Source organism: Cupriavidus respiraculi, assembly GCF_914271545.1.
Taxonomy (GTDB): domain Bacteria; phylum Pseudomonadota; class Gammaproteobacteria; order Burkholderiales; family Burkholderiaceae; genus Cupriavidus; species Cupriavidus respiraculi.
In genome coordinates this window covers 1-230686 of sequence record NZ_CAJZAH010000004.1, presented here as the reverse complement: position 1 = coordinate 230686, position 230686 = coordinate 1, and the positions used below count along the sequence as shown (strand labels likewise).

181 protein-coding genes, 2 tRNA genes and 4 pseudogenes are annotated in these 230686 nt (G+C 68.6%); 96 read left to right on the top strand and 91 right to left on the bottom strand.

Features of this window, described 5'->3' with window-relative positions; all coding sequences use genetic code 11:
• The first annotated feature begins 165 nt into the window (after window positions 1–165).
• The 10 genes from LDO27_RS18965 to LDO27_RS18920 all read left to right on the top strand — a co-directional run bounded on the left by LDO27_RS18965 (window position 166) and on the right by LDO27_RS18920 (window position 11877).
• A complete protein-coding gene (locus LDO27_RS18965) occupies window positions 166–1815 on the top strand; it encodes an arylsulfatase (protein ID WP_224043424.1) in 1650 nt (549 codons plus the stop codon).
• A gap of 56 nt (window positions 1816–1871) precedes the next feature.
• Window positions 1872–2684 (top strand): transporter, encoded by an 813-nt coding sequence (locus LDO27_RS18960; RefSeq protein ID WP_224043423.1) that lies wholly within the window; start codon window positions 1872–1874, stop codon window positions 2682–2684.
• Between the two features lie 82 nt (window positions 2685–2766).
• On the top strand, window positions 2767–4737 hold the full coding sequence (locus LDO27_RS18955; protein WP_224043421.1) for an alkyl/aryl-sulfatase: 1971 nt from the start codon (window positions 2767–2769) through the stop codon (window positions 4735–4737).
• Window positions 4734–5324 (top strand): hypothetical protein, encoded by a 591-nt coding sequence (locus LDO27_RS18950; RefSeq protein ID WP_224043420.1) that lies wholly within the window; start codon window positions 4734–4736, stop codon window positions 5322–5324. The genes LDO27_RS18955 and LDO27_RS18950 overlap by 4 nt, the downstream gene beginning before the upstream one ends.
• A gap of 95 nt (window positions 5325–5419) precedes the next feature.
• Window positions 5420–6250 (top strand): DUF2092 domain-containing protein, encoded by an 831-nt coding sequence (locus tag LDO27_RS18945; protein ID WP_224043418.1) that lies wholly within the window; start codon window positions 5420–5422, stop codon window positions 6248–6250.
• A gap of 12 nt (window positions 6251–6262) precedes the next feature.
• Entirely contained in the window at window positions 6263–6784 is a 522-nt protein-coding gene (locus LDO27_RS18940; RefSeq protein ID WP_224043416.1) for a hypothetical protein, read from the top strand.
• A gap of 114 nt (window positions 6785–6898) precedes the next feature.
• The gene (locus LDO27_RS18935) at window positions 6899–8524 is read left to right on the top strand and encodes a mechanosensitive ion channel family protein (protein WP_224043415.1); all 1626 of its coding nucleotides are present in this window, start codon (window positions 6899–6901) and stop codon (window positions 8522–8524) included.
• 126 nt (window positions 8525–8650) lie between these two features.
• Window positions 8651–9175, top strand: a complete 525-nt coding sequence (locus LDO27_RS18930; RefSeq protein ID WP_224043413.1) for a carboxymuconolactone decarboxylase family protein — start codon at window positions 8651–8653, stop codon at window positions 9173–9175.
• A gap of 264 nt (window positions 9176–9439) precedes the next feature.
• A complete protein-coding gene (locus LDO27_RS18925; RefSeq protein ID WP_224043412.1) occupies window positions 9440–10303 on the top strand; it encodes a class II glutamine amidotransferase in 864 nt (287 codons plus the stop codon).
• A 158-nt stretch (window positions 10304–10461) separates the two neighbouring features.
• Window positions 10462–11877 carry an ankyrin repeat domain-containing protein gene (locus LDO27_RS18920; protein ID WP_224043410.1) on the top strand — a complete coding sequence of 472 codons (1416 nt, stop codon included), beginning with the start codon at window positions 10462–10464 and terminating at the stop codon, window positions 11875–11877.
• A gap of 4 nt (window positions 11878–11881) precedes the next feature.
• Here LDO27_RS18920 and LDO27_RS18915 read toward each other — a convergent pair whose 3' ends face one another.
• Together LDO27_RS18915 and LDO27_RS18910 are read right to left on the bottom strand one after the other, a co-directional pair.
• Window positions 11882–13687, bottom strand: coding sequence for a hypothetical protein (locus LDO27_RS18915; RefSeq protein WP_224043409.1), 1806 nt, complete (start codon window positions 13685–13687; stop codon window positions 11882–11884).
• 492 nt (window positions 13688–14179) lie between these two features.
• A complete protein-coding gene (locus tag LDO27_RS18910) occupies window positions 14180–15373 on the bottom strand; it encodes a hypothetical protein (RefSeq protein ID WP_224043407.1) in 1194 nt (397 codons plus the stop codon).
• Window positions 15374–15650: 277 nt separating this feature from the next.
• Between LDO27_RS18910 and LDO27_RS18905 the strand changes: the two genes are divergently transcribed.
• Together LDO27_RS18905 and xth are read left to right on the top strand one after the other, a co-directional pair.
• Window positions 15651–16916 (top strand): DUF445 domain-containing protein, encoded by a 1266-nt coding sequence (locus tag LDO27_RS18905; protein ID WP_224043406.1) that lies wholly within the window; start codon window positions 15651–15653, stop codon window positions 16914–16916.
• A gap of 84 nt (window positions 16917–17000) precedes the next feature.
• A pseudogene (gene xth, locus LDO27_RS18900) lies at window positions 17001–17804 on the top strand (exodeoxyribonuclease III); the annotation flags it as partial.
• Between the two features lie 417 nt (window positions 17805–18221).
• Here the strand turns inward: xth and LDO27_RS18895 are convergent.
• Both LDO27_RS18895 and LDO27_RS18890 read right to left on the bottom strand, forming a co-directional pair.
• Window positions 18222–19814 (bottom strand): gamma-glutamyltransferase family protein, encoded by a 1593-nt coding sequence (locus LDO27_RS18895; RefSeq protein ID WP_224043404.1) that lies wholly within the window; start codon window positions 19812–19814, stop codon window positions 18222–18224.
• A 60-nt stretch (window positions 19815–19874) separates the two neighbouring features.
• Entirely contained in the window at window positions 19875–20912 is a 1038-nt protein-coding gene (locus LDO27_RS18890) for a Bug family tripartite tricarboxylate transporter substrate binding protein (protein ID WP_222207276.1), read from the bottom strand.
• A 235-nt stretch (window positions 20913–21147) separates the two neighbouring features.
• Here LDO27_RS18890 and LDO27_RS18885 point away from each other — a divergent pair, with 235 nt between their 5' ends.
• The gene (locus LDO27_RS18885) at window positions 21148–22074 is read left to right on the top strand and encodes a LysR substrate-binding domain-containing protein (RefSeq protein ID WP_224043402.1); all 927 of its coding nucleotides are present in this window, start codon (window positions 21148–21150) and stop codon (window positions 22072–22074) included.
• A gap of 4 nt (window positions 22075–22078) precedes the next feature.
• On the opposite strand, the gene LDO27_RS18880 is transcribed toward LDO27_RS18885, so the two are convergent.
• From LDO27_RS18880 to LDO27_RS18870, 3 genes are all read right to left on the bottom strand, one after another.
• Window positions 22079–22936 (bottom strand): D-amino acid aminotransferase, encoded by an 858-nt coding sequence (locus LDO27_RS18880; protein ID WP_222207278.1) that lies wholly within the window; start codon window positions 22934–22936, stop codon window positions 22079–22081.
• 578 nt (window positions 22937–23514) lie between these two features.
• A complete protein-coding gene (locus LDO27_RS18875) occupies window positions 23515–23943 on the bottom strand; it encodes a GNAT family N-acetyltransferase (RefSeq protein ID WP_222207279.1) in 429 nt (142 codons plus the stop codon).
• A 544-nt stretch (window positions 23944–24487) separates the two neighbouring features.
• Window positions 24488–25393, bottom strand: a complete 906-nt coding sequence (locus tag LDO27_RS18870; protein WP_222207280.1) for an alpha/beta hydrolase — start codon at window positions 25391–25393, stop codon at window positions 24488–24490.
• Window positions 25394–25677: 284 nt separating this feature from the next.
• On the opposite strand from LDO27_RS18870, the gene LDO27_RS18865 reads away from it, so the two are divergent.
• A complete protein-coding gene (locus tag LDO27_RS18865; RefSeq protein WP_224043400.1) occupies window positions 25678–26046 on the top strand; it encodes a hypothetical protein in 369 nt (122 codons plus the stop codon).
• Between the two features lie 14 nt (window positions 26047–26060).
• Complete coding sequence (locus LDO27_RS18860) at window positions 26061–28880, top strand: M16 family metallopeptidase (RefSeq protein ID WP_224043398.1); 2820 nt, start codon at window positions 26061–26063, stop codon at window positions 28878–28880.
• Window positions 28881–28895: 15 nt separating this feature from the next.
• Here the strand turns inward: LDO27_RS18860 and LDO27_RS18855 are convergent, their stop codons facing one another.
• Window positions 28896–30233: a hypothetical protein gene (locus tag LDO27_RS18855; protein ID WP_224043397.1), complete on the bottom strand. Its 1338-nt coding sequence runs from the start codon at window positions 30231–30233 to the stop codon at window positions 28896–28898.
• Window positions 30234–30453: 220 nt separating this feature from the next.
• On the opposite strand from LDO27_RS18855, the gene LDO27_RS18850 reads away from it, so the two are divergent.
• From LDO27_RS18850 to LDO27_RS18840, 3 genes are all read left to right on the top strand, one after another.
• The gene (locus LDO27_RS18850; RefSeq protein ID WP_222207283.1) at window positions 30454–31185 is read left to right on the top strand and encodes a glutathione peroxidase; all 732 of its coding nucleotides are present in this window, start codon (window positions 30454–30456) and stop codon (window positions 31183–31185) included.
• Window positions 31186–31344: 159 nt separating this feature from the next.
• Entirely contained in the window at window positions 31345–32736 is a 1392-nt protein-coding gene (locus LDO27_RS18845; RefSeq protein ID WP_224043395.1) for a dihydrolipoyl dehydrogenase, read from the top strand.
• A 158-nt stretch (window positions 32737–32894) separates the two neighbouring features.
• Window positions 32895–33197, top strand: a complete 303-nt coding sequence (locus LDO27_RS18840) for an H-NS histone family protein (RefSeq protein WP_222207286.1) — start codon at window positions 32895–32897, stop codon at window positions 33195–33197.
• Window positions 33198–33331: 134 nt separating this feature from the next.
• Here LDO27_RS18840 and LDO27_RS18835 read toward each other — a convergent pair whose 3' ends face one another.
• Entirely contained in the window at window positions 33332–33535 is a 204-nt protein-coding gene (locus LDO27_RS18835) for a hypothetical protein (protein ID WP_224043393.1), read from the bottom strand.
• Between LDO27_RS18835 and LDO27_RS18830 the strand changes: the two genes are divergently transcribed.
• Window positions 33534–34523 (top strand): TIGR03571 family LLM class oxidoreductase, encoded by a 990-nt coding sequence (locus tag LDO27_RS18830; protein WP_224043392.1) that lies wholly within the window; start codon window positions 33534–33536, stop codon window positions 34521–34523. The two genes, LDO27_RS18835 and LDO27_RS18830, sit on opposite strands and share 2 nt — an antisense overlap.
• Before the next feature lie 193 nt (window positions 34524–34716).
• On the opposite strand, the pseudogene LDO27_RS18825 reads toward LDO27_RS18830, so the two are convergent.
• Together LDO27_RS18825 and LDO27_RS18820 are read right to left on the bottom strand one after the other, a co-directional pair.
• Window positions 34717–35798 (bottom strand): annotated as a pseudogene (locus tag LDO27_RS18825) (porin).
• 240 nt (window positions 35799–36038) lie between these two features.
• A complete protein-coding gene (locus LDO27_RS18820; RefSeq protein WP_224043390.1) occupies window positions 36039–36962 on the bottom strand; it encodes a LysR family transcriptional regulator in 924 nt (307 codons plus the stop codon).
• A 208-nt stretch (window positions 36963–37170) separates the two neighbouring features.
• Between LDO27_RS18820 and LDO27_RS18815 the strand changes: the two genes are divergently transcribed.
• Both LDO27_RS18815 and LDO27_RS18810 read left to right on the top strand, forming a co-directional pair.
• The gene (locus tag LDO27_RS18815; RefSeq protein ID WP_290368837.1) at window positions 37171–37596 is read left to right on the top strand and encodes an OsmC family protein; all 426 of its coding nucleotides are present in this window, start codon (window positions 37171–37173) and stop codon (window positions 37594–37596) included.
• Between the two features lie 51 nt (window positions 37597–37647).
• Complete coding sequence (locus LDO27_RS18810) at window positions 37648–37815, top strand: hypothetical protein (RefSeq protein WP_224043388.1); 168 nt, start codon at window positions 37648–37650, stop codon at window positions 37813–37815.
• A gap of 6 nt (window positions 37816–37821) precedes the next feature.
• Here LDO27_RS18810 and LDO27_RS18805 read toward each other — a convergent pair whose 3' ends face one another.
• On the bottom strand, window positions 37822–38976 hold the full coding sequence (locus LDO27_RS18805; RefSeq protein ID WP_377747716.1) for a GlxA family transcriptional regulator: 1155 nt from the start codon (window positions 38974–38976) through the stop codon (window positions 37822–37824).
• 128 nt (window positions 38977–39104) lie between these two features.
• Between LDO27_RS18805 and LDO27_RS18800 the strand changes: the two genes are divergently transcribed.
• Window positions 39105–40391, top strand: coding sequence for a glutamate carboxypeptidase (locus tag LDO27_RS18800; protein WP_224043386.1), 1287 nt, complete (start codon window positions 39105–39107; stop codon window positions 40389–40391).
• A 13-nt stretch (window positions 40392–40404) separates the two neighbouring features.
• Here the strand turns inward: LDO27_RS18800 and LDO27_RS18795 are convergent, their stop codons facing one another.
• From LDO27_RS18795 to LDO27_RS18775, 5 genes are all read right to left on the bottom strand, one after another.
• Window positions 40405–41391 carry an acyl-CoA dehydrogenase family protein gene (locus LDO27_RS18795; RefSeq protein ID WP_224043384.1) on the bottom strand — a complete coding sequence of 329 codons (987 nt, stop codon included), beginning with the start codon at window positions 41389–41391 and terminating at the stop codon, window positions 40405–40407.
• A gap of 30 nt (window positions 41392–41421) precedes the next feature.
• Window positions 41422–42579 carry an acyl-CoA dehydrogenase family protein gene (locus LDO27_RS18790; protein WP_224043383.1) on the bottom strand — a complete coding sequence of 386 codons (1158 nt, stop codon included), beginning with the start codon at window positions 42577–42579 and terminating at the stop codon, window positions 41422–41424.
• Between the two features lie 39 nt (window positions 42580–42618).
• Window positions 42619–43608, bottom strand: a complete 990-nt coding sequence (locus LDO27_RS18785; protein WP_224043382.1) for a tripartite tricarboxylate transporter substrate binding protein — start codon at window positions 43606–43608, stop codon at window positions 42619–42621.
• Between the two features lie 69 nt (window positions 43609–43677).
• Window positions 43678–44139 carry a MaoC family dehydratase gene (locus LDO27_RS18780; RefSeq protein WP_224043381.1) on the bottom strand — a complete coding sequence of 154 codons (462 nt, stop codon included), beginning with the start codon at window positions 44137–44139 and terminating at the stop codon, window positions 43678–43680.
• Window positions 44136–45374, bottom strand: coding sequence for a CaiB/BaiF CoA transferase family protein (locus LDO27_RS18775; protein WP_224043380.1), 1239 nt, complete (start codon window positions 45372–45374; stop codon window positions 44136–44138). The genes LDO27_RS18780 and LDO27_RS18775 overlap by 4 nt, the downstream gene beginning before the upstream one ends.
• A 101-nt stretch (window positions 45375–45475) precedes the next feature.
• On the opposite strand from LDO27_RS18775, the gene LDO27_RS18770 reads away from it, so the two are divergent.
• Complete coding sequence (locus LDO27_RS18770; protein WP_224043378.1) at window positions 45476–46432, top strand: LysR family transcriptional regulator; 957 nt, start codon at window positions 45476–45478, stop codon at window positions 46430–46432.
• Here the strand turns inward: LDO27_RS18770 and LDO27_RS18765 are convergent.
• The 3 genes from LDO27_RS18765 to LDO27_RS18755 form a co-directional block, all read right to left on the bottom strand.
• Complete coding sequence (locus LDO27_RS18765; protein ID WP_224043376.1) at window positions 46362–48341, bottom strand: alpha/beta hydrolase family protein; 1980 nt, start codon at window positions 48339–48341, stop codon at window positions 46362–46364. The two genes, LDO27_RS18770 and LDO27_RS18765, sit on opposite strands and share 71 nt — an antisense overlap.
• Before the next feature lie 106 nt (window positions 48342–48447).
• Complete coding sequence (locus LDO27_RS18760) at window positions 48448–48660, bottom strand: hypothetical protein (RefSeq protein WP_224043374.1); 213 nt, start codon at window positions 48658–48660, stop codon at window positions 48448–48450.
• Window positions 48661–48764: 104 nt separating this feature from the next.
• Window positions 48765–49244 carry a hypothetical protein gene (locus LDO27_RS18755; RefSeq protein ID WP_224043372.1) on the bottom strand — a complete coding sequence of 160 codons (480 nt, stop codon included), beginning with the start codon at window positions 49242–49244 and terminating at the stop codon, window positions 48765–48767.
• Window positions 49245–49721: 477 nt separating this feature from the next.
• On the opposite strand from LDO27_RS18755, the gene LDO27_RS18750 reads away from it, so the two are divergent.
• From LDO27_RS18750 to LDO27_RS18735, 4 genes are all read left to right on the top strand, one after another.
• Window positions 49722–50915 (top strand): hypothetical protein, encoded by a 1194-nt coding sequence (locus LDO27_RS18750; protein ID WP_224043370.1) that lies wholly within the window; start codon window positions 49722–49724, stop codon window positions 50913–50915.
• A 34-nt stretch (window positions 50916–50949) separates the two neighbouring features.
• Window positions 50950–51990 (top strand): ferritin-like domain-containing protein, encoded by a 1041-nt coding sequence (locus LDO27_RS18745; RefSeq protein ID WP_224043369.1) that lies wholly within the window; start codon window positions 50950–50952, stop codon window positions 51988–51990.
• 134 nt (window positions 51991–52124) lie between these two features.
• Window positions 52125–52394 carry a hypothetical protein gene (locus LDO27_RS18740; protein ID WP_222207313.1) on the top strand — a complete coding sequence of 90 codons (270 nt, stop codon included), beginning with the start codon at window positions 52125–52127 and terminating at the stop codon, window positions 52392–52394.
• Window positions 52395–52460: 66 nt separating this feature from the next.
• The gene (locus LDO27_RS18735; protein ID WP_224043367.1) at window positions 52461–52721 is read left to right on the top strand and encodes a DUF2795 domain-containing protein; all 261 of its coding nucleotides are present in this window, start codon (window positions 52461–52463) and stop codon (window positions 52719–52721) included.
• A gap of 60 nt (window positions 52722–52781) precedes the next feature.
• On the opposite strand, the gene LDO27_RS18730 is transcribed toward LDO27_RS18735, so the two are convergent.
• Window positions 52782–53594, bottom strand: coding sequence for a GntR family transcriptional regulator (locus LDO27_RS18730; RefSeq protein ID WP_222207315.1), 813 nt, complete (start codon window positions 53592–53594; stop codon window positions 52782–52784).
• 184 nt (window positions 53595–53778) lie between these two features.
• Here LDO27_RS18730 and LDO27_RS18725 point away from each other — a divergent pair, with 184 nt between their 5' ends.
• The 3 genes from LDO27_RS18725 to LDO27_RS18715 all read left to right on the top strand — a co-directional run bounded on the left by LDO27_RS18725 (window position 53779) and on the right by LDO27_RS18715 (window position 56917).
• Window positions 53779–54768, top strand: coding sequence for a Bug family tripartite tricarboxylate transporter substrate binding protein (locus LDO27_RS18725; RefSeq protein ID WP_224043365.1), 990 nt, complete (start codon window positions 53779–53781; stop codon window positions 54766–54768).
• A 21-nt stretch (window positions 54769–54789) separates the two neighbouring features.
• Complete coding sequence (locus LDO27_RS18720) at window positions 54790–55596, top strand: enoyl-CoA hydratase/isomerase family protein (protein WP_224043363.1); 807 nt, start codon at window positions 54790–54792, stop codon at window positions 55594–55596.
• A gap of 70 nt (window positions 55597–55666) precedes the next feature.
• Window positions 55667–56917 (top strand): CaiB/BaiF CoA transferase family protein, encoded by a 1251-nt coding sequence (locus LDO27_RS18715; RefSeq protein WP_224043360.1) that lies wholly within the window; start codon window positions 55667–55669, stop codon window positions 56915–56917.
• Between the two features lie 51 nt (window positions 56918–56968).
• Here the strand turns inward: LDO27_RS18715 and LDO27_RS18710 are convergent, their stop codons facing one another.
• Window positions 56969–57895 carry a LysR family transcriptional regulator gene (locus tag LDO27_RS18710; protein WP_222207318.1) on the bottom strand — a complete coding sequence of 309 codons (927 nt, stop codon included), beginning with the start codon at window positions 57893–57895 and terminating at the stop codon, window positions 56969–56971.
• 290 nt (window positions 57896–58185) lie between these two features.
• On the opposite strand from LDO27_RS18710, the gene LDO27_RS18705 reads away from it, so the two are divergent.
• From LDO27_RS18705 to LDO27_RS18690, 4 genes are all read left to right on the top strand, one after another.
• The gene (locus LDO27_RS18705) at window positions 58186–59100 is read left to right on the top strand and encodes an alpha/beta hydrolase (protein WP_222207319.1); all 915 of its coding nucleotides are present in this window, start codon (window positions 58186–58188) and stop codon (window positions 59098–59100) included.
• A gap of 157 nt (window positions 59101–59257) precedes the next feature.
• Entirely contained in the window at window positions 59258–60511 is a 1254-nt protein-coding gene (locus LDO27_RS18700; protein WP_224043358.1) for an efflux RND transporter periplasmic adaptor subunit, read from the top strand.
• A 273-nt stretch (window positions 60512–60784) separates the two neighbouring features.
• The gene (locus LDO27_RS18695) at window positions 60785–63985 is read left to right on the top strand and encodes an efflux RND transporter permease subunit (protein ID WP_224043356.1); all 3201 of its coding nucleotides are present in this window, start codon (window positions 60785–60787) and stop codon (window positions 63983–63985) included.
• Between the two features lie 22 nt (window positions 63986–64007).
• Entirely contained in the window at window positions 64008–65522 is a 1515-nt protein-coding gene (locus LDO27_RS18690; protein WP_377747708.1) for an efflux transporter outer membrane subunit, read from the top strand.
• Window positions 65523–65697: 175 nt separating this feature from the next.
• On the opposite strand, the gene LDO27_RS18685 is transcribed toward LDO27_RS18690, so the two are convergent.
• The gene (locus LDO27_RS18685; protein ID WP_224043354.1) at window positions 65698–66960 is read right to left on the bottom strand and encodes a phospholipase A; all 1263 of its coding nucleotides are present in this window, start codon (window positions 66958–66960) and stop codon (window positions 65698–65700) included.
• Window positions 66961–67069: 109 nt separating this feature from the next.
• Here LDO27_RS18685 and LDO27_RS18680 point away from each other — a divergent pair, with 109 nt between their 5' ends.
• Entirely contained in the window at window positions 67070–67546 is a 477-nt protein-coding gene (locus LDO27_RS18680) for an outer membrane lipoprotein (RefSeq protein ID WP_224043353.1), read from the top strand.
• A 224-nt stretch (window positions 67547–67770) separates the two neighbouring features.
• Here the strand turns inward: LDO27_RS18680 and LDO27_RS18675 are convergent, their stop codons facing one another.
• Window positions 67771–68829, bottom strand: coding sequence for an AI-2E family transporter (locus tag LDO27_RS18675; protein ID WP_224043351.1), 1059 nt, complete (start codon window positions 68827–68829; stop codon window positions 67771–67773).
• A 201-nt stretch (window positions 68830–69030) separates the two neighbouring features.
• Here LDO27_RS18675 and LDO27_RS18670 point away from each other — a divergent pair, with 201 nt between their 5' ends.
• Both LDO27_RS18670 and LDO27_RS18665 read left to right on the top strand, forming a co-directional pair.
• Window positions 69031–69258 carry a LapA family protein gene (locus tag LDO27_RS18670; RefSeq protein ID WP_222207329.1) on the top strand — a complete coding sequence of 76 codons (228 nt, stop codon included), beginning with the start codon at window positions 69031–69033 and terminating at the stop codon, window positions 69256–69258.
• A 164-nt stretch (window positions 69259–69422) separates the two neighbouring features.
• On the top strand, window positions 69423–70007 hold the full coding sequence (locus LDO27_RS18665) for a BPSL1445 family SYLF domain-containing lipoprotein (RefSeq protein WP_222207330.1): 585 nt from the start codon (window positions 69423–69425) through the stop codon (window positions 70005–70007).
• Window positions 70008–70042: 35 nt separating this feature from the next.
• Here LDO27_RS18665 and LDO27_RS18660 read toward each other — a convergent pair whose 3' ends face one another.
• Window positions 70043–70417: a TfoX/Sxy family protein gene (locus LDO27_RS18660; RefSeq protein ID WP_224043349.1), complete on the bottom strand. Its 375-nt coding sequence runs from the start codon at window positions 70415–70417 to the stop codon at window positions 70043–70045.
• A gap of 133 nt (window positions 70418–70550) precedes the next feature.
• Here LDO27_RS18660 and LDO27_RS18655 point away from each other — a divergent pair, with 133 nt between their 5' ends.
• Entirely contained in the window at window positions 70551–71540 is a 990-nt protein-coding gene (locus LDO27_RS18655; protein WP_224043347.1) for a cation diffusion facilitator family transporter, read from the top strand.
• Here the strand turns inward: LDO27_RS18655 and LDO27_RS18650 are convergent.
• The 4 genes from LDO27_RS18650 to LDO27_RS18635 form a co-directional block, all read right to left on the bottom strand.
• Window positions 71450–71707, bottom strand: a complete 258-nt coding sequence (locus tag LDO27_RS18650; protein WP_222207336.1) for a DUF3820 family protein — start codon at window positions 71705–71707, stop codon at window positions 71450–71452. The two genes, LDO27_RS18655 and LDO27_RS18650, sit on opposite strands and share 91 nt — an antisense overlap.
• A gap of 33 nt (window positions 71708–71740) precedes the next feature.
• Window positions 71741–72301: an AAA family ATPase gene (locus tag LDO27_RS18645; RefSeq protein ID WP_224043346.1), complete on the bottom strand. Its 561-nt coding sequence runs from the start codon at window positions 72299–72301 to the stop codon at window positions 71741–71743.
• Window positions 72302–72355: 54 nt separating this feature from the next.
• Complete coding sequence (locus tag LDO27_RS18640; protein ID WP_224043344.1) at window positions 72356–78049, bottom strand: ankyrin repeat domain-containing protein; 5694 nt, start codon at window positions 78047–78049, stop codon at window positions 72356–72358.
• 300 nt (window positions 78050–78349) lie between these two features.
• Window positions 78350–79162 carry an EamA family transporter gene (locus LDO27_RS18635; RefSeq protein WP_222207535.1) on the bottom strand — a complete coding sequence of 271 codons (813 nt, stop codon included), beginning with the start codon at window positions 79160–79162 and terminating at the stop codon, window positions 78350–78352.
• A 356-nt stretch (window positions 79163–79518) separates the two neighbouring features.
• On the opposite strand from LDO27_RS18635, the gene LDO27_RS18630 reads away from it, so the two are divergent.
• Entirely contained in the window at window positions 79519–79923 is a 405-nt protein-coding gene (locus LDO27_RS18630; RefSeq protein ID WP_224043342.1) for a hypothetical protein, read from the top strand.
• A 2-nt stretch (window positions 79924–79925) separates the two neighbouring features.
• Window positions 79926–80345, top strand: a complete 420-nt coding sequence (locus LDO27_RS18625) for an organic hydroperoxide resistance protein (protein ID WP_222207343.1) — start codon at window positions 79926–79928, stop codon at window positions 80343–80345.
• 44 nt (window positions 80346–80389) lie between these two features.
• Here the strand turns inward: LDO27_RS18625 and LDO27_RS18620 are convergent, their stop codons facing one another.
• The 5 genes from LDO27_RS18620 to LDO27_RS18600 form a co-directional block, all read right to left on the bottom strand.
• On the bottom strand, window positions 80390–81811 hold the full coding sequence (locus tag LDO27_RS18620) for an ABC transporter ATP-binding protein (RefSeq protein ID WP_224043340.1): 1422 nt from the start codon (window positions 81809–81811) through the stop codon (window positions 80390–80392).
• Window positions 81808–82617: an ABC transporter permease gene (locus tag LDO27_RS18615; RefSeq protein ID WP_224043339.1), complete on the bottom strand. Its 810-nt coding sequence runs from the start codon at window positions 82615–82617 to the stop codon at window positions 81808–81810. The genes LDO27_RS18620 and LDO27_RS18615 overlap by 4 nt, the downstream gene beginning before the upstream one ends.
• Window positions 82614–83519 (bottom strand): ABC transporter permease, encoded by a 906-nt coding sequence (locus tag LDO27_RS18610; protein WP_224043609.1) that lies wholly within the window; start codon window positions 83517–83519, stop codon window positions 82614–82616. Before LDO27_RS18610 ends, LDO27_RS18615 begins: the two co-directional genes overlap by 4 nt.
• Window positions 83520–83653: 134 nt before the next feature.
• Window positions 83654–85267, bottom strand: a complete 1614-nt coding sequence (locus LDO27_RS18605; RefSeq protein WP_224043337.1) for an ABC transporter substrate-binding protein — start codon at window positions 85265–85267, stop codon at window positions 83654–83656.
• 3 nt (window positions 85268–85270) lie between these two features.
• Window positions 85271–87379, bottom strand: a complete 2109-nt coding sequence (locus LDO27_RS18600) for a TonB-dependent siderophore receptor (protein ID WP_224043335.1) — start codon at window positions 87377–87379, stop codon at window positions 85271–85273.
• 142 nt (window positions 87380–87521) lie between these two features.
• Here LDO27_RS18600 and LDO27_RS18595 point away from each other — a divergent pair, with 142 nt between their 5' ends.
• From LDO27_RS18595 to LDO27_RS18585, 3 genes are all read left to right on the top strand, one after another.
• Complete coding sequence (locus LDO27_RS18595; protein WP_377747702.1) at window positions 87522–87938, top strand: Fur family transcriptional regulator; 417 nt, start codon at window positions 87522–87524, stop codon at window positions 87936–87938.
• A 166-nt stretch (window positions 87939–88104) separates the two neighbouring features.
• Window positions 88105–89448 (top strand): PQQ-dependent sugar dehydrogenase, encoded by a 1344-nt coding sequence (locus tag LDO27_RS18590; RefSeq protein WP_222207352.1) that lies wholly within the window; start codon window positions 88105–88107, stop codon window positions 89446–89448.
• A gap of 29 nt (window positions 89449–89477) precedes the next feature.
• Window positions 89478–91565, top strand: a complete 2088-nt coding sequence (locus LDO27_RS18585) for a TonB-dependent receptor family protein (RefSeq protein WP_377747724.1) — start codon at window positions 89478–89480, stop codon at window positions 91563–91565.
• A gap of 42 nt (window positions 91566–91607) precedes the next feature.
• Here the strand turns inward: LDO27_RS18585 and LDO27_RS18580 are convergent, their stop codons facing one another.
• Together LDO27_RS18580 and LDO27_RS18575 are read right to left on the bottom strand one after the other, a co-directional pair.
• Window positions 91608–92285, bottom strand: a complete 678-nt coding sequence (locus LDO27_RS18580; protein WP_224043332.1) for a GntR family transcriptional regulator — start codon at window positions 92283–92285, stop codon at window positions 91608–91610.
• Window positions 92286–92447: 162 nt separating this feature from the next.
• The gene (locus tag LDO27_RS18575; protein WP_224043330.1) at window positions 92448–93431 is read right to left on the bottom strand and encodes a Bug family tripartite tricarboxylate transporter substrate binding protein; all 984 of its coding nucleotides are present in this window, start codon (window positions 93429–93431) and stop codon (window positions 92448–92450) included.
• 193 nt (window positions 93432–93624) lie between these two features.
• Here LDO27_RS18575 and LDO27_RS18570 point away from each other — a divergent pair, with 193 nt between their 5' ends.
• From LDO27_RS18570 to LDO27_RS18560, 3 genes are all read left to right on the top strand, one after another.
• Window positions 93625–94605: an NAD(P)-dependent oxidoreductase gene (locus LDO27_RS18570; protein ID WP_224043329.1), complete on the top strand. Its 981-nt coding sequence runs from the start codon at window positions 93625–93627 to the stop codon at window positions 94603–94605.
• Window positions 94606–94616: 11 nt separating this feature from the next.
• Complete coding sequence (locus tag LDO27_RS18565; protein ID WP_224043327.1) at window positions 94617–95003, top strand: RidA family protein; 387 nt, start codon at window positions 94617–94619, stop codon at window positions 95001–95003.
• Between the two features lie 79 nt (window positions 95004–95082).
• Window positions 95083–95865 carry a class II aldolase/adducin family protein gene (locus LDO27_RS18560; RefSeq protein ID WP_222207359.1) on the top strand — a complete coding sequence of 261 codons (783 nt, stop codon included), beginning with the start codon at window positions 95083–95085 and terminating at the stop codon, window positions 95863–95865.
• Window positions 95866–95934: 69 nt separating this feature from the next.
• Here the strand turns inward: LDO27_RS18560 and LDO27_RS18555 are convergent, their stop codons facing one another.
• Together LDO27_RS18555 and LDO27_RS18550 are read right to left on the bottom strand one after the other, a co-directional pair.
• Complete coding sequence (locus tag LDO27_RS18555; protein WP_224043326.1) at window positions 95935–98322, bottom strand: DNA polymerase II; 2388 nt, start codon at window positions 98320–98322, stop codon at window positions 95935–95937.
• A gap of 40 nt (window positions 98323–98362) precedes the next feature.
• A complete protein-coding gene (locus LDO27_RS18550) occupies window positions 98363–99025 on the bottom strand; it encodes an alpha/beta hydrolase (RefSeq protein ID WP_224043324.1) in 663 nt (220 codons plus the stop codon).
• A gap of 191 nt (window positions 99026–99216) precedes the next feature.
• Here LDO27_RS18550 and LDO27_RS18545 point away from each other — a divergent pair, with 191 nt between their 5' ends.
• Together LDO27_RS18545 and LDO27_RS18540 are read left to right on the top strand one after the other, a co-directional pair.
• Window positions 99217–99411, top strand: coding sequence for a DUF2934 domain-containing protein (locus tag LDO27_RS18545; protein WP_224043322.1), 195 nt, complete (start codon window positions 99217–99219; stop codon window positions 99409–99411).
• A 110-nt stretch (window positions 99412–99521) separates the two neighbouring features.
• The gene (locus tag LDO27_RS18540) at window positions 99522–99797 is read left to right on the top strand and encodes a hypothetical protein (RefSeq protein WP_222207362.1); all 276 of its coding nucleotides are present in this window, start codon (window positions 99522–99524) and stop codon (window positions 99795–99797) included.
• A gap of 59 nt (window positions 99798–99856) precedes the next feature.
• On the opposite strand, the gene LDO27_RS18535 is transcribed toward LDO27_RS18540, so the two are convergent.
• Window positions 99857–100393: a carboxymuconolactone decarboxylase family protein gene (locus LDO27_RS18535; protein ID WP_222207363.1), complete on the bottom strand. Its 537-nt coding sequence runs from the start codon at window positions 100391–100393 to the stop codon at window positions 99857–99859.
• A 195-nt stretch (window positions 100394–100588) separates the two neighbouring features.
• Between LDO27_RS18535 and LDO27_RS18530 the strand changes: the two genes are divergently transcribed.
• Both LDO27_RS18530 and LDO27_RS18525 read left to right on the top strand, forming a co-directional pair.
• Window positions 100589–101572 carry an AraC family transcriptional regulator gene (locus tag LDO27_RS18530; RefSeq protein ID WP_224043321.1) on the top strand — a complete coding sequence of 328 codons (984 nt, stop codon included), beginning with the start codon at window positions 100589–100591 and terminating at the stop codon, window positions 101570–101572.
• 57 nt (window positions 101573–101629) lie between these two features.
• Window positions 101630–101998, top strand: coding sequence for a hypothetical protein (locus tag LDO27_RS18525; RefSeq protein ID WP_224043319.1), 369 nt, complete (start codon window positions 101630–101632; stop codon window positions 101996–101998).
• 9 nt (window positions 101999–102007) lie between these two features.
• Here LDO27_RS18525 and LDO27_RS18520 read toward each other — a convergent pair whose 3' ends face one another.
• Entirely contained in the window at window positions 102008–102628 is a 621-nt protein-coding gene (locus LDO27_RS18520; protein ID WP_224043317.1) for a ParB-like protein, read from the bottom strand.
• A 32-nt stretch (window positions 102629–102660) separates the two neighbouring features.
• Window positions 102661–104085: a BON domain-containing protein gene (locus LDO27_RS18515; protein ID WP_224043315.1), complete on the bottom strand. Its 1425-nt coding sequence runs from the start codon at window positions 104083–104085 to the stop codon at window positions 102661–102663.
• Between the two features lie 331 nt (window positions 104086–104416).
• Between LDO27_RS18515 and LDO27_RS18510 the strand changes: the two genes are divergently transcribed.
• The 11 genes from LDO27_RS18510 to LDO27_RS18460 all read left to right on the top strand — a co-directional run bounded on the left by LDO27_RS18510 (window position 104417) and on the right by LDO27_RS18460 (window position 117156).
• Complete coding sequence (locus tag LDO27_RS18510; RefSeq protein ID WP_377747696.1) at window positions 104417–104986, top strand: low affinity iron permease family protein; 570 nt, start codon at window positions 104417–104419, stop codon at window positions 104984–104986.
• 207 nt (window positions 104987–105193) lie between these two features.
• On the top strand, window positions 105194–106090 hold the full coding sequence (locus LDO27_RS18505; RefSeq protein WP_224043314.1) for a hypothetical protein: 897 nt from the start codon (window positions 105194–105196) through the stop codon (window positions 106088–106090).
• An 82-nt stretch (window positions 106091–106172) separates the two neighbouring features.
• Window positions 106173–108887: an ABC transporter transmembrane domain-containing protein gene (locus LDO27_RS18500; RefSeq protein WP_224043311.1), complete on the top strand. Its 2715-nt coding sequence runs from the start codon at window positions 106173–106175 to the stop codon at window positions 108885–108887.
• Window positions 108888–108941: 54 nt separating this feature from the next.
• Window positions 108942–109445 carry a hypothetical protein gene (locus LDO27_RS18495; protein WP_224043309.1) on the top strand — a complete coding sequence of 168 codons (504 nt, stop codon included), beginning with the start codon at window positions 108942–108944 and terminating at the stop codon, window positions 109443–109445.
• A gap of 235 nt (window positions 109446–109680) precedes the next feature.
• Complete coding sequence (locus tag LDO27_RS18490; RefSeq protein WP_222207374.1) at window positions 109681–110418, top strand: SDR family oxidoreductase; 738 nt, start codon at window positions 109681–109683, stop codon at window positions 110416–110418.
• A complete protein-coding gene (locus LDO27_RS18485; RefSeq protein ID WP_224043307.1) occupies window positions 110409–111056 on the top strand; it encodes a D-glycero-alpha-D-manno-heptose-1,7-bisphosphate 7-phosphatase in 648 nt (215 codons plus the stop codon). The genes LDO27_RS18490 and LDO27_RS18485 overlap by 10 nt, the downstream gene beginning before the upstream one ends.
• Entirely contained in the window at window positions 111053–112363 is a 1311-nt protein-coding gene (locus tag LDO27_RS18480; protein WP_224043305.1) for a glycosyltransferase family 9 protein, read from the top strand. Before LDO27_RS18485 ends, LDO27_RS18480 begins: the two co-directional genes overlap by 4 nt.
• 22 nt (window positions 112364–112385) lie before the next feature.
• On the top strand, window positions 112386–114146 hold the full coding sequence (locus tag LDO27_RS18475; protein WP_224043303.1) for a carbamoyltransferase family protein: 1761 nt from the start codon (window positions 112386–112388) through the stop codon (window positions 114144–114146).
• Entirely contained in the window at window positions 114133–115119 is a 987-nt protein-coding gene (locus tag LDO27_RS18470; protein ID WP_224043301.1) for a glycosyltransferase family 2 protein, read from the top strand. The genes LDO27_RS18475 and LDO27_RS18470 overlap by 14 nt, the downstream gene beginning before the upstream one ends.
• Window positions 115116–116216 (top strand): glycosyltransferase family 9 protein, encoded by a 1101-nt coding sequence (locus LDO27_RS18465; RefSeq protein ID WP_224043300.1) that lies wholly within the window; start codon window positions 115116–115118, stop codon window positions 116214–116216. The genes LDO27_RS18470 and LDO27_RS18465 overlap by 4 nt, the downstream gene beginning before the upstream one ends.
• Window positions 116209–117156, top strand: coding sequence for a glycosyltransferase (locus tag LDO27_RS18460; protein ID WP_224043298.1), 948 nt, complete (start codon window positions 116209–116211; stop codon window positions 117154–117156). The genes LDO27_RS18465 and LDO27_RS18460 overlap by 8 nt, the downstream gene beginning before the upstream one ends.
• 6 nt (window positions 117157–117162) lie before the next feature.
• Here the strand turns inward: LDO27_RS18460 and LDO27_RS18455 are convergent, their stop codons facing one another.
• The 4 genes from LDO27_RS18455 to LDO27_RS18440 all read right to left on the bottom strand — a co-directional run bounded on the left by LDO27_RS18455 (window position 117163) and on the right by LDO27_RS18440 (window position 121473).
• Entirely contained in the window at window positions 117163–118134 is a 972-nt protein-coding gene (locus tag LDO27_RS18455; RefSeq protein ID WP_377747691.1) for a glycosyltransferase family 2 protein, read from the bottom strand.
• Entirely contained in the window at window positions 118131–118865 is a 735-nt protein-coding gene (locus tag LDO27_RS18450; protein ID WP_222207387.1) for a PIG-L deacetylase family protein, read from the bottom strand. The genes LDO27_RS18455 and LDO27_RS18450 overlap by 4 nt, the downstream gene beginning before the upstream one ends.
• A gap of 213 nt (window positions 118866–119078) precedes the next feature.
• Window positions 119079–120188: a UDP-glucuronic acid decarboxylase family protein gene (locus tag LDO27_RS18445; RefSeq protein ID WP_224043296.1), complete on the bottom strand. Its 1110-nt coding sequence runs from the start codon at window positions 120186–120188 to the stop codon at window positions 119079–119081.
• A gap of 13 nt (window positions 120189–120201) precedes the next feature.
• The gene (locus LDO27_RS18440) at window positions 120202–121473 is read right to left on the bottom strand and encodes a glycosyltransferase family 4 protein (RefSeq protein WP_222207391.1); all 1272 of its coding nucleotides are present in this window, start codon (window positions 121471–121473) and stop codon (window positions 120202–120204) included.
• 381 nt (window positions 121474–121854) lie between these two features.
• On the opposite strand from LDO27_RS18440, the gene LDO27_RS18435 reads away from it, so the two are divergent.
• Together LDO27_RS18435 and LDO27_RS18430 are read left to right on the top strand one after the other, a co-directional pair.
• On the top strand, window positions 121855–122868 hold the full coding sequence (locus tag LDO27_RS18435; protein WP_222207393.1) for an SDR family oxidoreductase: 1014 nt from the start codon (window positions 121855–121857) through the stop codon (window positions 122866–122868).
• An 8-nt stretch (window positions 122869–122876) separates the two neighbouring features.
• Complete coding sequence (locus LDO27_RS18430; protein ID WP_224043294.1) at window positions 122877–123551, top strand: diguanylate cyclase; 675 nt, start codon at window positions 122877–122879, stop codon at window positions 123549–123551.
• Window positions 123552–123592: 41 nt separating this feature from the next.
• Here LDO27_RS18430 and LDO27_RS18425 read toward each other — a convergent pair whose 3' ends face one another.
• The 3 genes from LDO27_RS18425 to LDO27_RS18415 form a co-directional block, all read right to left on the bottom strand.
• Window positions 123593–123853, bottom strand: coding sequence for a hypothetical protein (locus LDO27_RS18425; protein ID WP_224043292.1), 261 nt, complete (start codon window positions 123851–123853; stop codon window positions 123593–123595).
• Between the two features lie 68 nt (window positions 123854–123921).
• Window positions 123922–124416 carry a hypothetical protein gene (locus LDO27_RS18420; protein ID WP_224043290.1) on the bottom strand — a complete coding sequence of 165 codons (495 nt, stop codon included), beginning with the start codon at window positions 124414–124416 and terminating at the stop codon, window positions 123922–123924.
• A 265-nt stretch (window positions 124417–124681) separates the two neighbouring features.
• Complete coding sequence (locus LDO27_RS18415) at window positions 124682–124939, bottom strand: hypothetical protein (RefSeq protein ID WP_222207555.1); 258 nt, start codon at window positions 124937–124939, stop codon at window positions 124682–124684.
• Window positions 124940–125315: 376 nt separating this feature from the next.
• Between LDO27_RS18415 and LDO27_RS18410 the strand changes: the two genes are divergently transcribed.
• Complete coding sequence (locus LDO27_RS18410; RefSeq protein WP_224043288.1) at window positions 125316–127082, top strand: ATP-binding protein; 1767 nt, start codon at window positions 125316–125318, stop codon at window positions 127080–127082.
• A 13-nt stretch (window positions 127083–127095) separates the two neighbouring features.
• Here LDO27_RS18410 and LDO27_RS18405 read toward each other — a convergent pair whose 3' ends face one another.
• Window positions 127096–127608 carry a CinA family protein gene (locus LDO27_RS18405; RefSeq protein WP_222207399.1) on the bottom strand — a complete coding sequence of 171 codons (513 nt, stop codon included), beginning with the start codon at window positions 127606–127608 and terminating at the stop codon, window positions 127096–127098.
• 325 nt (window positions 127609–127933) lie between these two features.
• On the opposite strand from LDO27_RS18405, the gene LDO27_RS18400 reads away from it, so the two are divergent.
• Both LDO27_RS18400 and LDO27_RS18395 read left to right on the top strand, forming a co-directional pair.
• Window positions 127934–128374 (top strand): BON domain-containing protein, encoded by a 441-nt coding sequence (locus LDO27_RS18400; RefSeq protein WP_222207401.1) that lies wholly within the window; start codon window positions 127934–127936, stop codon window positions 128372–128374.
• A gap of 94 nt (window positions 128375–128468) precedes the next feature.
• Window positions 128469–128933, top strand: a complete 465-nt coding sequence (locus tag LDO27_RS18395; RefSeq protein ID WP_222207403.1) for a hemerythrin domain-containing protein — start codon at window positions 128469–128471, stop codon at window positions 128931–128933.
• 172 nt (window positions 128934–129105) lie between these two features.
• On the opposite strand, the gene LDO27_RS18390 is transcribed toward LDO27_RS18395, so the two are convergent.
• The 4 genes from LDO27_RS18390 to LDO27_RS18375 form a co-directional block, all read right to left on the bottom strand.
• Window positions 129106–129450, bottom strand: coding sequence for a BON domain-containing protein (locus LDO27_RS18390; protein ID WP_222207405.1), 345 nt, complete (start codon window positions 129448–129450; stop codon window positions 129106–129108).
• Between the two features lie 65 nt (window positions 129451–129515).
• On the bottom strand, window positions 129516–129695 hold the full coding sequence (locus tag LDO27_RS18385; protein WP_222207407.1) for a DUF3008 family protein: 180 nt from the start codon (window positions 129693–129695) through the stop codon (window positions 129516–129518).
• 187 nt (window positions 129696–129882) lie between these two features.
• Window positions 129883–131586 (bottom strand): SulP family inorganic anion transporter, encoded by a 1704-nt coding sequence (locus LDO27_RS18380; RefSeq protein WP_224043286.1) that lies wholly within the window; start codon window positions 131584–131586, stop codon window positions 129883–129885.
• A gap of 63 nt (window positions 131587–131649) precedes the next feature.
• Complete coding sequence (locus tag LDO27_RS18375) at window positions 131650–132426, bottom strand: 2-keto-4-pentenoate hydratase (protein WP_224043284.1); 777 nt, start codon at window positions 132424–132426, stop codon at window positions 131650–131652.
• A gap of 173 nt (window positions 132427–132599) precedes the next feature.
• Between LDO27_RS18375 and LDO27_RS18370 the strand changes: the two genes are divergently transcribed.
• From LDO27_RS18370 to LDO27_RS18355, 4 genes are all read left to right on the top strand, one after another.
• The gene (locus LDO27_RS18370; protein ID WP_224043278.1) at window positions 132600–133877 is read left to right on the top strand and encodes a flavin-dependent oxidoreductase; all 1278 of its coding nucleotides are present in this window, start codon (window positions 132600–132602) and stop codon (window positions 133875–133877) included.
• Window positions 133878–133969: 92 nt separating this feature from the next.
• Window positions 133970–135112: an ABC transporter substrate-binding protein gene (locus LDO27_RS18365; protein WP_224043276.1), complete on the top strand. Its 1143-nt coding sequence runs from the start codon at window positions 133970–133972 to the stop codon at window positions 135110–135112.
• Window positions 135109–135624, top strand: coding sequence for a DUF3237 domain-containing protein (locus LDO27_RS18360; RefSeq protein WP_222207417.1), 516 nt, complete (start codon window positions 135109–135111; stop codon window positions 135622–135624). Before LDO27_RS18365 ends, LDO27_RS18360 begins: the two co-directional genes overlap by 4 nt.
• 58 nt (window positions 135625–135682) lie before the next feature.
• Complete coding sequence (locus LDO27_RS18355) at window positions 135683–136243, top strand: MarR family winged helix-turn-helix transcriptional regulator (RefSeq protein ID WP_224043274.1); 561 nt, start codon at window positions 135683–135685, stop codon at window positions 136241–136243.
• A 30-nt stretch (window positions 136244–136273) separates the two neighbouring features.
• On the opposite strand, the gene LDO27_RS18350 is transcribed toward LDO27_RS18355, so the two are convergent.
• Entirely contained in the window at window positions 136274–137050 is a 777-nt protein-coding gene (locus LDO27_RS18350; protein ID WP_224043268.1) for an AraC family transcriptional regulator, read from the bottom strand.
• 175 nt (window positions 137051–137225) lie between these two features.
• Here LDO27_RS18350 and LDO27_RS18345 point away from each other — a divergent pair, with 175 nt between their 5' ends.
• From LDO27_RS18345 to LDO27_RS18330, 4 genes are all read left to right on the top strand, one after another.
• On the top strand, window positions 137226–138467 hold the full coding sequence (locus tag LDO27_RS18345) for an MFS transporter (protein ID WP_224043266.1): 1242 nt from the start codon (window positions 137226–137228) through the stop codon (window positions 138465–138467).
• A 243-nt stretch (window positions 138468–138710) separates the two neighbouring features.
• Entirely contained in the window at window positions 138711–139610 is a 900-nt protein-coding gene (gene imuA / locus LDO27_RS18340; protein ID WP_224043264.1) for a translesion DNA synthesis-associated protein ImuA, read from the top strand.
• The gene (locus LDO27_RS18335) at window positions 139543–141120 is read left to right on the top strand and encodes a Y-family DNA polymerase (protein WP_224043262.1); all 1578 of its coding nucleotides are present in this window, start codon (window positions 139543–139545) and stop codon (window positions 141118–141120) included. The genes imuA and LDO27_RS18335 overlap by 68 nt, the downstream gene beginning before the upstream one ends.
• Before the next feature lie 126 nt (window positions 141121–141246).
• Window positions 141247–143037 (top strand): pentapeptide repeat-containing protein, encoded by a 1791-nt coding sequence (locus tag LDO27_RS18330; protein ID WP_224043260.1) that lies wholly within the window; start codon window positions 141247–141249, stop codon window positions 143035–143037.
• 25 nt (window positions 143038–143062) lie between these two features.
• Here the strand turns inward: LDO27_RS18330 and LDO27_RS18325 are convergent, their stop codons facing one another.
• The 6 genes from LDO27_RS18325 to LDO27_RS18300 all read right to left on the bottom strand — a co-directional run bounded on the left by LDO27_RS18325 (window position 143063) and on the right by LDO27_RS18300 (window position 149559).
• Complete coding sequence (locus tag LDO27_RS18325; RefSeq protein WP_224043258.1) at window positions 143063–144469, bottom strand: FAD-binding oxidoreductase; 1407 nt, start codon at window positions 144467–144469, stop codon at window positions 143063–143065.
• Window positions 144470–144866: 397 nt separating this feature from the next.
• On the bottom strand, window positions 144867–146486 hold the full coding sequence (locus LDO27_RS18320) for a hypothetical protein (protein ID WP_224043256.1): 1620 nt from the start codon (window positions 146484–146486) through the stop codon (window positions 144867–144869).
• A 259-nt stretch (window positions 146487–146745) separates the two neighbouring features.
• Window positions 146746–147726: a TauD/TfdA family dioxygenase gene (locus LDO27_RS18315; RefSeq protein WP_224043255.1), complete on the bottom strand. Its 981-nt coding sequence runs from the start codon at window positions 147724–147726 to the stop codon at window positions 146746–146748.
• On the bottom strand, window positions 147723–148538 hold the full coding sequence (locus tag LDO27_RS18310; RefSeq protein ID WP_224043253.1) for a 4'-phosphopantetheinyl transferase family protein: 816 nt from the start codon (window positions 148536–148538) through the stop codon (window positions 147723–147725). Before LDO27_RS18310 ends, LDO27_RS18315 begins: the two co-directional genes overlap by 4 nt.
• A 17-nt stretch (window positions 148539–148555) precedes the next feature.
• The gene (locus LDO27_RS18305) at window positions 148556–149323 is read right to left on the bottom strand and encodes a thioesterase II family protein (RefSeq protein WP_224043248.1); all 768 of its coding nucleotides are present in this window, start codon (window positions 149321–149323) and stop codon (window positions 148556–148558) included.
• Complete coding sequence (locus LDO27_RS18300; RefSeq protein WP_222207441.1) at window positions 149320–149559, bottom strand: MbtH family protein; 240 nt, start codon at window positions 149557–149559, stop codon at window positions 149320–149322. Before LDO27_RS18300 ends, LDO27_RS18305 begins: the two co-directional genes overlap by 4 nt.
• A 212-nt stretch (window positions 149560–149771) precedes the next feature.
• Here LDO27_RS18300 and LDO27_RS18295 point away from each other — a divergent pair, with 212 nt between their 5' ends.
• Entirely contained in the window at window positions 149772–151166 is a 1395-nt protein-coding gene (locus LDO27_RS18295) for a lysine N(6)-hydroxylase/L-ornithine N(5)-oxygenase family protein (RefSeq protein ID WP_224043246.1), read from the top strand.
• Between the two features lie 39 nt (window positions 151167–151205).
• On the opposite strand, the gene LDO27_RS18290 is transcribed toward LDO27_RS18295, so the two are convergent.
• The 3 genes from LDO27_RS18290 to LDO27_RS18280 all read right to left on the bottom strand — a co-directional run bounded on the left by LDO27_RS18290 (window position 151206) and on the right by LDO27_RS18280 (window position 153751).
• Complete coding sequence (locus tag LDO27_RS18290; RefSeq protein WP_224043244.1) at window positions 151206–153185, bottom strand: hybrid sensor histidine kinase/response regulator; 1980 nt, start codon at window positions 153183–153185, stop codon at window positions 151206–151208.
• Window positions 153186–153533: 348 nt separating this feature from the next.
• Window positions 153534–153610: transfer RNA gene (locus LDO27_RS18285), tRNA-Asp, on the bottom strand.
• 65 nt (window positions 153611–153675) lie between these two features.
• Window positions 153676–153751, bottom strand: a tRNA-Glu gene (locus tag LDO27_RS18280).
• 160 nt (window positions 153752–153911) lie between these two features.
• Here LDO27_RS18280 and LDO27_RS18275 point away from each other — a divergent pair.
• Window positions 153912–154316: a TM2 domain-containing protein gene (locus LDO27_RS18275; RefSeq protein WP_222207448.1), complete on the top strand. Its 405-nt coding sequence runs from the start codon at window positions 153912–153914 to the stop codon at window positions 154314–154316.
• A gap of 66 nt (window positions 154317–154382) precedes the next feature.
• Here LDO27_RS18275 and LDO27_RS18270 read toward each other — a convergent pair whose 3' ends face one another.
• Window positions 154383–155360 (bottom strand): tripartite tricarboxylate transporter substrate binding protein, encoded by a 978-nt coding sequence (locus LDO27_RS18270; protein ID WP_222207450.1) that lies wholly within the window; start codon window positions 155358–155360, stop codon window positions 154383–154385.
• Window positions 155361–155658: 298 nt separating this feature from the next.
• Between LDO27_RS18270 and LDO27_RS18265 the strand changes: the two genes are divergently transcribed.
• Complete coding sequence (locus LDO27_RS18265; protein WP_224043243.1) at window positions 155659–156180, top strand: DUF2127 domain-containing protein; 522 nt, start codon at window positions 155659–155661, stop codon at window positions 156178–156180.
• Window positions 156181–156195: 15 nt separating this feature from the next.
• Window positions 156196–156828, top strand: a complete 633-nt coding sequence (locus LDO27_RS18260; RefSeq protein ID WP_222207453.1) for a CDP-alcohol phosphatidyltransferase family protein — start codon at window positions 156196–156198, stop codon at window positions 156826–156828.
• A 25-nt stretch (window positions 156829–156853) separates the two neighbouring features.
• Here the strand turns inward: LDO27_RS18260 and LDO27_RS18255 are convergent, their stop codons facing one another.
• The 12 genes from LDO27_RS18255 to LDO27_RS18200 all read right to left on the bottom strand — a co-directional run bounded on the left by LDO27_RS18255 (window position 156854) and on the right by LDO27_RS18200 (window position 174421).
• Window positions 156854–158650 carry an ATP-binding response regulator gene (locus LDO27_RS18255; protein WP_224043241.1) on the bottom strand — a complete coding sequence of 599 codons (1797 nt, stop codon included), beginning with the start codon at window positions 158648–158650 and terminating at the stop codon, window positions 156854–156856.
• Between the two features lie 55 nt (window positions 158651–158705).
• On the bottom strand, window positions 158706–159335 hold the full coding sequence (locus LDO27_RS18250; protein ID WP_224043240.1) for a response regulator transcription factor: 630 nt from the start codon (window positions 159333–159335) through the stop codon (window positions 158706–158708).
• Window positions 159336–159768: 433 nt separating this feature from the next.
• On the bottom strand, window positions 159769–162018 hold the full coding sequence (locus tag LDO27_RS18245) for a DUF6351 family protein (RefSeq protein ID WP_224043238.1): 2250 nt from the start codon (window positions 162016–162018) through the stop codon (window positions 159769–159771).
• Between the two features lie 193 nt (window positions 162019–162211).
• A complete protein-coding gene (locus LDO27_RS18240; RefSeq protein ID WP_224043235.1) occupies window positions 162212–163858 on the bottom strand; it encodes a methyl-accepting chemotaxis protein in 1647 nt (548 codons plus the stop codon).
• A 192-nt stretch (window positions 163859–164050) separates the two neighbouring features.
• Entirely contained in the window at window positions 164051–164476 is a 426-nt protein-coding gene (locus LDO27_RS18235) for an organic hydroperoxide resistance protein (protein WP_222207463.1), read from the bottom strand.
• A 156-nt stretch (window positions 164477–164632) separates the two neighbouring features.
• Complete coding sequence (locus LDO27_RS18230) at window positions 164633–165097, bottom strand: MarR family winged helix-turn-helix transcriptional regulator (RefSeq protein WP_222207465.1); 465 nt, start codon at window positions 165095–165097, stop codon at window positions 164633–164635.
• Between the two features lie 156 nt (window positions 165098–165253).
• Window positions 165254–167998 (bottom strand): nitrate reductase, encoded by a 2745-nt coding sequence (locus tag LDO27_RS18225; RefSeq protein WP_224043233.1) that lies wholly within the window; start codon window positions 167996–167998, stop codon window positions 165254–165256.
• A 46-nt stretch (window positions 167999–168044) separates the two neighbouring features.
• Window positions 168045–169280 (bottom strand): NAD(P)/FAD-dependent oxidoreductase, encoded by a 1236-nt coding sequence (locus tag LDO27_RS18220; RefSeq protein ID WP_224043232.1) that lies wholly within the window; start codon window positions 169278–169280, stop codon window positions 168045–168047.
• Complete coding sequence (gene nirD, locus LDO27_RS18215; protein ID WP_224043229.1) at window positions 169277–169648, bottom strand: nitrite reductase small subunit NirD; 372 nt, start codon at window positions 169646–169648, stop codon at window positions 169277–169279. Before nirD ends, LDO27_RS18220 begins: the two co-directional genes overlap by 4 nt.
• A gap of 50 nt (window positions 169649–169698) precedes the next feature.
• Window positions 169699–172266, bottom strand: a complete 2568-nt coding sequence (nirB, locus tag LDO27_RS18210; protein WP_224043227.1) for a nitrite reductase large subunit NirB — start codon at window positions 172264–172266, stop codon at window positions 169699–169701.
• A gap of 42 nt (window positions 172267–172308) precedes the next feature.
• Window positions 172309–173619, bottom strand: coding sequence for an MFS transporter (locus tag LDO27_RS18205; RefSeq protein ID WP_222207472.1), 1311 nt, complete (start codon window positions 173617–173619; stop codon window positions 172309–172311).
• A 313-nt stretch (window positions 173620–173932) separates the two neighbouring features.
• Entirely contained in the window at window positions 173933–174421 is a 489-nt protein-coding gene (locus LDO27_RS18200; protein WP_224043226.1) for a winged helix-turn-helix transcriptional regulator, read from the bottom strand.
• 87 nt (window positions 174422–174508) lie between these two features.
• On the opposite strand from LDO27_RS18200, the gene LDO27_RS18195 reads away from it, so the two are divergent.
• From LDO27_RS18195 to LDO27_RS18160, 9 genes and pseudogenes are all read left to right on the top strand, one after another.
• Complete coding sequence (locus LDO27_RS18195) at window positions 174509–175117, top strand: GNAT family N-acetyltransferase (protein WP_224043224.1); 609 nt, start codon at window positions 174509–174511, stop codon at window positions 175115–175117.
• 95 nt (window positions 175118–175212) lie between these two features.
• Window positions 175213–175926, top strand: a complete 714-nt coding sequence (locus tag LDO27_RS18190; RefSeq protein WP_224043222.1) for an SDR family NAD(P)-dependent oxidoreductase — start codon at window positions 175213–175215, stop codon at window positions 175924–175926.
• Between the two features lie 178 nt (window positions 175927–176104).
• Window positions 176105–178063 (top strand): methyl-accepting chemotaxis protein, encoded by a 1959-nt coding sequence (locus LDO27_RS18185; protein WP_224043220.1) that lies wholly within the window; start codon window positions 176105–176107, stop codon window positions 178061–178063.
• Window positions 178064–178160: 97 nt separating this feature from the next.
• On the top strand, window positions 178161–179225 hold the full coding sequence (locus tag LDO27_RS18180; protein ID WP_224043218.1) for a type IV toxin-antitoxin system AbiEi family antitoxin: 1065 nt from the start codon (window positions 178161–178163) through the stop codon (window positions 179223–179225).
• Between the two features lie 207 nt (window positions 179226–179432).
• Window positions 179433–179567, top strand: a complete 135-nt coding sequence (locus LDO27_RS25600) for a hypothetical protein (protein WP_267920424.1) — start codon at window positions 179433–179435, stop codon at window positions 179565–179567.
• Between the two features lie 176 nt (window positions 179568–179743).
• Window positions 179744–180601, top strand: coding sequence for an SDR family oxidoreductase (locus LDO27_RS18175; RefSeq protein WP_222207481.1), 858 nt, complete (start codon window positions 179744–179746; stop codon window positions 180599–180601).
• A 121-nt stretch (window positions 180602–180722) separates the two neighbouring features.
• Window positions 180723–180896 (top strand): annotated as a pseudogene (locus LDO27_RS18170) (acyl-CoA dehydrogenase family protein); the annotation flags it as partial.
• A 65-nt stretch (window positions 180897–180961) separates the two neighbouring features.
• Window positions 180962–181138 (top strand): annotated as a pseudogene (locus LDO27_RS18165) (L-serine ammonia-lyase, iron-sulfur-dependent, subunit alpha); the annotation flags it as partial.
• Between the two features lie 200 nt (window positions 181139–181338).
• Entirely contained in the window at window positions 181339–183510 is a 2172-nt protein-coding gene (locus LDO27_RS18160) for an ATP-binding protein (protein ID WP_222207485.1), read from the top strand.
• A 41-nt stretch (window positions 183511–183551) separates the two neighbouring features.
• Here LDO27_RS18160 and treY read toward each other — a convergent pair whose 3' ends face one another.
• The 4 genes from treY to LDO27_RS18140 all read right to left on the bottom strand — a co-directional run bounded on the left by treY (window position 183552) and on the right by LDO27_RS18140 (window position 192910).
• Window positions 183552–186236 (bottom strand): malto-oligosyltrehalose synthase, encoded by a 2685-nt coding sequence (gene treY / locus LDO27_RS18155; RefSeq protein ID WP_224043216.1) that lies wholly within the window; start codon window positions 186234–186236, stop codon window positions 183552–183554.
• A gap of 14 nt (window positions 186237–186250) precedes the next feature.
• Entirely contained in the window at window positions 186251–188239 is a 1989-nt protein-coding gene (locus tag LDO27_RS18150) for a malto-oligosyltrehalose trehalohydrolase (protein ID WP_224043214.1), read from the bottom strand.
• A gap of 88 nt (window positions 188240–188327) precedes the next feature.
• Window positions 188328–189986 (bottom strand): glycogen synthase GlgA, encoded by a 1659-nt coding sequence (glgA, locus tag LDO27_RS18145; protein WP_224043212.1) that lies wholly within the window; start codon window positions 189984–189986, stop codon window positions 188328–188330.
• Window positions 189987–190330: 344 nt separating this feature from the next.
• Window positions 190331–192910: a glycogen/starch/alpha-glucan phosphorylase gene (locus tag LDO27_RS18140; RefSeq protein ID WP_377747676.1), complete on the bottom strand. Its 2580-nt coding sequence runs from the start codon at window positions 192908–192910 to the stop codon at window positions 190331–190333.
• A gap of 464 nt (window positions 192911–193374) precedes the next feature.
• Between LDO27_RS18140 and LDO27_RS18135 the strand changes: the two genes are divergently transcribed.
• Together LDO27_RS18135 and LDO27_RS18130 are read left to right on the top strand one after the other, a co-directional pair.
• Window positions 193375–193722: a hypothetical protein gene (locus tag LDO27_RS18135; RefSeq protein ID WP_222209648.1), complete on the top strand. Its 348-nt coding sequence runs from the start codon at window positions 193375–193377 to the stop codon at window positions 193720–193722.
• 55 nt (window positions 193723–193777) lie between these two features.
• Window positions 193778–194851 carry a DNA topoisomerase IB gene (locus LDO27_RS18130; protein WP_322790822.1) on the top strand — a complete coding sequence of 358 codons (1074 nt, stop codon included), beginning with the start codon at window positions 193778–193780 and terminating at the stop codon, window positions 194849–194851.
• On the opposite strand, the gene LDO27_RS18125 is transcribed toward LDO27_RS18130, so the two are convergent.
• The 8 genes from LDO27_RS18125 to LDO27_RS18090 form a co-directional block, all read right to left on the bottom strand.
• Window positions 194848–195213 carry a response regulator gene (locus LDO27_RS18125; protein ID WP_222209653.1) on the bottom strand — a complete coding sequence of 122 codons (366 nt, stop codon included), beginning with the start codon at window positions 195211–195213 and terminating at the stop codon, window positions 194848–194850. The two genes, LDO27_RS18130 and LDO27_RS18125, sit on opposite strands and share 4 nt — an antisense overlap.
• A gap of 84 nt (window positions 195214–195297) precedes the next feature.
• The gene (malQ, locus tag LDO27_RS18120; protein WP_224043210.1) at window positions 195298–197802 is read right to left on the bottom strand and encodes a 4-alpha-glucanotransferase; all 2505 of its coding nucleotides are present in this window, start codon (window positions 197800–197802) and stop codon (window positions 195298–195300) included.
• Complete coding sequence (gene glgX / locus LDO27_RS18115) at window positions 197799–199937, bottom strand: glycogen debranching protein GlgX (RefSeq protein ID WP_224043203.1); 2139 nt, start codon at window positions 199935–199937, stop codon at window positions 197799–197801. Before glgX ends, malQ begins: the two co-directional genes overlap by 4 nt.
• A gap of 11 nt (window positions 199938–199948) precedes the next feature.
• Window positions 199949–202219 (bottom strand): 1,4-alpha-glucan branching protein GlgB, encoded by a 2271-nt coding sequence (gene glgB, locus LDO27_RS18110; RefSeq protein ID WP_377747673.1) that lies wholly within the window; start codon window positions 202217–202219, stop codon window positions 199949–199951.
• Window positions 202212–205601: a maltose alpha-D-glucosyltransferase gene (gene treS, locus LDO27_RS18105; protein WP_222209659.1), complete on the bottom strand. Its 3390-nt coding sequence runs from the start codon at window positions 205599–205601 to the stop codon at window positions 202212–202214. The genes glgB and treS overlap by 8 nt, the downstream gene beginning before the upstream one ends.
• Window positions 205598–208918, bottom strand: coding sequence for an alpha-1,4-glucan--maltose-1-phosphate maltosyltransferase (locus tag LDO27_RS18100; protein ID WP_224043202.1), 3321 nt, complete (start codon window positions 208916–208918; stop codon window positions 205598–205600). The genes treS and LDO27_RS18100 overlap by 4 nt, the downstream gene beginning before the upstream one ends.
• Before the next feature lie 259 nt (window positions 208919–209177).
• Window positions 209178–210314, bottom strand: coding sequence for an ATP-binding protein (locus tag LDO27_RS18095; RefSeq protein ID WP_224043200.1), 1137 nt, complete (start codon window positions 210312–210314; stop codon window positions 209178–209180).
• An 88-nt stretch (window positions 210315–210402) separates the two neighbouring features.
• Complete coding sequence (locus tag LDO27_RS18090; protein WP_224043199.1) at window positions 210403–211035, bottom strand: type 1 glutamine amidotransferase domain-containing protein; 633 nt, start codon at window positions 211033–211035, stop codon at window positions 210403–210405.
• 414 nt (window positions 211036–211449) lie between these two features.
• On the opposite strand from LDO27_RS18090, the gene LDO27_RS18085 reads away from it, so the two are divergent.
• From LDO27_RS18085 to pdeM, 5 genes are all read left to right on the top strand, one after another.
• Window positions 211450–212388, top strand: coding sequence for a BON domain-containing protein (locus tag LDO27_RS18085; protein WP_224043197.1), 939 nt, complete (start codon window positions 211450–211452; stop codon window positions 212386–212388).
• 123 nt (window positions 212389–212511) lie between these two features.
• Window positions 212512–213663, top strand: a complete 1152-nt coding sequence (locus LDO27_RS18080; protein WP_224043195.1) for a ligase-associated DNA damage response exonuclease — start codon at window positions 212512–212514, stop codon at window positions 213661–213663.
• On the top strand, window positions 213660–215336 hold the full coding sequence (locus LDO27_RS18075; protein WP_224043193.1) for an ATP-dependent DNA ligase: 1677 nt from the start codon (window positions 213660–213662) through the stop codon (window positions 215334–215336). The genes LDO27_RS18080 and LDO27_RS18075 overlap by 4 nt, the downstream gene beginning before the upstream one ends.
• The gene (locus LDO27_RS18070; protein WP_377747669.1) at window positions 215333–218002 is read left to right on the top strand and encodes a ligase-associated DNA damage response DEXH box helicase; all 2670 of its coding nucleotides are present in this window, start codon (window positions 215333–215335) and stop codon (window positions 218000–218002) included. The genes LDO27_RS18075 and LDO27_RS18070 overlap by 4 nt, the downstream gene beginning before the upstream one ends.
• A gap of 17 nt (window positions 218003–218019) precedes the next feature.
• The gene (gene pdeM, locus LDO27_RS18065) at window positions 218020–218700 is read left to right on the top strand and encodes a ligase-associated DNA damage response endonuclease PdeM (RefSeq protein ID WP_224043191.1); all 681 of its coding nucleotides are present in this window, start codon (window positions 218020–218022) and stop codon (window positions 218698–218700) included.
• A gap of 120 nt (window positions 218701–218820) precedes the next feature.
• Here pdeM and LDO27_RS18060 read toward each other — a convergent pair whose 3' ends face one another.
• Window positions 218821–219891, bottom strand: a complete 1071-nt coding sequence (locus LDO27_RS18060) for a GNAT family N-acetyltransferase (protein WP_224043190.1) — start codon at window positions 219889–219891, stop codon at window positions 218821–218823.
• Window positions 219892–220099: 208 nt separating this feature from the next.
• Between LDO27_RS18060 and LDO27_RS18055 the strand changes: the two genes are divergently transcribed.
• Together LDO27_RS18055 and LDO27_RS18050 are read left to right on the top strand one after the other, a co-directional pair.
• Window positions 220100–221281: a PepSY-associated TM helix domain-containing protein gene (locus tag LDO27_RS18055; protein WP_224043188.1), complete on the top strand. Its 1182-nt coding sequence runs from the start codon at window positions 220100–220102 to the stop codon at window positions 221279–221281.
• Window positions 221278–221538 carry a hypothetical protein gene (locus LDO27_RS18050; protein ID WP_224043186.1) on the top strand — a complete coding sequence of 87 codons (261 nt, stop codon included), beginning with the start codon at window positions 221278–221280 and terminating at the stop codon, window positions 221536–221538. Before LDO27_RS18055 ends, LDO27_RS18050 begins: the two co-directional genes overlap by 4 nt.
• Here LDO27_RS18050 and LDO27_RS18045 read toward each other — a convergent pair.
• Together LDO27_RS18045 and LDO27_RS18040 are read right to left on the bottom strand one after the other, a co-directional pair.
• Window positions 221489–228541: an amino acid adenylation domain-containing protein gene (locus LDO27_RS18045; protein ID WP_224043184.1), complete on the bottom strand. Its 7053-nt coding sequence runs from the start codon at window positions 228539–228541 to the stop codon at window positions 221489–221491. The genes LDO27_RS18050 and LDO27_RS18045 overlap by 50 nt on opposite strands.
• A 21-nt stretch (window positions 228542–228562) precedes the next feature.
• On the bottom strand, window positions 228563–230686 hold a 2124-nt coding region (locus tag LDO27_RS18040), incomplete at its 5' end, for a condensation domain-containing protein (RefSeq protein ID WP_224043182.1).

Below are 230686 nucleotides of genomic sequence, written 5' to 3'. Positions count from 1 at the left end.
GCCGCCCCGCCAGCCGCTACGGCCGGCGAACCCTCCCGCCTTTGCCCTAAACCCCGATTGAAGCCGTGCCGCCGGTGCCCAACACTGGTATGGCGCCAACATGCTCGGACCGCACGACGGAGCGGGGGATGCGCTCGCGCAAGACGACCAAACCGGAGCCCATGAATGAAGCCAACCCTCCTCTGCATGGCGGGCCTGCTGTCATGCCTGACGGCATTGCCAGTCCTGGCGCAAGGCAAGCCAAATATCGTGCTCATCGTGTCCGACGATACGGGCTATGGTGACCTTGGTCCCTACGGTGGCGGAGAGGGCCGTGGCATGCCAACGCCGAACATCGACCGGCTGGCGGCGGAAGGGATGACGTTCTACTCGTTCTACGCGCAGCCCAGCTGCACACCGGGACGCGCCGCGATCCAGACCGGTCGCATTCCCAATCGCAGCGGAATGACCACCGTCGCCTTCCAGGGCCAGGGTGGCGGCCTGCCGGCGGCGGAGTGGACCCTGGCGTCCGTGCTCAAGACCGCGGGCTACGCGACCTTCTTTACCGGCAAGTGGCATCTGGGCGAAGCCGACTACGCGCTGCCCACGGCGCAGGGCTACGACGAAATGCGCTACGTCGGGCTCTATCACCTCAATGCCTACACCTATGCCGACCAGAACTGGTTCCCGGGCATGGATCCCGAACTACGGGCGATGTTCAAGAAGGTGACCGTCGGCTCTCTGTCCGGGAGGGCCGGGCAGAAAGCGACGGAGGATTTCAAGATCAACGGGCAATACGTCGACAAGCCGGGGGAACGGTCGGCCGACTATCCCAACGGTGTGGTCGGCATCCCGTATTTCGACGGCTACGTCGAAAAAGCCGCGCTCGAATTTCTGGACAGGGCCAGCCAGTCCAGTACGCCGTTCTTCCTGAACGTCAACTTCATGAAGGTCCACCAGCCCAACATGCCGCATCCGGACTTTCAGTACAAATCCTTGTCGCGTTCGAAATACGCCGACTCGGTTGTCGAGATGGACGCCCGCATCGGCGCGATCATGAACAAGCTGCGTAGCCTGGGGCTGGACAAGAACACACTGGTCTTCTACACGACCGACAACGGCGCCTGGCAGGATGTCTACCCCGACGCCGGATACACGCCGTTGCGCGGCACCAAGGGGACCGTGCGGGAAGGCGGAAACCGGGTGCCGGCCATTGCATGGATGCCCGGCAGGATCAAGCCGGCCGTGAAGAACCACGACCTCGTGGGCGGCCTGGACCTGATGGCCACCTTCGCATCTGTCGCCGGGATCAAGCTTCCTGCGAATGACCGGGAGGGCAAGCCAACCATCTTCGACAGCTTCGACATGTCACCGGCCCTGTTCGGTACCGGAAAGCCCCAGCGCAAGGCATGGTTCTATTTCACCGAGAACGAGCTCACGCCGGGTGCGGTGCGCGTGGGCAACTACAAGGCGGTGTTCAACCTGCGCGGCGACAACGGCCAAGCCACCGGCGGGCTCGCGGTGGACAGCAATCTCGGCTGGAAAGGGCCCGACAAGTATGTGGCCACCGTGCCGCAGATCTTCGACCTGTGGGCAGACCCGCAGGAACGCTACGACCTGTTCATGAACAACTTCACGGAAAGCACGTGGACGCTGGTGGTGTTCAACCAGGCCGTCAAGGAAACGATGCAGACCTACATCAAATATCCGCCGCGCAGGCTGCAGAGCGAAGGGTATTCCGGCCCCATCACGCTGTCGCAGTACCAACGCTTCAGCTACGTACGCGAGATGCTGGCCAAGGATGGGTTCAGCATTCCGCTGCCGAGCGGCAATTGATCGTGTCTCTTCGGGGGTATCGGCGCTGGCCCGTCCGGCGCCAATGGGAACAGGCCATGCGAACCGCAACCGAAACGATCCACGCTGCCATGGCGCCGGCGATCATGATCGCCGCGGCCGCTGCGAACGCTCAGGAAGATGCGTCCGACCTGGCCAAGAAGCTGAGCAATCCGGTCGCCGCCCTGATCAGCGTGCCGCTCCAACTGAACTATGACCGGGGCATCGGCCCGGCGCGGGACGGCGACCGCTTCACGCTCAATATCCAGCCGGTCGTACCTATCTCGCTGAACCAGGACTGGAACCTGATATCGCGCACGATCCTGCCGCTGACACATCAATCGTCGATCACGCCGGGGTCGGGCACGCAGACGGGGCTTGGCGATACCTTGCAGAGCGTCTTCTTCTCTCCCAAGACCCCGACCGCCGGAGGGCTGATCTGGGGAGTCGGACCAGCGATGCTGCTGCCGACCGGCACCGAGAACGAACTCAGTGGCAGGAAGTGGGGACTGGGCCCGACGGGGGTGGCGCTCGTCCAGCATGGTCCCTTGACCTATGGTGCATTGGCGAACCACATCTGGTCAGTCGCGGGAGACAACGGACGGCCGTCCGTTAGCAGCACGTTCATCCAGCCATTCCTTAGCTACACCACGCCGACCGCATGGTCCTACACCGTCAATACCGAGTCCACCTACGACTGGAAGCGCTCGCAATGGAGCGCACCTGTCCATGCCGGCGTCAGCAAGGTGGTGAAGTTTGGCCAGCAGCCCGTGAGCTTCGGCGTGTTCGCGACGTACTGGGCGGAGAGTCCCGAGTCGGGCCCTCACGGGTGGGGAGCACGGGGGGTGGTGACGTTCCTGTTTCCCAAGTAGATGCGGAACGGCGGCAAGACATGCGGGTGCGGAAATGGATCGTATCTCGATGTGTTGGTTTGCTCTTACAGGAGTCGGTGCGATGAAGATGGCATTCGTGATGACCGCGGCAATGACCGTGGGCTGGATTTCCATGGCGGCGGCCCAGCCGCAACCGGTCGGGGGAAAGCCGGCCACCGCGGCGACCAGGGCGGCCAATGCTGCCGTGTTGAACGAGCTGCCCTTCAACGACAAGGCGGATTTCGAAGACGCGCAGCGGGGGCTCGTGGCAAGGCCGGATACCCTGACGATCCGCAACGCCAAGGGTGACGTGGTGTGGGACCTCGAGGCGTACAAGCGGTATATCTCGCTGGACAAGGCTGCGCCCGACACGGTCAACCCGAGCCTGTGGCGCAACGCCCAGCTCAACATGCAGCATGGGTTGTTCAAGGTGTCCGACCGTATCTATCAGGTCCGTGGATTCGACTTGTCCAACGTGACCTTCGTGCAGGGCGATACCGGATGGATCGTGCTGGACCCGCTGATCTCGGCGGAAACGGCCAAGGCGGCCTACGAGTTCGTGACGAAGACGCTGGGCCAGCGACCGGTGCATGCGGTCATCTACAGCCATTCGCACATCGACCATTACGGCGGCGTGCGCGGCATCGTGGACGAAGCCGATGTACGCGCGGGCAGGATCAAGATATTCGCGCCGGAAGGCTTCACCGAGCATGCCATCAGCGAGAACGTCATTGCGGGCAATGCCATGGGCCGCCGCGCGGTCTACATGTATGGGGCGCTGTTGCCGCGCAACGAGCGGGGCGGGGTCAACGGCGGACTTGGCCAGACGGTGTCGGCCGGTGATGCGGGCCTCATCATTCCGACCGATATCGTCAGCAAGACCGGTACCGAGATCACCGTGGACGGCGTGAAGATGGTGTTCCAGATGACGCCCGGCACCGAGGCGCCGGCGGAAATGAACACCTTCTTTCCGCAGTTCAGGGGCATGTGGATGGCCGAGAACACGACCAACACCATGCACAACATCCTGACGCTGCGCGGCGCGCAGGTTCGCGATGCGCTCAAGTGGTCCAGCTACCTGAACGAGACGATCGATACGTTCGGCAACCAGGTCGATTTCAAATTCCAGGCGCACCACTGGCCGATGTGGGGCAATGCCCGGATCATCGACTACTGGAAGAAGCAGCGTGACCTGTACAAGTACACCCATGACCAGTCGGTCAACCTGATGAACAAGGGATACACCGGACAAGAAATCTCCGAGATGATCAAGCTGCCTCCGGAACTGGACAAGTTCTGGCCCAACCGGGGCTATTACGGCACGCTGCGCCACAATTCCCGCGCGGTCTATCAGCGCTACATGGGCTGGTATGACGGCAATCCGGTCAGCCTGAACAACCTGCCGCCGGAGATGGCGGCCAGGAAGTATGTGGAATACATGGGCGGCGAAGCGGCGGTACTGCGCCGGGCCAAGGCGGACTTCGACAAAGGGGAGTACCGCTGGACGGCCGAAGCGCTCAAGCAGGTCGTGTTCGCCAATCCCGACAGCAAGGCGGGCAAGGAGCTGCTCGCCGATTCGCTGGAGCAGCTTGGCTATCAGGCCGAGAGTGGCCCATGGCGGGCGGTCTACCTGATGGGCGCCTACGAGCTGCGCAATGGCGTGCCTCAGGCCGGTGGCACCACCACCGCCAGTCCGGACACGATTCGCGCAATGCCGCCGGAAATGCTGTTCGACTACCTCGCGGTTCGGCTGAACGGCCCGAAGGCGGCGGGCAAGAAGATCGGCCTTAACTTCACTTTCACCGACCTGAACAAACAGTATGGCCTCGCGGTGGAGAACGCGGTGCTGAACTACGGCAAGCCGCTGGCCCAAGCCGACGCGAACATCGCGATGTCGAAGGCGACCCTCGACGCGATCCAGCTCAAGGAAACCACGGTCGAAAACGCCATCGCCAAGGGAGATATGAAGATCGAGGGCCGGCGCGAAGCGCTCGGCGATTTCCTCGCCTTGCTCGACACCTTCCCGTTCTGGTTCAACATCGTGACCCCATGAAAAAGACCATCACCCTAGCGAGCGCCATCCTCGCGGGATGGCTGGTATCGGTATCGCAGCCCGTCGCCGCGTGCGGCTCGGAGTTCGTCCTCGGCGATGAAGTCTCTGCCGCGCATCCCGCCTCGATTGGCGTTGCCTTCGCGCTGCACGATGCGGTGCAAGCCGGAAGCCTGCCCGCGATGCCGGGCGCCACCGGCGAGGAGGCGCGGCTGCGGGCGGATGACACCGCGCACCGGCTCGAACGGTCGCTCGCCTCGGCGCGGTCCCGGCTGCCGCCCACCGCGTTGCTGCTCGTCGAGTCGCGGCTCTGGACGCGCTATGCCCCCGCCGCCAGCCGGCAGGCCCACGTGCACGCAGGGCATGAGGCGGGCCCCGTGGACGGCGATGTGGTGGTCGTCACGGCAGAGTCGGTCCTGCGCGGCCTGCTGGAGGGGCGCATCGGCTGGGCGCAGGCCGTGGACGCCGGGCTTATCGTTGTCGTTGGCGAGGTCCCGGCGCGCACGCGGGTGGCCGCGGTCCTGGCCGCCCGATTCGCCAGGCCGGGCGGCGCCGCATTGGCGGGCGAGCTGCCGCGCGATCGCTTCTGAACGCGGTTCGGGTCTGTGGCGCGGTCCGACACCGGCGCGGAGGGAGGGGCCGGCGAAGGTGGCGGGCTGCAACGAGTTCGAGTGGGAGTGTTGCCATGCGCAGAATCGTGGGATTGAGCGTGCTCGCTGTTTCGCTTGCCGGTTGTACCCATGCGCCACCGACGTCGACGGCGACGGCGACGGCGACGGGGGCGGCTGCGCCCGCCCAGCCGTCGGCAACGGCGTCTTCAAAGGCGGTGACAACCGCTCCGACTGCCGGCACCGTGAACCCCGAAGCGGTGCAGGCGCTGCGCAGCATGGGCAGCTACCTGCAGACGCTCGGCAAGTTCGAGGTCACGGTAGATCTGACGGGCGAGCGCGTGCTCGAGGACGGGCAGAAGCTGACCCACATGGCTTCGGCGACGGTAGCCGCACAGCGCCCGAACCAGCTGCGCGCGCGGATGCGCAGCGTCCGTTCGGAGCGGGAACTGATCTACGACGGCAAGACCGTGGTGCTTTACATGCCGGCGCAAAGGTACTACTCCAGGGCCGCGTTCAGCGGCAACCTGGCTGACCTCGCCGGGCGGCTGCAGGAGCGGTACGGGATCGAGCTGCCGATGGCGGACCTGTTCCTCTGGGGCACGCCGCAGGCACCGCTGGACGGCATGACTTCCGCGATGAATGCCGGCCAGGACATCGTGGACGACGAGGTCTGCGACCACTACGCCTTCCGCCAGGGCGATATCGACTGGCAGATCTGGATCGCCGCCGGGCCGCGCAAACTACCGCGCAAGCTGGTCATCACCAACCGCGCCGACGAAGCCCGGCCGCAATCGGTCTCGCTGATCCGGTGGAATCTCAATCCGCGCTTCCGGGAGTCGTTCTTCACGTTTGCGCCTCCCAAGGAGGCACGCGTGGCGGAGTTCGTTCCCATGAAGACCCAGTAAAGGAGTCGCATCATGCGCTGCTCTGCCTGGCAGGACCTCGTGATGGCGATGGCCGTGACCCTACTTGCCGCCGCGACGGCGTGGGCCCCCATCGCGCAAGCGCGTCCGCGCGGCGGCGGACACGGCGGGCAGGGTGGCGTCCACAGTGGGGCCGTACCGCACGGCGGGGGAGGAGGCGCGCGGCAGCTGGACAACCGGCAGATCGATGCGCGGGCCAACAATGTGCGCAGCAGCAGTGTCAACAGCGTCAATGCGAACCGCAATGTGAACATCAATACCAACCGCAACGTCAACGTCAATGTGGACCACGGCGGTTGCTGCCACGGCTGGGACGACGACTATCACCCGGTTGCGACCGCGGCGGCTGTGACCGCCACGGTGGCGGTCACTTCGGCGGTGGTGGGCTCGATCGTTCGCTCGGTTCCTCCCAATTGCGTCCCGGTCAACTACGGCGGCATGGTGTACCAACAGTGCGGCGGTACGTGGTATCAGCCGCAAGCCGGGCAGTACGTCGTCGTGAACCCGCCCTACTGAGCGCCGGCCATGTGGCCCCACGGTGATCGCGCCGTTGCGGGATGGTTCCCGATCGGCATCGTACGTCGGCCCCCTCGCCGCAGCCCGGTCGCAGCCCTCGCCGCGCTCAGGTTCATGCTCGTGCTCGTGCTCGCGATTCCTGGCTTGGGCCCGGTCAGGGCCGCGCCCGATGACGCGGGCGCAGGCGGCACGGCTCCGGTCGAAGTCTGGCTGATGAATCGACCCATCGTGGTCCTGCGTGCAACGCTCGCCGGCGTGACGCCGGAAGTCAGGGCCCAGCGGACACGGGATCGCTTCGATGCGTTGACACCCTACGATCTCATGCAGCCGGTCAACGTCACGCCAGGCGAGCTGGGCGGCCAGCACGGCGTGGGGCTTTACGTCGGCGAACGGTTGCTGATGGCGGTCGTCGAGGGGGACGTCGATCCGGAGGAGAAAATCCAGTTTGACGCGCTGGTCAGGCAGGTGACCGACAGCGTCGGCGCCGCCGTGGCGGCGCGCCGCGCGCAGCAGCATTGGCCTACCCTGATTCGCGGGGCCGTCCGCACCCTTGGCGCGCTGGCCGGCCTCGTGCTGCTTGGCTGGGGATTGTCGCGGATGCGCCGTCTGCTCCGGCGCGGCGTCGAAGCGGGATTGCAGCGTCATCTGAACGCGCGCACGGCGGACGGGTTCGACTGGACCGCCGCGGTCTACCAGCTCACCGATCGTCTGGTTCGGGTCGTCACGATGGCGCTGCTCGCGCTGCTCGTCTTTATCTGGGTGGAATTCTCGCTGCTGCAGTTTCCGCTCACGTATCCGCTTGGCGAGCGCATGTCCGCCTATCTGTGGGGCATGCTGGAACGCCTTGGCGTGGCCGTGGTCGATGCCGTCCCCGGATTGCTCGTCGTCGCGATCATCGTGTTCCTGACGCGCGGCGTGCAGATTGTCGTGGCCAGCGTATTCGCCGCCACCGCGCGCGGCAAGCTGAAGGTTCCCGGCCTGCATCCCGAAACCGTGCCGGCGACCCGCCGGCTGGTGTCGGTGCTGGTGTGGGCGCTGGGTTTCACGTTCGCCTATCCCTATATCCCGGGTTCGCAAAGCGACGTGTTCAAGGGCGTTTCCGTGCTGCTCGGGTTCATGCTGACATTGGGCTCTGCCAATGTGGTGAACCAGATCATGAGCGGCATGGTGCTGGTCTACTCTCGCGCGCTGCGGGTCGGCGACATGGTCAGCATCGGCGAGACGGTCGGCTGGGTCGAAGGACTTGGACCGCTCTCGGTGAGGCTCGTGAATCTGCGGCGGGAGCAGGTCACGTTGCCCAATGCCATCGTGGTCGCGAGCGCCGTACACAACTATTCGCGGTCGCAGGACCCGGACGGCGGCCGTGGCGCGCTGCTGTCCACGACAGTCACCATCGGCTATGACACCCCATGGCGCCAGGTGCACGCGATGCTCCTCAACGCGGTGCGGGAGGTACCGAACCTGGTCGAGGACCCGGCACCGTTCGTGCTGCAGCGCGGGCTATCGGACTTCTATGTCGAGTACGAACTGTTCTTCGGCATCGGCGATCCGCGCCAGCGCTTCTTCGCCTTGTCCACGCTGCACGCCGCCGTGCAAGACGAGTTCAACCGCCATCACGTACAGATCATGTCGCCGCATTTCGCACTGCAACCCAAGGACCCCGTAATGGTGCCGCCCGGGCAATGGCATCCGGCGCCGGCCGCCCCAGACCTGGACGAGCCGATGCGCGGTCAGCGCTAGCACGCCATTCCGGAGCGGCCGCGGGCGGTGTGGCTTGCGCCATGCCTTGCGCTACGATGGCGCACGGACGCGACTCCCTTGCCCTGGGGAGACCGCGCGCCGCCCAATCACGACAGGACCGCTATCATGGCCGCCATTCCCTATGCCGATCTCTCGGCGCCCGACATCCAGCCGCTCGCGGCCCGCATTGCCGCCGAGCGCGGCAGCGTATTGCACCTGTACCAGATGCTGCTGCACGCGCCGCCAGTAGCCGAAGGGTGGCTCACGTATCTGACCGCTATCCGGCAGAAGTCCACCTTGCCCGGGTCCCTTCGCGAGATGGTGATCATGCGGGTGGCGTGGCTCAACGGCGCATCCTACGAGGCCCACCAGCATGCGCCGATCGCGCTGAAGGAAGGCATGGCGCAGGCTCAGATCGATGCCTTGCCGGCGTGGCGGGACAGCACGCAGTTTGGCGACGAGGAGCGCGCCGTGCTGGCCTACACCGATGCAATGACGCGGGACATCCAGGTTGACCGCGCAGCCTTCGAGGAGATCTCACGGCGCTTCTCGCACCGTCATATCGTCGAGCTGACGGCCACGATCGCGGCCTACAACATGGTTTCGCGCTTCCTCGAGGCAATGCGGATCCACGCCGACGAGACGAAATGACAGCGCACGGCCGGGGCCGCTGACGTGCCCGAGCCGCGCCGGCACCGCCGCACGGATCGGCAGGCAGGGGGCGGTCCCCCACCCGTCCGCGTCCGTCACTGTCTGACATTTCGGGAAGGTGAGCGCTGGCCGGTGTGCCCGGCCGCGCTTGTGTTCCGGCCGCAATGTTGTGCATAGTAGGGGCAACCGAAGGACGCAATGGCCGCCGCCCCGCGCAGGGCATTGCCGTCCGACAGCCGAACATTCACGTCGAGGAGTCGCCCCATGTGCCGCTGGCTGGCCTATTCCGGCCGTTCCGTCCCGCTGGAGGCGGTGCTGTTCCAGCCGGAACACTCGCTGATCGAACAGAGCCTCAATTCGCGCCTCGGTCACACCACGACGAACGGCGATGGGTTTGGCGTCGGCTGGTACGGGCGCCATTCCGAGCTGCCGTTCCGCTATCGCAGCCTGCACCCCGCCTGGAGCGACACCAATCTTCGGGAGGCCGCCCGCGCGGTCCGGGCACCCCTGTTCGTGGCCCATGTGCGGGCCGCCACCGGCACGCCGACGCAGGAAACCAACTGCCATCCATTTCGCTTCGGGCGCTGGCTGTTCGTCCACAACGGGATGATCCGCCAGTACTCGCACATGCGGCGCGAACTGATGATGGCCGTGGCGCCGCATCTGTTCCGGTGGATCGAGGGCTCCACCGATTCCGAAGTGATGTTCTTCCTGGCGCTCACCTTCGGCCTGGAGCGCGATCCGCGTGGGGCGCTGGAGCAGATGGCCGGCCTCATCGAGGAAGTGGGACGCCGTTACGACGTCGAGGAACCGCTGAACATGACCGTCTGCGTCACCGACGGCGAGCAGGTCGTCGCCGTGCGCTACTCCAGCGAGGGCGCCTCGCGGTCGCTCTTCCACAGCACGTCGTTCCGGCAACTGCGGGCGCTCTATCCGGAGGACCCTCGCATCCTCGCCGCCGGTGACGACGCTTTCCTCGTGCTGTCCGAACCACTCATCGATGTGCAGGGCGTCTGGGAGGAGATTCCCGAGGCCACGATCCTGATGGCAAAGGGCAGCGACATCCAGAGCCATCGATTCGTGCCGCGACCGCCCGCGAGCGGCCTGGCTGTCGTGAGGTCGGCGTAAGCGCGGATCGCATCGACCCACGTTGCGAACCCTGAACTGCAGGAACGCGCGCGCAAGACGCGCCGCCGTTCGCACAGTAGGCTGGCCTTTTCCGAAATGGCCGCCGAATCCTCCGTGCGAGGCTCGTCCAGCGGCCAGCCAGTCCGATGGAGGATGCGATGGACCGCGACGCAATCAACCCCATTCCCGCCGATGCGGCACCGGTACCCCGCCCAGCGCCGGCGCTCCTCATGCCTTCCCCGCCTGTTCACGAGGCCATTCGCAGCGGCAAACTGGTCGCGATTCGCCGCGCACTTGCGTCGGACCCTGACGCGCTGCAGCGGTGCGACGACAAGGGCGATCCGCCGCTGCACTTTGCGATCCGCTCCGGCGCGCCCATTGCCCTGGTGGAGTTTCTGATCCAGCAAGGCGCCAAGCCCGACGCATGCAATATGCACCGCGATACCGCGGTGCATATTGCATGCGGACTTACCAACGTCGACACGCGACTGCTGGCCCTGCTGCTCCACCATGCCGCTCGAAACGGCGATGGAGGCGCACGGATCGCGGCCTTCTTGCCCGATGCCAACGGTCGCCATGCCTATGAGCGGGCTCTCGACGCCCATCGGCAGCCCAGACGGGAGATGGAATCGGCGATCGCCGCGCTGCAACGGCACGATGGGTGGTATCGCGCCTACCTGGCAAACATGGCGAAAGCCGTGAAACGCGCCGATCTCGACGGGCTGGCGGCGTTGCTGGCATTCGAGATGCCGCTGGATCTGGTCATTGATCAAGGCAAGACGGCGCTGATGATGGCCGCCGAAATCGGCCATGCGGATGTCGTCGACATGCTGCTCGTCCACGCGCGGGAGTACGGCCTGCGGCAACTGAACGTGGCGGCGCCCAGCGGTGATACCGCGCTGACGCTGGCCGCCTTCCACGGCCATGTGGCCGTGGTGGAGCGGCTACTCGCCGAATCGGCGGCGACCGAGGTCCCAAGCGAGGGCGGAGACACCGCCCTCATGGCCGCGGCCATTTCCGGTCATGAGGGTATTGCCGAGCGGCTGCTGAAGGCCGGCGCGGCTGTCGACAGTCACAATGCGCTGGAAAGAACTGCGCTGATGTTCGCCGCCGTCGCGGGTCATGCGGCCGTGGTCGGCCTGTTGTTGCGGCATGGCGCGGCAGTCGACGCGCGCGACGCTGAAGGGCGCACTGCGTTGGCTTACGCCGCGTTGCATGCGAGGGCTGTCGAATCGGGGCCGTCGATATCGCAGCGCATCAGAGGACTGCCGGCGGGTGCGCCGGTCGCAAACGCCAAGGCGCAACCCGAGGATGCCAGCCGTGGCAGTGGTCGCTATCGCGAGGCGGTGCGCATGCTGCTCGCGCATGGGGCGACGGTGAATGCCTGCGATGCCTTCGGCGCTACTGCCTTGATGCACGCTGCGCGCAATGGCCATATCGAGATTCTTTCACTGCTTCTGGGGGCAGGCGCCGACGGCCGGCGCCGGGACCGCCTCGGCAGAATGGCGCTGGACTATGCCACCGCAGCTGGACAGAGGCACGCGGCCCGTGTGTTGAGCGCGTGCCCGGCCTGAGGCGCTAGATGGGTGCGGCTGCCCGCGTCTGGGCTTCGGACGGCGGCGCAAACGGCGCCGGGGATTCCACTCTTTGTTGCTCGCTGACGATGCACTTTCCGGGAAGCCATTCACGGAATCTCTGAGCCAGGAAGGCAAGGGCACCTGTGCGGCGTTCGTATTGCTGCCGCATCGCTGTCCTTCCTTCGATAAATTCCTGGAACAGTTGCCGCAGCGACTTGAGCATGGCTTCATCGTTGCGCAATGTCGTTCCACCGATGGCCGCCTTCAGTGCATCGGTTTGTGAATGAGCCACGAAACATCGGAGTTTTTTCAGGATGTCCTCTCTGTCCTGTGCATATGTGCCATCGAGCCGAACGGTGGAGCGCAGCCTTAATGCCTCCACGAGATTCCGGTCCATTCCAAGCGAGATCAGCGCATCGGCAAGAGCGCATCTAGTGATGGGCCGCTCTCCATCTATGAGAGCCATCAGCATTCCGTCGATTGCCACAAATTTGTTGCGTCGCATCTCATGGATAGTCGGTCGGCGGCTTTCCTTGAGAATTCGTTCCGCCTCGATCTTTTGTTGAGTGTCACGTCTTGCAACCAGATTTTCTTCGATGCGATCCATGAGGAAACGGAGAAACGCCGAACCGAGCCAGTAGAAGCCTAGGCCGAAGGCGACCGCCGACAATACCAGCGCGAATATGCCTCCCGACGCTACGGTTGCCGCGACGATTGCACCGGCTCCCATTACGATGGACACAGTCCCGTATGCCACGCGTTGTTTTGCCCTCGAGTTCTTTTTTAGTTCGGTGGATTCGATGCTCTGAAACGCCTTTGCCTGATGATGGGTTAGTACCTCGACCAACTGCTTGGCCGCCGCGACGTCGCCGGCGGCTTCTGCCGACATTGTCGCGGCGGCGTTGGCGGTGTGCACATTCCGAACGTCGGCGCACTGAGTTTGCGCCGCCTCGTCGATCAACCACTGCCGGTGTGTCACGATGGCATGCTGAACATGCGCGTCCCTGCCCTGGGACGTCCGCAAGTCGGAACGCAGATTGCGCACCACCTTCAGGTCTTGCAGCCGCCGCTCCGACTGATACCATCCCACGATTCCCGCACCGACGTGCAGAGCGCCCATCGCGATGCCAAACGCTCCGCTGGCGATACCGTTGGCTACCAGGTCAACCCCGTGTGCGCCGAGTTTGGTTGCCGTATCCGTTGCGTTACACGCGGTGCCGCCCAACTGGACGACACAGTCGCGCGCAACGGCGATGCCTAGCGCCCGAATATTGTCATTGGACTCAGTGAGTTGGTTGGCCGCTTTTTCGTAAAGAACGTAGTGCTCGAAGTTGTCAGCGAGTTCGAGCGCCAGCTTCTCTAGTTTAGAACCGACGTCCTTCAGGTCTGCCTCAACACGCTGAAGGTTGAACATCGGTACGATGGAATCGCGCTGCCATTCAGCGATTCGTCCCCCGCTATCGTCGCGAGGCCACGTCTGAAGCAGGCTTGTTAGTGCATGTCTTTCGCCCAGTAGCGAAGCGATCCCTGGATTGCCGGCGATGAAACGTTCATGTCCATCGGCATGCTCGCGCAGTGCCCGGTCGATCTCGGATTTCTTCTTCTTTTCTTTCCAAACCAGATGAGCGGTTCCGGCGGCTTCTAGCACCGCAAATACGCCGCTGACCATCGCGCCGCCGTTTGAGGCGGGAAGGTGAGAGGCAATCGAAATGCTCGCCGGATCCCCCTTTGCCCAGCCGAGAATGTGGATTACCTCACGACCCGCTGCAGCCATGGCCCATAAGCCGTAGGTGTACTGATTCAGCAAGTGCCAACCCTTGGCATCGGCCAGCTTTGCGTCAGAGAGATAGAAGGGTGGCCACGCGGGGGACGGGGAAGGGACGACGGGGCTGGCCGAGGCAGCCGAGATTCCGCTCGTGAGGCCGGCCTCCGAGGCGACGACTACGCTCTTCTCTCGGTCTACATCGGGATGGCATTCCAATGTGTGCGGTGGGCTCGTCGGAACCCGCCGTTCTGTATCGGGGTCGACGTCCGTGTATGGTCGTGGAACGAAATCCGTGTTGGCCTGCGATGAATCGACGTCAGTGTGACTTTCATCCTTAATATTGAAACCATCGACTACATATTCCGAATCTGGGGTGGGGTATCCCCGTGGGTGGGTTTGTCTGCTGCAGCCTTCTACTGGCATCGTCTCCTCCGCCGCCATTGTTTCTAGACTTGTGAAAGCACTACCCTTTTTCGTTGGTATGGAGCACGTAAGGATTCTTATGAGACCAACGGTTGATACAGCATTGCGCTACTACATGATGTGGGACGGCAAACGATGTACTGTGGGAATGGGTCGAACGGTGAAGCTGCTGAGTGCGCGCATTGGATCTTGGGGCTTTACCGTACCTGGCAATGGTGTAGGTGGCACCCTCGGGTGCAGTTCTTCGGGATTGCACGCCGCCATGAATTTCTTCGTCTGAAGGCTATCGACGGTGCGGTATAGCCGAATGAGTTTGCAAAGCAGCATGCCTTCGGAGTCGACACTGAACTTGCATTGAAAGATGTCGCTGAGGTGGTTGAATCCGGTTCTGAGGCCGGTCACGGTCAAAACATCCTCGTTACGCGGGCGCGCCACCACGGATTGGTAAATGGATTCCCAACGACGCACGGTGCCAGCCAGGTCATTAGGACTGATCCGCTGTGCCAGCTGCGCTAATACTCGCGCCTTGGCAAGGTATTCGTCTTCGCTCTTCGGCTCGAACTGTAGGGCACGTATTGTCAGCAGAGAGAACAGCTCGCTGTCCGTGTCGGGTATCCACCAGGCAAGGTGGCGCATCAACTCGAATTCCCACAAGGAGGAATGATTTCTGGCGCGATCAAGTGCCGTAGTCAGTTGAGATCGCCTCGCTATTTCTGGCATTCCTGCGGTCATGAGGACTACCGTTGCAGCGGCCCATTCGCGAATGCCCGGTGCCGCATTGACAATCGCGTCCAACATTGGCTGGACCTGGGTGCTGCGTCTCATTCCGACTACGCGACGAGCGATGACATCGTCGTCGCGGTAGTCCGGCATCGCCGAAACTGCGCTTACTGCTGCGTAGAACGCTTTGCACGTAGTGCCTAGCGGCGACCCATCGTAGAAGAGATGCCGCTGACCTGGAGGGACACGGGCGATTACCTCGCAGAGCAGTTCGAAGGGTAGGTCGAGGAACGGAAATGGCTGTACGGGTTTGATGTCTGAGGCAGAGGGCGCAATAACAAGAGCCGCTTGGTTTCGTTCCTGCCGCGCCGGTTTGCTCGGCCCCGACTGCAATTCGACGCTCGGCGGCCGCTTCGGCAGCGGTGGGGCCTTTCGTACTCCGAAGAAAGACAGGATCGCGTTCCATGGGCCGCTGCGGTCCTCGCTTGCAGGGCGGCTTGGGGGTCGTTCGGGAAAAGGGAGGTATTCGATGTCGGCGGAACGTCCGCCGGCCTGTACGGCCATTGTTCCGCGATTGGTTTGCACATCGCTGCCCCTGGGGGGCTGTGGACTCGAGACCACCGGGTCACTCGATGCGACAGGATGATTGCCAGACATGCGTTGCTCCTGACGAAGTGAGATGGAATCCGCCAGTCCGCGGCGGGGACGATCCACCGGAGGCGCGCTACCGGTGTTCGGGAGATAGTGCGGTGTGCCGGAGCACCATGACTTTTGGAAACGGCTCCCATGTATGAGCTTTCGACCATGGCTCGTCGGGTATCCTTTCCGATGCGGTTGTTCGATCCCCTTTTCCTGATCGCCTATGACTCAAGACGCCGAACTGCGCGCTGCCAAGCGCAAGGCCATGGCATTCCTGCTCGTTGCCGCGGCGGTGTTTATCGCCACGCTGTTCATGCCGCACGGCTTCGCCACGGAGTGGGTCCGTGCCGCCGCGGAAGCGGCGATGGTCGGCGGCATGGCGGACTGGTTCGCGGTCGCCGCGCTGTTCCATCGAATCCCGGTGCCGGGGCTGGCCCGTCATACCAACATCATCATTCGCAAGCGCGACGACATCGCCGATGGTCTGGCGGTCTTCGTCAAGGAGAAATTTCTCGATCGGGATTCCCTGGTGACGCTGATCGACAAGCACGATCCGGCCGCGGCCCTGACGCACTGGCTCGACTCGGCGGCCAATACGCGGCGCCTGGGCGACGCGGTGGCGCGTTTCGCGCGCGGCACGCTGGAGTTGCTGGACGAGAAGAGCATCCAGGCCTTTGCCAAGCGGGCGATCGACGCCATGATCGACCGGGTCGACCTGAGCCAGTCGGCCGCGGAGATTCTCGACAGCCTGACGCGCGACAACCGGCACCAGGCGCTCCTGAAGGATGCGATCGGGCATCTGGTCGAGTTGCTCAGGAAGCCGGCGACGCGGGAGCTGATCGCGGGGCGGATCGTCGAATGGCTGAAGACGGAGCACCCGCGCAAGGAAAAGGTGCTGCCCACGGAATGGATAGGCAGCAATGGCGCCGAGATGATTTCCGACGCGCTGGGCCGGATACTGGAACACGTGGAGCAGGACGATAGCCACGAGTTGCGCGGGAAGTTCGACGAGGTAGTGCGGGGCCTCATCGGGCGACTGAAGAACGATGCGTCGTTCCACGCGAAGGCCGAAGACATCAAGCGCTACCTGAAGCAGCATCCGGCCTTCAATGCCTATATCGGCGAGCTGTGGGCGGAATGGCGCGAACGGCTGAAGGCGGATCTGGCGCGCGAGGACTCGGCGATCTATCAGCGGGTGGTGGCGGCCGGCCAGTGGATCGGCGCCGAACTGGCGCGCAACGAAGCGCTGCGCCAGTCGTTGAACCAGCATCTTCGCGATGCGGCGCGCAGCATGGCGCCGGACTTCGCGGACTTCATCACGCGCCATATCAGCAGCACCGTGCGCAGCTGGGATGCGAGGGAGATGTCGCGGCAGATCGAACTCAACGTGGGCAAGGACTTGCAGTACATCCGCATGAACGGGACCGTGGTCGGCGGCCTGATCGGCGCGGGGCTTTACCTGCTTGCCCAGTTGCCAGCCCTGCTCTGAACGCGCGCGGCGAGCGTCTGTCGGACATTGCCGGATTGTGCCGTGCCGTGGCGTCTCATAGAAAGGGAGGACACGGGAGGTTCCATGGATTCGTTCAAGATCGCCACCTTCAATATCAACGGACTGCGCGCGCGTTTGCCGGCGCTGCTCGCATGGCTGGAACGCGAGGCGCCGGACGTTGCCTGCCTGCAGGAACTGAAGACGTCCGACGACGCCTTTCCGGCCGAGGCGATCCGCGCCGCCGGCTATGGCGCGATCTGGCACGGGCAGAAGTCGTGGAACGGCGTGGCGATTCTGGCCCGGGGCACCGACCCGCTGGAAACCCGACGGGGGTTGCCCGGCGACGTCGACGATACGCATAGCCGCTACATCGAGGCGGCAGTCCACGGCGTGCTGGTGGGCTGCCTGTATCTGCCCAATGGCAACCCGCAGCCCGGCCCAAAGTTCGACTACAAGCTGGCCTGGTTCGAGCGGCTGCTGGCGCATGCCGCGGGCTTGTGGGAAAGCGGGCATCCGGTCGTGCTGGCTGGCGACTTCAACGTGGTGCCGACCGACGAGGACATCTACAACCCGCGCTCGTGGCTCAAGGATGCCCTGTTGCAGCCGGAGAGCCGCGAATACTATCGCCGGCTGCTGGCGCAGGGGTGGACCGATGCGCTGCGCACGCTATATCCCGACGAGCGCATCTATACCTTCTGGGACTATTTCCGCCAGCACTGGCAGACCAATTCGGGGCTGCGCATCGACCATCTGCTGTTGAGCCGGTCGCTGGCGCAGCGGCTGCGCGCGGGTGGAGTGGACCGATGGGTCCGCGGCGAGCCGCATGCGAGCGACCATGCGCCGACCTGGATCGAACTGGACATGGGCGCGACCGTGAAGCCCAGGCGCAATGCCGGTAGGGCGGGGGAGGCGTCCGATGGTGCGGAGGCCGTGCCGGAAAAGCCGGCCGCTACCGCAACGAAGGCTGCGCCCGCGAGGAGGACGGCTGCCACCAAGAAGACGACTGCCGCCAACAAGGCGACTGCCGCCAACAAGACGACTGCCGCCAAGAAGACGACTGCCGCCAAGAAGACGACTGCCGCCAAGAAGACAACTGCCGCCAAGAAGACGACTGCCGCAAAAGCGGCCGCTGCGGCGAAAACGGCCCCGCCCACCAGGAAAACGGCGGCGCCCCGCAAAACCGCGACGGCCAAAACGGCATCGGCGGCCGCCGGGCCGGCAAAGGCGGCCCGGCGGGCACCGAAAGACAAGACGCAAGCATGAGAACGGCCCGGCCGCTCCGGGCCGGGCGCCAGTCATTGCCGCCTAGAAGCCAACCGGATAGCCGTCCTTGCGGAAATCCGAGGCCGCCGCATAGCCATGCGGCATCCGCATGGCGATCTGCGCGCCACCGAACTCCAGGCTGCCGCGCGGGGCCACCTCGACGCGATGGCCGCGTGCGCGCAGGCCCTCGACCGTCTCCGGGGGGCAGTTCCATTCAACGGCGACCGTGGCGTTGTCATCCATCACGCGCCACCGCGGCGCGTCGCACGCGGTCTGCGGGTTCTGGCCGAAGTCGGCAAGGCGGCTGGTCATCTGCACATGCCCCTGCGCCTGCATCGACCCGCCCATCACGCCGAAGCTGGCCAGAGGCGCGCCGTTGCGCATCAGGAAGCCCGGAATGATGGTGTGGAAGGGACGCTTGCCCGGCCCGACTTGGTTGGGGTGACCGTCCTTCAGGGTAAAGCCCCAGCCGCGATTGTGCAGCGCGATGCCGGTATCCGGTACCACCACCCCGGAGCCGAAGCCCTTGAAGTTGGACTGGATGAACGACACCATCATGCCGCTGCGGTCCGCCACAGTGAGGTAGACCGTGCCGCCGCTATGAGGTTTGCCGGGGCCGGGGTTGGAAGCCTTGGCCGGATCGATCAGCGCCGCGCGGCGCGACAGGTAGGCGCGGTCCAGCAGATGTTCCGCGCTGACCTCGGTCATGGTGGCCGGGTCGCCGACGTAGGCCTGCAGGTCGGCGAAGGCCAGCTTCATGGCCTCGATCTGCAGATGGGTGGCCTCCGCCGAGTCCGGCGCGATGCCCTTCATATCCAGATGATCGAGCATGCCCAGCGCCATCAGCGCGCCGATGCCCTGTCCGTTGGGTCCGATCTCGTACAACTCCACGTCGCGGTACGTCATGCGGATCGGCTCGACCCAGTCGGCGCGGTGCGCGGCGAGGTCCGCTTCCTCGATCAGGCCGCCGGTGTTGCGTGCATGGGCGGCGATCTTTGCGGCCAGCTCGCCGTGGTAGAAGTCCTCGCCCTTGCTGCGGGCGATACGTTCGAGCGTGTCGGCCTGCCCCGGGCAGATGAAGCGCTCGCCAGGCAGCGGGGCGCGGCCCGTGGGCGCGAATGCCTCAACGAAGCCGGGCTGGCCGGACAGCACGGGAACCTGGGCCTGCCATTGCCGATGCACGGTGGGCGATACGGTGAAGCCCTCGCGCGCATACTGCAGCGCCGGTTCGAACAGGTCCTCGAAGGGCAGGGTGCCGAAACGCTCCCAGGTGGCGCGCCATCCCGATACTGCGCCAGGGACGGTGACGCTGTCCCAGCCGATCGGCGGCATGTGCTCGTAGCGGGAGAAGTGCCCCGGCGTCCAGCGGCGCGGTGCACGGCCGGAGGCGTTCAGGCCGTGGAGCGTGGAGCCATCCCAGATCAGCGCGAAGGCGTCGCCGCCGATGCCGTTCATGCAGGGCTCGACCACGGTCAGCGCAATGGCGGTGGCCAGCGCGGCATCGACCGCATTGCCGCCGCGCGCCAGCATGCGCAGCCCGGCGGCGGCCGCCAGCGGCTGGGAGGTGGCAACCACGTTGTCGGCCAGCACGGGCACGCGTTGCGACGGATAGGGGAAGTTCCAGAAATCGCTCATGGTGATGGGGGTTCGGGTTGGGAGAACCCGGCTCGCCAGGGGCGGCCGGGGGTTCTCGGATCAGTCGATCTTGACCTTGGCGGCCTGCGCGACCTTGCTCCACGTACGCAATTCGTCGCCGATCATGCGGCCGAACTCGTCGGACGCGGTGTACTTGATCTGCACGCCCTGCGCTTCCATGGTCTTGCCAAGCTCCGGCGAGGCCAACGCTTCCTTGACGGCCGCGGCCAGCTTCTTCACCACCGGCGCCGGCGTGCCCTTGGGCGCGACGAGGCCGAACAGATTATCCGCCCGGAAGTCCTTGATGCCGGCCTCGGCCATGGTCTTGGCCTCGGGCAGCGATTCCAGGCGCTGTTCCGACGCAACGGCGAGCAGCTTCAGCTTGCCCGCCTTCACGTGCGGCAGGGCCGACGGAATGCTGTCGAACATCATGCTGGCGCGGCCGGCCATCAGGTCCGGCAGGGCGAACGAGCTGCCCTTGTACGGCACGTGCAGCACGTCCACGCCGGTGCGCAGCTTGAACAGCTCGGACTCCAGGTGCGACAGCGTGCCGGCGCCCTGCGAGGCGAAGTTCAGCTTGCCGGGCGAGGCCTTCAGGTAGCTGACCAGTTCGGGCACGCTGTTGACGGGCAGCGAGGCTGGCACCACCAGGATATGGGGCACGGTGCCGATGCCGGCGATGGGCACGAAGTCCTTGGCAAGGCTGGCCGGCTGGCTCGAATAGGTGGCCGCGGCGATGGCCGCGTTGCTGACGGCCGCGAGATACAGCGTGTAGCCATCCGGCGCGGCCTTGGCCGCGTACGACAGGCCGATCGCCCCGCCGGCGCCGGGACGGTTCTCCACCACCACGGGCTGCTGCAGGACCTGCGACAGGCGCTGGCCGACCGCGCGTGCCAGCACGTCTGTAGCGCCGGCCGGGGGGAACGACAGCACGAGCTGGATCGGACGATCTGGATACTCGGCGTGCGCGGCGGGCGCCATGGCGGTACCCGCCAGCGCCACGGCGGCGACGAGGCCCGCACGGGCGGGCCTGGCCTTCATGATGGTGCAGGCTTGCCCCACGAGGGTGCGGGCAAGATGAAGCGACTGGGTAAACATGATCTTTGGCTCCGGGGTGCGTCGAATACGGCGACGGCATAGGTCATTGCGGAACATCTGGCGCGCAGCCACTTTGACTGCTGGCTTTGGATCGCGCCCGTCATGCTGGAGGACCCGCGCGCAGGGCGCGGGCAGTCGCTGATGGGAAGCGGCCATTCTAGGCATGGTCCGTGCATTTCGGGATGCGGATTGGCGATAGACCTATGCGACTTCGGAATAGGGGCGGGAAGATGACATGCAGCTGAAATGGATTGACGACCTGCTGGTGCTCGAGCGCACCCGCAGCTTCTCCCGCGGGGCGGAACTGCGGCATATCACGCAGTCCGCACTGTCGCGGCGAATCAAGTCGCTGGAGGAATGGGCCGGCGCCCAGCTGGTGGACCGCAACACGTTTCCGCTGGAGCTGACCGCGGCGGGCAAGGCGTTCTGCGGGCCGGCCCGCGAGGCGCTGGGGTTGCTGATGGATACCCGCTCGGCGCTGCGGCAGGAAACGCGGATGCCCGGCAAGGCTATCGAAATTGCCGCGGGGCATACGCTGTCGCTGACCTTCCTGCCCGCCTGGCTCAAGCAGTGCCGCGGGCAGTGCGGACCCTTCAACGCCCGCGTGGTCGCGGCCAACGTGCTGGACGCCGTGGTGGCGTTGTCCGAGGGCACCTGCGATCTGATGCTGGGCTACAACCACCCGCGCGTGCCGGTCTCGCTCGACGCCGAGCGGTTCTGCAGCCTGACGGTGGGGCGCGACATGCTGTTGCCGGTGTGCGTGCCAGATGCGCGCGGCGCGCCGCTATATCCGCTCGATGACGATAGCGGCCGCGCGATACCTTTCCTGGCCTATACGGCGACGACGACGCTGGGTCGGGTCGTGGAGGCGGTGCTGGAGAGCGCGCCGGCGCAGCGCAGGCTGGAGCGCTGCTACGAAGCCGACATGGCCATGCTGCTGCTGAAGATGGCAACCGAGGGGCATGGCGTGGCGTGGCTGCCCGAGAGCACCGCGGCCGATGCGCTGGCCGACGGCACGCTGGTGAAAGCCGGCAATGCTGCCTGGTGTTCGGGGCTGGAGATTTGCGCCTATCGGCCCCGCCACAGCGCCAACCCGACGCTGCACGACCTGTGGCGGATGCTGGAGTCTTCGGATGCCGGCGCCGGCATCCCGGCTCGGTGAGGCGTCAGCGCACGGGGTTGCCCACCTTGGCCGCCTGGTAGGCCCGATACAGCGTCTGGAAGACCGGTCCCGGCACGCCCGCGCCGATGGTTCGATCGTCGATGCGCACCACCGGCAGGATTTCCTTGCTGGCGGAAGACAGCAGCACCTCGTCGGCGGCGAACACTTCCTCGCGCGAGATCTGCCGGGCTTCGAAGCCGATGCCGAAGGCCGCGCACAGCTCCTCGATCAGGCCATAGCGGATGCCTTCCAGGATGCGGTTGTCCTTCGGCGGCGCCGCGACAGCGCCGTCCTTCACCACCCATACGTTGGAGGCCGAGGCTTCCGTGAGCAGGCCGTCGCGGAACTGGATGGCCTCGGTGACGCCATGCTCGGCGGCGGTTTGCGCGGCCAGCACGTTGCCCAGCAGCGAGGTCGACTTGATATGGCAGTGCAGCCAGCGCTTGTCTTCCATCGTGACGCACGCCACGCCTTCCTCGCACATGCGCGCCGACGGCGGCGTCATGGCATTGCTCATGATGAAGACGGTGGGAGTGACTTCGGGCGGGAAGGCATGCATGCGCTTGGCCACACCGCGCGTTACCTGGATATAGAGCATCTGGTCGGGTAGCGCGTTGGCGGCCATCACCCGCTCGCACAGCGCCAGCCATTGCGCCTCGTCATGCGGATTCGGAATGCCGAGCGCTTCGAGGCTTCGCGCCAGGCGGGCCAGGTGGTGGCTGGCGCGGAATGGCCGGCCGCCATACACGGGAATTACCTCGTAGACGCCATCGCCAAAAATGAACCCGCGGTCCAGGACGGGAATCCGGGCCTCGGACAGCGGGGTCATTTGACCGTTCAGGTAGACGATGGCATCGCTCATGGTGGGGCTAGGGGAAGAATGGAGATGCCGCATTCTTCCACAAGCGCGCGAGCGCGATGATGCCGAATTTGCATGGGCCGAGAGGGGTAGGCCGGTCCGTCAGCGCCGGCGGGTTCGCGACTACAGCCCTTTGTAGACGATGCCTCGCCGGGGCTTCGGAATGGCCCTGAAGGGTTCTCCCGTGAAGGGATCCACGGCATACGCGCGGACATCTCGCGCCGGGACGATGCCGACGATCCTGAGCAGAACGCGTACGACAGCGGCCAGCCAGCGCTTGGCGCGTTGCAGAGGCGAACCCTGGGCGATCCGGAAGCGCCATGGCCGGCCTTTGCCCATACCTAGCAGAACGTCGTTGCTGTCTTCAAGGGAACGAGGGAGCGATGCGATGAATGGGCGGGCAATGGGTCTGGGCATGGCGGGCAAGCAGGCGAATGGGAATGGGGAATGCACGAAGGGAGGCGCGCCTGGCGCGATCATCAAGTGCACGCCGGGCGCGGTGGGTGGATAGTGGGCTTCGCCGTGCCTGCCTGCTTTCGAATGTGTGAGCGAGTGTTGTGAGTCCGTCACCGTGGCGGACGCTACAGCCACGCTTGCATGACAGTGCCGGCGGTTGGCTCGTCGGCCGGGATGTCGAGGTGGGGTTGCAACGGAGGAGGAATCTCCTCGGCCGGAATGGGCGTGAAGCCCAGACGCGAAAAAAAGCCGGTGGCCGAGTCCGTGCGCAGTACCAGGGTCTGGACCCCGCGCTGCCGGATATCGGCGACCAGCGAGCCGACCAGCAGTTCGCCAAGGCCTGCCGAGCGCGCCCGCTCGGCCACCGCGATGGCCTTCAGTACGCCGGTCGTGCCGTGCTGTTCCACGCAGGCGCAGCCGATGATGCCGGAGATGTCGCGCACGACAAGAAACTGCTCGATCCGGCAGTCGGCGTCGGCGATGTCGAGCGCACAGTCGCGCAACAGCGCCTTGATTTCCTCCAGATCGTCCCTGGTGGCGGGATGTGGTCGCATACCTCGTTCTCCTCGACTGCGTCGGCCGCTGCGGGCGGTATCCCCGCCGTGGATGGATCATGCCCGCTCCCGGCGGGCACTGCTGGGCGCGCGTTGCTGTCAGCCTCCGCGCCGACGCGATCGCTGTCAAGACAACAGCGGACCCCGTTCTCGTCGCTGTTGTGGCCGCGCGGCATCGGCATGTCCATCATCCCGGCACGGGCTTGTGATGGTGAGGGGACGTGGGCCGCATCGCCATGTAGGAGGAATCCCGCAACGAATCAGCATGTGACCTACTGCGTGCGCCAGGGCGGTCCCGGATACTTCAAAGAAGCAACGCAACCGGTGTCATCGTGCTGACCTTCATCCTTCTCACGCTTGCAGCGCTGGGCGTCATTGCCATCGTGATCTATCTGTCGAAATGATCTCGCGGGCCGGCCCGCGCCGGTTCCGGCCGCCCCGGCGGCAGGGCGCAAGCCAGGCTCACCCCCCTCTACGGCCGGCGCGTAACCCGGCCCTTTTTCCCGCTCAACGCTGACTTCCCCTGCGACGCATCGCGACGGGCTCACGCCGTTCCCGTCATCGGTTCGGGCAGCGGCTGTTCATGCGCAGCCCCCGGCTCCTGCGGCTGGCGCACCGCATCGGCCGTCGGGTCAGGCGCCGCGGCGCATTGCAGCGCGAAGTCGCTCAGAGCCCGCCACGTGCGCGGGTCTTCGACGATGTTCGAATGGTCGGTGGCGGGAATGGTCTCGACCGCGACCGGCACGGGCCAGGCTGCCATCAGCCGCTCGGAGCATGCATGCGGCACCACCTCGTCCACTTCCGCCAGCAGCACCTTGGTCCGCTGGACGACCTTCTTGCAATGGGAGATCGAATCGAAATGGTGGCGCATCAACTGGCGCAACGGGACCAGCGGGAATCGCTTGCGCACGATCTCCAGCAGCGAGTCGTAAGGCGTAATCAATTGCAGGCTCTCGAATTCCTGCAGGTCTGCCAGCTGGATCGCGACACCGGTGCCCAGGCTGCGTCCCACGACGTGGATGCGTGTTTGCGGCAGCAGCCGCCGGATATGGAGCAGGAACTGGCTGGCATCCGCCACCGCGGCCGCTTCGGACGGCCTGCCGTCGGAATGCCCCAACCCGCGATAGTCGAAGGTCGCGAAGCCGACCTGCCCGGGCAGACCGGCCAGGAAGGACATCGTCTCCAGCACGTCCTCGCCACGGCCTGGCAGATAGAACAGCAGGTCGCGCACCGGCTGGGCTTCGTCGACCCGATAGATATAGCCGCGCAGCAGGCCGCCGGGCACTTCGTGCGAATAGGCGGTGATGCCTTCGGGCAGCTCGCGCGGCGGGCGGCGGCGCGCATCGAACAGCAGGCGGTCCTGGTTGAGAGTCAGGTAGCTCCAGTAGGCGATGAAACCGGACGCCGTCAGGCCGGCGGCCGCAAGAACCTTGCGCGTCAGGGAATTCATGTTGTCTTGTTGGCTTCGTTGGTACAGAACCTCCAGAGGTGAAGGCTAAACCATTTTGATCGGCACGAGGGTTTGTCCCCGTGTGGCCGAGGTGGTTCCGCGGCGCTCGGGAGCGCGGGCGCCGCGGCTTGTCGGGGTACACGGCGCCCGCGCTTGTCCACTGGCGACACGGCGTCCCTTTGCGGCGTACACTTTGGGTGACGGCGGGGACGCTCGCGCAATGCACGCCCGCCGTGCCGCCGCCTGGATCGCCAGGCCCCATTCCCCTCCGAACGGGTAGCCCCATGACCGCCAATTCGAGCTTTCCCCTGCGTACCGCCATCGCGCTATGCGCGGGGGCGTTGTGTCTCGCGTCCGCGCATGCGCAGCAGACGGGCGACGAGCGCGCCATCAACAACGCCATCAGCGAGGCGGTCCAGAGTGGCGAGACGCGCTACCGTCCCTTGACGCCGGCGCAGACCAAGGAGCAATTGAGCCTGGAAGCCGAATGCCAGTCGCTGGCCGACAAGCTCAATGCGACCCCGCGCCAGCGCCGGTACAACGCGACGGGGCCGGAGATCGAAACCGCGCAGGGGCTGTCGTCGCCGGGGCTGGAACGCGACCGGACCCGCAAGTCGCTGGAGGCGTCGTACCGCGCCAAGTGCACGCAGTAACGGACGACCCCTCGATGCTTCGCCTTGCCAAGTGGGCCGCGGGCCTGGGCCTGCTGCTTGCCTGCGTCCTCGCCACGGGCGCCCCTTCGCACGCGGCGCCGGCGGCCGAGACCACGGCCGCGACGGCCAAACGTGTCGCCACTGCGGAGGGCATCACCGAATACCGTCTGCCCAACGGCCTGCGGGTGCTGCTGGCCCAGGACGCCACGCTGCCGACCACCACGGTCAATGTCACCTATCTTGTCGGCAGCCGCCACGAGAACTATGGCGAGAGCGGCATGGCGCATCTTCTCGAACACCTGCTGTTCAAGGGCACGCCGACATTGCCGGGCGGCGCGATCTCGCAGGAGATGATGCGCCGGGGCATGCAGTTCAACGGCACCACGGCGCACGACCGCACCAACTACTTCGAGACCTTCGCCGCCAGCGACGACAATCTGGACTGGGCGCTGCGGATGGAGGCGGACCGCATGGTCAACAGCCTTGTCGCGCGGGAGGCGCTGGACAGCGAGATGACCGTGGTGCGCAACGAGATGGAGCGCGGCGAAAACAGCCCGACCAGCGTGCTGCTGAACCAGATGCTGGCCAGCGCCTACCAGTGGCATAACTATGGCAAGGCCCCGATCGGCGCGCGCAGCGATGTGGAGGGCGTGGGCATCGAGCGCCTGCAGGCCTTCTACCGCCGCTACTACCAGCCAGACAACGCGGTGCTTGTGGTCGCCGGCCGCTTCGATCCGGCCGACACGCTGGCTCGCATCGAGCGCTATTTCGGCGCCATTTCGCGGCCGGCGCGAACGCTTCCTCCCGAATCAACGATCGAACCGCCCCAGGAGGGCGCGCGCGAGGTCACGCTGCACCGGCCCGGCGACACCCAGATCGTGGCCGTCCAGTACCACGCCGCGCCGGGCGCGCATGTGGATGCCGTGGCGATGTCGATGCTGGTCGGCATCCTGACCGACGCGCCAGCGGGCCGGCTGTACAAGGCCTTGATCGAGCAAAAGCGTGCCGCGGGGCAGGGCGGCTTCCTGCGCGCCATGAAAGACCCCGGCTCGGTGGTGTTCCTGGCCGAGGTGGGCCGGGGCCAGGCGTTGGAGCCCGCGCGCGCCGCGCTGCTGGAACAGGTGGAGGGACTGGCGGACCGCCCGGTCACGCAGGCCGAGCTGGAGCGCGTGCGCACGCGCATGCGCAATGGCTACGAGCGCCTGCTGCAGGACCCGGCGCGCTACGGCGTGGCGCTGTCGGAGGCCATCGCCAAGGGGGATTGGCGGCTGCTGCTGATCGCGCGCGATCAGGTCGAGGACATCACCGTCGAGGACCTGCAGCGCGTTGCGCGCCATTACCTGCGGCCGTCCAACCGGACGCTGGGGCAGTTCGTCCCGTCCGATGCGCCGGTGGTCGCGGCCATGCCCCCGATGCCGGACGTGGCTCGCATGGTCGCGCAATACCAGGGCAAGCCCGCGGCCGCGCCGGTGCCGGCGTTCGACCCGAGCCCTGCCAATATCGAGGCCCATACCCGCCGCGCCGTGCTGCCCAACGGCATGGAGCTGGCCCTGCTGCCCAAGCCCACGCGCGGGGGCACGGTCAATGGCGTGCTGGTGCTGCGCATGGGCGATGCCGACAGCCTGCAGGGCCTGACCGCGACCGGCGGGTTGACTGCCAGCATGCTGATGCGCGGCACCGCGACGCGCAACCGCCAGCAGCTTGCCGACGTGCTCGACGCGCTGAAGACGACGATAGGCGTGGGCGGCGATGCCGAGCGGGTGACGGTCAGCTTCGAGACGCGGCGCGAATACCTCGGGCAGGTGCTGGAGCTGGTGCGCGACATCGTGCGCACGCCGAGCTTTCCGGCCGAGGAACTGGAAACCCTGCGCATCGCCACCATCGCCGGCATCCAGAGCCGCGTCAGCCAGCCGGAGGCGCTGGCGCCGGTGGCCATCGGCCGGCATGGCAATCCGTGGCCGAAGGGCGATCCGCGCTATGCACCGCTGCTGGAGGAAGCCGTGGCCGACTACAAGGCGGTAAGGCTGGAGGACATCCGGTCCTTTCACTCCCGCTTCTATGGCGCGAACCACGGGCAATTCGCGCTGGTCGGCGATTTCGATCCGGACGAGGCGCAGTTTCGTATCGGCGCGCTGCTCGGCGACTGGCGGGCGCCCGCGCCGTTCTCCAGGGTGGTCAGGGCCTACGAGCCCATCCCGCCTGCCACGCTCACCGTGATCACGCCGCCCAAGGCAAACGCGATCTATATCGGCAGCCTGCCGCTGGAGCTCACCACCGACTCGCCCGACTACGCGAGGATCGCGCTTGCCAACCGCATCTTCGGCGCCAGCAGCATGAAGGGGCGCATCGCCGACCGGCTGCGCCAGAAGGACGGCATCAGCTATTCCGCTTCCAGCTATCTGCAGATCGGCACGCTCGATACCGCAGGCCGCTTCGGTGTGCAGGCCCTGTTCGCCCCGTCCAATCTGGAGCGGCTGAAGCAGGGCGTGGCAGAGGAACTGGCGCGGTTCGTGCGCGACGGCATCACCGCGCAGGAACTGCAGGAGGCCAAGAGCGGCCTGTTGCAGCAGGGCATGCTGTCCCGCACGCGCGATGCCGGGCTGGTCTCCATCCTCGCGAATCAGCTTTATGTGAAGCGCACCATGGCGTTCACGGCGCAGCTCGATGCCAGGATCGAGGCCGCAACGGTGGAGGAGGTCAATACGGCGATCCGCCGGTATCTGGATCCACAGCGGGTGGTGAGCGTCTATGCCGGATCGTTGATGGGACCGGACGGCCGCGCGCCGTCAGCCGGCCTGTCCGCCGGCGCGGGGGGCGACGCCTCGGCGCGCTGAGCGCGCCAGGTCATGTCACATCATGCTCATCGTCCTGTACAGCAGGGCCAACGCCACCAGCGGCAAGTAGGCCCGCGCCGCGTCGCGCCACGACCGCGATGCGGGTTCGGCGAGAGCCTCTGGCGCCGGTTCGTCAACGACCACGGCGGCTGGCACCGGTTCGTCGGCGGGTGGATCGGTGAGGACCGGGGCGGCGTCGGGGGCCGGCGCCGCCGCGGCGCGCTCGGGAAATGCCAGCGCGTAGAGCTGTTGCAGCGCTTCCTGCTGCGCTCGCGGATAGCGCGCGATCGTGGCCTCCAGCGCTTGCGCCAGTTCCATCGTCATGTGGGCGGGCACAGGCAGCTTCGTCGCCCGCAGCCGCAATTCCTGCGGTGAGGGCTTCCCCGGAGGGGGTGCGTCGTCGATCAAGTTAACCAACTCGAACATCGCGAAGAACGATCGGATCTTCCGGTTCGCGTCGCCGGCCTCGGGCTCGTCGTCCGGCGCTGACCCGAAGTCGGGATCGTCGCCCGGCTCGGCATCGAGCAATGCGGCTCGCATGTCGGCGCATTGTTGCCGCACCTCGCGCAATGCCGCCGCCGCGTGTTCGACATCGCTGGTCGCCGGAGCCGAAGTTGCGGGCCCGTTTGCGGGCGGATGGTGGCCCAGGCGATCCGGTGCCATCAAAGCCGCCATGATCATCGCAACCAGCCCCTTGGCTGCGGCAATCACCTGATGCAACGCGTGCAGTGCGGGAACCACCGGCCCGGCGGTTCCCGCGGGGGCTTCGGCATTGTGGTGCCGCGCGGCATCGCCGATTGCGGTTTGCAGGCCGCCCAGGGCCTCGAAGGTACGGCTGCAGGCTTGCTTCAGCGCTGCCTCGTGCCGGCGCTGGACATGGTCGAACATCCGGAAGGCGCGGGGGCCGCTGGCCAGGGCCGGCACCGCCTCCCGCAGACGGTCCAGGCGCGCCATGGCCGTTTCGATGTTGTCGAACCCCGCCTCGCACTCGCGCAGGGCCAGCGCCATCGCCCCGGCTTCGGCGGGTTGCGGCCCCGCAGCGGCCGGCGCGGGGGCGAGTTCGCCGGCCAGGCGGCGCGCTATATCGAGATACTCGTGAGCCTTGCAAAGCCACGGTGGCCTGGCCGCCGCCTGGTCCACGCTGTCCGCCGCGTTCGTCTTCGTCTCTTGCGGTCTGTCGGCATGGCCGCCCTCGACGGTGACCAGGCCGGCCAGCCAGTCCGTCGTGTGCGAGGAAACTTGAGATGTCCGTACGTCGCCTGGGTAGGGTTGGAACAGGTACATGGTGGCGTTTTGGGTGAGAAAACGCGGAGATTGGCCAAAATCGTCACGGACGGCTTTCGGTTCGCGCATGGTATGGCGCCTTTTCGCCAGACAGGCGCACTATTGGGGGATTCATCCGGACACCGAGCAGGGAGCGAGGACAACGCATGACGTCAGGCGGCTATTAGTCGATAGATAAACCGAATGACTCTGGTTTAAACGATAAATTGTACAAATCGCGGCCTCGTCTTCACAATCGGGCCTTCACTGCATGCCGCAGCCATTTCAAGAACCGCCAAGGAGTTATCCCATGTTGCAATCCCGCGAAGGTCAGCGCGTCCCGGCCGTTACGTTCCGCGTCCGCGAAAACAACGACTGGAAGACGGTCACCAGCGCCGAGCTGTTCGACAACAAGACCGTCGTGCTGTTTTCACTGCCGGGCGCCTTCACGCCGACCTGTTCCTCGACGCACCTGCCCCGCTACAACGAGCTGGCGCCGGTGTTCGCCAAGCACGGCGTGGACGCCGTTCTCTGCGTCTCGGTCAACGACACGTTCGTGATGAACGAATGGGCCAAGGACCAGGAATCGCAGAACATCGTGATGATTCCCGATGGCAATGGCGAATTCACCGACGGCATGGGCATGCTCGTCGACAAGACCGACCTGGGCTTTGGCAAGCGCAGCTGGCGCTATTCGATGCTGGTCAAGAACGGCGTGGTCGAGAAGATGTTCATCGAGCCGGAAGAGCCGGGCGACCCGTTCAAGGTCTCCGATGCCGACACCATGCTCGACTTCATCGCGCCGGCCGCGAAGAAGCCCGACCAGGTAGTGGTGTTCTCGAAGGAAGGTTGCCCCTTCTGCGCCAAGGCCAAGCAGCTGCTGGCCGACAACGGCTACGACTACATCGACCTGCCGCTGGAGCACAAGGTGCGCGGCAAGGTGCTGGGCGCCGTCTCGGGCACCATGACCGCCCCGCAGGTGTTCATCAACGGCAAGCTGATCGGCGGCGCCGAGCAGGTGGAGCAGTACTTGGCCGCCTGACGCGCAAGCCGTCCCGTCGGGCGGGCCGGTCCCGCCCCCGCTTTCGATTTCGCCTCCAGCGAGGCCCGCAGTCGCCGGGCCCGATGGCAGCGTGCGCGCCGCGCATGGTGCCATCCGGTCCGCCGATTGACCGCTATTTCAGATTGACAGGATAACGACATGAACACCATCCAGACCGACGTCGCCGTGATCGGTGCCGGCACTGCCGGCCTCGCGGCATACCGCGCCGCGAAGGCTGCCGGCAAGCGCGCCGTGATCATCGAGGGCGGCGCCTATGGCACGACCTGCGCCCGGGTGGGCTGCATGCCCTCCAAGTTGCTGATCGCCGCGGCCGACGCCGCGCACGAACTGCGGCATACGGCACCGTTCGGCGTGCATGTCGACGGCGAGATCCGCATCGACGGCCGCGAGGTGATGGACCGGGTCAAGCGCGAGCGCGACCGCTTCGTCGGCTTCGTCGTGCGCGGTGTGGAAGGCATTCCGGAGGAAGACCGGGTTCGCGGCTATGCCCGCTTCATCGACAATACCGTGCTGCAGGTGGACGAGCACACCGTGGTGCGAGCGAGCCGCGTGGTCATCGCAACCGGTTCCAGCCCGATGGTGCCGAAGGCGTTCGAGGTGTTCGGCGACCGGCTGGTGGTCAACGACGATGTGTTCGCGTGGGACGACCTGCCGCGCCGCGTCGTGGTGTTCGGTCCCGGCGTGATCGGCCTCGAACTGGGCCAGGCGCTGTCGCGCCTGGGCGTGCAGGTGCGCGTCTTCGGCGTGCGCGGTGGCGTGGGCCCCTTGACCGATCCGGCCATCAAGGCATATGCCGCCGAGGCCTTCCGGCGCGAGTTCTATCTCGACCCGGACGCAAAGGTCACGGCCATGGCGCGCGAGGGCGACGAGGCGGTCATCACGTATCTGGACCGCGACGGCAATACCGTCACCGAGCGCTTCGACTATGTGCTGGCCGCCACCGGCCGCAAGCCGAATGTCGATCGCCTGGGCCTGGAAAATACCGGGCTCGCGCTGGACGAGCGCGGCATGCCGGTGTTCGACCCCGCCACGCTGCAATGCGGCTCCGCGCCGATCTTTATCGCGGGCGATGCCAACGACGTGTTGCCGCTGCTGCACGAGGCGGCCGACGAGGGCAAGAGCGCCGGCGAGAACGCCGCGGCCTACCCCGATATCAAGCCGGTGCCGCGCCGTGCCTCGCTCGGGGTGGTGTTCTCCGATCCGCAACTGGCCATGGTGGGCCAGCGCCATGCCGACCTCGTGCCGGAGAGCTTCGTCACCGGCGAAGTGAGCTTCGAGGACCAGGGGCGCAGCCGCGTCATGCTGAAGAACACGGGCCTGATGCACGTCTACGCGGACAAGGCGACGGGCCGTTTCCTCGGCGCGGAATGGATGGGGCCGCGTGCGGAAAATATCGCGCATCTGCTGGCGTGGTCATATCAGCAGAATCTGACCATTGCGCAAATGCTGGCAATGCCGTTCTACCACCCGGTGGTGGAAGAGGGTTTGCGCACCGCGCTGCGCGACGCACAGGCGAAATTGTCGGCGTAATAGCAAAGCGCACGGCGGATTGCAAAGCGCGCACCGGCCGCCGGCATTGCCGCCGCGGCCGGATTCTCGTGTTATTGCCGATTTCCGCATCAACGTTTTCGTGACGTCCGCAAACGCGTAAGCTAGGATATTGCCAACTCCAATCCACGGAATTCGACATGGCGACCTACAAGCAATTGCTGGCGGAAAAGGAAAAGCTCGAAGCCCAACTCGAGCAAGTCAGGCAAACCGAACTGTCCGCCGTGATTGCGCAGATCCACGGCCTGATGGACGAGTATGGACTGACCGTGGACGACCTGGCCCGCAAGCGCCGCGGGCGTCCGCGCAAGGAAGGCGGCGGCCGGGCCAGCACCGGCACGCCGAAGTACCAGGACCCCAAGACGGGCAAGACCTGGTCGGGCCGTGGCCGCGCACCCGCGTGGCTGGGCAAGAATCGCGACAAATTCCTGATCGCCCAATAACGGCAACTTCAGAAAAGGGACGTGCGCCGCATTCGGCGCGGACCATAATGGCGGCGAGGCGCGCCAGTGCACCGGCGCGATAGCGCGATAACGTGACGGTGCGATAACGCGATAACGTACCGCCGCCATTTCCTTCATCGATGGTTTTCCCTGATTGCCATGCTGGTATCGGCATTGGCATTTGGCATCGCCCCGTCCATTGCGTCATCCGGATCCGGGGCATTCCGGTGCACGGCAAATCCCGTCCAGGTTCGGTGTCTTGCGGATGCAATGCGGATTGCGATGCCGCGGCTATACTTTTTTCCGGTTCTTTCGATTTTCCGGATGGAGTTCACCATGACGGCTTCGCTGGCAGATGTTTCCACCGAGCGAACGGTCGAGCGGCGGGTCTTCCGCGAAGGCCATCTCAGTATCGGGCTGACTCTGCCGTTGATGTCCCCCGGCGCGTCCGAGGTCGACCTCAACCAGCAGCTTGCGCTCGCCGCGCATGCCGAGGCGCTCGGCTTCGCGGCGCTGTGGATACGCGACGTGCCGCTGAACAGTCCGGACTACCCGGACCCCACCGGCCATAGCGATCCCTGGGTATTGCTCGGCGCGCTGGCGGCGCGCACGCGCGCGATCGCGCTCATAACCGGCGCCATCGTGCTGACCCTGCGCCATCCGCTGCATGTGGCCAAGGCGGCGGTGTCGGTCAGCGCGCTGTCGGGCGGGCGGCTGGTGCTGGGATTGGGCTCCGGCGACCGGCCCGCCGAATACGCTGCGTTCGGGCGCAATACGGAGGAAAGGCGCACGCTGTTCCGCGCGCATTGGGACACCGTGGCCGCGGCTCTTGACGTCGATTCCCGCGTGGTGCCGGATCTCGTGCCCGACGCCGCACCGTCGCGCTTCAGCCTGCTGCCCCGGCCGTCCGCGCGTGTGCCGATGCTGTCCGTGGGCTCGGCCGGCCAGAGCGTGGACTGGATCGCGCGCCATGCGGTCGGCTGGGCCACCTACCATCGCGAGCCGCAGGTGCAGCGCGAGCGCTATCGGCTATGGCGGCAGGCGGTGGAGCGCTCCGCGCCCGGCGCGTTCCGCAGCTTCAGTTCGGCCATGCGGGTGGAACTGGCCGACCGCGCCGATGCGCCGCCCACCGCCATCGAACTGGGTTACCGCACCGGCAGCCGGGCGCTGGTGGACGTGCTGGAGCAGCAGCGGGCCAGCGGCACGCATCATGTCGCGCTGAGCCTTTCGTCTGCCAGGCCGTGGGAGGAAGTGCTCGAGGAATTGGGGAAGGAGGTGTTGCCGGTGTTTGGTCAGGCCAGCGCGACGCGGGAAGTGTCTGGGTAAAGGGCGCGCGGTGCGTTGTTCCGCAGCCCGTGGCACCGAGCGGACGTTCGCCCCCACCCCCGGCCCCTCTCCCGCTGGCGGGAGAGGGCAGCAAACCGCGAGCGATTCGAAGGACCGCCGGTGTTTTCCCTCTCCCGCCCGCGGGAGAGGGCCGGAGTAGCTGACCGGTCGCAACAGGTAAAACGCCAGCCGCTCAGAAGCGGTGACGCACGCCAACCCCATAGCTGTCGCCATGCGATTGCGCGGTCAGCTTGTCGTAGAAATACGCGACATAGACATCGGTGCGCTTGGACAGGTTGTAGTCGTAGGCCACCGCCGCCGTATTGCGCTTGAAGTCGTCGACGTTGTTTTCCGTCTTGTTGTACGAGTAGGACAGCAGCAGGCTGCCGGCGCCGATGGGCACCGAAGCGCCGAGCTGGCCGTTCGTGTGCTTGATGTCGCCGGTTGCGCTGTTGATGTCCGACTTGATGTACTGAGCCTGCGCGAACAGCTTCACCACCTTGAAGTCGTAGCTCAGGCCGGCCTGCACCGCGTTCTGCTTGTCGAAGCCCGCCAGCGCGGCGGGCGAGACCACATCGCCCGGCGTGTTGTTGAACTTGACCTGCTGGAACGCCACGGTCGCGCCGAACGGACCGTTGAAGTACATCAGGTTGCCGCCCCACTTGTTCTTGCCGTTGTCGCCGGGCTGCTCGCCGAACGCATAGATGAAGTTGGCGGTGAGGCCGCCGAACTTCGGCGTCGAATAGACGACCGAATTGCTCCAGCCGGAGTCGCCGATGATGCCCGGGTCGTCACGCGGCCGTTGTTGGCGGTCAGGTAGGTGTGGAACACGGCCGGCGAGAACACGTAGGAGTCCACCAGCGGGTTGAACAGGATGGTGGACAGGAAATACGGCGTGGTATTGCGGCCCAGCCGCAGCGTGCCGGCGTCGTTGCTCTGCAGGCCGACGTAGGCGCTGCGCGTGAACATGCCGTCCGCATCGAAGCGGCCCGAGCGGCCGTTGTCGACCCGGTAGAACCCGTTCAGGTCGAAGATGGCCTTGACGCCGTTGCCGAGTTCCTCGGTGCCCTTGATGCCCCAGTACGACGTCTGCATGCCGCCCGCGCCGACCACATAGGCGCGTTCCGCGCCGCTGGCCTTGACGCTGCCGACGAACGAATCGACCTGCCCGTAAAGCGTGACGCTCGATTGCGCCATCGCGCCGCCGCTGGCCAGTACCGCGGCCGCTGCCGCCATTGCTGCCGCTTTGCGAGCCGGCTTGAACTTCATTTTCATAACGACCTCCATGGTTGACCCTGATTTCTCTCGTGTGCTGGCTCTGGCGGGTTCGCTCTTGTGGTGGGCGTGCCGTCATGCCGGATGGCATGCGGACGCCTCGTTGTGGTAATCCGGTGCGGCGTTGTTCGGCGGCGCGGGTGAGGGCCAGTGTGCGGAAATCGAGCGCGCGCAACCAGCACCTTTTTCTTCTCGGAGCGCGCACAAAATGTGTGCGCTCGCCCCACGCCGGTTCATGCCTCAGGCCGCCAGCGTCAGCGGCTGGCGCAGTCCCTCCATCGCGGCCTTCAGGTGCTCGGCGAACGCGGCCGCGGCGGGCGGCAACGCCCGGCCCTTGCGCGCGCCCAGCACCAGCCGGCCCATCGACAGCTCGGGGTCGGACAGCGGCACCGAAATCAGCGTGCCCTGGCGCGCCTCGCGCAGGGTGCCCGCGTGGAACTGGAAGCAGATGGCGCCGGTCTGGCGCGCGAAGCCCTTGAGCATTTCCACCGTGGTGGCCTCCAGCATGACGCGCAGGTTCAGCCGGTTGCGCGCGCAGATGGCCTCGATCACGCGGCGGCTGCCGAAGGACTCCGGGCCCAACGCCACCGGGTAGGGCTGGCAGTCGGCCAGGCGCAGCGCGCGCCGGCCGGCCAGCGGATGGTCGGGCCGCATCATCGCGCAGAACGGCTGCGACGAGACCGCGAGCTCGTGCAGGAAGGGCGAGGGCGGCGGGTCGTGCGCGAGCAGCAGGTCGACTTCGTCCTCGCGCAGCGCGGCCAGCAGCTCAGCGGTGCCGTCGACGGTGACGCGGAACTGCACGCCGCGGTGCTTGTCCTGATAGCAGCCGATGGCCTCGGGCAGGAAATCAGTAGCCACGGATTCCACCGAGGCCATCCGCACGGTGCCGCGCACCAGCCCCCGCAGTTGCTCCATCTGCGCGGACGCGGCATCCAGGTCGGCCAGCCCGCGCCGTACGGTGGCGATCAGCACCTCGCCCGCCGCCGTTAGCCGCACGCCGCGCGGCAGCCGCTCGAACAGGGCGGTGCCCACCTGTTCCTCGACCTCCAGGATCTTGCGGTTCAGCGCGGTCGAGGCCACGTGCAGCTGCTCGGCGGCCTTGCGGATGGAACCGCAGCGCGCGACGGCGTCCAGGTACAGGTAAACGCGGGGAGGATGCAGCATGGCGTGGCGAGAGGCGCGATCTGAGGCGGGTGTGAGCGATACGGCATGGTTAGCAAGGACCGTGCTAGCTGCGTGGCAACTTCGCCGTTCCGGTGCGGCGCTGGCCGTCCCGGCCAATGCGTCCTATTGTTGACAGGCCCGGCGCCGCCGGGCAGGCGCCCGCCGGCCGCGGTGGCGCCTGGACGCGATCATTTCCATGGAGTTGGCAATGCAAAAGATTGGTTCGGCAAAGTGGCAGGGTGGGATCAAGGATGGCGTGGGCGCGATCTCGACCCAGAGCGGCGTGCTCAAGGACGCGCCCTATGGCTTCAAGGCCCGCTTCGAGGGCGGTCCCGGCACCAATCCTGAGGAGCTGATCGGCGCCGCGCATGCCGGCTGCTTCTCGATGGCCCTGTCCCTGATCCTGGGCGAAGCCGGCATGGTGGCCGACAGCATCGAAACCAAGGCGACCGTGACGCTGGAGAAAGAGGGCGGCGGCTTCAGCATTACGGCGATCCATCTGGATGTCGCGGTGAAGATCCCCGGCGCGGAGCAGGCGGCCTTCGAAAAGGCGGCGCAGGCCGCCAAGGAGAACTGCCCGGTGTCCAAGCTGCTGAAGGCGCCCATCACCATGAACGCCACCCTGGCGTCATGACGACGGCGCGGCGGGCCCGCCTGCCCGCCGCGCACCGAGACGGAGAACGACATGACACAGACCCATACGCCGGGGCCCGACGCCGACAAGCCGGCAGCCCCGGACGGCTCGGACGAGCCGCCGCGGAACTTCCCCGAGGCCGAACCGGGGCGCCCGGACCCCGGCAAGGCCAACCCCGGCGAGGCGGAGCCCGGCTCCGAGGAGGCCGGGCGCGACTGAGGCCGCTCAGCGCCCGGCCCCGTCCTCCTCCTCCGCGCGGGCGCGGTCGCTGTCGTTCTCCACGCGCCAGTAACGGCGCGCGGCGCGCAACGCAAAGCGCGCGCGGTAGTCCGACATCGACAGCCCGGTGGCGCGCAGGAACAGTCGGCGGAATGCCGCGGCATCGCTATAGCCGCAGGCTTCGGCGATGGCCTGCGTGCCGTGCAGCGTGACCTCCAGCATGGTCTTGGCGCGCTCCACGCGCAGCGTGTGCAGATAGTCCAGCGGCGTGCCGCCCGTGACCTGGCGGAAATGCCGCAGCAGCGTGCGTTCGCTGACCGCCGCGGCGCGGGCCACGTCGGCGAGCCGGTACGGCATGCCCACATGCGTCTGCAGCCAGCGGCGCGCCCGGTACACGGGGCTGTCGGCCGTGGGGCCGAGCCAGCGCTGCGCGGCCAGGTCCGGCATCAATTGCTGGCGCTCGGGCTGGGGCAGCAGCACGCGGGAGGCGGCCTGCGCGAGGTCGGGATCGTGCAGATGGCCCAGTACGCGCAGCATGAATTCCGTCTGCAGCCCTGGCGCCACGCAGGTGAACACCTGCCCGTGCAGCGCCACCGTTTCCTCGCCGGTGAAGTCGGCGCGCGGAAAGCGCCGCGCCAGCCAGCTCTGGTACATCCACGGCGCGCCGACGCGGGCGCCGTCCAGCAGTCCGAGCTGCGCGACATAGCCCATGCCATTGAAGCAGGCCGCCACCCAGCCGTCCGCGGCCATGTGCTTGTCCAGCAGTTTGAGGACCGCGGGCTCGCGCTCGATCAGTTCGCCCAGATGCGGCGCATTGCGCGCCAGCACGCCAGGGACCACCAGCAGGCAGCGCATGTCCCCAGTCGCGGCCGCGCCGCGCTTGTGCCGCGGTGCCTCGGCCACGCCCGGCATCGGCATCGCCAGCGCGCGGCCCGAGGGCCCGATCACCTGCCAGCTCAGGCCCGAATGCTCCCCCGGGCGTTGCAGCCGCGCGATGCCGTCGGCGGCGCGCAGCACGTCGAGCGCGGCGAACAGCGTGCCCGGCATGGCGTGCGGCAGCCATAGCAGCCGCACATGCAGGGCCGGTGGCGGGTCTTCGGCGGGCTCCGCCCTGGTCTTGCCGGTGCGCGGCCTTCTGGCCGGCGGAAGGGTGGCGGGCATGGCGGAATCGGTAATAGAAATGGCGATATTGACTGGCGCAATAACGGCCCACAAGCACTAGCATCCCCGATTGACGCGCGGTCCAGAACACCTTCCGAAAAACGCCGTGCGCATTACGAGGAGCATTCATGCAGCCACGCCTTCTCCGCCTTGCCGCGGTGGCAGTCCCCCTTTTCATGCCGTTCTGTCTCGCCGGCGCGGCCCGCGCCGCCGCGCCGGACGCCGCCCTGCTCGAAGCGGCGCGCGCCGCCGAGCCCGCCGTCATCGTGTCGCTCAAGGACATGGTCGCCATCGAATCGGGCAGCGCGAACGAAGCCGGTCTTGCCGCGATGGCGGACTACACGGAAAGGCGGCTGGCCGCGCTCGGCGCGCGCACCGAGCGCGTGGCGCCGGCGGCGGGCCGCAGCCCGATCGTCAAGGCGACGCTGTCCGGCAGCGGCACGCGCCGCGTCATGCTGATCGCCCATATGGACACGGTCTATCCCGCCGGCACGCTGGCCACCCAGCCGATCCGGCTCGACGGCAACCGGCTGTATGGGCCGGGCATCGCGGACGACAAGGGCGGCATCGCGGTCATCCTGCACGCGCTGGAGATTCTCAAGGCCAGGGGCTGGCGCGACTACGCGCAGCTGACCGTGCTGTTCAACGCGGACGAGGAAGTGGGCTCGACGGGCTCGGGCGACATCATCTCGCGTCTGGCGGATGAGCATGACGTGGTGCTCTCGTGCGAGCCCACCGCGGCGAAGGCGGTGGTCAAGACCGAGGCGCTGCTGCTGGGCGCCAGCGGCACCGCCACGGCCACCATGGAGGTCAAGGGGCGGTCTGCCCATGCCGGCGCGGCGCCGGACCGCGGCCGCAATGCCCTGCTCGAGCTGGCCTACCAGCTGCAGCAGACGCGCGACGTGGCGAAGTCCGTGCCCGGCACGCAGCTGAACTGGACTACCGCCAAGGCTGGCGAAGCACGCAACCAGATTCCGGACCGGGCGAGCGCCATCGGCGACGTGCGCGTGACCGTCGCCGATGGCGCCGCGGCACTGAAGACGGCGCTGCAGAACAAGGTGGCGGAAGGCCGGCTGGTGCCGGACACCGAGACGACCATCGCGATGGAGGAGGGCCGTCCCGCCTTCCTCGCGAACGAGCGGGGCCGCGCGCTGGCCAAGCGCGCGCAGCAGATCTACGCCGAGCTCGACGGGCGGCCGCTGGCGCTGGCCGAGGGCACCGGCGGCGGCACCGACGCCGGCTTCGCCGGCCGCTCGGGCAAGGCGGCGGTGGTGGAGAGCTTCGGCCTGGCGGGCTTCGGCTACCACGCCCGCGACGAGTACATCGAGATCGACTCGATCGTGCCGCGTCTTTACCTGATGACGCGCATGCTGCAAGAAATCGGACGCGAGGGCGTCGGCGCGCCGCAGCGGTAGCCGGCGGGCGGGCTCACAGCCCGCTCCACTCCCGCGCGAGGGCGACGGCGCCACCGTCCGTGCGCCCGCAGACGGCGTTGCCGAGCCAGCGCGCCCACCACGGCTCGGCGCCATCGGCGACGCGCCAGGCATGCAGGCGCCGCGTGTAGAGCTGCAGGTCGTATTCCTCCGTGATGCCGATGGCGCCGTGCACCGCGTGCGCGATGGCGGCCACGGGGGTGACCGCCTCGCTCGCGCGCAGCTTGCCAACGGCCACGCGGATCGGATCCGGCAGGCTGCCGTCGGCGTGGCAGGCTAGCTGCGCAGCCATCCGCGCGGCGGCAACGTGTTCGGCCATTTCGCTGATCTGCTGCTGAATGGCCTGGAACTTGCCGATGGCGCGGCCGAACTGCCGGCGGTCGTTCGCGTACTGCAGGGTGAGCGAGAGCACCCGCTCCATCGCGCCGGCGAGCTGCGCGGCATGCACGCACGCGCCCAGCCGGCGCAGCGTGCCAGGCGGCAACGGGAAGCCGGTGCCCTCCGCGATGGCCTTGCCGCGCAGGCGGACGGTGCCATCGGCATGCGCGCCGGTGGCTTCGACATCGGCCGCCGCTCTGGGCACCAGCACGCAGCGGTCGCCGCTTTGCAGCAGATACGCGTGCGCGTGCGCGCCGTCGGCCACCAGCGCCGCACCGGCGTCCGCTTCGACGCTGGCGAGCGCGAGCGGTATGTCCGGCAGCGCAGCGCCGGCCTCGTGCAACACCGCGCGGGCGACGATGGTCTGGCCGAGCGGCAGCGGCAGGGCATGCCAGCCAAGCATATGCAGCACGGGCGCGAGGTCGCGCAGCGGCAACGCCGCGCCGCCCGCGCCCTCGGGCAGCAGGCAGTCGGCAAAGCCGCTGTCCCGCAGCGCCTCCCACAGGTCCGCGGCCGCCGCGCCGCCGTCGATGGCGCGTACGCGGCCGGGTGGGCAGAGGTCGCGCAACAGGGTGTCGAGCGCGTCGGAGTAGGCGTTTTGCATGGTACGGATCGGAGGAAGAAGGAGCGGCCGTCAGCGCAGCCCGAGTCCGCGCGCGATCATGCCGCGCAGGATCTCGCGGGTGCCGCCGCGCAGGGAATAGGAGGGCGCGATCTGCGTCACGTAGGCGAGCGTGCGGTAGAGCGACGCGTCGTCGGCCAGCGCGGGATCGTCACCAAGCGCGCCCTCCACCAGCGCGGGGATCGATTGCTCGAAGGCGGTCCCCAGGTCCTTGACCACCGCGGCCTCCACCAGCGGGCTCTCGCCGTTCGCAAGCCGCGCGGTAACCGCGATGGACATCGCACGCAGCACCGTCAGCTGTCCCATCAGCCTGCCGACAGTCTCGACGCCGTGCGGCGAGGGCCGGCGGCGCAGGGCATCGATCCACCCATCGAGCAAAACCACGCTCGAATACAGGCGCTCCGGTCCGCTGCGCTCGAACGCGAGCTCGGCATTGACCTGCGCCCAGCCGCTGCCTTCCTGGCCGAGCAGCGCTTCGGCATCCAGTTCCACATCGTCGAAGGCGACCTCGGAGAAATGCGCGTCCCCGGCCAGATCGCGGATGGGGCGCACCGTGACACCCGGCGCGGCGAGGTCGACGATGACCTGGGACAGACCCTGCTGGCGGTCGCCGGCCTGGCCGGAGGTGCGCACCAGCGCGATCATGTAGTGGCAGCGGTCCGCGTTGGTCGTCCAGATCTTGCGGCCGTTCAGCCGCCATCCGCCTCCGGCGGCTGGCGTGGCGCGTGTGCCGACGCTGGCCAGATCCGAGCCGGCGTCCGGCTCGCTCATGCCGATGCAGAAGAACGCGTCGCCACGGCAGATGGCCGGCAGATAGCGCGCCTGCTGCGCCGCGCTGCCGTAGCGCTCGATCAGCGGACCGCTCTGGCGGTCGGCGATCCAGTGCGCGGACACCGGCGCGCCCGCGGCCAGCAGTTCCTCCACCAGCACGAAGCGGCTGAACGGATCCAGGCCCGCGCCGCCATGGCGGGGCGCGAGCGTGATGCCGACCCAGCCGCGCGCCGCCAGCGCGCGGCTGAATCCGGCATCGAAGCCCATCCACGAGCGCGCGCGGATTTCCGCGGGCAGGGCGGGCAGATGCGCGGCCAGGAATTCGCGCACCTGTTCGCGAAAGGCGGCCGCGTGCGGCGGCAGCGCGGTCAGGGTGAAGGTGGAGAGCAGCGCGGTCATGGGCGTCAGGCGTAGGCAGGTGGTGCGCGGGGCGGCGCTTCAGTCCAGCGTGACGCCGGAATCGTGCACGACCTTGCGCCAGCGCTCGGTCTCGGCGTCCAGATAGCTGCCATAGGCTTCCGGCGTGGTCCCGCGCGGTTCGGCGCCCTGGGCCGCGAGACTGGCGCGTACCTCGGGCGCCGCCAGCGCCTTGACGGTGGCCGCGTTGAGCTTGCGCACGATATCCGCCGGCGTCTTCGCCGGCACCACCATGCCTTGCCATGCGGCGACCTCGAAGCCCGGCATCACGGTCTCGGCGACCGTCGGCACATTGGGCAGCAGGCTGTTGCGCTTCAGGCTGGTCACCGCCAGCGCGCGCAGGCGGTTGTCGCGGATGAACGGCAGGGAGGAATTGATGGTGTCCGCCATGAACTGCACCTGCCCGCCGGCCAAATCGGTCAAGGCCGGCGCGCTGCCCTTGTAGGGCGCGTGCACGGCGCGGATGCCATTGGCCTCCAGGAACAGGAAGGCGGCCAGGTGCGTCACGTTGCCGTTGCCGGCCGACGCATAGGTCAGCTTGCCCGGTTGCGTGCGCGCGTATTCGATGAACTCCTGCAGCGTCTTGACGGGCAACTGCGCGTTGACCTCGATCACCAGCGGCACGGCCGCCGTCAACGCCACCGGTGCGAAATCGCGGCGGCTGTCGTAGTTCAGCTTGCGGTACAGCGTGGCGCTCAACGCGAGGGAAGAGGTGTTGTAGAGCACGGTATAGCCGTCCGCTGGCGCCTTGGCCACGAGTTCGGCGCCGATATTGCCGTTGGCGCCCGGGCGGTTGTCGACCAGCACCTGCTGGCCGAGTTCGTCGGACATCTGCTTCGCGATCACGCGGGCCACGAGGTCGGTCGGGCCGCCCGGCGGGAAGGGCACCACCAGCTTGACAGGGCGCGACGGAAAGCCGGCGGCGTCGCTCGCGTGGGCCGCGGCCGGCAACAGCGCCGCAAGGGCAAGAAGCGGGGCGGCGATGGCCGCCGTCAGATGCTGCAGTGTCATGGGTCGTCTCCTCCGCGCGGCTTGTGCGCCGCGTCGTCGTGGTATCGGCGGGCGGGCCGCCTTTCGGCTTCAGCGTCCGGCCAGCAGGCGCCGGGCGGTATAGGTCATGACTTTCTCGTGGCGCTGGTTGTAGACCTCGATCGTCGAATCGACCACCGCACGGCCGCTCTTCGATGTCGGGCGAATGCCGGTCACCGTCACGGTGGCCCACACCGTGTCGCCCACCACCACCGGCCCGTGGATCTTCTGCGTCAGCTCCAGCATGGCCAGGCCGGTGCCCTGGATCATGGTCTGCAGGATGAAGCCCTCGATCAGCGAGTAGGTCAGCGCCCCCGGCACCGGACGTCCCGCCATCGCGCCGCCCTCGTAGCCGTCCTCGATGAAGATGGCCTCGAGCATGCCGGTGACGCCGATGAAATTGACCAGATCGGTCTCGGTCACCGTGCGGCGGAAGGTGCGAAAGACCTGGCCCTCCGTCAGGTCCTGCCAGTAGAAGCCCTGGCCGAGCCGGGGCAATGCCTCGGTGTTCATCGTGTCTCCTTGTCGGTTGTTGTGATGGTGGTGGTCCTCGCGGCGTTGCCGGCCGCGCGGACGCGCAGGACCGCGTCGATCTCCACCTGCGTCAGCCCGACCTCGGCCAGCACCGCGGCGGTGTGCTCGCCCAGCCGTGGCGGCATGCCGGGGGCGGCGCGCTCGCCATCGAAGCGCACCGGCGCGCCGGGAAAGCGCAGCGTGCCCATCGAGGGATCGTGCAGCGAGGAGAAGAAATCCGTTGCCCGCAGGTGCGGATCGTCCGGCAGTTCAGCGAGCTGGTTGACCCGGGCCACGGGAATCTGCAGCGATTCGCACAGCGCGAGCCAGTCGGCCGTGCTGCGCTGGCTCACGATCTCGCCCGTCAGCTCGTACAGCGCCTCGATATGCCGGGTGCGCGCCGAGATGTCGGCGAAGCGGGAGTCGTCCGCGAGATCGGGCCGTTGCGCGGCCAGGAAGAAGCTGCGCCAGTGGGCATCGGTGTACGGCATCATGCAGACGTGGCCATCGGCGGTGCGATACGGCCGGCGCAGCGGCGCCAGTACCCGCGGATAGCCCGCGGGACCGCGCGGCGGTTCGAAGTGCAGCCCGTACAGGTGTTCGACCAGGTTGAACGACACCATCGACTCGAACATCGGCACATCGAGGCGCGATCCGCGCGCGCCGGGCTCGCGGGCCCCGCGGCCGGCCAGCGCGGCGCAGATGGACAGCGCCGCGATCAGGCCGCAGGTCTTGTCCGCCGCGATCGTGGGAAAGTAGCGGGCCTCCCCGGTCTGCGCGGCCATCAACGCGGCATTGCCGGACAGGCCCTGGATGATGTCGTCGTAGGCGGGTTTGCCGCCATAGGGCCCATCCTCGGCAAAGCCGAGCAGGCTTGCGTAGACGAGGTCGGGATGGCGCGCCATCACCGCGTCGGGCGCCAGCCCCAGCGCCGCCAGCTTCTGCGGCCGCATGCTGTGCATCAGCACGTCGGCGCTGCCGAGCAGGCGATCCATCGCGACCTGTGCGGCCGGCTGCTTCAGGTCCAGCGTCACGCTGCGCTTGCCACGGTTCACGCCCAGAAAGATCGCGGCCATGCCGTCTTCCGTCGCCGGACCGGTGTGGCGCGTCGAATCGCCCTCCGGCGGCTCCACCTTGATGACGTCCGCGCCAAGGTCGGCCAGCCACTGGCTGGCGTAGGGGCCCATCACCACGGTGGAAAGATCCACCACCCGGATACCTGCTAGCGGAAGCATGCGGCCTTCTCCGTCCGATTTACCTATGCCACAGCATAGGCGCGGGCCTGCGACCGGTCTAATATTAGTTTTTTCGGAACCGATATCCGGGAGATATCAGCGTGGATCTGCGCCAGTTGCAGCAATTCGTCATGCTCGCCGAAACCGGCAACTTTCATCGCGCCGCCGAGCGGCTGCACATGGCCCAGCCGCCGCTGTCCATCTCGATACGCAAGCTGGAGGCGGAACTGGGCACGCCGCTGTTCGAACGGACTTCGCGCGGCGTGCGGCTGACCCAGGCCGGGCAGGCGGCGCTTCAGGATGCGCGGCGCGCGCTGTTCCACGCCGCCCAGGCGCGCGCCGCGGTGGCGGCCGCGGCTCAGGGCGAACGCGGGGCGCTGCGCATCGGCTTTATCGGCTCGGCCACCTATGCGCTGCTGCCCAAGCTGATTCCGGCCTTTCGCGCGGCTTACCCCGGTATCGAACTGGTGCTGAACGAGTCGACCACCGCCTCGATCCTGGACCGGCTGGAAAAGCGGCAGCTCGATGCGGGACTGGTGCGGTTCCCGGTGCTGGGCAGCGGGGATTTCGTGCTGACGCCGCTGGAGAACGATGTCTTCGTGGCGGCCGTGCCGGCGGACAGTCCCCATGCCCGTGCCGGCGACACCATCGCGCTGCACGATCTTGCGCAGGAGCCGTTCATCATGCATCCGGCGACGGAGGTGCCCAACCAGCGCGCGGTGGCCATGATGCTCTGCCAGCAGGCGGGCTTCGTGCCGCGCGTGGCGCAGCAGGCGGTGCAGGTGCAAACCATCGTGAGCCTGGTCGAGAGCGGCCTCGGGGTGGCGCTGGTGCCGGGCGTCACCGCGCGCCACACCAACTCGCGCGTGCGTTTCCTGGCGCTGTCCAGCCCCAGGCCGCTGCCGCGCATCGGCATCGCGCTGGCGACCCGCACCGACGCGGAGGACCCGCACGTGGCGCGGCTGCTGCGGGTGGCGCGGGACGCGGTCAGCCTGCCGGCTGCCCGGAGCCGTCGTCGTCCGGCAGCGGCTGCTGTATCCAGCGTTCCAGCCAGTTGACCATCCGGGTCATCACATCGACGCGCTGCGAGGGCGGTCCGTCTTCGTAGAAGTGATGGTCCCCTCCGGGATACAGCACCATCTCGGCGGGCGTGTCGGTGGCGCGCATGATGCGCACAAAGAAATCCTCGGCCTGCCCCACCGGGCAGCGCTGGTCGTCCTTGCCGTTGACCACGAGTACGGGTGTACGCACGCGGTCGGCGAGCTGCGCGGACGATGGCCTTGCGTATTGTTCCGGATCGGCCATGGGCTCGCCGACCATGTCGTACGGGTCCGCGTAGTAGCCGCTGTCCGAGGTGCCGTAGTGTGTCTCCATATTGGTGATGGGCGCCGACACCACGGCGGCGCGAAAGCGCCGGGTGGCAGCAATTGCCCATGCTGCCGCGTAGCCGCCGTATGACTTGCCGGCGATGGCCAGCCGGCCGTCGACCTCGCCGTCGGCATGCAGCCGGTCGGCAGCGGCCAGGTGCTGGTGCAGGTCCAGGTCGCCCCACCTGCCACGCAGCCGCTTGGAGAAGTCGTGGCCATAGCTGCTGGAGCCGACCGCGTTGAGCGCGAGGACGGTCCAGCCTCGCGACACCAGCGCGTTCCAGTACGGGTGCGAGCCATAGGCCAGCAGCGCGTAGCTGGCAGGGCCGCCGTGCACGTCGACCAACAGTGGCCCGGGAGCGCGATCGTCGCCCGGACTGACGACCCAGCCTTCGACACGCTCGCGGCCGCCTTCGCCATCGGGTACGTCGAAGCCGCGCACCTGCACACGCGGCAGCGCGCGCTCATGCCACCACGCGTTCAGCCGCGACAGTTGCGCTTCGGACCCTCCCCGGCGGGCACAGGAAAAGATCTGGTTCGGTTCGCGCGGCGATTCCGCGGCAAATCCGAGACGCCCTCCGCCGCAGGCCGCCAGCGCGGACACGTGCCGCTCGCCCCCGGCGATGGTGCGATAACTGCCGTCCGGCAGGGTGACATGGCCGACCTCCTGCATGCCACGGCGCGCGGCGATCAGCACCACGCCGCGGCTGTCTTCGTCCCATGTCACGCTGCCGCCGTCGACCACATCGAACGTGTCGTTGTCGATGCAACGCACCGTGCCGGTCTCGCCGTCGATGGTCCACAGCCGGATCTGCGCATCGCCCTCGTGCGCGCTCCCCGTGAAGACGATGGTGCGCCCGTCGGGGGACCACGTGGCGAACTGCGCGGTGGCGACGTCGAAGGTGAGCTGCCGAACATTGCCGCCATCGGCGTCCATGCGCCAGATGTCGGTTCGGTGCGCGCAGCGCTCGTCCCGCGTGCGCGCGTACAGGATCGACTTGCCGTCGGGCGCCCACGACATGCCGCGCACGTCGAATGCACCGCTGGTGAGCTGCTCCGCGTCGCCCGTCTTCGCATCCACCACGAACAGGTGGACCTGTTGGTTCAGGATGTAGCCAAGGCCGTCGCTCTTGTACGGCAGGCGCCAGACTATCTCCGGTCCGCCGCTCGCGACTTGCTTCGCCTCTCCGCTTACGGATACCGGATCGACAGCGAGCGATACCGTCACCAGCAGCCTGTGGCCGTCCGGCGACCAGGCGATCGACACCACGTGCTGCATCAGGTGAGTGAGCTGGCGCCGTTCTCCGCCATCGCGCTCGATCAGAAAAACTTGCAGGTTTCCGTCCTCGCCTTCGGAAACAAATGCAAGGCGCCTGCCGTCGGGGGACCAGTTGGGTGAGTTGTCCAGCGAGGTGCCGGCAGTCAGCTGGCGCGGCGCGCCGCCACCGGCGGGGTAGCACCAGATCGCGGAGCGATACGTGTCGGCGGTACGGTCGACACGCTCGATGGTGCAGGCAAGCAGATCCGTAGCGGGGGATCCGCAAAGATCCTTGATGCGCTCGTACAGGACGAGGTCTTCGGATTCAAACGACTTGGGCATTGCGCAACGTCTCCTGCCGGCTTCCGCATGCATGGCGGCGCGGGGTCGGTCTATATGAAAACGCCCCGGCAAAGGACCGGGGCGCACGGTGATGAATCTACAAGCATTATTTCTGTTGCTGGCGGTTCTGCTGGTTCTGCTGGTTCTCTTGGTTCTGCTGCTTGTTCTGCTGGTTCTCCTGGTTCTGCTGTTTGTTCTGTTGGTTCTCTTGGTTCTGCTGTTTGTTCTGCTGGTTCTCCTGATTCTGCTGCTGGTTCTGATTCTGCTGATTTTGGTTCTGTTGGTTCTGTTGGTTCTGTTGGTTTTGCTGGTTCGCCATGATGGTCTCCGAGGTTGCGGACGAAGGGTGCCGCGATCTGTCATATGCAACCGGCATGCCCGTCTCCGGCCGCCGGCTGCGGGTGCGCCAAAGGCGCGCATTCCTTAGCGGCCGCTGCTGCCGGATCCGCCGGCGCCGCCAGTGCCGCCCGAACCGGTACCGCCCATGCCGCCGCCGCTACCCATGCCGCCACTGCCGCCGGATCCGCCCGAACCGCTCGTGCCCGACGTCCCAGTGCCCCCGGTGCCGCCGCCCATGCTGCCCGAGCCGACGCCGCCGCTGCCCGTCGAGCCGGACGATCCTGCGCTGCCGGTGCCTGCGCTGCCCGAGCCCGTCGTGCCAGTGCCCGACTTGCCCGATCCGGCGCTGCCCGCGGGCGCCTTGCGGCCGCCGGATGGCGACTGTCCGCTGGTGCTGTCGCGGCGGCCGTGTTCCATGTCGCCGCGCTGGCCGCCGGTGGTGCCCGGCGTGGAGCCGGTCGCGCCGGTGCCGCCGCTCCCCGACGATCCGGTCTGCGCGATGGCGACCGCGCTGCCAAGCGCGGTGCATGCCGCGGCCACGATCAGAAGTTGCCGTGCTTTCATGATGTCGATCTCCTGTAGTAGTAGTGCGTCATTGCTCGCGGGAGCCGGCTCGGGTTCGGGCGGCTCAAGCCCGGCTCCCGTGAGCAACGTCACGCCAGGACATTCACGCAAGCGCCATTCCACAGGCGCGGCACGGCTTCGCAAGCGTTGTCGCGCAACACCGCATTCCCGCGCTGGCAGCGCGTGCCAGGCGTCCGCTCGTGGTGCCGCCCTGCCGTGCGACGCCTGCCGCGGTTCGGCGGGAAGTTTTGCAATGTGCAACCTGTTTTTACCGCCGTGAATTTATCCCGCACGAATTGCGCGGACAGCCACGCGTCGCTTCCATCCCATTTGACTGTGGCTCGCCCGGCGGCACGCGAGTTGCTTGGAGCGTGCAGGCGATTCGTTTCGCACGGCGTCCTGCGTTGTGCGTGCATTCGTTGGCACAACGTCCCCACGTCGTCAGCAACGGACGACCTGCAAACCGATGGAGCATTCATGGAAACCCTGACCGATCTGCTCGACGCCAAAGGCTGTCCTCTCGGCCGACAGCACTTCACCTGGAAGGAACTGACCCCCCCTCCGATCAGCAAGCTCGACGACGACGCATTCACCCGCGTGCGCATCATCCTGATGAACGGCATCGAGCTCGATGCACTGCGGCTCAAGCACATCATGGCGCGCTGCAATCGCGAGCTGCGCATTCCCCTGGCGCAGGTGCGCCGCGTGGAGCATCACCAGGCCACGATGATCAACTGGCTGATCGGCGCGGATCATTCGCCGCTGGAAACCACCATCGCCTACGAGCAGGTGGCCATCGAGGTCACCGCCGCGGTCGCGCAGACCGAGCCCGATCCCTACCAGGCTCAGGCATATCGCTTCGGCCTGCTGGAAGACTTCGACCACCTGTATCGGTACAGCGCGCTGCTGGACCGGCTCGAGGGCAAGGACCCGAACAACATCACGCAGGGATATACCGACATCGTGCCCGGCCGCTCGACATGGGTGGAGCACCGCGCGCCCCAGGACGACGTGCGCGAGAGCTACGACCGCAACAGCGCCGCGCTGATCACGAAGATCCACGCGGCAATGATCACGGCGGCCGAGTACCAGACCCACGACTACTACATGAACATCGGGCCGCTGTTCACCGATCCGGTGGCACGCCAGCTCTATGCGGAGATCGCCTCGATCGAGGAGCAGCACGTGACGCAGTACGGCTCCCTGACCGACCCGGACGAAAGCATGCTGGAGAAGTGGGTCATCCATGAAGCCATGGAGGCGTACAACTACTACAGCTGCGTGCAACAGGAGAGCAATCCGCGCATCAAGGCGATCTGGGAGCGCTTCCTCGACTACGAGCTGGGTCACCTCCACGTGGCCTGCGAACTGCTCAAGCACCACGAGCGCCGCGATCCGGCCGAGATCCTCGCCGGGCCGCTGCCCAAGCCGATCGAATTCGCCAGCCAGCGCGACTACGTACGCCAGGTGCTGGCCGCCGAGCTGGACCTGCGCGCCAACGGTACGAGCTTCGTGCCGCTGGAGCAGGACAGCCCGGCGTCGATAGCCTATCGCGATCACATGAATTCGGAGGGCTCGCCCTCGCGCATCGTGTCGGCCGGCTATGTCTGGACGCCCGGCACGGAGCTGGCCCGTGCACCGTCGCAGGCCGGCACGCTGGAACACGCCTGAGCGCCTTCCACGCCTATCCCACAGGAGAAAACGGATGCAACCGACCACACACATGGGCACCAATCGCACCGGTATCCAGATGTCGCCGATCGACAGCGAGAAGATGCAGCGCTACTCGGAAGCCATGGGCACCGACAGCCCGGTCATGGGCGACGGCATGGGTGCCGGCATGACGCCGATGGCCGATGGCGCCGGCGGCACGGCCCCCGTCGGTGTCGCGACCGCCGGCACGGTGCCTGCCGACATGGGGCTGAACGGCGGCGCGGCGACCGCCGCGCCGATGGCCGGCACGCCGGACCCGCTGGCGACCGGCCCGGCGGGCGGGGCCGCCGGTAGCGGCACCGCTTCGCCCGCCACCGCCGCGACCGGTACGGCGGGCGCCGACCTGCCGCCGACGCGCATGGCCGCCACCGGCATGGCGCCGACCGGCGTCGCGGTCATTGATGTCGCCAACCCGCAGGATCTGCCGGCGGCCACGATGCGCGGGGAGTATGTCGATGAAGCGGAGCGCATCGGCTCCATCCCGCTGCCAGGCACCGTCAAGGGTGTCGTCTCCACGATGATGGACAAGCTCAGCGGCGACCGGCCCGAGGTGCTGATCGACAAGCTCGGCGAACGCCTTGCCTTCGAGCGCACCGGCACGCGGCTGTACGACGCGATGATCACCAAGTGCCAGCGGCTGGAGACGGCGGAGGTGGACCCCGACATGATGGTCATGCTCCAGCGCATCCGCGACGAGGAAGCGCAGCACATGGCCCTGGTGGACAGCGCCATCCGTTCCATCGGCGGCGATCCCACGGCGATGACCCCATGCGCCGACGTTGCCGCCGTCGCCACCATGGGTGTGCTGCAGGTGGTCAACGATCCGCGCACGTCGCTGCCGCAATGCCTGAACGCGCTGCTGATCGCCGAGCTCACCGACAACGCCGGCTGGGAATTGCTGATCAAGCTTGCGCGCGCCAGCGGCCATACCGACATGGCGACGACGTTCGCACAGGCGCTGGCCGATGAAGAGCAGCACATGATGACCGTCAAGGGTTGGCTGCAGCGCGCCGTGGTGACCGAGGCAACCTAGCCTGCGGCATCGCGTTTGAACCGGGCTCCTTTTGGAGGTCGGCGCCTCACCGCCCGGACTCTCCAACTCCCCGCCGAGCGCGGGGGTTTTTTTTCCGGCGCGGCAGCGCGGGAATTCACACACCGGGAGACGACATGAAGGAATTGCGGTATCGGGACTACGTCATTGCCGCCCATGCGGTCAGCGTCGGGGCCAGCACGGGCGTGCGCTACGCCTATCAGGGCGAGATATATCCGGCGGTCGATGGCATGCCCGGCAGGGATATACCCGGCCGCTTCGAATCGGACGTCGAAGGCGGCTACATCAACGCGGCCAGCGCCGTCGAGGCGTGCCTGGAGCAGGGGCAGCGGCTGATCGATGCGCGTCTGGGCGCGGGCACCGCGGCTTCGCTGCAGCGGGAATAGGCCGGATCACAGCATGCCCGCGCCGCTGGCGCCGGGCGGGATCATATTGCCAACAAGGAGTCGATCATGAGTACATCGAAGCAGGAAGCGGGCAAGAACCAGGACCAGGAAGGCGGGGGCGGCCAGGGTGGCGGCGACGAAGCCAGCCCCATCGACGTGCAGCGCTCGCTCAAGGGCATCGACTTTCCCGCGAGCAAGGAGGACATCCTGGCGCAGGCGAAGCAGGGCGGCGCGGACGAGAACGTAATGGGGGAACTGGAGCAGATTCCCGACCGCGAGTACGACTCGCCCACCGACATCTCGCGCGAGCTCGGCAAGCTGCACTGAGCCCTTCCGCCGCGCCGCCATCCCCGGCCCGGCATGCGCGCCCGCGCATGCCGGCCGGTCCTACTGCTCCCGCCGCCGCGCCTCGCGCAGCGCGAAGTCGCGCTTCTCCAGCGCGTGTTCGCGCATCAACCGCTCGGTGGTGTCGGCATCGCGCGCCAGCAGCGCGGCGACGAACGCTTCGTGGTCGGCGGTCGCGGCAGACCACTCGTCCGGTTCCACGTTCGACTTGTAGCGCAGGTTCTGCACCCGCATGTTGAGCCGGCGGTAGGTTTCCGCCAGCGCGGGATTGTGCGCGGCGGCGCTGATGGCCACGTGCGTGCCCATGCTGGCCTCGAAATAGCGTTTGATGTCGCGCGCCGCGTACGCCTGCAGCATCTGCCGGTGCAGGTCCGCGATGTGTTCCAGCTCGGCATCGCTGGCGCGTTCCGCGGCGAGCTTGCCCGCCAGTCCTTCCATCACGGCCAGCACCTCGAACAGATTGGCGATGTCGTCCGCCGACAGTTCCACCACTTGCGCCCCGCGCTTGGGGAGCAACACCACCAGTCCATCCGAGGCGAGCAGCCGATAGGCCTCGCGCAACGGCGTGCGCGATACGCGCAAACGCTCGCACAGGTCGCGTTCGTTGAGCCAGACGCCGGGCACCAGCGTGCCGTCGGTAATCAGCTGCCGCAGCCGTTCCGCCACTACCGCGGCCAACGTGGGATGCTCGATCGCGAGGGGGTCGGCGCCGGCCTCGGTTGACTGGACGCCGGCGCCGGTGCGCCGGCCACGCTCGCCGCCATTGCGCGCAGCCGGCAGCAGCGGGGCGGCTCCGTTGCGCTCCGTCGGGGCGCGTGCTTCGTCCAGCGGCAGGCCGTCGTGAGGGTAAACCATGTACGGATGTTCCTTGGTCAGGGCTTGGGTTTGGGATATGGTATACCAAATCGCGCGGCCGCCGGACAGACCGGCCGGCCGATCGCGGCGGCGCGCCATATCCCGTACGCGCCAGCCGCGGTCAAGACGATCATAAGGCAGGGGCGACCGACTCCTGCCATGCCGACACCAGACCGGAGACAACATGCGCCACCCCTTGCTCGCCTTCGCCGCGCCGCTGGCCGCGATCGCCGTCAACCTCACCGCCGCCGCGCCCGCTTTCGCCGACGAATGGCCGTCGCGCCCCATCAAGCTGGTGGTCGGCTACGTGCCGGGCGGCGGCACCGACGTGGTGGCGCGCCTGCTGGCCGCGCGGCTGTCCGAGACGCTGGGGCAGAGCGTGGTCGTGGAAAATCGCGCGGGGGCCTCGGGCACCATCGGCGCGGACTACGTCGCCAAGGCCGCGCCGGATGGCTACACGCTGCTGATGGGCCATTCGATCGCCAACGTGATCGCGCCGAACGTGCTGCCCAAGATCAACTACGACCCCGCGCGCGACTTCACCGCCGTTCGCTACGTCGGCTATGTGCCCAACGTGCTGGTGGTCAATCCGTCGCGCGTGCAGGCGAACACGGTGTCCGAACTGATCGCCGCGGCCAAGAAGCAGCCCGGCAAGCTCACCTATGCCTCGTCGGGCATCGGCAGCACGCAGCACCTGGCCGGCGTGCTGTTCGACAAGATTGCCGGCACGAGCATGGTCCACGTGCCGTACAAGGGCAGCGGCCAGGCGGTGGCCGACCTGCTGGCCGGCAATGTCGACATGAACTTCGACACCATGCCGACCGTGCTCGAACACATCCGCGCGGGCAAGCTGCGCGCGCTGGCGATCTCCACGCCCCAGCGCGTGCCGGGCCTGCCCAACGTGCCGACGTTCGCCGAGGCCGGCATCCGCGGCTTCGACGTGACCAACTGGTATGCGGTGATGGGGCCCAAGGGCATGCCGCCGGCCGTGGTCGCGAAGCTCAACGACGCGATTGGCGCCGTGATGGCCAATGCCGATACGCGCGCCAAGCTGGTCGCGCAGGGCGTCCAGTTCGGCGGCCCGGACAGCCCGGCGGCGTTTGGCCAGTTCGTCGGCGCGGAGCTGGGCAAGTACGCGCGCATGACGAAGGAACTGAATGTCCGTGCCGAATAACGAGAACCAGGGAGACACACGATGACCCAGAGCATGCATACCGACCACGACGACGCGCCGCTGCTGGTGGAGCGCGACGGCGCCATCGCCACCGTGGTGCTGAACCGCCCCGCCAAGCTGAACGCCTTCACGCTGCCGATGTGGCAGCAACTCGGCGAAGCGTTCCGCGCGCTGTCCGCCAACGACACGGTGCGCTGCATCGTCGTGCGCGGCGCGGGCGAGCGCGCCTTCTCGCCGGGCAACGACATCTCCGAGTTCGCGGTGGCGCGCTCGAACAAGGAGCAGGCCATCGCCTACGGCAAGGTCATGCACGGCACGGCGCAGGCCATTCTCGACTGCCCGCATCCGGTCGTGGCGCAGATCCACGGCATCTGCGTGGGCGGCGGGCTGGAGGTGGCGGCCATGGCCGATATCCGCATCTGCGGCGAGAGCAGCCGCTTTGGCGCGCCGATCAAGAACCTCGGGCTGGTGATGGCCTATCCGGAAATGGCGCCGCTGATCCGGCTGGTCGGCGAGTCGCGAACGCTGGAGATCCTGCTCGAAGGGCGCATCTTCGGCGCCGCCGAGGCGCAGGGCATGGGCCTGGTGTCGCGCGTGGTCCCCGACGATCAGGTCGCGGCCGAGGCGCGTGCCACCGCCGAGCGCATCGCCGCCGGCGCGCCGCTGGTCGCGCGCTGGCACAAGAAGTTCGCGCGCAAGCTGGTGGCGGGCGACGCGCTGTCCGCGCGCGATCTCGACGAGGCCTTCGACTGCTTCGATACCGAGGACTTCCGTACCGGCTTCCAGGCGTTCCTCGCCAAGGAGACGCCCCGCTTCAACGGGCGCTGAGCCGTCCCGCCGCTTCGCAACTTCGCTCAACCGGCGCCGCCCTCGCGGCGGTCGCCGCAAGGATCCATCGATGTCGAACTCCAACTCCACTGCTTCCCCGACCGGCGCCGCTCCCGGCGCGCTGGCCGGCATGCGCGTGCTCGAACTGGCGCAGATCATGGCCGGCCCCACCTGCGGCATGATGCTGGCCGACCTCGGCGCCGACGTCATCAAGATCGAGAAGGTCGATGGCGGCGACGATGCGCGCGGCTATCGCGATCCGCAGATCAACGGCGTCTCGGCGCCTTTCCTGATGCTCAACCGCAACAAGCGCGGCATCGCGCTGGACCTGAAGGCGCCCGAAGGCCGCGAGGTCTTCCTGCGCATGGTGCGCGAGGCCGACGTGGTGATCGAGAACTTCCGCAAGGGCACGCTGGAGAAGCTCGGGCTGGGCTACGACACGCTGTCCGAGCTGAACCCCGGGCTGATCTACTGTGCGATTTCCGGCTATGGCCGCACCGGCCCGGCCGCCGACAAGGGCGGGTTCGACCTGATCGCCCAGGGCTTCACCGGGCTGATGGCCATCACGGGCGAGGAGGGCGGCCCGCCGCTGCGCACCGGCAATTCGATCGCCGACATCAACGCGGGCCTGCTGGCCGCGTTCGGCATCCTGGCCGCGTACCAGCACAAGCAGAAGACGGGCAAGGGCCAGATCGTCGAGACCTCGCTGATCGAGGCCGGGCTGCAGCAACTGTGCTGGCATGCGGCGATCCATTTCGCCACCGGCGAGTCGCCGGGGCCGAGCGGCTCGGCGCATATCCTGGCCACGCCGTATCAGGCGTTCCCCACGCAGGACGGCTACATCATCGTGGGCGGGGCCAACGAAAAGAACTGGGAGCGCATCGCGCAGGTGCTGGGCCGGCCGGAATGGCTTGAAGACCCGCGCTACCGCCTGAATGCCGACCGCATGCGGCATCGCGACACGCTGCTGCCGGCGATGAGCGAGATCCTGTCGACGCGGCCGTCGGCCCATTGGCTGGCCGAGTTCGACAAGGCCGGCGTCCCGGCCGGGCCGGTGCACTCGGTGGGCGAGGCGCTGAGCCACCCGCAGACGCTGGCGCGCGGCATGGTGGTCGAGCAGCAGCATGTGGAGGCCGGTGCCATCAAGACCATCGGCCTGCCGGTGAAGCTGTCCGCCACGCCCGCGCAATACCTGCGGCCGTCGCCGCGGCTGGGCGAGGATACGCGCGCGCTGCTGGCCGAATGCGGCTATGGGGAGGAGGAGATCGCCGCGATGCTGCGCGACGGGGTAGTGGCCGAACCGGCGCCCGTCCGCTCCTGACCGTGGCCGGCCGCGCGCGGGCGCGGCCGTATGTCACAGGCCGTCACGCGGTCAGGCGGCCAGGCGGCGCGGCTCGCCCATGTGCGGATGCTCGGCGAAGATCTCGGCGGCCCAGTCGACGAACACGCGCACCTTGGCCGACAGATGCCGGTTCTGCGGGTACATCGCCGAGATCGGCAGATCGTCGGCCCGCCAGTCGGGCATCACCTCGACCAGCCGGCCGCTGTCCAGGTAGGGCTGCGCCAGCACGCGCGCCATGCGCGCGATGCCCAGGCCCTCGACCGCGCCGCCGGTGTAGACCTCTGCGTCGTTGGTGGACAGCGCCGACGGCAGCAGGATCTCCAGCGGATTGCCGTCCTTGTGCATCAGCCAGGGCATCTCGCGGCCCGTGCGGTTCGACAGGAAATTCACCGCGGTGTGGTTCGCCAGGTCCTCCGGCGTGTGCGGCACGCCATGGCGGCGCAGATAGAGGGGCGAGGCGAACAGGCCCAGCTTCAGGCTGCCGATGCGGCGGGCCACCATCGTGTCGTCCACCGTGTCCCCCACGCGGATCACCACGTCTACCCCTTCCTTGAGCAGGTCGATGGGCTTGCCGTTGATGGTGAGCTCCAGCTTCAGGTCCGGGTAGCGCTCGAAGAATCCCTTCAGGTTGGGCAACAACACCAGTTGCGCCAGGCCGCTGATGGTGTCGACCGCCAGGGTGCCGCGCGGCGTCTGGTTCTGGTGGGTCAGCGACTGCTCGGCTTCCTCCACGTCGGCCAGGATGCGGACGCACCGTTCGTAATAGGCGGCGCCATCGGACGTCACGCTGATGCGGCGCGTGGTCCGGTGCAGCAGCTTGACGCCGAGGTGCGTTTCCAGATTCTGGATCAGCCGCGTCAGCGTGGCCTTGGGCAGATCGAGCGATTCGGCCGCGCGCGCGAAACTGCCGACGTCGACGACGCGGGTGAAGGCCTGCATAGAAACGAAACGGTCCATGATGACTTCCGGCAAGGAGCCCGGGAGGGCGGGGTCGCCGCCCCGCTGGCTCACGGAGGGCGGTCGGCGCGGTGGGGTGCCACCTCGGCCGACGCGCGAGTGGATCACAAAATCGATGACTTTGCACGACCTGGGGTTGCCGGCCGCGATTATTCCAAATCCAGAATAGTGCGTTGGCAAAGGTTCGCTTTATCCCAACTGCGTCAATCACCATAATCCAAGGCATCGCAACATGCTAGCGATGCGTCCATCCCGTCGGCACGCAGCGCGGCATCAACCCACCGAGCGCCATGGCCAAGCAACCGTCCCGACCCGAGTCCGCCGCCCCGTCCAGCACGACGGGTGGTCTGGCGCGCGTGGTCCGCCACGAGATTGCCAGCGCCGACCGCACCATTTGCGTGCACGTGGGCTATCCCGCCCAGCCGCGGCCGGTGTCGGCGCTGCCCTGGTTGCTGTACCTGCACGCGGGCGGGTTTGTGGATGGCGACGTGGAGGCGGCCGAATGCCTGACCGAATCGCTCGCCGCGACCGTCCCGGCGGTGGTGGTCGTGCCGGCCTATTCGCTGGCCCCGGAGCATCCGTTTCCCGCCGCGCCCGAGGACGCCTTCAATACGGCCGAATGGGTGCTGCGCCAGGCCCGCAAGCTCAAGGTCAACAAGCTGGACTTCGCCGTGGTCGGCGAGGAGGCGGGCGGCAACCTCGCCATCGCGGTGTCGCAGATGCTGCGCGATCGCGGCCTGCCGGTGCCGCGCGCGCAATGGCTGATCCGCCCGGTGACCGATCCGTGCTTGCAGCATGCGTCCTGCACCAGCGGCGCCGTGCCGCTGCAGACCCTGCAGCGCCTCGCGTCGTGCTATCGCGAATACCTGCCCACGCCGGCCGCCAGCGTGCATCCCTATGCCGCGCCCGCCCATGCGTCGCGCATGGCGGGACTGCCGCCGACGCTGATCCAGGTGGCCGAGCAGGACGCGCTGCGTGCGGAGGGCGAAGCCTTCGGCCGCAAGCTGGCCGAAGCCGGCGTGTCCGCTGAAACCCATGTCATGCCCGGCGCCTGTGGCGACGGTGTCGAAGAATCCCACGACCAATGTCAGGTGTGGCTAAACGAAGGTGCGCATTTCCTGCGGAAGTACCTCGCGGGCGATGACGATGCCTCATCCCGGCTCGAACGCCGGCCTGCCGCCAAACCTTCGGGTTGGGCGCCATGAAGCCGGTCGGGCGACACGGCCGCTGCATTACCGCGTAGCTGTTCCCGATTGATTGTCTGCCTGTCTCACCTTTCCGGCCGCCCTGGCGCGCCGGCAGGCGGCGTTCGTGCTTTTGCTTTTCCGGTTGAAGAAAACCCGAAGAATGGAGTGAAGAAAAATGAAGCAGCAATATCGACGCACCCTGATCGCGATCGCCATTGTCGCGGTGCTGAGCGTGGGTCTCGCGACCTCCGTCCTGCGCGGCGGCCATGGCGGCGAAGCCCAAGCCGTGGCGGCGCCGCAGGCAACCGCGGTGGACGTGGCCGCCGCCGTGGGCAAGACCATTACCGAGTGGGACCAGTTCTCCGGACGCCTCGAAGCGGTGGACCGGGTCGAGATCCGGCCCCGCGTGGGCGGCACCATCGACACCGTGCATTTCCGCGAAGGTGCGCTGGTGAAGAAGGGCGATCCGCTGTTTACCATCGACCCGCGTCCTTATGCCGCGGAGGTGGCGCGCGCCGAAGCCGCGCTGGCCGCGGCCCAGGTGCGCGCGAGCCACGCGCAGAGCGAGCAGGCCCGCGCGCAGCGGCTGCTCGATGACAACGCGATCTCCAAGCGCGAGTTCGACGAGCGCATCAACGCGGCCCGCGTGGCCGGCGCCGATGTGCGCGGCGCCCAGGCCGCGCTGGACGCGGCGCGGCTGAACCTGGCCTATACGCGCATCACCGCGCCGGTCACCGGCCGAGTCTCGCGCGCCGAAATCACGGTGGGCAACCTGGTGGCGCCCGGCGCCGCCTCGCCCGCGCTGACCACGGTGGTGTCGGTGTCGCCGGTGTACGCGAGCTTCGAGATCGACGAGCAGAGCTATCTGCGCTACACCGCGCCCGGCGCCGGTGGCGCCGGCGGCAACAACGACAAGCTGCCGGTGTTCCTGGGCCTGGCCAACGAGGATGGCCATCCGCACGCGGGCCGCATCCAGTCGGTGGACAACCGGCTCGACCCGCGCAGCGGCACCATCCGCGTGCGGGCGGTCTTCGACAACCCGGATGGCCGCCTGCTGCCGGGCCTGTACGCCAAGGTCAAGCTGGGCGGCGGCTCGCCCCATGACGCGGTGCTGATCAACGACCGCGCCGTGGGCACGGACCAGGGCAAGAAGTTCGTGCTGGTGGTGGACGGCGCCAACAAGCTGGCTTACCGGGAAGTGGAACTGGGCTCGACGTATGAAGGGCTGCGCGTGATCCGCAGTGGCCTGAAGGCCGGCGAGATCATCGTGGTCAACGGCCTGCAACGCGTGCGCCCCGGCGACGTGGTGGCGCCCAAGCCCGTCCAGATGGCGTTCAAGCGCGAACTGGACCAGAAGGCGGACCAGAAGGCCGGCACGCCGGAAGGCAAGCAGGCCGCGGCCGAGGCCAGCGAAGGCAAGAAGGGCTGACAGGTTTTGCGCCCCTCTCCCGCCAGCGGGAGAGGAGCGGGGGGTGAGGGTGAACGCTGGCGATGCTGCAAACGCTGGCAAACCACCCCTCACCCTAACCCTCTCCCCATGCGGGGAGAGGGGACCGGCCCCAGTCCGTCAACGCCCGTTGCATAAGCGCAAGCCCCAGCCCCAGCCCCAACCCCAAGCCACAAAAAAGCATTTTCAGCTCCCCGCTCTTCATGGCGCCTGTCATTCAGGCCTGCCAGGGGGAGCCTCTACGTCGAGACCATCATGAATTTCTCGAAATTCTTCATCGACCGGCCGATCTTTGCCGGCGTGCTATCGGTACTGATCTTCCTGATCGGTGCGATCGCCATGTTCAAGCTGCCCATTTCCGAATACCCGGAAGTGGTGCCGCCCTCCGTCGTCGTGCGTGCGCAGTTCCCCGGTGCCAACCCCAAGGTCATCGCGGAAACCGTCGCCACGCCGCTGGAGGAGCAGATCAACGGCGTGGAGGACATGCTGTACATGTCCTCGCAGTCGAACAGCGACGGCCTGCTGACGCTGACCGTCACGTTCAAGCTCGGCACCGATCCCGACAAGGCCCAGCAGCTCGTGCAGAACCGCGTCTCGCAAGCCGAGCCGCGCCTGCCCGAGGACGTGCGGCGCCTGGGCATCACCACCGTCAAGAGCTCGCCCGACCTGACCATGGTGGTGCACCTGGTCTCGCCGAACGATCGCTATGACATGACGTATCTGCGCAACTACGCCGTGCTCAACGTCAAGGACCGCCTCGCGCGCATCCAGGGCGTCGGTCAGGTGCAGCTGTTCGGTTCGGGCGACTACGCGATGCGCGTGTGGCTCAATCCGGAGAAGATGGCCGAGCGCCAGCTCGCCGCGAGCGACGTGGTGCGCGCGATTCGCGAGCAGAACGTGCAGGTGGCCGCCGGCGTGATCGGCGCCTCGCCCGCGTTGCCGGGCACCGACCTGCAACTGTCGGTCAATGCGCAGGGCCGCCTCAATACCGTCGAAGAGTTCGGCGACATCATCGTGCGCACCTCCGCCGATGGCGCCGTGACCTATCTGAAGGACCTGGCCCGCATCGAACTGGGCGCGTCCGAATACGCGCTGCGCTCGCTGCTGGACAACAAGTCGGCCGTGGCCATTCCGATCTTCCAGGCGCCGGGTTCCAACGCCATCCAGATTTCGGACGACGTGCGCGCCACCATGGAGGAGCTGAAGCAGAACTTCCCCGACGGCGTGGACTACAGCATCGTCTATGACCCCACGCAGTTCGTGCGCCACAGCATCGAGGCGGTGACGCACACGCTGTTCGAGGCCATCGCGCTGGTGGTGCTAGTGGTGATCCTGTTCCTGCAGACGTGGCGCGCGTCGATCATCCCGCTGCTGGCGGTGCCGGTGTCCATCGTCGGTACCTTCGGGCTGATGCACGCCTTCGGCTTCTCGATCAATGCGCTGTCGTTGTTCGGGCTGGTGCTGGCCATCGGCATCGTGGTCGATGATGCCATCGTCGTGGTGGAGAACGTCGAGCGCAATATCGCCGAAGGGCTGTCTCCGAAAGAGGCAACTTACAAGGCCATGCGCGAGGTGAGCGGCCCCATCATCGCCATCGCGCTGGTGCTGATCGCCGTGTTCGTGCCGCTGGCGTTCATGTCGGGCCTGACCGGCCAGTTCTACAAGCAGTTCGCGCTGACCATCTCGATCTCGACGGTGATCTCGGCCTTCAACTCGCTGACGCTGTCGCCCGCGCTGTCCGCGCTGCTGCTGCGCAGCCACGACGCGCCCAAGGACTGGCTGTCGCGCGCGATGGACAAGGTGCTGGGCGGCTTCTTCGCCCGCTTCAACCGCTTCTTCGGCGCCAGCTCGGACAAGTACGGCAAGGGCGTGAAGGGCGTGATCACCCGCAAGGGCGCGGTGTTCGGCGTCTACGCGGCGATGCTGGTGCTGACCTGGGGCGTGTTCCAGCTCGTGCCCAAGGGCTTCGTGCCCGCGCAGGACAAGCAATACCTGGTGAGCTTCGCGAAGCTGCCGGACGGTGCCACGCTGGACCGGACCGAGGACGTGATCCGCCGCATGTCGGAGATCGCGCTCAAGCACCCCGGCGTGGAATCGGCGGTGGCCTTCCCGGGCCTGTCGATCAACGGCTTCACCAACAGCCCGAGTGCCGGCATCGTGTTCGCCACGCTCAAGCCCTTCGAGGAACGCAAGAGCAAGGAACTGTCGGGCAATGCCATCGCCCAGCAGCTCAACGGCGAGTATGCGGCAATCCAGGATGCGTTCATCGCGGTGTTCCCGCCGCCGCCCGTGCAGGGCCTGGGCACCATCGGCGGCTTCAAGCTGATGATCGAGGACCGCGCCGCGCTGGGCTACGACGCGCTGTTCGACGCCACCAACGCCTTCGCCAACAAGGCGCGGGCCACGCCCGAGCTGGCCGGCATCTTCAGCAACTACCAGGTCAACGTGCCGCAGCTGGACGTGCAGCTCGACCGGGTCAAGGCCAAGCAGCTCGGCGTGCCGGTGACGGACGTGTTCGACACGCTGCAAACCTACCTGGGCTCGGCCTACGTCAACGACTTCAACAAGTTCGGCCGTACGTTCCAGGTCAAGGTGCAGGCGGATGCGAACTACCGCCAGCACGCCGACGACATCCTGCAGCTGAAGACGCGCAACGCCGCCGGCGAAATGGTGCCGCTGTCGTCGCTGGTGCAGGTCAAGCAGAGCTTCGGTCCCGACAGCGTGGTGCGCTACAACGGCTTTACCGCCGCCGACATGAACGGCGGTCCCGCGCCGGGCTTCTCGTCGGGCCAGGCGCAGGCCGCCGCCGAACGCATCGCCGCCGAGACGCTGCCCAAGGGCATCAAGTTCGAGTGGACCGAGCTGACCTACCAGGACATCCTGGCGGGCAACGCCGGTGTGTGGATCTTCCCGCTGTGCGTGCTGCTGGTGTTCCTGGTGCTGGCCGCGCAGTACGAGAGCCTGACGCTGCCGCTGGCCGTGATCCTGATCGTGCCGCTGTCGCTGCTGGCCGCCATGACCGGTGTGTGGCTCACCAACGGGGACAACAACATCTTCACGCAGATCGGCTTCATCGTGCTGGTGGGGCTATCCGCGAAGAACGCGATCCTGATCGTGGAGTTCGCCCGGGAACTGGAACATGAGGGCCGCACCATCGTTCAGGCGGCGATCGAAGCCAGCCGGCTGCGTCTGCGCCCGATCCTGATGACGTCGTTCGCTTTCATCATGGGCGTGGTGCCGCTGGTGATCTCCACCGGCGCCGGCGCGGAAATGCGCCAGGCCATGGGCGTGGCGGTGTTCGCCGGGATGCTGGGCGTGACCTTCTTCGGGCTGTTCCTGACGCCGGTGTTCTATGTGAGCCTGCGCCTGCTGGCCACGCGCGGCGAGCGCCGGCGGGCCGCCGCGGCGCCCGCGCCGCATGGGGCCGAACCGCACGCCATCGCCTCCGCTGAATAAGGTGTTCGAGATGACTACGACGATGACAACGCTATCGATGACCACTTCGATGACCACTTCGATGAAGCGCGCGCTGCCGCGCCTCGCCACGCTGGCCGCGGCACTGATCCTGGCCGGCTGCTCGCTGGCGCCGACCTACAAGGTGCCGGAGACGGCTTCCGTGCCGGCCTTCAAGGAAGCGCAGGCCGCGCAGGACGAGGGCGCGCAATGGAAAGTGGCTACGCCCGCCGAGGGCGCGGCCCGTGGCGAGTGGTGGAAGGTGTTCGGCGATGCCGAGCTCGACCGCCTGATCGCCGCGGCCAACGCGAACAACCAGGACCTGGCCGGGGCCGCCGCGCGGCTCAAGCAGGCGCGCGCCTTCACCGGCGTGGCCGAGGCGGACCTGTATCCGCAACTGAGCGTGGGGCTGGATCCGACGCGCTCGCAGCCGTCGGCCGCCTCGCAGGGGCTGCCCGACGGCACGCGCGTGTCGCCGCAGACGGTGCTCAAGGCGCGCGCCTTCGCCAGCTACGAGGTCGACCTGTTCGGCCGCGTGGCGGACAGCGTGCGCGCCGCGCGCGCCGAGGGCGATGCCGCCGAAGACCTGTATCGCTCGGTGCAGCTCGCGCTGCAGGCCGACGTGGCGCAGAGCTACTTCGCGCTGCGCACGCTGGACAGCGACCGCGAACTGCTCAAGGCCACCATTGCGCTGCGCGAGGACGCGGTCAAACTGCTCAAGCGCCGCTTCGACGCGGGCGAGACCACCGACCTGGACCCGGCGCGCGCCGAAGCCGAGCTGGGCACCGCACGCGCGGACCTGGCCGGCATCGAACGCCGCCGCGCCAACCAGGAACATGCGCTTGCGGTGCTGACCGGCGTGCCGCCGGCGCAGTTCGCGTTGGCCGCGCGTCCGTTCGATGCCGCGCCCGTGGCGATTCCCGCCGGACTGCCGTCCGAACTGCTGGAACGCCGGCCCGATATCGCGCAGGCCGAACGGCTGATGGCCGCGGCCAATGCGCGCATCGGCGTGGCCAAGTCGGCGTTCTTCCCGCGCATCACGCTGACCGGGCTGTTCGGCTTCGAGTCGGGCGACCTGTCCAACCTGTTCCGCTGGTCCTCGCGCACCTGGATGCTGGGGCCGCTGATCGGCTCGACCATCGCCGCGCCGATCTTCGATGGCGGACGCAACCGGGCCAACCTGAACGCGGCCCGCGCCCAGCACGAGGAAACGGTGGCGGGCTACCGGCAGACCGTGCTGGTGGCCTTCCGCGAGGTCGAGGACAGCCTGGCGGATGTGCGCTGGCTGAGCCAGCAGGCCACCGCGCTCGACGGCGCGCTGGCCGGTGCCCGCCGGGCGCAGCGCATCTCGCGCAGCCGCTACGACGCCGGTGCGGTGGACTACCTGACGGTGATCGACGCGGACCGCACCGTGCTGCAATCGCAGCGCGAGGCCAACCAGGTGGCCGGCCTGCGCGCCGCGGCCACGGTGTCGCTGGTGCGCAGCCTCGGCGGCGGCTGGGGCCCGGTGGAGCAAGGCGAGCCGGTGGCGGCGCGCTGAGCTTTGCCATTTGGCACTGGCGGGCGTTCACCCTCACCCCCGGCCCCTCTCCCGCTGGCGGGAGAGGGGAGAACACCGGCAGGGTTTGAAAAGTCTGCGGGTTTGCTCGCCTCTCCCGCCAGCGGGAGAGGGCGGGGGTGAGGGTGACCGGTCACCAGCACCACAAACGTCCGCCCTACCTCGACAACGCATAGCCGATGCGAAACTGCCACGGCATCTTGCGGTTGTAGTCCACCAGCGTCTCGCCATACCCCACGAAGTACCCCGCCATCAGATAGCCCGCGGTGCCCGGCAGCAGCCGGGCCAGCGGATAGCTGACCTGCGCATCCATGCTCCCCTTGCTGCCGCTGGTTCCCTTGCGCACCGTCGCGGCCAGTTTCCACGAGTCGGCCTTGCCGTATTCGACGCGCAGATCCACATAGCCGCGATAGCGCGCGATGTCCGGGTTCTCGTCCTTGTCGAGGTAGTAGTAGATCTTCGGCGCCACCATCCAATGCCAGCCGGCGGTATCGCCGAACGCCATGCGCGGCTGCACGTACAGCACGTCGATGCTGCGCGACACATCGCCGTCCTTGCCGTTGGACTCGTGCTCGATGCCGGCGGCGACGCCCAGCCGCGTCAGCGCGCCGCGCCGCACGCCCGTGTCCTCCACAAAATAGAAGAAGCTCGGCCGATAGGTCGTGTCATGGAAGGGCTTGGAGTCGCTGGCCAGATCCCATAGCGAAAACTGCGTGTAGCCGAAATACAGGTTCTCCAGCAGGCCGCGCGAGGCAGGATCGTCGCCCTGGTACAACCGGAACTTGAAGCTGAGCTGGAACTTGGCATTGCGGCCATGGTGCGCGCCGAACAGCAGATACATGGGCTCGTTGAGGCTGAGCCGTCCCCGGTTGCTGGCCAGCGTCTCGTTCGCCGCCGCCGGATCGCCCACCACGATGGGCTCGGTGGCCGTTGCCGCAGCGGCAGTTTCGCCCGTGGCCCGCGCTGGTTCCCCGGCAACACCATCCGGCGCGGGGCTTCGGCGCAGGGTGATGGTCATCGGCGCGGCGTCGAAATCGCGCAGGTCCAGGCTGACGCGGCCTCGCAGGCTCGCCGGCAGCTCAGTGCGATAGGAGATGGTGCGATATTCGCCGGGCTGGAGTTCGAGCACCGCCGGCCCGTCGTCCACGCGGCGCAGTGTGAGCGGCACGGGCGCCTGCATGTCCGCCGTCGCGGTCGCGACGATCGCGGCGGGTATCGCGAAGCGCCGCTCGTTTTCGTCGGCGCTGAGCATCAGGGTCAGCGTCAGCGGCTGGCTGGCCTCGACCTGCCGCGGAGGCTGCAGCACGGAGACGGCGGCTTCGCCGCCGGCGGGCCATGCGGCCGCCAGCAGCGCGGCCAGGCAGCCCGGCAGCGTCGCGGCCGCGCGGGAAAGGGCCGGGATCGCTTCAGGAAACGGCATGAGGCATCGCCGAAAGGGCTAAGGGGGGATATCGAAAACTTTCACTGCCGGCGGGGGCGGGCCGCTGGCTAAGATGAAATGCCCTTCCATGGCCCTTACGGTGACTCCCATGCGTGCATTCCTTGCCCGTGCCCTTGGCGCGACGATCGGCGTGCCTCTGGCCGCTGGCCTGCTGGCGGCCTGCGCGCCGCCCTCCACCTCCAGCGCGGTGTTCACCGGCGGGCAGGCGCAGCAGCGCCAGACCGTGGAGTTCGGCACGGTGGCATCGGTGCGCAATGTCACGATCCAGCCGGGGCAGAGCGGCGTGGGCACCGTGGCCGGTGCTGCGCTCGGCGGCATCGCGGCGGGCAGCAATATCGGCAGCGGCCGCGGCGCGGTCGCGGCCGGTATCGGCGGTGCGGTGCTTGGCGGCATGGCGGGCAGCGCGGCGGAATCGCGCATGACCCGCCGCGAAGGGCTCGAGATCACGGTGCAGCTCGACAACGGCCCGGCCGTGGCGATCACGCAGGACGCCGACGTGCCGTTCCGCGAAGGCGAGCGAGTGCGTGTGCTCACTGGCGGCGGCGTGACGCGCGTCACGCGCTGAGGCGGTGGGGCGGTGGCGGTGTCCGGGCAGCCTGGTGGCCACGGCATTGGTCAGGCGGTTGGCTTGCGGCACACGCATGCATCCTCCGGCGGGCTGTCCGGCCGAACGGCGCGCGCCGGCCCGGCCCGTTTCCGGGACGAGCCCGGCGTTTCACCATAGGGCCGGCGCCGGATGTTGCGTACTGAATCTTTTCTCGGACCCATCTGCGAGATTTCGATTTGCCCTCAGCGCCGGTGATGCATGTTGCCGTCCTTGGACAGCAGAATCGCCACCGCGCGCGTGGTGCCGAATTCGGCCAGCACCATGACCAGGCTCACGGTCAGCGGAACGGCGAGGAACGCGCCTGGAATGCCCCACAGCGAGGACCAGACGGCGATGCTGGCCAGGATGGCCACCGGGCTGAGGTTCAGCGAATTGCCCATCAGGTAGGGATCGACGATATTGCCGACCACGAACTGGATGACCGTCAGCAGGATCAGCAACAGCAGGATGTCGCCAGGCTGGCCGAACTGCAGCACCGACATGACCACTGGCAGCATCACGCTGAGCAGCGAGCCGAGATAGGGAATGAAGTTCAGCAGCGCGATCAGCAGCGCCCACAGCTCGGCGAACTCGAGCGACATCCAGCGCATGACCGCATAGCTGAGCACCGCCAGCAGTACGCCCAGCAGCGTCTTCAGCGCGAGATAGGTGCCGATGCGCTCGCTGATCTCCGCGATCATCACACGGGCCCGCGCCGCTTGGCCCGTGCCGCGGAAGATGGCCTCCAGCTTCTGCCCGAGCACCCGCCTTTCCAGCAGCAGGAAGGCGGCGTACAGCAGCACGACCACGATATCGACGAGAAACGACGACAGCGAGGCGATGGCCGTGCCCACGGCGGCCTGCAGGTTGATGCGCGCCAGCAGTTCGCGGCGCACCGTTTCCCAGGTCGGCTCGCTCTCGAATTCGAACAGCATCGAGACGGCCTTGAACACGCGCAGCGCCGCGTCCTGGTAGCGGGGCGCCAGCGCAATCAGCACGTCCTTGTTGGCCACCACCAGATTGACGGTGGTGACGATGACCATCGCGATGACCAGGATGGACAGCGCATAGCACAGCGATGCGGGCAGGCGCGGGCCGATCGCGGGGATCCGCTGCATCAGCGTGGTCAGGCCGATGATGATGTAGGTGACGATGATGCCGAAGACGATCGGCACCATCACCGGGCGGCCAATGTAGAGCACGTAGCCGATCACGGCGCCCAGCAGCACCGCCGCGACCGCCGACGCAAACCTGTTGTCCATCGCTGCTCCATCGTGGAAACCGCCGGGCGCGGGACGGCGCGGCTCACTGTGGCGTATTAAAGGCCCGAATCGCGCGGCCGCCAAGCTTCGAAGCGGCAGCGACGCGGGTCCGTGCGGGCCGGGACCGGCCACGCGAAGGAATTGCATTCCGCATCGCCGGCGGCTCTGCTACAACAAGACCAGTTCCCTGGGAGAGCTGCGATGAAATACGTCTACATCACGCTGATCGTGCTGTTCACCGCGGTGGTGCTGCTGTTCAAGTTCCAGAACCTGGATTCGGTCACGCTGACGCTGTTCCGGATGAGCATGACGCTGCCGGCCTCAGTCCTCGTGTTTCTGATCTACGTGCTGGGCATGCTGACCGGCGGTTTCGTGGTCAGCCTGCTGCGCGTGTGGGCGCGGGGCGCGATGGCCAAGGCCGGGGCCTGACGGCGTACGCGGCGGCGGGGGTGGCTGGTCCCGCCCGGCGATTGAAGCGGTTTCACCCCGTGATCTGAATCTTTTCGATTTGGCTTGCCCGGAGCGAAACGCTTTACCAAACTCCAGCCGGCTGTTCGCATATCGTGAACGGCACAAGTAGCCGGAGAGCAGACATGAACAGACGGGATTTCGTGATTCGCACCGCAGGATCGGGATTGATCGCTGGTGCCGCGCTGGCGGCGGGCTGCACCGGCACCGGTACGGGCGCCCCGCGGGATGACGCGGCGCGACGAGAGGAAATCGACGCGGGTGTCGATGGCGCGCTGAGCCGGCTGTATGGATCGGTGCCGAGCGCGCGCGAGCTGGGCAATCGGGCGCAAGGCGTTCTGGTGTTCCCCCGCGTGTTGTCGGCGGGGCTCGTCGTCGGCGGCGAGACCGGCGTGGGGGCCATGCGCGTCAAGGAAAAGACGACCGGCTATTTCCGCACCACGGCGGCCTCGTTTGGCCTGACCGCCGGGGGGCAGTCGCGCTCCGTCATCCTGATGTTCATGACGCCCGAGGCCTATGAAAGGTTCATGAACAGCCGCGGCTGGACCGTTGGCGCCGACGCCAGCGTGGCGCTCGCGCGGGTCGGCGCCAACGGGGTGATCGACACCAACACGCTGCGGCAGCCGGTGATCGGCTTCGTGCAGACCAATGCCGGGTTGATGTTCGATGTCTCGCTGAACGGCGCCCGCATTACCCGCCTGGATATCTGAGCGGTTGCCTTCGCTGCGGCGGCCCCTGGCGCGCGTTACCGCGCGCCAGGGGCGTTGGCCAGGCGCAGCGTCGCCTCCATGGCGGCGCGCGCCCATGCGCTCATTTCCTGCGGCGATTCCAGGCACTGGGCCGGCACGGCGAAATATGCGCCGATGGTGATGTCGCGGCCCCGGCTGCGATAGCGAAACGGCTCGCAGCCGGCTTCCTCGTAGGCGGCCCGCGTTCGCGCGTCCGTCTTCAGATAGCAGCGTCCCCCGCTGACCAGCCCGAACATCAATCCGTCGTAATAAAGGCCGTGGCCGCCGAACATCCGGCGCGCCGTGATCGGACCCACGCGCGCGGCCACGGGCGCCATCAGTTCCATCAGGTGGTCGACGAAAGGATCGCGCGGGCGAAGGGCTTGCGGCATGGCATGGCGTGCGGGCGGGGGATGGTGCGCATGTTAGCAGCGCCACCTTGCCCCGGGTGTGCTGCCGTGCGTCGGGTAAAGTGCCAACCGGAACGACAACACCGGTACAGCACGCATGCAAGCAGAAGAGAAGATGGCGGACCACGGAGCCGGGCGCGTGGACCCGCTCGCGGGCCCGTCGGCCGCCCGGCGCAGCACGCTGGTCAGCGTCGCGGTCAACGTGGCCGTGACCGCCGCGCAGGGGGTTGCCGGGCTGGTTTCCGGCTCCCAGGCGCTGGTGGCCGATGCCGTGCATTCGCTGTCGGACCTCGTGTCCGACTTCGTCGTCCTGTTCGCCAGCCACCAGAGCCGCAAGGGACCGGACGCCGACCACCAGTACGGCCATCAGCGCTTCGAGACCGCCGCGTCGCTGGTGGTGGGCGTGCTGCTCGCCGCCGTGGGGTTGGGCATGCTGTGGGCGGCAGTTGGCAAGCTCAACCAGCCGGCCGCCGCGCAGCCCGTCGGTGCGGTGGCGCTATGGGTGGCCTTGGGCACGCTGGTGGCCAAGGAGGCGCTGTTCCGCTATCTGTTAGCGGTGGCGCGGCGCGTGCGATCCGGCATGCTGGTCGCCAACGCGTGGCACGCGCGCTCGGATGCGGCCTCGTCGCTGGTGGTGGCGATCGGCATCGGAGGCAATCTGCTGGGATACCGGCTGCTCGATCCGGCGGCCGCCCTCGTGGTGGGGCTGATGATCACGCGCATGGGCTGGCGCTTCGGCGTGCAGGCCATGCACGATCTGCTCGACGGCGCGGCCGACGAGCAGACCGTTGCCGGCATCCGGGCCAGCATGCTTGCCACGCCCGGCGTGCTCGGCCTGCACGAGCTCAAGACCCGCAAGATGGGCGACCTGATCCTCGTCGACGTGCATCTCGAAATGGACGGCACGCTGACCGTGGAGCAGGGCCACGCGATCGCGATGGACGCCCGGCGGCGCGCGATGGCCCACGCCGGCGTGCTCAACGTGATGACGCACGTGGACCCGGTGCCCCGGTCTCAACCCCGCGAGCGGGAGCCCGGCGAGCCGGAAGACGTCGCGCCATGGCGCTGGCGCAGCGGTTCGAGCAGCGGCGACAGGCCGTTGTGATCCAGTTCCTGCATCAGCGCGAGCAGCCGCCCGATCTCGCCCTTGGGAAAGCCCTCGCGCGCGAACCAGTTCAGGTAGTTGCCGGGCAGGTCCGCGATCAGGCGGCCCTTGTACTTGCCGTAGGGCATGGTGCGGGTGACGAGCAGTTCGAGATCTTCGGGGTTCATGCCGGGAACGGGGGCGGGAGGACGTCGGCGGTGTCAGGCATGCCCGGAAGGCGGGCCGATCCGCTCGATGACGAAGCGTAACCTCTCTTGCACCGGGGCGCGAGGTAGTTCCACCAGTTCGTAGCCCAGCTCGCCGTAGGTCTGCACCATCGATGCGTAGGTGCGTTGCGCCAGTTCGGGATCCTGCTTGCGCTCGGCGTCCTGCCGGAAGATCTCCGGCCAGGGCGGCGCGATGAAGACCACGCGGTTGTAGCGATGCCGCGTGGCCGCTACATGGCAATGCGGCGGCACGGGAAGTCCGCACAGGGTCAGATAGCCGATCACGTCAGGTACGCCCCGGTCGAACAGCACGGGACCGGCATGCGCCTGCGCCGCGTGGTAGGAACGCATTTCCCAGCTCAGCATCAGTTCGGCAAACAGCGCAGGATCGCGCCATGGCAGCGCGGGCCCGTCGATGGCGGCCTGATGCTGGATGATGCCGCGCCCGGCCTCCAGCGAGCGGGCGTAGCCAAGGGCTTCCAGCCCATCGATCAGCGTGGTCTTGCCCGAGCCGGGACCGCCGGTGATGACATACAGGGAGTCGGGATGCTTCATCGTGCGTGTGGCGCAGGAAAACGGTGTCCGCCGGCGTTGGCCGCCATCGAGCCGTTACTGTAGCAGCCGGACCAGTTCGCTCACGCGCGGCCATATCGCGATCCGGGCGAGCGCATGGGCCGCGGCCCTGACCACGGCGCCCTCCCGGTCTCGTAGCGCGGCCAGCAAAGCCTCGGTGACATATCCCGGCGCGCTCGCGCCGAGCTGCCCCAGGCTCCTGGCTGCCGCGGCGCGTGCCCGGGGCTCGCCGTTTTCCAGGCGCCACACGCTATTGTCGGTACCGCGCCCGACGATGGCATGCAGCGAACGGGAGGACGACGGGTCGTCGCCGGGATCTCCGCGCCCGTTCGCGTTCCCCTCGCCTTCCCCTGCGGCTTCCGGGTCCAGCGCCCACGCCAACGCGAGGCGGGCATCGAGCGTGGCGGCACGGCCGATCGCATCGCCCATCGCCTGCACGACGCCGTTCCGGGTCTGCAGCCACCCGTGCAGGCGCGTACGGGCGGTCCAGCGCGAATGGTTGCCGCGCGCATCGAGCTTGTCGAGCGCGGCCTGGAGCGTCGCTTCCCAACGCGCCATCTGCGCCTCGTTCCATGGGTTCCATGGCCCGGCCGCGATCCACGGAAACCGCTCGCGAAAACCGATATGCGCAAGGGCCACGCAGCCGTCCAGCTGCACCGAACGCATGCCGGCCCATGACAGGGTGATGGATCGCAGCGCGTCTTCGGTCAGCGACTCGCATTCTTTCGCGTCCAGGGCCGCCAGTGCGCGGCTGGCGGTGTGCACCCGGCCGAGCGCGGTGCAGCCGTCGATGGCGAGCGCCGCGAGTTCCGGCGCGTCGATGTGGATGTCGGTCAGGGCGGGGCAATCGCCCACATCGAGCGTGCGCAGTTCGGGAAAGCGCAAGACCCCGATGGAGAGCAGGCCCTTGCGCAATGCCTTCAGTGGCGCCGTATTGGCGCCCTCCGGCGGCTGCATGTTCCGAAGGCGCAGCACGCGCAGGTCGGCGCAGGTCTCGGCCAGTGTCACCACGCTGGCCTGCGTCAGCCGCCAGCAGCCACTCAGGTCGATGCTGCGCAGCGACTTGCCCGCGCCCTGCAGGATGGGTTCGAGCAGCGCATCGTCCAGCACCGCGGCGAATCCCGTCAGCGCCAGTTCCTGGAACGCCACGCCGGCGACCGCGCGCAACATGCGCTCCTGGCGCTGCGCGTCGTACGCGGCCGGATTCTGCAGCAGCGCCGCATGTACCACGCCCAGCGCCTCGGCGCGATGGCGCGTTGGCAGCGCGGAGAACCGCAGGAGGTCTGCGCGCTTGCCGATCAGCATGCCGGCCACGATGTCGTGCACGCGGCGCAGTTCCATGTCCTGCAGCCGCAGCAGTGCCTGCGTGGGGCTGAGCCACTCGCCTCTGGCCATCCTGCGCAGTTCCGTTTCGCGCAGCTTCCCGCCGACGTGGAGGCTGCGGGATACCGCCGCGATTCCCGGCAGTTCCGAGCGGCGCTCGCCGTGCTCGTTCACGTCGTAGCTCGCCCCGGTGACCAGCACGAAGCGCTCGGACGCGGCATCGCGGCGACTGGAATAGACCGGAATCTCGCGGAATGCCCGTTCGTAGTGGCGGGCAAGCGCCGGCTGGACGAGCCGAAGCAGGGTCATGCCGGTAACCGGCATGCCGTCGATGCGGGCAAGCTGGATCACGCCGTGGATGGAGTCGATGCGCTTGACGATCTCCTGCTCCAGACCGTCGGCGATACCCACGGTCAGCAGGCCCGGCGCGGCGCCATTGCGGATGGCGACCGCCATGTCGGCATCCGAGAACAGCTCGCGATAGTGGCGATGCAGCATCTGCGCTTCCACGAGCCAGCTCTGCACGACGCGCATCGGGGCGAGGCGCGAGAAGTCGTCCAGCACGGCGCCATCGAGCGCCTCCTGCATGTCGTCAAGGCAGTAGAGGATGCTCTTGACCTGAACGCGGTTTGCGCCGAAGAACCTGCGCTCCTCCGGCGAGAAGAACGCGCGCTCGTTGTCCACCCGACGCAGATGCAGGCGTTCGTCGGCGCCCCGGTGTACGAAGTAGTCGTCCGCCTTGTCGTCCTCGGGATTGGTCAGCAGCACGCGCAGCAGCGCGCGGGTAAACGATGCGCGGTCCAGCTCGCGCACGATGGCGGGGTGGGTCCGCAGCGTCACGGCGAGGTTGTTCTCGTCGTCTCCGGCGCTCTCCATGATCAGCGCCGGGTGGGATAGGTGAGGCGTCTCGAGCTTGCAGATCATGTTGCAGGGCAAGCCGCTGCCGCCGCTGATCCGGCGATCCAGCGCCTGGACGAGGGTCTCCATCGCTGCGTTTTCCGGGTGGAACTTGAGCCAGTAGGTCAGCTGCCGGCCATCGGCCTCGAACCGGACCGGCAGCAGGGTATGCCGGCCACGCTGCCTGTCGGGCTTGCGGCGCAGCCGGGTGCCAGACTCGAACAGCTGGCTCTGGATGTCGGGCCGCAGCGCATAGCGCCTGACCGGTGCGGGAAGGTGGGGCGGCACGGCGGGATCGCGCAACAGGATCGAAACCTGGTCCCGCGATGGCCGTACCTGCGTCATGGCGTCGAGCCACGTGCCGACGCACTGATGAAACGCGTGCTGCGCTTGCACCGACTTGCTTCGCCACCCGTCGCCGCAGGGCAACTCGCCGAGCGCGGCAACGAGGCCCGCCGCGTCGTCCCTGGACGCCAGCCCCTCGCGCCAGGCGACCCAGGCGGCGCCGTACTGGGATCGCGCCGTGCGCGCCATGGCGCGGCAGTAGTACGCGGTCACCGCGGCCGCGTCCGCCTGCCGGTGGACCAGCGTCGCTACCAGGCTGTCCGCGGCGGCGGGGGTGGCCGCCGGCGCTTCGTGCGACGCGGTGCCCCCAGCGCTGTCCGGCTCCGCTTCGAAGCCCAGCAGGGCGGGGTCGCAATCGTTGAGGCCGTGCAGCAATTGCAGCACGGCGGTCGGCCCCTTCGCCGGATACGCATGAACGGTCAGCCAGTATTCGAACGCGCGCCACAAGGGGCGGACCACGCGCAGCTCGATGTTCCGCAGCGCGGCGCCTTCCTCGGGCGTCAGGTCGCGGTGCGCTAGCTCGTCGCGATGGCAGCCATGGCGAACATGGGCTTGCAGCCGGATGTGCTGGACGGTGGCGAGCGCCCAGCGCCAGTCGGCCACGAACGCCGGTGTGAAACGGCGCGACAGCGCAAGCTGCGCCAGCATCTCGTGCGGCGTGCGCCCGGGCAGGCCATACAGCAACGCCAGGATGGTCAGCCCATGTTGGAGCGGCCCGGCGAACTGCGCCTTCAAGTCCACCGTGTGGACATGCGCCGATGCCGCGGCGCGCAGATGGCTGACGTCGGCAAGCATTTGCCGCAACGCCATGTCCTGGCGGGGAGCGCATGGAAACGGACCGTGCATGTCCCCCGGTATGTCGAGCTGGCGGGACAGGGCGTTCGCGAAGTCGCGCGCGAGGCTTTCGCTGCCATAGGCGAGGCAGGGCGCGAGCAGGGAAAACGCGACGTCCTGGTCGGTGTGCAGCGTGTCGTTGTCGTTGGCCTCGTGACGCTCGCGCATGGCACGCGCCAGCTCGTCGGGCGTCAGCATCCGGTCGTGATGCGCCATCATGGCGGCGGCGCCGTGGTCCAGATGCAACCCCGGCGGTACCGGGACAGGATGATCGGCGCCCGGCGACGATTCGCCGATGGAGAACACCGCCAACTGGAACAGCCGGTGCCAGTTGTGGTACCAGGCGCCGTCCACGGTGGACGGGTCGAACCGGTGTGCGACCACGATGGCGTACTCGAAGTCCGAGTAGGGCCCCATGTCGGTACGGCTCATCGAACCGAGTCCCAGTACCGCGAACGCCACGGGCGCTTCCTTCAGCATCTTGTCCACGCAAGCCTGCGCGATGGTGGCGATGAGCGCGGCCAGGTCCATGGTCAGCCTTTGCTGCAGCGCCTCGATGGGCAGAGTGGCTTGCCACTGGACCAGCGCGGGGGAGTCGGGCGCCAGCGGGGGCAGGGCGCGCAGCTGTTCCGCGAAGCGCTCGCGCAGCGCGGTCAATACCAGGCGGAACGCGCGCCATTCCGCCGGCTGCGGGGAGAACAGGCGTTCGGGCCGGGCGCCGCGCGCGTGGGCGGCATACTGCAATGCCTCGGCGGCCTCCATATGCGCATCGCGCGCAAAGCTGCGGACCTCGTCCGAGCTTCCCGGCTCAGCGACGGCGTTTGCCACGGCGAGACACCACGCGGACCCGCAGGCGGCAATGTCGTGCCATGCTGTTGCCGGGGCCAATGCCAGGATGGCCTCCGCCAGCGCCCGGAACGCGCTGGCCTGGTCCGCCCTCTGCCGGGCGGCCGAGAGCGCGTTCCGGACCTTTTCGTCCAGTGCCGGCGCGGCCATGGGGCGGACCAGTTCGGCGAAAGCCTGCGCCATTGCCGGCACGCCATGTCTCAGCAGTCCATCGTGCGCGCGCGCGATCGCCCGCAACAGTGCGGCGCCGGACTGCATCGCGCCGGTGAGATCGTCGGTGTCGCGCCATTGGGTCTCCATTTTCTTGAACGCCGCCATGAAATCGGTATGCAGGGCCGGGGCCCAAAGCGAGAGGTGGTGCCGAACCGCGGCGAGTTCGATGTCATCGATGGCCTGCTCGGCCCGCGCCATCGCGCCCGCATCTTCGCGGTGCGCGGCAAGCCGGCGGGCGTGGTGGGCGTAGGCCAGTGCTTCCGGCCATTCGCGAGTGCGTCGCCACAGCTCGGCGTACCCCACGTAGAGCCGCCACGCCTGGGGATGGCTGTCGACCTGCTGCGACGCCGCCTTCATGGCGCGCAGCAGATCGCGCAGCGGGACCACGTCATGCTCCGCACACATGGCGAGCAGATCGCACAGCCTGCGCAGCAGCTCCTGCATGACGCCGGCCGCGTCCTGGCGGGCGCCGATCTCCGGAAGGCTCGCCGAAATCTGGGTCAGCGGCGACAGGATTTCCCTGACCCTGCGCCGGGCCGGTTCGCTCTGCGCCTTGGCGATCGCCGCTCGTGCCATGCGCAAGGCAATGAGCCACGGTGGATCGCGGCGCGGGCCGTTGCCGCGCGCTTGCTCCAACGCGGGCGGTGCCGGGCCCTCGTGCAGCAACGCCAGCAGGACGTCTCGTTCGGCGGCGTCGGGGTGGCCGCGCGCGATGTCGCATGGCGTCAGCCCATGGGCATTGGGCCCAGGCAATGCCTGAGGGCCGACGTACCCGTGGACCAGCGTGGCAAGCACGAGCGTATGCGGGCCGGGCAGCACGGAAAGATGCATGGCCGTATTGCCGCTGGCGTCGGCGAGCGTCGGGTCGGCACCGGACTCGAGCAGCAGGCGCGTCAGGGCCGCGTCGCGCGCGAGCGAGACCGCCAGATGCAGCGGTGTCTCCCCCCAGTCGTTGCACGCGCGTGGATCGGCGCCCAGTTCGAGCAGGCGCTGCGCGATGGCGACATGGCAGGCCGGGTCCGGCACGTCGGCGTGCTGCGGTTCCGGCTGCCGCGGCCACGTGGGATGGCCGGTCTCGCCATGCGCGGCCCAGTGAAGCGCGGTGTTGCCGACGGCGTCGCGCATGCCGACGACGGCCGGTTGCTGGCGGGCGAGGCGAAGGGCGTCGTCGTGGCGCGCTTCGCGGATGGCGAGAAGAAATTCGGCGAAGTACGTGGCGGGGTCGACCGTGCCGGGCATGGCATGGATACGCCCCGCAATCGCAGCGAGCATGAAGGTCTCCGTGGAAGTCCGTTCCCTTCCCCGGGGCGCGGGCCGTCGCCGATCTGCGATCGGCATGCCTGCCACGCGCGGAACCGAATTCGAGGGGAAGCCGCGCGAAGTAAAGCGCGTCGCGGCGGGCGGGGCCAGTACGCGCAGGGCGATGGCGAAAGGGAAGACGGCTTTCCTACAGGTGTCTCATGTCCCGCGCGAGTATTCGCGCGCAATTGCGGCGAGATGGCCGCGCACAGAGAGCGCCGGACCGGGGGGCGGCGGCGCTCCGGCAGTCGCCGGTTTTGTCGGTTCCTTTGCTCAGGCGGACGCCGGCGCGCGCCGCGCGGTCACCGTGCAGCCGATGGACGCGACGATGATGCTGCCGATGGCGAGCCATTGCTGGGCGCTCAGTTGCTCGTGCAGCATCACCAGCCCCGCCAGCGCGCCCATGGCCGGCTCCATGCTCAGCAGGATGCCGAACGTTCGCCGGGGCAGGCGCTTGAGCGCGACCATTTCGAGCGAATACGGAATCGCGCTGGAGAGCAGTCCCACGGCGAGGCCCGACAGCAGCAGCGCGGGGCTGAACATGGTGGTTCCGGCCTGGGCCAGCCCGAAGGGAAACACCACCAGCGCGGCCATCGCCAGCCCCAGCGATGTCGCTTGCCCGCCGTGCGCCTTGCCGGCGCGTTGCCCGAAGATGATGTACAAGGCCCAGCCCACGCCCGCCGCGAGGGCGTAGCCGATGCCCACGGGATCCAGGTGCGCCGTCTGTTCGCGGATCGGCAGCAGGAGCAGCAGGCCGGCCACCGCAAAGGCGATCCACACGAAGTCGATGGCACGGCGCGAGGAGGCGATGGCCACCGCCAGCGGGCCGGTGAATTCGATGGCGATGGCCAGCCCCAGCGGAATGGTGCGCAGCGACATGTAGAACATCAGGTTCGTCGCGCCCAGCGCGGCCCCGTACAACGCGATGGCGCGGGCGTTGGCACCGCTCAGCGGCATGCGCCAGGGCCGCCATGCGACCAGCAGGATCAGGGCCGAGAACCCGACCCGCAGCGCGGTGGTGCCCTGCGCGCCGAGTTCGTCGAACAGGCTCTTGGCAAACGAGGTGCCGATGCACAGCGAGGCCATCGAACCGATCAGGGCGAGGACGGCGATCCAGGTGGAGCGCTGGGACGAGGATGGCGAGGACTGCGAGGGCAAGACGGGACTCACGGATGTCGGCGGGGAGCGTCACTGTATAGCGCATTGCCGGCCGTTGCCAGCCCCGGCCCGGGTCGCCACTTTGTATGCCTTTGTATCCGGCGCGCGCGCCGATACGCGGGCTGACAGTTTGGCGCCTGCCTCGCTACGGGCGCGATACATGGGTCGCCTTTAATGCCTGACATGGCGGCGGCGCACTCGGCAACACCGGCGCAGCCCACCGCCTTCCCTACGCCGCATGCGCCGCCGCGCACCGGCACCGACAACCAAACGAGGAAGCCATCATGAAAACCAGCATCGCCAAGCATCTCCTTTCTGCGCTTGCGCTTGCGCTGGCCGCCGCCGCAGGCGCCGCGCAAGCCGCCGTCGACCCGGGCCGCGTGGCCGGCGCTGCGGCCGTCCACGGCGTGGCCGCGAGCCATCTGGGCGAGCGCGACCCGTTCACGGAAGGCGCGCGCAGCGAGCGGGATCCCTTCTCCGAGGGTGCCCGCACCGGCGAACGCGATCCGTTCTCCGAGGGCGCGCGCTCCGGCCAGGCCGATCCCTACACCGATGGCGCACGGATCGTCGCCGGCCTGGACCGCAGCGGCGTGTCGGCCGAGCCGTCCCGCGCCCCGGACCCCTATCTCGACGGCGCCCGCACGATCGATGTCTTCACCGACGGCGCGCTGGTCGCCGCAAGGGGTTGAACATGACGCGCATCGATAACGTCCTCTATACCGGCCGCACCCATACCGCCGGCGCGGGCCGCGACGGCACCGCGCGCAGCGACGACGGCCGCCTCGATATCCAGCTGTCTTCGCCGGGCTCCGCCGGCAAGGGCACCAATCCGGAGCAGCTGCTGGGGGCCGGCTGGTCGGCCTGCTTCCTCGGCGCGATCCGTATCGCCGCCGGCGAACGCAGGGTCGCGGTGCCGCCCGAGGCGGCGGTCGACGCCGAGATCGACCTGGGCACCACCGACGGCGCCTATTTCCTTCAGGCCCGGCTCCACGTCAGCCTGCCGGGCGTCGATCGCGCCGTGGCGCGCGAGCTGGTCGATACCGCGCACCAGATCTGCCCGTACTCGAAGGCGACCCGGGGCAATATCGACGTGGCGATCGAGGTGGTGTGAGGCTTGGCCGGCCCGTCCCGGCGCGCGAGCCGGCGGGCCGGCCGCTACAGCGCGATCACGTCGGTGGCGACGTTCGCGGCGATATCGGCATCGTGGGTGACCAGCAGCAAGGCGCACCGGTTCTCCGCGGTGGCCTCCAGCATCAGGGCCATGGTCTCCTGCTGCGTGACCGGATCGAGCCGCGAGGTCGGTTCGTCGGCGAAGAGGAACGCGGGCCGCAGCAGCAACGCGCGCAACAGGGCGAAGCGTTGCAGCTCGCCGCCGGAGACCGCCGAAGGCAGCCGCGCCAACAGCGCGGGTGCCAGTCTGAGCCGGGGTAGCAGCGCGTCCATGCGGGCGCGGTCGATGCCGTGCAGGCGCATGACATCGGCCAGCGATCGGCCCAGCGTCACCCGCGGCGCGAAAGCCGCCGCGGGGTCCTGATAGAGCTTCTGGTAGCGCACGGCGGCGATGCCGGGCGCACGCCGCACCGCGCCGCTGTCGGGCGCGGCCAGACCGAGCAGGATATTGCCCAGTGTGGATTTGCCGGTCCCGCTGGGGCCGCTGACGGCGACGCGAGCGCCCGCGCGCAGGCTCAGGTCCAGCCCCTGGAACAGGGTACGCGCGCCAAAGCGCTTGCCCACACCGCTCGCCTCCAGCACGATCTCGCCGGTTTGCGGATGCGCCTGCGCGGGCCATCGGCATGGCTGCGCGTCGATCAGCGCGCGGGTATAGGCATGGCGCGGTCGGTCCAGTACCGTGGCCGCGTCGCCGTGTTCGACGATCGCGCCTTCGAGCATCACGGCGATCTCGCCCCCCAGCGCCCGCGCCACCGCCAGATCGTGGGTAATGGTCAGCACCGCGCAGCCTTGCGCCAGCGCCTCCCGCAGCCTTGCCACGATATCGTCGCGCCATGCCGCATCCAGGCCCTTGGTGGGCTCGTCGACGATCAGCAGCGGCGCGTTGCCCGCGCGCGTCATGGTGAAGGCCGCGCGTTGCGCCATGCCGCCCGACAGCGTGAAAGGCCAGGCCCGCGCCGCCTGGTCCAGACCGATGGCAGCGAGCTCATGCCGCGTGCGCTCCCGCGCCTCGCCGCGCGATGCGCCGCCCACCAGCCGGTACGTCTCGGCCAGCTGCGCGCCGACGCGCATGGTCGGATCGAGCGCGAACCACGGCTCCTGCGGCAGCAAGGCGAGCCCGCGGCCCCACAGCGGGCGGCGCGCGTCGCGGTCGCCCGCGTCGCAGTGCAGCCCCTGGATGTCCAGGCGCCCGCTGGCGTGCAGGCCGGCAGGCAGACTTCCCATCAGGGCATGGGCGAGCAGGCTCTTGCCCGAACCGCTTTCGCCCAGCAGCGTGAGCGCACGCCCCGCGTGCAGTTCGAGCGAGATGCCGGCGAGCAGTGTCCCTTCCGGTCCCGCCACGCGCAAATCGTCCACGGCCAGCAATCTGTGCGTCGACGCCGACGCGGGCGCTGTCATCGTGTTCATGCCGCCTCCGTGCGCCGCGAGCCCGCGAGCAGGGCCAGCGCCAGGATGGCGGTCCCCAGCACCGCGATGGGCGCGGCCAGCAGCCATGGCGCCTCGGCGGCGTAGGGCAGCAGTTCGGTCATCATCAGTCCCAGCTCCGCGGCCGGCGGCTGCGCGCCCAGGCCGATAAAGCCCATGGCGGCCAGCGCCAGCACGCAGCTGCCCGCGCCGAAGCTCATCAGCGTGCCGAGCATCGGGGCAAGCTCCGGCAGCAGGTGGCGGCGGATCAGATGGACGGGCCCGAAGCCGAGCAGCCGCGCCGCCTCGACGTGCGGGCTGGCGAGGATCAGCCGGGCGCGGGCGCGCGTGACGCGGAAGTACTCGACCCACAGCACCAGCGACAGGCCGACGTAGAGCGGCCACATCGCCCCGGGCGCGAACGCCGCGAGCAGCAATACCAGCAGCAGGCCAGGCAGCGCCACCGCGCCATCGGCCAGCACCGACAGCAGCCGCTCGGTCCAGCCGCCGCGCCATGCCGCGGCGATCCCCAGCAGCGTGCCAGGAATGGCGGCGCTGAGGACGCTCGCGACGGCGAGCGCCAGCGACAGCCGGGTCGCGTGCGCGAGCCGCGCCAGCATGCTCCGTCCCAGGTGGTCGGTGCCCAGCGGCTCGGCCAGGTCCGGCGCCCGCAGCACGCCGTAGAGGTCCTGGACATGCGGCGCGCGCGAGGCGAGCCACGGGCCGGCGATGGCGAACAAGGCGAGCGCGATCAGCAGCGCGAGTCCGGCGCGCCGGCGCGCCGGGGCGAGCAGGGTCGGCGCGTTCATCGCCATGCTCCCGGGCGTCCGCGCGGATCGATCCATGCGCAGGCCAGATCCACCACGGCATGGAGCGCGACGAACAGCAGGCCCAGCACCAGCGCGGCGCCCTGGATCATCGGCACGTCGCGCCCGAAGATCGCATGCACCAGCGCGTGGCCGAGCCCCGGCCAGGCGAACAGCGTCTCGACCACCACCACGCCCTCGACCAGATAGACCAGCTGCACGCCGAGATAGGCCACCAGCGGCACGCCGGCATTGCGCACGCCGTGGCGCGCCAGCGCGGCGGCATCGGTCAGGCCCTTGGTGCGGGCGAACAGGAAATACGGCGAGGCCGCCACGTCGGCCATGGCGTCGCGCGCCACCCGCAGCGTGGTCGCGGCCAGCCCCAGCGCCAGCGTCAGCGCCGGTGCGATCAGCGTGCCGTGCTCGCCGTGGCCGCCCGCGGGCAGCAGGTTCAGTTGCACGGACAGCAGCACCACGATCAGGATGCCGAGCACGAAGGGCGGCAGCGCCCGCAGCAGCACCGACAGCGCCAGCGAGGCGCGGTCCAGCGTGCCGCCCGCGCGCATGCCCGCGGCCAGACCCAGCGGCACGGCGAACAGGCTGCCAAGGCCCACGGCGGCGAGCGCCAGTGTCATGGTGTGGGTCAGCTGATGGGCCAGCTCCTGCGCCACCGGCGCACCGGTCACGGTGGACGTGCCCAGGTCCAGGCGCAGCAAGCCCTGCCACCATTGCAGCAGGCCGTGCAGCCACGGTCCGGCCAGTTTCAGTTCGGCACGCACCGCGTCGGCGGCATGGGCGGTGACCATGTCGTAGCCGTAGCGGCCCGCGGCGATGCGGAAGGCCATGTCGCCCGGCAGCATGCGCATCATCAGAAAGCTCAGCGTGCCGACCAGCAGCGCGACCATCACGGCCTGCCCGCCGCGACGCAGCAGCAGCGTGGCGGCAAGGCGGCCCCGCCGGGGGCGGTACGGGGCGGCGAGGGCGTCGGCGCCCGGCGTCGCGGTGCCCGCGTCGGGGCCCAGGGGGAGGGAGTCTTGCATCATGCGAGCCGTTGCAGTTCGGTCAGCCGGTAGGAGCGCTCGAACGGGTCGATGGACACGCCGGCCAGCGCCGGGCTGGCGGCGAGCGACTGCCGGTACCAGACCACGGGGATCAGCGGCAGCGCCTGTTGCAGAGTGGTGGCGACCTGGCTGCGCAGCGCCGCGGCGCGCGCCGGGTCCATCGTGCCGGGCAGCGCGGCCAGCGCCGCGCTGACGCGCGCGTCCGACCAGTTCATCGCGCCCCAGTCGCCGCCGCGTCCGGCGAAGTCCTGAGCCAGCGTGCCCAGCGCGTCGGGCACCACGCCATAGCTGCGCGCCATCAGGCCGACTTCCAGCGTGCCGTCGCGGTGCGCGAAGGGGATATCGCTCGAATTGCCGATGGCCACCCGCACCCGCACGCCGATCAGGCGCCATTGCTCCTGGATCGCCGTGGCGATCACCGGCAGTTCGGGGCGATCGGGGAAGGTGCGCAGCGTGATGGCGAAAGGCTGGCCGTCGCGGCTGAGCATGCCGTCCGCGCCGGCCCGCCAGCCCAGCTGCGCGAGCAGCGCGCTGGCGCGCGCCACGTCGTGCGCCAGCGGCGGCAGCGTCGGCACGTGCCAGCCGTCGAGAATGTCGGGGAACAGCTGCGTGGCCGCAAGACCGGGGTCGCGCAGGATGGCGCCGGCGATGCCGCGCCGGTCCAGCGCCAGCGACAGTGCCTGCCGGGCGCGCGGGTCGGCCAGCAGCGGATGGCCCGCGTTGACCTTCAGCAGCGTGGTGCGCGGGATGGTGACCTCGTGCAGGCGCACCGCGGGATGGCGGCGCAGGCGGGCGATGCTGCCCGGGTCGAGCCCGTAGGCGAGATCGGCCTGGCCGGATTCCGCCATCAGCGCCCGCATCTCGGCGCGGCCGACCGACAGGTAGCCGGCGCGGCGCACGGCCGGCATGGCGCCGCGCCACTGCTCGAACGCCACGATGCCGAAGCGCTGCGGCGGCTCGAGCAGGTCGATGCGGTAGGGGCCGGAGCCGATCACCGCGCGCACCTCGCCGCCGGGACCGAACGAGGCGGGAGCGAGCACCTGCGTGCTGCTATGGGACAGCAGGGCGGGCAACGGTGCATGAGGCCGCGACAGGCGCACGGTTAGCGCGGCGAGATCGCTGCGGTGGGCTTCGATGGCGACGATGGGCGCGTGGCGCAGCACGCCGGCGGCGTGGCGCGCCCGCTGCAGCGACGCGACCACGTGCCCGGCCGTCACCGGCGTGCCATCGTGAAAGCGCGCGCCCGGCTGCAGCGCGAATCGCCATTGCAGCCCATCGGCCGATACCTGCCAGCCAGCGGCGAGGCCCGGCGCCGGCCTGCCGGCCGCATCGTAGTCGACCAGCGTCTCGGTGACCTGCATGCGCGAGAACAGGTAGCCGCTGCGCAGCGGATCGAGGCTGGACAGCTCCCACGGGCCCACCACGCGCAGCGCGTCGCGCGCCGGGGTGGCGGCGCGGTGCGCTGCCACGCCTGCGGGCCATGGCGCGAGCGCGGCGATGCCAGCCTTGAGCGCCAGACGGCGGTGCGGCGCGGCCGGGCCGGCGGAGACCGGCGCGCCGCGCTCCGGTGGCATCGGGTCGATACGGGACATCGTTCAGTAGCGCAGCTGCACGCCCAGCCGCGCGGTGCGCCCGGTGCCCGGGGCGATCCACACCGGGCTGTACGAGCTCGCGTAGTAGGTTCTGTCGAACAGGTTGGCGACGTTGAACGTCAGCCGCACCTGCTTGCTGTATTGCCAGTAGGCCAGCACGTCGACCAGCGTGTACGAAGGCAGCGAGAAGCTGTCCTGCGCATCGCCGGAGCGGCGGCCCACGTACCGCAGGCCGCCGCCCACGCCATAGCGCTGGCCGATGGGCGCGGCATCCTCGTAGACCGCCAGCACGCTGCCGCTGGTGCGCGGGATATTGGTCAGCGGTGTGCCCGTGGCGAGCCGATTGTCCTCGGTCACTTCCGCATCGGTCAATGCGAAGTTCATCGAGACGCGCCAGTGCTGGCCGAGCTTGCCGGCCATGTCCAGCTCCAGGCCGCGGCTGCGTGCCTCGCCGGCGGCGACGAAGAACGTGGGATCGGCGGGGTCCGCCGTCAGCACGTTGCGCTTGCGGATGTGGAAGGCGGCCAGCGTCGCGCCGAAGCGGCGGTCGTCGCTGTCGTACTTGACGCCGGCCTCGATGGCCCGGCCGCGCTCGGGATCGAAGGCGCCGCCAGCGGCATCGATGCCGGCATTGGGACGGAACGAGCGGCTGGTGTTGGCGAACAGCGAGACGTTCCGGCTGGCCAGATAGGTCACGCCGAAGCGCGGCGACACGGCGTTGTGGCGCTGGTCGGTGCGCGTGCCGCGCAGATGGTCCTGCAGCGACTGGTCGAACGCGTCGAAGCGGGCGCCGGCCAGCACGCGCCAGCGCTCGCCCAGGCTGATCTGGTCCTGCGCATAGAGGCCGATATTGGTCTGGCGCTCGTCGGTGTCGGCGAAGCGGGCCATCGACGGCGCCGGCTGACCGTACACCGGCTGATGGATGTCGATCGCGTAGGGGGCCGCGGCGGTTGGGTTGCGCCGCAATTGAAGCTGCGAGTTGTCGAAGCGATAGGTGTCCACGCCGACCACGACCTCGTGGCGCACGGCGCCGGTGGCGAACTTGCCGGTGATATCGGCCTGCAGCGACAGGTCCTCGGTATGGAAGTCGCGATAGCGGCGCTGGCGCAGCAGCGTGCGGTCGTCGGCGGCGAGCGAGCTGGCCTCGGAGGCATGGCCGCCGAGCTCGCCGCGGCGATACGACACGCCGATGCGGCCCTTCCACTGTTCGGAGAACTGGTGCTCGACGCCGAGCTGGTGCGATTGGCTGTCCAGGCGGATATCGCCGTCGCCCGGCTCGCCCAGGAAGCGCGAGCGCGGGATGGCGCCAAGGCGGCCGTCGACCGCCACCACGCCGCGATCCATCGGTACGGTGTAGCGCTGCAGTTCGCTCGCGTACTGCACGATGGTGTCGTTGCCGAGCAGCCAGGTCAGCGACGGGGCGATCAGGTAGCGCTGGCTGTTGACGAAGTCGCGCGTGCTGCCTTCATGGTCCGCCACGGCGATCAGTCGCCCTGCAACCGACTCGCCGAGCGGGCCGGTCACGTCTGCCGCGACGCGGTAGCGGTCGCGGTTGCCGACTTCGAAGTCGTAGGCTTGCGCGGGTTTGAACTGCGGCTGGCGGGTGACGATGTTGATGGCGCCACCGGGATCGCCGCTGCCATACAGCGAGGACGTCGGGCCCTTCAGGACCTCGACGCGTTCGATGGTGGCCGCGTCCCGCGGCGCGGTGAAACCGCGGTTGGCGACGAAGCCATTGACCAGGTACGCCGAGCCGGTGTTTTCGCTGCCCGCGAAGCCGCGGATGGCGAAGTTGTCCCACAGGCCGCCGTAGTTGTTCTGGCGCGCGACACCGCTCGCATAGTCGAAGCTCTGGTCGAAGCGCGTGGCGCCGATATCGTCCAGCAGCGCGCGGGGCAGCACGCGCACCGATTGCGGGACCTCGCGCAGCGGGGTATCGGTACGGGTGGCGCCGCTCGCCTCCTGCGGGTTGTAAGATGCGGTCGCGGCGCCGACCACGGAGACCGAAGGCAACACGACGTCGCCGGCATTCCCGGCCTCGGCGGCGTCGGCCAACGTGGCGATCGAGAGCAAAACGGTGGCGAACGGCGTCAGCGATGGCGCACGCGGCATGGAATAATCCCCGAGAAGTGGCAAGACCCCATGCGCACGTTGCACGCATCGGCGGCCGTCATGTCCCCCGTTTCGGCGGAAGGAGACGGCACGTCGTCTCTAATGAAAATCGATTTGCAATAAGATTCTAATGATGGAACGCATGACCCGTCAACGGGAGGCCGTCTTCAATGCCCTGCACGAGGCCGGCCGGCCCCTGAGCCCTGGCGAGATCCTGGCGGTGGCGCAACGCGCCGTGCCCTCGCTGGTGCTCTCGACGGTGTACCGGAATATCCGCGCGCTGGTCGAGGACGGCGGCGTGAGCGCGGTCGTGCTGCCCGGCCAGCCGGATCGCTATGCGCTCGCCGCGGCCCCCGATGCGGTGACCCACCGCCACTACTTCCAGTGCCGCAGCTGCGACCGCGTCTTTCCGCTGGAAGGCTGTCCCGGCCATCTCGACGAGATCACGCCCGCCGGCTTCGAGGTCGAGCATCACGAGATCACCCTGCTGGGGCGCTGCGCCGACTGCGTGCGGGCCGCCAAGGGCCGCACGGCACGCCGCCGCGCAGCGGGCGGCTGAACCGCGCTGCCGAGCCGGCGCCCGTCCCAAACGGCGCGAAATTTGCTTCACGAAGCACATCGGTGCTTCAATCTGCTGCGGCCCCGCCCGCCGGCGCGGTAGCGGCGGATGACGGCCCGCGCCCGCCCGTCCCGTTTTTGCACGCCTTGCAGACTGGAACTTCACCATGAGAAAGATCGGCTTGCTGCTCGCCCTCGCGATCGTCGCCACCGCGGTGGGCGGATGCATCTACCTTGGCATCGGCGATCGCGCGAAGCTGGATGTGGCGCAGGGCTACGGCCCATCGCCGACGCTGCCGGAGCCCAACAAGACGCTGGTGCCCACCGTCAATATCGCGCCCGCGGTGGGATGGAGCGAGGGTGGCAAGCCGGTGGCGGCGCCGGGCACCGAGGTCAACGCCTTTGCCGCCGACCTGGATCATCCGCGCTGGCTGTACGTGCTGCCCAACGGCGACGTGCTGGTGGCCGAGTCGAACAAGCCGCAGCCCAAGGAGCCGCCCAAGGGCATCAAGGCATGGGTGATGAAGAAGGTCATGGAGCGCGCGGGCGCCGGCGTGCCCAGCGCCGACCGCATCACGCTGCTGCGCGATACCGACCGCGACGGCGTGGCCGATACCCGCTCGGTGTTCCTGAAGGACCTGCATTCGCCGTTCGGCATGGTGCTGGTGGGCAACGATTTCTACGTGGCCAATGCCGACGCGCTGGTCCGCTTCCCCTATCGGGAAGGCGCCACGTCGATCAGCGAGCCGGGCGTCAAGGTCGCGGACCTGCCTGCCGGCATCAACCATCACTGGACCAAGAACGTGATCGCCAGCCGCGACGGCGGCAAGCTCTATATCACCGTCGGCTCGAACAGCAATGTCGCGGAAAAGGGCATGGAGATCGAAGAGGGCCGCGCCGCCATCTGGGAACTGGACCGCGCCACGGGCAACATGCGGCTGTTCGCCACCGGCCTGCGCAATCCGAACGGCCTGGCCTGGGAGCCGACCACGGGCGCGCTGTGGACCGCGGTCAACGAACGCGACGAGATCGGCAGCGATCTGGTGCCGGACTACATCACCTCGGTGCGCGACGGGGGCTTCTACGGCTGGCCCTACAGCTACTTTGGCCAGCACGTGGATGTCCGCGTCAAGCCGCCGCGCCCCGACCTCGTGGCCAAGGCGCTGGTGCCCGACTACGCGCTCGGCGCGCACACCGCGTCGATGAGCATTGCGTTCGCCGAAGGCATCAACCTGCCCGAACCGTTCCGCGAGGGCGCCTTCGTCGGCCAGCATGGCTCGTGGAACCGCGAGCCCAAGAGCGGCTACAAGGTCGTGTTCGTGCCGTTCCGGGAGGGACGGCCGAGCGGGCAGCCGGTGGACGTGCTGACCGGCTTCCTCGACGCCAAGGAACAGGCGCTGGGCCGGCCGGTGGCGGTGACCGGCGACGGCCGCGGCGCGCTGCTGGTGTCGGACGACGTGGGCAACGTGGTCTGGCGGGTGTCCGCCGCCGCGCCGGCGGGGGGCAAATGAGCGCTGATGCGGGCAGGCGATGGCCGCTGATGGCAGCGGTGCTGCTCGGTGGCGCGCCCGCCCCGCCCGTCCTGGCGCAGGCGGTGCAGGGCGACGAACTCAAGCCGGTGGTCGTCACCGCCACGCGGGTCGACACCGCGGTGTTCGATACGCCGGCCTCGGTCGATGTGGTGAGCGGCATCGCCCTGCGGGACAGCCGGCTGCAGATCAACCTGTCGGAGGGCCTGGGCGGCGTGCCAGGGCTGCTGGTCAAGGACCGGCAGAACTACGCGCAGGACCTGCAGCTGTCGATCCGCGGCTTCGGGGCGCGCTCCAGCTTCGGCGTGCGCGGCCTGCGGCTGTATGTCGACGGCATTCCCGCGACCATGCCGGACGGGCAGGGGCAGACCTCCAACATCGACATCGCCTCGATCGATCGCGTCGAAGTCCTGCGCGGTCCGTTCTCCGCCCTGTATGGCAATTCCTCGGGTGGCGTGATGCAGGTGTTCACCGAGGATGGGGCGAGGCCGCCCGCGGTGGAGGCCAGTTTCGCGGCGGGCAGCTTCGGCACCTTCCGTTACGGGCTGAAGGCGAGCGGCGCCGCGCCAGCCGGCGCTCCGGGGTTGGACTACGTGGTGAGCGCCACGCGTTTTACCACCGACGGCTATCGCGACCACAGCAGCGCACGCAAGAACCTGGGCAACGCCAAGCTCAACTGGCGGCCCGACGACGACAGCACGCTGACCGCCGTGTTCAATGCGGTGGACCTGACCGCGCAGGACCCGCTAGGCCTGACCCGCGCGCAGTACGAGACGGCGCCCCGCAGCGCCGCGCTCGCCGAGCAGTACGACACGCGCAAGACCGTGACGCAGGCGCAGGGCGGGCTGCTCTACGAACGGCGCATCGGCCCCGACGACGAGCTGCGCGCCATGCTGTACTACGGCCAGCGCAAGACCACGCAGTTCCTTGCCATTCCGCCCGCCGCCCAGGCCAATCCGCTGAGCGCGGGCGGCGTGATCGATCTGGACCGGGACTATGGCGGCGCGGACCTGCGCTGGACGCATCGCGCCACGCTGGCGGGCGCGCCGCTGACGCTGATCGCGGGGCTGGCGTACGACTCCCTCTACGAGACGCGCCGCGGCTACGAGAACTTCATCGCCGGGCCTGGCGGTCTGCAGCTGGGCGAGCAGGGCCGGCTGCGTCGCGACGAGCGCAACACCGTGTGGAACTTCGACCAGTATCTGCAGGCGTCATGGACGCCGGCGCCGCGCTGGACGCTCGATGCCGGCGTGCGCCACAGCACGGTGCGCTTTTCCTCGGACGACCGCTATATCGCCGCGCCCAATGGCGACGACAGCGGCTCGGCGGACTACGCCAGGTTCCTGCCGGTGGGCGCGCTGCGCTTTCTCGCCACGCCTTCGCTGAGCCTGTACGCCTCCGCGGGGCGCGGTTTCGAGACGCCCACGCTGAACGAGATCTCGTATCGGCCCGGCGGCGCGCCCGGCCTGAACTTCGGTTTGCAGCCGTCGACCAATGTCAGCGTCGAGGTCGGGGCCAAGCAGAAGCTGGCCGGCGGCCTGCTGACGGCCGCGGTGTTCCAGACCCGGACCGACGACGAGATCGTGACGGCCACCAGCAGCGGCGGCCGCGCGACCTATCGCAATGCGGGGCGGACGCAGCGGCGCGGGGTGGAACTGGGCTGGACGGGCACCGTGCGCGATCACTGGCAGGGCCAGCTGGCCTACAGCTACCTGGATGCCACCTATCGCGACAGCCTCGGTCCCGCAGTGCCGGCCGGCAACCGCATTCCCGGCACGGCGCGCCATGCCTTCTACGGCTCGGCCGGATGGGTGCCGCCGCGCGGCTTCCGCGCCATGGTGGAAGCCCGCTACCTGAGCGCGATGTATGTGGATGACGCCAACAGCGACAAGGCGGCAGGTTATCTGGTGACCGCCATCAGCGCCGGCTACGTGCTGCCGCTGGGCCGCTGGAACCTGACCGCCTTCGCCCGCATCGACAATCTGTTCGATCGCCGCTATGCGGGCTCGGTGATCGTCAACGAAGCGAACGGCCGGTATTTCGAGCCGGCGGCGGGGCGGAATGGCAGCGCGGGCATCGTGTTGTCCTATGCGTATTAGCGCTTGGCGGGCCGTCACCCGCTTGCAGCACCCCGGCGTGCGCTAGTTCATATAAATCTGCGCCAGCCCTTCCTTGAGCGCCGACGAAATCTCGTCATAACGCCGGTTGATATGCCGGCTCAGAATGGGGATGCACTGCTCGGCATCGCGCGCCTTCAGCCCCAGCAGGATATTCCGGTGCTCCATCTGGCTGCGGCTGCGGTCGCAGCGCTCCATGTCGATCCAGCGCACGAAGCGGATGCGGGCGTTGATGTTCTTGAGCACGCGCAGCATCTCGGTATTGCCGGACATCGCCATCAGCCGCTCGTGGAAGGTCTCGTCGAGCCGGACCAGTTCCTCGACGCTGCGGTCGCCCGGCTCCGGGCCGGTGCTGTCCAGGAAGGCCAGCAGCGCGTCGATGTCGGCGTCCTTGGCCCGCTCCAGCGACAGGCGCAGCGCCTCGATCTCGACGATCTTGCGCATCTCGTACAGCGAGAAGACTTCCTGCACGTCGAGATCGCGGCAGAAAAAGCCCTTGCCCGGGGAAAAGCGCAGCAGACCTTCGGTGGTAAGACGGGTGAGTGCCTCGCGCAGCGGGGTGCGGCTGACACCCAGCGCGCTGGCGAGCGCGCCTTCGTTCAGGCGCTCGCCGGGCTTGAAGGCATAGCCGACGCTCATCAGTTTGATCTTGTCGTAGACCTGTTCGACGATGCTGTCGGACGCCACGTTGACGGATGCCACGGTTACGGAATTCCTTATTGCCGAGGCCGTTATCCCGCGGTTGAGCGCGTGCGATAACGGCCGATTTTCAAAACGGTAGGAATATACCTGAAGACAGCCGCCTGACGATGCTTGCATACCGGCCCGCATGATGGCGCTGTATGCGGGCCGGTATGCGTGGCATCAGTCGATCTTCGCTCCCGAGTCCTTGACGATCTTGGCCCACATGCGGATGTCGGCTTCCTGGGTGCGCTTGAACGCCGCCGGGCTGCCGTCCTTGATCGGCAGGATCGCCTGGCTGACCAGCCACTGGCGGAAGCTGTCGGTGTTGATGGTCTTGAGCACGGCCTTGGACATCTTGTCCTGAATCGCGGGCGGCAGGCCCGCGGGGCCGAACAGGCCGTACCACGTGGTGCTTTCGAAGCCCGGCAGCTTGCAAGCCTCGGCCACCGTGGGCACATCCGGCAGGGCGCTGACGCGCTGCGACGAGGTGACCGCCAGCGCGCGCACCTTGCCCGACTCGATCGCGCCAAGGCTGGGCGAGGTCTGGTTGAAGAAGAAATCCACTTCGCCGGACAGCAGTGCCGTCATCGCCGGGCCCTGGCCCTTGTACGGAATATGCTGGTAACTGGTCTGCGAAGCGGTGGCGAACTGCGTCGCCGCCAGATGGCCGGAGGCGCCATTGCCGGTGGAGGCGTAATTCAGCTTGCCGGGTTCCTTTTTCGCGGCCGCCAGCAGATCCTCGCAGGTCTTGATTTCCGGATGCTTGGTCGGATTAACCAGCAGGATATTCGGCAGCGTGCCCAGCAGCGCAATGCGGGAAAAGTCATTTACTACGTTGAACGACAGTTTGGAATATAGCGCCGGGCTGATGGCATGGGTGCCGGCCGTGCCGATCAAGAACGTATAACCATCCGGCTTGGCCTGCGCCACCAATGCCGAGGCGATATTCCCACCCGCGCCCGGCCGATTATCCGAGATAAACGACACACCGAACTCCTTGCTCAGTTCGGCGCCCAGCTTGCGGGCGTAGATGTCGGTGGCGGCGCCACCGGGGAAGCCGCTGACCAGCGCGACCGGAGCGCTCGGCCACGGCTTGTCGTCCTGCGCCACGGCGGCGCCAGCGACGGCCAAGGCAAGGAGGGGAAGGAATCCACGCATCTTCATGTCTGTTGCTCCGGAATGGTTGACCTGGGGGGCGGCTCGTAGGTGTCTGTGCTCCGTCCTGTATACAGACTTTATATATTGCTCCGTATTCTGTAAAGCGCTATCATCGCCGCACGCTTTGCCGGCATTCCACGCACCATTATGGTTCTGCCCCGGGAAAACCCTGTATAAATCCCTCCAACGGAGTATTCACATGACCTTGACCGCTTCCGCCGCGCCTTCCACCGTCTCCGCCGGCACCGCCACTCCCGCAAATGGGGCATGGCGTGCCCTGTTTGTGGACGCCAATCCCACACTCGCGGCAGTGGCATCGCGCCTGCACCGGGCGGACGACATCCCGCTCAAGGTCAACCAGCAGCCCGACATCACCTCGGCGCAGTTGCCCGCGCTGCTCGCCGGCACGCCCATCGCGATCGTCGACCACACCCATCTGCCGACCGACATCGCGCGCCAGTGCGAAGGGCTGAAGCATGTGGTGTTCCTCGGCACCGGCGCGCGCAGCTACATGAACCCCGAGGAACTGGCGGAGCTGGGCATCACCGTGCATACGATCAAGGGCTATGGCGATACCGCGGTGGCCGAATGCGCGTTTTCGCTGATGTGGGCCGCTGCCAAGGGCTTTGCCCGGATGGACCGCGAGATGCGCGCCGGCAACTGGCTGCGCTCGGATGCGGTGCAGCTGACCGGCAAGACCATCGGCCTGGTGGGTTTCGGCGGTATCGCGCAGGAGCTGGCGCGCCTGGCCCGCGGCGTGGGCATGCGCGTGCTGGCGTGGAACCGCACGCCCAAGCAGCACGAGGGGGTGGAATTCGTCGAGCTCGATACGCTGCTTGCGCAAAGCGATGTGGTCTCGCTGCATCTGCTGCTGACGGACGAAACGCGCAACTTCCTGTCGGCCGAGCGCATCCGCTCGATGCGCGACGGCGCCATCCTGATCAATACCGCGCGCGGCGCGCTGGTGGACGAGGACGCGATGGTGCAGGCGCTGCGCGACGGCAAGCTGGCGCACGCCGGGCTGGACGTGTTCACCGTCGAGCCGCTGCCGGCCGGCCACGTGCTGACGACGCTGCCCAACGTCACACTGTCCGCGCACTCCGCCTTCCGCACCCCGGAAGCGAACAACAACCTGTTCGAAGCCGCGCTGCAGCACTGCCGCCGCATCGCCGCCGCCTGAAGGAACACGCCATGACCGATCGCCAATCCGCTTCCGACAACGCCCGCGATATCGTGCGGCTCGATCAGAACCATCGCCGCAGCCGCGCCGTCGTGCACGGCGGCGTGGTGTATCTCGCAGGCCAGGTCGCCGACGACAAGTCGGGCGACATCACGGTCCAGGCCCGCCAGGCGCTGGCCAAGGTCGACGCGTTGCTGGCCGAGGCGGGCACCGACAAGGGCCGCGCGCTGACCGCCCAGATCTGGCTCGCCAGCATGAGCGACTACGACGGCTTGAATGCCGTCTGGGACGAGTGGGTCGTACCGGGACGCACGCCCACGCGCTGCTGCGGCAAGGTCGAACTGGCCGACCCGGCGTTCCGCGTGGAGATCGTGATCACCGCCGCCTTGCCGCAATGAAGTGCACGGCCCTGGCGGCCGCGCCGACGCTGCGTCCCGCTGTCCCTTTGTCCTGGAACCTCAACCGGAATCCCTTGCCATGATTTCCACCACCGATCCGCACCGCAATCGCAAGCCCAACAACATCGGCGACGAGGAATGGGCCGTGCGCGTGCAGTTGGCCGCCGCCTACCGGCTCGCCGCCAAGTTCAACCTGACGGACCTGATCTACACGCATATCTCGGTGCGCGTGCCCGGCACGCGCGACCAGTTCCTGATCAACCCGCATGGCTGGTTCTTCGACGAGATCACCGCCTCGTCGCTGGTCAAGATCGACACCGAAGGCCGCCCCATCGGCGACGACCGCTTCGAGGTCAATGCTGCGGGCTTCACCATCCACAGCGCGCTGCACCAGAGCCGCCACGACGTGGAGTGCGTGGTGCACCTGCATACCGATGCCGGCATGGCCGTCGCGGCGCTGGAGTGCGGACTGCTGCCGCTGAACCAGATCAGCATGCAGTTCTACAACCGCGTGAACTACCACGACTACGAAGGCATTTCGCTGGACCTGGACGAGCGGGAGCGCATCGTGGCCTCCATGGGCGATGCCCACTACCTGATCCTGCGCAACCACGGCCTGCTGACCACTGGGCGTTCGGTGGCCGAGGCCTTCACGCGCATGTTCTATCTGAACCGCGCCTGCGAGATCCAGGTCAGCACGCTGTCGATGGGCCAGAAGGTGATCCTGCCGTCGGCCGCGGTGTGCGAGCACGCGGCGAAGCAGCATGACGACTACGCGTACCTCGACACGGTCCATCTGGATCGCGAGTGGACGGCGCTGCTGCGGTTGCTGGATCGGGATGGGGGAGATTACCGCTGCTGAGTGCTGTCCTGCGTGCGGGCTTGTCGCTGGTGAGGGTGACAGCTCAAATCAAGGCAGTGCGCCCGAACGTCAGAACAACGCCATCTGCGGCGTCACCAGCTGCTCGAAGCTGTCCCCGACAAACGGCAGAATCGCGTCCGCCACCGGCTGCAATTGCCGGGTCAGGTAATGCTGGTAGTCGATCGGCGAGCGCCGTACCTCGAGCGGCTCGGGACCGGCCACCGTCATCACATAGCTGATCCAGCCCCGGTTCTGGTACTGCAGCGGGCGGCCGCGTTCCGCATTGAACCGGTCCGCGATCCGGGCCGCGCGCACATGCGGCGGCACGTTGCGCTCGTAGTCGTCCAATTGCCGCCGCAGGCGCTTGCGGTAGACCAGCAGCGCGTCCAGCTCGCCGGCCAGCGTGCGCCGCACGTAGTCGCGCACGAACTCCTGGTGCGGCTCGCGCCGGAAGATCAGGCGGTACAGCTGCTGCTGGAATTCCTGCGCGAGCGGCGACCAGTCGGTGCGCACCGATTCCAGTCCCTTGAACACGATGTCGTCGCCACCGTCCGCGGTGGTAACGAGGCCCGCGTAGCGCTTCTTGCTGCCGTCCTCGGCGCCGCGGATGGTCGGCATCAGGAAGCGGCGGTAGTGCGTCTCGAACTGCAGCTCCAGGGCACTGTCCAGCCCGAACTGCTCGCGCAGATGATGCCGCCACCAGTCGTTGACATGCCGCACCAGCGCGTGGCCGATGCGGTTGGCCTCGTCGTCGGCATGCGGGCGCGTGAGCCAGACGAACGTCGAGTCGGTGTCGCCGTAGATCACCGCATAACCCTGCGCCTCGACGAGCTCGCGCGTCTTGCGCATGATCTCGTGCCCGCGCATGGTGATGGACGATGCCAGCCGCGAGTCGAAGAAGCGGCAGCCGGTCGAGCCCAGCACGCCGTAGAACGAGTTCATGATGATCTTCAGCGCCTGCGCCAGCGGCTTGTTGCGCTCGCGCTTGGCGGCCTCGCGCTGCTGCCAGACCTCGCCGACGATGGCGGGCAGGGCGTGCCGGTCGCGCGAGAAGCGCGCGCCCCGGAAGCCGGGCACCGTGGCGGCGTCGGCGGCTTCGTTGCCGGCTTCGTCCCCGGCGCCGGCCATGCCCTCGACCAGCCCCACCGGGTCGATCAGGAAGGTGCGGATGATCGAGGGATACAGGCTCTTGTAGTCGAGCACCAGCACCGAGTCGTAGAGCCCGGGGCGCGAGTCCATCACGAAGCCGCCCGGGCTCGCGTGTTCGGGCTGGTCGCCCAGGTTCGGCGCCACGTAGCCCTGCCTGTGCATGCGCGGCAGGTACAGATGCGTGAAGGCGGCCACCGATCCGCCGCTGCGGTCCGCCGGCAAGCCCGTGACCGTGGCGCGCTCGAGCAGGAAGTCCAGCAGCTCCGCCTTGTCGAAGATGCGCGTGACCAGCTCGCAGTCCTTCAGGTTGTAGCGTGCAAGCGCGACCTTGTCGTGCGCGAACATGCGGTCGATCGCACTCATCCGGTCGTAGGGGTCGTCGATGTCCTTGCCCTCGCCGAGCAGGGTCTGCGCAACATGCTCGAGGCTGAACGACGGGAAGCTCCACGTCGCCGAGCGCAGCGACTCGATGCCGTCGATGATCAGCCGGCCCGGGAGCGCCGCGAAGAAGTGGCCGTTGCCGCCGCCGTGCTCGCGCCACTCCAGCGGCGCGTCGCCGCGCCCGAGCCGCAGCGGCACGCCCCACTGCTCGGACTGCTGCTGCAGCACGCGCAGGTCGAACTGCACCACGTTCCAGCCGATGATGGCGTCGGGATCGTGCCGCGCGAACCACGCGTTGAGCCGCTGCAGCAATTGCGCGCGGGTTTCGCAGTATTCCAGCGCGAAGTCCACCGCGTCGTCGCTGGTCGGTGCGCCCAGCATGTAGACCTGGCGCTGGCCGCAGCCCTGGAGGGCGATGGAATAGAGCGCGCCCTCGGCGCTCGTCTCGATATCGAGCGAGACGCAGCGCAACCGGGGCCGGTAGCCCGGTGCAGGCTTCATTTGCCCGTTGCGCAGCGTGCCGTCCGGCGCCGCTTCGCCGGCGAACGCGACCGGCGCGGTGACGAAGCGCTCCATCAGGTAGCGCTCCGGCGGACGGATATCGGCCTCGTACACGTCGAAGCCATGCTGGCGCAGCTGCTTTTCGAGCTTGAGCAGATGCCGATAGCTCTGGGTGTAGAGCGCGGACACCGGCCGGCGGCGGAAGTCGCGCAGCGCCAGCGGTTTCACTTCGATACGGCGCTCGCCGCGCAGCAGCGGTTCGGCGCGCTGCGCGTCCTCGCTCGGCAGGAAGGCGACCGATGGCTGCGGCGCCAGCCGCAGCAGGCGCGGACCGCCGTCGGTGGCCAGCCAGAACTCGACCTCGGTGCCGGACGGCGTGTCCTGCCAATGGCGCGTCAGGATGAAGCCGTGCTGCGGGGGAACCACGATGGCGGTCGGAACGGAGCGGAACCAGGCGGGCGCCGGCTCAGCCGGCCGCGGCGAGGCGCGTGTCCAGGTACGCCGCCACGATGCGCTGGAACACCGGCAGCTTGCCGGTGAAGAAATGGTTGGCGCCCGGGATCACCGTCACGGGCAGCTCCTGCGGACGCGCCCAGTCGAGCACCGATTGCAGCGGCACGTTTTCGTCCTTCTCGCCGTGGACCACGAGCGTGTCGCCCGGGACGTTCGGCGTGTCGTAGCTGCGATTGCCCGCGACCGGGCCCCACGGAATGCCGGACAGCACCAGATGCGCGACCGATTCGCCCGCATCGAGCAGGCGGCGGGCCACCAGCGACTGCACGAACGCGCCGAAGGAAAAGCCCGCGAGCGCCAGCGGCACGCCCGGGTGGGCCTGCTGCAGATGCCGGATCACCGCGATCATGTCGTCGGTCTCGCCCTCGCCGCCGTCGTGCTTGCCCTCCGTGCCGTCCATGCCGCGAAAGTTCGGCCGCGCCGCGACGAAACCGCGCGCCTGAAACAGCCTGGCGAGCTGCAGCGGAATCTTGTGCTCCGCGTTGCCGCCCAGCAGCGGGTGCGGATGACCGATCACGGCGATGCCCGCCGCGGGACCATCGGGCGTGTCGGTCAGGATCTCGATCTTGCCGGCGGGGCCGGCGATGGTGAAGCGGTCGGAGTTTGCTGCGGACATGGGAGCGGGGCGGCTGGCAACGGGGGTGGCAATCCCGCATTGTAATGGCCGATGCGCCGGGTTCGATCCAAATGAAGTCGCTGCCGCGCAATGCCCGGCGTCGGGCATGGGCGGGTTCGCATCAGGGGCAACGGCCGCCGATCAATGTCTACACTGATCTGCAGGGCAACCGCACAGACGAGGAGAACACCATGGCGAACACAGATCCTGCCGCCGACGCGCCCATGCCGGCCGAGGAGGATATCCGCACCCGTGCCTACCAGCTGTGGCTGGCGTCTGGCAGTCCCGACGGCCGCGCCGAAGAATACTGGGAGGAAGCGCGGCAACAACTGATGGCCGCGCGCCCGACCGATCCGGGGCAGTCCGGCACCGGACCTTCGGAGTAGCGCCCGCGCCCCGCGGCAGGCTTTGCCGCGCGATTGCGGAAACGACCATATCGCGGCACCGCCGCAGCGGATTTCCCTGCGGCGTCGCGTCGACATAGGGAGACATCGCGATGAACACCGTGAAGGCCGAAGTCCGGCCGGCCACCGCCCAGCAGATCCGCGCGATCATCGGGCCCTTCGAGGACGAGGTGATCGCACGGATTCTCGAGGTCCAGCCGTCCGTGGAGGAAGTCCACGCCGCCTATCACTGGCTGCGCTCGGACGAGCATCTGGTGCGCAACCTGACGCACGAACTGCGCGGCAAGGCGGCCGCGGTCTTCGAGATACTCGACGACGAATTTCCGGACTTCGATCCCGGCATGCAGCCGGTTGGCCGCGGCCAGTGATGCCAGGCCGAGGCGGGATGGCGCGGGTGCGCCATGCCGCCACGGCCTTCCGCAGCGCGTCATTGCACCGGCGGGAAGTCCAGCGTGGTGTCGTTGACGCGGTTGAACATGTTGGTGAACAGGATCGCCGTGATGGCAAGGATCGCCTCCACCACCTGGCCATCGCTGTAACCGGCCTCGCGTACCGCCGCCAGCGCCGGGGCCGGCACGGTGCCCGAGGTCTTCACCAGCGTCAGCGCAAAGCGCACGAGCGCGTCGATCTTGGGATCGTCGTCATAGGCGCCCGCGCGCAACTTGCGCGTTTGCTCCGCCGAGTAGCCGGCCATCTTGCCGGTCATCGTATGCGCGGCCACGCAATAGTCGCAGCCGCTCGCCTCGCTGACGGCCAGGTTGATTGCCTCCAACTCGCGCGCCGACAGGGCGCCCTTCTTCAGCACGGCATTGGTCTGCAGCAGGTTCGCCAGCGCGGCCGGCGAGGCCGTGCCGATGCCGGCATAGGCGTTCGGCACCTTGCCGACGGCGCGCTTGATATTGGCGAACAACTCGGCGGTTTCGCCGGTGGCGGTCTGGAGATCGAGGGCGGGAATGCGGGACATGATGGTGTTCCTTTCGTGTTGGTGGTATTGCGTTTGGGTTGTGTTGCGTCGGGCTGGATCCGCTGCGCCAACACGGCCGGCTGGCCTTGTCTTTGCCGGTCGCCGCGTCGCTGCGTTTCCATGACTGCATGGTAGCCGCGGCACGTGCGCCATATGGCATAGAATGGCGCAGGTTATTGCTCAATCGTCTCAACCATGCCAGGCCATCCCGTAGACACCCTCAGCGAACTGGTGCAGATGCTGTCGCCCTCGGGCACCGTGGACTTGCGCTGCCGCATCGCCGCCCCGTGGACCGCCGCGCAGCAGCCCGCGCCCGTTGGCCATATTCCCTATCACGTGGTGCTGCGTGGCGAGGCGCGCGTGGACAGCGGCGCTCGCGCGGTGCGGCTGGCGGCCGGCGACGTGGTGCTGTTCCCGCGCGGCGCGGCGCACTACGTGCATTTCGGCGGCGGGGCCCCGGACGCGCGCGCGGCGGCGCGTACGCGCTCCGGCTTCAATGGCCTGGTGACGGAGGTCACGTTGCCCGGCAGCCGGGGCCGGAACGCGGATGGCGAAGAGGGCGACGCGCTCGACCTGATGTGCGGCACGTTCGTGCTGGGGGCGCCGGGCAGCGTGCTGCTGCGCACGCTGCCGGAGATCGTCCATATCGGCACGGCGGGCGAGGCGGACAGCGACTGGCTGCGCGGCCTGCTCGCCATGATGCGCAGCGAGACCGAAGCGCCGCGCGCCGGCAGCCGCGCCATCGTGGGTGAGTTGTCGACAGCGCTGTTCACCATGCTGCTGCGGACCATCGTCGGCCGCGGCGGCGTTGCGCGCAGCCTGCTCGCGCTGATGGCCGATGCCCGGCTGGCCAAGGCGGTGGCGGCGGTGGTGGGAGAGCCGCAGCGCCCGTGGACGGTGGCCAACCTTGCCGCCCTGGCGAGCATGTCGCGGGCGACCCTGGCGCGCCGCTTCGGCGAGGCCGGGGGCCTGAGCCCGCTGGCCTTCGTCACCACGCTGCGCATGGAGCGCGCCGCCCGGCTGCTGGAAACGACCGGCATGTCGGCCGCGGCGGTCGGAGAGGCCTGCGGCTATGCCTCACAGGCTGCCTTCGGCAGGGTGTTCAAGCAGTATTTCGGCGTAGGGCCGGGCGCCTACCGGCGCGCACCCGCCGCGCGGGACCCGGCGGCCTCCGCCTGACCTCGGGCCGCGCCCGTACTACATTGCGGGTAGGGGCCGTATTCCGGGGAGGCAGCCATGCCCGAGCAACTGACGAAGCATCCCGACGTGACATTGCAGGTGCTGCGCAGCGGCGGCGCGCAATGCGGGGCCGGACAGCCGCAGGAGATCCTCAAGGCCTGCCCGGCCGAGCGGTTCTGCAAGCTGCCGGGCGGCGAGATCTGCGTCTACGGTCTCGGGGAGATGGGCCGCATGACGCAGATCAGCGCGGCGGAATGGAAAAGCGCGTTCGCCGCCCTGCCATCCGGCACACCGGCATCTGGCGCGACGCCGGGCGCGGCGGCCGGAGATGGCGTGCCGATGATCGGCGCGGGCTTTATCGCCGGCGCCGCGCTCGCGCTGGCCGTGACGGGCATCCTGCGCCGCCGCAGGCGATCGCCACCGTAGCGCCGCCGGCTATTCGCCGATATACCCCGGCAGCCCGCGCGCCTTTTTGCTGCGCGCGAGCTTGACCGAGTTCGCCAGTGCCAGCGCGAAGGACTCCGTGGTGTCGATCGGTCCCTTGATCTGGCGCCGGAAGAAGTCTGCCCATTTGAAATCGGGATAGGCCTCCTTCACCTTCAGATAGCCGCCGGCGATCTGCGCGAAGGCCTCCAGGCTGCGGTACGGATCGTCGCGCATGTCGGCCACGTGCAGCGGCAGGTCCTCCAGCGGCCGGCGCTTGCCGTGTTCGTCGTAGGGATGCACGAGATGGCGGCGCAGCATGTAGTCCCAGAACTTGTCCCAGGACGCGTGGCTCAGATCCTTGCGCACGATCACGGGGATGGAATCGATGCCCACGTCGTGCCATGCCCGCGCCCAGTGATGATGGTCGACGATGTAGACCGTCGCATCGGGGCCCAGCACGACGTGGATGCGGTGCTTGTCGAAGAACGCCTCCCGTTCCTCGTCGGGGACCTTGCGGGTCGAGACCATCTTGCATTTGACGTGGTGGCTCCCGATCGTCATCTGGGTGGGGCGAAGCTGCGCGATATGCACGCGCAGCTTGCTCCCTTTCTTCATCGTTGTCTCGGCCATGGTCCGTTCCGTGGTCGGCAGGGGCGGCCGATCTAGCCCTGGCTTCCGCTCTTGTTGGTCGAGGTGCTGCTGATACCGGTGGCACCGGTGCCGGCGCCAGTGCCGGCGCCCGCGCTCAGGGACGACGACGATGACAGGCTCGCGCCCCCGGCGGTCGTTGCGCTGCTGGTACCGGGCGTGCCGCCGGTGGTGCCGCGGCTGGTGCCGACCGTGCCGCCCGTGACGCCCAGGCCCGAGGTGCCGCCGCTCATGCCGGCGCCGCCGTAGTCGCCGCCTTCGGAGCCCGCGGCGAAGCCGCTGGACTGCGAGCCGCCCTGGGAGCCGGACTGCGAGCCGGACTCGCGCGACACGCGGATATTGTTCTGCACCTCCTGCACGCCGAAGATATCGTCGGCGATATCCTCGATCGCGTACTTCTCATGGCGTGCACGGACGGTACCGGTCAGCGTGACCACGCCCGACTTGACCTCCACGGATACCTCGCTCACATCCATGGCCGGCGCATCGGCGAGCCGTTCGCACACATCTTCCCGAATGCGCTCGTCCGACCGCTGGTATCCCTTCGGACCCACGCGCCGCTTCTGCTGCTGGTATCCCTGCTGGCCGGCGGCGCCGTAGCTCTCCAGGCCATAGCCGCGCTGTCCGCCCTGTTCCTGGCTGTGGCGATAGCCCGGATCGCCGGGGTACATGCGCTGCCCGCCGCTGAACGACTGGCCGCCCTGGTCGCCGCTGCCGAAGTAGCCGCCGCCATAGCTGGATTGGCCGCCGCGCCGTTCGCTGTCGCGGTTTTCCATGCGGCTCCAGGTTTCCGGGCCACCGCGTCCGCCCTGGCCCATGCCCTGGTTCATGCCTTGGCCCATGCCGCGGCTCTGGCCCATCCCGCCGCCGTAGCCCTGGCGTCCGCCCATGCCGCCGCCGGAGCCCGAGCCCCAGCGCTGGCCGCGGTTCTCGCCCTGATCGGGACCGGAGCGGCCCATGCCGCTGCCACTGCCGCCGCCGCCGCCCGCATCGCGCACGCCATACATGCCATAGCGCGACTCGGCGCCGCGCGGGTCGTAGCCACCGAAGCCGCCGCCGGTGCCGCCGCCGCTGCCGCCGTAGCCGCGGCCGCCACCACCGCCGGCGCCGCCGCGGCTATAGCCGCTGCTGTACGGATTGCCTTCGCCTGTCTCGCCCTGCGAGCCGTAGCGCTGGCCCGAGCCCGCGCGGCGCTGTCCGCCACCCTGATCGCCCTCGTACCAGGGGCTCTGCTGGCCGCTGCCATGGCGCCCGCGCCAGTCCTGGCCCCATTCCTCGCCCCATTCGGTCGGCGGGCTGCCGAAATCCTCGGTGCCGCCGAAGTCGTCTTCCGAGCGGAACTGGTTGCCGCCCGAGCCGCCATAGCCGGACTGGCTACGGCCCGCATTCGTGCTACCGCCGAAGCCGCCGCGAAAGCGCTGGTTGCTGTCGTTTGCCATCTGGTGCTCCTTGATTGCGATGGCGCCCATGCCGGCGCGCCGATTGCAGGATGGCCGGCCTTGTGCCGGCCCGCATTGCCGTGTGCCGCAAGAACCGTACCCCGGGCACGCCGCCGTGCGGGATGGCCGCGGCGCGCACCGTGGCGGGCGGACGCGCGGCCCCAGGGAAAACGCATTTCGCGACCCGCCTTGTAAAAAGTACCGCCGGCGCATCGCACAGGACCGGCGCGCGGGGAGGAACGGAAATTGCCGGTATGCCGGCATACCGCCCCGCGCACGCCGATCCGTGCGCCGCACGGCGGACAACAACATCAGCAGGCAGGAGCGCAGCATGGACACGTCGATGGAAAGCCCGCCGCGGGCGAATCAGGAAACAGCGTCGAGAAAGGGCTGGCATGCCCGGCTGATGCACCGCTTCGATTGCTTCGCGGGCATCGCCACGCGGGGCGCCGGGTCGCCCACGGCGTTCGCGCTGGCGGTGCTGACGGTGGCGCTGTGGGCGGTGACGGGTCCGATGTTCGGCTTCTCCGAAACGTGGCAGCTGGTCATCAATACCGGCACGACCATCATTACGTTCCTGATGGTGTTCCTGATCCAGCAATCGCAGAACAAGGACTCCCTGGCCATTCATCTGAAGCTGAACGAGTTGCTTGCGTCGCACAAGCTGGCGAGCAACCGGCTGGTGGCCATCGAAGACCTGGACGAGGAAGAGCTGAAGAAGCTGGCGGTGTTCTACCGGCGGCTGTCCGAGCTGTCCGAGCGCGACGGCGGCATCGACGAAACGCACGATGTGGAGGACGCCCACGCCAACCAGGCGATCAAGCGCGAAGCGAGCCGGCTGGCGGATCGGCTGGCCAAGGTCGACGAGGACGCGGTCGAGCCCTCGGCGCCGCGCCCCTGACTGTCGTGGCGGCCAGCCATTCTGTCGCCGCATTTGTAGAAGCGAGCATTCCGTGAAATTTTCACATGGCGATGCCGCGCGTTTCATGGAGGGTGGCGCCGCCGTAACCCGGGCGTGGGCAGGGGTGTGCTCGTATCGGCGGGACAAGGGCAGCCCGGCGCGGACCTTGCAAGCGTACCCGGCACCGCCTGATAACGGAGGCAAATCATGTCGTCCATAGTGGCAGGACGTTTTCCGACGTTGCCCGATGCCGAGCGGGCGGCCCGCGAACTCTACGCGCGGGGATTCTCGGTGTGGGACGTATCGATCTTCAGCGTGGGCGGCGATGCCGGCACCGCGCGCGGCAACCGCCCCGCGGGCGTGCTGCTTTCCGCCCGGGCCGAGGGCGAGGCGATGACGCAGGCCGCCGACATTCTCAACGCCGCCGGCGCGCGCGATGTCGAACGCGCGGAAGGGCGCTGGGAGAACGGCCGCTGGACCGACTTCGACCCCGCCGCGCTCACCGTGCCGATGCCAGTGGCGCAGCAGAGTGCCCCGCGCGGCACCGACACTGGCGGCACCGCCCAGGGCTCTCAGCGGCCCGGCCGCGCCTACGACAGCGAAGCCACCGGTACCACGGGCCCGGATAACGCCCGCTCCGGCCAGTTCGGCGCGGCGGCCGTGGAATTTACCGGCAACGAAGATCCGGGCGCGGAGATCGACCAGGCGGTGGGCGAGCGTGCGGCGGAACCATCGGCGCCATCACAACCATCGACATCGTTTCAACGAAAGGACGACACCGTGGCAACAGGCAACGACGACGCGGCCAAGGGCACGCAGCAGGGACAGGGGGCCAACCAGGTGCAGCAGGGGCAAGAGGACGGACAGGGCACTGGCAGCCGCCGCGAGGACTGGGAGCAGGCCGCGTCGTACCGGCCACCGGAGGAGCGCGATACGGGGCCGAACCTCGTGCGCGGCGCCACCACCACGCCGGAACCGCAGGACGACAAGGACATCGACCGCAAGGTACGGCGCGGCGAGTCGCCTCCGGGGGTGGGCGAGCAGCAGTTGCGCGACCCCGGCAACGCGACGCCGGGGGCGCCGCCCGTGGACAACCGCTCCTGATCCGATGCGGATTTCCTTGAGGCCGCGCGCCGGGGGTCTCTCCGGCCTGCCACCTCGGGCTCCGGCGAGCCGGTAGCACGACATGCCCGGTACGCACGCCGCGCCACCACCCGCCTCCAAGCGCCGGATCGCCGCGGAGCTTTGGCGCGCCATCTGGCGCTACCGCCTGCGCGTGGGCATCGCCATCGCCTTGCTGCTGCTGGCCAAGGCCGCGGCGATCGGCGTGCCGCTGGTCCTCAAGCACATCGTCGACGAGGTCGCGCCGGTGGCCACGGGGGCGGCCGCCATGGCCGGCGCGGCGATCTCGATGCCGGTCTTCCTCGTGCTGGCGTACGCCATCCTGCGGCTGCTCGGCAACGCCTTCAACGAACTGCGGGACGTGGTATTCGCCTTCGTCACGCAGCGCACCGTCGCCACCTTCATGGAGCGCACCTTCGCGCATCTGCATGCGCTGGGCGCGCGCTTCCATTCGCGCCGCGAAACCGGCGGCGTGATCCGCGATCTGGAGAAGGGCACGGCCGCGATCGGCTTCCTGCTGGGCGTGGCGGTCTTCACCATCGTGCCGACGCTGATGGAGATCGCCTCGGTGCTGGTCATCATGATCGCCGCCTACGGGGCCAGCTTCGCGCTGATCATTCTCGGCACCTTCGTGCTGTACGCGAGCTACACCTTCGTGCTGACACGGCGGCGCACCCGCATCCAGCGCAAGGTCAACGCGGTGGAGGCCCAGACCAACAGCCGGGTGGTAGACAGCCTGCTGAACTACGACACGGTCAAGTTCTTCGCGCGCGAGTCGTTCGAGACGCGGCGCCTGTCGACGCTGCTGGACCGCTGGGTTGGCGTCAGCGTGGAGAACCAGTACGCGCTGTCGTCGCTGCATATCGGCCAGAGCGCGTGCATCGCGGTGGGCGTGGCGATGGTCATGCTGCTGGCGACGCAACGCGTCGTGCAGGGCGCGCTGACGGTGGGCGACCTGGTGCTGATCAACGCGTACATCATCCAGGTGGTGCTGCCGCTCAATACGCTGGGCTTCATCTTCCGCGAGTCGAACGACGCCATGACCCAGGTCGAGCGCCTGTTCGCGCTGCTCGACGCCCATGGCGCGCCGGGCGAGGACCACGACGCGCCAGGGGCGCGGCCGCTGGTGATCACGCGCGGCGAAATCGTGTTCGACCACGTCAACTTCAGCTACGACCCCAGCCGGCAGACGCTGTGGGATGTGAGCTTCAAGGTCGGCGCCGGCCAGACGGTGGCCGTGGTCGGGGGCAGCGGCTCGGGCAAATCGACGCTGGCGCGGCTGCTGTTCCGTCTCTATCAACCCGACAGCGGCGCGATCAAGATCGATGGCCAGGACCTGCGCCTGGTGACGCAGTCCAGCCTGCGCGAAGTGATCGGCATCGTGCCGCAGGACACCATCCTGTTCAACGACACCATCGCCTACAACATCGGCTATGGGCGCGAGGGCGCGACGCGCTCGGACATCGTCGCGGCGGCGCGCGCGGCGCAGCTCGAATCGTTTGTCGACCGCCTGCCCGATACCTACGAGACGCCGGTGGGCGAGCGTGGCGTGCGCCTGTCCGGCGGTGAGCGCCAGCGCGTGGCCATCGCCCGCGCCCTGCTGAAGAAGCCGCCCATCGTGGTCTTCGACGAGGCCACCTCCGCGCTGGATACGCGCTCGGAGCGGGCGATCCAGCAGGAGCTGGCCGAGGTCGCCAAGGAGCGCACCGCGCTGATCATCGCGCACCGTCTGTCCACCATCGCGGATGCCGACCATATCCTCGTGATGGAGCACGGCCGCATCGTGGAGGAGGGCGACCACCAGACGCTGCTGGAAAAGCGCGGCGTCTACGCGCAGATGTGGCGCCTGCAACAGCAGCAGCGCGAACTGGAGCGCACCGAGCAGCGGCTGGCGCTGCAACCCATCCGCCTGGAGCTGATCGTGGCCGGCGTCATCGACGGCCTGCGCGAGACCATCGCCGAGCGCCAGGTCAATCTGTTTACCGTCTCCAGCGAGACCGAGCTGAGCATTACCGGCGATCCCGGCATGCTGCAGAAGGCGATCTGGGACCTGTGCAACCTGATCATCGACGGCATCGAACCGGGCGGCCGGGTGGAGCTGCGGCTGGAGCGGCAGGGCGGCGAGGCCTGCATGCGCGTGTCCGCGCCCGGCCGCGAGATGCCGCTGCAGGACGTGCAGGGCATGCAGGCCTGGCTTGGCGAGCACGGCATCGCGCTCACCGCGGACCCGGCCGCGCACGCCTTCCTGCTCAGCATGCCGCTGCGGCCGGTGCGCGAAACGCCGGCACTGCCGCCGGTCGTGCCCACCGAGAGCGCCCCCTTGCTGGAGTCCAATGCCTTGCAGGGATTGCGCATTCTGGTACTGGACGACGACGAGCCCACGCGCGAGGTGCTGACCGCCGCGCTGGGCGACTTCGGCGCGCAGGCCACCGCCTTCGCCCGCGGCGACGAGCTGATCGCGACGCTGCGCGCGGAGTCGCCCGCGGACTGGCCGCCGGTGCTACTTTGCGATATCGCGCTCGATGACGAAGACGGCTATACGGTGCTGCGCCGCGTGCGCCGGCTGGAGACCGAGTGCAACGTGCCACTGTCGCGGCGCCTGACGGCCATCGCGCTGTCCGGGCATGCCGAGGCGCAGGACCGCATCCGCGCGATGATGGCCGGCTTCCAGCTGTATCTGTCCAAGCCGGTGCAGGTCGGCGAACTGGTGGCGGCGATCCGCTCGCTCGCCCGCATGCGCGACCCCGACGCGTTGGCGCCGACCCGGCCGCCGAACTGATTTTCCGCAATACCTGTCCCCCATCCCCCGTTTTTCATTCTTCCAGGAGTCACCATGGAGCATCTGTCGTCGGAACCGAACCGCGCCGCGGGCGCCAGCCGATTCGCCAACCTTCACTGTGCCCGCCGCGCCGTCCAGATGGCGCTGCCCATGCTCGAGGCCGCCGTGCGCGACCGCGACGTGGGTGAAAGCGGCTTTCTGCACGTGGTGGTGATGGACCCCGCCAGGCATCCGTCGGAGTGCACGTTCGAGGAGGCGATCCTGCATGAGTTCTCGACCCCGGGCCGCGAGCGCTGGGATGCCGACTATGCGTGGTATGCGCGCGAGAAGGCCCGGGTGAGCTGGCGCACCGGCCTCGCCAGCGACCACGTGCAGGCGCGCTTTCCCCATCTGTTGCGCGAAGGCGAGTCGATGCTCGGCGGCGCCGCCGTCCATCACGGCATCGTGGTAGCGGTCAGCGGCGCCAATCCCTGGTTCGACGAGGCATTCGCCGAATGCGTGGCGTCGCTGATGCGCGGCATCGCGCAATCGCGCCTGCGCCAGGCGCTCGCCGGCTGAGCGGCGCTGCAGTTTTTACCACTACCGGCACAAACGGCAGCGCCATACCGGAAAAAACTGCTGCTGCCTTAGAAGTCGCTTTTGAATCAACGCGTTATCACGGCGCCCCGGCTGGCATGCAATTCGCTGAACCGGTGATGCGGCAAACGAACCCGGACGGCCCCGCGCCGTCCACACAGGGCGGCCGCATCACGCATTCCTCCATTCACCCATCAGCGAACAAGGGATCTCAGCCATGAACGATGCGACGCAAGGCCTGCAAGGCAAGGCCTTTCTGGTGACCGGTGGCGGGCAGGGGCTCGGCGCGGCGATTTGCCAGATGCTGGCCGAAGCCGGTGCGAACCTGGTGGTCGCCGACGTGAACGAGCGCCGCGCGCGCGACTGCGCCGAGCGGTTGGGACAGGGCAGCGAGCACACCTACGCGCTCGGCTTCGACGTGGCCGATCCGGCCGCGGTGCGCGCCGCGCTGGACCAGGTGCGCGAGCGCACCGGCCGCATCGACGGCATCGTCAATAACGCGGCCATCGATATCACGCTGCCCGTGGACGAGGTGGACAACGAGCAGTGGCACCGCGTACTGATGGTCAACCTCTATGGCCCGTATCTGATGTCGAGCGCCGTGGTCCCGATGATGAAGGCCCAGGGCAGCGGGCATATCGTCAATATCGCTTCGACGGCATCCAAGCGCGCCTGGCCCAATGCGTCGGCCTACCACGCCACCAAGTGGGGCCTGCTGGGCCTGTCGCATGCATTGCATGCCGAACTGCGGCCCCATGGCATCAAGGTGTCCGCCATCGTGGCCGGCGGCATGCGCACGCCGTTCCTGCTGGACCGCTTTCCCGATATCGACGAATCGACGCTGCAAGACCCGGCCAGCGTGGCGCGCGCGGTGCGCTTCGTGCTGACCCAGCCCGAGGAAACGGTGATTCCGGAGGTGATGGTGCTGCCGATGAAGGAAACCTCATGGCCGTAATCGCACGCACCGCGCCGGCGGCCGCGGACGCCGGGCGCCGCCCCGGCGTGCTGCTCGACAAGGACGGCACGCTGCTGGTCAACGTGCCGTACAACGTCGACCCGGCGCATATGCGGCTGGCCCCGCAGGCCGCCGAGGCGCTGCGCCGCCTTGGCGAGCTGGGCCTGCCGCTGATCGTGGTGTCGAACCAGCCGGGTATCGCGCTGGGCCGCTTCGCGCCGCAGGCGCTGGAGGCGGTGCGGCAGCGCCTGGCCGAACTGTTCGAAGCCAACGGCGCGGTGCTGGCCGACTTCCTGTACTGCCCGCACCATCCCGAGGGCCAGGTCCTCGCGTACGCGGGCCGTTGCCGCTGCCGCAAGCCCGGCACCGCGATGCTCGAGGAGGCAGCCGTGAGGCATGGGCTGGATTTGCGCCGCTCGTGGATGGTGGGCGACATCCTCGACGACGTGGAGGCCGGCCGCGCCGCCGGCTGCCGCGCCATCCTCGTGGACTGCGGCAACGAGACCGAATGGGTGCGCTCGCCGCTGCGCACGCCGGACTATGTGGTGGCCGACCTGGATGCCGCGGCCCGCATCGTCGCGGCGGACGCAGTGATGGGCGCGGCCCGCACCGCGCTGTCCGAGGCGGTGGCGTCATGAGCGCGTGGAGCGCCGCACGGCGCATCCTGTGCATCCGGCTGGACAATATGGGCGACGTGCTGATGAGCACGCCGGCGATGCAGGCCCTGAAGGAGTCGGCCCCCGGCCGGCATATCACGCTGCTCACTTCGCATGGCGCCGCCAGCCTGGCGCGCCATCTGCCGATGGTGGACATGGTGTGGGCCTGGGATGCGCCGTGGGTCAAGCACGGCAGCGGCGTCTCCCGCCAGCGCGGTGGCGATGGCGCGGACCGCGCCGACACGGCGATGATGCAGTGGGTGCAGCGCATCGCGGCGGGACGCTTCGACGCCGCGGTCATCTTTACCGTCTATAGCCAGAGTCCGCTGCCCGCGGCGCTGCTGTGTACGACGGCCGGCATTCCGCTGCGCCTGGCGCATTGCCGCGAGAACCCCTATGACCTGCTGACCGACTGGGTCCGCGAGACCGAGCCGCACGAGCAGGTCCGCCACGAGGTGCAGCGGCAACTGGACCTGGTCGCCACCGTGGGCGCGGACGTTGCGGATACGCGCCTGCGCTTCCAGGTCCAGCCCGCGGACCAGGACAATGTCGCACGCCGGCTCCTCGCGCTGGATCCGTTGCGCATGCCGGGCGCAGGCCCGATGCCGCCCTGCGTGGTGGTCCATCCCGGCGCCACCGCGGCCTCGCGCCGCTGGCCGCCAGAGCGCTTCGCCGAGGTGGCGCGCGCGCTGGCAAGCCGCACCGGCGCGCTGGTGCTGGTCACCGGCAGCAACGGCGAGGCGCCGCTGGTCGAGGCGGTGCGCAAGCTGGCCGCCCATCCGCGCGTGCTGGGCCAGGCCGGCGCCCTGACGCTGGGCGAGATGGGGGCGCTCATCCAGAGTGCCGACGTGCTGGTATCGAACAACAGCGGGCCGGTGCATCTGGCAGCCGCGCTGGGCACGCCCGTGGTGGATCTGTATGCGCTGACCAACCCGCAGCACACGCCGTGGCAGGTGCCCCACCGCACGCTGTTTGCGGACGTGCCGTGCCGCTACTGCTACAAGAGCGTCTGCCCACAGCAGCACCATCGCTGCCTGGCGGACGTGACGCCGCAGGAAGCCATCGACGCCACGCTGGCATTGCTGGCCGCCGCGCGCGCCGACGCGGGCACGGGCGGGATGGTCGCGTCCGATCTCGCCACGGTGCCGCTGCGGCCGGCGCTGGCTGCCGGCGTCGAACGCAGGATCGATGCATCCGCGCTCGCGCTGACGCGGCCCCCCGTGCATGAGAACGCCGCCGGCCCGGCAGGCACGGCCTACGCGGCAATCGCCACCTCGCTGGCAACGTGATCACCCCCGGAGGATCGGTCCCATGTACACCCTTGGAATCAATGCGGCATTTCATGACACGGCAGCCTGTCTGGTGCGCGACGGCGTCGTGATCGCCGCCGCGGAAGACGAGCGCTTCACGCACATCAAACATGGCAAGCGGCCGGTGCCGTTCAGTGCCTGGGAGCTGCCTTACCACGCGATCGACTATTGCCTCGCGCAGGCGGGCATCACGCTGGCCGACGTGGACCATATCGCCTACTCCTACGACCCCGCCATCCAGCTCGGGGAGCGGCGCGGGGACGAGACACTGACCCTGCCGCTGGAGCCGTCCCGGCACGCGCGGCCCACCGCCACCGGGTCGCCATGGGACCCGCTGTTCCTGTCCTACGTGGTCAACGCTCCGCGCCTGCTGACCTCCGGCGTGCCGCATCATCTGTCGCGCCGCTTCGCCGGCGTGACCGCGGACGGCCCCTTCCGTTGGCATTTCGTCGAGCACCATATGTCCCACGAGGCCAGCGCCTTTCTCGCCGCGCCCTTCGACCGCTGCGCGGTGCTGACGATGGACGGCCGCGGCGAGCGCGCCACCACCAGCTATGGCGTCTTCGACGGGCGGGAGTATCGCCGCATCAAGCAGATCGACCTGCCCGATTCGCTGGGCCTGTTGTACGAGCGCGTCACGCGCCATCTCGGCTTCCTGCATTCGTCCGACGAGTACAAGGTGATGGCGCTCGCCTCGTATGGCGAGCCCACGCGCATCGACGTGTTCCGCGACATGGTGCGCACCGACCGCGAGGGTGGCTATCGCGTGGCGCAGTTCGACCTGGAGAGCGTGCTCGGGCCGGCACGGGTGCGCGGCAGCGCGTTCGAGGCCGAGCACTTCAATATCGCGCGCTCCCTGCAGGCGGTACTCGAGGAAACCGTGCTCACCATGACGGAGTGGCTGGCCAACGAGACCGGCGAGCGCAATCTCGCCATGGCCGGAGGTGTCGCGCTGAACTGCGTGATGAACGCTCGCGTGCGCGACCGCAGCCCGTTCGACGGGGTGTGGGTCCAGCCCGCCGCGGGCGATGCGGGCACGGCGCTGGGCGCGGCGCTGTGGATCGACTACCAGCAGCGCGGCCGCCCCTCGCGGAACTGGTCGATGGAGCACGCGTACCTGGGCCCCGAGTATTCGGAGCAGGATATTGCCGCCTTCCTGGACCAGGCCAAGCTGTCCTACCGCCGGATGGACGACGTGGCCGAGGAAACCGCGGCGCTGCTGGCGGAGAACAAGATCATCGGCTGGTTCCAGGGCCGGATGGAGTTCGGCCCGCGCGCGCTCGGCGCTCGCTCGATCCTGGCCTCGCCGATCGACCCGACCATGCAGCAGCGCCTGAACGAGATCAAGGATCGCGAGGACTTCCGTCCGGTGGCGCCGGTGGTGATGGAAGAACGCGTGGCGGACTGGTTCGACGCGACCAAGCCGGGCGACTGGCGTGCGCCGTTCATGCTCTTCATCTTCGACGTCCGCCCGGGGCGCGAGAGCCTGATTCCGGCGGTGCGCCACGTGGACGGCACCGCGCGCGTGCAGACCGTCAGGCGCGAGCAAAATCCCGCCTACTACGACCTGCTGGCGGCGTTCGAGCGGCGCACGGGTGTGCCCGTGCTGGTCAACACGTCGTTCAATACACGGGGCGAGCCCATCGTGTGCACGCCGCGCGACGCGGTCGAGTGCTTCTGGACCTCGCCGCTGGACGCGCTGGTGATCGGCCCGTTCCTGCTGGAGAAGTCGCGGCCGGAGGACAACCGTGCACGCGCCTGAGCCCGTCATCTCGGTGGTCGTGCCCACCTACCGGCGGCCCGACCTGTTGCGCCGCTGCCTTGAGGCGCTGTGCGCCCAGGACCTGGAGGGGCAGCCGTACGAGGTGATCGTCTGCGACGACGGCTGCCAGCGCGAAGTGGAAGACGTCGTGCGCGAGCTGGCTTCGGCCAGCGTGCATGGTGTGCTGCGCTACACGCCGGTGCCCGAGACGCAGGGCCCGGCGGGCGCGCGCAATCTCGGCTGGCGCATGGCCAGAAGCCCCGTGGTGGCATTCACCGACGACGACACCATCCCGGACCGGCACTGGTTGCGCGAAGGCCTCGCGGCGATGGCCGCATCGCCGCAGTCCAGCGGGATGTCCGGCCGCGTGGTGGTGCCGCTGCCGGCGCGGCCGACCGACCACGAGCGCGATACCGGCGGACTCGCCACGGCGGAGTTCGTCACCGCGAACTGCTTCGTGCGCCGGGAGGCGCTGCTGCGCATCGGCGGCTTCGACGAACGCTTTACCCGCGCGTGGCGCGAGGATTCGGACCTGCAGTTCCGTCTGATGGAGTTGGCCGGTCCCATCGGCCGCGCGGAGCGGGCGGTGGTCACGCATCCGGTGCGGCCCGCGCGCTGGGGCAGCAGCATCGCGGCGCAGGCCAAGGTGTATTACGACGCGCTGCTCTACAAGAAGCATCCGCGGCTGTATCGCACGCGCATCCGGCCGGTACCGCCCTGGAACTACTACGTGACCGTGCTGGCGCTGCTCGTGTCGCTGGGCGCGGGCCTGGCCGGCGAGCCGTCGGTCGCCGTGCCGGCGCTTGGCGTGTGGGCGGCCTTTACGCTGTGGTTCTGGCTGCGGCGGCTGCGCGGCGCGGCGCTGACACCCGCGCATGTGGCGGAGATGTTCGTCACCTCGATCCTGATCCCGCCGCTGTCGATGTACTGGCGGCTGCGCGGCGCGCTCGACTTCCGGGTGGCCTTCCTATGACGGACGCCACCGTGCCGGCCGTGCCGTCTTCTTCATCGTCCGGGCGGCGGCGCATCGCCGTGTTCCGCGCGCTGCAGCTTGGCGACATGCTGGTCGCGGTACCGGCGCTGCGCGCGCTGCGCCAGGGCGAACCGGACGCGCATATCACGCTGATCGGCCTGCCGTGGGCGCAGGCGTTCGTGGACCGCTTCGCGCCCATGGTCGACGAACTGATGGTCTTCCCGGGGGCGCCCGGCATGCCCGAGCAGCCCTGGCGCGAGGACGAGAGCGAAGCGTTCTACGCCGGCGCCCGGGAGCGCCGCTTCGATCTGGCGATCCAGCTGCATGGCAGCGGGCTGGTGAGCAACGAGGTCACGCGCCGGCTCGGCGCGCGGCGCATGGCGGGCTTTCGGCCGATCGGGTCCGCGCAGCCGTCCGGCGCCGGCGCGCACGGCAACGAGACGCTGATCGACTGGCCTGGCGGCAACGAGGTGGAGCGTCTGCTGTCGCTGATCACCGCGCTGGGCTATCCCGCCGCGGGGACGCATCTGGACTTCCCGCTGAGGCCGGCCGATGAAGCCGGCTGGCGCGAACTGGCCGCGCGGCATGGCCTGGAAGCGGGCCGCTATGTCTGCATCCATCCGGGCGCGCGCATGCTGTCGCGGCGCTGGCCGGTCGAGCGCTTCGCCGCGGCGGCCAGGGTGCTGGGCGAGGACTGGCGCATCGTGCTGACCGGCTCCACCGACGAGATGCCGCTGGCGCGGCGCTTCTGCGAGGCGTTCGGCGCGCCGGTGGTCGACCTGTGCGGACAGACCACGCTCGGCACCATGGCCGCGGTGGTCGCGCATGCGCGCCTCGTGCTGTGCAACGACACCGGCGCCTCGCATATCGCCGCGGCCGTGCGCACCCCCAGCGTGGTGGTGTCCTGCGGCAGCGACAGTGCCCGCTGGGCGCCGCTGGATGCACGGCGCCATATCGTGCTGGCGGACCATCCTTCGTGCCGCCCGTGCTTCCATCAAGAATGCCCCATCGGCCATGTCTGCGCGCAGCGCATCACGGTGGACGCCGTGATCGCCGCGGCGCGGCGCGTGGCGGCCAAGGAGTCGGTCCATGCCTGAGCGTTTGCGCATCCTTACCTGGCACGTGCACGGCAACTATCTGTACTACCTGTCGCAGATGCCACACGAGCTGTATCTGGTCACCAAGCCCGGCTCGCCCCCCGGCTATGCCGGCGCCGGCGGCGCCTTGCCCTGGGGGCCCAACGTGCGCGAGGTACCTTACGAGCAGGTGCGCGACACGCAGTTCGACTGCGTGCTGTACCAGCACCACAGCCACTACGAACGCGACCGGCACGAGTTGCTGAGCGAGGCGCAACGGCAACTGCCGACGGTCTTCATCGAACACGACCCGCCCCAGCAGCATCCGACCGCGACCCTGCACCCGGTGCAGGATCCCCGCGTGCTGCTCGTGCACGTGACGCCGTTCAACGCGCTGATGTGGGACAACGGCGTCACGCCGACGCGCGTGATCGAGCATGGCGTGCTGGTCGATCCGCAGGTGCGCTACACGGGCGAACTCGAGCGCGGCATCAGCGTCGTCAACAATCTGACCCGGCGCGGACGCAGGCTCGGTGCCGACGTGTTCGCACAGGCGAGAGAGCAGGTGCCGCTCGATCTGGTCGGCATGGCGGCCGAGGAGGCCGGGGGGCTGGGCGAGGTTCCCAATCCGGAACTGGCCGGTTTCGTCTCGCGCTACCGCTTCTTCTTCAACCCGATCCGCTATACCAGCCTGGGCCTTGCCGTGGTCGAGGCGATGGCGATCGGCATGCCGGTGATCGGTCTTGCTACCACGGAGATGAGCACGGCCATTTCCAACGGCCGCAACGGCTTCGTCGATACGCGGGTGGACCGCCTCGTCGAGATCATGAAGGCGCTGCTCGCCGATCCGGCCCTGGCCGTGCAGTGGGGCGAGCAGGCGCGCCGCACGGCGCGCGAGCGCTTTGCGATCGAGCGCTTCGTCGACGACTGGGACCGCGCGCTGCGAATGGTAGCGGGCTGAGGCCGGCTAGAGGCTGAAGTCGGCGTCGGGGCCGGGACGATACAGCGCATCGGCATCGACGACGCGCCGCCGCATCTTTTCCACCGATGCAGGGATCACCGTCCGCTCCCGCACGATCCACGGCAAGGCGCTGGCCAGTTCCACGCAGCCGGCAAGGCCGCCCTCGCGCAGTAGCGCCGGCAGGGTACGCATGGTTTCGCGCAGGGCGGCGCCCGCCGGCAGCCGCAGCCACGCCGACCAGATCGCATTGCGCGCCATCAGCTTGCGGCGCAGCTGGTGCGAGCGGACAGGGCACGGGTGATGGTAGGCCAGGACCTGCGGCGAATAGATGAGGTGCCAGCCGCGCGAGGCGAGGTCCAGCGCCAGCAGTGTTTCCTCGCCGCCGATGAACAGGCGCGGGTGGTAGCCGCCGGCCGCGCGGAATGCCGAAGTGCGGAAGATCGTGGCGCCCGCCAGCAGGCCGAGAATGGCGCGGCCGGGCAGGCCGTCGGAGGGCAGGGGGCTGGACGCCATCACCTCGCTGGTCGGATCCGGCTCCAGGCGGCCGCCGTCGCGCATCACCATCAGCCGGGCGGTCATCGCGCCCACGTCCGGATAGCGGTCGAGGATGTCGGCGGCTCTCGCCAGTGCGCCGGGATGCCACCAGGTGTCGTCGTCGCAGAATGCGACGTAGCGGGTGGCGGCCCAGTCTGCGCCGATATTGCGTGCTGCGGCACCGAGGTTGACCGGCACACGCAGCAGCGCGAAATCGCGGAAATCGCGCCGCACCATTTGCGCCGTGCCGTCCTCGGAGCCATTGTCGACTACCGCGACGGCCGGCCGTTCGGGCAGTCCGCGCAGCCGCTGCAGTGTCGCACGCAGCCACTCGCGCCGGTTGTGGGTCAGCACCACGACGCTGACGCGCTGGTCGTGCTGCTTCCTTCCCAATCCGTCGCCGTCGCCGCCGGCCCCCGCCGACGGCATCGCGTCGTCCGTCACTCGTGACCCTCGGTCGCCAGCGCCGGCTGCCACTCCTCACGCTTGTCCGAGACGCTTTCCCACTGCCAGTAGCGCTCGGGTGCGCTCAGGTCGCTCAGCGTGGCTGAGTCGAACATGGCCAGCTGGGACTCGTAGGCATTGCAGGCCCTCGCCTTGGTGGCGGTGTGCTCACCGATGGCCAGGTCCACGGGCGTCGAGACGATGCCGTTGTCGTGCCAGCGCGCCAGCAACTGGTGCAGCATGCCGGGCTTGCGGCGGTAAATGGCCTCTTCGTAATAAAGCCACGGCGGCCCGTCGCGGTCGCGCACCTGCCACAGGCGGGCGCACGCATCGTGGGTCAGTACGTGGTCGGAGTGGAACAGTCCGCACGGCACGACCACAGCGCAGGCGTTGTGCACGGCGATGGCCGGGGCGAGGCGCGCGGCGATCTCCGAGGCGGTGTGGCGGCGGCCATACTGGCTGTCGAAAAAATCGAGCCATACCGGCGTGGCGTCGAGCGCGGCCAGCGCCCGCCGGTCTTCCTCGCGGCGTGCATGCATGGACTGCGCCGCGGTAGTGAAGCCGGCGTGCCGGTCCCAGTCGGGCGCGGCCATGCCGGCGTCGGGAATCCCGGCGAAGACCGTGATCACGATGGAGCCGGGGCAGGCGGCCAGCAGGTTGCCGCAACTGAACACGGCATCGTCGAGGTGCGGCGATACCACCACGAGCGGAACGGAAACCGAAAGAGGCATGGCGTCAGCTGGGGTCTGGACGGACCTCATTGCCGCAAGGATCGGGCCACGCCGGCACTACCGTGAGGGAGCGCCGGGAACGGTGTGCGAAGCAGTCCGCGGCCCAGTAAATCTTGCAGGGAAGGGAAGCGATGGCTTCACCGGGGGTCCTGCCGCGTGCACGCGGCAGGCTCCGGGCATCGCCGCGTTGGGAAAGATAGGTAACGCTGGCGGTCATTTTGGCATCCCGGTGGCGAGCCGTGCCGCGCCCGCGCCTTTTGCGCGCAGCGGTGTGGCCGGCGCCGCGTTCGTCGGGCCGATCGCCACCGCCGGCTCGTTGGACGCGGGCGGGACGGTGGCTATTGTCGTGTTGCCCTCGCGCGTGGCTACGTTGGCCCGCGGCCGCGCGGCGAAGTAGGCCACCGTGCGGCGCAGTCCTTCGGCCAGCGGCACGCGGGGCGTCCATTGGAGGATCTCGCCCGCCGCCGTGATGTCGGGGCAGCGCTGGCGCGGATCGTCCTCCGGCAGCGGCCGCATCACGATGGGCGACTGCGAGCCCGTGGCCAGCAGCACCTGGCGCGCGATGTCCAGCATGCTCATCTCGCACGGGTTGCCCAGGTTGATCGGCGTGCCGCGCGCGGCCGGCGCGTTCATCAGCCGGATCAGCCCCTCGATCAGATCGTCCACGTAGCAGAACGAGCGCGTCTGCGCGCCATCGCCGTAGACGGTCAGCGGCTCGCCCGCCAGCGCCTGCGTGATGAAGTTGGATACCACGCGCCCGTCGTTGGGATGCATGCGCGGACCATAGGTATTGAAGATGCGGGCGATGCGCACATCCACCGCGTGCTGGCGATGGTAGTCCATGAACAGCGTCTCGGCGCAGCGCTTGCCCTCGTCGTAGCACGAACGGCGGCCGATGGGATTGACATGGCCCCAGTAGGACTCCTGCTGCGGATGCATCTCCGGATCGCCATAGACCTCGCTGGTGGAGGCCTGCAGGATGCGCGCCTTCACGCGCTTGGCCAGTCCCAGCATGTTGATGGCGCCGTGCACGCTGGTCTTGGTGGTCTGCACCGGGTCGCTCTGGTAGTGCACGGGCGAGGCGGGGCAGGCGAGGTTGTAGATCTCGTCGACTTCCACGTACAGCGGGAACGTGATGTCGTGCCGCATCAACTCGAAGTTCGGCTCGCGCAGCAGGTGGGCGATATTGTCCTTGCTGCCGGTATAGAAGTTGTCGACGCACAGCACGTCGTGGCCGGCCTGCACCAGCCGGTCGCACAGGTGGGAGCCGAGAAAGCCGGCGCCCCCGGTCACCAGGATGCGGCGGCGATGGGATTCCTTCATGGCGACTCCTCTCTCAGGCGGCGGCCTGCGGCGTCTGCGCCGTGGTGTCGGCCTGCTGGCCGGCAAGCCGGGCGTAGACCGCTTCCATCCGCTGCGCGACGCTGGCCCATGTGAAATGCGCATGGGCGCGCCGGCGGCCCGCCGCGCCCATGCGCTCGGCCAGCGCGGGATCTGTCGCCAGCCGGGCGAGCCGCGCGGCCAGCGCCGAGGGTTCGCGCGGCGGCACCAGGTAGCCGGTGCGCCCGTTGAGCACCGTCGAGCGGATGCCGCCCACCGATGCGCCCACCACCGGAATGCCGCAGGCCATGGCCTCGACCGGCGTGATGCCGAAGGGCTCGTACCACGGCGTGGTGACGAAGACGTTCGCCGCGCTGTAGTACAGGCGCAGCATGTCGCGGCCGCGGCGGCCGACGAAGGTCACGCAGTCCTCCACGCCCTGCTCGCGCGCGATGCCCTGCAGGCGCCCGATCTCGGGCGTGGCCTCGGCGCTGGGCTGATCCGAATTGCCCCCGACCACATACAGGTGGGCCTTGATGCCGTACTCGCGGCGCAGGCTGCCGATGGCCTGCACCACGTTGTCGATGCCCTTGCGCGGAACCATGCGGCCCAGTTGCAGCACGGAGAACTCGCGCTGCTGCCAGCCCAGTTCCTCGCGTGCCTTGGCCCGCGGCACCGGAGAGAACTCGTCGGCATCGAAGCCGCAGGGGATGGTCTCGATGCAGCTCGGCTTCGCCTCGTAGAGCTTGATCAGGTCGTGCCGGTCCTGCGGGCATTCGGAAATCACGCAGTCCGACTCGCGCACGAGGCGCTCTTCGATCTCGAAGCGGCTGTCGGGAAAGCCGTCCGCCGTGCCCTGGTGCAGGCGCCGCACCTTGCCCAGCGCATGGAACGTCGTGACCAGCGGTGTGCCCAGGGTCTGTTTCGCCCGCAATGCTGCCAGCCCGGACATGAAGAAGTTGGCGTGCATCACCATGTACCCCGCGCGGTCGCGGCCCATGAAGTCGGCAAGGAAGTCGCCGAACGCTTCCATATAGGGAAGCAGCTGCTCCTTGGGCACGTGCACGGCGGGGCCTGCGGGAACATGGATCACGCGGACATTCGGCGCCATCCACACGATGTCGGGAAGCAGGGCCTTGTCGCGCCGGGTGAAGACGTCGACCGGGTAACCACGTTTTGCCAGATGCCGCGCCAACTGCGCCACGTAGATATTCTGTCCACCGCTGTCCACACTGCCTGGGCCTGCCAGTGGCGACGCATGTTCGCTGATGAGCGCGATTTTCTGCATAGTTGGCTCCGAAGAGTCGAGCCGCAGCCCGGGGTAGCCGCACTCCGCCCGCCTCTGGAGAACACTTCTGCAGCTTGCATGCCAACAGTGGCGCGCGCGTCGCAGAAGCGAAGGCCGGGACGCGCACATCGCGGAGAACCGTTATAACGCTTCTCTTTCGGTTCCACGCGGCGCGTTGCCCAGGTGGCACGCCGCACGGCGAACCACTTGGCGTTTTTTCCCGGGTTTGTAATCTTGGCCGGCAGCGGCCGCTACTTTTGCGGGTCATTGCACCGCGTATGCGGGAACGCAATTTGCGACGCATTAACAATGCCGCCGGCAGCATGGTCCCGGGATGCCGCGGCGACATTCCCACATCACCCGGGCCGGAGTGGGACACAGATGAAAACGTCGCTGAAGAAAATCGGGTCGCAAGTCATCGTCATCACGGGCGCCACCAGCGGAGTCGGTCTGCTCGCCGCCCGCAAGGCCGCCGCGCGCGGAGCCAAGCTGGTGCTTGCCGCCCGCAGCGAAGAGGCGCTGAACAAGCTAGCCGAACAATTGCGCGAAGACGGCGCGGAGGTTGCCTCCATGGCCGCGGATGTCGGCAAGCTGGAGGACATGAAGGCGCTCGCGCAGACCGCAATCGAGCGCTTCGGCGGCTTCGATACCTGGGTCAACAACGCGGGCGTGACCATCTACGGGCGCCACAGCGAGGTGCCGATCGAGGACCAGCGCCGCTTGTTCGATACCAACTACTGGGGCGTGGTCCACGGCTCGCTGGTAGCCGCCGCGCACCTGCGCGACCATGGGGGCGCCATCATCAACATGGGCAGCGAGGCGTCCGACGTGCCGCTGCCGCTGCAAAGCGCTTATACCGCCGCCAAGCACGCGGTCAAGGGCTTCACCGATTCCCTGCGGATGGAGTTGGAGCAGGAGCGTGTGCCGGTGTCCGTCACGCTGATCAAGCCGGCGGCCCTGGACACGCCCTTCGTCACGCATGCGAAGAACTACCTGGACGTGGAGCCCGATCTGCCGCCGCCGGTGTACGACCCGGAAATGGCGGCCGACGCCATTCTTTACGCGGCCGAGCATCCACGGCGTGACATGTTCGTGGGCGGCGCCGCCAAGGCGATGTCGGCCGCGGCGTACCATACGCCGCGCACGTTCGACCGCGTCATGCGGCGCGTGCTGGGCCGGGCGCAGCGCACCGACCATCCGGCGGGCCCGCGCGAGGACAACGCGCTGTACAACGGCGGCAACATGCTGGTCGAGCGTGCCGGACGCAGCCACGTGGTCAAGACGTGCCCCTATACCTCCAGCACCCGGCACCCGCTGATGACCGGCGCGATGCTGATCGGCGCGTCCGTCGCGATGGCCTTCGCGTACCAGATGCGCCGCACGCGTTTGCGCTGAGGGGGACGATGCGAGATCCGGCCACCCTGCTGCTGATGTTCTTCCTGGTGCCGCTGTGGCTGCTCGCCGGCATCGGCGACTGGGCCAGTCACCGGCGCACCGGGATCGAACGCACCGCCGGCCCGAAAGAGTCGGCCCTGCATCTGCTGATGCTGGTCGAGGTCGGCCTGCCGATGCTCGCCGCGTTGTTCTTCGAGATCAACGCGCTGGTGATCGCGTTCATGCTGGTGATGCTCCCCGTGCACGAGGCCACTGCCTGGTGGGACGTGAAATACGCCAGCGCCCGGCGCGAGATTCCGCCATTCGAGCAGCACATGCACAGCCTGCTCGAAGTGCTGCCGCTGACGGCGGTGCTGTTCGTGGTCGCGATGCACTGGGACCAGTTCCTGGCGCTGTTCGGCATGGGCGCCGAGCCCGCCAGCCTGGCCCTGCGGCTCAAGACGGAGGCGTTGCCGGGCTGGTACCTGGCCGGCCTGATGGCGGCCGTGCTGCTGCTGGCGGTGCTGCCGTACGCGGAGGAATTCTGGCGCTGCGTGTCGTGGCAGCGCCGGCATGGCGCCGCTGCGGGTGGTCCCGGGTTCGCGGGAACGATGAGCCGCAAGCGCAGGGCGGCGGGGGACGGCATGGTCCGGGCGGTGACCGATCGCGCCGGGCCCACGGCCGCGCCGCGCGAGCGGGTCTAGGTGGAGCGCGGCCGGCGGAAGGCGACCGCGCGACAGCCGGGTCAGCCGACCCTGCGCCAGGTCCTCACCAGCAGATATACCCCGTACGCAGCCGCCAGCGCGCACACGATGCCGACGATGCGGCCTCCCAGGTTGGCACCGTCCCATGCCGCCACGGTCAGCAGGCCGTCACCGCGAAACCACAACATGGCTTCGTGGCCGCTGGCCACCACCAGGATGGTCAGTGCGAGCGCGTCGAGCAGGCGCGCCATGGGAGGGCGCGAGGGATTGAGTCCGTGGTCGGTGGTAGATGGTGTTGCCATGGCGGTTCCGGTTTAGGCGCGCGCCTTGGCGGGGGGCGGCCGCTGCGGGTCGCGCGTGGGTTGGGAAATCACGGTGAAGGTTGGCGCAGGCGGCGGCGCGGGGCTGCCAGCGGCGGCGGCCGGGGCACATCCCTGGCGCGCTGCTCCAGCACGCGCTGCAGTTCGAAGCTGCTCTCGTAATAGCGCACGAGCAGTGGACGCAGCGCAGGGTCGGTCAGCTCTGCCCTGAGCATTACCGCATAGCCCGCCACCGCGCGGGCGGCCTGGTGGCTGGCGTCCTGCAGCAGCTGCCACTCGTCGGTGGACGGCGAGACCTCGGCGCGGCGCACCGCGCGCCCCCGCGTCGCCGCAGCGGCGGTGGCCTGCGGGCCGGCGCGGTACGCCAGTTCTGAGGCGGCGCAGCGCTGCATGGAGGCGCGGTGCGCCAGCAGAGCGCGCAATTGCGGGTCCGTCGCCCGGGCGGCGGCGGTATCGAGCGCGTCGGCGCACAGCGACGCCTGATGGCTCAACCGCGAAAGCTGGATGGCGATATCGTCGACGGCGGCTTTGGTGTTCGTAGTCACGGTATGGCGGCGGACGGCCGCTCCGGTTCATCCGCGGCAACGCCGGCCGCGGACGCTGGTTCCGGTCCGGTCTTGCCGGATACCGGACCCCGCCCGCACCCGGGCGAGGATCCGGCATCCGGGCGCGCCGGGCCGCTCTCGATACGTCCGCGACAGGTTGGAACGGCCACGTTCTGGCGTGGTGTCCCCCCGGCGCTCGCGTTCCTTGCCACTCCTCTCCTGAACCATCGCTCGCGGCCCCATTCACGGGCGCCGCGTACCGCCGTCAGATATTTTCGACCGGCGGCTCACTTTCTTCGGGGTTGCCACCGGGCTGCTTCACCGATGGCGGTTCGCCATTCTCGTCGGGCACATCGCGTCCCTGACCGGCGCCCCGTTCCTGGTCCGTCGCCTGCTCGACACGCTCGGCGTTCGGTTCTTCCCGGCTCTGCTGGTCCAGGGGTTTGCCGTTGCCGCGGTCGCTCTGGCGCTGCGGTTCGGTGGTGGGCTCCGTCTTGGACCCGTTGTTCGGTTCGGTCGCCATAGGTTTCTCTGTTGCACTCGTTGACAGGTTGGCACTGATTGGGTGCGAATCAGCAGCTTCCATGCCAGCCACGCAATGACGGCGGCCGCGATGCGGCGTGCAATTCCGGCGCGCGCCGTGCGTCGCTTTTACCGCACGTGTGGTGCGTTTTGTAAGTTTTCCGGTGCGCTGTTTCTTCCGTGCGACCGCTGCATCGCGGCCCTTCGTGACTACTGTAGACGGCTGTCACGACAACGATCACATTTTTCCGCGTATTTCTGGAATTGACGTGGGCCGTTTTCCGCGTCCCGCCGCGCGCATGGCGCCTTGCCTATGCTGGAAGCCCGCCAACGTGCCGGTGCCGTCGCACGTTGGGCCATCTGCCAAGCCCGATCCCATGCCCGCCGATTCCCGAACCCACCACTATTTCTTCGTGCGCAGACGCACATTGGCGTTGCTGCTGGTCGGCACGGTGCTGTTGCCGGCCGCATTGCTGGCGGCGTGGGGATGGCTCTCGCTGAACAGCGCGATGGCCGAGGCCGAGGAGCAGTCCGCCTTGCTGGCGCGCGTGGTCCAGGAGCAGGCCAGCAAGGTGCTGGAGAGCAACCGGCTGGCGAACAACCGCATCTGCGACCTGACGCACGGCATCGGCAACACGGAGCTGCAACGGCGCGAGCGCGAATTCCACCGGCGCCTGGCGCAGATCGCGGATGACCTGCCCCAGGCGCTGGCGCTGTCCGTGTTCGATGTGCACGGTGCGCTGCTCGTCAGCAGTCGCTACTTCCCCGTGCCGCCAGTGGACATTTCGCAGCGCGAGGATTTCCGCGCGGTAGTGTCGGAGGGCAATGCCACGCATATCTCGGCACTCGTCCACGGCAGCATCTCGCCGCAGCCGATGTTCAAGGACAGCATGCCCCGCCGCGGCGTCGCGGACGAACTGCTCGGCATGGTCTCGGTGTCCCTGCGCCCGGGCTATTTCGCCGATTTCTATCAGGACGTGCTGGTCAAGGCCGAGGGCTACACCGCCGCGCTGGTCCGCCGTGATGGCGCTGTGCTGTCCGCCTATCCGCCGATGACGCGGAGCGTCCTGCCTCCCGAACTGCTGGCCGAGCTGATGCGCGGCCCGGCCGGCTCCGAGCGCATGCTGCGCACCGCGGGCCTCGATGGCCGCGACAGCATCGTGGCGCTCAGGCCCATTGCCGCTGGCCGGCTGTACGCGGCTACCTTGGTGCCCCTGGCCGCGATCCGGGCGGGATGGAGACACCAGATGGTCACCGCCGCGCTGATCGCGCTGGTGCCCTGCGCGGCGTTGTGGCTGCTGGGCTGGCAAAGCTTGCGCCGGCTGCGCGACGAAGAACTGGCGTACCTGAGCTGGCAGCGCGAGCGCGGCCGGCGCGAGGACCTGGAGAAGCGCTACCGCGAGTCGCGCAAGCTCGAGGCGGTGGGGCGCCTGATGGCGTCGGTGGCGCACGACTTTCGCAACGTGCTGTCGATCATTTCGGCGCACACCGACGTGCTGCTGCTGCGCGCGGGCATGCCGGTGGAGCCGGCTGTCGCGGGCATCCGCAAGGGCGTGGCCAGCGGTACGGCGCTGGCCGGCCGCCTGCTGGGACTCGCCACCAAGCGCGAGCATCGTCGCGAGCGCATCTGCGTGCGGGACGCGTTGCGCGAGTGCGAGTCGCTGATACGCGCGGCGCTGGGGCCGCGCGTGGCACTGCAATGCCGTATCGAGCCGGACTGCCGCGATATTCTGGCGGACAAGTCCGAACTGGAACTGGCACTGGTCAATCTGGCGGCGAATGCGCGGGACGCGATGCCGGAAGGCGGGATCTTCGAGCTGCGCGCGGCCAATGTGGCACCCGCCGAGCGGCAATGCGCGCAGTTTCCCGAAGGGCTCGCGGGCCGGCTGGTGTGCCTGAAGGCCAGCGACAACGGCATGGGCATGCCGCCAGAGGTGTCCCGGCGCGCGCTCGAGGCGATGTACACGACCAAGCCGGGCAGCCGCGGCACTGGCCTGGGCCTGACCCAGGTAAGCGACTTCTGCGAGGAGGCGGGCGGGGCCGCCTCGATCGAATCCCAGGTTGGCGTCGGCACGACGGTCAGGCTCTACCTGCCGGGCGCGGGCAGCGCTTGCGGGCGGGCGGACGTGGTGGTGCCCAGGTAGCCGGCGGCCCGGCTCAGGTCGCGGCGGGGACGCTGAAGCTGCGCTGCGCCAGTTCGTGATAGTGGGCAACGCGCGAGAGCGCCCACAGTGCCGCCTGCTCCCGCACGTCGTTGCGCCCCCCGCCGAAGCGCACCGTCTCCGAAAACTCCACGGTCCGTCCGGCATTGCGGAACACCCAGGCAAAGCACTGCGTTCCCGCGGGTGTGTCGTCGTCGCCGCCATCGTCGGCCACGCCGGTATTGGCGATGGCGAGGTTGGCCGCGGCCACCGACAGCGCGCCGCGCGCCATCGCGAGCGATACCTCTTCGCTGGTCAGGCCGAAACGGCGGATCGTCTCGGCCGGCACGCCGAGCACACTCTGCTTGATATCGGGCGCGTAGGCCACGATGGCGCAACGCAGCGAGGCGCCGCAACCGGGCACCTCTGCCACGCGCGAAGCGATCAGCCCTGCGGTGCACGACTCGGCGGTGGCCAGGCGCAGGTCGTGTCGGATCAGGAATCTGGCGGCTTCTTCGATGGGGCTCATGGGGCGTCTCCTGCGGTATCGGTGTATCCCGTTGCGATGCAATCGCCCTGGGTCATTCCCGTATGGCTGGCAGGTTCCGTGCCAACGCACCGCGTCCGTTTGCGAGTTTTACCGGTGGATCGGGAGCCACGCGCTACGTATGTAATTTTGCCAACGACCGGCAACTTCGCGCGGTGGTCGCAAGCGCCGGGCGCTGCCAACGCGCGCTGGGCCCCGCGGAAAGCGCGGCCTGGCGGCGCCAGTTGCAGGAGGTACGGAATTTGCCTCGTCCCCTGACATCGCCGTCCCGACGCGGTACCCCAAGCCAACAGCAAGGAGCACAACCATGCCGGAACAGAGTACGAGCACCCCCGCAGGCCAGAACCCGGGCCCGGGCGTGCGCTCCGACCGCAGTGAGTCGCAGATCCAGAGCCGCAGCGCCGATCCGGGGCAGAGCAGCTATGGAGGTTTCAAGAACGAGGACACCCGCTTCCAGCACCAGAGCGCCGATGCGTCCGGTGGCGGCACGCAGTCCGGCGGCCAGCAGGGCGGCGCGCGTAGCGACGAACGGCTGCGCGACCGCGTCTGCGAGCAACTGTGGCGCACCGGCCTGGATGTCAGCGAAGTCAGCGTCAATGTGGCCGGCGGCTACGTGACGCTGGAAGGCACCGTCGGCAGCCGCGACGAGCGGCGCGCTATCGAGGACTGTGTTGACCGGTGTGCCGGCGTCGCCGATATCACCAACCGCATTCGAGTAGAACCCGACCGGACAGGGCAGCATCACTGATTTGCCGCCTTGCCGGTCTGCATCACCGCATCGACATTTACCCCACTATCCGATGCCCCCACGCATCGTTGGCCATTAAACAAAGGAGAGCCACATGGAAAAGTCGAAGATCCCCGCCGCGCAACGAGAAGCCATCGGCATGCTGATGGACGACCACCGCGCCGTGAAGAAGCTGTTCAAGGAGTTCGAGGGCGCGAAGGAGCGCTCGCAGCAGGAACAGATCGCGCAGCAGACCTGTCATGAGCTGACCGTGCACGCCCAGATCGAGGAAGAAATCTTCTATCCCGGCGTGCGTGGCCAGTCCGACGACATCGACGATCTGCTGGACGAAGCGAAGGTCGAGCACCAGGTCGCCAAGGACCTGATCGCAGCCATCGAGGGCGATCTCGGCGGCGAGATGCTCGAGGCCAACTACAAGGTGCTGTCCGAGTATGTCAGCCACCACGTCCAGGAAGAAGAGGACGAGCTGTTCAAGAAGGTGATCAAGACGGGCATGGACCTGAAGGAAGCCGCGCAGCAGATGATGGCGCGCAAGGAAGAACTGATGGCGATGGCCTGATCCTCCAGGCGTGTCATGCCACGGAGGCCGGCTCGCGAGGGCCGGCCTCCGTGGCTTTGGGCCGGCCGTCGGATCCGGCTGATCGTCCGAATGGAAAAGCGCACGCGCGGAGCAATCCGCGCGTGCGCTTTTTCCTGCTGCTTTCTTTGGTGCGTACCTTCGCTGGCGCCGCTCAGACCTTGTGATTGATCTGGCCGTACGGCGGATCGAGCGGCTTGCCCTGCGACTGCGGGGCGGGCTCGTCGCTGACCGGCGGCACCGGCACCCGGGTCTGCAGTTCGTTATGGATGCCGAGAATGCCGGGCGTCACGGATGCGGCCTTGGTGATGCGCTCGACGGTATCGACATCCTCCACCGTGCCCACCAGACGCACCCGCTTGTCGTCGACCGTGATGGTCACGTCCGTGGGCAGCTCGCCGTCGAAGGCCTGCGCGATCTGCTCGCGCACGAGGTTGGCCAGGTCGCCGTCGGCGCCGGCCGCTTCGGTATCGAGATTGGTGGAGGAGCGTTCCGTCATGGCTTGTTCCGTGAAATGTCGGGGAAGGGAAGCGGCGACCCGGGACAGTGGCCGCCCGGCCCGCGTCACTTGTGCGCCGGCTTGCCCTTCTGGCTCGTCGATGCCATGTCGTGCAATTCCTTCTCGCTCATGGACTTGTACATCGACTTGGACGCGCCCTTGAGTTCGCCGGCCTTCTTGTCGCCCCGCTTGGCGGAAAGTGCCGCGCCGGCGGCCATTTGCTGAGCCTTCGATTTTGCTGGCATGGTGTACCTCCATTCGGTTGGGAACAGGGATTGCGCGGACGGCGCGCAAGCGAGGCACGCAAGCACCGTGCCCATCTGCATGAGAGAGTTTGCCGGGGGCGGGGGCGCGCTTGCATGCCGGATGGCACTGCTCGGGGCTCCCAACCGGCAACGCTATCTTGCACCCCTTGTAAATCCGCGAGGCGGCTTATGCGCCGTCCACGGCCTGGGCGCCACGCGCGCGATACGCCTGCAGCGCCTCCTGTCGCGAGCGATGGAATACGATTCCCGTGGTGGCAGGGTCGATCTTGCGCCGTCCCAGCCAGGCGAGCAGTTGTGCCGTGCGCCCGGCGATGACCAACTGGACCCCGCGGGCCGCCAGGGCCTGCTGCAGCTCGCGCACCATCATGGCACCGGTGTAGTCGAACTGCGCGATCGAGATGGCGTCGATGACCACCCACTGCGCCTGATGCTGTGCCGCCAGAGCGATGACCCGCGTCTTGAAGTACCCGGCGTTGAAGAAGGTCAGCGGGGATTCGAAGCGGTAGATCAGCAGGCCCGGCACGGGCCGCGCATCGGGATAGTGGGCCAGCTCGAAGAACTCGTCGTGTCCGGGCACCATGCCGAACAGCAGTTCCGTGGGGCGCGCCATCTGCTTGAGAAAGCGGATCAGCGCCACCGCGACGGCCAGCAGGATGCCCGGCATCACGCCGAGCAGGACCACGCCCAGCAGCGTCACCAGCGCGATACCGTATTCGCCCTTGCTGTAGCGGCGCACGTCCATGAAACCGATGGGATCGATCAGGCCGACCGCCACCCCGATCAGGATGGCGCTGAGCGCGGCGCTGGGCACGCCGGCCAGCGCGTCGGTGAAGAACAGCAGCACCAGCAGGATCGTGGCCGCCGCGACGATCGACACCATGCGTGTGCGTCCGTTGGCTGCGTCGCTGAGCGCCGTGCGCGAGGTGGAGCCTGCCACGGCGAAGCCCTGCGACAGCGCGCTGGCGAAGGTGGCCGCGCCGCCGGCGAAGAACTCCTGATTGCCATCCACCGCGTAGCCGTTGCGCGTGGCGAAGGTACGGGCGGCGAGCATGCTCTTGCTGAACGACACGAGCGCAATGCCGACCGCGCCGGGAATCAGCGTGCCCAGCGTCTCGTGTGGCAGCGAGGGCCCCACCCACTCCGGCAGCCCAGCGGGCAGCGCGCCAACGGTGGCGATGCCCAGCCGGTGCAGGCCGAGCAGGCGGGTCGCCAATGCCACGCCCAGCAGCGCCAGCAGCACCGCGGGTCCGCGCGGCCACAGCCGCTTGAGCGCGAAATAGGTGCCGAGGGTGGCCGCCGAGATCGCCAGTGTGGGCAGGTGAATGGACGAAAGCTGTCCGGCGAAGGACTGCAACTGGCCGATCAGGTCCCTGCCTTGCAGGGCGAGACCGGTGACCTTGCCAAGCTGGCTGACGACGATGTTGATGGCCACGCCGTTCATCAGGCCGGCCAGGATCGGCAGCGACAGGAAGTCCGCCAGGAAACCGAAGCGCAGGCGGCCCGCGATCATGCCGAACAGGCCGGCGAGCAGCGTGAGCGACATGGCCTGCGCCCGGTATTCTTCTGACCCGGGCGTGGCCAGCGGAAGCAGGGTCGCGGCTACCAACGCCGATGTGGCGGCGTCGGGCCCCACGATCATCTGCGGCGACGAGCCGAGCAGTGCGTAGACCAGCAGGGGCAGGATCGCGCTATAGAGTCCGACCTCCGGGCTGAACCCCGCGAGCTGGGCATAGGCCATGCCGACCGGAATGGTGACGGCCGCCACCGACAGCCCGGCCATGCCGTCGCCCCGGAAATCGGACCACCGGTACCGGGCCAGTTCGCCCAGGCCGGGCGCCATCGCGGCGATTCGTGCTCCGACAGCGTTCATCGCACACCTCCGACTGATGCCGCATTTCGCAACCGCCGCCACGGCGGCGGGCGCGGGCCTGGTTCAGCGGCTCACGGTAAAGCGCAGCGACGCTTCGCCCAGCCGCGCTTCGTATTCCCCCGGCGTATCCGTATCGAGCGGGACCGTCAGCGTGCCGGTCGTCACCGTCTCGCCGGCGGCGATGGCGGTGCCGTTGGCGGCGAACACCTGCCACAGGTGAGCCAGCGCCAGCAGGGGATCGGTGCGGGCGTCGCCGGTCAGTGCGGCCGCCACCGCCACGCCATCGCGATACAGCGCCGCGGGGGCCGCGAGCCACGCAGACGCCGCGCCGCCGGGCAGCGCATCGCCCCGGACAAAGGCGTGGAAGGCGGCGTTGTCCGCGACGAAGCTGGGGAAGCCCACGGCCTTGCGGTCGACGAAGCGGCTGCAGACCACTTCGACCGCGACCATGGCGTCCGCGATCATGGTGGCGGGATCGAACGCCTCGCGCGCCGGCGCAACGTCGCGCGCGAATACCACGGCGGCCTCGACCTCCAGCGTGAAGGTAGCACCCGCGGGCAGACGCAGGGTTGCGCCAGAGTCGTACATGCTGGTCTTCAGCAGGCGCCCCAGCGCCGGCGGCGTGGGCGCGTCCTCGCGCAGGCCGCGCGGGCTGGCGCCGGCGATCTTCCAGCCGGCGGTGCCTGCGCCGGTCAGCGCCACGAACCGCGCCTGCAGCGCATAGGCCTGTTCCAGCGTGCCGGGGCGCTCGCCCTGCGGCAGCGCGTCCAGGCGCCGGCCGTCGCGCCATGCCGCGGCGAGCCGGTCGGCCGCCTTCGTGACATCCATTTCCGTATGCATATGCAGTTTTCCGCAACTGTGAGGCAGCGTGCATTGTATGCGCACGAATCCGCGTTTACCTCAGGTGAAATGGCCTTTCAAGGCGCGGCGCGCTTTAGTTATACTACTGAACAATCAAGCAGCCTGCCGCGCACGGAACGCCGGAGCAGGCCCGACAACGAGACGGAGACACCATGAAGCTCGCGATCGCCGGCGGCGGCATCGGCGGCCTGACGCTGGCACTGCTGTGCCAGCGCCGCGGCATCGACGTGGAAGTGTGGGAGGCCAGCGAGTCGTTGCGCCCGCTGGGCGTGGGCATCAACCTGCTGCCGCACGCCGTGCGCGAGCTCGCCGCGCTCGGGCTTGCCGACGAACTGGCCGCCATGGCCATCGAGACCGCCTCGCTGTCCTACTACAACAAGTTCGGCCAGCGCATCTGGCATGAGCCGCGCGGGCGCGCGGCGGGCTATGACTGGCCGCAGTTCTCCGTGCATCGCGGCGAATTCCAGATGATGCTGTACCGCGCCGCGGTGCAGCGCCTGGGCGCCGGGCGGGTGCATACCGGCCATGCCTTCGAATCGGTGGAGGCGACCGGAGCCCGGGGCGAGCCGGTGCGCTTCACGCTGCGCCGGCGCGCCGATGGGGCCGCCGTACAGGCGCAGGCCGATGTGCTGGTCGGCGCCGATGGCATCCATTCGGCCGTGCGCCGGCATTTCTATCCGAGCGGGGACGCGCCGCGCTTCTCCCGCCGGATGATCTGGCGCGCCACCACCGAGGCCGCACCCTATCTCGACGGTCGCTCGATGTTCATGGCGGGCCACCAGGACCAGAAGTTCGTCGCCTATCCCATCTCCGAGCCGCTGCGGCGGCAGGGCAGGTCGCTCGTCAACTGGATCGCCGAACTGCGCGTGCCGGACGACGTGCCCGACACGCCGCCGCGCAGCGACTGGAATCGCGAGGTCGACAAGTCGCTGTTCCGCGACGCCTTCGCCGGCTGGCGCTGGGACTGGATCGATATTCCCGCGCTGATCGACGGCGCGGCGGCAATCTATGAATTCCCGATGGTCGACAAGGACCCGCTGCCGCGCTGGACCTTCGACCGCGTCACGCTGCTGGGCGACGCCGCGCACCCGATGTATCCGATCGGTTCGAACGGCAGTGCGCAGGCCATCCTGGATGCGCGCTATCTGGTCGACTGCCTGCTGGGCACCGCCGATACCGGCTACGCGCTGCGCGAGTACGAAGCCGAACGGCTGCCGCGCACCGCCGGCATCGTGCTGCGCAACCGGCTCAACGGCCCCGAGCAGGTCATGCAGCTCGCCGAGGAACGTGCGCCGCAAGGCTTTACCGATATCGACAGCGTGATTCCGCTGGCCGAGCGGGAAGCGATCGCCCTGCGCTACAAACAGCTCGCCGGCTTCGACCGGCAGTCGCTGCAAGGCGCGCCATCGACCCAATCCGGCGGACGCTGACGAAGCGGGCGCGCCTTTCACCGTCATTCCAACCGTCGTTTTCCACAGCCGAGAAGCCGGTCCCGCGCCGGCCATTTTTTCCTGGAGACCTCATGCCCCGCGCCATCCTGCCCCGCCTGGCCGTGTCCCTGACCGCCGCGCTGCTGCCCGCTCTCGCCCTCGCCGACGTCACCGTCGGGGTCAGCATTTCCTCGACCGGACCGTCGGCCTCGCTCGGCATTCCGCAGAAAAACTCGATGGCGTGGCTGCCCGAGTCCATCGGCGGCGAGAAGATCCGCTACATCGTGCTGGACGATGGCTCCGATCCCACGCAGGCCACGCGTGTGGCGCGCCGTTTCGTCAGCGAAGAAAAGGTCGACATCATCCTGGGCTCGTCGGCGGTGGCACCGTCGATCGCCATCTCGGAGGTGGCCGACGAAAGCCAGACCGTGCAGCTGGCCTTTTCGCCGATCGAGCTCAAGCCCGGGCGCGGGGAATGGACCTACCGGCTGGCCCAGCCCGTGAAGCTGATGGCCGAGGCGGTGGCCGCCACCGCGCGCGCCAACGGCGTCAAGACCATTGCGTTCATCGGCTTCGCCGACGCCTATGGCGAGACGTGGCACAAGGAATTCACCACCGCGGCCGGCGCCAATGGCATCCGCATCCTGGCCTCGGAGCGCTATGCGCGCTCGGACACCAGCGTTACCGCGCAGGTGCTCAAGCTGATCGCCGCGCGGCCCGATGCGGTGCTGATCGCGGGCGCCGGCACGGGCGCGGCGCTGCCGCACACCACGCTGCGCGAGCGCGGCTACACCGGGCCGGTGTATCACACGCATGGTGCGGCCACCAAGGACCTGATCCGCATCGGCGGGCGCGCGGTCAACGGCGCCATCCTGCCGGCCGGGCCGGTGATCGTGGCGGAGCAGCTTGCACCCGGCAATCCGGTCAAGGCGCCGGCCATGGACTATGTGGGCCGCTATGAAAAACAATACGGGCCCGACAGCCGCACGCAGTTCGGCGCGCATCCCTACGACGCGGGGCTGGTGCTGCAGCGGATCGTGCCGGTGGCGTTGAAGCAGGCCAAGCCGGGCACTGCGGAATTCCGCAAGGCGCTCAAGAGCGCGCTGGAGTCCGAGCGCAATATCGTCGTCTCGCATGGCGTCATCAACTACACCGCGCAGGACCACTTCGGCTTCGACGCGCGCGGCCGCGTGATGCTGACCATCGACAACGGCAACTGGAAGCTGCTCAAATGAGCGCCGGCATGGACCCCGGCATGCACCCCGCCCGCATCGCCACGCCCGCGCTCGAACATGTGGCGGACTTCGTGTTCCGCCTCGCACCGGTGGTGGAGGTAGGCGGCAGCGCGCTGGGCAACCGCCGCGTGATCCCGATCGTCGACGGCGTGGTGACGGGACCGCGGCTCAATGGCCGCATCCTGCCGGGGGGAGCGGATTTCCAGCTGATCCGCCACGACGCGCCCGGCGAAGACATCGGCGTTGCCGATATCGAGGCGCGCTACGTGCTGGAGACGGACGACGGCGCCCGCATCTATATCGTCAACGCGGGGGTGCGCAGCGCCAGCGCGCACGCGATGGCGAAGCTGGCCGCCGGCGAGCCGGTGGACCCGGCCGAGGTCTACTTCCGCACCGCCCCGCGCTTCGAAACCGCCGCCCCGGCCTATCGCTGGCTGATGCGGCATCTGTTCGTGGCCAGCGGCGCGCGGTTTCCAGACCGGGTGGAAATGCGGTACTTTCGCGTGACCTGAGCCTCGCGCGAATGTGCGAGCGCTCGCGCGCGAACGTCCCTCCCAACACAGTATCCCGATGACCGCAGTCCCTTCCTCAGGCAGCCACGACGAACCCCTGTCGCCCGATCCCGTGCCGGTCGCGGCAGCCCCCGCCGAACCCGACACGGGAGCGGCCGCCACGGATGGCGCCTTCGATCCACACCTGCCCGAAGTCGAATACGGCGTGCTGGACGGTCTGACCGGCTACGCCATCCGGCGCGCGCAGATCCGCATCTACGAGGATTTCGTGCGCTCGCTGGCGCCGTGGAACATCACGCCGCCGCGCTTCTCCGCGCTGACCATCATCGCCAACAACCCCGATCTGAAGCTCACCGAGCTGGCGCGCATCCTGGGCATCGCGCGCTCCGGGGCCGTGCTGCTGATCGACGCGCTGGAGGACATGAAGCTGGTGGCGCGGCGTGCTTCGCGCTCGGACCGGCGCGCCCACAGCCTGGCGCTGACGCCGACCGGCCGCAAGACGCTGGAGGCCGTCACGCAGGCGGTGTGCGAGCACGATGCCCGCATCGCCTCGGGCTTGTCCGCGCAGCAACGCGCGACGCTGCTGGACTTGCTGGCGCGGCTGGGCCCGCCGCGCTAGGTTTCAGGGGGCCGCGGCGTACCGGCTGCGCTACCGGTAAAAGCTGGACGGCGCGACGCCGAAGTGCCGCCGGAACATGGCGGCGAACGCGCTCGGACTCGAATAGCCGCAATCCAGTGCCACGTCGATGAGCTTGCCGCCCTCGGCAATCCGGCGCAGCGCGTGCAGCAGGCGCGCCTGCTCGCGCCATTGCGCGAACGTCATTCCGGTTTCCCGGGTGAACAGGCGATGCAGCGTCCGCTCGCCCACGCCGATCGATTGCGCCCAGTCCGCGGCGTTGGAGGCGTCGGACGGACGCACGGTCAGCGCCTCGCAGATGGACCGCAGCCGCGGGTCCACGGGCATCGGCAGATGAAGCGGGATGGTGCTGGACATCCGCAGCTCGCAGATCAGCAGGTCCAGCAGCAGGGCGTCGCGGCTTGTGACCTCGCCCGCGGGCGGGATCCGGACCGCCTCGACGAGGAGTTCGCGCAGCAGGGGCGAGACATTGATGACCCCGCTGTCGGCCGGCAGGCTGGGCACGCGCTCCGAGTCGATATAGGCCGTGCGCATCACGACGTCGCCGGACATCGTCACATTGTGCGGCAGCCCCGTTACCATCCATAGCGCCCGGTTGGGCGGCACGACCCACGAACCGGCGTCGGAATGCACCACCATCACCCCATTGGTCGCATACAACAGCTGGCCGCGCGGGTGGGAGTGCCAGCCGGTGGACGAGCCCGAGGGCCAGCGGTTTTCCATGACTACGAGCGGTCGCGGGTGGTTGTCGAAATGCTTGTGCTTGTGGGAGGGGTGGGCGCTCTGCATGGCAGGAACTCTACAGTAACTGGCAGACTGGCGAGCGACTGCCGTGCCGCCCCGCCGTATCCTTGCGGCTCCGTGGAACGCCTTTTCCTGCCACGCGCCCGCTCTACCGGACTTTCTGCACTCCCGCGGCATGGCGGACATTTCCCGCCGCCCGCGCATGCCCGACTCGACCTCTATGTCTGCCCACTCTACGACGCTCGACTCCACGGCGGCTGCCGCCGTTCCGTCCGCCTCTGATTCCCAGAGCCACGGCTTCCTGCTGCCGGTGGTTGGCGGTGCGGCCTTCGCCCACCTGCTCAACGACCTGATCCAGGCGATGCTGCCGTCCATCTACCCGTTGCTCAAGACAAATTTTGCGCTGAGCTTCGGCCAGATCGGGCTGCTGGCCCTGGTGTACCAGGCGACGGCGTCCCTGCTGCAGCCCTGGATCGGGATGTACACGGACAAGCATCCCAAGCCCTACCTGCTGCCCGCGGGGATGGTCATGACCCTGGTCGGCATCGGGCTGCTTGCCGTTGCGAACTCGTTCGGCATGCTGCTGGTGGCGTCGGCCGTGGTTGGCGTGGGCTCGGCCACGTTCCATCCCGAGGCATCCCGCATCGCCCGGCTGGCCTCGGGCGGGCGCTTCGGTACCGCGCAGTCCACGTTCCAGGTCGGCGGGAACACGGGCAGCGCCATCGGGCCCCTGCTCGCGGCCGCCATCATCATTCCCCATGGCCAGCACGCCGCGGCGTGGTTCATGGTGGTCGCCCTGATCGCCATCGTGGTGCTCGTGCGCCTGACGGGCTGGGTCCGCCGGCATGGCCAGGCCAAGGCCAGGAGCCTTGCGAAGAGCCATGGCGGCGCGGGGTTGGGCCGCAGGCAGGTGGTGCAGGCGGTGGCGGTCATCTGCGTCCTGATGTTCGCGAAGTTCGTCTATATCGCGGCGTTCACGAACTACTTCACCTTCTACCTGATCCAGCGCTTCGGCCTGAGCGTGCAGCACAGCCAGATGTTCCTGTTCCTGTTCCTCGCCGCCGTCGCCGCCGGTACCTTCGCGGGCGGGCCGGTCGGCGACCGGATCGGACGCAAGGCGGTGATCTGGATTTCCTTCCTGGGCGTCGCGCCGTTCGCCCTGGCGCTGCCCTATGCGAACCTGTTCTGGACGGGCGCGCTGGCCATCGTCATCGGCCTGGTGATGTCGTCGGCCTTCGCCGCGCTGGTGGTCTACGCCCAGGAGGCCGTTCCGGGGCGCGTGGGCCTGGTGTCCGGCCTGATGTTCGGACTGATGTTCGGCATCGGCGGCATCGGCGCGGCCGGGCTGGGCGAGCTTGCCGATATCAAGGGCATCGTGTGGGTGTACGGCGTCACATCGTTCCTGCCGCTGCTGGGCCTGGCCACCGCGCTCCTGCCCAATACGCACAAGAAGGCGGGCTGAGGAGCGTCCTGTCGCGGAGGCTTTCCGCGGGGTGTGGCGACCGCGCACGTGTCGAGCATGTCGTCGCACCCGTGTTACGCATGTGTCCGAACGCGTGGCACCGATCTGCGGTGATGCTGGCAGGGTGACCACAGGCAGAAATCGCGCAGCTTTTCAAGCTATTGTGTTCTTCCGAAATACTGTATAAACATACAGTACCAGGAAATCAAACCTTGTCCTTTTAGGACGAGGCACACAAAGCACATGACTGCGCAACCGCACGCCGCCCCGGCATTGGACGAGGGCGCCCGGCGTTCTTCGCCCCTGTCCCCGGCGGACCGGCAGGAGGCGCTGACCGAACTGGAACAACGCTATCCCGGCCTGTGGCGCGCCGGGCAGCTTGGTCAGGCGGCCAACCTGCCCGTGCTGCCCACCGGCTATGACGCACTGTCGGCGGAACTGCCCGGTGGCGGCTGGCCCGTTGGCGCGCTGACCGAGCTGCTGCACGCCGACAGCGGGATGGGCGAGGTGCGCCTGCTGCGTCCGGCGCTGCGGGCGCTGGCGCGGGACGGACGCCGGCTGGTGCTGGTCGGGCCGCCTTATGCGCCCAACGCGATGGGGCTGGCCACCTGGGGTTTGCCGGCGCCGCAGGTGTACTGGGTGCGCGCGGGGCAGTCCGGAAGCCCGGCCGCGGCCCGTACCGCGCGCCAGGCCCAGGCCGATATCCTGTGGGCCGCCGAACAGGTGCTGCGCAGCCAGGCCTTCGGCGGCGTGCTGGTGTGGCTGCCCGGCGCGCGGCCCGAGGCGGTCAGGCGGCTGCAGGTGCTGGCCCAGGCCAGCGAGGCGGCGGTATGGGTCTCGCGGCCGGCCACCGCGCTGCGCGAATCCTCGCCGGCGGTGCTGCGCCTGCTGCTGTCGCCGGTGCCCGGCAATGCCCTGTCCATTACCTTCCACAAGCGGCGCGGCCCCGTGCGCGAGACGCCGCTGGTGCTGCCGCTGGACGAGATGCCGGCCGTGCCGGGACGCGCCCGGCCGGCCACTGTGCCGGCCACTCCATCCGTTCCTGCTACCCCTGTTGTCGAGGGAGGGCACGACCATGCCGTACTGGATCGCGGTGCATCTGCCGCGCCTGTCGCTGGACGCGCTGCAGCCGAGCTGGCCTGAGGCGGGCGGCGGCGGGGCGGGGTCGGCGGCGGTATCCGGCATGCTGCGCCATGCCGTGCCCGTGGTGGTGCTGGAGCACGAGCGCGTGGTGCTGGCAAACCGTGCGGCGATGGCGCTGGGCGTGCGGGCCGGCATGCGGCGCGGCGGCGTGCAGGCGCTGTCCGCCGAGGTGGTGCAGCTGGAGCGCGACCTCGCCGCCGAGGCGCGGCTGATGACGGCGCTGTCGCTGGCGCTGCTGCATTTCACCCCGCATGTCACGTGCGATGCCGAGGCCGACGCGGCCACCGTGATGCTCGATGTCACGGCCAGCCTGCGCCTGTTCGGCGGCCACCGCGCGCTGTGCCGCGCCGTGTACGCCTGTGTGCGCGGGCTCGGTGCCTTCCCGCAGATCGGCAGCGGTACCACCGCGCATGGTGCCGCCTGGCTGGCGGCGGTGCCGCTGCGGCTGAACCGGCGCGGTGCCGTGGAACGGCCGCTGCGGCGGGCGGTGCGCGAGGCGCGCATGGTGCGCCTGCTCGATCGCATGCCGGTGGCCATGCTCGATGGCCTGGTCGATGCGGCCTGGCTCGATGGCATCGGCTGCCGCACCGTGGGCGAGGTGCGGCGCCTGCCGCGCGCCGGTCTGAAGCGCCGGCTTGGTCCCGCCTTGCTCGCCCGGCTGGACCAGGCCTGCGGCGAAGCCCCCGCGCGCTTCGTCTGGTTCGTCGCGCCGCCCTCGTTTGCGCAGCGCATGGAACTGCCGGGCCGGATAGAGTCCGCCGCCGGCGTGCTGGCCGGTGCCCAGCGCCTGCTGCTGGCGCTGGCCGGATGGCTCGCCGTCCAGCAGGCGGGCGTGACGCGCTTCGTGCTCAGGATGGAGCACGAGCGCTACCGGTTGGGCGCGGACATCGCGGCCACCCCGGTCCAGATCGGCCTCGCACAACCCAGCCGCGATGCCGCCCACCTGTCGAAACTGCTGCAGGAAAAGCTCGACCGGGTGCAATTTGACGCCCCCGTGACGGGCCTCGCGCTGGAGGTCGAAGGCATCGAAGCCTGCCTGCCGCAAAGCGAGTCGCTGTTCCCCGAGCCCGGGGGCGGACCCGCCGAACTGGGCCGCCTGCTCGATACGCTGGTGGCCCGGCTGGGCCGGGACAACGTGCTCCAGCCTACGCCCGTGCCGGATCATCGTCCCGAATGCGCCAATCGATGGCAGGCGGTCGACGAACCCCGGCCGCGCTCCGCGCCGCCGGCATCCGGCCCGGCCGGCACCCAGCCCGAGCGCCCGCTATGGCTGCTGGAGCCGCCGCGGCCCTTGCCCGTGCAGCGTCACCGGCCCTGCCATGGCGGCCCCTTGACCTTGCTGTCGCGGCCCGAGCGGATCGAGGCGGGATGGTGGGACGGGGGCCTGGCCACGCGCGACTACTTTGTCGCCGAACGGGCCGATGGCCTGCGCTGCTGGGTCTATCGAGAACGCCCCGGGCGGGAAGAGGGCGGGGAGTACCGCTGGTTCCTGCATGGCTTGTTCGCCTGACCCTGGCGCCAGGACGCGGCTTCGGTTCCGAAGCGGCAAATATGTCAGGCTGTGACTTTTTCGCAAGACGAAAGAAAGCCATGACTGGACAATGCCGCGCCATCGAGCGCGCCACACCGTCCTGCCATGCCGTCCGGAAACTCCCCCGACATCGTCTCGTCCTCCCCCATCCTCCGGTACGCCACGCGGCATGCCTTCACCCGCAGCATCGAAGACCCGGACACCGCGCCGGCGTGGCGCGACGCGATCCGCGCCGGCAATGTTCCCACCCTGGTGATCGAGGGCCGCGCCTTCCACGTCGAACTCCTTCCCGATCGCGCACGGTTCATCGACGCCGCGCGGCAGACGCCATGGCAATGGCTTGTCCGCACGCTATTCGGCGACAGCCTGCGCGCGCATCTGGAGCAGTCTGTCGACCGGACCGGCGCACCGTCCTTCATGGGCCCGGTCCCGGCATGGTCCAGGCGGCGCGCCGCGGCGCTGCACGAGGAGGTGGCACGCCACCGCATCATCCTCAACGCCCCGCTTTCCGAAGGGCAGGATGCGGCCCTTTACCGCCCCCGCTTCCATACGCGCGGCATCGACCGATCCGGCGCCGAGTTGCTGTTCCGCCAGGACCGGTTCGACGCCCAGGGACAGAACTTCCGCCGCGGCAGGCTCGCGGGCATCGACCTGCGCGAGCGCAATCTGCAACGCACGATCCTCAATGAATCCGATCTGCACCGCGCCGATCTGCGGCGCGCCGACCTGCGAGGCGCCGCGCTGCGCGGGGCGCGGCTGCGGGAAGCGATACTCGCCGGCGCCCGGCTGCACGATGCCGACCTGCGCGGCGCCGATCTGCGCAAGGCCGACCTGCGTGGCCTGGATCTGACAGGCACCGCATTGACCGGAGCCAGGCTGCACGGGGCCCGGCTGGAGGGTGCCACGCTTGCATTGCCGGACCTGCTGGCGCTGATCGGGCAGCGTGTGGACGTGCGCGGCACCAGGGTTCAATGGACGCCGCAGCGGGGGCAGGCCTGCGATGGCGCGCACCTGCGCAGGCTGATCCGTGCCGGCGTCGATCTGCGCGGTGCGGACCTGCACGGCCTGAACCTGCGCGGGCTCGACTTCGGGGCCGCCGATCTCGCAGGGGCGAACCTGAAGGGCGCGTGCCTGCTGCAAGCCAATCTGCAATGCGCCACGCTGCGCAAGGCGGAACTGCACCAAGCGGATCTGGCACGCGTCCGTCTCGGCTGGCGGACCCTCGCCGGCGCGCGGCTCGACAGGACGGCGCTGGCATCGCTGCGCAAGCCTCCATTGACGCGGGGCATTCCGGGGATGGAGGAGCAGGATCGGCGCCGCCTCCGGCAAGCCGTGGCGTATGCCAGAACATTCCCCACGCCGGCCGAACGGCATGCGGCGCTGGACGAAAAGTATCCTCCGCATCTTCCGCACGACCTGTACGGCGTGGACCTGGCGGGACAAGACCTGCACGGCTTCGACTTCCGCTACATCAGCCTGGCGGACGCGAATCTCGCGGGTGCGATCCTCGACGGTGCGATGTTCCATGGCGCGACGTTGACGGGAACGGATCTGCGCGGCGCGACCATCAACGGTGCGCTCGTCACCAGCGCGGACCTCGCGGGCGCTCGCCTCGCGAGCACCGCCCTTGGCCCGTCCGCGGACAGCGTGCCACGCGTCAGCGGCCCGGCGGCCGAGCCCGATGCCGCCGATCCTCTTCCATCCGGGCAGGCCGGCAGTGCCCCGGTCACCGACCTCGGCGCCAACGTGCCAGCGGACGCGATGGCGGTCGTGGACTCCGCCGCGATCAGGCCCTTTTCACATGAGGCCGGAAGCGGCTTCGCCCCGTGGATTGCCACGCCGGGAGAACCCAAGAGCGCTGCGCCGGCGCCGGCCACGGTATCTGCCGTGGCCTGACGCGGCGGACTCTCGCGCCTTGGCATCACGCCGTGGCCCCGGCCGCCGATGCGGGCCGGATGTTCTGGTTGCCGCAGAAGCGGTTGTCCGGGTCGTACCGGCGCTTGACTTCGGCCAGCCGGCCGTAATTCTCGCCATACGCGGCATTGACCCGGGCGCCCTCATCCTCGGTCAGGAAGTTGACGTACACGGTGCCCAGCGCGAACGGCGACAGCGCGTCGAACATGCCGCGCGTCCATGCGATGCAGCGCTGATCGTCGGCTGCATCGGCCCAGCGCCCGTGGATGTTCATTACGAAGTTGGCGTCGCGATGCGCATAGGCGGTGGCGTCGCGCGCCACGCGCCCCACCTGGCCTCCCAGCGCGCCGATGAATATCTCGCACTCCGGCGAAGGCGGCGAGGCGATGGCGTCGGCCACGACGCGAAACAGCCCGTCGTCGAGCCGCGCGAAATTGTGCGACTTCCAGTAGTTGCGGCCGCCGGGCGTCAGCAGCGGATCGAACGCCTTCTGCCACGCGGTATAGGGCATCGGGCCAAGATGCTCCCCATGCGGCTTGGCGAAATGGCGGATTGGATCGAGTGCCTGCGCGCCGTTGGCCGGGTCGCCCGCATAGCACGATGCGAGCGCGATGACCGGTTTGCCATGCACCTCGGGCGGCAGGAACGGCAGGGGCGGGGCCAGGCGCAGCACGGCCCACACCGTCACGTCGTCCGGCGCGGCGTCGATGAATGCCCGATAGCGCGGCAGCACTTCGGCCGCCTGTTCCAGCGGATAGATAACCAGCCCGCCATAGATTTCCGGTCCCACCGCATGCAGCGCGAACTGGAACAGCGTCACGATGCCGAAGTTGCCGCCGCCGCCGCGGATGGCCCAGAACAGCTCCGGCTCGTTGTCGGCATCCACCCGGTGCCAGGCGCCGTCGGCGGTCACGATCTCGGCGGCGACCAGGCTGTCCACCGTCGTACCCAGCTTGCGGCTGAGCCACCCGAACCCACCGCCCAGTGTCAGGCCCGCCACGCCGGTGGTGGAATTGATGCCCAGGGGCACGGCAAGGCCGAAGGCCTGGGTCTCGTGATCGAGGTCCGCCAGCAGGGCGCCGGGCTCCACCCACGCCATGCGTGATGCCGGATCGACTCGTACCGAGCGCATGGCCGACAGGTCGATCACCAATCCGTCGTCGCACAGCGCGGTGCCGGCGATGTTGTGGCCGCCGCCGCGCACGGCCAGCCGCAGCCCGTTGCCCTGCGCAAAGCGCAGCGCGGCCACGATATCGGCCACGCCCGCGCAGCGCACGATCAAGGCCGGGTGGCGGTCCACGGTGGCGTTCCAGATTCGTCGGGCTTGCTCGTAGCCGTCGTCGCCGGGCTGGAACACGGTGCCTCGCAACGTTGCCTTCCAGTCGTCGATGGTCTGCTTCGTCACAGTCGTCATGGCGCACCTCACGCGGTTGGATCAGCGTGCTCGACTGGCCGTCCTGGAAGCGCGGCCCCCGAGGCGGGATGCCGTGGCGCCCGTGGGCGATGGCCGGCACGGGCAAGGCTTGGCAACGTTACGGCGACGAAGGGAGGAGGGCGGTGGGGATCGGCGGAGGACGCTGGTGCGGACCATTTAAGGCGCGCCGGGGGTCAAAGTAAACCGCTGCCGATGGCCAGCGCAAGCAAAGCGCAGCCTGCGGCGGATCGCACGAATTGCCGGCCCCAAAAGTAAAAACCCGCCGCCTTCGCTACGGGCGTTGCAGCGAAGGCGGCGGGTTCACTCCGGCTTGCCGATCCGCCGCGCCGGCCCGCCGTGCGGGTGCGAAGCAGCGCGGCGCCGGAAGGCGTGGCGCCTAGTTCGGTTGGGGCCGCGTGACCGAGACGCCGAAATACTGGTTGGCCGGATTCGCTCCTACCGCGACGGTCAGGCCGGAATTGCCCAGACTCATCGAGATGGTCTCGGCCGCGGCGTCACTCAGAGCCCGATAGCGCAGGCCGGTAACGGGCGAGTTGATCTTCCAGCTATCGATCCGTCCGTCGTCTCGCTTGCGGGTGTAGGTTCCTGCTTGCGCATCGACGCCCACGATGTTGGTGGAGAACGATTCCAGCGGCGAAATGCCGTTCGATGCCGACAAGGTCATGTCCCAGTATGCGTTGGTCGAACCGAGTGCCGGCAGCGTGGCGGGTGCCTGTTTGGTGGCCACGATGATGCCGATCGGGCTGACGATGAACGCGCTCAGCTGGCCATCGGTGCCCTTGAACGCGTAGGCGCGCTGCGTGCCCTGCCAGTTGGTCAGGTCGAAGCTGCCATCGGCGTTGGCGGTGACCACCGGGCGGCCGTCCTCGTCCCAGTCCTTGCATCCCAGGCTGTTGCAGTCGGCGCCGGCCGTGACCTTGCCCGTGGCATCAATGGTCATCGTCAGGCGGCGCGGACCCAACTCGTACGTCCCCATGTCGATCTGGAAGCCGAGGCCGTTCCAGTTGCCGGTCATTTCGCTCAAGGGGATGGTTTGCGCGGGTACGAGGAAGGCGGGGGGCGATGTCGGTCCCGAGGGTGCCAGCAGCACGCCGAGGCCCGATTTGGCCATCAGCAACGTCCCGCCGGTCACGGCGAAGCGGCACGCTTGCGACGGGTCGGCCGTGATCGGCAGGGGCGTGCCCGGATCGAGGGGGGACGTCGCCGTCATGGCCTCCGCATCGATCGTCAGCATGGGACTCACGTCGATCGGCGCTTGCAGGACACCGCGATAGTTACCCGAGCGCAGCCCCGCGCAGCTTGCGGAGGCCGGCTTGAGCGCCGTCTGGATCGCGGTCGGGCCGGCGTTCACGGCGATGGCCGCGGACAGTTCCGCCAGCGTGGTCTTCGATGCGGCGAGCAGGGCCATCAGCGCATCGAGCTTCTTGTCCAGTGCATTGCCGGCCGTATTGCCGTACGCCGCCTGCAGCGGGTCCTTGATGGGATCGACGCCGTTCAGGTCCACCAGCCCGTTCAGCACGTCCCGCAATGCCTGGATGGCTGCCGCGATGTTCGCCGGCGTGACGGTGTTGTCGGGGGCGGTGCCGAACTGCTTGAAGAACGCCGTCGTGTCGCCCTTGACCATCGACGCCATCATCAGCTCGGTAAACGGCGTGATGTTGGCAACGGCGTTCAGATCCGTGCCACCTTCGACGACGGAATGCAGCATCACGCCCCCCGGTGCCGGCACGCTCAGCACGCAGGGGCGCGTGGCGTTGGCAATGCCAACCGTGAAGGTGCCGTCAGCGGCGGTGGTAGCGGTGCCGCTGCCCACTGCGCACGTCGCTTGCACGGTGGCATTGGCCAGCGCGACGCCCACGGCGGCGGTGCCGCTGATATTCGTCGTGACGACTGGCGTGGCAGGAGCCGGTGCCGGCGCCTGCGCCGAGTCGTCGCCGCCACCACAGGCCGCGAGCATGGCCGCCGTCAGGCCGGCCAGAACAAGTCTTGTATTCATCCCGTCGATTTCCCTGTCTTGCCGGGACGCAGCGTATCCGCTGCCGTCGCCCGGCTCGTGTCATTGTTTTTGTTGCGCGCGCTCCAGACCGAAGCCGGCCGGACGACGCGCGCACGCGAGTATGAAGACAGGGGTATCGGTAGGCAACCCGCAAAGGGAGGGGTGACAGGCGGGCCGGCAGGGCCCGCGAGGGATTGCAGGCGTTGTCGAAGAGGCCGGGGCAGCTGCCGGGCTGCCAGCAATAGGGTGTGGTTGGGCCCTAGCCCAAATCCCCCGACCCATGCCCCTGCGCCATCGCCACCACCACCTTGCGCGGGCCGCTGAAGGGCTCGCGGGCGTGGGCGGTCAGCATGTTGTCGAGCATCAGGATGTCGCCCTGCAGCCAGGGAAACACGACCTTCTGTTCGTCGAGGACCGCACGCACCGCATCGAGTTCGGCATCGGGAATCGGTGCGCCATCGCCGTAGCAGACGTTGCGCGGCAGGTCTTCCTCGCCGACGGCGTCGAGCAGCACCTCGCGCATCTCGGGCGCAAGGCCGGAGACGTGGAACAGGTGGGCCTGGTTGAACCAGACCGCCTCGCCGGTGACCGGATGGGTTGCCACGCCCTGCACGCGCTGGCGCGTGCGCAGTTCACCGTCGTCCTTCCACTCGTAGTCGATGCCGTGCCGCGCGCAGTAGGCCTCGACCTGCGCGCGCTCGTCGGTGTTGAACACCTGTTGCCACGGCACATCGAGCCCGTTGCCGTAGTTGCGCACGTACATCAGCCCGCGGCTGGCGAAGCGCTCGCGCGTGGCGGGGTCGACCGCGCGGTAGATGGCGCGGCTGTCGGCGATCGGCGTTTCGCCGCCCTTGGGCGCGGCGATCTCGCAATAGAACCAGATTTTCATCGGCCACTCGCGTGTGTACGCCTGCTCGTTGTGCAGCGGAATGGACTGGTGGGCAGGATATTCGGTGGAGGTGTAGACGCCCTGCGTCACCTTGCTGCGCGGGGTGGAGCCGAACTCGTAGTTGAGCAGCGGATGGCCGAAGGCCGCGGCGAATGCGCGAAAGCCGGCGGCGCCATCGACGCCGAAGCCGCGGAACAGCACGGCGCCGGTCGTCAGCAGGCGGGCGTCGATCTGCTCGCGCAGGCCGGGCAACGCCTCGATCAAAGGCGTTCCGGGCGCAGGGGCGTCGATCACGTGCGGCAGTTCGGACCGCATCAGGGTCTGGCGGTCGGGCAGGGACAGGTCGGTCATGCGATTCTCGCGTCGGAAACCATCGGGGGAAGGGTGGGCGCAAGCACTCCGGCGCTGGCCGGCAGCGCCGTCCGGGGTGCGCGGGCGCGGACCACGGCCAGCGCCGCGCGGTAAGGCTGGTCCGGCTCCAGCGGCAAGGTCAGCACGGTGGCCGCGTCGGTGCGCCAAGCGTTGCCCGCATCGGTGCGGGCGGGCAGGTCGCCGCGCGGCGTGCGCACATGCCAGGCGCCGCAGCGGCAGGTGACGAAGACCGCCTCGCGCCATGCCGGCTCGGCGATGCCCAGCCCGGTCGCCTTGGCAAGCGCTTCGCGGGCGGTCCACAGCGCGTAGAAGCGATCCAGCCGCTCGTCGTCGTCGCAGGCGTCGAGCCACGCGCATTCGGGCCGCGAAAACGCGGTGGCCGCCAGTGCCAGCGCATCGACCGGGCGGCAGCGTTCGATGTCCACGCCGATGTCCGCGACCTGGCGCGCGGGCGCGAGCGCGATCAGGCCCGCGTCGTCACTGTGCGACACGTTGAAGACCAACTGCGGTCCGGGCAGGCGGAGGGCGGGTTTGCCGTGCGCGTCGATGCCGAGCGGCACCGACGCGGGCGCCATGCCCAGGCGCACGCCCAGCCGCCGCCGCAAGGCGCCACGTACGGCGGCGAAGCGGGCGCGGTCGGCACGCTGCCGGTACGCGCCGACGCGAAGGCGCTCGGGCTCGTCGAGCGCGGCCAATTGCGCGTGGTCCGGCTCCCGTTCGAGCGGCACCGTCACGCGCCACAGTTCGACGCCCGCCTGAGCGATGGCGGCGGGCACCGCGAGCGGCCGCATTGCTGCCGGCGCGAGCCTTACGGCGGGCATGCCGATACCTCCGGATCTTGCGCGGCCGGGGCGGCTGCCGTGTTTGCGGCGCCCGACAGCAGCGCGGCGATGCGGGACAGCATGGGTCCCGCATGATCGTGCAGGAAGAAGTGGCCGCCGTCATACCAGTCGAGCGTGAAGGCGCCGCCCGCCTCCTGCCGCCAGCCGGCCACCGTGTCGCCGACGGCGCGGTCGGTCCGGCCTCCGAAGGCGTGGACCGCGCAGTCCAGCGGCGCGCGCGCACGGTGCCGATAGCTGCCGCATACCTGAAAATCCGCGCGCAGCACCGGCAGGGTCAACTGCATCATCTCGGCGTTGTCCATCAACTCGGCGGGCGTGCCCCCGAGCTCCCGCAAATGCCGCGCCAGGGTCCGGTCATCGAGCGGTTCCGCGAAGCGGGCGGGATCGCGCAGCCGCGGCGCGGGCGAGCCCGACACCAGCAGCGCGCGCGGCGGGCAGCGGTGCGAGCGCAGCCGCTGCGCCAGCTCGAAGGCCAGCAGGGCGCCCATGCTGTGGCCGAACAGCGCATAGGCGCCGCCACGCGAGAGCCATTGGCGCAGCCGGTGTTCGAGGTCGTCACACAGCGCGTCGAACGACACCAGCAGCGGTTCGCGCATGCGCGTGCCGCGCCCTGGCAGCTCCATGGCTTCCACCATGAGGCCGGGCGGGGCGAGCCGGCGCCAGCGCGCGTAGGCCGCCGCGCCCGCGCCCGCGTTCGGCAGGCACCACAGCGTCATCGGCGCGGACGCGCTCATTGCGCGCGGACCGCGCTCGCGTCGTTGCCCGCGCCGCCATCCAGATGGGCGCGCAGGCTCGCCGGACGCATATCCGTCCAGTTGGCGTCGATATATGCCAGGCACTGCGCGCGCGTGCCGCTGACACCGACGGTCTGCCAGCCGGCGGGAATATCGCGGTAGGCCGGCCAGATCGAATACTGCTGTTCCGGGTTGATGACAACGTGAAACTGGATCGTGTCGCTGTCGAGGCTCATGGTGGTCTTCCGGTTGGGATATATCCGGAGGACGAATGGCGGTGGGGCGAATTTAATGATTTGCGATGGCCAACAAGGTAATGGCCGCGGCCGGCTAAATATTGCGGCTGCCGGTTCGTCACAGGGGAATTCCCGCGAAACGACGGGCATGGCTGGCTGCGCGCCACGGCGTCGCCGCTCCAACGGAATCCAACCGCAAGCACGAGGCACAGATGAACAGCAGCGCTTTGGAATACGACTTTCTTGGCATCGGATTCGGGCCCTCCAACCTCGCGCTGGCAGTGGCGATGGAAGAACGCAGTGGCGCGCGCCCCGCGTCGCCCCGTCCCACGTTCGCGTTTATCGAGCGCAAGCCCGGGTTCGTCTGGCATGGCGGCATGCTGCTGGAAGACACCGATATGCAGATTTCCTTCCTGAAGGATCTGGCCACGCTGCGCAATCCGAAGAGCGCGTACACGTTTATCAATTACCTTCATAGCAAGGGCCGCCTCGAGGCATTTATCAATCTGAAGACATTTTTTCCGAGCCGTCTGGAATTCAACGACTATCTGTCATGGGTCGCGTCGCATTTTGTGGACCGCTGCCATTACGGCGAGGAAGTGACCGAAGTATTGCCGGAGCCGGCCGATGGCGTGGTGCGCCGGCTGCGGGTGCGCTCGCGCGACGCGCACGGGCGCAGCCACGAACGCATGGCCCGCAACCTGGTGATCGGCGTCGGCGGCGAGCCGCAGGTGCCGCCGGCCTTCGCGGGATGGCGCGATCCGCGCGTGCTGCATTCCTCGGGCTATCTGGACCGGGTCGCGTCTATCGATGCCGGCAGCGCGCCGCGGCGGATCGCCGTGGTGGGAGGGGGCCAGAGCGCCGCCGAGGTCTTCATGGACCTGGTGCGCCGTTTCCCCGGCTCGCAGGTGTCGCTGGTGATGCGCGGCGGGGCGCTCAAGCCGTCGGACGACAGCCCCTTCGTCAACGAGATCTTCAGCCCCGGTTTCACCGACTACATCTATGGACGGCCGCTGGACCAGCGCCGCCAGCTGCTGCGCGAATACCGCAATACGAACTATTCGGTGGTGGACCTGGACCTGATCGAGCGCATCTACCAGCTGTTCTACCAGCAGAAGGTCACGGGTGAAGCGCGGCACGCGCTGCTGACCATGCGGGAGGTGGACCAGGCGGCCGCGCAGGACGACGGCATTGCCTGCGCGCTGCGCGAGCGCACCGGTGGTGGCATCGAGCGCCATGTGTTCGACATGGTGGTGCTGGCCACCGGATACTGCCGCGATGCGCACGAGCGGGTGCTGGCGCCGCTCGCGCCGCTGCTCTCCGGCGCGTTCCATGTGGACCGGCACTACCGCCTGCATACCTCGGCGCTGTGCCTGCCGCAGATCTTCCTGCAAGGCTCGTGCGAGGACAGCCATGGGTTGAGCGACACGCTGCTGTCGGTCTTGTCGATGCGATCGCAGGAAATCGCCGAGGCCATGTTCTGCCCTGCCGACGAGGCGCCACGGCGCGCGGAACGGGACACTGGCCCGGTGCGGGAGCGGGACGCGGTGCTGTTGGATGCGGCAATGGATGCCGCCGGGGCGGGCCCGCTCGGCGCGCGCCGCTAGCGGAGCCGCTGCGCGCCTGCCGTCCGCTGTGCGCGGGCGCTATTTGGGCATGTCGCCAGACTGCGCGCGCGCGAGCACCGCTTCCAGCGCGGGCAGGTCGAGCGGCTTGACCAGATGGCAATGGAAACCCGCCTGGCGGGTGCGCTCCAGGTCGCCCTGTTGGCCGAAGCCTGTCATCGCGGCGAACAGGGTGTCGGACAGGCGCGGCTTCGCCCGCAGCGATCGCATCACCGCGAAGCCGTCGATGATAGGCATGGCAAGGTCGATCAGCGCGACATGGGGGACGAAGTCGCTGGCGATGTCCAGCGCTGCCTCGCCGTCGTAGGCGATCCGCACCTGATGGCCCTTGAGCTCCAGCAGCATGCCCAGGCTGTCCGCGGAGTCGCGGTTGTCGTCCACCACCAGTACGTTCAACATCGAAATGGGCTCCCGTGCGCCGGCCTTGGAGCCCGCGTGCATGCCGGTTCGCGTGGCCAGGGGCAGCGGCAGGCGGACCGTAAACGTGCTGCCGTGGCCGGGCCCCGCGCTGTGCGCGGAGATGCTGCCGCCATGCAGCTCCACCAGCGAGCGGCACAGCGACAGGCCGATACCCAGGCCGCCTTCGCCGGGGTCCTGCCAGCGCCGCTCCTGGACGAAGAGATTGAAGATGGAATCCAGCGCGTTGTGCGAGATGCCGCGGCCGTGGTCGGTCACATGGAGCAGCACGGCCCGCTCCTCCACCACGCCGCGGATCAGGATGGTGCTGCCTACCGGCGAGAACTTGGAAGCGTTCTGCAGCAGGTTCTGCACCACCTGCACGAGCCGTGTCATATCCCCGCGCAACTGGATGGGTCCGGGTGGCAGGTCTACCTCCACCTCCTGCTCGCGGCTCTGGATGGCGACATGCGCGGCTTCGATGCCGCGCATCACGAACTCGGCCACCTCGACGGAGGCCAGCCGCAATTCGATCTTGCCGGAGGTGATGCGGCCCACGTCGAGCAGATCGTCGACCAGCCGCGTCAGGTGGCCGATCTGCCGGTCGATCACGTCCCGGCAATAGGCCATGGTGGTGCTCAGCGCCGGCTCCAGCCGCAGCGTGTTGATCGCGTTGCGCACCGGCGCGAGGGGATTGCGCAACTCGTGCGACAGGGTGGCGAGGAATTCGCTCATGCGCTGGCTGGACTCCTCCAACTCGACGAGCCGCTTGCGCTCGCTCATGTCGCGCGTCACCTTGGCAAACCCGCGCAGTTCGTTGGCGTCGTCGTACACCGCGGTAATGGTAACGCTGGCCCAGAACAGCGTGCCGTCCTTCCTGACGCGCCAGCCCTCGTACTCCATGCGGCCCGTTTCGCGGGCCACGGCCAGTTCGCGCGCCGGCCGTCCGGCCGCCACGTCTTCCGCCGTGTAGAAGATCGACGCGGGGCGGCCTATCACCTCGTCCCGCGGGTAACCCTTGATGGAGGCCGCGCCGGCGTTCCAGCTCATCACGTTGCCGGCCGGGTCGAGCATGAAGATGGCGTAGTCCTTGACGCCTTCCACCAGCAGGCGGAGGACTTCCTCGCTCTGGCGCAGCGCATATTCGGCGCGGCGCCGCTCCGTCAGGTCGCGGGTGATCTTCAGGAAGCCGATCAGCTCGCCGGCGTCGTTGCGCAGCGCGGTGATGATGACGTTGGCCCAGAAATGCGAGCCGTCCTTGCGCACGCGCCAGCCTTCGTCCTCGAAGCGGCCCTGCGCGGCGGCGACGCGCAGCTCGTAGTCCGGCCAGCCGCTCTCCACCGCGGTTGGCGTATAAAAGCGCGAGAAGTGCTCGCCGATGATTTCGTGCTCGGCATAGCCCTTCATCTTGCTGGCGCCCAGGTTCCAACTGCTGATATAGCCGTTGGCATCCAGCGTGAAGATGGCGTAGTCCTCGACGGCGGCGACCAGGGCCTGGTAGGTCAGTTGGGTAACGTCGGACTGGATCAGTTGACGGGGCTGGGAGGAGGCGGTTGCTGGGGGCGTCCCGGCGTGGCCTTCGGGGGCCGATTCTTCCGGTGTCATGGCGCTTTAACCTGATGGTATTTTCGCTAAGGATACACCGGGGACTTTCGTGGCGGTCCGCCAATGCCGTTTGGTCCGGCCTACGTGCCGCAGGCCGCGGATTCGCTTGCAAGCGAATCCCTTCTCGTCGCGTGCGTGAGCCGCGCAGGCGGCTCACTCCACTCGGCCAAATAAAAAAGCCTGCTCGCGCAGGCTTTCCTATTTGGCGGAGTGGACGGGACTCGCCTACGTGCCGCAGGCCGCGGATTCGCTTGCAAGCGAATCCCTTCTCGCCCCGCGCGTGAGCCGCGCAGGCGGCTCACTCCACTCCGCCAAATAAAAAAGCCTGCTTGCGCAGGCTTTCCTATTTGGCGGAGTGGACGGGACTCGAACCCGCGACCCCCGGCGTGACAGGCCGGTATTCTAACCGACTGAACTACCACTCCTTGTCGGCTTGCCGCCCGGCTTGGCTGCCGGGTCAGCGACTGAACGTGCATCACGCTCAGATATCTGGCGTCCCCTAGGGGATTCGAACCCCTGTACTCACCGTGAAAGGGTGATGTCCTAGGCCTCTAGACGAAGGGGACTAAAACTGTCTCGCGCTGACGCGCTGTTTTGCGTCGCGAGGGGCGCAAGTATAACGCCGTTTTTTTGCGGTGGGAAGAAAATTTGTCCTGCCCCCGTTCGGGCGGATGCCGCCGGCGCGTATGGCATCATCACGCAATCATTCGACTAGAGGCCACCAAGATGCAACTGCAGGATACGCACAGCAAAGTCATTGGATACCTGTTGTGGATTTTCGGCTTTACGGGCTCGCACCGCTTCTATTACGGCAAGCCCGTGACCGGCACGATCTGGTTCTTCACGCTCGGCCTGCTTGGCGTGGGCTGGCTGATCGACCTGTTCCTGATCCCGGGCATGGACCGCGCCGCCGATCGCCGCTTCGCATCGGGCCGCGTGGACTACAACATCGCCTGGATCCTGCTGACGTTCCTGGGCATCTTCGGCCTGCATCGCATGTACATGGGCAAATGGCTGACCGGCCTGCTGTACCTGCTGACCGGCGGCCTGTTCCTGGTGGGCGTGCTGTACGACTTCTGGACGCTGAACGAGCAGGTCTCGGACAAGAACCGCGCCGGCATGTTCGCCTGATCTTGCGCGCATGGACGGAAAAGGGCGGCCGCAAGGCCGCCCTTTCCTTTTGCGCCGCGGCAACCCTTACTGGTTCTTCATCGCCTCGGACAGGCGCTTGATGATCTCGCCCTCGCTCTTGAAGGCTTTTTGCGCATAGGCGTCGTATTGCTGCGGGCCCATGTAGTTGGTGACCATGCCGAACTGGCCGGTCACGTTCAGCAGCCGCTGGTCCTTCAGCGCATTGCGGAAGGCGTCGTCCAGCCGCTTGACCACCTCGGGCTTCATGCCGGCCGGGCCGACGATGCCGAAGGGCGAGTTGGACCAGACGTTGTAGCCGATCTCCTTGAGCGTCGGGGCGTTGGGGAAGTCCGCCGCGCGCTTTTCAGACAGCGTGGCGAGCACGCGCAGCTGCCCGTTCTGCACGTAGGGCAGCAGGGTGTTCGACAGCACGGCGACATCGGTGGAGCCGCCCAGCAATGCGGTGATCGCTTCGGCGTCGCCCTTGTACGGCACGTGGGTCCAGTTCGACTGCGTCACGCGCGCCAGTTCCGAGATGGTCAGGTGCTGGCTGCCGTAGATGCCGGTGGTGCCGTAGGAGATGCCCTTCTTCGATGCCTTGGCGTCGGCCATCAGCTCCTGCATGGTCTGCCACTTGGCATCGGTCTTGACCGCCACGGCGAAGTTGTAGTCCGCCACCATCGAGATATAGGTCAGGTCCTTCAGCGGGTCGTAGCGCATCTTCTGCACGTGCGGCAGGCGGAAGATCACGACCGGCGCCATCGACAGCGTATAGCCGTCCGGCTCGGTGGTGACCATCTGCGTGGCGCCCAGCGTGCCGCTGACGCCGGGCTTGTTCTCGACCACGATGGTCTGGCCCAGCTCGCGGCCGGCGGCGTCGGCCAGTGCGCGCGCGACCTGGTCGGTCACGCCGCCCGCGCCATAGGGCACGATCAGCCGGATCGGGCGGTTGGGAAAATCCTGCGCGGTCGCGGCGAGCGGGCCGAGGGCGGTGGCCGTGCAGGCCGCGGCCGCGACGAAGCGGATGAAATGACGTCGTTGCATGGTGTCTCCGGATGGGCGGGCCGGATCGTCCGATGTCGGATCGTCCGGCGTTGTCGTGTGGTCGCGGTGCAGGACTGCGGCCGCTGGCAGCAGTATGCCGCGCCGCGTTTGCGGCGGTGCATCGAGCCGGGTTATTCCCTAGGGGCGCGGGTGCCCGGCGTCCTGCATGGCGGTACATGTATGAGACATGAGGCGCGAAGTCCGTCGGCCGGCCGGCCGACGCCGGCGCCGGCGTCCCGGCGCTGCCGCGGTACGTTACGATCGCGCCTGAGGCGCCACGGCGCGAAGGGGAGACACGATGACAGGGCGCGCGGCCGGCACGGACAAGGGGCTTCGGGGCATTGCGATGTTCGAGGCGGCCAAGGGCCTGCTGGTGATCGTGGCCGGCCTGGGGCTGGTCGCGCTGCTGCACCGCGATGCGCAGGCCATCGCCGAAGCCATCGTCAGCCGCTACCACCTCAATCCGGCCAGCCGCTATCCGACCATCTTCCTGTCCCTGGCCGCCCATCCCAATGACCCGCGGCTGTGGGCCATCGGCGCCTCGGCGCTGGTGTACGCCGGCATGCGGCTCACCGAGGCGTATGGCCTGTGGCACCAGCGCGCCTGGGCCAGCTGGCTGGGCGTATGGTCGGGCGCCATCTATATCCCCGTGGAACTTTACGAAGCGATTGCGCATCCGACTTTCATCCACATCGGTCTTGCCATCGCGAACGCGGCCATCGTGGCGTATCTTGTGATGAGCCTCGCGCGACGCCGCCGCGCCGCCGCGCCCTCGCGTGTCAGGACCGAGGATTCGCTGTCCGAGCCAACCGACCCATAACAAGAGACGATCGCCATGCCCATTTCCCAGGAACGCCCCCGGCATTTCTCGATGATCCGCGAACTCGCGCTGGCCGATGTCTTTACCCTGGCCAACGCGGCCTGCGGCATGGGTTCGGTGTTCTACGCGATGTTCTATCTGGTCAGCCAGGATCTGAGGGATTTCTATATCGCCGCCGCGCTGGCCCCGGCGGCCTTCTTCTTCGACGTGGTCGACGGCCGCGTCGCGCGCTGGCGGCACGCGCATTCGGCGCTGGGGCGCGAGCTCGATTCGCTGTCGGACATCATCTCGTTCGGCGTCGGTCCGGCCACGCTGGCGTTCGCCGCCGGCATGCGCGGCGGCTGGGATCTGGCGGCGCTGATCTACTTCGTCTGCTGCGGCGTGAGCCGGCTGGCGCGCTTCAATGTCACGGCGGAGAGCCTGTCCGAAGGCGGCGACAAGGTGAAGTATTTCGAAGGCACGCCGATCCCCTCCAGCGTGCTGCTGACCGGCGTGCTGGCCGTGTGCGCATGGCAGGGCAGGCTGGGCGACGACCTGTACGGCGGGGTGTGGACCATCGGCCCGGCCGAGCTGCATCCCCTGTCGCTGCTGTTCGTGCTGTCGGGCTCGCTGATGATCAGCAAGACGCTGCGCATCCCCAAGTTCTGACCATTGCCAAACGGCATTCCCGGCGCTACGTGCCTTCGGTCCAGGGCGACAGCAGCGCCACCATCGCGGCATGCAACTCGTGGGCGACCACCGGCTTGTGCAGCAGCACCGCCCCGCTGGCATGCACGCTGCGCAGGCGGTCACGCGCCGTGTCGCCCGTGATGACGATGGCGGGTACCGCGTGGCCCAGCGCCGCGCGCAGCGCCGCGATCGCCTGGACCCCGTCGCGATTGCCGCGCAGGCGGTAGTCCGCGACGATCAGGTCGGGCGTGAAGCCTTCCAGCTCGATCAGTGCGTCGTCCTCCGATTCCGCCGTGCGGCATTCGCATTGCAGGCTTTCCAGCAGATCGGCCATGGCGATCAGGATCTGCGGGTCGTCGTCGACGATCATCACGCGCAGGCCCGGCAGCGGCGTCATGTCCTGCGGACCGCCCGAGCCCACCGCCGGCCTGGGAGTCGGGCGCACCGCGCCGCCGCTCACGCGCGGCAGGGCGAAACGGAACACCGAACCGCGCTCGGGGCGCGACGCCATCGTGACCCGTGTCGAAATGGTGCGCGCCAGTCCATCGACGATGGCAAGGCCAAGCCCCAGCCCCTTGCGCTGATCCCGTTCGGGATTGCCCAGCTGATGGAACTCCCGGAAGATCGCCTCGTGCTGGTCCGCTGGCACGCCGATGCCGGTATCCCAGACCTCCACCACGATATGCCGCGCGTGCTGCCGGCAGCCCAGCAGCAGGCCGCCCTTGCGCGTGTAGCGGATGGCATTGGCCAGCAGGTTGCGCAGGATCAGTTCGACCAGCGCGGGGTCGGCGAACACCGTGGCCGTGGTGTCGCGGGTGCGATAGACGAGCCCGCGGGCGTTGGCCTGGGGCGCGAATTCCGCCTCGAGCTTGTGCAGCAGCGGCTGCAGGCGGAATGCGATGGGGTGGGACTTGACCACGCCCGCCTCCAGCTTGGAGAAGTCGAGCAGGGTATTGAGCATCTCGCGGGCGGCGCCGGACGAGGCATCGATATGCGCGAGCAACTGGCGCTGCTTGTCGTCCAGCGCGGTGCGCCCCAGCGAGACCAGGAACAGGCCCAGCGCATGCAGCGGCTGGCGCAGGTCGTGGCTGGCGGAGGCGAGGAATACCGACTTGGCGCGGCTGGCCTGCTCGGCTGCACGCTGCGCCTGTTCGGCGCGCACGGTCTGCTCGCGCAACTGGGAGATCAGGTCGATATTCTCGAAACGCAGCGCGATCGAGTGGCGCGCCATCCGGGCGTAGTTGCGCGCGAAGACGATCAGCACCACCAGGTAGAGGGGGGTGGCCAGCACCATCGGCAGGAAGTCCAGGTCGCGCGTGGCGATGAAGCGGGCCCACACCGGTACGATGGCCGGCACGAAGAAGCCCACGGCGACCGGCAGGCAGGCGGAGAACACGGCCAGCGCGGCGGCGCTCATGCCGGCGATCAGCGACAGCACGGTGATCACGTTGGGCGCCGACCGGATGTCCAGGTAGGTCCAGGCGGCGAGGCCCCACAGCGTGCCGATCAGCGTCAGCAGCGCGGTCATGCCGCGCGCGTAGCGGCCCGCGTGCGCCTCGCTGGTGCGCTCCGGCAGCAGGCGCCGGCCGTAATGCCCGGCCGCGCAGGCGATCGACATGACCAGCGCCCATGCCAGCGCGTCGAGGTGTCCGCCATGCATGGTCAGCCCGGTGGCGAGGATCCACGCGGCCAGCGCGCAGCCGAGCATGGCCACGCCGAAGCTGTCGTCGAGCAGTTGCATCTGCGCGGCCAGCAGCTGGCCCCGGTCGAAACGCGGAAATAGGAGGAAGGCGGTCTTCATGGGGGCCGGCACTGGCGCCGCCCGTGGGAGGCCTGGCTCCATGGGCGGATGGTCGTCAGCGGGCGCTCTGCACCAATCCGCGCCGCTGTGCTTCGAGAATGGCTTCGACCCGGCTGACCACGCCGAGGTGGTCCAGGATCGCCGCGACATGCACGCGCACGGTATTCTCCGACAAGCCGAGATGGTGGGCAATGACCTTGTTCGATCGGCCGAGATTGAGCTGGCTCAGCACCTCGAGCTGGCGCGCGGTCAGCATGCTGACTTCGTAGGCCTGCGTGTGCGCCGAGGCCGGGCTGTCGTCGGCGAACCAGGTGCCACCTTCCAGGCAGCGCGCGATGGCCAGCTCGATCTGCTGCGCCTCGGAGGATTTGGGCAGGAAGCCTGCGATGTCCTTGCGCGCGGCGGGCGGGATGGCGTCGCTGCCGGACGTGCCCGACACGATCAGGATGCGCGCCGCCGGAAAATGCCGGCGCAATACCCGCACGCCCTCGATGCCGTTCAGGCCGGGCATCTGGATATCGAGCAGGATTACGTCGATGTCCGCGCCGCCGTGCGCCTGCACCGCTTCCATGACCGCGCCGGCCTCGACGATGGACGCCACGCTCGGGCTATCGGCCAGCAGCAGGCGCAGGCCGGTGCGGAACAGGGTGTGGTCGTCGACGAGTAGCAGGTTGGCTCGGGCCATGGCGCCTTGGAAAACGGAAGGATTGCGGCAGCCCCGGCGGCGCGGCCGGGATCTCATGGGCGATGATTGGACTCGATTCCGGCGCGAATGTCCAACGGTGCGTGCGCCGCACCAAGGTAGTCCAGAAAGATTATTGGCGCCGCGCTGGCGCGATGAGACTATCGCCGCCGTGAGTGGTCCTGCGACGCACTCACATCACTCTTGTTACCCGCACCCTCCCGGCTGTGGGTATTTTTTTTGGGGTTTGCCGGGCGGTGTCGCGGTTGCTGGCGGTCACCCTCACCCCTGGCCCCTCTCCCGCTCGCGGGAGAGGGGAGCAAACCGACAGCATTTGCGTCGCCGCGGGTGTTCCCCCCTCTCCCGCCCGCGGGAGAGGGGCTGGGGGTGAGGGTGACCGCCAGCCATCCTCCAAACACCGGCATCCCCATCCCACCTACCCCTCGTTCACATCGAACACCAGGTTCACGGGCGAAGGCCCGAACGAGCCGTTCGGCACCACGCCTGTCTGGTTGATGCCCGGCTGCGACCAGTCGCAGACGCCCTGCGGGAAGATCGCCTGCAGCCGGGCCAGGTCCGGCCCCGGGAAGGGCACCGCGTAGTCGGCCGCATTGACCGGCTTGAGCGCGCATTTGATGATGTCCGCCGCCACCGGCCCGCCCGCCACGATGCGTGGCGCGGTCCACGACGGGAAGCGCGTATTGCACGCCGTGTCCGGCTCGCTGCTCAGCGTCTGCGTCTCGGCGATGAATTCGGTGGGGCTGTCCCAGCAGCCGTCCACGGCCTCCGCGGGTTTGTGGCTGACCACCTTCTGCTTTTGCGTGGCGCCGGACTTGTCGGCGGTATAGGCCTGCACCCAGCGGATGAAGGTGTCCCACGCGGTGGCCGCCGGCACCGGGTTGCCGCGCCACATCACGTGATTGGCGGTGTCCCCGTTCACGCGCAGCATCCGTTCGCGCAATGCGAAGTGGAACCACTGGTAGTGATAGGCCGTGTCCTCGTTGTAGATCCCCGACACGTCGAACACCGGAATGGCCGCGAGTCCGCCATTGCCGGTGATCTGCAGGCCGGACTGCTGGGCCCGCAGGATCGCGCCGAGGTCGCCGCTGGAGCGGGCCGGCACATAGTTGGCATCCTGGTCGTAGCCCCCGATGCGCTCGTTCAGGTCCAGGAACTGCGCGGCGGTGATCTGCCCCGCGTTGAGCGCGGCCAGGCCGTATTGCACGCCCACGTTGTCGAAGGGCCGGAGGGCGAAGCCGGTGTTGCGGTCGACGCCGTAGATATTCCTTGCGGCGTCGTACACGGTGGGCCGCACGCCGGTCGGATTGTTGACCGGGTGATAGCGCACGCCGGCCGGCACCACGTCGCGGAAGACCCCGGAGACATAGCCGGCGTAGTCCACGCGGCCCGGCACGGGATCGGTGCGGCCGGCCTGGTTGGCCGCGTCCTCGAACGCCTTGCGGCTCTTGTAGCCGGTCAGCGCGGCGATCTGCGCGTCGGTGAAGGCGCCGGGATTGAGGGTGATGTAGTGCGTGATCAGGTGGCCGTCCGACCCGGAGAAGGCGATCGACAGCGGATCGGGAAACGTGCAGGCGATCAGCACGCCGTCGAACAGGCCGGGAATGCGGTCCGCCGGCTGGGCGCTGCCATAGGAGCCGCCGGAGCAGCCGGCGCTGACCGTAAAGACCGGCACGCCGAACGATTCGATCACCGCCTCCTTGGACATCATCGCGGCCTCGCTGGCCAGCACGGCATTGCAGTTGTTCGACGCATGCTGCAGCGTGTTGGTGAACATCGCATAGCCTTCGGCCAGCCGCTGCACGTTGAGCAGGCTGAAGTCGAAATCGGCGACCGCGATATTGCCCTGCGCGGCGCCCTGCACATACCAGCCGCCCGTGCAGCCGAATCCTTCGACGGCGATCAGCCGGCGGTTCCATGCCTTCGGCGGCTTGAGCGGCGTGGGGCTGGATTCCTTGGTCGGATCGTGCAGCACGGCATTCTGGTAGATGCCGCGGTTGACCGTACCGGTCTCCACGCGCACCACGAACGGCACAGTGCGCCCGTCGAGGGTGGTGACTTCCGCCACGTCGGCGGGCAGGGCACTGGTGTCCGCCAGAGGCAGCAGCGCACCGCCCGCGGCGGGCCGATAGAGGTATTGCACGCGCGTCTGCACCGAGCAGTTGGCATCGAGCGGCGGCCCCAGACGCGAGCCGTCCGGCAGCACGAAGCTTTCGGTCTGGCAGATGTATGGGCTCTGCCAGGGCCCCGAGATGACCGGTCCGGTAATGGGATAGTTGGTCATGACCAGCGAGGCGGAGGCGCGGCCCATGCTGGCGACCATCGTGTTGGCGCCTTCGGCCAGTCCGCTCACCACCGCCTGCAGGTGGCGGGGGTCGTCCAGGACCGGCCGGAACTGCGAGGTGATCTCGTTGCCGTTGACGGTGACCTTCAACGGCCGCGTGTCCAGGTTGATCTCGCGCGGCAGCGCAATATCGATCAGGGCGTTGCCGCCGGTCACGTACTCGGGTTTGGAGGAGAGCAACTGAATGGTGGGCGCGAGGTCGGGATCGTCGTCCCCGTCGTTGCCGCCGCATCCGGACAGCGCGCCGGCCAGCAGGGCCATGGCCGCGAGGGGCGCGATGGACGCAAGGCGCGTCCTCCCACGAAATCCGTCGAGGATGCTCATGTCGTCGTCTCCAATGTCTTATCAATTGGCACAGCGGCGTCGCGCATCGCTACGCGTGTGAGCGCCGCAGGATAAGAAGCACGGTTACGACGAGCTTAGTGTTCGCGCCCTCCGAACACAATGTCGCGATGGGCTGCGTGGCGCAAAAAAAAGACGCCCTCGCGGGCGTCCGGCCGGTGCGGCATGGGCCCCGCTAGGCCGGCGTCGCTTCGATGCGAAGCGGCATCGCGCCGTCGTCCGCGGCAAGGCGCGCGGAGGATCGGCCCGCCGTGCCGTTCAGGCGGAAGAACGCTACCGCCTCGCGCAACTGTTGGCCCTGTTCCTGCAGCGACAGCGATGCGGCCGCCGCCTGCTCGACCAGCGTGGCGTTCTGCTGGGTCACCTGGTCGATCTGCGCGATGGCCTGGTTGACCTGCTCGATGCCACGAGCCTGTTCGACCGAGGCGCTGGCGATTTCCCCCACCATGCCGGTGACCCGGGACACCGCGCGCGTCACCGCGGCCATGGTGTCGCCCGCTTCGCCGGCGAGCGTCGTGCCGGTCTGCACCTGCACCAGCGAGGCGGCGATCAGATCCTTGATCTCCTTGGCGGCGGAAGAGGAGCGCTGCGCGAGGCTGCGCACTTCGCTCGCCACCACGGCGAAGCCGCGTCCCTGTTCGCCTGCGCGGGCCGCTTCCACCGCGGCGTTCAGCGCGAGGATGTTGGTCTGGAAGGCAATGCCCTCGATCATGCCGGTGATGTCGGCGATCTTCGCCGAGCTGCCGCTGATGTCCTGCATCGTGTCGACGACGCGCCCGACCGCCGCACTGCCGGTTTCCGCGATGCCGGCCGCCTCGCGCGCCAGTTCATTGGCCTGGCGGGCGTTGTCGTTGCTCTGCTTCACGGTGGCCGTCAGCTGCTCCATGCTGGCGGCCGTTTCCTCCAGCGAGGCGGCCTGCTCCTCGGTGCGCTGGCTCAGGTCCGCATTGCCGGTCGCGATCTGCGTCGACGCGCTTGCCACGTTGCCGCTGCCGTCCCGCACGCGCGAGACGATATCGCTCAGTTGAGCGTTCATGTTGGCCAGCGCCTGGAGCAGCTTGCCGGTCTCGTCGCGTGTGGTGACGACGATGCGCGTGGTCAGGTCGCCCTGGGACACCTTCTGCGCGATCTCGACCGCGCGCTGGATCGGGCGGGTGATCGAACGGGTGATCAGCAGCCCGCCGATGGCGGCCAGCGCGACGGCGGCGATGGAAATCACGATCAGCAGATTGCGCTGCGCGGTGTAGCTGTCCTCGATGCCGGCAATGATCCCGCTCTGACGCGTGCGCGTGAAGTCGGCATAGGCGTCGGTAGCCTTGACCAGGGCCGCCAGCAGGGGACGGCATTCCCGGTTCATTTTGTCGATGGCCTGTTCGCGCTGGTTGGCGAGCGCGAGGGACAGGATGTCGTTCGCCACCGGACCATACTGGCCCTCGATGCGCTCCATGTCCATGACGAGCTTGCGCGCGGCTTCCATGTCGTCGCCAGCGCGGGCCGCGCTCTCGATCATCTCGCGCAGCGTCTTCAGGCGCTGTTGCACGTCGTCGTGGGCCTTCAATACCTCGGCTTTTTCGAGGTCGTGATCCGCCTGCGCGGTCACGAGCACGAGGTTGCGCGCCGAGATGGCGCGCCGGTCGACGGCGGTACGCACCTGCGAGGCCATTTCGGCGCGCGCGTTGATGCCGCTCAGGTAGCGCTTGAAGCCCTCGCTCGTGTCGCCAAGCGCACGCAGGGACACGACGGAAATCAGCAGGGTGATGAAGGCAAGCGCGCCGAAACTCAGCAGCAGCTTGGTCTGGATCGAAAGATTCTTCAGGTGCACGATGTTCCCCCTCGGTGTCGCCACGCGGCGCGCGCGGTCGTGTATTGGTGTGGCCGAGGACGAATGGGGTGGCGGTGTCGGTCGCGTCGCCCGGCTTGCCCGGGCTAACGGCATTGTGACGCCGTTATGTAGCCTCCCCTGAAGAGGGGGGACGGGTGCTGCACATTCACCCGACCCCCGGGGCTTTGCCGCTTACAGAACGGTCAGGCGCACGTCGATGTTGCCGCGCGTCGCGTTCGAGTACGGGCAGACGATATGGGCCTTGTCGACCAGACCCTGCGCCACCTCGCGCTCGACGCCGGGAATCGAGATCTGCAGATCCACCTCGATGCCGAAGCCCGTGGGAATCTGGCCGATACCGACATTGCCGGTCACCGTCGTGTCGGCGGGCAGGGCGACTTTTTCACGGCCGGCGACGTACTTCAGCGCGCCGAGGAAACAGGCCGAGTAGCCGGCGGCGAACAGCTGCTCGGGATTGGTGCCGGCACCGCCGGCGCCGCCGAGTTCCTTCGGAGTGGCCAGCTTTACATCCAGCACGTTGTCGGACGAGACGGCACGGCCATCACGGCCACCGGTGGCTTGAGCTTGGGCGCGGTACAGGACTTTTTCGATCGACATGGAAGACTCCTTGGTTGGGTGAATCAGAGGTTAAGGTTAGAGACTGCGTGTGACTGCGATACTGCCAACGAGACGCGGACGCCCCGGAAAAGATAGCGAGCAATTACATAGCGAGCGATATATGCGTCGCGGCGGCGGCCGACTTCGCCGTCCGTCCTACAGACCCTCGGTGAAGCGGTCCCGCAAGCTGTCCAGCTGCTGCTTGATGGCGGTCAGCTCGTCCATGCTGCATGCCGAGGCGCACAACACGGACTCCGGCACCTTCTTCGCCCGTTGCTTCAGCGCGCGGCCCGCATCGGTCAGCGAGACGATCACCTGCCGCTCGTCTGCCGCCGCGCGAGCCCGTGCCACCAGGCCCTGCGCTTCCATGCGCTTGAGCAGCGGCGTCAGCGTTGCCGAATCCAGGCTCAGGCGCCGGCCGATGTCCGACACGGTCAGATCGTCGTTCTCCCACAGCACCATCATCACCAGATACTGCGGATAGGTCAGGCCGAGCGGGGCGAGCAGCTTGCGGTACAGCTTGTTCAGCGCCAGCGACGTCGAATAGACCGAGAAGCAGAACTGGTGATCGAGCAGCAGGGCGGCTGCCGGATCGGGTCGGGAAGGTTGCGTCTTGTCCATGGCTCGAACTATATATCGCTCGAAATTAAATAGCAAGCGATTTAATACGCGACGCTGGAATTCCGTTGCAGGCGTGGATGAGCCACGCGCGCCCGTCATTCCGGCGTTCGCACAAACGACGGGCATGTGGACCGATGGCTGCTGGCGGCGGGCCGGTCAAACCGCCGCTTCCAGCTGCATCGCCACCAGCAGCGTCTTGAGCTCCGGCACGCACGAACCGCAGTTGCCGCCGGCCTTCACGCAGGCCGTGATGTCCGAGGCGGTCTTCAGGTCGTGCTTGCGGATCGCGTCGCAGATCGTATTGCGGCCCACGCCGAAACACGCGCACACCACGGGGCCCGCGTCGGCGGTGGGCTCCGCGGCCTGCCCGACCAGCAGGCCGATGCGGTCGGCCTCCTCCAGCCGCGGCTTGGCGAACAGGCCCGCCAGCCATTCGCGCGCGGGCAGGCTGGCGCGAGCCGAGACGAAGACGCAGGCGTGCACGCGGTCGTCCACCAGCCAGGCGGCGTGATACAGGCCGGCGGCGCGGTCCTCGTATTCGATCCAGTCGGCGTCCGGGTCGGTCACCCCCAGCATCTCCCTGGCCCAGGTGCTCCGATCGGCGACGGTCTCCCGTCCGGCGAATTCATGGCGCTGGAATTGCGCACCGGTGACGCGCGTCCAGTAAGTCAGCGCATCGCAGTGCAACTTGTCCCGGCTCAACGCGAAGCCGTGCCACGACACGGGGAAGGCATCGACCCGCACCGGCGTGTGCTTGAACTCGGGCTCGCCGGAGACCGGGTCCACCGCCGGGTTGACCAGCGCGCCGACGCGTGCGTCGGAGCTGAACTGCGCGTTCCAGTGGATCGGCACGAACACGCTGCCGCGCGGAATGCCGCCGCCATGCCGCGCGCGCGCGATCATCGCGCCCCAACGGGTGGCCACCCGCGCCAGCTTGCCGTCGGCCACGCCGCACAGCAGCGCGTCCTGCGGATGCATGTCCACGAACGGTTCGGCGATATGCGCGGCCAGACGCGCGGACTTGCCGGTGCGCGTCATGGTGTGCCACTGGTCGCGCACGCGGCCGGTGTTGAGCACCAGCGGGAAGTCGTCGTCCGTGGCGTGCACGGGCGCGCGGGGCGGGGTGGCGACGAAGCGCGCCTTCCCGTCCGCGTGCGCATAGCGTCCGTCGGCGAACAGCCGCGGCGTGCCGGCGTTGCCCCGCAGCGGCCATTGCACCGGTTGCAGCGCGTCGTAGCGCGCGGCGTCCAGTCCCGCGAGGTCGGCCAGGTCGAAGGCGCGCCGCACGGCGCCGGGCGCGTCGCCGTTGCGGTAGGCCGACAGCCTGGCATGCTCGTCGAAGATGGCATGCGGGCCGGCGTAGTCGAAGCCCGCAAAGCCCATGCGCCGTGCCACCTCGCACAGGATCCACCAGTCGGCGCGCGCCTCGCCCGGCGCCGGCAGGAAGGCGCGCTGGCGCGAGATGCGCCGCTCGGTGTTGGTGACCGTGCCGTCCTTCTCGCCCCACCCCAGCGCGGGGAGCAGCACGTGCGCGGCGGCATTGGTATCGGTATGGGTGACGATGTCGGAGCTGACCACCAGTTCGCATTGCGCCAGCGCGCGCCGGGCCTGGTCGGCGTCGGGCAGGCTGACCACCGGATTGGTGGCGATGACCCACACCGCCTTGACGCGGCCCTCCTCGATCGCCTGGAACAGTTCGACCGCCTTCAGGCCGGGCTTGTCGGCGATGGCGGGCGACTGCCAGAAGGTCTGCACCAGTTCGCGATGCGCCGGCTCGGCCAGCTCCATATGGGCCGCGAGCATGTTGGCCAGGCCGCCCACCTCGCGGCCGCCCATCGCGTTGGGCTGCCCCGTCAGCGAGAACGGGCCCATGCCCGGCTTGCCGATGCGTCCGGTGAGCAGGTGGCAGTTGATGATGCTGTTGACCTTGTCGGTGCCCGCGGACGACTGGTTGACGCCCTGCGAGAACGCGGTCACCACGCGTTCGGTCTGCGCGAACAACTGGTAGAACGCCAGCACGTCGTCCACCTTGAGCTTGCAGGCCCGTGCCACCGCGGCGGGATCCAGTTCGCCGGCGGCGGACGCCAGCGCGCCGTCCAGCCCCGCGGTATGCGCGGCGACGAAGGCTTCGTCGGCATGGCCGTGTTCGGCCAGATGTCGCAGCAGGCCATTGAACAGCCACACATCCGTGCCGGGCTTGAGCGGCAGGTGCAGGTCGGCCAGTTCGCACGTGGCCGTGCGGCGCGGGTCGATCACCACGATCTTCATCGCGGGGCGGGCTTCCTTGGCACGCGTGAGGCGCTGGAACAGGATCGGGTGGCACCATGCCGCGTTGGAGCCCGACAGCACCACCATGTCGGCGTGGTCGAGATCGTCGTAGCACACCGGCACCAGGTCCTCGCCGAAGGCGCGCTTGTGTCCGGCCACTGCCGAGGACATGCACAGCCGCGAATTGGTGTCGATGTTGGCGCTCCCGATAAAACCCTTCATCAGCTTGTTGGCGACGTAGTAGTCCTCGGTCAGCAGCTGGCCCGAGACATAGAGCGCCACGGCATCCGGCCCGTGCCTGGCGATGATGTCGCGCAGGCCGCCGGCGACGCGGTCCAGGGCGTCGTCCCACGATACGCGGCGCAGCGCGCCGTCCGCCTCGCGCACCTGCGGATGCAGCAGGCGCCCGTCCAGGCCGATGGTCTCGGCCAGCGCCGAGCCCTTGACGCACAGCCGGCCTTCGTTCGACGGGTGGCGCGCGTCGCCGGCTACCTCGACGCTGCCATCGGCGCGCACCGAGGCCGTGACGCCGCAGCCCACGCCGCAGTAGGGGCAGGTGGTGTCGGTGGTCGATACGACGGGCGGGCGCGCGGCGGCGTCGGCGGCGATGACGGGAATATCGGACAGGTTCACGGTTGCGCTCTGCTAAGTCGGGAGAATGGGCGGCCGGACGCGGCGGTCACGCGGCGAGCGCCTCGCATTGGGCCTTGCCGAACAGCAGGCGGCTGCGCCAGGCCGACACCGGGGCGCCGGACTGGATCAGATCGAAATACCAGGGGCCGTCGCGCACATCGCCGTACAGCACGGCGCCCACCAGCTGGTCGCCCTGCAGCACCAGCCGCTTGTAGACGCCGCGGCGGGGATCGCGCAGCACCAGGTCCTCGCTGTCCTTGCCGCCGATGAAGTCGCCCGCCGAGTACAGGTCCAGGCCGGTCACCTTGAGCTTGGTCGCGGTGGCCTGCTGCACATAGCGGCGATGGCCGGCACCGGCCAGATGCGCGGCGCACACGCGCGCCTGGTCCCAGATGGGAGCGACGAGGCCGAAGGTGGCGCGGCGGTGCTGCACGCATTCGCCCACGGCGTAGATGCGCGGATCGAAGGTCTGCATGGTGTCGTCCACCACGATGGCGCGTTCGCAATGCAGGCCGGCTGCGCGCGCCAGATCGATGTTGGGGCGCACGCCGGCCGCCATCACGACCAGGTCGGCGGGAATGGCCGTGCCGTCCTCCAGCCGCACGCCCGTTACACGCGCCTCGCCTGTCAGCTCGGCGGTGTTGGCGTTCAGCAGGATGCGCAGGCCGCGCCGTTCCAGCGCGGCCTTGAGCAGCGCCGCGGCGGGTTTGTCGAGCTGGCGCTCCATCAGCGCTTCGCCCACGTGCACCACGGTGACCGACATGCCCTGGCGCAGCAGGCCGTTGGCCGCTTCCAGCCCCAGCAGGCCGCCGCCGATCACCACCGCATGGCGGTGATCGCGCGCGGCGGCCAGCATCGCTTCCACGTCCTGCAGATCGCGGAACGCGATCACGCCCTCCAGGCGATGGCCAGGCACCGGCACGATGAAGGGCCGGGAACCGGTCGCGAGCAGCAGGCGGTCGTAGCCGACCTCACGGCCAGACTGCGAGCGGACCCGCCGGCGCACGCGATCGATGGCGACCACCGGGTCGCCCGCGATCAGCTCGATGCCGTTGCGCGCATACCATTCGCGCGGATTCAGCATGATGTCGTCCACCGTCTTCTCGCCGGCGAGCACGGGGGAGAGCAGGATGCGGTTGTAGTTGCCGTGCGGCTCGGCGCCGAACACGGTGATGTCGTAGCGCTCGGGCGCCAGCGCCAGCAGTTCCTCGACCGTGCGCATGCCGGCCATGCCATTGCCGACCACTACCAGCCGCGGTCTGATGCTCGTGCGTGCGTTCATACGTTGACCCACACCTTGCCGTCGTAGACGCGGGCTGAGAACGCGTCCACCGAATGCTCGGGCGCTTCCAGGCATTCCCCGGTGCGCAGGTCGAAGTGATGCTTGTAGATGGGCGAGGCCACCACCAGCCGATCGCCGAGATTGCCGACCAGCCCGCGCGAGAGCACGGCGGCGCCCGCGTTGGGATCGTAGTTGGCGATGGCGAAGACCGCGTCGTCCTGGCCGACGCGGAACACGGCCACCTGGATGCCGTCCACCAGCGCGCACACGCCGGTGTTGGGGACGATGTCGCGCAGCGCGCAGACCGCGGTCCAGCTGTCCTGGGTGTGGGCCAGGTTCACGGCGTTCTCCATGACGGCGTTTTCCATTGGGTCCTGTGTGCTTGCGACATGCAGATTGGTATTGGGCATGGTCGACCTCACGCTGCCTTTTCCACCAGTACCCGGACGGGTACCGGGATGCCGCCGGCCCGATGGTGCTGGCGCTCGTCCAGCGTGGCCGGACGGATCTGGCCGCGTTCCTCGACAAACACCACGTTGTCGTCGGGCTGCGGGCTGTTGACGAAATGGCGGAAGCGCTGGCGCGTGGCCGGATCGGTCACGGCCTTCTTCCATTCGCATTCGTAGGTGTCTACCACATGCTGCATCTGGGCCTCCAGCTCCGCACCGAGGCCCAGGCTGTCGTCGATCACCACCGCCTTCAGGTAGTCCAGCCCGCCCTCGAGGTTGTCGCGCCAGACGCTGGTGCGTTGCAGGCGGTCGGCCGTGCGGATATAGAACATCAGCACGCGGTCGATGTAGCGGATCAGCGTGTCGTGGTCCAGGTCGCTTGCCAGCAGTTCGGCGTGGCGCGGCTTCATGCCGCCGTTGCCGCAGACGTACAGGTTCCAGCCCTTGTCGGTGGCGATCACGCCGATGTCCTTGCCCTGTGCCTCGGCGCATTCGCGCGTGCAGCCGGACACGCCGAACTTGATCTTGTGCGGCGCGCGCAGGCCCTTGTAGCGGTTCTCCAGTTCGACGGCCAGGCCCACCGAATCGCCCACGCCGTAGCGGCACCACGTCGATCCCACGCACGACTTCACGGTGCGCAGCGACTTGCCGTAGGCATGGCCGGACTCGAAGCCCGCGGCGATCAGCTCTTCCCAGATCAGCGGCAGTTGCTCGACGCGCGCGCCGAACAGGTCCACGCGCTGGCCGCCGGTGATCTTGGTATAGAGGCCGTACTTCTTCGCTACCTGGCCGACCGCGATCAGGCCCTCGGCGGTGACCTCGCCGCCTGGCATGCGCGGCACCACGGAGTAGGTGCCGTCCTTCTGGATATTGGCCAGGAAGTAATCGTTGGAGTCCTGCAGGCTCGCGTGTTCGGTCTTGAGCACGAACTCGTTCCAGCACGAGGCCAGAATGCTGCCGACGGTGGGCTTGCAGATATCGCAGCCCATGCCCTTGCCGTGCGCATGCAGCAGCGCGTCGAAGGTCCTGAAGCCGCCCACGCGGACCAGGTGGTAGAGCTCCTGGCGCGAGTACGGGAAGTGCTCGCAGAGATGGTTGTTGACGGCCAGGCCCTGCTTCTTCATCTCGGCCTTCATCACCTGCGTGACCAGCGGCACGCAGCCGCCGCAGGCGGTGCCGGCCTTGGTGCAGGTCTTGAGCGCGCCGATGCTGGTGGCGCCGTCGCACACGGCGGCGCAGATCTCGCCCTTGGTGACGTTGTTGCACGAGCAGATCTGCGCGCCGTCGGGCAGGGCGTCCACGCCCAGGCCGGGCTTGGCTTTGCCGTCGGAGGCCGGCAGGATCAGGAATTCGGGCGATTCCGGCAGCGCGATGCGGTTCAGCATCATCTGCAGCAGCGTGCCGTATTCCGCCGCGTCGCCGATCAGCACGCCGCCCAGCAGGTACTTGCCGCACTCGGAGACCACCAGCTTCTTGTAGACCTGCTTGCGTTCGTCGGTGAACTGGTAGGCGCGCGCGCCCGGCGTGCTGCCGTGCGGGTCGCCGATGCTGGCGACGTCCACGCCCATCAGCTTGAGCTTGGTGCTCATGTCCGCGCCGTTGAAGGCCGCGTCGCGGCCCAGCAACTGGTTGGCCGTCACGCGGGCCATGTCGTAGCCGGGGGCGACGAGCCCGAAGATCTTGCCCTGCCATAGGGCGCATTCGCCGATGGCATGGATATCGGGGTCCGAGGTGCGGCACGCGTCGTCCACCACGATGCCGCCGCGCTCACCGACCGCCAGGCCCGCGTTGCGGGCCAGTTCGTCGCGCGGGCGGATGCCGGCGGAGAAGACGATCATGTCGGCATCCAGATGGCTGCCATCGGCAAAGCGCATCCGGTGCGTGCCGGTTTGGCCGTCCACGATCTCCAGCGTGTTCTTGCGCGTGTGCACGGTCACGCCCAGTGCCTCGATCTTCCGGCGCAGCATGTCGCCACCGCCGTCGTCGACCTGCACGGCCATCAGCCGCGGCGCGAACTCCACCACATGCGTCTCCAGCCCCATGTCGCGCAGGGCCTTGGCGCATTCGAGCCCGAGCAGGCCGCCGCCGATCACCACGCCGGTCTTCGAGCGCGCGCCGCACTCGCGCATCGCCTCGAGATCCTCGATGGTGCGGTAGACGAAGCAGTCCGCGCGGTCCTTGCCGGGCACCGGCGGCACGAAGGGATAGGAGCCGGTGGCGATCACGAGCTTGTCGTAGTCCAGCGTCTCGCCGGTCGAGACCGTGACCTTGCGCGCGGCACGGTCGATGCCCGTGGCACGGGCGTTCAGGCGCAGCAGCATGTCGTTGCGCTCGAAGAAGCCGGCCTCGACCAGCGACAGGTCTTCGGCCGACTTGCCGGCGAAGAATTCGGACAGGTGGACGCGATCGTAGGCGGGACGTGGCTCCTCGCACAGCACCGTCACGTCGAGCGGGCCGGTGCTGTCGGCGCGCGCGTCCGCGAGGCATTCCAGCAGCTTGTGGCCGACCATGCCGTGACCGATGATGACTAGCTTCATGATGGCGTTTCCTCTGTGGAGATTGTCTTGTACGTCGGCCGCTCAGCCGGCCAGGGCGTTGTCGTAGAGCGCCTGCTCGCGCGCCTTGTGGTCCGCGCTGAAGCGCACGGCGATGGCGCACAGCGCGGACAGGGTCGCCAGCACGCCCAGCACGAACAGCGTCTGTTGCAGGTCGCCCAGGCCCTTCATCAGGAAGCCCGCGGCCACCGCGCCGGCGTTGCCGCCCGCGCCGATGATTCCGGACACACCGCCCAGCGCCTTGCGGTCGATAAAGGGCACCAGCGCATAGGTCGCGCCGCACGCCATATGGGTGAACAGGCCGAACACCAGCATGGCCACCAGCGCCAGCGCCACGCTATGGGCCTGCGCGAACCACAGCAGCCCCAGGCCCTCGCCAAGGATCAGCACGAACAGCAGCGTGGAACGGGCGTCCAGGCCGCGGCGCATGGCGGCCTTGTCGGACAGCCAGCCGCCGAGCGCGCGGGCGAACAGCGCAAGCAGGCCGAAGCTCGCGGCGGCCAGGCCCGCGCTCTTGAGCGACAGGCCGAAGCGGTCGACGTAGTAGGTCGCGGCCACGTTGTGGATGAAGATCTCGACGCCGAAGCACGCGCCGTAGGTGATGAACAGCAGCCAGACGCGGTAGTTGGACGCGGCGGCGACGAAGCTGCCCCAGCCGCCCTTCTTGCCGCCGTCCACGGCGACGCCGCGGGCGCGCAGCTCGGCGTAGTTGCCCTCCGGGCAGTCCTGCGTGAAGCGCCAGTACAGCACCGCCATCACCAGCATCAGCACGCCGGGCACGATCAGCGCGAGGCGCCAGCCGAAGGCCTCGCTGACGCCGAGCATCAGGATGCCGCCCAGCATCAGCGGCATCAGCGCCTGCGCGGCGCCGCCACCGGCATTGCCCCAGCCCGCCGCCGCCGCGTTGGCCGTGCCCACCACGTTGGGCGCGAACATCACCGACGTGTGGTACTGCGTGATGACGAAGCTCGCGCCGACCGCGCCGATCAGCAGGCGGAAGAAGAGGAACACCTCGTAGCTCTGCGACATCGCCACGCCGAGCACCGGGATCGCGCCCAGCGCGAGCAGGCCGGTATAGGCCTTGCGCGGGCCGAAGCGGTCGCACAGCGGCCCGATGATCAGGCGCACCAGGATCGTCACGGCCACGGCGGCGATATTGATGTTCGCCACCTGGTCGTTGGTCAGCCCGAACTCGCCCCGCAGCATCGGCATCAGCGGCGCGCACGCGAACCAGCCGAAGAAGCAGACGAAGAAGGCCATCCACGTCATATGGAAGGCGCGCATCTGCGGGGTGCGGAAGTTCAACAGTTCGATGCGGGTTGCTTTGCCGGCCATCTCGACTCCGTAAACGCGAAAGGCGTCCCGAGGAAACCGGTCGGTGAGACCGGTCCAGGGGACGCCGTTGTCCTGGCGCTGGCGGTAAAGACCGCCAGCGTCGTCTGAAAAGAGGCGGACCGCCGTTGGTCCGCGCCCATTCATTCGCAAGCGGTGTGCCAGCGGTTTTTGTGGAGAAGGATGCGGTTTGGCCCGATGTCAGGCGCGATCGCGGTGCGTTGCTGCGCCGCAATGGGGAGGCCGGCGCGGGGCCGGCACGGGGATGGTGCGAAGGGGAAGGGCGGAAGTGGTGCGGGGAACCGGGGGCGGGCGGCTATTCCACGCGGTCCGGCGGTGCCGGTTCGTCGGGTAGCCGCTGTGCCGTCCTCACCAGTTGCAGATCCTCGATCGGCACCGGCCGGCCCTGCTCGTCGACGAGCATCGCGCGCACCCGCTGGCCGGACGACCGCGAGCGCACGTCCATCGGGCCGGAGCCGTCCTCGCTCAGATGCCGGTCTCCCCATTGCATCAGCCCGACCAGCACGGGCATCAGTTCGACGGCGCGCCGCGTCGGGCGGTACTCGAAGCGCTCGCGGGCCCCGGGCTCCCGGTAGCCGATCTTGCGCAGCAGCCCCGCCTCGGTCAGTGTCTTGAGCCGGGCGGACAACACCGCGGGGGAGCACTGTAGCCGCGCCCGGAAGTCCTCGAAGCGGCGCACGCCGTGGAACACGTCCCTCAGGATAAGAAAAGACCACTTCTCGCCGATCAGCGATAGCGCGGCGGCAATGGAACAGCGGGCGAGATCTTCAGGGGTGGCGTCCATGTCTGCAGATTAGCACGCTAACTTCATTTGCAAAAGTCAGGTTCCTGTCTATACTCTGGCTACGGAATTTGAATTCAGGAGCCGCCGATGATCCCCACCCCCCTTGCCCTGTTCGGGCCGTTCGACTTCCTGGGGCCCGCCGACTCCATCCCGGCCGGCCTGCCCACTACCTGGACGCTTAACGGCGGGCAGCGCGTGACGCTGCGCCGGGCCACGCTGAACGACCGCGCCGGCCTGCGCGACTTCGTGGCGTCGCTGTCGCGCGAAAGCCGCTACTACCGCTACCTCACCGGCGGGCGCGTGGCGGACGAGACCATCGACGCGATGGTGTCCGCGGGCGAGGCACTGGTCGTGGTCGCCGAGGTGGACGGCGAGGAGCGCATCGTCGGCAACGGCCATTGCGTGGCGGATGCCCGTCGCGTCGGCGAATTCGCGGTGGCGGTGGCCGATGCATGGCAGGGCAAGGGCATCGGGCGGCGGCTGATCCGCCGGCTGGTCGCCTCCGCCCGGGAAGCGGGGCTCCGCATGCTGCGCGGCGATGTGCTGAGCGAAAACCGCCGGATGCTTGCGCTGCTGCGCGATGCGGGTTTCTCCACCCGGCGCAATCCGGACGACAGCCTGCTGCATGAGGCCAGCATCGCGCTCGATGCGCCGCCGCGTACGGCACTGCCGGCGGACTGGTTCGCCGCCCGCTGAGGCGGTTTCCATAGCCGGCCCTCCCGGCGTAAGGTAGCGTTCTGGTGCCCCGCCGGAATATCCACCGGCCAACGACTACCTTCCGGAGCCCGACCATGTCCGCCACCTCGCCTCGTCATATCGTCATCACCGGAGCCGCCGGCGCGCTGGGCCGCGCGGTGGTGGAGCGTTTCGCGGCGCAGGGCGCGCGCCTCGCGCTGATCGATCGCGATGCCGCGCCGCTGCGCGCCGCCTTCGCGGGCCGCGAGGGCGATGCGGGATGGCTGCTGCTTGGCGCCGACGTGACCTCGGCACAATCGATGCGGGATGCGGCGAACTCGATCCGCGAGGCCTGTCCCCGGGTCGATGCCGTCGTCCACGTGGCGGGCGGCTTCGAGATGGGCGAGCCGACGCACGCGCTCACGCGCGAATCGTGGATGCGGATGATGGACCTGAACGCATGGTCCTTCGTCGCCGTCACCGGGCCCTTTATCGACGGCATGGTGCGGGCCGGCGGCGGCAAGGTGGTCGCCGTGTCGGCGCGCGGCGCCGCCAGCGGCGCCGCGGCCATGGGGGCCTACTGCGCGTCCAAGAGCGCATTGCAGCGGCTGGTGGAAAGCCTGTCGCACGAGGTGCGCGCGGCGGGCGTCAACGTCAACAGCATTGCGCCCGGCATTCTCGATACGCCGGCCAATCGCGCGGCCATGCCGGCAACCGATCCCGGCACCTGGGTGGCCACCGAGGCCGCCGCGGAAGCGATCGCCTTCCTGGCTTCCGACGCCGCGCGCAGCATGCACGGCCGCCATCTCGTGCTCGACGGCCTGTCCTGACGACGTCTCCACGCTGGTGCGCGGCGCGCCAAAACAGGCGCCATGGTTGGGAATCGCGCACCGCGCCCGTGCTCCGTTGCACGGCTTTTGCGCCAGATCAGGGAACTTGCGCCGCGCGCTTCAGCCGCCCCCGTTGCCGCCGATACAAAACGTATCGACAGCACTGAAGGGACCCTAGATGCAAGCGTTGCTGACCCCCGCCGTTCATCTGATGGCGCGGCTTTCCATTGTGCGCAAGCTCACGCTGCTTGCCGCACTGTTCGTGGTGCCGCTGGCCGGCGCACTCTATGTCGCGCTCGACGAGCAGGCCCGATCGATCCATGCCACGCAAGACGAACTCTCCGGCCTCGCAGTCGTCCAGAGCGCGCTCGACTTCATGCGCGAGGTGCAGGTGCGCCGCGGGGCGTCGGCGTCCGTGCTCGCCGGCAATGCAGCGTTCCGCCCGGTCTACGAGGCGGCCGACGGCAAGGCTGCCGCGCACCTGGACCGGCTCGTGGCAAATGCGGACGCAGCGGAAGCGGCGGGCGCCGCAGGCATCGCCACACCGGCCGCCGAGACGGCGCGCGCGTGGAAGGCGCTGCGCGATACCGGACTGGACGGCCCGGCGGGCCCGCTGTTCCAGCGCCATACCGATCTCGTCAAACAGGTGCGGCTGTTCATTGCCGACGTCGCCGACCTGTCGTCGCTCGCGCTGGACCCGCAGGGTGGGTCCTACTACCTGATCAACCTGATGGTGGCGCCGATGCCGCGGCTTGCCGAACTCGCCGCGCTCGCCCGCGGCCGTGGCGCCGCGATCATCAGCCAGGGCGGATTCTCGGACGCCGCCCAGCAGGCCGAACTGGCGGCGCTGTCCGAACAGATCCGTGACGGCCTCGAAACGGTGCGGCGCGACGGCCAGCGCGTATTGCGCGGCGCGCCGGAGCACCGCGCGCAAGTCGATGCGGCGCTGGCGAGGCTGGCCGCCATGGACGCCTTCCATGCAACGCTGAACACGCGGGTGCTGGGATCGAGCGGCATCAGCATCGAGGCCAAGGCGTACTTCGACGAAGCGACGCAGGCCATCAACGGCGTGTCGGCCGCCAATCAGTCGTTCGCGGCCATCACCCGGCAGATGCTGGAGGAACGCCTGGACCGCGACAGGTTGCGGCTGTACGGCCTTGCCGCCATCGCCGCGCTGACGGTGGGCGGCGCGTTCTATCTGTTCGCCGGCTTCAGCCGCGGCGTGCAGCAGGATGTGCACGAGGTGGCGGCCATCGTCGCGCGCGTCAACGAGGGCGACCTCACGGTACGGATGGACGTGGGCGGACGCGACGAGCTGAGCCAGGTCAAGCGGCATCTGATGTCGCTGGTATCGACATGGCGGAGCCTGATCCGCGATACCAAGATCGGCGCGGAAAACGTGCTGGTGGCGGCCGAGGAAATCGCCCAGGGCAACCAGGACCTGTCGCAGCGCACCGAGCAGCAGGCTTCGGCCCTGGAGGAAACCGCCGCCAGCATGGAACAGATGACCGCGATCGTGAAGCAGAACGCCGATAACGCCGGGCAGGCCAGTGCGCTCGCCGGCGAGGCTTCGGGGCTGGCCGCGGCCGGTGGCGACGTGGTCGCGCGCGTGCGGGACACCATGGCCGGCATCCAGGCCGACTCGCAGCGCGTGGTGGACATCATCGGCGTGATCGACGGCATTGCGTTCCAGACCAATATCCTAGCGCTCAACGCCGCGGTGGAAGCCGCCCGCGCCGGCGAGCACGGCAAGGGCTTCGCCGTGGTTGCCTCCGAAGTGCGCAGCCTCGCCCAGCGCTCCGCCAATTCGGCCAAGGAGATCAAGACACTCATCTCGCAGTCCGCCCAGCGCATCGAAAGCGGCTTCGTACTCGCCAACGAAGCCGGCGAAACCATGACCAATATGGTCGCCGCCGCCAGCCGCGTCACCGCCGTGACGCGCGAGATCAGCCAGGCGTCGAGCGAACAGAGCGGCGGCATCGCCCAGGTCGGCCAGGCGGTATCCCAGATGGATCAGGTCACGCAGCAGAACGCGGCACTGGTCGAGCAGGCCGCCGCCGCGGCCCAGGCGCTCAAGGACCAGGCGCGCAGGATGGAGCGGGCGGTGGCGGTATTCAGGTTGGAGGAGGCAGCCTGAGGAGTACGGGCGCGGTCGTTTCCGCCGGGCGACCTTGACCCCGCGGCCCGGTGTTCATAATATTTGTTTGTTCACGTTACGTGAACAAACATAAAAAATGAACGACGGCATGGCCACTGATAAGCTTTCCCCCCGCGATCTCGCGTTGCTGACCGCCGCACTTGCCGCCCTGGAAGCGGGAACCGGCGTCACGGCACGGGTGCTCAACAAATCCGTCTTTTCCCAAGGTGCGGCGGATGCCGTTGTCGAGCTGTCGCTTGGCCGGCGCAAGCAGCGCTACTTTGCGCTATGCAAGGCGATCGTCGACCGTGAGAGCACGCTCGCCTTGGCCAAGCATCGGCTCGACGCCCTCGATGGCCCGGCGCTTCTCGTGGCGCCATATCTAAGCCCGCAGATGGCGTCGAAATGCCGGGCGCTGGACCTGCAGTTTGCCGATGCCGCAGGCAACGCCTATCTGAACGGCGAGGGCCTCCATGTGTTCGTCAGCGGGCAACGGCCGACCGCGGCCGCCGCCCCCCTGACGCACCGTGGTGCTTCCAGTCCGTCCGCGATGCGGATGGTGTTCGCCTTGCTCGCACGGCCCGCCTTGCTTCAGGCCTCGTATCGGGACATCGCCGACGCGGCGGGCATCGCGCTCGGCAGCGTCGGAGCCGTGTTCGCGGCGCTGGGCGAACGCGGCATGCTGGTTGGTTCCGGCCGCTCGGGACCCCGCAGATTCACCGCGCCCGGGAGCCTGGTCGATGAGTGGGTCGCCGCCTATCCCGCCGTTCTCCGCCCGAAGCTGCACGCGCAGCGCTTCGAGGCACCGGACGCAGGGTGGTGGGAGCACGCAGACGTCGCCCAAGCGCAAGCCCGCTGGAGCGGGGAGGTTGCCGCTTTCCGCATGCACGGCTACCTGAAGCCTGCTACACAGACACTCTACGTGGCTCCCGATGCAATGCCACGGGCGCTGAGGCGCCTGGTATCGGCCCATCGCCTCAGGCCACAACCCGCGGGGCCGGTGGAAATCGTCGAGGCATTCTGGGATTTCGGCGATGGGGGCCCGACAGTTCCGCCGCTGCTGGCCTACGCCGACCTGATGGCCACTATGGACCCGCGTAACAGGGAGGCGGCGACGATGATCCGCGACCACGAAATCCAGCATGTACTCGATCAGTTCTGACCGGCCGTTGGCGAGCGTTACCCTGAGCATCCTGCGGGTGGTCGACCGGGTTGCCAAGACCCACGGCGTCGACTATTTCGTAATCGGCGCCACGGCCCGAGACATCTTGCTGACCCATGTGTTCGGCATGCCAAGTGGACGGGCCACCCGCGACGTCGATTTCGCCTTGGCTATACCGGCCCTGCGATTCGCGCACGGTGCCAGGCCATGCTCGACACCCCTGCGCTTCGAGATCGACTCACCGTTCAGATGGCCCGCGCAAGCGGCGGGATCGACGGCGCCTTGGCTGGTGCGGAACAGACCCTCGCGCATTTCGAGCGCGGTCTGCGGCTGGCCGGCTAGCTGCCTGAGTAACGTTTGCACCACGCTGTAAGGAATGCGAACGCCGCTGGCGACCGCGGCGGCGCGAGCCCGCCATCCACCGTTCCATCGCACGGGGCACGGAAGTTGCGGCCATGGGAGGTTCACGCCCACGCCAGCCGTGTGGTTCCGTCCCCCTTAGCGATAGGAGCATGGATATGAGCACGCCCAAGCAAGTCCCACCCCAGCACCAGGAACGGCAGCCCGGTCTCGAGAGCGAGATGCATCCGAAGCCGGACAGCGGCGCGGACGATTACGTCGGCAGCGGCCGGTTGAGCGGCAAGGTGGCGCTGGTCACCGGCGGCGACAGCGGCATCGGCCGCGCGGTGGCCGTGGCCTTCGCGCGCGAAGGCGCGGATGTCGCGGTGTCCTACCTGGACGAGCACGAGGACGCGAAGGAGACCGAGCGCCTGGTCAAGGAAGCCGGCAAGCGCTGCCTGCTGCTGCCCGGCGACCTGGCCGACAGCAAGCACGCGGCGAGCATCGTGGAGCGCACGGTCAGCGAACTCGGCAAGCTGGACATCCTGGTCAACAACGCGGCCGAGCAGCATCCGCAGAAGGAGCCGGAGTCGATCGACGATGCGCAGCTCGAGGCGACCTTCCGCACCAACATCTTTTCGATGTTCCATGTCACGCGCGCGGCCTTGCCGCATCTGCAGAAGGGTTCGGCCATCGTCAACACCACGTCCGTGACCGCCTACCGCGGCAGCGCGCACCTGCTGGACTACTCCGCCACCAAGGGCGCGATCGTGTCGTTTACCCGTTCGCTCGCGCTGCAGGTGGTCAAGCGCGGCATCCGCGTCAATGGCGTGGCGCCGGGCCCGATCTGGACGCCGCTGATTCCGTCCACCTTTACCCCGGAAGAGGTCGAGAAGTTCGGCAAGTCCACCCCGATGGAGCGCCCCGGCCAGCCGTTCGAGGTCGCCGCGGGCTATGTGTTCCTTGCCTCCAGCGCGGCGAGCTATATCACCGGCCAGGTGCTGCATATCAATGGCGGCGAGGTGATCAACGGCTAGCGCAAGGCCGGATGGCTGGACGTGCGCGGCGCCCCCAACCATCGCAACGCGGCGCAGTGGCCGGACCGCCCGATCGGCTTCGTGACGTACTCCGGCGCCCACGATCCGGTGGCCCTGCGCCTGCGCGACTTTCTCCAGTCGCTCACGCGCGATCCACGGCAACGTGGGGGTGACCCGCAATCATCCGGTGGAATTCATCTTTCGCAGGCTGCGGCTCTATCGCATCGTCACGGGTACCAGCGAGATCCAGCGCAATACCATCGCGAAGGAAATCATCCGGCAGGCAGAACACTAGGCATGGCGGTCAGGGTCTTCGACCCGTTCAAGTTCGGCATCGGACCTTTGCGGTTCGCATACCGTGCCCTGGCCGCGGTCAAGGCTGCCGATGCCGCCCGCCAGGCGCGGCACGGCAACGGGGCGCGTCACGTCAGCCTGGACACGGTCATCCGGATCATGCGGGAAACCGGCGCGGACATGCTGACCAAGTACAAGGAGACATCACGGGGCGGGCTGGCCGTCAATATCGTTGCGTGCTGACAGGGGTAAAAGCTACAAGATCGAGAAAGTCGGCGGGGGCAGGGTGTTGTACGGCACAATGGCGTATCCTTTGGCGCCGGTGGCGCCAAAGGCTGCCTTGAAGTTCTTACATCCCGTTCTAAGCTGTGAGGTTGTTGGAGCAGGCTGTGCCCCCGGGCGCAGGGGGCGGAAGACAGAGCTGACATCACCCCGCTGTATCCATGCCGCCAACCTTCTTCGGAACGCACGACTATTTCGCCACGCAACGGCGCACGCTGCGCGCATTGCTTGCGGGCGCCATCCTGTTTCCGGCCGCCGTGCTGGCGTTCTGGGCGTGGTTCTCCATGCGGGATGCGTTTTCCGAGGCGGAGAAGCAGACTGCCCGGCTCGCCCGGGTCATCCAGGAACACACCCGCCAGGTCTTCGAGGGCAACCACCAGATCAATAGCCGGGTCCGGGAGGTCACCCAGGGCCTGAGCGACGCCGACGTGGCCCGGCACGAACGCGACATTCACGTGCGGCTGGCCGACGTCAGCGGCGGCGTGGTGCACGCCTCGTCGCTCTCCATCTTCGGCGCGGACGGCACGCTGCTGGCCAGCAGCCGCTTTTACCCGGTGCCCAAGGTCAATATCGCGGACCGCGAGGAATACAAGGCGATCGTGGTCGACAAGCAGCCCTTTCACGTTTCCGGCGTGGTCGTGGGCCGCGTGATTTCCGAGCGCATCTTCAATGCCAGCATGCCGCGCCTCGGCGCCAACAAGGAGGTGGTCGGCATCGTGGCGGTTTCGCTGCGGCCCGCTTACTTCACCGCCTTCTACAAGGACGTACTGAGCCAGGACCGGCTTGCCACGGCGGCGCTGGTGCGCCGCGATGGTGCGGTGCTGGCGGCCTACCCGAGCAGCACGCCCGCGACCGCTTCGGCGCCCATCGTGCAGCGGCTGCAGCATGCCTATGGCCGCGAGGGCGACGCGGTGCTGCGCACGGCGAGCGTGGCGGGCGAGGACAGCATCGTGGCGCACCGCGCCGTGGGCAGCGGCGTGCTGAACGCCGTTGTCAGCATCCCGGTCAAGGCCATTCATGCGCAATGGCGGCAGCAGCTGTACGTGGCCGCGGTCATTGCCGCCGTGCCGGCGTTCGCGCTGTGGGCGCTGATCTGGATGAGCCTGCGGCGCCTGACGCGGGAGGAAGAGGCGTATTCCCGCTGGCAGGAGGAGGTCAACAAGCGGCAGGAGGTCGAGGAGCGTTACCGGCAGTCGCGCAAGCTCGAGGCCATCGGCCAGCTGATCGCCTCGGTGGCGCACGACTTCCGCAACGTGCTGTCGGTGATCTCGTTCAATACCGACCTGATGATCCTGCGGCCCAATGCGCCGCGCGACAAGCCGCTGGCCGGCATCAAGAAGGGTCTCTCCAGCGGGGTGGCGCTGACGAGCCAGCTGCTCGGCATGGCCAGGAAGCGCGAGTACCGCAAGGAAGTGTTGCGCCTGGCGCAGGAACTGGACGGGTGGACGCCGCTGATCCGCTCCACGCTCGGCTCGCGCATCCAGTTGCGCTACGACATCGCCGCCGATTGCTGGGAGATCCTGGCGGATCGGGCGGAGCTGGAACTGGCGCTGCTCAACCTGGCCGCCAACGCCCGCGATGCGATGCCGGACGGCGGGCTGTTCGAGGTGTCGGCGAGCAACGTGCGGCTCGATGGCCGGGGCCCGCATGGCCTCGAAGGCGACTACGTGCGCATCTCGGCCCGGGATACCGGCAAGGGCATCCCGCCGGAGCTCGTCGAGCGCGTGTTCGAGCCATTGTTCACGACTAAGACCGCGGGGCTCGGCACCGGCCTGGGATTGAGCCAGGTGCGCGAATTCTGCACCGAGTGCAATGGCGTCGCGGTGATTTCCTCGCGACCGGGAAGCGGCACGGATGTCCAGCTCTATCTGCCGCCCGCCCCGGGCAGCGAACTGGCGTTCGCGCCCGCGGCGCCCGCGCGGGCGGCCGCGCGGGGCGTGGCCAGCGTGATGATCGTGGCCGAGTCGCTGGCCACGGTGGCCGGGGCGGTGGATTCGCTGGAGGCGGCCGGGCACGAGGTGCTGCTCGCGACCGATGCGACCCACGCGCTCGCCGTGGCCGACCAGCATGGCGTGGACCTCGTGCTGGCCGATGCGCGGCTGGGCGCCGACAGCGGCGGCGCGGCGCTGCGCGAGCGGCTGCGCCGGCGGTTCCCCTTCCTGCCGGTCGTCCTGATGGCGGACGAGGCCGATCTGTTCGCGATGTCGTCCACCTCGGGCTGGCCTTTCCTGCTCAAGCCCTGGAACGTCCAGACCCTGTACAAGGCCGGAATCCTGGCTTCGCCGTCGTCGCGCGGCGAGGCGCAGTCCGCGCGCCCGGGGGCGCAGGCCTGAGCGCCCCGCCGGCCGCGTGAGCGGCCGGCGGGGCAACGCCGTCAGGCGCGCATCAGCAGCGCGACCGGCAGCGTGTGCAGCACGTCCGCGACGCGCAAGCGTCCATCGACGGCCGTGACGGTGCGGCCGGTCAGCGTCTCCACCCACTCCCCCGACTCCGCCTCGCCAACGTTCAGCGTGGTGTCGCCCCATGTCGCGGTGGCGATGCGGGGACTGTCCGCGCTCACGTAGCGGGCGCAGAGCCGGGCCGTGACCGTGATCGCGCGGGCGGCGCCGCGCCGGCGTTCGAACGCGAAGACGTTGCCGGGCAGGGGACTTTCGCAACGCAGTTCGCGATAGGCGCCCTCGCTGAACAACGCCTCGTGTTCGCCCCGCCGGGCCAGCACGCGCCGGATCAGCTGGGTCTTGACGCGGCCATCGCGCCAGCCATCGAGCCAGGCATCCCAGCCCGCGGTGCATTCGAGGTTGCGGCGCAGGTGCTCGAAGTCGACCGGCCGGCGATTGTCCGGATCCACCAGGCTGAAGTCCCACGTCTCCGTGCCCTGGTAGCGGTCGGGCACGCCGGGCGCGGTCAGCTCGATCAACGTCTGCGCCAGGCTGTTCACGGCGCCGGCGGTAGCGATGCGGCGGGCGAACCCCGCGATGGCGGCCAGCGGTGTCGCCGCGTCGCCGTTGGCATCGGCGGTGCCGGCGGCGCTGTCCTGTTCGACGCAGGCGAACGCCAGGCCGTCGACGAACGCCGCGCAGGCTTCCTCGTACGCGGTATCGGGATGCGTCCAGTTGCCGTGCCGCTTGCCTTCGCGGATGGACTTCAGCTGCCACGCCTGCACCCGCTCCAGGAAGGCGCGCACGCCGGCCTGGTCCGACGGATCGAGATCGGGCGGCCAGGCGCCGACCAGCGTCTGGTACAGCATCAGGCGGTCCGCGCCATCGGGCGCCTGCCGCTCGGCGAAGCGGGGGGTGCAACGCTGCTCCCACTCGTGGACCACGCCGCTCCATTCCTCGGCCAGTTCGCTCAGCACTGCCAGCCGCATGCGCGTGTCCTCCCCGCGCTTGTGGTCGTGCGTCGCGGTCGCCAGCATCGCGCGCGGATATGCCTGCGCGCGGGCGGCCATGCGCGCGTGGAAGCGCTCGGGTTGCATCGCCAGCGTGGCGGGATAGCTGCCGACCTCGTTGCGCGAGAGCAGCCTGCCGTAGCGGTAGAACACCGTGTCCTCGCTGGCCTTGGCGGCCAGCGGCGGCATCAGTTGCTGCGCGCGGGCGCGCACGTCGCGCAGCGAAGGGCTGGTGTGCGGGCCGGCGCGCAGCCAGTTGACCAGCTGGTCCAGGGCGTCCGGCTCGTCCGGCGCGATGGTCACGCGCGCGCTTTCCGCGGCCGCTTCGAGGATCAGCTTGTCCTCGCGCGACCAGGAGCGCTCGCTCAGATAGGTGCGATAGACGTCCAGCGGTTCCATCAGCCCGGCCACCGCGCGCCGCAGGCTCGCCAGCGTCAGGTCGCGCGTTGCCGGTTCCTCGCGGGCGCAGGCATGCAGCCGCCGGCACAGGCCCTCGTATTCGGCGACCAGATGGCGCTCCAGCAGATAGCGCCGCGCTTCGCGCACCATGGCGGCATAGTCGGGGCGCTCGCCGGTCACGGCGTGCCACAGTGTGTCCAGCGCCGCCTCTCCCGCGCCGTCATGCAGCAGCGCGCCGACCTCGTTCATGAAGTCGTACCCGGTGGTGCCATCCACCTGCCATTCGGCGCGCAGCGTCTCCTGCTCGGCCAGGATCTTTTCCACGACGATCCACGGCTGGGTCAGCGCCCGCGCGACCGGCCGCTCGGCGGCGGCGGCCGTCAGGTGCGCGCGCAATTGCTGGCAATAGGTGCCGGGATCGGCGAGGCCGTCGACATGGTCGACACGCACGCCGTCGATCCAGCCCTCGCGCATCAGCCGCAGCACGAGCGCGTGCACGGCGTCGAATACCGGCGGCTCCTCCACGCGTACGCCGACCAGCTCGCTCACTTCGAAGAAGCGCCGCCAGTTCAGCTCCTCGGCGGCGGTGCGCCACCATGCGAGGCGGTAGTGCTGCTGCTCGAGCAGCTCGTGCAGCCGCGCCAGACCCGCGGGATCGCGCGCATCGAAGGTGGCGGGGGAGATTTCCGTGGCGGCGATGCTGTCCTCGGACAGCGGCAGGTCGTGGTCGCCGTAGCGCAGCGTGAACTGGCCGCGCGCATCGTCCCGCGCGACGGTGATGTCGCCCGAGCTCAGCGTTTCCCAGTAGGGCCGGCCCAGGATGGGCAGCAGCACCTTCCCGTGCAGATCCGGATCGGGCGAATGCCAGTCGATGTCGAAGTGATCGGCATAGGGGCTTTCCGCGCCCCGCGCCAGCACGTCGCGCCACCAGCCATTGTGGGCGGCGTTGGCCGCCATGTGGTTGGGCACGATGTCGATGATCAGGCCAAGGCCCGCGGCCTGCGCCTGCGAGGCGAAGGCCCGGAAGCCTTCCTCGCCGCCCAGCTCGGGGTTGATGGTGCCGAAGTCGGTCACATCGTAACCGTGGGTGGACCCGGGGCGCGCGCTGAAGATCGGCGACAGGTACAGGTGGCTGACGCCGAGCGCCGCGTAGTAGTCGATCTGGCGCGCAGCCTCCGCGAACGGGAAGCCCGCGTGCAATTGCAGTCTGGCGGTGGCGCGCGGCGGGTTGGGGTGGGGGGACGGGGAGACCGGAGCCTCTGTTTGCGGCATGGATGCTACCTCGATCAAACTTTGCGGCCCCCGGTCGATTCGTGCAGACAGGCGACGGTGACGGCCGGAAGAAGGGTGCCGGCGGCCAGCTCCTGCGCGGCGCCGTCCTCGCTTTCCGCGAGCAGGTCGCCTTCGACGGGGCTGGAACGCCTGACGGGTGTGTCGCCCAGGTTGACCCACAGGGTCAGCAGCGTGCCATCGCCCAGCTGCCACGTGGCCTTGAGCGCGGCGTCGCCGAGCAGCTCGACGCCGATCGCGCGGGTGCCGGGCAGGCGGGGCAGCAGCTCGCGCCGGCGCACCGTGATCATGGTGCGGTACAGCCGGGCCCAGGCATTGTCCGGGTCGATCGTGGGGCGCGAGGCGTCGAACGTCGCCGGGTCGTTGGGGTCCGGAATGCGCGCGGCCTGGTCGGCATCCTGGAAGGCCGGCATCGCGCCGAACTCGCGGCGCCGTCCTTCCCGCACTGCCTGGGCGAGTTCGGGCGGATGGCTGGTGAAGTACAGGAACGGTGTATCGGCGCCGCTTTCCTCGCCCATGAACACCATCGGGATATGTGGGCACAGCAGCTGCATCGTCACGGCGGCGCGGATGGCCTGCGGACGCGCGAGCTGCGTCAGCCGTTCGCCGAAGGCGCGGTTGCCGGTCTGGTCATGGTTCTGCAGGAACAGCATGAACGCGGTGGGCGGCAGCGACGCGCTGGGCTGGCCGCGGCGCACCGGCTGTCCGCCGGATTCCTCGGCGGCGGTGCGGAATGCCGACACCTCGCCCTGGTAGGCGAAGCCTTCGGCCAGAATGCGCGCCAGGTGCCGCATGGCCGGGCGGCCGCCGGCGCCGCCGACCAGCGCGCGACCATCGGAGGCGCCCTCCGCGGGCGCCGCGGAGTCCCCGGACGGCAGCGGGTTGGCGTAGTCCGCGTAGTAGCCGGCGTCTTCGCCGGTCAGCGCCACATGCAGCGCATGGTGCGCGTCGTCGTTCCATTGCGCGTCGTAGCCGCCGGCCAGCAGCTGCGCATCGTTATGGTCGTTCTCGAGCACCAGATGGACCTGGCGTTCGGCAAAGCGGGTGCGCAGGCGCTGCGCCAGTTCGGGCAGCCAGCCTTCGTCGACGATCGCGTGGACGGCATCGAGCCGCAGGCCGTCGAAGCGGAATGCGTCAAGCCAGTATTCGGCGTTCTCGGCGAAGAACGTGCGTACCTCCGGGCGGCGGAAGTCGATGGCCGGTCCCCACGGCGTGGGCACGTCGTCGCGGAAGAATGCGCTGGCATAGGTGGGCAGATAGTTGCCCTCGGGCCCGAAGTGGTTGTAGACCACATCGAGCAGCACCATCATGCCCAGCCCGTGGGCGTTGTCCACGAGCGCGCGCAGCTGGTCCGGGGTGCCGTAGCTGGACTCCGGCGCGAACGGCAGCACGCCGTCATAGCCCCAGTTCCGGCCGCCGGGAAACTCCGCCAGCGGCATCAGCTCGACGGCGGTGAAGCCCAGCGCCGCCAGGCGGGGCAGTTCGCGCATGGCGCCGGCGTAGCCGCCGAACAACCCCACGTGCATTTCGTAGACGATGGCTTCGTGCCAGGGGCGGCCTTTCCAGTACGGATGGCACCATTCGTAGCCGCTGGCGTCGATCACCATGCTGGCGCCGTGGACGTCGTCGGCCTGGGCGCGCGAGGCGGGGTCCGGGACGGTGGTGCCGTCGCCAAGCCGGAACCAGTAGCGGCATCCATTGCAGCAGGCGGCCACGGCCTCGAACCAGCCGGGTTCCACCTCCACCATGGGTACGGGGCCCAGGTCCTGGATTTCAAGGCGGGGCGCTTCGCCCTGGTTGGCGGCGTCGGGCGCCCACAGGCGGAAACGGGTGCGGCCATCCGGCAGCCGGGCCGGGCCGAAGCGGTAGCGCTCGGTCTGCGCATCGGCGCCGCCCTCGGGCAGCGCCTGGGCACCGAGCGTGGCCCACGCGCCGCGCCCCGGGGGCGCGTCGGGCGAAGCGGTGGTCGTTTGGGGTAGGGTCATCAGGAGCCTCTCAACAGTATTCGTGGGGCCGGATCACTCGACCCGGCCCATCCGCCCAGGGGGCGGCCCTTCGGCTCCGCGGGGCTCGCTAGACGGCCGCGGCCGGCAGCGGCTCGGCGACCGGCAATGCGCCGGCGCGCGGGGCCCGGGCAACGGCCCGTCCACCCGTGCCTGCCGCGCGCCGCGGCGCGCGCCGGGCCGGGGCAGCCGCCGGCTCGTTCGCCGCCGTTGCCGCCGCCAGTTCGGCTTCCGCGGCAAGGCGCGGGCTCAGGGCGGCGTAGAGCGACAGGTATTGCGCGGCGGGGCCTTCCCAGCCCCAGCGCGACTGCATGCCGGCGCGCTGCATCGCCCGCCATTCCCGGCTGCGCCCGAACCACTGCAGCCCGCGTTCGATGGCCGCGGTCATGTCGCCGACCTGCTCGCCGTCGAAGACGAAGCCGGTCGCGCCCGGCGCCGGCGCCGGGCCTTCGCCGGCATCGGTTACCGTATCGACCATGCCGCCAACCCGCGACACGATCGGCACCGTGCCATAGCGCATCGCGTAGAGCGGGGTCAGGCCGAACGGCTCGAAGCGGCTGCCATGGAGCAGCAGGTCCGCGCCGCCGTGGAGCAGGTGAGCGGCTTCCTCGCTGTAGCCGATGGAGACACCGACGCGGTCCGGATGCGCGGCGGCCAGCGCCATGAAGCCCTGTTCGAGCGTGGGATCGCCGCGCCCCAGGATCACGAACTGCACGTTGCCGCGCGCGGCGAGAACGCGCTCGATCGCCGGCAGCGCGACATCGGCCATTTTCTGGTGCGTCAGCCGGCTGCCCAAGGCAACCACCGGCGCGAAGGGATCGACCGGCAGGCCAAAGCGCCGCTGCAGCTCCGCCTTGCACGCGCGCTTGCCGGCGACGGAGCCCACCGTGTAACGCTGCGGCAGCAGGCCATCGTGCGCGGGGTCCCAGGTCTCGGTATCGACGCCGTTGGGAATCGCGCCGAGCACGTCGCGGCGCGCCTGCAGCAGACCCTCGAGTCCGTGCCCGAAGGCCGGCGTGAGGATTTCCTTCGCATACGTTTCGCTGACGGTGGTCACGCGGTCCGCATAGCGGATGCCGGCCTTCAGGAAATTGAGCTGGCCGTAGAACTCGGCGCCCTCGGGCCCCAGGCAGTCGTCGGGCACGCCCAGCGCCGGACCGAGGGCCAGCGGGAACAGGCCCTGGAACGCCATGTTGTGAATGGTGAAGAACGACGGCGTGGACAGGCCATGCGCCTTCATCAGCAGCGGCGTCAGCCCCGCGTGCCAGTCGTGCGCGTGCACAGCCTGGGGCACCGGCAACGCCGTGCGGCCCGCCGCGATGGCGACGGCGGCATGGGCCAGCGCGGCGAACCGCTGCGGGTTGTCGGCGAAATCGCGGCCGGTGGGATCGGTGTAGGGCGTGCCCGCGCGGTCGAACAGCGAGGGGCAGTCCAGCAGCGCGACCTGCACGGCGCTGCCGGGAAGCCGGCCGACCATCAGCCGCATGGAGGTGTGGCACGGCGGCAGTGCCAGGCCCCGGCCGGTCGGGACATCGTCAAGGCGCAGCGCGCCAAAACTGCGCAGATCGGTGGCGGCGGCAAGAGCTTGCGGATAGCCCGGCATCAGGATAGTGACGTTCAGACCGCGTTCTTGCAAGGAGCGGGCAAGGCCGCTGACCACATCGCCCAGACCCCCGGTCTTGGCCAGGGGCATCGCCTCGGCCGCGACGAAAAGCACGCTTGCGTTCAAGATGGACTCCGCATTTTTATGATGGAAAGAGATCGAAAAGGCATGTCGGGGTGCCGCGCCGGCACCCCGTGGCGGCTAACCGGCTGCGGCCTCCCGGTTTGTGTCGGCGTTGGCGGCGTCTTGTTGCGCCGCCAACGCGCGCATTGCCTATGCGAAGCCCATGCCAGGCCGGAGGGCCGATGAAAAAACGCGGCACCGCAGCGTTTACCGGCACCCATACGCGATCCGGCGTGCCGCATGCGATGGCAAGCCTTGGTATGGCGCTGTAAGAAATACATCGTCGGATGACACGCCCGGACCGGGGTTGGCATCCGTTGCCTTCGCGGGGTTCGGGGCGGCCGGCATCATTCGGTCCCGGCCTGCGCATTGCGCCGGGCGCTCGCAGCCATGCTGGCGCGCAGCAGCGAGACCGGCACTGGCTGCACGCGCCAGACCCGTTCCGCGTATTCCTGGATGGCGCGGTCCGACGAGAAATGGCCGGAGCGCGCGCACGAGAGCACCGACATGCGCTGCCACCGGTCCTGGTCGGCGTAGGCGTTGGAGACGTCCTGCTGGCAATGCACGTAGGAGGCAAAGTCCGCCAGCAGCAGATACGGGTCGTGCTGCAGCAACCCGTCGAACAGCGGCTGGAACACCGAAGGGTCGCCCTTGGAGAAGAAGCCCTGGCGGACCAGGTCGATCACCGCGCGCAGCTCCGGGTCGCTCTCGTAGACCGACAGGGGCCGGTAGCCCGACGCCTTCAACGCATAGACCTCGGAGGCGGACAGGCCGAACGGGAAGAAGTTGTCCGCCCCGATCTCGTCGCGCAGTTCGATATTGGCGCCGTCCATGGTGCCGATGGTGATGGCCCCGTTCATGGCGAACTTCATGTTGCCGGTGCCCGATGCCTCCTTGCCCGCAAGCGAGATCTGCTCGGACAGGTCGGCCGCCGGATAGATGCGCTGGCCGTACGTCACGTTGAAGTTGGGCAGGAACACCACCTTGAGCCGGTCGCGCACCTGCGGGTCGCGGTTGACCACGTCGCCCACCGCGGTGATGAAGCGGATCATCAGCTTGGCGTAGTGGTAGCCCGGCGCCGCCTTGCCGCCGAACAGGAAGGTGCGGGGCTGGATGTCGGCGTTGGGATCGCTCTTGATGCGGTGGTACAGCGCGACGATATGCAGCACCGCCAGATGCTGGCGCTTGTATTCGTGGATGCGCTTGACCATCACGTCGAACATCGAGGTGGGGTCGACCACCACGCCGGTGACCTCCCGGATCACCCGCGCCAGGTCGTTCTTGTTGGCATTGCGCATCCGCTGCCAGCGCTCGCGGAATCCCGCGTCCTCGGCATAGGGCTCCAGCCCGCGCAATTCGGACAGGTTGCGGATCCAGCCATCGCCGATCGCCTCGCAGGCCAGTTTGGACAGGCGGGGATTGGAGACGACCAGCCAGCGCCGCGGTGTCACGCCGTTGGTGATATTGGTGAACTTGTCCGGCCACATGGCATGGAAGTCCTTCAGCACGTCCTCCCGCATCAGCCGGGAGTGCAGCTGCGCCACGCCGTTGATCGCATGGCTGCCGACGCAAGCCAGGTTCGCCATGCGGATGAAGTCGTTGTTGCCCCCGATCAGCGAAAGGCGCGACAGCCGCGAATCGTCACCGAAGAAGCGGATGCGGACCTCGTTGAGGAAGCGGGCATTGATCTCGTAGATGATCTCCAGGTGGCGGGGGAGGGTGCGCGCGAACAGCGGCAGCGGCCAGCACTCCAGCGCCTCGGGCAGCAACGTGTGGTTGGTGTACGCAAAGGCCTGGCGGGTGATCTCCCAGGCTTCTTCCCACGCCATGTCGTGGTCGTCCACCAGCAGGCGCATCAGCTCGGCGATGCCGATCGACGGATGGGTGTCGTTGAGCTGGACCGCGAACTTCTCATGAAAGCGCGAGATCGGAATGCCGTGCACGTCCAGCAGCCGCAGCATGTCCTTCAGCGAGCACGAGACGAAGAAGTACTGCTGCTCCAGACGCAGTTCCTTGCCCTGTTCCGTCTCGTCGTTGGGGTAGAGCACCTTGGTCAGGTTCTCCGACGTGACCTTCTTGTTGACGGCGCCAAGGTAGTCGCCGCGGTTGAACACATTGAAGTCGAACGCTTCGGTCGCCTCCGCGCGCCACAGCCGCAGGGTGTTGACCGTATTGACGCGGTAGCCCAGCACCGGCGAGTCGAACGGCACGCCGACCACCGTCTTGGCCGGCACCCAGCGCACCCGGTAGCGGCCGCGGTCGTCCGTGTAGTGCTCGGTATGGCCGCCGAGCTTGACCTCGACCGCCAGTTCCGGGCGCTGGATCTCCCACGGATTGCCGTGCCGCAGCCAGGTGTCGGTGCTTTCCACCTGCATGCCGTCGACGATGGACTGGTGGAAGATCCCGTATTCGTAGCGGATGCCATAGCCCAGCGCCGGAATCTGCATGGTGGCCAGCGAGTCCATGAAGCAGGCGGCCAGCCGTCCGAGGCCGCCGTTGCCCAGGCCTGGTTCCACCTCCTGCGCCAGCAGGTCGCCCAGCTCGATGTCCAGCTCGGCCATCGCGGCCTCCACCTCGTCGAGAATGCCGAGGTTGACCAGGTTGTTCGCCAGGTGGGGGCCGATCAGGAATTCGGCCGACAGGTAGGCAACGGTGCGCGACGGTTGCCCCAGGTAGGCTTCGGCGGTGCTGATCCAACGCTGCACCAGCCGGTCGCGCACCGTATGGGCCAGCGCCTGGTACAGGTCGTTGCGGCTGGCCAGCCCGGGCAGCTTGCCCTGGGTATAGAAGACGTGGTCGAGGAAGGCGCGCCGGATGGTCGTGCTCGACATCGCCGTGCGCGTGTCGTCGTGGCTGTCTGCGGTGGGAACATTGGTCCGGGTCGGCTCGGGGGCGTCTGCGGCTCGCGGCCGGATGGCTTGCGTCATGGCGGTCTCCGCTAAGAAATTTCGCTGGCCCGCAAGATACGTACCGTGGCGGTATGCCGTTGTGTATCAGGCGCGATATAGCCCACGTGAAAAATTTACCGTTGGCAGTTGAAAAAAAGCGGCCATTGCGACAGGTGGCGGGCCTGACCGGAGGGCTTCCGGTAGTAGCCATGCCGCTGCGCCGCGGCTACTGGATTGAAGGCACGGCGGTCGCCGTTGGCAAGCAGGAATTGACGTGCGGCGGTGAGCCCGTCGTCGTTCCCGCGTCGTCGCATGTCGTCCCCGCATGTCGTCCCCGCATGTCGTCCCATTCCTACAGGTCTTTCGGGGTTTGCCCAGCAGTGCCGGCGCCAGCGAGCCCGTAACGTGGAGACGCTGACGCGCTCATCGGCCTGCGCGGCCGCGGCCTGGTCGTACAGGTCTGCCTTCCCACCTCCAGGCCGGATATCCATATGGAGACCGACATGAAGCGATTCCTGATGATCAGCGCCATCGCTCTGGGCGTGGCTGCACCTGGCTTGCCCGCGCTGGCCCAGCAGGCGCCCATTACCGCGCCCAACCCAAGCACTCCGCCACCGCAGGACCCGGCCACCACGCCCCGCGCGTCGGGCAACAACGCCGCCGTGTCGTCGACCGGCACCTCGCCGTCCGCGGCGTCGCCCACCGTGAACAGCGCCACGTCCACCAACAAGGCGACCGAAGGCGGCAAGCGCAGCCAGAAGCCGCGCGAGAAGGGCAGCCCGCCGGCGCCCACGGCCGACGCGCCGTCCGGTCCGAAGGGCGACTCGCCGGAGCCGGCTCGCAAGCCGTGAGGCGCGCGCGATAGCGCGGTCGATGGCAGTGCGAACGCCAACGGGGGAGCGGGCCGTGCGCGCGGAGTCCGGGCGGGGTGCGGAAGCCGACAGCGCCGAGGCTCCGGCCGACGCGCCGGCCGAACTCGTCCCGGCCGGGCTGCGCTATGTCAGCGACACCGGTCCCGGCATCACGCGGCGGCGCTTGCGCGGCCGCTTCGTCTATTTCAGTCCCAAGGGGGAGCAGATCCGCGATGCCGCGACCATCGCCCGCATCGACGCCCTTGCCATTCCCCCCGCCTACGAAAACGTCTGGATATGCCCGAGCCCCAAGGGCCATATCCAGGCCACCGGGCGCGACGCGCGCGGGCGCAAGCAGTATCGCTACCACCCCGAATGGATCGCGGTGCGCGACGCGGACAAGTACGACCGCCTGCTGGCGTTCGGGCGCGTGTTGCCGAAGTTGCGGCGCCGGGTCAAGCGCGACCTGCAGCGCAATGGCATTCCCCGGGAGAAGGTGCTGGCCGCCGTGCTCCGGCTGCTCGACACGACGCTGGTGCGCGTGGGCAGCCGCCGGTACGCCCAGCAGAACCGTACCTATGGCCTGACCACGCTGCGCCGGCGCCATGTCCAGGTCCACGGCAGCAAGCTGCGTTTCATGTTTACCGGCAAGAGCGGCGTCGAGCACGACGTCACGCTGCGCGACCGGCAACTCGCCCGCATCGTGCGCGACTGCGCCGACCTGCCCGGGCAGCACCTGTTCAAGTACCGCGACGAGGACGGCGAGGTCCGCGAGATCGGGTCGGCCGACGTCAACGCCTATATCCAGGAGATCGCCGGCGAAGACTTCACCGCCAAGGACTTCCGCACTTGGGCGGGCAGCGTCCAGGCGCTGGCCGAACTGCGCAAGGCCGGCGCCGCCGAGTCGGAGACCGCGCGCAAGCGGCTGGTGGCGGCCACCATCAAGGAGGTCGCACAGCGGTTGCGCAATACGGTGGCGGTCTGCCGCAAGTGCTACGTGCACCCGGCCGTGATAGATGCGTACATGGAGGACCGGCTGCAGGCGTGCGAGCAGTGTTCGCGCGCGGTGGCCGATCTCAACATGGCCGAGCGGCGCCTGCTGATGCTGCTGGATGCGGAGGCGGGCTAGGGGCGCGCCGCTTCGTCGATCAGATCGCACACGGTGTGCACCAGGGCGTCGACGGGGCAGGGTTTGGGGCAGTACCGCACCGTGGGGTTGTCGATGACCGGCTGCGGCGTGCAACTGGTACATATGACAATCGGCGTGTCACGCAGGCCCGCATCGGCGAGCAGCAGGTGGCACAGCACCGCGCCGTCCGCGCGCGGCATCAGCCAGTCCGTCACGACCACGCTGGGATGCACGCGTTGCGCGCAGGCGAACGCGGCGAGCCCGTCCTCGGCCGTCTCCACCACCAGGCCTTTGGCGGACAGCGCGAACGCCATGGCGGTGGCCATGGCGGGATCGTCGTCGACAATCAGAACGGTGTGCACGGGGATGCCGAAAGGAGATAGGGGACGATGGCAGGTGCCATGCAAGGGTCGCGCCAGACAAGCCGCGCGGCGCCATCGTGCATCTCACCCGCCCTTGTCGCTTTTGCCGCCCTTGCCGGCCTTGTCCTGCGAGCCACTTCGGCTCGTCGCGCCAGTGCCTTTGCCGCGGTGGCCGGCGGTGGCGTCCGTGCCCCGTGGGCCACCGGCGCCATCACCCCCCGACGAACGGCCGGGGGCGTGCGCCGGTGCCGCGTTCGTCGGCGTGTCCGGTGGGGCGGCGCGCAGCACGTCCACGTGCTTTCTCACCATGGGCAGCGCGAACAGCGTGCGCACGTCCGGGCCCAGGCGCCTGCGCCAGTTGGGATGCTCGGTGGTCGTGCCGGGGAGGTTGGGTTGCTCGACCTCGCCCAGCAGATCTTCGATCGGAATCATGCGCAGCGGCGTGGGCGCGCGCGCCGTCCAGGCGAGCACGGCAGCCACTGGCGCGTGGTCCGGCCCGGGCTGCTCGCCGTTGGCCAGCCCGGCCGCGCACAAGGCCTCCCACAGCGCCTCGCGCTCGGCCGCACGTGCGGACAACGCCCCGGCTTCCGTTTCGCCCGGTCCCATCTGGCCCACGCGGGCACGCCACTCGATATCGCGCCCTGCCCACCAGCCGGCAATCGTGGGCAGGTCATGGGTCGTCGTGGTGGCGATCGCTTCAGGCGCCCAGCGCTCGGGCGGCTTGAAGGGCGCGGCCGGGGCCTGCGGCGCGGGCTCGCGCTCGGTGTCCGGCGATGGCGCCGCTTCGCCCGCGTCCCGGGTGGTGAGTGCGTCGGCGGCGCCGGCGTCGTCATCGGCGTCCGGCTCGGCGGGCGCCTCCGCCTCTTCCCGCTCGAACCACAGCACGTCGATGCCGAGCACCCCGCGCTGATACAGCGTCGCGTTGAAGGTCTCCGGCACCGTGCCCAGGTTCTCGCCGATGATGATGGCGTGGTGGCGCCACGATTCCAGCGAGATCAGCCTGAGCAGGTCCTCCATCGGATAGCGCAGATAGGCGCCGCCATCGGGCGGCGCCCCCTCGGGCACCAGCCACATGCGCGCCAGGCCCAGCGCGTGGTCGATGCGCAGCCCGCCCGCGTGGGCGAGATTGGCCCGCATCATCTCCAGGAAGCCGGCGTAGCCATGGCGATGCAGCGCACGCGGCGAGAACCCCGCGATGCCCCAGTTCTGCCCCAGCGGGTTGTAAAGGTCCGGCGGTGCGCCGACCGAGAAGCCGGACAGGATCTGGTCCTGCCGGGTCCACGCGTGGCTGCCGCCGGGATCGGTGCCCACGGCCAGATCCGCGATCAGCCCAATGGCCATGCCGGCCTCGCGCGCGTTGCGCTGCGCCCGGGCCAGGCCATCGTCGGCCAGCCACTGCAGGAAGATGTGATAGTCGATCTCGTCGCGGTTGGCGCTGACGAACGCGGTCACGGCGGCGTCGGCGGGTGAGCGGTGCCGCACCGGCCATTGGCGCCAGTCCGTGGCCGCGTCGGCCTCCGACTGGCTCGACGCGCTGGCGATATGGTGCGCCTGCAGCGCCTCGAAGGCGGCGTGCGCCAGCAACGCATCGCCGCCGCGCAGGCGGAAGCGCTCCAGCGCTTCGCGCGCGGGCGCCGGCAGCAGCTTGTCGCGGTGGTCCCACAGCCAGCGCAGCAATCCATAGCGGATGCGGGACAGCGCCACCCAATCGATCTCGGCACGCCCCTCGAGCGCGTGCAGCGCATTGCCCAGTCCGAGCGTGGCGATGCCGCGGTCGACCGCGGCCTGCCCGAATACCGCCGCCGGATCGACATAGATCGGGTTGAAATAGACCCGGCTGGACGGCGCGTACGGGCTATAGCGCTCGGGCAGCGCCGCGAAGCCCGCGTGCATCGGATTGATCGCCAGCGCGTCCGCGCCCTCGCGTGCCGCGGCGGTGGCGCAGTCGGCCAGCGCGGTGAAGTCACCTGCGCCGATGGGCGCACCCCGGCGCAGGCCGTAGACCTGGGTCGAGATACCCCACGGGCGGCGTGCGGCAATCTCGTCCGCGCCGAGCCCCTGCGCTCGCAGCGCGTCCTCGACGCCGAAGCAGCGGCCGGGTGCGACGGCGAGCGTGACTTCGCTGTCGCCAAGCAGCAGCCGATGGTAGCCGTGCGTGGCGATGGCGGGCACCGTGAAGCTGGCGCCGCCCGTGCCTCGCCGCGCCATGCCGGTCTGCACGCTGCCGTCCTCCAGTTCGAGCCGATAGGACAACTGGGAGCGGGTGTCGGCCAATGGCACCACCACCGGCCGCCCCTGGTCGGCGGTAATCAGGGGCGGCAGCGTGCGGTCGGCGTCGTCGCCGGCGAGCTGCGCGCGCGAGGCTTCGCACTGGCCGATGGTGGCGCATGGCAGGTCGAGCGTCTGCAGCACGGTACGCAGCAGGTCGGGGTCCAGCGTGCGGGACCGGCCCTGCGCGTCCTGCCAGTTCACCAGGATGCCGACGCGGTCGGCAAGCTGATAGAGCGAGGTCAGGGCGGGGTCGGATTCGGGGGCGGCCTGGCCGCCGTTGGATGCGCCGGATGCATCCGGTGGCGCGGGGGTGGTCATTGCGGTGTTTCCTTTGGCCAAGGCGGGGTCGCCGCCAATAGCAGTACCAGTGCATGCGCAGGCACGCACTGCGCGGCGGCCTGCACCGGACCCTCGGGGGCCAGCGGGTCGCTGCTGTCGAATAATTTCGTCCAGGCCAGTTTCGGCTCGGGCAGCACAAACTCGGCGTCCTGCGCGCCGGCGTTACACATCATCAACGTCACGTGCACGAGGCCGTCGTCGCCGCGCGAGGCGCGACGCAATGCCAGTGTGCGCCCTTCCGGGTAGGACCACTGCTCCGACGACAGCGGTTGCCCGTCGACGTCGAACCAGGCGATATCCGCCAGTCCCGGCGCGGGGTCGCGGCGGCCGTGCACGAACTGCCGCTCGGCGAACGTGGCGAGGCGCGCGCGCAGGGCCAGCAGGCGCTGCACGCACGCCATCATGGCCTGGTCGTCGCGGCTGCGCGTGGCCTCCCAGTCCAGCCACGACAGCTCGTTGTCCTGGCAATAGGCATTGTTGTTGCCGCGCTGGCTGCGCAGCCACTCGTCGCCCGCGGTGATCATCGGCGTGCCCTGCGCCAGCAGCAGCGTCGCCATCATGGCGCGGGCCACGCGGGCACGCACGGACAGGATGTCGATGTCGTCGGTCGGGCCTTCGATGGTGCCCTCGGGGCTCCAGTTGGCGCTCGCGTTGTCGTCCGTGCCGTCGCGGTTGTCCTCGCCGTTGGCTTCGTTGTGCTTGCTGGCGTAGCTGACCAGATCGGCCAGCGTGAAACCGTCGTGCGAGGTCACGAAGTTGATGGACGCCCAAGGCTTGCGGTGGCGCCGGTCGAACAGGTCCGCGGAGCCGGTCAGCCGCGCCGCCAGCTCGCCGCGCTGGCCGGCGTCGCCGCGCCAGAAGCGGCGCACGTTGTCGCGGAACTTGTCGTTCCATTCGGCGAAGCCCGGAGGGTGGCTGCCCAGCTGGTAGCCGCCTGGCCCGAGATCCCACGGCTCGGAGATCAGCTTGACGCGCGACAGCACCGGATCCTGAAGGATGGCGTCGAAGAAGCCCGCCCCGGGATCGAAGCCGCCGCTGCCCTCGCGGCCCAGCGTACTGCCCAGGTCGAAGCGGAAACCGTCGATGTGGAAGCACTGCACCCAGTAGCGCAGCGAATCCATCACCATCTGCAGCACGCGCGGATGCGACAGGTTGAGCGTGTTGCCGCAGCCGGTGTCGTTGATGTAGTAGCGCTCGTCGCCGGGCATCAGCCGGTAGTAGCTGGCGTTGTCCAGCCCGCGCCAGCAGACGGTGGGGCCCAGTTCGTTGCCTTCGCAGGTGTGGTTGTAGACCACGTCCAGGATGACCTCGATGCCGGCCGCGTGCAGCCGCCGCACCGCGATCTTGAATTCCATCAGGTCGCCGCTGCTCATGTATGCGGGCTCGGGCGCGAAGTAGGCCAGCGTGCTGTAGCCCCAGTAGTTGCGCAGCCCGCGCTCGACGAGGAAGCGGTCCTGCAGGAAGGCGTGCACCGGCAGCAGCTCGATGGTAGTGATGCCGAGCTTGTGCAGATGCTCGATCACGGCCGGGTCGCCCAATGCCTCGAAGGTACCCCGCACATGCGGCAGCAGGTCGTTGCGCAGCATGGTCAGCCCGCGCACGTGGGCCTCGTAGATGACCGTGCTTTCCCAGGGAACGTCGGGTGGACGGTCGTCGCCCCAATGAAAGCTCGGGTCCACCACCACCGCCTTGGGCATCATGGGCGCGCTGTCGCGGCGGTCCTGCGTCAGGTCCGCGCGCGGGCTCTGGAAGCGGTAGCCGAACATCGCGTCCGACCAGCGCAGCGGGCCGGTCAGCTTGCGGGCATAAGGGTCCAGCAGCAGCTTGTGCGGGTTGAAACGATGTCCGTGCTGGGGCTCCCACGGGCCGTAGGCGCGGTAGCCATAGACGGTGCCGGGACCGGCGTGCGGCAGGTAGCCGTGCCAGATTTCATCGGTGCAGTCCGGCATGCTCAGGCGAGCCAGTTCCTTGCGGCCGTTGGGCGAGAACAGGCACAGGTCCATGCAGCTGGCGTTCGCGGAAAACACCGCGAAGTTGATGCCCAGACCGTCCCAGTGCGCGCCAAGCGGATATGGCTTGCCGGGGAGCAGCCTGGCAGTCGGCGGGCGTGGCAAGTTGCGGGCTCCTAGGGCACGTATCGCAGTATCAGCGTGGCAAGCGGTGGCAGCACCAGCGAGACCGATGCTGGCTGTCCGTGCGAAGGAATGTCGGCGGCAATGACTTCGCCGCCGTTGCCCAGGTTGCTGCCGCCATAGCAGCCAGCATCGGTGTTGAGGCATTCCTGCCAGCGGCCGGCGAACGGCACGCCGAGCCGGTAGTCGTGGCGCGGCACGGGCGTCATGTTGACCACCACCAGCACCACCTCGTGGCTTCCCGCGCCGGCGCGGCGCAGGAAGGCAAACACGCTGTTCTGGTTGTCGTCGCCCACCACCCACTGGAAGCCCTCGGGATGATGGTCCATGCCGTGCAGCGCGGGCAGCGTGCGGTACAGGTGGTTCAGGTCGCGCACCAGCGCCTGCATGCCGCGGTGCTCGTGCGTCTCCAGCAGTCCCCAGTCCAGCTCGCCCTCGTGGTTCCATTCGCGCCACTGCGCGAATTCGCTGCCCATGAACAGCAGCTTCTTGCCCGGGTGCGTCCACATGAAGCCGTAGTACGCACGCAGGTTCGCGAAGCGCTGCCAGTGGTCGCCCGGCGTCTTGCCGATCAGCGAGCCCTTGCCGTGCACCACCTCGTCGTGGGACAGCGGCAGCACGAACGCCTCCGACCACGCGTACACCGTGCTGAAGGTCATCTCGCCGTGATGCCACGCGCGAAAGACCGGCTCGTAGGACAGGTAGTGCAGCGTGTCGTGCATCCACCCCATGTTCCACTTGAAGTGAAAGCCCAGCCCGCCGCTGGCCACCGAGCCGGTGACATTGGGCCACGCGGTCGATTCCTCGGCGATGGTCAGCGCGCCGGGACAGCGTTCGCGCACCACCGTGTTGAGCTCGCGCAGGAAGGCCACGGCCTCCAGGTTCTCGCGCCCGCCGAAGCGGTTGGGCACCCACTCGCCGGCCTTGCGGCTGTAGTCCCGATACAGCATCGAGGCGACCGCATCCACGCGCAGGCCGTCGATATGGTACGACTGCAGCCAGTGCAGCGCGCTGGCCAGCAGGAAGCCGCGCACCTCGTTGCGGCCGAGGTTGTAGATGAGCGTGTTCCAGTCCTGGTGGAAGCCTTCGCGCGGGTCCTCGTGTTCGTACAGCGAGGTGCCGTCGAACCGGGCCAGGCCGTGCGGATCGGTGGGGAAGTGCGCCGGCACCCAGTCCAGGATCACCCCGATGCCCGCGGCATGGCAGCGGTCGACGAAGTGCGCGAATGCCTGCGGCGGCCCGAAGCGGGCCGTGGGCGCGAACAGAGACAGCGGCTGGTAGCCCCACGAGCCGCCGAACGGGTGCTCGGTGATGGGCAGCAGTTCGATATGGGTGAAGCCCAGTTGCCGCACATAGGGAATCAGCTTGTCGGCCAGCATCTCCCAGCCGCGCACCGGATCGTTGGCGCTGTGCAGCCAGGAGCCCGCATGCAGCTCGTACACCGACATCGGGGCCGTGTACGGATCGGTGGCGGCGCGCTGGCGCATCCATTCCTGATCGGTCCAGCCGAACGGCGGAGCGGACAGGCCGGTCTGGGTCACCACCGATGCGGTGCCCGGCGGCATCTCCGTGGCCAGCGCCAGCGGGTCGGCCTTGTCGGGCAGCGGATGGCCCTGCGCATCCGACATGTCGTACTTGTAGCGGCTGCCGGCCTGCGCGCCCATCGCCGCCGGAACGAACAGCTCCCAGATGCCGGCGCCATAGCGCAGGCGCATGGCATGGCGGGCGGGATTCCAGCCGTTGAAGTCGCCGATCACGGAGACGCGGCTCGCATTGGGTGCCCACACGGCAAAGCGCACGCCTTCCACGCCGTTTTCGGTGCGCCATTGGGCGCCCAGGCAGCGCCCCAGTTCCAGGTGGCGGCCTTCGCCGATCAGGTGCAGATCCAGTTCGCCCAGCAGCAGGCCGAACGAATACGGGTCCGCGCTCAGCTGGCGCGTGCCGTCCTGCCAGACGATCGCGAGGCGATAGTCGCGTGGGCCGAGGCCCCTTGGCAGGCGTGCCGCGTAGATGCCACCGGGGTGGATCTGCCGCATCGGCGTTTCGTTGCCGCCCTGGGCATCGGCCAGCGCCACGGATTGCGCGCCCGGCAGACAGGCACGCACCACGGTGCCGTCGCCGTCCGGATGCGGTCCCAGGATCGAGAACGGATCGGGATGGCGGGCGCCGAGCAGCGCGTCCAGCTCGGCGGTGGCGGGCATATGCTCGGCCAGCGTGTGGGTGGGGGTGGCCGTCACGGCAGCGCCGGTTTCAACCTCATTCATGGCCTTCTCCGCCGGTGCCGGTCAGTTCGCGCAGCAGGCGGGCCAGGCCCTGCACGGGCAGGTCCAGCCACGCCACGCGATTGTCGGCTTCGTATTTGACTTCATAGGCCGCGCGCTCCAGCAGGAACAGGTCGAGCAATGCCTGCGCCTGCTCGGGCTGCACCCAGCGATGTTCGGCATGGTCCGCGATCTGCCGGTAGCCGTTCAGGAACGCTTCGTTGGCCGCGGTGCGGAAGCGGTCCAGCAGCACGTTGCGCCGGCCCGCCTGTGCCGGCGGCAGGGCCGAGTGCGTGCGTTCGTGGCGGTCGGTGCCTACCGTCGCTGCCGCATAGTCGAGCGAGCGCAGCATGCCCGCGACGTCGCGCAACGGTGAGGTCTTGCGGCGCCGATAGTCCAGCGGCAAGCCCGGCTCGCCCTCGAAATCGATGATGTAGGTGTCGCTCTGGGCGATCAGCACCTGGCCCAGATGCAGGTCGCCATGGATGCGGGTCTGCAGGCTGCCCGGCGCGGCGGCGGCGAGCCGCTGCACCAGTTGCGGCAGGCGCTCGCGCGCGCCCAGCACCGTGTCGATGTCGGCGGCGAAGGCTTCCTTGCCCGGCTGGCGCCGGATTTCGGCCGCGTGCTTGCCGATCAGGTCCAGCGCGGTGTTCAGCGCCTGCAGGGCGCCGTCGGCCCATTCGCGCGCCTGGTCCTCGGTGGCCTGGACCGTGGCGAACGCGGGATCGTCGGTGGGCCGCGCCAGCACGGCGTGCAACTCGCCCAGCCGGCGCCCCAGCGTGCCGGCCAGCGCCGCGTAGCCGTTCATCGCATCGGCGAACTCGTCCTCGCTGTCCGCTAGCGGCAGCGCGTCGTCGATGGCGCGTCCCAGATAGTCGAGCGTCCAGCCCCAGCCATCGCCCTGGTTCAGGATGTAGCCCTGCAGCAGCATCAGCGTGTGCGGGGTTCCGTCGCTGCCGGTTCGAACCACCTCGCCCAGCAGCGGGGCGGAGTTGGCGTAGCCCTGTTCGGTCAGGTAGCGCGTGACTTCCGCCTCGGGGTGAATGCCGCCGGACACACGCCGCACCAGCTTGAGCACGGCCGTGTTGTTGTAGGTGAGCGAACTGTTCGACTGCTCGGCCGACAGCCACTGGACCTCGTCGTGTTCGAGGTCCAGCCCTGCCAGCCCAGGCTCGCCGCGGAAATGGATCGGGCCGCGCGTGGTCTGCAGCGTACGGCCGTCGCGCAGCGCCGCGATCGTTTCCCGGGCGAAGCGCTCCACGACGAAGCCGTCGGTGGCCAGGCCGACGCGGGCGCCCTTGCGCACCCGTGCCATCGACAGGCCATGGGCAAGCTGCGAGATGCCCGCACCGGGCGCGTCGTGGTCCCACAGCACGGAAACCGGCAGCGTATAGCACTCGCTGCGGCCGCCCATCGATACCTCGACTTCGGACAGGTAGAGCGCATCGGCGGTGCCGGGCGCCCCGAAGGGCACCGCATAGGCAATCGAGACGCTCTGGATTTTCTCGCTCTTGGAGCCGAACCAGCGGCGCCGGCTGATGTAGTCCGGCAGCACTTCGTTGGCGAGGCTGCGGCGCGAGCCTTCGGTCAGATCGTTCTGGCCGGTGTTGTGCAACACGAGGGTGATGAGTTCGGGCATCTGCTGAGGGGCATCGACGTGCCATGAAGGCGGCCGTGCTTCCTCGCTAAGCACGAACCAGTAGAAACCGTAGGGCGGCAGGGTCAGCAGATAGGTCAGCTGGCCGATGGCCGGGAAGGGCGTGGCGCCCAGCATCTCCACCGGCACCCGTCCCTCGAAGGCCGACAGGTCCAGTTCCACCGCCTGCGGCGCACGCGACAGGTTGGCCACGCAAAGGATGTGTTCCCCCTCGAACTCACGCAGATAGGCGAGGATCTTGCGGTTGCCCGGGAACAGGAAACGGAAGGTGCCGCGGCCGAAGGCGCGATGCTGCCGGCGCAGGGCCAGCATGCGGCGCATCCAGTTGAGCAGCGAATGGGGATCGCGCGTCTGCGCTTCCACGTTCACGGCTTCGTAGCCGTACAGCGGCCCCTGCAGCGGCGGCAGTACCAGGCGCTCGGGGTCGGCGTGCGAGAAGCCGCCATTGCGGTCGGGCGACCATTGCATCGGCGTGCGCACGCCGTCGCGGTCGCCCAGGTGGATGTTGTCCCCCATGCCGATCTCGTCGCCGTAGTAGATCACCGGCGTGCCGGGCATCGAGAACAGCAGGCTGTTCATCAGTTCGATGCGGCGGCGGTCGCGCTCCATCAGCGGCGCCAGCCGCCGGCGGATGCCCAGGTTGATGCGGGCGCGCCGGTCGGAGGCATAGACCTCCCACAGGTAGTCGCGCTCGCTGCTGGTCACCATCTCCAGCGTCAGTTCGTCATGGTTGCGCAGGAAGATGGCCCACTGGCAGTTGTCCGGGATTTCCGGGGTCTGCCGGATGATGTCGGTGATCGGGAAGCGGTCCTCGCGCGCGATGGCCATGTACATGCGCGGCATCAGCGGGAAGTGGAACGACATGTGGCATTCGTCGCCCTCCACCGGTCCGGCCTCCTTGTCCGGGTGAGGCGGGCCGCCGAAGTACTGCTGCGCGTCCTCCGGCCACATGTTGGCCTCGGCCAGCAGCAGGCGGCCCTGGTAGTGCTCGTCCAGGTGCGCGCGGATGGCGCGGATCACCGCGTGCGTCTCGGGCAGGTTCTCGTTGCTGGTGCCTTCGCGCTCGACGAGATACGGCACCGCGTCCAGCCGCAGGCCGTCGATGCCCATGTCCAGCCAGAACCGCATGATGGACAGCACGTCGCGCAGCACCGCGGGGTTGTCGAAGTTCAGGTCGGGCTGGTGCGAATAGAAGCGATGCCAGAAATACGCGCCGGCCACCGGGTCCCAGCTCCAGTTCGACTTTTCGGTGTCGCAGAAGATGATGCGCGTGCCGGCGTAGGCCTGGTCGGTGTCAGACCAGACGTAGTAGTTGCGCGCCGCCGAGCCGGGCTTGGCCTGCCGCGCGCGCTGGAACCAAGGATGCTGGTCCGACGTATGGTTGATGACGAGCTCGGTGATCACGCGCAGCCCCCGCGCATGCGCGGCCGCGATGAAACGCCGCACTTCGGCCATCGTGCCGTACTCGGGATGCACGTTGCGGTAGTCGGCGATGTCGTAGCCGTCGTCCCGGCGCGGCGACGGGTAGAACGGCAGCAGCCAGATGGTATCCACGCCCAGGTCGACGATGTAGTCGAGCTTGGCGAGCAGCCCCGCGAAGTCGCCGACGCCATCGCCGTTGGCGTCGTAGAACGACTTCAGGTGCAGTTGATAGATGACCGCGTCCTTGTACCAGAGCGGGTCGGCATTGAGCAGCGCGGTGCTGGTGCGTTGGTTCATGGGCTTCATGACTGCTCCTCACGGCGGGGCTTGACGTGCCAGAGCGCAAACGGCAAGGCATGCGGATCGAGTCGGACGTGCTGGCGCTTGCCCCACCAGTCGAAGCGATGGCCATGCATCAGGTCGACGGCGGAAAGCGCCGCATGATCCGGCAGCCCCCATTCCCATAGCGGCAGTTCGAAGGCGGTCTCGCGCACCGCGCGCGGGTCCAGGCTGATGGCTGCGAGCAGGACGTCCTCCGTGAACAGCGGCGGCGGCACCGGGGCGGCGGAGGCGGCCACCGGCGTCGGGTTCGGCACGAAGCGCGCGAAGTACAGCACCGCGTCGTCATCGGCGTGATAGAAGCGCAGGCCGAGGTGGTTCTGCAATGCCGCGTGGGAGGCGCGGATCTCGTTCAGGCGCGTGATCTCCGCAATGATGTTGCCTGGTTTGTTCCAGTCCCACGCACGGAACTGGTACTTCTCGGAATCGAGGTATTCCTCCTTGGTCACGCCATTGACCACGTGCGGGGTGCCCTCGCAGATCTCGAAACCGTTGTACATGCCCCATAGGCCGGAGAGCAGCGTCGCCAGCGCGGCGCGGATCAGGAAGCCCGGGCGGCCGGAGTCGTGCAGGAAGTAGGGGTTGATGTCCGGCGTGTTGACGAAGAAGTGCGGACGGAAGAATTCGCGCAGCGGGCTCTGCGTCAGCTCCGTCATGTACTCGGTCAGCTCCTGCTTGTGATTGCGCCAGGTGAAGTAGGTGTACGACTGGCTGAAGCCCAGCTTGGCCAGCCGCGCCATCATCTTGGGGCGCGTGAAGGCTTCGGCCAGGAAGATGGTATCGGGGTAGCGCTCGCGGATGCTGGCGATCATCCATTCCCAGAACGGCAGGGGCTTGGTATGCGGGTTGTCGACCCGGAAGATGCGCACTCCCTCGTCGGCCCAGAACATCACCACGTCGCGCAGGGCGGTCCACAGCGCCGGGGCCGCGTCGCCCTTGGCATAGAAGTCGACGTTGACGATGTCCTCGTACTTCTTCGGCGGATTCTCGGCATAGCGCAACGACCCGTCGGGCCGATGCGCGAACCACTCGGGATGCTCGCGCAGCCACGGATGGTCCGGCGAGCACTGGATGGCGAAGTCCAGCGCGAGCTCCAGGCCATGCTCGGCCGCGGCATCGCGCAGGCGGCGGAAGTCCTCGATGGTGCCCAGTTCCGGATGGATGGCGTCGTGCCCGCCGTCGGGCGAGCCGATCGCGTAGGGGCTGCCGGGGTCGCCCGGCTGTGCCTTCAGGCTGTTGTTGCGGCCCTTGCGGTTGGTCTGCCCGATCGGGTGGATCGGCGGAAAGTACAGCACGTCGAAGCCCATCGCCCGGATGGCCGGCAGGCGCCCGATGACGTCGTCGAAGGTGCCGTGGCGCTGGCCGTCGCCGCCGAGCGAGCGCGGGAACAGTTCGTACCAGCTCGCGAAGCGCGCGGCCAGACGGTCCGCCTCGACGGGCATCGATACCGGATGACGCGTGGCGAAGTGGCGCGGGTCCGCCGCCTTCATTGTCGCGCGGGTCTGCGGGGCGAGCAGCACCTCCAGGCGCCGCATGTCATCGCCGGCGGCCGCCTCCAGTTCCGCGGCGATGGCCTGCAACGCGCGTTCGCAGTCGCTGCCGGCCCGCGGGCCGCCGCGCAGCGCAGTCAGCGCGCCCGACACCAGCCGCGAGCCTTCCTCGATTTCGAGCGACACGTTCAGGCCGGCCTGCTTCTTCTTGCCGATCTCGTCGCACCAGGTGGCAAAGGTGTCCTGCCATGCCTCGACGGTGAATTCATGGCGGCCCATCGCCTGCAGCGGGAAGCTTCCGACCCAGCGGTCGTTCACGGTCAGCGTCATTGGGCTTTCGTGCCAGTCCGCTTCGCCCGGGCCACGCCACAGCACCATCGCCGCGAGCTTGTCGTGGCCGTCCATCCAGATATCCGCGGTGACCTCCACTTGCTCGCCGACGATCCGGCGCACGGCAAAGCGCCCGCCATCGCAGTCGGGCGCGACATTCTCGATGGCCACGCGCGGCGCCTGCACCGCCGCGGCCACGGTCTTCTCGAGCGCGGTGCGCACCGCCGCGCCCAGGCGCTTGCCGTTGCGCTTCACGGGCTCGGCCTGCTTCACCGGTGCCGCGTAGAAAAACTGCACGCCGGCAGGGGCGAGCGTGATGTTGTCCATCGCGTTCAGCTGCGTGCCCGGCTCGATGCCGCCGCCAGGTCCGCCTTCGCAGGCGAGCAGCGTGCCGGCGCCATGCGGCAGGCCGGCCAGGATGCGCTGCGCCGGCAGCGTGGCGGGCTGGTGCGGATCGGGGTTGATGACCACCGTGAGGGTCATCGCGGCGCTGGTACCGCTGCCGGCGGCGCCGGCGGCGCCAGGCGGGGGCACGGGCACGCGGGCCAGCGTGGTCAGCGGCGCCTGATCGCCGCTCAGTTGCCGCACGGCGAGGGTGCTTTCCCCCTCGCGCACGCCCAGCCAGGCGTTGGCGTGGATCAGTTCGTGCGACAGGTCGTAGCCCGGCTCGTTGTCGCCGGCGGCATCGTCCTCGCCGTCATGGCACGGACCGCCGCCGCACTCGAACCCCGCCGGAACCAGCACACCGTCGCCGATGGCCGCCGCGGTCCACAGCGCCCGGCGCGCCGCCAGCGCGTCCATGCCTCGCCCGGTCAGGGCCGGCGCGGCCAGTACCTTGCCGAACGGGCGCAGCCGCGCCATCTCTTCGGCGAGCCAGCTGCTGCGATAGTCCCACCATGGCAGCGAGCAGAAGGCGCCGTCGAACGAACCCTGCGCGAGGTCCGCGAGCTGCTGCGGGCCGATGCCCGGCGTCCATGCAAGAAACACTTGCCGCTTGCCCGGCGTTTCGCGGCGGACGGCGGCGATCAGTTCCGCCCAGTAGCGCCCCGGCACGCGGCCGGGTGCGCGGCAGCAGTAGCCGGCCACATCCATCGCAGCCACGCTGCGCAGGCGGTCGACCCACCATTGCACCAGTCCGCCCGCGATATCGGCATCGTGCCAGCGCAATCGCGCGCCGGGCAGATGGCTGTCGCTGTCGCGCGGATCGACGGCGGAAACGTTTTCGCGCCAGCCGGGATCGATCGGCGGGCTACCTTCGGGGTAGCGGTCGAGTGCAAGGTCGAGCAGGCAGGCAAGTCCCTGCTTGCGGCATGCCGCGGCCGCGGCCGCGATCGCCTCCGCGGGTGCGTGCAGCACCGAGGAGCCGGACAGCAGCACATGGTCGAAGCCGAGCGCCGCGGCGCGCGCGATGGCGCCATTGTCCTCGCGCATGGTGGATATCAGGTCGATCTGGCAGATCCGCACGTCTTGTCCTTGTCGAGGCACAGTCGGGACCCTTATGCGAGCCGCGTGCCAACTATGACGTTGCACGGAACCGAGTGCCGGCGCGCCCTGGCGGGCGCTGCCGAGGCGCGCCTGCGCAATGTGGTGCCGAAATGACATGCGCCCCGACTGCTTCGTGTAAAAAGTACAGCCGACGCAAAAATGGCGCGCTGCGGCAAAGCCGCGCAAGCTTCACCCGAAACGTGTTGCCGACGTGGTAAGAACCACGTTGCGCGGGCCCCTAGCGCACCGGCGCGGCGACGGTGGCGGGACGGACCGGCCGCACCCGTGCCGGGCGCCGTGCCCCGGGGAGCCCCGCAGGCGATGAGGATGCGGGTTGTGCCTCGACGGCCGCATGGACCGGCAGCAGGCACTCGGCGCTGCGCCGGCATACCGCAACGCAGGGGGGCGCCTGGAGGCCCGGTTGTTGCGCGAGCATCCGGTATAGGACGGCCGCCACCACGGCGGGGTGATGCGACAGCAGCTCACGCGGCGGCTCCCAGGCCGCCAGGGAGCCGCCGCCGCCATGCAGCACGAGTACTGCGTCTTGCGGCCATGCGGCGTCGATGCCGTCCACGCGGGCGTCCACGGCTTTCCCGGACCCGCCTGCCACGGACTGGGGCCTGGGTGCGAAACGCGGCATGCCCCGGGCGGGGTCGGTCGCCAGGAGGACGCGCGCATCGAAGCGGCCGGCTCCTGCCAGTCGTACGCGCGACGCGTCGGCATCCACCATGGCAGCGGCCAGCGCCGTGTCGGTGCCATCGCGCAGTGCCGTCTTCGCGCGGGCGATCTGCAGGCTTTGCGCGGTAAAGCCTTGCGCCGCGGCCACGCGCCGCGCCGGCTCGGTGCCGCGTCCCACTGCCACGACGACGCTGGAGAGCGATCGGGTCGAATGGATATACAGGCTGGGGCCGCTCTTGGCCGCCATATCGTCGCAGGGCCAGACCGCGCCCACGGCGACCGCGGGCAGCGCGATCGGCAGCGGCCGGTCCGCGGGCGACAGGGTCATGCGCAGGACCGCGCCGCGTCCCGGCCGGCCGTGGCAGTCCCACGTCGTGCTCGCATTGCGCAAGCCGGCAACCCGCGCGCGCCGGGTGGTGGCTGCCTGTTGGGAGCCATCCGGCGCCGGGCTGCATCTTTCCAGCACGAGCAGTTCGACCTGAGGCGCCGCCGCGCCAACGACCTCCTCCTGCAGCGGCCGCAGCAGCAGTTCGCCGCCGTCGGTCATCCGCAGCAGATGCGTGGCGGCTTCCGAGACGGCCGCCGCCATGCGCTCCGCCGCGAATTCACCGAAGCCGCAGCGTACGGCCAGTTCCGCCGCCAGCGCATGGGCCGGTGCGATGTCGCTGGATTGGTCGATCGGGATGCGAAGCTGCATGTAAAAGGTGCCGGGTCGAATGGAATGCCGCCGGCGCGCCTTGCGGCGGCGTCGACAGGAAGGGCAGGGGAAGCCGCGCGCGTCGGGATCAGGCCTGGCGTGTCGATCCCGCCTCGCTGAACAGGCTCACCATCTCGCGATTGAAGGCGGGAATGTCGTCCGGCTTGCGGCTGCTGACCCAGTTGCCGTCGCGCACGACTTCCCGGTCCACCCACTCGCCACCCGCATTGCGGATATCGTCCTGGAGCGACGGCCAGCTGGTCATGGTGCGGCCGCTGACCAGGCCGGCCGATACCAGCAGCCACGGTCCATGGCAGATCACCGCGATGGGCTTGCCATCGTCCTGCATCTTCTTGACGAAGCGCTGGGCCTCCGGCTGCATGCGCAGCGCATCGGCGTTCATCGTGCCGCCGGGCAGCAGCACCGCGTCGAAGTCGCCCGGGTAGGCGTCGGACAATGTCGCCTGGACCGGAAAGCGGTCGGCCTTTTCATCGTGGTTGGCGCCCTGCACTTCGCCCGGCTGCGGCGCGACGATGACCGTTTCGGCGCCGGCCTGCTGCAGGGCGTCGCGCGGCCCGGTCAACTCCACCTGCTCGAACAGGTCGGTGACGAGGATCGCGACACGCTTGCCGGCGAGCGGTCCGCGGCCAGTATCGGCTTGCGTCGATGGCGTCGATGGTGTCCGGGTACCGGTCTGCGAAAAATCGGATTCGGTGGACATTGCTCTTTCCCTCTTGGATCGTGGTTAGGGGGCCGGCCTGCGTTGCCGGTGGCGGCGCTGGTCCGCGCCTCGCCATGGCGCAAGCGCGCGCCGGCAACGCCAGCGCGCCGGCGGCCGGCTTGTATCTTTGGCCCGGGCGTGTAAATCCGCCATCGACCTCGCGCGTCTGCGCCCGGTGTATCGGGCGAGGCGCGCGGCCTGACAGATGAACTGGCAAGAACCATGCCCCGGCGCCAGTACCCGCGCGACGCCGGGGCATTGCCCGGGCGGCTTGCGCACGGCCACCGCGCACCGTCACGCGCATCCTTGCGCCATCGCCGCTACCCGCGCGCTCGGTATGAAACTTGCGCCCCTACCTGGCTACAAGTGCGGCCTCCAGCCGCACACGTGTTGAAGTTCAACAGGAGCGCAGCGATGGGAAATTGGACAGACGACTATGGTCGCGAACGATCAGGCGCCCGCTATGGAGACGATCAGAGGACCGGGTCGCGCGCCTTCGAGGGTGGCGGCATGCGGGACGAGATGAACGAGCAGCGCCGCCAGCGTAGCCGCACCTACAGCACGGGCGGCGGCTTCGGCTCCGGCGACGATGGTGCACCGCGTTCGTCGCACGCCTGGTTCGCCGGCGACCCGGGACACGAAAGCTGGGAATGGGGCGACGAGCAGATCGCCCGCTACGAGGAGCGGTATCCGCAAGCGCACTACCGGCGCGGCCGCGAGGACAGCGACGACGAGCAATGGGCGCCTGGGCGCGACATCAGCGACCACGAGTCGCGCACCGGCGAAGGCTCGCCCGACCGCGAGGGCTATGTGCAAGGCTATTCGCGCGGGTACATGGACGGCTATCGCGCCGGCCAGCAGTCGACCGGCACCATGGCAAGCGCCGGCGCAACGCCGCATCCCGAAGGATCCGGCCACATGGGCGCGAGTGGCATGGGCAACATGCAGGGCATGCGCGCGCAGGGTGCGTATGGCAGCGGAGGCGGCCGCACGAGCATGAGTGGCATGAGCGGCATGGGCGGCATGGGCGGTAACAGGGGCGTGGGCACGTTGGGCCGTTCCACCGGCGCCGGCCACGTCAACGCGCCGATGCGCCGGGTGGGCCCGAAGGGCTATCAGCGCTCGGACGAAGCCATCCACGAGGACGTGTGCGTGCGGCTGGCGCGCGACAACGCACTGGATGTGAGCGAGGTCTCGGTGTCGGTCAGCGGCGGCAATGTCACGCTGTCCGGCACGGTGCCGGACCGGCAGGACAAGTACGCCATCGAGGAGATCGCGGACGAGGTCTACGGCGTCAACGAGGTCATCAACAATATCCGCGTGAACCGGCCGGGCATGGTGGCCGCCGGCTGAGGCCAGCGGTCCGCCTTTTCAGCCGGAGCCTGACAGCGCCGGCGCTGGCGCGTCCATAGAATCGGGTCTGCGAGGGTGGGAAGATTCCCGCCACGCAGGCCCGAATGTCTTTCCAGCGCTCAGATGGACCTTGTCGTCGCCCGCCCCGAAGGTCTGTATTGCCCGCCCGGCGATTTCTATATCGATCCGTGGCGCCCCGTTGGGCGCGCGGTCATCACGCATGCGCATTCGGACCATGCCAGTTTCGGCCACGGCCAGTATCTGTGCGCCGAGCCCGGCCGCGGCGTGCTGACGGCGCGCCTGCCCGGCATCGCGCTCGACACGCTGCGCTATGGCGAGACCATCGAGCACCAGGGCGTTCGCATCAGCCTGCATCCGGCGGGCCATGTCCTGGGCTCCGCGCAAGTGAGAATCGAACACGGCGGCCAGGTGTGGGTCGCCTCCGGTGACTACAAGCTGGAGGACGACGGCACCTGCGATCCGTTCGAGCCGGTGCGCTGCGACACCTTCATCACCGAGAGCACCTTTGGGCTTCCCATCTACCGCTGGCAATCGCAGCCGGAGCTGATGGGCGAAATCCTCGACTGGTGGCGCGCCAACGCGGCGGCCGGGCGGGCATCCGTGCTGTACTGCTATGCCTTCGGCAAGGCGCAACGCATCCTGCACGGCGTTCTCGCGCACGCGGGCGAGGCCGGCATGCCGGGCCCCATCGTTGCGCACGGGGCCATGACTTCGCTGAACGAGGCGTATCGCGCCGCCGGCGTGGTACTGCCGCCGGTGCAGCGCGCGGCCGACCTGCCGGCGCGCAGCCCGCTGCTGCGCCAGGCGCTGGTGGTGGCGCCGCCGTCGGCGCAGCGCTCCACCTGGCTGCGCCGCTTCGGCGATGCCGCGGAAGGCTTTGCCAGCGGCTGGATGCAGATTCGCGGCACACGGCGCCGCCGCGGGGTCGACAAGGGCTTCGCGGTGTCCGACCACGCGGACTGGCCGGGGCTGCTCTCGGCCATCGAGGCAACGGGCGCCGAGCGCGTGATCGTGACCCACGGCTCCGTGCCGGTCATGGTGCGCTTTCTGCAGGAACGCGGCTGGCAGGCGCAGGCGTTCGAGACCGAGTATGGCGACGAGGACGAGGCCGATGCACGCGCCGCGCAGGCAAGCGAGGGCGGGGAAGCCGAGGACGCCGGCGCCGCCGTGCCCGTGGCGGAAGCTGGCGACGGCAACGACGGCAACGACGGCAACGACAGCGCCCCGGACGCCACGCAAGGGCGGTCGCGATGAAGGCGTTCGCCGATCTCTACGCCGAACTGGACGGCACCACCTCCAACAAGGCCAAGCTGGCCGCGCTGACCGCCTACCTGCGCCGTGTGCCGCCCGAGGACGCGGCATGGGCGGTGTACTTTCTCGCGGGCGGCAAGCCGCGGCAGATCGTGCCGGTGGCGATGCTGCGCGAGCTGGCGCGCGCCGCGGCGGACCTGCCGGAATGGCTGTTCGAGGAAAGCTACCAGGCGGTGGGAGATCTGGCCGAAACCATCGCGCTGCTGCTGCCGCCCAGCGGCGAACGCGACCACGCGGGGCTGGCCGAATGGGTCGAACAGCGGCTGCTGCCGCTGCGCGGCCAGCCGCCCGAGACGATCGCGGCGCGGCTCGATGTCCTGTGGCGCCCGCTGGACGCGCGCGGAAGGTTGGTGCTGTTCAAGCTGATCACCGGCAGCTTTCGCGTCGGCGTGTCGCGCCTGCTGGTCACGCGCGCGCTCGGCGAGGTAGCCGGCATCGATGCCAAGCGCGTGGCCGAGCGCATGGTCGGCTACACCGATCTGTCGGCGCGGCCGGACGCCTCGCACTATCTGGCGCTGATCGCGCCCGACGACCCCGACGAGAATCGGGTACGCGAGGGCGGGCAGCCCTATCCGTTCTTTCTCGCGCACGCGTTGCAGGCGCCGCTGGAGCAGTTCGACACGGTGCTGGGCCGGGTGGAGGATTGGCAGGTCGAATGGAAGTGGGACGGCATCCGCGCGCAGCTGGTCAAGCGCGGCGGCCAGGTGTGGGTATGGTCGCGCGGCGAGGACCTGATGACCGACCGCTTCCCCGAGCTGCTGGAGGCGGCGCGCTCGTTACCGGACGGCACGGTGATCGACGGCGAGATCGTGGTCTGGCAGGAGCGGCGCGTCCAGCCGTTCGCCAGGTTGCAGCAGCGCATCGGCCGCAAGACGCTGGGGCCGAAGATCCTGCGCGATGCGCCGGTGATCCTGCTTGCCTATGACGTACTCGAATGGCAGGGCGCCGACTGGCGCGGCCGTCCGCAGCGAGAGCGCCGCGCCTGCCTGGAGCAAATCGTTGCCACGTACGTGCATCCGGCGCTCGAACTGAGCCCGCTGGTCGAGGCCGCGGACTGGCCCGCGTACGCGCGGCTGCGCGACGCCTCGCGCGACCTCGGCGTGGAGGGCTTCATGCTCAAGGCCGCCGATGCGGCCTATGGCGCCGGCCGTACCAAGGACGTCGGCGTCTGGTGGAAGTGGAAGGTCGATCCGTATTCGGTCGACGCGGTGCTGATCTATGCGCAGCGTGGGCACGGGCGCCGCGCCAGCCTGTACACCGATTTCACCTTCGCCGTCTGGAACGCGCCGCAGGGCGCCCCGGACCGCGCGCTGGTGCCGTTCGCCAAGGCCTATTCGGGGCTCACGGACGAGGAGATGCGCAAGGTCGACGCCATCGTGCGCCGGACCACTGTCGAGAAATTCGGCCCCGTGCGCAGCGTCGAGCCGACCCAGGTCTTCGAACTGGGCTTCGAGGGCATCGCCCGCAGCACGCGGCACAAGAGCGGCATCGCGGTGCGGTTTCCGCGCATGCTGCGCTGGCGCACCGACAAGCCCGTCGAGGAAGCCGATACGCTGGACGCGCTCGAAGCCATGTTGCCCGGCCCCGGTGCCGATCGCGCCGGAGAGTCGGGATGAAGACGCGCGGCGCTGCCGCTTCCGCGCCGCCCGAGCCGGCGGTGGCGCCCGCGCTGCGCCAATGGATGGGCCAGCGCGGCTGGGAGCCCTTCGCGTTCCAGCAGGCGGTGTGGGATGCCATCGGCGCGGGCCATAGCGGCCTGCTGCACGCGACCACCGGCACCGGCAAGACCTACGCCGCGTGGCTCGGCGCGCTGCTGCGGTTTGGCGAGCCCGGCGCGGAGGCGCCGCCGTTGACGGTGCTGTGGATCACCCCGATGCGTGCGCTGGCTGCCGACACGACGCGTGCTTTGCAGGCGCCGTTGGCAGACCTGGGCCTGGCATGGACGGTGGCGCTGCGCACCGGAGACACCGGCAGCACCGAACGCGCGGCGCAGGCGCGCCGGCTGCCCACGGCGCTGGTCACCACGCCGGAGAGCCTGTCGCTGCTGATGACGCGTGCCGATGCGCGGGCGGCACTCGGCCGCGTGCGCATGGTGGTGGTCGACGAATGGCACGAACTGATCGGCAACAAGCGGGGCGTGCAGCTTCAGCTGGCCCTGGCGCGGCTGCGCGCGTGGCAACCGGACCTGATGGTGTGGGGCCTGTCGGCGACGCTGGGCAACCTGCAGCACGCCAGCGATGTGCTGCTCGCGGGCATCGCGCCGCAGCGGCGCGAGCTGGTGCGCGGCAGCGTGCCCAAGGATCTGCGCATCGATACGCTGCTGCCCGATGCAGCGGGCCGCTTCCCGTGGGCGGGGCATCTCGGCCTGTCGATGCTGCCGCATGTCATTGCGGAACTGGAAAGCAGCTCGACCACGCTGGTCTTCCTCAATACGCGTTCGCAGGCGGAGCTGTGGTACCAGGCCCTGCTGGATGCGCGTCCCGACTGGGCCGGCGTCATCGCGCTGCATCACGGCTCGCTGGACCGCGCCGTGCGCGAGTGGGTGGAGCTTGGGCTGAAGAACGGCGAGCTCAAGGCGGTGGTCTGCACATCCAGCCTGGATCTGGGCGTGGACTTCCTGCCGGTGGAGCGCGTGCTGCAGATCGGCTCGCCCAAAGGCGTGGCGCGGCTGTTGCAGCGCGCCGGCCGCTCGGGGCACGCGCCGGGCCGCGCGTCGCGCGTCACCGTGGTGCCCACGCACAGCCTGGAGCTGGTGGAAGCCGTGGCGGCGCGCCATGCCGTGGCCGCGGGCCGAGTCGAAGGCCGCGAGTCGCCGGACAAGCCGCTGGACGTGCTGGTGCAGCATCTGGTCACCGTGGCGCTGGGCGGCGGCTTCCGGCCGGATGATCTGCTGGCCGAAGTGCGCTCGGCCTATGCGTACCGCGAACTGACGGACGAGGAATGGCAGTGGTGCCTGGACTTCGTGCGGCAGGGTGGCGAGACGCTGTCCGCCTATCCGGACTACCGCCGCGCGCAGCCGGACGAGGAAGGCGTATGGCGCGTGCCGGATGCGCGCCTTGCGCGGCGCCATCGCATGAGCGTGGGCACCATCGTCAGCGACGCCACGATGCAGGTTCGCTACTGGAGCCGCGCGGGCAGCGGCGGCGCCTCGCTGGGAACGGTCGAGGAAGGCTTTATCGCGCGGCTGTCGCCCGGTGACTGCTTCCTGTTCGGCGGCCGCCTGCTGGAACTGGTCCGGGTGCAGGAGATGACGGCCTTCGTGCGCCGCGCCACGGGCCGGCGCCCCGTGGTGCCGCGCTGGAACGGCGGCAAGATGCCGTTGTCAACGGAGCTGGCCGATGCGGTGGTCGACACACTGGAAGCCGCGGCCGCAGGGCGACTCGATCCCGCGCAGACTCCCGAGCTGCCGTTGATACAGCCGCTGGTCGACCTGCAGGCGCGCTGGTCCGCGCTGCCGACGCGCGCGACCCTGCTGGCCGAGACGCTGGCCTCGCGTGAAGGCTCGCACCTGTTTCTCTATCCGTTCGCCGGGCGGTCGGTGCATCTGGGGCTGGGCAGCCTGCTGGCGTGGCGGATGGGTCAGCATGTGCCGTCCACGATTTCGGTGGCGGTCAACGACTATGGCCTGGAGCTGCTGTCCACGGCGCCGCTGGACTGGGCGCGCTGGCTGCCGCAGGTGCTCGCCGAGGAGCGCCAGCGCGACCTGATCGCCGATGTTTTCGCGAGCCTCAATGCCGGCGAGCTGTCGCTGCGGCGCTTTCGCGAGATCGCGCGCGTGGCGGGCCTGATCTTCCAGGGTTATCCGGGCGCGTCGAAGAGCGCGCGGCAATTGCAGGCGTCGTCCAGTCTGTTCTACGAAGTGTTCCGCAAGCACGATCCGTCCAACCTGCTGCTGGGACAGGCGGAACGGGAGGTCCTGAGCCAGGAGCTGGACGCGGCGCGACTGGCCGATACGCTGGCGCGCCTGTCCACGCTGCGCCTGGACCTGCATCACCTCAAGCGGCCGTCGCCGCTGTCGTTTCCGCTGGTGGTGGAATTCCTGCGCGAGAAGCTGAGCACCGAGAAACTGGCGGACCGCATCGCCCGCATGCTCGCGGAACTGGAACAGGCCGCCGGGCCGCCGGAAGGCGGATCGGACGAGGCCGCGCCGGATGCCGAAAATGTCGCCGAAACCGCGCGCTTCGGCATGGCTGACCACGCCGGCGCCTCGCCCCGTTCGCCGTCGCGGCGGGCGCGGCCCGGCCGGGTGCGCAAGGTCTCGAAACCCTTGCCGCTGCTGTGAACGGCCGGGAGCCGATCATGGACGCCCATCCGCCGCCATCGCATGTCGTCGTGTCGGCCGCCGGCGAAACGCTGTGGCTGCTGCCGGAGCGCGCCGTCTGGTGGCCGGCCGCCTCGATGCTGCTGGTGGCCGACGTGCATTTCGGCAAGGCCGCCGCGTTCCGCGCGCTGGGGCAGCCGGTGCCGTCGGGCACCACCACCGACAACCTCGCCCGGCTGGCCTCGCTGGCCGCGCGCTATCCGGCGAGCGATCTGGTGTTTCTCGGCGACTTCCTGCATGCGCGCGCGAGCCGCACGCCGTCCGTGCTGGCCGCGTTGGGAGAATGGCGCGCCAGCCTGCCGGTGGGCATGCGCTGCACGCTGGTGCGCGGCAACCACGACGCGCGGGCGGGCGATCCGCCGCCGTCGCTTGGCATCGAGGTCGTCGCGGAACCGCTGCGCGCGGGGCCGTTCGCGCTGCGGCACATGCCGGGGGCCTCGCCGGTGGGCTACGTGCTGGCCGGGCACCTGCATCCGGCGTATACGCTGCGGCGCGGGTCCGACTCGCTGCGCCTGCCTTGCTTCGTGTTCGGCGAGCATGGCGCGATCCTGCCCGCGTTCGGGGCGTTCACCGGACATGCACCGGTGGCGTCCTCGGTGGGCGAGCACGTCTATGTGATCGGCGGAGGAAGGGTCTGGAGGGTGCCGGCGCGGCGGTAGCCGGGGGGGTGCGGAGGCGGGGCGGATGGCGGGCGGTCGTCGTCGCCCCCGGGCGCTTTCGCGCCGGCGGGAGAGCCGGCCGCCCGACGGTGATGCGACCGCTGGCCATCGCAGCCGGCTTCAGCCCTCTCGCCTCGGCAGATACAACCCCTCGCCGAAGAACCGTTCGCGCAGCAGCATCACCAGCATGGCGCGCTTGTGCGGGAAGTCGAATTCCTTGACCTTGGAGAATCCCGCCCTGTCGAGATTGGCGATCTGGCGGTGATGGTCGGCCCGCGGCTCGCCGACGATGCGCTGCGTGCGCGGATCGTCCAGAAACTGGAAGTGCTGGATGGCCGGGAACCATGCGGTGAGGAACGCCTTGCCGCGGAAGGCCGGCTCGCCGATCAGCACATGCCAGCCGCGGTCGTGATCGTGCGCGTCGTAGAACGGTGCGATGCGGTTCTCTTTCGCCCAGTACACCTCGAAGTAGCCGAACGGCTCGCCGTCGAAGCTCGCCACCAGCGGCAGCATGTGCGGGTCGTCGATCAGCCCTTGCAGATAGCGGCGATGCTTTTCCTCGTCACCTTCCTCCTGCCAGAAGAACGCCACGTCGGGGTCGTTCATCCAGCGATGCAGGCTCGGCAGGTCCTGCCGGATGGTTGCCGCGTGCAGCGTCATGGTGCGCTGCAGCCAGGGGATATAGCGCGCGTAGACGAGGCCCTCCGGCTTGGGCGGGCGCATTGGATGGCGTTTCTCGCCGGTCATCGCGTATCGCAGCGGATAAGCCGGGCCGGCATGGCGCAGCCACAGTGGCGCGTATTGCCACAGCAGGTCCGCGTGGCAGCGGCCGCCGCGGCCCGCGTGCGTGGCTTCGCTGTCCAGCAACAGGCCGCGCTGGCGCAGCACCGCCTCGCCATCCGCATCTTCGAGCGAGACATCGAGGCTGCCTGACCCCCACATGGTCGTCAGGGCTTCGAGCGCGGCGGTCGTGGCGTCGGCGAGCGCGGCGCCGCGAACGGTCGTGCTTGCCAGCCGCAGCGCCGGGGTATCGGCGGGTTCCGCCTCAAACGCGGCCACCTCGGCATCGCCGCCGCGCACGGACAGCCGTCCCGCCTCCCATGCCGATACGAGGCGGCCTTCGCCGCGCACCTCGAACGAGCGGAAGCCGCTGAACGTAGCGGCCGGGCCGCCGATGGTTATTGTGGACATGGTCTCTCCGTGGCTGGCTGGTTGGGTCAAGGCCGACCCCCAGGCCGGACCGATGCAGGAAAGACGCGGCACGCGCGCCGAAATTTACCTCTTGCCAGCCCGCCGGCGGCCGGCGCGACAAGGCTAGGCGCGCGGGGCGCTCATCTATAGAATTACGAATCATTCTCAACACGACGGACCGCCACGGCTTCCCGGGACGCCCGCAGACATGCATATCCGCACCTTCCGCATCTGGTATCTGGTCCATAAATGGACCAGCCTGATCTGCACCGTGTTTTTGCTGCTGCTGTGCCTCACTGGCTTGCCGCTGGTCTTCGGGCACGAGATCGACCACTGGTTCGGCAATGGCGTGGAAGCCCCGGAGATGCCGGCCGACACGGCGCACGTGCCGGTGGACGGCATCGTGGCCGATGCCCTGGCGCGGCGCCCGGGCACCGCGGTGCGCTTCGTGACCGCCGACGACGAGGAGCCCGTGTGGTTCGTGTCGCTGTCCTCGCGCGAGTCGCCCCGGCAGGGCGGCGCCCTGCTGACCTATGACGCCCGCACGGGAGACCTGCTGCGCGATACGCCGCTGCGGTCCGGCTTCATGCTGATCATGGTCAAGCTGCATACCGACCTGTTCGCCGGGCTGGCCGGCTCGCTGTTTCTCGGGTTCATGGGTCTGCTGTTCGTGATCTCGGTGGTGTCGGGCATCGTGGTCTACGGTCCGCTGATGAAGAAGTTGCCGTTCGGAACCGTGCGGCGCGACCGCTCCACCCGGCTCAAATGGCTGGACCTGCATAACGTGCTGGGCATGGCGACCCTGTCCTGGGCTGCCGTCGTCGGCATTACTGGCGTGCTGCTCACGCTGGCAAAGCCAACCTACAGCGTCTGGCAGAACACCGAGCTGAAGGCAATGGTCGCGCCCTTCGCCGGCCAGGGCGAGCCTCGCCGGCTCACCTCGCTGGACGGCGCGCTGCGCGTGGCGCAGGCGGAGGAGCCCGACATGACGACGGCCTTCGTCGCCTATCCCGGCACGCCGCTGGCCGGCCCTCGCCATTACGCGGTCTTCATGCGCGGCGACGCCCATATCACCTCGCGGCTCATCAAGCCCGTGCTCGTCGACGCCGAGACCGGCCAGTTCGCCACCAAGCGCGAGATGCCCTGGTACGTCGCCGCGCTGCGCATCTCCGGCCCGCTGCATTTCGGGGACTACGGCGCGATGCCGCTGAAGGTGCTGTGGGCGGTGCTCGACATCATCACGATCGTGCTGCTCGGCAGCGGCATCTACCTGTGGTTCGGCCGCACGCGGACCGCCAACGCGCGCCTGCGCAAGCTGGAAGCCGAAGCGCAGGACGGCGCCGAAGGCCGTACCGCACCGACGGTTGCCTCCACCGGAGTCTCACGATGAAAACGCCCGGCACCCTTATGTGGATCTACGGCATGCCGCTGCTGCTGGCGGTGGCCGGCTGTGTTGGGCTTGCCGCCGCGCTGTTCGCCGATGGGCTGTGGGACTGGATCTCGTGGCTCGCCCTGGGCGGCATGACTGCCATCGGCCTCTGGTACGCGATGCTGCCGGTGCGCACGGGCAGGGCCGCCTCAGCGGCCCCGCGCGAGCCTAGCCCAGCGCCGGCGTCGCGCTCAGCAGACCCCGCACCGCGTCGATGAACGCTTCCGCCCGTACGATGCCCAGGTGGCTCGCCGCGAGCCGGGCGTCGTAGGCCGGTTCGCGCTCCAGCATCCGGTGCAGCCGCGCAGTGTCGGCGGCATCGCGATCCGCCGTCCACCAGCACGCGGGAGCCGCCTGCACCGGCTGCAGCACGAAGTCGCCACCGAGCGAGCGCAGGCGTTGCGCGGTGGCGAACATGCGCGAAAGCTCGTCCGGCCCACCGGCTTGCTTTTCCGAACCCGCCAGGGCAAATGCGCGGCGAATCAGGCGTTCGACGAGCGCGCTGCCCTGCAAGTCCGCCTGCGCCAGTTCCATCTCCCGCGCAAAGCCGGCCGCATCCAGCCCGGGCAGGGCCTGCAACAGATACTCGCGCAGCTCTTCGATCGAGCCACGCTGCCGGACCGTGGTGCCGGCAGGCTTCGGCACGAAGGTATCGACCAGTCCGAGAAAGGCGACCGTCTCGCCCGCATCCTCGAGTATCGCCGCCATGCGCGCCGCCAGCGCGCCGCCGAGCGACCAGCCCAGCAGCCGGTACGGCCCCCCGGGCTGCACCGCGCGCACCGCCTTCACATGCAGGTGCGCCAACGCTTCCAGCGAGGCGAAGGCGTCGGGCGCAGGGCAAGGCAGTCCGTAGACCGTGCAGCTGCCGTCCAGCGCCCGCGCCAGCGGCGTGTAGTCGAACACGTTGCCGAACGAGGCATGCACGCAGAACAGCGCGGGCAGTGTGTCGGAACGTCGGTTCAGCGGCAGGGCCTCGTGCCGCGCGCCGATGCGGCCTTCCATCGCCGCCGCCAAGCCTGCGACGGTCGGATACTGCATCAGGTGGCGCAGTTCGAGTGCGAGGCCGCCAGCGGACGCCGCCCGGACCCGCGAGAGGACCTGGAGGCAGAGCAGCGAATGACCGCCGAGGTCGAAGAAGTTGTCGGTGATGCCGACCTTCTCGACACCGAGCACGTCCTGCCAGACCTGCGCGAGCAGGGCTTCGGTGTCGTTGCGCGGGGCCACGTAGCCTTGCGTCTCCCATACGGGCTCGGGCAGTGCGCGGCGGTCGAGCTTGCCGTTAGGCGTGACCGGCAGGCGGTCCATCGGCACGATTTGCGCCGGGACCATGTGGTCGGGGAGTTGGGCTTTCAGCGCGGCCTTGAGCGTGGCGGGGTCGGTGTTCGTCAGCACGCAGTACGCGACCAGCTTCTCATCGCGGACTAGCACGGCGGCGTCGACCACCCCGGCTTGTGTGCGCAGCATGTGCGCAATCTCGCCGGGCTCCACGCGATAGCCACGGATCTTGACCTGCTCGTCGGCACGGCCGAGATAGTGGATACGGCCTTGCCGGTCTTCCTTCACGCGGTCGCCGGTGCGGTACATGCGCGCGCCTGCCACGAAGGGATCGGGAAGGAAGCGGTCGGCTGTGAGTCCCGGCCTGTTCAGATAGCCGCGTGCCACCTGCGGGCCTCCGATGTACAACTCGCCCGCGACGCCAGCGGGCACCGGGTTTAGATCGGCGTCCAACACGTAGACATGCGAGCCGGGAAGCGGCTTGCCGGTCGGCACTGGGCCGTCTTCGAGTTCGTAGGCGTGATGCGTCAGCACGCCGACCGTGGTTTCGGTGGGGCCATAGTGGTTGAACAGCTGGCAACCCGGCCTCAGCGTACGAATCGTCTGCGCCAGATCGGCGGAGGTTGCCTCACCGCCAAGAATCAATGCTGTCTGCGGCAGCACATCCGCTGGCTTACCGGCCTGGAGCAGGGCGCGCAGATGGCTGGGCACGATCTTGAGGACGCCCACGCGATGACGCGCCATGTAGGCGGCGAAGCGGTCAGGATCGAACGCGTGATCGTGCGGCAGCAGGTGGAGCGGCCGACCGCTGTACAGAGCGCCGAACAAGACGGTGTGCCCCAGGTCGGCGGCCGTGGTGGAGACCATGGCCATCGAGGCGTCGGCAGGCAGGTTCAGTCGTTGAAGCACGCCGCTGACATAGTACGCAAGTGCGCCGTGGCTGACGACGACACCCTTGGGCGTGCCGGTCGAGCCGGAGGTGTAGATCAGATAGGCGGCTTGATCGGGCACCACATCCATCGACGGTGCCGCCTCAACAGGCGTCAACCGGTCCGGATCGATCGAATCGACCCCTTCCAGCGCCCCGACGACAACCGTGGCCCCCGCATCCTCCAGCAATTGCCGCAGCCGTTCCACCGGCTGACCCGGATCGAGCGGCACGCAGGTCGCACCGACCTTCAATATGCCAAGCCAGCCGATGGCAAAGGCGAACGAGCGCTCCACGCACAGCCCCACCGTGGACTCCACGCCAACGCCTCGCACCGCCAGTGCCTGTGCCACGGCATTTGCAAGCCGGTCCACCTGCAACCGCGTCAGCGTGGCGTCTCCCACCTGCAGGGCGATGGCGGATGGCTCATCAGCGAGATTGCGCTTCCATGCCGTGAGCACATCGACGGCGCCGGCCGCCGCCTCGCCGAACATCCCGCGACGCTGTCCAGACCCGTGCAACGCCAGCAATCCCACCGGCGTATCGGGTCCGGTCGGCTCGCAGACGGATTCCAGAATGCCGAGGTAGTCGCGCAGCATGCCTTCGATCCGGCTGTGATCGAACAGGTCGGCCGCATAGCCGAGCACCCCGACGATAGTGCCGTCGTCTTCGTCTTCCTGCGTGTCGAGCGACAGATCCATCTTGGTACTGCGCACGGTGCGCTCGACCGGCGCCAGTTCGAGCCCCGGCAACCGTCGCGCGACGCCGCGGTCGCGGCGCTGATGGTTGACCATCACCTGAAACAGCGGGTTGTGCGACAGACTGCGCTCGGGCTGCAGGGCTTCCACCAGTCGCTCGAAGGGCAGGTCCTGGTTCGCCTGAGCATGCAGGACGGTCTCGCGGACTCGCCCGAGCAACGCGGCAAAGGACTCGCTACCGGTGATCTCGGTGCGCAATACCTGCGTGTTGATGAACAGGCCGACGACACCTTCGGTCTCGACGCGTCCACGGTTGGCCACGGGCACCCCCACCCGCAGGTCGCGCTGCCCCGTATGGCGGTAGAGCAGGGCCTGGAACGCGGCCAACAGCACCGTAAAGACCGTCGCGTCGGCCCGCCGGGCGAGTGCCCGCAGCCTGGCGGCGAGCGGGCCATCGAGCGAGAACGGAACGGCACCGCCACGGTGCGATGGCAGCGCGGGACGGGGCCTGTCCACCGGCAGTTCGAGCACCACGGGATCGGTGCCGAGCTGCGCCTTCCAGTACTGCAACTGGCGCTCCAGCTCGCCGCCCTCCAGCCAGCGCTTCTGCCACGCCGCATAGTCGGCGTACTGGATGGGCAGTTCGGGCAGCTGCACCGCGCGACCTTGCGCGAATCCCGCATACAGCCGCGCGAACTCATCGACGACAAGGTTCATCGACCAGCCGTCCGAGACGATATGGTGGATGGTGACGAGCAGGATATGGTCGTCGACAGCGAGCCGCAGCAGGCGGACGCGCACCAGCGGCCCGGTCTCGAGATCGAACGGCGCCTGCGCCTCCTCGTCGACGAGGGCCTGCACCGTTGCGTCGCGGCTCGCGGCATCGACGCTGGCAAGATCCGTCACGGCGATGTTCAGCGGCGCAGCGGCGTGGATGCGCTGCAGGGCGCCGCCGCCCGCGGGATGAAACGTCGTGCGCAGGCTCTCATGGCGAGCCACCAGCGTGTCGAAGGTCTGCTGCAATGCCTTGCCGTTGAGGGAGCCGGTCAGCCGTACGGCACGCGGAATGTTGTAGCTCGCGCTATGCGGGTTCAATTGCCACAGGAACCACAGCCGTTCCTGCGCCCAGGACAGGGGCAGTGGCGCGGAGCGGTCGGCGCGCGGCGGCGGGGCGGCACGGTCCGTACGCGCTTCCGTTCCCAGTACATCGCCGCTCGACTTGGCGGCGAGGGTTTGCGCCAGTTCGCCTAATACCGGTTGTGCGAACAGCTCCTTCGGCACCAGCTTGCAGCCGGCCTTCTTGAGCCGGGCGATCACCTTGAGCGTGAGAATCGAATCGCCGCCCAGCTCGAAGAAGTTGTCGGTGATGCCGACCTTCTCGACGCCGAGCACGTCTTGCCAGACCTGCGCGAGCAGCGTCTCGGTGTCGTTGCGCGGGGCGACGTAGCCCTGTGTCTCCCATACAGGCTCGGGAAGTGCGCGCCGGTCGAGCTTGCCGTTGGCCGTGACCGGGAGGCGATCCATCGGCACGATCTGCGCCGGGACCATGTGGTCGGGGAGTTGGGCTTTCAGCGCGGCCTTCAGCGTGGCGGGGTCGGTGTCCGTCAGCACGCAGTACGCGACCAGCTTCTCATCGCGGACTAGCACGGCGGCATCGACCACCCCGGCTTGTATGCGCAGCATGTGCGCGATCTCGTTGGGCTCCACGCGGTAGCCACGAATCTTGACCTGCTCGTCGGCACGGCCGAGATAGTGGATGCGGCCTTGGCGGTCTTCCTTGACCCGGTCACCGGTGCGGTACATGCGCGCGGCCGCCACGAAGGGATCGGGCAGGAAGCGGTCGGCTGTGAGTCCCGGCCTGTTCAGATAGCCGCGTGCCACCTGCGGGCCACCGATGTACAACTCGCCCGCGACGCCAGCGGGAACGGGATTCAGATCGGCGTCCAGCACGTAGACGTGCGAGCCGGGAAGCGGCTTGCCGGTGGGCACTGGGCCGTCTTCGAGTTCTACCGCGTGATGCGTCAGCACGCCGACCGTGGTCTCGGTGGGGCCATAGTGGTTGAACAGCTGGCACTCCGGCCGCAGGTCGCGAATCGTCTGCGCCAGATCGGCGGAGGTCGCCTCACCGCCAAGAATCAATGCCGCACGCGGCAGCACATCCGCTGGCTGGCGTGCCTGAAGCAAGGCACGCAGATGGCTGGGCACGATCTTGAGGACGCCGACGCCATGACGCGCCATGTAGGCGGCGAAGCGGTCGGGATCGAACGCGTGATCGTGCGGCAGCAGGTGGAGCGTCCGACCGCTGTACAGAGCGCCGAACAAGACGGTGTGCCCGAGGTCGGCGGCCGTGGTGGACACCATGGCCATCGAGGCGTCGGCAGGCAGGTTCAGTCGTTGGAGCACGCCGCTGACATAGTGTGCAAGTGCGCCGTGGCTGACGACGACACCCTTCGGTGTGCCGGTCGAGCCGGAGGTGTAGATCAGATAGGCGGCTTGTTCGGGCACCACATCCATCGACGGCGCCGCCTCCACGGGCGTCAACCGGTCCGGATCGATCGAATCGACCCCTTCCAGCGCCCCGACGACAACCGTCGCCCCCGCATCCTCCAGCAATTGCCGCAGCCGTTCCACCGGCTGACCCGGATCGAGCGGCACGCAGGCCGCTCCGGCCTTCAGGATGCCGAGCCAACCGATGGCAAAGGCGAACGAGCGCTCCACGCACAGCCCGACCGTGGACTCCAGGCCAACGCCTCGCGCCACCAGCGCCTGCGCCACGGCATTCCCCAGCCGGTCCACCTGCAACCGCGTCAGCGTGGCGTCTCCCACCTGCAGGGCGATGGCCGACGGCCCCGCGTCCAGATGGCGTTTCCACATCGCCAGAACATCGGGCACCGATCCCGCGGGCTCGCCGGCAATACGCCCTTCGCCATCCAGCGTTTGCAGTCCCAGCCGGCCAAGGCGTTGATCCGGGTCTTCCACCATCCGGGTCACGCCATGCTCCAGTTGCCCGAGCAGCGTCGCGATCGCACCGTCGTCGAAGCGATCGCGTCGATAGGCGAGCGTCAGATGCAGGCATTGATCCATTACCGCGATCAGGCTCAACGGGTAGTTGTTGCGTCCGCTGGTGGATCGGGCATCGCTTGCGGCATCGGTTGGTGCCTCTTCCGCGATGCGCGGCAGCAGGCGGATATCGAGGCCCTCCTGCCGCTGCCTGAGCGCGGCGTCCACCGGGTAGTTTTCGAATACCAGGATGCTCTCGAACAGGCCGCCGCCTTCGCCCGCTCGTACCAGGCGTTGAATCTCCGGCAGGGGCATGTGCTCGTGCTGCTGGTTCTCGACCGCACGCTGCTGTATCGCCTGCCAGGCCTCGCGCACCGTCATCTGGGCGTGCAGGCAAACGCGAAGCGGCAGCGTGTTGATGAACAGCCCGACCATGCCTTCCATGCCGGGAAACTCGCCCGAGCGCCCGGACACGGTGGTGCCGAACACCACGTCCTCGCTGCCCGCGTGACGGGCGAGCATCCACGCCCACAGCGCCTGCACTACCGTGTTTACGGTCACCCCGCTGTGCCTGGCCTGTTCTCGCAAGGACTGGCTGACGGCCGGAGAGAACGACAGCCGTTGCTCGGCATGTCCCGTTCGACCCTGTGGCGCGGCGTCCATCGGCAGCGGGGTCAATCCGTCGACACCATCGAGCACGTGCCGCCAGTACCGACGTGAGGCCGCGTGGTCCCGCTGGCCGAGCCACTGCAGATAGGCGCTGAAGGGCTGCGGCGCGGGCAAGCGGCGCGGTTCGCCGCGTTCCAGGGACAGGTATCCCTGCAGCACGTCGCTAAGGACCAGCCCGACGCTCCACCCGTCCATCGCAACATGATGGAAGCTCCATGCGAGCCACCATTGCACGGGCCCGACGCGGATCAGGCGAAGGCGCTGGTCGGCGGCGCGGCGCAGCGGAAAGCCCGCCTTGCGCTGCTCGTCGAGCCATTGCTCCAGCGCTTCGCGCTGTTCGCAGGCGGGACGCTCGCACCAGTCCAGACGCTCGAACCGCACGGGGCGATGCTTGTAGATGACCTGTAGCGGCACATCGCTCTCGCCCCAGATGTAGTCGGTACGCAGCGCCTGGTGGCGGTCCACCGCTGCCTGCCATGCGCGCTCGAATGTGTCGACCGACAGATCGCCGCGGATCTCGAAGACCCGCTGATAGTGGTAAGGATCATGCTCGCCGCGCTCCACCGCGTGAAAGAGCACGCCCTGCTGCAGCGCCGTCAGCGCCGCGATGCTTTCGATGTCCTGCTTGCGTCGTTCCGTGACAGTACTCATGGTTTCCATTTGGGAGGCGGTCTACAACACGGTGTCGAGCAGGGCGTCCAGCGCATTCTGGTCGATGCTGACATTCACCAGATCCGATGGGGTGAGGCTCTGGTTGCTGTCGTCGAGGCAATGCTCGATGACGGCTTCCAGCCGGCGTTGCAGCGCTTGCGCCAGCCGCGCCATGGTGGCGGGGCGGAACTGCCGCGCGCTGTAGCCGATATTGAGGACGAGCTCGCCGTCGAAGACCTGGCCGTTGATCGTGATCCAGTTGCCCAGCGGTGCCGCGGCATCGCGGCTGGCGCCTCCCGGTTCGCTGGCGAGCGCAAACAGCGGATCGTCGCCGCTGCCCTGGTCGAACTGGCCGAGATAGTTGAAGGTGATGCGCGCCGCCGGCATGGCCGCCAGTGCGGCGCGCACCGGTTCCGCGCCGAATTGCTTGAGAACGCCGAAGCCGATGCCATTGCCGGGCACCGCCCGCAGGGCTTCCTTGACCTGCCTGATGGCATGGCCGGTGTCATGCGAGACGGGCAGGACGACCGGATACACCGAGGTGAACCAACCGACCGTTCGGGACAGATCGAGGGACTCGAACAGCGACTCGCGGCCATGGCCCTCGAGCATCACGGCAACGTGCGGCTGACCCATCCATTCGCCGGCTGCCTGCGCCACCGCGGTCAACAGGAGATCGTTGATGCGGGTGCGATAGGTGGCATGTGCCTGCTGCAGCAGTTGCGTAGTCTGCCTCGGGTCCAGCCGGACGGTGGCTTGTGCGGCGTCACGCGCAAGCGGCTGGACGTCATCGTCCGGAATGGGCGAGCCGGATTGGGGCAGGGAGAGCCAGTAGCTCGCCTCGCCTTGCATCGCGTCCCGATTGGCATAGGCAGAGAGTTCTCTCGCCCATGCCTGATAGGAAGTCGTGCGAGCTGGCAGCACGACGGCCTGGCCTTGTGCCGCCATTTGATACGCGGCCTGCAGGTCTTCAAGGAGGATGCGCCAGGAGACGCCGTCGACCACGAGGTGGTGGATGGCAAGGAACAGGCGCTCGGTGCCATCGGCCAGCCGCAGGTGCAGCGCGCGCAGAAGCGGCCCGCTGTCCAGGCGCAGGCTCTGCTGGGCGCGGGAGCACGCGTCGGTCAGCTCGACCGTGTTGGCGACAGATTGCTGCCACAGCAGATCGGCCGGGACGGTGTCGGCATAGTGCTGCTTCCACTGGCCGTTCGACTGGGTGAAGGACAGGCGCAGCGCGTCGTGATGGGCCACGATGGCTTGCAAGGCGCGGTCCAGCGCAGCGGTATCGAGGGGTCCCACGGGCCGCAGCAACACCGACTGATTCCAGTGATGGCGATTCGGGATGGGAGAGTCGAAAAATTCCTGCTGCACCGGCAGCAACGGCACCTCGCCGGTGGGGCGTTCCTGCGCTTGTCCCGCCTGCACCGCCGTCGCGACCTGGGCCAGCGCCTGCACGGTCTGATGCAGGAACAGATCCTTGGGCGTGAAGCGCAATCCGGCGCGCCGCGCGCGGCTGACCGCCTGGATAGACAGGATCGAATCGCCGCCGAGTTCGAAGAAGTTGTCGGTGACGCCGACTTTCTCAACGCCGAGCACGTCCTGCCAGACCTGCGCGAGCAGGGTCTCGGTGTCGTTGCGCGGCGCGACGTAGCCCTGCGTCTCCCATACGGGCTCGGGCAACGCTCGGCGATCCAGCTTGCCATTGCCGGTGACCGGCAGGCGTGCCAGCGTGATGCACTGCGCCGGCACCATGTAGGGCGGCAGGCAGTCTTCCAGATGGCGACGAAGCGCCGCGGCCGGATCGTCTTGCGGATCGGTGGGCACCACGTAGGCCACCAGTTGCTTGCCACCCGGCCCGTCATGCGGCACGACGACCGCCTCGCGCACCGCCGGGTGCGCCCGCAGGCGGGCCTCGATCTCGCCCGGCTCGATGCGATAGCCACGGATCTTGACCTGATGATCCAGACGGCCGACGTACTCGATATTGCCGTCGGCGGCGCGGCGCACCAGATCGCCGGTGCGGTACATGCGGGTACCCGTGGCGAAGGGGTCGGGCAGGAAGCGCTCTGCGGTGAGTCCCGGTTTGCAGACATAGCCGCGCGCCAGCCCAAAGCCGCCGATATAGAGCTCACCGGTGACGCCGAC

Bases quoted from the DNA above. Each gene is read 5' to 3' on its own strand.
- LDO27_RS18965 (WP_224043424.1), top strand. From the start codon at position 166: ATGAAGCCAACCCTCCTCTGCATGGCGGGCCTGCTGTCATGCCTGACG.
- LDO27_RS18960 (WP_224043423.1), top strand. From the start codon at position 1,872: ATGCGAACCGCAACCGAAACGATCCACGCTGCCATGGCGCCGGCGATC.
- LDO27_RS18955 (WP_224043421.1), top strand. From the start codon at position 2,767: ATGAAGATGGCATTCGTGATGACCGCGGCAATGACCGTGGGCTGGATT.
- LDO27_RS18950 (WP_224043420.1), top strand. From the start codon at position 4,734: ATGAAAAAGACCATCACCCTAGCGAGCGCCATCCTCGCGGGATGGCTG.
- LDO27_RS18945 (WP_224043418.1), top strand. From the start codon at position 5,420: ATGCGCAGAATCGTGGGATTGAGCGTGCTCGCTGTTTCGCTTGCCGGT.
- LDO27_RS18940 (WP_224043416.1), top strand. From the start codon at position 6,263: ATGCGCTGCTCTGCCTGGCAGGACCTCGTGATGGCGATGGCCGTGACC.
- LDO27_RS18935 (WP_224043415.1), top strand. From the start codon at position 6,899: ATGCTCGTGCTCGTGCTCGCGATTCCTGGCTTGGGCCCGGTCAGGGCC.
- LDO27_RS18930 (WP_224043413.1), top strand. From the start codon at position 8,651: ATGGCCGCCATTCCCTATGCCGATCTCTCGGCGCCCGACATCCAGCCG.
- LDO27_RS18925 (WP_224043412.1), top strand. From the start codon at position 9,440: ATGTGCCGCTGGCTGGCCTATTCCGGCCGTTCCGTCCCGCTGGAGGCG.
- LDO27_RS18920 (WP_224043410.1), top strand. From the start codon at position 10,462: ATGGACCGCGACGCAATCAACCCCATTCCCGCCGATGCGGCACCGGTA.
- LDO27_RS18905 (WP_224043406.1), top strand. From the start codon at position 15,651: ATGACTCAAGACGCCGAACTGCGCGCTGCCAAGCGCAAGGCCATGGCA.
- LDO27_RS18895 (WP_224043404.1), bottom strand. From the start codon at position 19,814: ATGAGCGATTTCTGGAACTTCCCCTATCCGTCGCAACGCGTGCCCGTG.
- LDO27_RS18890 (WP_222207276.1), bottom strand. From the start codon at position 20,912: ATGTTTACCCAGTCGCTTCATCTTGCCCGCACCCTCGTGGGGCAAGCC.
- LDO27_RS18885 (WP_224043402.1), top strand. From the start codon at position 21,148: ATGCAGCTGAAATGGATTGACGACCTGCTGGTGCTCGAGCGCACCCGC.
- LDO27_RS18880 (WP_222207278.1), bottom strand. From the start codon at position 22,936: ATGAGCGATGCCATCGTCTACCTGAACGGTCAAATGACCCCGCTGTCC.
- LDO27_RS18875 (WP_222207279.1), bottom strand. From the start codon at position 23,943: ATGCGACCACATCCCGCCACCAGGGACGATCTGGAGGAAATCAAGGCG.
- LDO27_RS18870 (WP_222207280.1), bottom strand. From the start codon at position 25,393: ATGAATTCCCTGACGCGCAAGGTTCTTGCGGCCGCCGGCCTGACGGCG.
- LDO27_RS18865 (WP_224043400.1), top strand. From the start codon at position 25,678: ATGACCGCCAATTCGAGCTTTCCCCTGCGTACCGCCATCGCGCTATGC.
- LDO27_RS18860 (WP_224043398.1), top strand. From the start codon at position 26,061: ATGCTTCGCCTTGCCAAGTGGGCCGCGGGCCTGGGCCTGCTGCTTGCC.
- LDO27_RS18855 (WP_224043397.1), bottom strand. From the start codon at position 30,233: ATGCGCGAACCGAAAGCCGTCCGTGACGATTTTGGCCAATCTCCGCGT.
- LDO27_RS18850 (WP_222207283.1), top strand. From the start codon at position 30,454: ATGTTGCAATCCCGCGAAGGTCAGCGCGTCCCGGCCGTTACGTTCCGC.
- LDO27_RS18845 (WP_224043395.1), top strand. From the start codon at position 31,345: ATGAACACCATCCAGACCGACGTCGCCGTGATCGGTGCCGGCACTGCC.
- LDO27_RS18840 (WP_222207286.1), top strand. From the start codon at position 32,895: ATGGCGACCTACAAGCAATTGCTGGCGGAAAAGGAAAAGCTCGAAGCC.
- LDO27_RS18830 (WP_224043392.1), top strand. From the start codon at position 33,534: ATGACGGCTTCGCTGGCAGATGTTTCCACCGAGCGAACGGTCGAGCGG.
- LDO27_RS18835 (WP_224043393.1), bottom strand. From the start codon at position 33,535: ATGGTGAACTCCATCCGGAAAATCGAAAGAACCGGAAAAAAGTATAGC.
- LDO27_RS18820 (WP_224043390.1), bottom strand. From the start codon at position 36,962: ATGCTGCATCCTCCCCGCGTTTACCTGTACCTGGACGCCGTCGCGCGC.
- LDO27_RS18815 (WP_290368837.1), top strand. From the start codon at position 37,171: ATGCAAAAGATTGGTTCGGCAAAGTGGCAGGGTGGGATCAAGGATGGC.
- LDO27_RS18810 (WP_224043388.1), top strand. From the start codon at position 37,648: ATGACACAGACCCATACGCCGGGGCCCGACGCCGACAAGCCGGCAGCC.
- LDO27_RS18805 (WP_377747716.1), bottom strand. From the start codon at position 38,976: ATGCCCGCCACCCTTCCGCCGGCCAGAAGGCCGCGCACCGGCAAGACC.
- LDO27_RS18800 (WP_224043386.1), top strand. From the start codon at position 39,105: ATGCAGCCACGCCTTCTCCGCCTTGCCGCGGTGGCAGTCCCCCTTTTC.
- LDO27_RS18795 (WP_224043384.1), bottom strand. From the start codon at position 41,391: ATGCAAAACGCCTACTCCGACGCGCTCGACACCCTGTTGCGCGACCTC.
- LDO27_RS18790 (WP_224043383.1), bottom strand. From the start codon at position 42,579: ATGACCGCGCTGCTCTCCACCTTCACCCTGACCGCGCTGCCGCCGCAC.
- LDO27_RS18785 (WP_224043382.1), bottom strand. From the start codon at position 43,608: ATGACACTGCAGCATCTGACGGCGGCCATCGCCGCCCCGCTTCTTGCC.
- LDO27_RS18780 (WP_224043381.1), bottom strand. From the start codon at position 44,139: ATGAACACCGAGGCATTGCCCCGGCTCGGCCAGGGCTTCTACTGGCAG.
- LDO27_RS18775 (WP_224043380.1), bottom strand. From the start codon at position 45,374: ATGCTTCCGCTAGCAGGTATCCGGGTGGTGGATCTTTCCACCGTGGTG.
- LDO27_RS18765 (WP_224043376.1), bottom strand. From the start codon at position 48,341: ATGCCCAAGTCGTTTGAATCCGAAGACCTCGTCCTGTACGAGCGCATC.
- LDO27_RS18760 (WP_224043374.1), bottom strand. From the start codon at position 48,660: ATGGCGAACCAGCAAAACCAACAGAACCAACAGAACCAACAGAACCAA.
- LDO27_RS18755 (WP_224043372.1), bottom strand. From the start codon at position 49,244: ATGAAAGCACGGCAACTTCTGATCGTGGCCGCGGCATGCACCGCGCTT.
- LDO27_RS18750 (WP_224043370.1), top strand. From the start codon at position 49,722: ATGGAAACCCTGACCGATCTGCTCGACGCCAAAGGCTGTCCTCTCGGC.
- LDO27_RS18745 (WP_224043369.1), top strand. From the start codon at position 50,950: ATGCAACCGACCACACACATGGGCACCAATCGCACCGGTATCCAGATG.
- LDO27_RS18740 (WP_222207313.1), top strand. From the start codon at position 52,125: ATGAAGGAATTGCGGTATCGGGACTACGTCATTGCCGCCCATGCGGTC.
- LDO27_RS18735 (WP_224043367.1), top strand. From the start codon at position 52,461: ATGAGTACATCGAAGCAGGAAGCGGGCAAGAACCAGGACCAGGAAGGC.
- LDO27_RS18730 (WP_222207315.1), bottom strand. From the start codon at position 53,594: ATGGTTTACCCTCACGACGGCCTGCCGCTGGACGAAGCACGCGCCCCG.
- LDO27_RS18725 (WP_224043365.1), top strand. From the start codon at position 53,779: ATGCGCCACCCCTTGCTCGCCTTCGCCGCGCCGCTGGCCGCGATCGCC.
- LDO27_RS18720 (WP_224043363.1), top strand. From the start codon at position 54,790: ATGACCCAGAGCATGCATACCGACCACGACGACGCGCCGCTGCTGGTG.
- LDO27_RS18715 (WP_224043360.1), top strand. From the start codon at position 55,667: ATGTCGAACTCCAACTCCACTGCTTCCCCGACCGGCGCCGCTCCCGGC.
- LDO27_RS18710 (WP_222207318.1), bottom strand. From the start codon at position 57,895: ATGGACCGTTTCGTTTCTATGCAGGCCTTCACCCGCGTCGTCGACGTC.
- LDO27_RS18705 (WP_222207319.1), top strand. From the start codon at position 58,186: ATGGCCAAGCAACCGTCCCGACCCGAGTCCGCCGCCCCGTCCAGCACG.
- LDO27_RS18700 (WP_224043358.1), top strand. From the start codon at position 59,258: ATGAAGCAGCAATATCGACGCACCCTGATCGCGATCGCCATTGTCGCG.
- LDO27_RS18695 (WP_224043356.1), top strand. From the start codon at position 60,785: ATGAATTTCTCGAAATTCTTCATCGACCGGCCGATCTTTGCCGGCGTG.
- LDO27_RS18690 (WP_377747708.1), top strand. From the start codon at position 64,008: ATGACAACGCTATCGATGACCACTTCGATGACCACTTCGATGAAGCGC.
- LDO27_RS18685 (WP_224043354.1), bottom strand. From the start codon at position 66,960: ATGCCGTTTCCTGAAGCGATCCCGGCCCTTTCCCGCGCGGCCGCGACG.
- LDO27_RS18680 (WP_224043353.1), top strand. From the start codon at position 67,070: ATGCGTGCATTCCTTGCCCGTGCCCTTGGCGCGACGATCGGCGTGCCT.
- LDO27_RS18675 (WP_224043351.1), bottom strand. From the start codon at position 68,829: ATGGACAACAGGTTTGCGTCGGCGGTCGCGGCGGTGCTGCTGGGCGCC.
- LDO27_RS18670 (WP_222207329.1), top strand. From the start codon at position 69,031: ATGAAATACGTCTACATCACGCTGATCGTGCTGTTCACCGCGGTGGTG.
- LDO27_RS18665 (WP_222207330.1), top strand. From the start codon at position 69,423: ATGAACAGACGGGATTTCGTGATTCGCACCGCAGGATCGGGATTGATC.
- LDO27_RS18660 (WP_224043349.1), bottom strand. From the start codon at position 70,417: ATGCCGCAAGCCCTTCGCCCGCGCGATCCTTTCGTCGACCACCTGATG.
- LDO27_RS18655 (WP_224043347.1), top strand. From the start codon at position 70,551: ATGGCGGACCACGGAGCCGGGCGCGTGGACCCGCTCGCGGGCCCGTCG.
- LDO27_RS18650 (WP_222207336.1), bottom strand. From the start codon at position 71,707: ATGAACCCCGAAGATCTCGAACTGCTCGTCACCCGCACCATGCCCTAC.
- LDO27_RS18645 (WP_224043346.1), bottom strand. From the start codon at position 72,301: ATGAAGCATCCCGACTCCCTGTATGTCATCACCGGCGGTCCCGGCTCG.
- LDO27_RS18640 (WP_224043344.1), bottom strand. From the start codon at position 78,049: ATGCTCGCTGCGATTGCGGGGCGTATCCATGCCATGCCCGGCACGGTC.
- LDO27_RS18635 (WP_222207535.1), bottom strand. From the start codon at position 79,162: ATGGCCTCGCTGTGCATCGGCACCTCGTTTGCCAAGAGCCTGTTCGAC.
- LDO27_RS18630 (WP_224043342.1), top strand. From the start codon at position 79,519: ATGAAAACCAGCATCGCCAAGCATCTCCTTTCTGCGCTTGCGCTTGCG.
- LDO27_RS18625 (WP_222207343.1), top strand. From the start codon at position 79,926: ATGACGCGCATCGATAACGTCCTCTATACCGGCCGCACCCATACCGCC.
- LDO27_RS18620 (WP_224043340.1), bottom strand. From the start codon at position 81,811: ATGAACACGATGACAGCGCCCGCGTCGGCGTCGACGCACAGATTGCTG.
- LDO27_RS18615 (WP_224043339.1), bottom strand. From the start codon at position 82,617: ATGAACGCGCCGACCCTGCTCGCCCCGGCGCGCCGGCGCGCCGGACTC.
- LDO27_RS18610 (WP_224043609.1), bottom strand. From the start codon at position 83,519: ATGGTCGCGCTGCTGGTCGGCACGCTGAGCTTTCTGATGATGCGCATG.
- LDO27_RS18605 (WP_224043337.1), bottom strand. From the start codon at position 85,267: ATGTCCCGTATCGACCCGATGCCACCGGAGCGCGGCGCGCCGGTCTCC.
- LDO27_RS18600 (WP_224043335.1), bottom strand. From the start codon at position 87,379: ATGCCGCGTGCGCCATCGCTGACGCCGTTCGCCACCGTTTTGCTCTCG.
- LDO27_RS18595 (WP_377747702.1), top strand. From the start codon at position 87,522: ATGACCCGTCAACGGGAGGCCGTCTTCAATGCCCTGCACGAGGCCGGC.
- LDO27_RS18590 (WP_222207352.1), top strand. From the start codon at position 88,105: ATGAGAAAGATCGGCTTGCTGCTCGCCCTCGCGATCGTCGCCACCGCG.
- LDO27_RS18585 (WP_377747724.1), top strand. From the start codon at position 89,478: ATGGCAGCGGTGCTGCTCGGTGGCGCGCCCGCCCCGCCCGTCCTGGCG.
- LDO27_RS18575 (WP_224043330.1), bottom strand. From the start codon at position 93,431: ATGAAGATGCGTGGATTCCTTCCCCTCCTTGCCTTGGCCGTCGCTGGC.
- LDO27_RS18570 (WP_224043329.1), top strand. From the start codon at position 93,625: ATGACCTTGACCGCTTCCGCCGCGCCTTCCACCGTCTCCGCCGGCACC.
- LDO27_RS18565 (WP_224043327.1), top strand. From the start codon at position 94,617: ATGACCGATCGCCAATCCGCTTCCGACAACGCCCGCGATATCGTGCGG.
- LDO27_RS18560 (WP_222207359.1), top strand. From the start codon at position 95,083: ATGATTTCCACCACCGATCCGCACCGCAATCGCAAGCCCAACAACATC.
- LDO27_RS18550 (WP_224043324.1), bottom strand. From the start codon at position 99,025: ATGTCCGCAGCAAACTCCGACCGCTTCACCATCGCCGGCCCCGCCGGC.
- LDO27_RS18545 (WP_224043322.1), top strand. From the start codon at position 99,217: ATGGCGAACACAGATCCTGCCGCCGACGCGCCCATGCCGGCCGAGGAG.
- LDO27_RS18540 (WP_222207362.1), top strand. From the start codon at position 99,522: ATGAACACCGTGAAGGCCGAAGTCCGGCCGGCCACCGCCCAGCAGATC.
- LDO27_RS18535 (WP_222207363.1), bottom strand. From the start codon at position 100,393: ATGTCCCGCATTCCCGCCCTCGATCTCCAGACCGCCACCGGCGAAACC.
- LDO27_RS18530 (WP_224043321.1), top strand. From the start codon at position 100,589: ATGCCAGGCCATCCCGTAGACACCCTCAGCGAACTGGTGCAGATGCTG.
- LDO27_RS18525 (WP_224043319.1), top strand. From the start codon at position 101,630: ATGCCCGAGCAACTGACGAAGCATCCCGACGTGACATTGCAGGTGCTG.
- LDO27_RS18520 (WP_224043317.1), bottom strand. From the start codon at position 102,628: ATGGCCGAGACAACGATGAAGAAAGGGAGCAAGCTGCGCGTGCATATC.
- LDO27_RS18515 (WP_224043315.1), bottom strand. From the start codon at position 104,085: ATGGCAAACGACAGCAACCAGCGCTTTCGCGGCGGCTTCGGCGGTAGC.
- LDO27_RS18510 (WP_377747696.1), top strand. From the start codon at position 104,417: ATGGACACGTCGATGGAAAGCCCGCCGCGGGCGAATCAGGAAACAGCG.
- LDO27_RS18505 (WP_224043314.1), top strand. From the start codon at position 105,194: ATGTCGTCCATAGTGGCAGGACGTTTTCCGACGTTGCCCGATGCCGAG.
- LDO27_RS18500 (WP_224043311.1), top strand. From the start codon at position 106,173: ATGCCCGGTACGCACGCCGCGCCACCACCCGCCTCCAAGCGCCGGATC.
- LDO27_RS18495 (WP_224043309.1), top strand. From the start codon at position 108,942: ATGGAGCATCTGTCGTCGGAACCGAACCGCGCCGCGGGCGCCAGCCGA.
- LDO27_RS18490 (WP_222207374.1), top strand. From the start codon at position 109,681: ATGAACGATGCGACGCAAGGCCTGCAAGGCAAGGCCTTTCTGGTGACC.
- LDO27_RS18485 (WP_224043307.1), top strand. From the start codon at position 110,409: ATGGCCGTAATCGCACGCACCGCGCCGGCGGCCGCGGACGCCGGGCGC.
- LDO27_RS18480 (WP_224043305.1), top strand. From the start codon at position 111,053: ATGAGCGCGTGGAGCGCCGCACGGCGCATCCTGTGCATCCGGCTGGAC.
- LDO27_RS18475 (WP_224043303.1), top strand. From the start codon at position 112,386: ATGTACACCCTTGGAATCAATGCGGCATTTCATGACACGGCAGCCTGT.
- LDO27_RS18465 (WP_224043300.1), top strand. From the start codon at position 115,116: ATGACGGACGCCACCGTGCCGGCCGTGCCGTCTTCTTCATCGTCCGGG.
- LDO27_RS18460 (WP_224043298.1), top strand. From the start codon at position 116,209: ATGCCTGAGCGTTTGCGCATCCTTACCTGGCACGTGCACGGCAACTAT.
- LDO27_RS18450 (WP_222207387.1), bottom strand. From the start codon at position 118,865: ATGCCTCTTTCGGTTTCCGTTCCGCTCGTGGTGGTATCGCCGCACCTC.
- LDO27_RS18445 (WP_224043296.1), bottom strand. From the start codon at position 120,188: ATGAAGGAATCCCATCGCCGCCGCATCCTGGTGACCGGGGGCGCCGGC.
- LDO27_RS18440 (WP_222207391.1), bottom strand. From the start codon at position 121,473: ATGCAGAAAATCGCGCTCATCAGCGAACATGCGTCGCCACTGGCAGGC.
- LDO27_RS18435 (WP_222207393.1), top strand. From the start codon at position 121,855: ATGAAAACGTCGCTGAAGAAAATCGGGTCGCAAGTCATCGTCATCACG.
- LDO27_RS18430 (WP_224043294.1), top strand. From the start codon at position 122,877: ATGCGAGATCCGGCCACCCTGCTGCTGATGTTCTTCCTGGTGCCGCTG.
- LDO27_RS18425 (WP_224043292.1), bottom strand. From the start codon at position 123,853: ATGGCAACACCATCTACCACCGACCACGGACTCAATCCCTCGCGCCCT.
- LDO27_RS18415 (WP_222207555.1), bottom strand. From the start codon at position 124,939: ATGGCGACCGAACCGAACAACGGGTCCAAGACGGAGCCCACCACCGAA.
- LDO27_RS18410 (WP_224043288.1), top strand. From the start codon at position 125,316: ATGCCCGCCGATTCCCGAACCCACCACTATTTCTTCGTGCGCAGACGC.
- LDO27_RS18405 (WP_222207399.1), bottom strand. From the start codon at position 127,608: ATGAGCCCCATCGAAGAAGCCGCCAGATTCCTGATCCGACACGACCTG.
- LDO27_RS18400 (WP_222207401.1), top strand. From the start codon at position 127,934: ATGCCGGAACAGAGTACGAGCACCCCCGCAGGCCAGAACCCGGGCCCG.
- LDO27_RS18395 (WP_222207403.1), top strand. From the start codon at position 128,469: ATGGAAAAGTCGAAGATCCCCGCCGCGCAACGAGAAGCCATCGGCATG.
- LDO27_RS18390 (WP_222207405.1), bottom strand. From the start codon at position 129,450: ATGACGGAACGCTCCTCCACCAATCTCGATACCGAAGCGGCCGGCGCC.
- LDO27_RS18385 (WP_222207407.1), bottom strand. From the start codon at position 129,695: ATGCCAGCAAAATCGAAGGCTCAGCAAATGGCCGCCGGCGCGGCACTT.
- LDO27_RS18380 (WP_224043286.1), bottom strand. From the start codon at position 131,586: ATGAACGCTGTCGGAGCACGAATCGCCGCGATGGCGCCCGGCCTGGGC.
- LDO27_RS18375 (WP_224043284.1), bottom strand. From the start codon at position 132,426: ATGCATACGGAAATGGATGTCACGAAGGCGGCCGACCGGCTCGCCGCG.
- LDO27_RS18370 (WP_224043278.1), top strand. From the start codon at position 132,600: ATGAAGCTCGCGATCGCCGGCGGCGGCATCGGCGGCCTGACGCTGGCA.
- LDO27_RS18365 (WP_224043276.1), top strand. From the start codon at position 133,970: ATGCCCCGCGCCATCCTGCCCCGCCTGGCCGTGTCCCTGACCGCCGCG.
- LDO27_RS18360 (WP_222207417.1), top strand. From the start codon at position 135,109: ATGAGCGCCGGCATGGACCCCGGCATGCACCCCGCCCGCATCGCCACG.
- LDO27_RS18355 (WP_224043274.1), top strand. From the start codon at position 135,683: ATGACCGCAGTCCCTTCCTCAGGCAGCCACGACGAACCCCTGTCGCCC.
- LDO27_RS18350 (WP_224043268.1), bottom strand. From the start codon at position 137,050: ATGCAGAGCGCCCACCCCTCCCACAAGCACAAGCATTTCGACAACCAC.
- LDO27_RS18345 (WP_224043266.1), top strand. From the start codon at position 137,226: ATGTCTGCCCACTCTACGACGCTCGACTCCACGGCGGCTGCCGCCGTT.
- imuA (WP_224043264.1), top strand. From the start codon at position 138,711: ATGACTGCGCAACCGCACGCCGCCCCGGCATTGGACGAGGGCGCCCGG.
- LDO27_RS18335 (WP_224043262.1), top strand. From the start codon at position 139,543: ATGCCGTACTGGATCGCGGTGCATCTGCCGCGCCTGTCGCTGGACGCG.
- LDO27_RS18330 (WP_224043260.1), top strand. From the start codon at position 141,247: ATGCCGTCCGGAAACTCCCCCGACATCGTCTCGTCCTCCCCCATCCTC.
- LDO27_RS18325 (WP_224043258.1), bottom strand. From the start codon at position 144,469: ATGACGACTGTGACGAAGCAGACCATCGACGACTGGAAGGCAACGTTG.
- LDO27_RS18320 (WP_224043256.1), bottom strand. From the start codon at position 146,486: ATGAATACAAGACTTGTTCTGGCCGGCCTGACGGCGGCCATGCTCGCG.
- LDO27_RS18315 (WP_224043255.1), bottom strand. From the start codon at position 147,726: ATGACCGACCTGTCCCTGCCCGACCGCCAGACCCTGATGCGGTCCGAA.
- LDO27_RS18310 (WP_224043253.1), bottom strand. From the start codon at position 148,538: ATGCGGCCGCTCGCGGTGCCCGCCGCCATCGCTCAGGCGGGCGTCGAA.
- LDO27_RS18305 (WP_224043248.1), bottom strand. From the start codon at position 149,323: ATGAGCGCGTCCGCGCCGATGACGCTGTGGTGCCTGCCGAACGCGGGC.
- LDO27_RS18300 (WP_222207441.1), bottom strand. From the start codon at position 149,559: ATGAGCCTCGACAGCGACACGATCCAGTTTCACGTTGTCATCAACCCG.
- LDO27_RS18295 (WP_224043246.1), top strand. From the start codon at position 149,772: ATGAACAGCAGCGCTTTGGAATACGACTTTCTTGGCATCGGATTCGGG.
- LDO27_RS18290 (WP_224043244.1), bottom strand. From the start codon at position 153,185: ATGACACCGGAAGAATCGGCCCCCGAAGGCCACGCCGGGACGCCCCCA.
- LDO27_RS18275 (WP_222207448.1), top strand. From the start codon at position 153,912: ATGCAACTGCAGGATACGCACAGCAAAGTCATTGGATACCTGTTGTGG.
- LDO27_RS18270 (WP_222207450.1), bottom strand. From the start codon at position 155,360: ATGCAACGACGTCATTTCATCCGCTTCGTCGCGGCCGCGGCCTGCACG.
- LDO27_RS18265 (WP_224043243.1), top strand. From the start codon at position 155,659: ATGACAGGGCGCGCGGCCGGCACGGACAAGGGGCTTCGGGGCATTGCG.
- LDO27_RS18260 (WP_222207453.1), top strand. From the start codon at position 156,196: ATGCCCATTTCCCAGGAACGCCCCCGGCATTTCTCGATGATCCGCGAA.
- LDO27_RS18255 (WP_224043241.1), bottom strand. From the start codon at position 158,650: ATGAAGACCGCCTTCCTCCTATTTCCGCGTTTCGACCGGGGCCAGCTG.
- LDO27_RS18250 (WP_224043240.1), bottom strand. From the start codon at position 159,335: ATGGCCCGAGCCAACCTGCTACTCGTCGACGACCACACCCTGTTCCGC.
- LDO27_RS18245 (WP_224043238.1), bottom strand. From the start codon at position 162,018: ATGAGCATCCTCGACGGATTTCGTGGGAGGACGCGCCTTGCGTCCATC.
- LDO27_RS18235 (WP_222207463.1), bottom strand. From the start codon at position 164,476: ATGTCGATCGAAAAAGTCCTGTACCGCGCCCAAGCTCAAGCCACCGGT.
- LDO27_RS18230 (WP_222207465.1), bottom strand. From the start codon at position 165,097: ATGGACAAGACGCAACCTTCCCGACCCGATCCGGCAGCCGCCCTGCTG.
- LDO27_RS18220 (WP_224043232.1), bottom strand. From the start codon at position 169,280: ATGAACGCACGCACGAGCATCAGACCGCGGCTGGTAGTGGTCGGCAAT.
- nirD (WP_224043229.1), bottom strand. From the start codon at position 169,648: ATGGAAAACGCCGTCATGGAGAACGCCGTGAACCTGGCCCACACCCAG.
- nirB (WP_224043227.1), bottom strand. From the start codon at position 172,266: ATGAAGCTAGTCATCATCGGTCACGGCATGGTCGGCCACAAGCTGCTG.
- LDO27_RS18205 (WP_222207472.1), bottom strand. From the start codon at position 173,619: ATGGCCGGCAAAGCAACCCGCATCGAACTGTTGAACTTCCGCACCCCG.
- LDO27_RS18200 (WP_224043226.1), bottom strand. From the start codon at position 174,421: ATGGACGCCACCCCTGAAGATCTCGCCCGCTGTTCCATTGCCGCCGCG.
- LDO27_RS18195 (WP_224043224.1), top strand. From the start codon at position 174,509: ATGATCCCCACCCCCCTTGCCCTGTTCGGGCCGTTCGACTTCCTGGGG.
- LDO27_RS18190 (WP_224043222.1), top strand. From the start codon at position 175,213: ATGTCCGCCACCTCGCCTCGTCATATCGTCATCACCGGAGCCGCCGGC.
- LDO27_RS18185 (WP_224043220.1), top strand. From the start codon at position 176,105: ATGCAAGCGTTGCTGACCCCCGCCGTTCATCTGATGGCGCGGCTTTCC.
- LDO27_RS18180 (WP_224043218.1), top strand. From the start codon at position 178,161: ATGAACGACGGCATGGCCACTGATAAGCTTTCCCCCCGCGATCTCGCG.
- LDO27_RS25600 (WP_267920424.1), top strand. From the start codon at position 179,433: ATGCTCGACACCCCTGCGCTTCGAGATCGACTCACCGTTCAGATGGCC.
- LDO27_RS18175 (WP_222207481.1), top strand. From the start codon at position 179,744: ATGAGCACGCCCAAGCAAGTCCCACCCCAGCACCAGGAACGGCAGCCC.
- LDO27_RS18160 (WP_222207485.1), top strand. From the start codon at position 181,339: ATGCCGCCAACCTTCTTCGGAACGCACGACTATTTCGCCACGCAACGG.
- treY (WP_224043216.1), bottom strand. From the start codon at position 186,236: ATGCCGCAAACAGAGGCTCCGGTCTCCCCGTCCCCCCACCCCAACCCG.
- LDO27_RS18150 (WP_224043214.1), bottom strand. From the start codon at position 188,239: ATGACCCTACCCCAAACGACCACCGCTTCGCCCGACGCGCCCCCGGGG.
- LDO27_RS18140 (WP_377747676.1), bottom strand. From the start codon at position 192,910: ATGACGCAAGCCATCCGGCCGCGAGCCGCAGACGCCCCCGAGCCGACC.
- LDO27_RS18135 (WP_222209648.1), top strand. From the start codon at position 193,375: ATGAAGCGATTCCTGATGATCAGCGCCATCGCTCTGGGCGTGGCTGCA.
- malQ (WP_224043210.1), bottom strand. From the start codon at position 197,802: ATGACCACCCCCGCGCCACCGGATGCATCCGGCGCATCCAACGGCGGC.
- glgB (WP_377747673.1), bottom strand. From the start codon at position 202,219: ATGAATGAGGTTGAAACCGGCGCTGCCGTGACGGCCACCCCCACCCAC.
- treS (WP_222209659.1), bottom strand. From the start codon at position 205,601: ATGAAGCCCATGAACCAACGCACCAGCACCGCGCTGCTCAATGCCGAC.
- LDO27_RS18095 (WP_224043200.1), bottom strand. From the start codon at position 210,314: ATGCAGCTTCGCATCCCGATCGACCAATCCAGCGACATCGCACCGGCC.
- LDO27_RS18090 (WP_224043199.1), bottom strand. From the start codon at position 211,035: ATGTCCACCGAATCCGATTTTTCGCAGACCGGTACCCGGACACCATCG.
- LDO27_RS18085 (WP_224043197.1), top strand. From the start codon at position 211,450: ATGGGAAATTGGACAGACGACTATGGTCGCGAACGATCAGGCGCCCGC.
- LDO27_RS18080 (WP_224043195.1), top strand. From the start codon at position 212,512: ATGGACCTTGTCGTCGCCCGCCCCGAAGGTCTGTATTGCCCGCCCGGC.
- LDO27_RS18075 (WP_224043193.1), top strand. From the start codon at position 213,660: ATGAAGGCGTTCGCCGATCTCTACGCCGAACTGGACGGCACCACCTCC.
- LDO27_RS18070 (WP_377747669.1), top strand. From the start codon at position 215,333: ATGAAGACGCGCGGCGCTGCCGCTTCCGCGCCGCCCGAGCCGGCGGTG.
- pdeM (WP_224043191.1), top strand. From the start codon at position 218,020: ATGGACGCCCATCCGCCGCCATCGCATGTCGTCGTGTCGGCCGCCGGC.
- LDO27_RS18060 (WP_224043190.1), bottom strand. From the start codon at position 219,891: ATGTCCACAATAACCATCGGCGGCCCGGCCGCTACGTTCAGCGGCTTC.
- LDO27_RS18055 (WP_224043188.1), top strand. From the start codon at position 220,100: ATGCATATCCGCACCTTCCGCATCTGGTATCTGGTCCATAAATGGACC.
- LDO27_RS18050 (WP_224043186.1), top strand. From the start codon at position 221,278: ATGAAAACGCCCGGCACCCTTATGTGGATCTACGGCATGCCGCTGCTG.
- LDO27_RS18045 (WP_224043184.1), bottom strand. From the start codon at position 228,541: ATGAGTACTGTCACGGAACGACGCAAGCAGGACATCGAAAGCATCGCG.